Raw genomic sequence first — 230,686 nt, 5'->3', positions numbered from 1 at the left:
GAAATGTTCGTCATGGTATTCTGATATTTATATTAAGAACACCCATTACAAGAAATATTACTCATCTTTATGAAGAAAAAAAAGTATCGAAAAGAACTTTAACACTTTGTACCTATCCTTCCTACTAAAAGAGAGACCTTGGTCAAAATGCACGCAGTGAATACATTGAGAAAAATACCGTATTTTCATTTCACAAAGCCGATCTTTGGCCGTGACTTGTTTAGTGCCTTATTCTTGCTCTGTAGCTCTGCTAACGTTTCGTTGATAAGCTCTAACTGCATACGGGTATCATCGTTGATATCGTTGTAGTCGGCGAATACATCCTCTATGTACTCTTTCAATTCCCTTACCTGATTCTCCAACTGTCCTACTCTGTCAACCGGAGGATTTAATACCAGGTGACGGACCGCAACAAAAGCTCTCATAATGGATATATTTATTTCAATAGCCGTATCAGAGTTGAGAACACTACTCAACATTGAAACCCCTAACTCACTGAAAGCGTACGGCATGTATTTAGGATGCTGCCCTCTACCTTTGTTTAAGGTGCTAAAATTGCACCTTAAAGACTCCCACTCATCCTTTGTTAACTCAAACATGAAATCCGGTGCCGGGAAACGCCTAATATTATTCTTTACAGATCGTTTCAGGTATTTTGTTTCAGTACCGTACATCTCAGCTAAATCAAAGTCCAGCATAACCTTTTGCCCTCGTATCTCATATATCTTACTTTGTATCAATTGCAGCTGTTCCATATCATTCTACTTTGATGTTGATATTCTTACCATAAACAAAAAACCGTTTACTATCATATTGATAATAAACGGTCTATTTAGATTGTGTTGTCTCACGAGGATTCGAACCTCGACAGACAGAACCAAAAACTGTAGTGCTACCATTACACCATGAGACAATCCGGCGCTTTATCTAAAGCGATGCAAAGGTAAGAATAAAATCTTACCTTGCAAGCGTTTTCAGCATTTTTCTTATTTTGCAATCAGCAGATAATAGTTCTTTTTACCTCTCTGAACCAGCAGGTATTTTTCATTCAACAGAGAAGAACAGTCGATAACAGCATCTGCATCAGCCAGTTTTTCTTTGTTTACACTGATACCGCCACTCTGCACCAGTTTACGCATCTCACCTTTTGAAGCGAAAACGGCAGCTTTCTCTGTGAGCAGGTCGATAGCCTTCACGCCGGCACTCAGTTCGTCACGGCTGATCTCAAACTGCGGAACACCTTCAAATACGGCCAACAGCGTGTCTTCGTCGAGCTTCATCAAAGATTCGTGGGTAGAGTTACCGAACAGGATATTGGATGCTTCAACAGCAGCTTCATAATCTTCCAGGGAATGAACCATTACAGTGATTTCCTTTGCCAGGCGTTTCTGCAACGGACGAAGGTGGGCAGCTGCGGCCTGTTCCTCTTCCAATGCGGCTATTTCTTCTTTGCTCAGGTCTGTGAAGATCTTGATATATCTGGCGGCATCGGCATCGCTTACGTTCAACCAGAACTGGTAGAATTTGTAAGGAGAAGTATAACGACGGTCCAACCATACGTTACCCGATTCCGTCTTACCGAACTTGCCACCGTCGGCCTTTGTGATCAGCGGACAGGTCAAGGCAAATGCCTCACCACCTGTTTTACGACGGATCAGTTCAGTTCCGGTCGTGATGTTACCCCATTGGTCGGAACCACCCATCTGCAAGCGGCAACCTTCGTTCTGATACAAGAACAGGAAATCGTATCCCTGCAACAACTGGTAAGAAAATTCAGTGAAGGACATACCTACACTCGATTCGGAGCTAAGACGTTTCTTAACAGAATCCTTAGCCATCATATAATTAACTGTCAGGTGTTTACCGATATCACGGATAAAGTTCAGGAAGGTATACTCTTTCATCCAGTCGTAGTTATTCACCAACTTGGCTGCGTTAGGAGCATCTGAATCGAAATCCAGGAACTTTGACAACTGTTTTTTGATGCTTTCCTGATTGTGGCGAAGCGTTGCTTCATCCAGCAGATTACGTTCTGCCGACTTCATTGAAGGGTCTCCGATCATACCGGTGGCACCACCGACCAGAGCGATAGGACGGTGTCCGGCACGCTGCAAATGCTTCAGCATCATTACACTAACAAGGTGTCCGATATGTAATGAATCGGCCGTCGGGTCAATGCCTACGTACGCAGAAGTCATTTCTTTCTGTAACTGCTCTTCTGTTCCGGGCATCATATCATGAATCATGCCCCTCCATCTTAATTCTTCAACAAAATTCATCGTTTTAATTATTCATTATTATATAGTTAATGTGGGCAAAGATACGACTTTATGTGGATACGCAATTCATAAAGTAAACATAAACAAGACAACCGCATCAAAATAAAGATTCACTTTGTTGACAGATTATATATATTATAACCCAAATTGCAGATTACCATCCACTAAAAGTTATTCTCTTCTACATACTAATTATTCATAAATCCGCCAGCCATAATTTTTGCTATCTAAAACCAATATTCTATCTTTGCTGTCATTACCGGGGAGAAATCCGGTAATTTGTTATAGAACATTTAATTATCTAGCTGTAAAACTGGAAATTTAACAAAATCGATAATTGGATGTTCGTGCCACGCTTATGTAATTTTTGTTACGATAAGTGGGGGTACGGGCATGCTACGTATTCTCGATTTTGGGGTATTCCAGTACCTACAGCTAGGGTTTATGTATATGTTACGTGCCCCTTTTTTGTGTGGTTGCGAAACATATCTGACTTAAAATCCAGTAGGATATGAAAAAGAAAACACTAGTACAACTTCGCCACATCGCCGACCGCATCCCGCAACAATGCCCCTGTGAGATTGCCGCCTTTCTTTACTCCATCTGTGAGGAGTGGGAATTTGCTTTTTTGAACGGTTGCCTGGTATTTATAGCAGATGGAAACCCTGTCCTCGTCATGCCGCTAACCACTATTTATGGGACATTAAGAACAGGCAATACACTCTATATCCTTTGTAATAACGGAGCACTGCATTATTTCGACCGAAAAACACACCAGCATTGGGTTTCTTTCCTCGACAATACGGACGAAGACCTCTTTAACAGTATGTTCAACTGACGCGGATCAAACGAACTTATTATCAGATGTGAAAATGATCTCTCATCCTATTGATCCGATCATTTTATTGCAATGACTGGGAGAAGAGTTCTCAATGTCTTTTTACTTAGAGGTAGATGTAAACAGATTTAGAGGTAGGTATAAATTGATTTACACCTACCTCTAAATGAAAAGTCATTGGATACATGTCGGAATAACTATTAGACGATACGGACAAAAGATTATGATGCGGTTGCCCCGGAACATAAACGATGTACTGTTAGTTCAACCTGGTTACCCAACTCATCAACAGATATTTGAAGGGCAGCAGCGATATGCTGATAGATTTCCTGTATAGGACAGGAGGATTCGTCTGTTTCAATCAACAAACGTTCCGGCCAGGCTTTGCGCAAAGCCGATTCCTGGAAGTGCTCCCCAAAAGAGAGGTAAAAGCCTTGTTTCAATAATTGCTCAGCCTGCTCTCCTTTCTTACGGAAGCCGTGAATGATCCAGGGCATAGACGGAGCGTATTTCTTACGGATGGCTATCAACTCTTCCCACGCCCTGACGCAATGAATGATCAAGGGTTTCTTCAACTCTTCAGAAACACGAATCTGTTCTTCAAATACCTTGACCTGCAAATCAAGCGGTATGGATATTTGCTTATCCAGCCCGGCTTCTCCTATCATTATCACTTGCTCATTCAGGGCCAATTCCCGGAACCGCGCCAGTTGCTCTACCACCGCCTCCTCCCGGATATACCACGGATGGATTCCGCAGGATACAGGTTGCCCGGAAGATACATCTGAAAGAGTGCCTTTTCCTACAATTACATTGTAACAGGCCACTACATCCTCCGCCACAGAAGTCTGTGCCGAGTGAGCATGTATATCATAATATACAGTATTTATCTGCCTTTTCAATTCATTCATAATGAACGACAAATATAACAAATAGACGGAAGAATATCTCTTTCAAAGGGAGTTTGAAGTAAAATAAGAAACTGGGAAACGATTTTACGGCACCGGATCATATCCGCTTCCGCCCCAGGGATGGCATCGGAGCAGCCGTTTGACAGCCAGATAAAGACCTTTTATGGGACCGTGTTTTTTCAGTGCCTGCACAGCATATTCGGAACAAGTAGGTGTGTACCTGCACGAAGCCGGTGTCATGGGTGAGATACAATATTTATAGAAATAAACCGGCAACAGAAGAAGTGTTGTAAAGAATTTCTTCATTATTCCTTGTCGCGCAATATCCTGATTGCTTTTGTGATCGCTTTCTCCATATCGGTAAAAGGATGAATTTCCTTATCCAGATAGAGGAAAGCAATAAGCATGCGCTTGTTTTTTTCTGTCAACGGATCGATCAGATCGTATTTACGCACCCGGTAGGCTTCACGCACCTGACGCTTGATCAGGTTCCGTTTTACGGCACGTTTGAATTTCTTCTTGGGAACGCTGATCAGGATAGAGACAGGAGCAGACATCTCTTCCTCCAGCGGTAAATAAACAACCCGCAGTGGAAACGCCACAAACGATTGTCCTTTTTCAAATAACAGGTCAATGTAACGTTTCCACGACAGGCGCTCTTCTTTAGAAAGGGTATACCTTTTATTTTCCATTCTTTTTGTTTCCACCCAACTCTTTCTTCAGATACAAATCCAGGGCAGCCGTCATCGACGGAGCCTCGGGAGTAGGTGCTTCCACATCCAACCGGAGTCCGGCGTCCTTCACAGCCTTCGCTGTCGTAGGACCAAAGCAGCCGATCTTTATATCTTCCTGTTTAAAGTTCGGGAAGTTCTTCAGTAATGAAGAGATTCCTGAAGGACTGAAGAATACCAACATATCGTAATCGAATTTCTCGTCTTTCGCAAATTCGTTACTAACCGTTCTATACATTACAGCTTTTGTGTAGTTGATTTTCTTAGCTTCCAACATAGCCAACAGATCATCTTTGTGCACATCGGATACAGGCACCAGATATTTTTCTTTCGCATGCTTTCCGATAACAGTCACCAGATCTTCAGGCTTTCCGGTCTGGCTAAAAAAGATTTTACGTTTTCTGTACACGATATACTTCTGAAGATAAACTGCAACAGCTTCTGTCATACAGAAATATTTCATTGTTTCCGGAATGGCTACACGTAGTTCTTCACATAAATGAAAAAAGTGGTCAATAGCTGTACGGGCGGTAAAAATTACTGCCGTATAGTCCAGAATAGAAATTCTCTGCTGTCTAAACTCTTTGGAAGAAAGAGCTTCTACTTTGATAAAAGGACGGAAGTCGATCTCGACCCCATATTTCTCTGCAATGTCGAAATACGGTGACTTCTCGGATGCAGGCTTCGGTTGTGATACCAGCAACTTTTTGATGTTCAATGCCATAGAGTACTCGTCTCAATAAAGTTATACAAAAAAATCATACCTTCATACAAAAATATGAGGGGTAGGATTTCTTGGGTGCAAAGGTACAAACTAATATATAAAAAACCGACATTATTCTTGTGAAATATCCGTATTGTCTTATAAATTATTACAAAACGACACAAAAAATAGAAAATACAAAACAATATTACGGGAGCTAATGTTTTACTTCCTACGAACATTAACCAGACGACCGGAATATATAATAACATCCCCCAGGACCCCATAATTGCATTATAATTCTTCTTCCAGAATTTATATTTATCGGGGGGAGAAAAGACAAAGCCTAACAAATAATAACTCAACTGTTTGAACTGGTAAAACAGAAATAATACTGAAAAAATAATCAGAATGGCAAAGAGTACATCCTTTTCTCCCAAATGATTGACCATCCCCCTTGCCCGGGCAATTGCAAACAAGGCAATACTGCAAAGAAACAAAGCCTGGAAAGTCATAAAATTACGGAAGAAAGAGCCACTTTTACCGATGGTTTCGTCAAACAGGTTTTGCCGCTCCTTCAGATACACAACATCTTTCAGCATCTTTACAAAATGCTGAAAATTAGAGCGAAATATAATAGCAAAGGCAATCAGCAGGGACAAGAGCAGCGAGAAGATCACATCATCCACCAGCTGCCCGTCCCATAAACGAATGCCTACATACCCTTCAAACATATCCATGCGCTGCGATTTAGCTTTGCAAAGATAGAGATTTAAATCAATAAAGTGCTTCTTTGATTATCTCTCCGACAGTAGGATGCGGGAATACGATTGATTTAAGTTCTTCGGCTTTCATACCTTTCTCGATGGCAAGACCAGCTATCACGATCAGTTCAGAAGCTGGATTTCCCAACAAATGAGCGCCAATCACCGTTTCATCTTCGGCCAGGATCAGCTTGCAGACACCGTTTCCTTGTTCGTTTTCTGCCACGAAACGACCAGAAAAAGCCATCGGTAACTTCTTTACCGTATAAGGGATTCCTTCCGCCTGCAATTCTTCTTCAGTTTTACCTACACCGGCAATCTCCGGATTTGTATAGACAACACCCGGTATTGCTTTATAGCTCATTCCGCCACCGGCTTTTCCCTGAATATGTTTCACAGCGACTTCCGCCTCGCTTGCAGCGGTATGGGCAAGCAAAGAGAAAGCAGTGATATCACCGCAAGCATATACGTTCGGCAAAGAGGTTTGCATGTATTGATTCACTTTTATACCGTTCCGGAAAGGCTCGACACCCAACGTTTCCAGTCCGAAACCTTTGGTTACCGGGCGGCGGCCAACGCTTAACAATACTTTTTCTCCATTGATGACAAAGCTCTCCCCGTCTTTCTCGACGGTGACTTCGCCATCATGAACGGCTGTCACTTTATGGCTCAGATAGAATTTGATGCCTCTTTTTGCATATTCAGCCTGAAGCATATCGGACAATTCCTTATCCATCGGACCTAATATTTTGTCCAGCATTTCTACCACATGTACCTCCGTTCCCATGCTATTGAAGAAAGAGGCAAACTCCATACCAATCACGCCGCCACCGATAATAACGAGGGATGCGGGAAGCTCTTTTGTCTGCAATGCTTCACGGCTCGTCCAGTACTCAGTTTCTGCCAAGCCGGGAATCGGTGGGATCACCGTTTCAGAGCCGGTACACAGTAACAGGTTGGATGCCTCATAAGTTTCTTCACCACAGGCGACAGTGATAGTTCCGTCGGCGGCACGCCCTTTAATTTCAGCCTCTCCACTAACGACAACAACCCCATGTTCCGTCATTTTCATCCGGATACCGGCAGTCAGTTTTTTCACCACCTTATTTTTACGGGCAATAATTTTAGGAAAATCAAATGCAGGATTCTCCGCTTTAACAGCATATTTCTGTGCATGTTTAATAGTATCATACACTTTAGCCGAATAAAGCAATGTTTTTGTGGGAACACAGCCTTCATTGAGGCAGACACCTCCCAAGGCTTTTTTTTCAAACAACACAGTGGATAGTCCACTGGCAGCCGCTCTCTCAGCAGCCGTATAACCGGCAGGTCCTCCCCCGATTATAGCAACGTCGTATTTCATGTTTTCAGATTTAATTAAGTTTTATATTTGGATTTATTTCTAATAAAGTTGATATAAAAGTATCGATATCTTTCACAGCAAAGAAACGTTTCCGTTCAGCCTTACCTCCTGGCCAAGTATAGAATACCCTAATCCCTTTATCGATTTCTTGAATACGGTGAATCTGATCTACCTGAATCGTTCCGTTTCCTTGAAGTACATTTATATCGGTCAGCTCATAAGGTTTCAAATAGGCCACTATCATAAAAGGCAAACAACCTAGTAATCCTCCACAGTATGCAAATCTGAGTGAAGTCAACGCCACACAAAGTAAGACTAACAATAAAAAAACAGAAAATAAGACAATAGGAAACCATATCGCCTTGTGACTGAAATCTTTTTTAAATTTCGCTTTCATAATATCCCGGCATTACTCTTAATCTCGATATCCGGATTAATTTTCTTCAACAGCTTTACAAACTCTTTCTCGTTTTGCGGAGATATCAACATCCACATTTTTCCTTCTTTCCAGATAACGATTCTGTCCAACGATAAGGAATAACTAAATACAGGCAGAATGGAAGGTTGTAACGCCTCTATATCAGCGATGGCAATCTCTTTTTTAGGAAAGAAGCCGCAACGGAGCAGCAACATTCCGTCTGCCGTAATCACATAATAGGTATTAAAAAATACATGCAACGTCAATGCGCTGGCAACCAACGATGTAACAATAGCCGCTACATTCTGATGTAAGACAGATATTACACACAATACTGCCAGCACAATAATCAATAAATGATACCACCAGCCGATCTTAGATTTAAAGACTCTATCCATTTTACGAATTTTCGCGCAAGATAGTCATTTCTTCATTTACTTGTTGTAAAGCAACCACAAATCCTTCGGTATCGACCGGATAGACCGTGTTGGTGTATTCCTTGTCTTTATAAGGTTTAGTGTAATAAATCACGACACTACCAGACTCTTTTACAAATAACTTCTCTATATCCTTGATAAGGATCGCCACAAAATTACCTTGCGTCAGATAACCTTTATCGATCTTATAAGGATAAAATACCGGTATAATGAAAATCAGGATCAAAATATAAGCAATCAACTGTATCTGGTTCAAATAAAACAATCCAAACAGGATTACTATGCTGACCGCTATCGCAACATGCTTCGGGGTCACTATTCTCTTTCCAAACGTCTTCTTTTCCATAACCTTATGTATTAAAGTTAGTAATAAGCAATATTACGAATTTTTGCTCACATTAAAAATGTTTACCGGACTAAAATATTATCATGCAGAAAAACAAATAATACAAAATAACATCAAACAATACGATATTCTAACAAAAATAGAAAATAAGCACTATTTCAGTAACTTCAATTAATAAAAAAAGAGTCGTTCCAGCATTCAAAAATAAACATATATTAACACCAAATCCTGCTTTTTCTCTTTTTTCCTACTCCCAAACAAACTCCAAAATTCGTCTAAAGCAAAATATAAATCCATTTAAAACGAAATAATATTCATTTTAAACGAGATATTATTTCGTTTAAAGGGGAAAAAACGTTCATTTAGAGTAGAAAAAAACTGCTATATAGCAGTTTTTACACTCTACAACAACATTACATCCTGTTAAACTCCAACTAACAATATGTCTACAAAAATATTATTAAGACAAAATAGCAATACAATCAGCAACAAAACAGCAACATAAAGCAACCATTACGTCAAATATGCATCTTTACGATATTTCCTATCTCTCCGAGAAACGCATTAAAATCAAACGTTCAGACTCCGCACTTAAATATACGAACCACAGCCAGGGTAAAATAACATTTTGATAAAATCTCATTAAGAATAAAACAGACAAACTTCGGTGTGATCCTGATCACGACAAAAGGCGAATATCTCGGGAAACAAGAAGACAGATATTGGAAACGTTGTCAGAATAGAATAAAAAAAGAGAGTGAATTCTAATATCCTTCAAGGAATTCACTCTCTTTTAAACAACACTCCCTATTGTTGTTTTAGCCTTTTAATCACTTTCTCCCTCAGGTAGTCGGGGAAATTCTCGTGAAAAGGAAATCCGGAAGTAAAATCCGGTTCTTTTTCGATAGCATTCCGATCATCCGGTTTATTTATAAAATTGCCGTAAAAGACATTTCCATCAAACTGAGTAGATTTACTGCTACCTGTTATGAACTTATATTGCAGATCATCGTTTATTACATAAAAAATATTTTTATTGAACACCGTATTTTCCGGCCAGGGTCCTCCCCAGTTATCCATGATAAGTACCGAACGGTCTATCTCCGGTGAAGGCTTTTTCATAATAACAATCACATTCTCTTCAATAGCGGTCTGTTTTGCCGGTCCGGAAATATGTATGACAGGAGAGAACCAGCCGGGACGTGTCGGATAAGCACGCAAACCGTCGTTGATACTTACATTATGACGGATTATCGTATTTTCCGTTCCTATATTATAAGGTTCACCCAAAGTATTGCCTTCGTTACACACCATCACAAAACCTCCGGCATTATCATGGCTGAAATTGTATTGGATAACGGTATTACGACAATTGTAATCCGAATCGAAAGCCTGCCCGTCCCATTTGGCATTCTGTCCGCTTACCTCATTAAACTGGATAATCGTGTTATCACAACTCCAGGGCCAGATACCGGCAGCGGCATCTTCTATCCGCAGAAGATCAGGACTATCCCTCACTATATTATGTTCTACCAATGCACCGTCGCAGGCAATAGGAACAATCCCGTCTCCCGGAACCTGCTCGATCAGGTTCCCCCTGATAACGACATTCAAACTGGGAAACCATTTGTCACGCCCACTATTACCATTACCGGTTATTCCATTCCGCTGGCAACGGTAAATATGGCAATTCTCTATCAGCAAATCAACAAAACGGGTCGGCACTTCATCTCCCCCGTTATGCCAGTAAATTCCGTTTCCGGCTCCTTCATTCTTTATACAACTTCCGTTCACATCCCTGACAGTCAGGTTTTTCAAATGGATATGATGTACGTCACCTTTATCCCAGGCATAAATAATAATACCATTTCTACCGGGATCCGGTTTTTCCCCTTTATTGGTAACTTCCAGATTATTCAACTCCCAATACTCAAGTCCTTCCAGTAGTATCGTATGTTGTTTCTGACCGTCTCCATGCAGGATAGGTTTCCCTCCGTCTCCGTATTTATCGACCATCACCGGTTTTCCTTCGCTCCCGCTACCTTTCGGTTCAAACTGCCCGACATATTCAGTCCCCGATTTAAATAAAATCCTATCACCCGGTTCAAAGACTTGCTGGTTCAGTTTATCGAGACTTTTCCAGGCTTCTGTCGGTGAAGACCCTTTATTCGCGTCATCTCCGGTTATGCTATCCACATAAAAGGTTCGCTGTGTTGAGGTACAGGCACATAATAACAATGCCAGTACGAAAGTGTACATTTTCATTTTCTAAAGTTCTATTGTTTCTAAATCGAGGTATTATAAAGAGAAGCCACCGTAAACAGGTTTAGAGTGGCTTCTCTGCTCATTCTATTCTTACCAATCAGGATTTTGTTTCAAAAGTGGATTTTTAAACAATTCTTCATTGGATACAGGATACAGATACATCTTGTCACTCCATGTACGCTTGTCAACAAGCTGACGGGTATAGATCAATCCGTCCCCCTGTTTCTCAATCTTCACCCCATAAATATCCATTGTCTGAGGAGCGATTTTCCATCTTCTGACATCCCAGAACCGATGATCTTCAAAAGCGAGTTCCACCCGGCGTTCATTCCTGATCCGTTCAAGAAAATCATCCGAAGCAACTCCCGGCATTCCGGCACGTGCCCTGACTTTGTCGATGGCTGCCCTTGGAGATAACGTAAACGTATTATCCGTATAGTCCGGATTGCCGTAGGCCTCATAAAGAGCTTCCGCATAGTTCAACAATACCTCTGCGTACCTGAAAAGTATCCAGACATGACGATCGGTAGTCGTATTGTTCGGATTCAGACTGATTGTTTCGACAACATATTTCTTCAAATAATAGCCTGTCGGTGTCGCACCATCCAGAGGCGCTCCGTTTTTACCGCCTACAAAAGTCTCAACAGCCGCATTCTTGAAAGTAGAGCCATTCGTCAGAACAGTCTTAAACAAGCGGGGATCCCTCTTTTCCGGATTGTACATATTATCGATATGTTCCTGGTTTCCCCAGTCGAACCGGCTTCCATCCTTCATTTCAAAAGCATCCACGAGATTTTGTGTAGGACAGGTTCCGGAGTTTCCTCCCTCATAACCGATAGGGAAATTCAGTTTTTCAAAATCATTTGAATTACCTCTGCGCGTTTCCAGAATCAGTTCTTTGGAAGCCAGATTATTCCATATCTGTTCATCTACCAGTTGATACCGCCCGTCCGATTCAACCTTATCGATCAGTTGTTTGGCCGCTTTAGCCGCTGCAATCCATTTTTCCTGACCAGCCGTCCCGGCATATAAAGGGCTGGCTGCATACAGTAACGTTCTTGATTTCAAGGCCATCACGGCTCCCTGGGTGATACGGCCCGTTTCATATCCCGGCACATCTTTATAGGATACAGGCAGCTTATCCATGATCTCATCGCATTCACTGACAATAAAATCAATCACTTTATCAAAATCAGAAGGAGTCACGCTATTCGCCTCATCGAGTTCCAGACATTCCGTAATCAGCGGGACGTTCTTATACCGTTTGGCCAACTCGAAATAGTAGAAGGCACGTAAAAAACGAGCTTCATACGGATAGTACTGATATTGCTGCATCAAAGTCTCATAATTATCATTCCATTCAATATTGGTGAAGTCTTCCTGATAATTATTCAGAAACATATTAGCAGAGCGGATTGCGGTATAGTAAGTGCCCCACACATTATCGATTGTCAGGATCGGACTCCACGAACCGTTATTATACCGGATGATGCCCGATGTATTCCAGGCATATTCCGCTTCATCGGTCGCCGCTGCACGGGTCGCTCCGTCAAAATTACCGAAATCGGCGGGTAGATATGAATATACAGTGGTAAGCATACCTTTTGCTCTTTCAAAATAGGTGAACATATCTTCTTTGTCAAATCCGGACGATTCATTATAATCCAGATAATTGCAGGAAGACATACACACTGCAAAAGCAAATATGGCAGATAATATTTTCTTATTCATAATGTCTATTTTTAAAAATCAAGAGTTAATCCAATGTTATATGATCTGAAAGATGGATAAGTAGCATACATTTGTTCCGGGTCCATATCTTTCACATGGTCAAATGAAAACAGATTCATACCTCTGGCAAACAGGTTGATATTGCTGAGTCTGATCTTGTTTACCCATGATTTAGGTAAAGTATAGGCCAACTCCACATTTCTCAGTTTCAGGAAATTGCCGTTTTCAGCCCAGATAGAACTTTCCCTGAAATTATTATCATTCTGTTTAGTTGTCAGACGCGGATACCGGGCATTGGTATTCTCCGGTGTCCAGCGATTTTCCAGATAATGTTGAGAGACGTTCTTATTACCGACCAAAGGACGGTACATACTTGACATATTTCTAACTAACGTATAGTTGGCTACTCCCTGGAAATCAGCTTTCAGACTTACATTCTTATATCCCAATCCAATAGAAAACCCGTACATAATTTCCGGCAAAACAGTACTGTAACCGATAGCCACCTTATCATAATCATCGATCACCTTATCACCATTCTGGTCTTTATATTTTACATCGCCCGGAACCACATTGGAGAAAGACTGTGCAGGACTGCCCGCTATATCTGCCTCATCCTGAAAGAAACCGATAGCCTCCAAACCATAATACTGCCCGATCCGGTTTCCTGTATTTTTCAGGTAATCATACGGTTTATATCCTTCGTCCATATTTACAATCTCATTACGGGCAAAAGTGAAATTACCAGCCAGCATATAGGTGAAATCTCCGATACGGTCACGCCAGGAAAGACCGGCTTCAAATCCATAGTTCTTAACTTCGCCATCATTCAAAATCGGTGTGCTGACTCCCAACACGGAAGAGTAAATAGCAGAGGAGTTCACCAGAATATTCGTCCGCTTTTCATAAAAGGCATCCGCTGATAAAGACAACCGTTTGAATACTTCCATATCGATACCGAAGTTAAACTTATAGGCTGTTTCCGGCTTCAACTTCAAATTAGGTAAACGGAACTCGCCATTACCGGATACAGAGTTATTATTATCTCCGAAAAAATAGGAGCTGATGCCCGTTTTGAAATAATATTTATCATAATCATAAGCAAACCGGTCACTTCCGGTAATACCCCATGAAGCCCTCGCTTTCAGATAATCTATCGCTGTAACTTCTTTCATAAAGTCTTCGGAAGAAATGACCCAACCGGCAGAAACGGCAGGAAAAAATGCATACTTATCAGAACTTCCCAACACACTCGACCCGGAATAAGTCAACACCAAATCAGCCAGATACTTGCTTTTATAAGCATAGCTTGCATTTCCTATATAACTCTGCCGTCTATACGTATTATTAATTCCTTTCAGGGAATTTTCTTCCTGATGATAAATGACCGCAGCATTCAGTTGATGCATATCCTGCCAGTTTTTTTCGTAATTGACTTTTGCCTCAAACGTTGTTACACGGTTCTGATATCCGAGGCTGGAACTGAAAGACAAATCCGTTTCCTGTCCGTAACGTGTACGGGTTATGTCGGTAATAGTACCTCCGTTATCCCTGACCGGCTGCAAACTTTCATACAGATAATTCTTTGTTTTATTATCCCAATAGCTGGCCCGGTTATCATAAGCAATAGCAAGCTCTGCACTCAAACCGGAAGTAAGAACCGACAGGTCCTGGATAATCCGTAAGTCGGCATATAAAGCCCGGTCATTTCCAACGGAAAAACCTTTAGCCACCGATTCTGCAACAGGATTTTTGCGTACATTATCACCGCCCCATACACCAGTACTCGTCTTTACCGGGAAAGCCGCTGCCGGAACATCATAGATCATCGGGAACAAAGTCGAATACTCCGTTGCCGGACGATTATGTTGCGACAATTCACCCAACAAATTCAATTTTACCAGCGTGAGTTTTGTCGCATTAATATCGAGGTTCGCCCTGGCACTCAGTTTATCCCACGACATCTGACTGGAATAATCCGGGCTGAAATAGTTCTCATTCATAAAACCGTTATCGCCGATGTAATTGATTGCAGCAAAATAACTCACATTCTTTCCCCCTCCGGTAAAAGAAGCATTAAACTGATGAGTCGTTCCTTTATTTTTCAATACTTCATCCTTCCAGTTCACATTCGGGAAAAGCTCCGGGTTAGAACCCGTACGAAAAGCTTCCAGATCAGAATTGCTATACAAAGCAGACAGTCCGTCCATCCGTAAAGCTTCGTTCATTGCCAATGCATACGTATATCCGTCCGCCATATCGGGGAGACGAAATGGAGTATTTATCCCGAACTGATAGCTTGCATGCACTTTCATTCCTTCCAAAATACCGCGTTTGGTAGTCACCAGAATGACACCGTTTGCACCCCGTACACCATACAAGGCCTGCGATGCAGCATCTTTCAGAACCGTAACACTCTCTATCTCATCCTGTGACAAGGAACTGAGGGGACGTTCAAAACCGTCGATTAGAACCAAAGGAGTTCCTGCCCCCATCGTGGCAAGACCTCTCACATACATTGTCGGATCATTATCCCATGCTACAGTCGAGCCTTGCAGACTGAACAATCCGGGAAGTTTTCCATACAGGGAATTAGCCGGATTAATATCAGACGTTTTAGAATCATCCATATATATCGTGGAAACTGCCGCCGTACTTTCTTCGCTACGCCCGGATAAATTGAATCCACGGTTTATCATTTTTGTATCCTGTGCATAGGAGAAAACAGACACAGACAAAAATGCAGCTACATATATTTCTTTTATTATTTTCATAACCTGCTTTTATGATTTATCAAATGAATTACCATCCCGGATTCTGGACCAATCCATAACCTTTATTAATCTCTTCAGGCGGGAATGCACACAAATACCATTTGGGCGACCAGTTCTTCTTCCAGTAACGTTCGGCCAACTGCCATTTTTCATATTTATAAGAACCGTCTGCCTGACGCCAGATTTTTACACCGTACAGAGGTTTGGTAAAATCTTCCGCACGTTTCCAGCGAACCAGGTCAAACCATCTGATCTCTTCAAAACCAAATTCCACGGCACGTTCATTCAGTACCATTTCACGGAATTGCTCCTGTGACAGATTACGCTGCAACTTCGGTAAACCGACCCGTCCACGGACTTTGTCAACCCACTCATAAGCTTCGCCCGTACGTCCGAGTTCATTCAAAGCCTCCGCATAACTCAGGTAAATCTCAGCCAGACGCAAGTAAGGCCAGTGAATAACCGAACCGGTCAGAGTGGCATAATCATGTTCACGAAGGAATTTACGCATAACGGAACCGGTACGGCAACGCGTCGAATTTTCAGTATTCTGTTCTTGTCCGCCGATATAGGTTTCAGCCGTACGTCCCTGCCATTTGTCGCCATTAATAACAAGAGTTTCATACAACCGGGGATCTCTGCCATCGAACGGATTGACGCCCTGCGGTATATTATCCCAGTCTATATTAAAAGACGTTCCGTCGGCATTACCGAACATATCCATATAATTCAATGTCGGACAGCTACAACCATACCAGCCGGCCGACTGCATAAAATAAAAATTTCCATCCCAAATATCCGGGCAAGTATAAGCTACACGCGTAGATATCAGCACTTCACCGTTTCTTCTTTTATACCATGCATCCTGAAAATCCTGCCGGTAATCCCCTGTCTCAACCAACTGGTAGTTATAAGAACCCGAGTTGTTCGCCTGTTCGAATTCTTTACAGGCATCCACAACATCCTGCCAGCGTTGATCGGATTTATTTCCATACCAAACCATCAGGTTCGTACTGGCTTCGCCATCCAGATAAGGCTGGTTGTCATTAAACAAAGGACTAGCCGCAAATAATAGCACACGCACCTTCAATCCGAGTGCAGCAGCCTTGGTGAAGCGCCCGTCTTCTTCCACCGATACCTGCCAGGGAAGTACGGATGCGGCTTCATTACACAAATTGACGATAAAATTGACCGTCTTTTCAATGGTTTCACGCGGATAATTATAGTCATCGCCCGGATAAATCGCTTTATCAATCAAAGGCAAGCCGCCGAAATGACGCATCATTTGAGTGTACTGTACTGCTATCACCATCTTGGCTTCACCCTTACGGATAGCCTTTTCTTCTGCTGTCATATCCGGTACCCGGTCTACGTTTTCCAGGAAAATATACGCTTTACGGATGGCTTCCCAACTGCGTTCTTTTGTGTAAGCATACATTACATCATAGGTGTCGGCAACCGAAGCATTATATTGTCCGTTATAATAATGGCGTTCCGCACCACATCCCCATCCCAGGTAAGACTGGCAAAGGTCGGTTGTCGATTCAAGCAGATCCACTCCCAGTTTGTCTTCGGCAGGGTCCCAACTGTACATAACCCCATAAGGTAAATGTCTGTAAGCCGCAGCCAGCGCACGTTCGGCATACTGCTTGGAGGCAAAAATCGTATCCAGGGTAACATCAGCTCCCGGAGCCTTTTCCAGAAAATCATCGCCTATTTTCAGGTCGTTACAAGAACCGAAATAGAAAGAGGCGGCTATTATAGATATTGGTATTAATAATCTTTTCATACTATTTGTATCATTAGAAATTTACATTCACTCCAAAATTGTAAATACGCGTATTGGGATACTTGTTCTTATTACTGATTTTTGATTCCGGGTCGATAAATCCCAGATGGTCAAATGTCAGCAGGTTATATCCGTTGGCAAACACCCTGAGTTTCTGGATACCGACTTTCTTCAACACATCCGTATTCAGCGTATATCCTATCTCCAGGTTCTTCAGACGCAGATAAGAGGCATCTCTCACCCAGAAATCCGACATTTGCGAATTATGCATTCTGTTGGTTTGGGTAAAACGCGGGAATTGGGCCGATTGTCCTTTCTCTTCTGTCCAACGTTCCTCGACCATCCATTTCATCAGGGGAGCGTCACCGGTATTGAACGGACGGGTAAAGTCTTCTTCCAAACGTCTGGAAACGTTAGTTGCTCCTGTCCAATTCATCGAGAAGTCAAAACCTTTATATTCAAATCCGGCATTCAGACCGAAAATATACTCGGGATTTTCTCCATAACCGAAATAAGTTTTATCATCTCCATCGATTACTCCGTCATTATTCAGGTCTTTGAACAGAATATCACCCGGCTTGAATGTTCCCGACTGCGTAGGGATTCCCGTGATTGTCGAACCATCCTCATTAAAGTCTTTTGCCTCGAAGAAACGGTCGAAAACATATCCGTAATTCAAACCGATAGAACGTCCTGTTTCATACATATAAGGTTCATTCTGTGGAATTTCATCTTTATAAACAATCTCATTTCTGGAAAAAGAGACATTTCCTTTCAGCCAGTAGCGGAACTTGCTGCCAATTTTATCGTTCCATCCCAAAGAGATTTCATATCCTTTATTGTTCACTTTACCCAAATTGACAGCAGGCAGGTCGGCTGCAACGAATCCCGGAACTGTATTTTGCTGAATAAGAATATCCTTACGTTTCTCAAAAAATACATCCAGAGAGAAATTCAAACGCTGATCCAGCAGATTCATATCCAAACCGTAGTTTTGTTTGGCAGCCTTCTCCCAGGTAACATCCGGATTTCCCAAAATCAGTTCCGATGCGCCCGGATAAGCCTGCGGAGTATTCACTCCCCAATAATATCCGCCCGAACTGGCTGAATATGAGTCCGGCAAATACAAGAAACGTTTATATTCATTCAATATGTCGTTACCTACCAGACCGTAAGAAGCTCTTAATTTAAGGAAGCTGATAAAATCTACCTGCTTCATAAACTTCTCTTCCGATATCACCCAACCGAGTGAGGCTGCCGGGAAAAATCCGTACCGTTTACCCGGTGCAAAGTTTTCCGAACCGTTATAACCGGCATTGAAATCGACCAGATAGCGGTCTTTATAAGCATAGGTGACACGCCCAACCAATCCCAAATATCCTTTCGGGATATCCGTATTAGCCTTGGGATAATACTGTTTGGTCATATTATACAAAAGCAAGCCGCCGACTTTATGATCCCCGAAAGTACGGTCGTAACGTAAGCTGGCCTCTACATACCAGTCACGCGTCTTGGTACTCCAATCCTCCGACGCAGACAAAGCACTCGCTGTACCTTCAAGCTGATACACAATCGTATGATCAAAATTAGGATCATCGATAGCCAATCCCGGATCGGTCAGACTGGATTTATAGACCGGAGTATACGATTCCATCGAGCCGTTCCATGATTTACTTCCCGTATAAGAGGTATTGTAAGCTCCTTTAATATTAAAAGAAAGACCTTTGGTGATAAAATCCAGTTTCTGTGTTAAATCCATATCCAGATTCATCGTATTTTGCGAAGCCTCTGTATATCCTTTTCCATAATACATGGAAAACAGGTTACGCATTGTCATCGGGATATAACGGTTTTTAATCTGAACCAGATTTCCATCTACAAAGCCCGGACTGGAGAATGGCTGCACACGGAGAATCTCCATCCATAAATTGTTTTGTTCGCCGAACTTAGGATCTTTCTTTGTTTCCAGACGTCCACCCAACCCCAATTTCAAAGTAGTGCTCTTAGTTACGTTAATGTCGAGATTCGCCCGATAGTTATAACGGTTATTTTTATAGTTCGGATTATAACTTTCATAAAATCTCTTCAGCAAACCATCCTGATACAGATAACCCAGGGAAATAAAAAACTTCACATCCTTCGTTCCTCCCGAGATATTCAGGTTATGCTGGGTTTGCAAAGATGCTTTCTTAAACATCAAATCTTCCCAGTTCGTATTCGGGAACATGATCGGATCGGCATTCGTCCGGAACATTTCCAATACATAAGGCGAGAATCTTAAATCATTGGGACCTAAATTTGGATTGTCGCTCAATTGCATCTCATTGAAATATTTGGCATGGTCATAACTCCCCATCATTTCCGGAACACGCATCGCTTCACTGATACCGACAGAAGAAGACAGCGATATTTCCGTACGTCCTTCTTTTCCTCTGCGTGTCGTTACCAGGATAACTCCATTCGCACCCCGTACGCCGAATACGGCCGTTGCCGAAGCATCCTTCAAAACAGTAATATTCTCTATTTCATTAGGGTCCATGCGAAAGAAAGAACGTTCCACCCCATCCACCAGAATCAATGGTTGTGAGCGAGCGCCATCCAAAGAAGCAATACCTCTGACAAATATTTCCGGGTCTTCAGCTCCAGGCTGTCCGCTATACTGAACGGTTGAAATACCCGAAACAGAGCCGGCCAGCATATTACCGATACTAGACGTGGGCGATTTCAACAAATCTTTTGTGTCTATCGAAGAAACAGAGCCGGTCACAGTCAGTTTCTTCTGGGTTCCATAAGCGATAATCTGCACCTCTTCCAGCTGAACATTGTCGGAAGCCAAAACAACATTGATGACTTTCCGGTTACCGACTTTTATATCCTGAGGCGTATAGCCCAGATAAGATACCAGAAGAATATCATTATCCGTACATTCAATTTCATAATTTCCATTTATATCAGAAAGAACGCCCTGGGTCGTTCCTTTGATAGAAATCGTGGCTCCTATCATTAATTCGCCAGCATCGTCGCTGACCGTTCCCTTCACCAGCTTCTTCTGTTCTCTTTGCTGGGTGATAGACGGGACATTACTATCCGGACCGGAAGCAAGAGCTGGACTGTTAGCCTCAGCCTGTACATCTGGTCGTATAAACAAAATAAGCAGCAACAGTACGCCGACCTTTTGAAGGGGACTACCTACCAGCTTATACTTAGCCTGTACTTGATTCATAAGTTTAATCGTATTTTTAGTTTAAAGTCAAAATAACCAATCATTTTTCTAAGAGTCCGTTCATTATCCGGAGGTGGTCCTTTCTGCATAATAATTACATTTTTTTTCATCTGATTTTAAATTTAAGATACGCTGACAAATGTATAGTCTGCATTCAAGAAGGGCGTCAAATCCTGTCTAAAAGTATTCCTCTATCGTACAATCATCTGGTTATCAACAAATAACAATCAAGCCTTTTGAATATGATTTTAGAATCTATACTATTTTACCTGTTGGGAAATTCATTGTTTAGCTGTATATTTGTAAAAAAAGTAAAATTAGATTATGAAGTTTTTCCCACATATTGTATACATTATTTTACTCTGTCTTTTACCCGGTACCGGACGGAGCAACAACGCCAGCTATTACTTCAAACAAATAGCAATCGAGCAGGGATTATCACAATCGAGCATCAACTCTATTCTATGTGACCATAAAGGAATATTATGGATAGGAACAAAATCCGGATTAAACTGCTACGACCAACATGAGCTAAAAAGCTTCTTCAACGAAAAAGACAATAAATATTCGCTTCCCGGTAACCACATACAATTTGTTGCGGAAGATTCACTCAATAATCTTTGGGTTTCTACTAACAAGGGATTGGTTAAATATAATCCGGACTATAACCACTTCGACCCGATCATAAAAGAAAAGATATTTTCTTATCTCTGTATACCCGGAGGAATTCTTTTCGGAGGAGAAAAAACACTCTACCGGTTCGACTACCAAAACAAAAATACCGAACGTATCCTTCTCCATACGGAAAATCACCTACAGGAAACCGGAGAATACTCCATTCTCAACATATTAAAGATAGAAGAAAATAAAGTATTACTAAATACAAAAAAACATGGACTGCTCACCTATAATTATACGACAAACGAAATTTATAAAGATAACTCGTTGCCGTTTACCAATACCGTATCTGCCATTTTTATCAATGAAAAAGGATATATTTACCTGTCACCATACAGACAGGGACTTTTCTGCTACGATCCGAAAGGGAAATTGATCGCCCACTATAAAAGTGAAAACTCTAAACTCAGTAACAATATCATTCTCAGTATTCTGGAAAAAGACGGAAACATATGGATAGGGACAGACGGAGGAGGAATCAATATTTATCACCCCGACACAAAAGATTTTACCGTCTTACAACACATTCCGGGAGATGTAAATTCACTTCCCGTCAATTCCATCACTGTTCTCTATATGGATAATGAAAATAACCTCTGGGCAGGGAGCGTGAGAGGCGGTATATTCGGAATTAAAGAAACTTATATCAAGACATTCAAAGACGTAGCCTTAAACAACACCAACGGATTAAGCGAAAAAGCCATTACCAGCCTGTACGAAGACAATGACAGTCTTTTATGGATCGGAACAGACGGCGGAGGGATCAATGTATACAATCCATTTACCGATACATTCAAACAATTCACCTCCACCTACGGCGATAAGGTGACTTCCATCACCGGTTTATCCGACACGGAGCTGCTGGTCTCGTTATTCAATCAGGGAATAGTTGTTTTCAATAAGAAAACGGGAAGATACACCCCATTTATTATTGTCAACAACCAGATCAACATAGAAGAATGTTATTACGGCTTTATGCCCCTGGCGCATAAAGTCAGCGATGACAAAATATATATTCTGTCGCTCAGTGCACGTATCTACTATCCTGAAACAAAGACCTTCTCTACCCTAAAAACAAAAGAAACCGATTTCTCCCTGGAAGCGTTGAATCTGACCTATGCGGACGATTCGCTTATTTTTATGATAAAAGAGAATTATGTCTTACAGACATTACAGAAGAACGACAGCCTGTCCCTTCTATTCACCACTGAACCAAGCGAAACGATCCATACCCTGTGTTATGACAAAAAAGGGACCGTCTGGATAGGAAGCGACCAGGGACTCAGTTATTACAATCTGAATGAGAAAGTATTGCACCGAATCAATACCCGGCTTTTCAATAACGTGTCTTATCTTTTCCTCGACGATAAAGGGCGTCTCTGGATAGGTGCACAGAATATGCTCTTTTCGTATGTTATCGATGAAGGGAGATTTATTATCTGGAGCGAATCCGATGGGTTTTCGCCGAATGAAATCCTGTTTATGTATCAGGAACAATCCAAGACAAACAATATTTATCTGGCAGGAACCGACGGACTGGTAAAAATAGATAAGAATATCTCCTATAATGACGATCTTCAACCGGAAATTAATTTATCCGATATTCTATTCAACGGAAGTACTTATCTGAAACAATTCAATACGGCTCACCAGTCAGTTGCAATTCCCTGGAATTATACATCTCTATCGGTCGTATTCAATATAAATCAGAATGATATATTCAGAAAAACAATGTTCCGCTACAAAATAGAAGGGGCAAACGAGCAATACATCGAATCTTATAATAACAAACTAAACCTACCGGTATTACTCCCGGGAAGTTATTCGATTATTGCATCCTACAATACGAAAAGCGGGATATGGAGCCAACCCAAAAAGATACTCACACTCCATATCACTCCCCCTTGGTATAAAAGTAACCTTTTTATTTTCAGCATAATTCTGTTAATCTTAGGAGTCATTACCGCCACGGTATATATTATCCTGAAGAAAAAAGAAAACCGGCTGAAATGGGAAATGAAAGAACATGAACAGGCCATGAACGAAGAAAAGATACAGTTCCTGGTCAATATAAGCCATGAACTCAGGACTCCCCTTACACTCATTTACGCTCCGTTGAAAAGACTTATCGACACCAGCAATGAAAAACTGACTCCCGAAATTATTCACGGGCAGTTAAATGCCATTTACAAACAGTCGAGAAAAATGAAAAACCTGATTAACATGGTTCTCGACCTTAACCGCATCAAAACGGAGCAGAAGTCTTTACAAAAACAACCTCATCCGTTAAATAAATGGATAGTCTCCATCTCCGAAGATTTCAAAACTGAATTAGAGGAAAAGAGTATCCAGCTGATATATCAGCTGGATACTCAGATTGAATCAATCTGGTTCGACGAATGGAAATGCCAGACTATTTTTTCCAATATTCTGATGAATGCCCTCAAGTTCAGCGAACCGAAAACACAAATAACAGTATCGACCCAACTGATGGGTAACTATGTCAGAGTCGCCGTCGCAGACCAAGGTATCGGCTTACAGAATGTCGACCCCCGGAAGCTCTTCAACCGCTTTTATCAGGGCGAACACAATAAAAGCGGTAGCGGAATCGGTCTGTCTTATGCCAAAGTATTGATTGAAATGCACGGAGGACACATAGGTGCATATAATAATCCGGATAAAGGCGCAACCTTCTATTATGAGTTACCCATATCGCCCGAAAGTGCAACGTCCGGACAACAGGAAGCACAGGAAACAGAGAACAAAGAGAATTTATCTATACCATTAGACTTGTCCGCGACCGGAATTTCCTGTGCGGGATATTCTTTACTCATCGTAGAAGATAAAGATGAACTCCGGCTTTTCCTGAAAGATTCGTTCAAAGATATATTCAAGCAGGTTTATACCGCAGAAAATGGTCTTGCCGCCCTGGAAATAACGAAAGCCAAACAACCGGATATCATCGTCAGCGACGTCATGATGCCCCGGATGGACGGCTATGAACTTTGTAAGAATATAAAGAATGATATTGAAATCAGCCATATTCCCATCATCCTGCTGACAGCCAAATGCGACCAGGAAAGTACTGAACAAGGATATAAGCTCGGTGCGGATTTTTACATCCCGAAACCGTTTGAGTTAGACTTCCTGCTGACTATCATTCTTAATTTGCTGAAAAGCCGGGAAGCCATCAAACAAAAATATAAGGAATCTTCTATCCTGCTCCTGCCACAAGAAGCCACAATCAGCAATGCAGACGAACATTTCATGTCGAAGATGAATGAACTGATAGATAATAATCTGGCCAACCCGGACCTCGATGTAAGCTATCTGATGAAAAAGATGACCATGAGCCGTGCTTCCTTATATAATAAGGTAAAGGTTCTTACCGGTATGGGCGTTAACGATTACATCAATAAAATCCGGATAGAGAAAGCCTCTTTGATGCTTATACAAACGGATTTGACCATATCGGAAATATCTTATGAAGTAGGTTTCACTTATCAACGGTATTTCAGTACCATATTTAAACAAGTCAAAGGAATGACTCCAACCCAATTTAAAGAAGAAAACAGAAGGAAGGAGAACTGACAGGGGAAAAGAAAATACGCCGCCGCTTCACAGCAACAGCGTATCCACTTAAACCGGTCAAACAATTCCAAAAAGGAATATATTTTACTTATTTTACTTCTTCGAGTACGGAATAAGATTGCAATACATTATTATTATTGTATTGTTCCGTGCGGACTACCCCGATGTTGGGAGCATACCATTCATATCCGTAACCTTCGATTGTTTCTTTCGGGGAACGTGATTTGATTTTAAATTTTACCTTCGTGCAATCGAATGTTCCTGCCGGAGTGGTAATCTCTTCGGTTTTCACATATTCGCGGTCGTAAATCGAAATGTTCTTCCTGTCTTTACGATTCTTCTTTGAATAAATGTTGATCACGGCATCGTCGAAATAGACATCATCCGAAGAAGCTCCTTGCACTACGCTCGGATAATTGATTACAGCATCGGTAGCTGCCATTGCGGTATTCGTTGTAGTAACAAAAGATGGATTGGACAGCACCTCTTTCATATCCATAAAGAATTCGCCATCCTGGCAAAAAGCCTCCAGTTCGCCTTTGTCGATAACTGTTCCGCCATTATTGACGAACACATAATCGGCTTCGACTTCCAGGCCGGATTGTTTACTTTCCACCTCATCCACTACATAAGTCATTACACCTGACAGGTTTCCTTTGCCGTCATAACTCTTTTTCACCAGTTTAGTTCCTTTTGTCGTAGGGAAAAAGAACGTACAATCTTGTGCCATAGCCCCGCCTGCCAACATAGCGGCCAAAGCTACCAGTAAAACTTTAGATTTCATATTTCAAAACGTTTAAGTATTAATAATAAGCCGGATATCCAATGCGTAGTTAAAACAGGGGAAACCTGCGAATGTTTATGGCTTTTCTTTTAAAAATAGCAAAAGAATGCCTATTTCGCCCTTATTTATAAGGAAAGGGGGCATCGAAGGGTACAACCATAAAAGTTAATTCCTAACTTTGGCGATCTAAACAGTAATGTCTTATGGTACAAAGATTCGATTTCTTAGTGATAGGTTCCGGTATTGCAGGAATGAGTTTCGCACTTAAAGTTGCCAGCAAGGGAAAAGTAGCCCTGGTATGCAAAACTAATCTGGAAGAAGCTAACACATATTTCGCTCAGGGAGGCATCGCCTCGGTAACAAACCTGATTGTTGATAATTTCGACAAACATATTGAAGATACAATGATTGCCGGCGACTGGCTCAGCGACCGCGATGCCGTGGAAAAGGTCGTGCGCAACGCCCCTCAGCAAATCAAAGAGCTGATCAGTTGGGGTGTAGACTTCGACAAAGACGAGAAAGGCAACTTCGACCTGCACCGTGAAGGGGGACATTCCGAATTCCGCATCCTACACCATAAAGACAATACAGGTGCCGAAATACAGGATAGCCTGATTCAGGCCATCCAGAAGCACCCCAACATCACCGTATTTGAGAATCATTTCGCAATCGAAATACTGACGCAGCACCATCTGGGTGTCACCGTCACCCGTCAGACACCGGATATAGAATGCTACGGCGCCTATATCATGGACCCAGACGGACGAATCGACACCTTCCTCTCCAAGGTAACGCTGATTGCAACCGGCGGTGTAGGTGCCGTTTACCAGACAACGACCAATCCGTTGGTAGCCACAGGCGACGGCATAGCGATGGTTTACCGTGCAAAAGGGACCGTTAAGGACATGGAGTTTGTACAGTTCCATCCAACGGCCTTGTACCATCCGGGCGACCGCCCTTCCTTCCTGATTACGGAAGCGATGCGTGGTTACGGCGGCGTTTTGCGTACGCTGGACGGAAAAGAGTTCATGCAGAAATATGATAAACGTCTTTCACTGGCTCCCCGCGATATTGTGGCACGCGCCATCAAAAACGAGATGGATACCCGTGGAGATGACCATGTATATCTGGACGTTACACACAAAGACCCGGAAGAGACAAAAAAACATTTCCCGAATATTTACGAGAAATGCCTGAGCCTGGGCATCGACATTACCAAGGATTATATCCCGGTAGCTCCTGCCGCCCATTACTTGTGCGGAGGTATCAAGGTAGATTTGGATGCACGTTCTTCTATCGACCGTCTCTATGCGGTAGGCGAATGTTCCTGCACCGGTTTACATGGCGGTAACCGTCTGGCTTCCAACTCACTAATCGAAGCAGTTGTCTATGCCGATGCAGCAGCCAAACACAGTTTAGGAATCATTGATTCTTTGAAGTATCAGGAAAACATCCCGGAATGGAACGACGAGGGCACGACCTCTCTGGAAGAAATGGTCCTTATCACCCAAAGCGTGAAAGAAGTGGGACAAATCATGAGTACATACGTCGGCATCGTCCGCTCCGACCTGCGCCTGAAACGTGCCTGGGACCGTCTGGACATCATCTATGAAGAAACAGAAAGCCTGTTCAAACGCTCGGTTGCTTCGAAAGATATCTGCGAACTGCGTAATATGATTAATGTAGGTTATTTAATCATGCGCCAGGCCATCGAACGAAAAGAGAGTCGTGGATTGCATTATACCCTGGATTATCCGCCAGTAAAGAAGGAACAGTAAAATAAAAAAGAGCATCCCGTGAATCAGAGATGCTCTTTTTGTTTAAAATATTTCATTTTCCTACTAGGGATTTCTGAACTTGTGTTGTCTTTTCTATATAAGACAATAAAACAACATAAGTTAGCCTATAATGGATAAAGATATATTACAAAGATATGTAGAAGGAAATGTCAGCCCGGAAGAGATCATTGCCGTAGTCGACTGGCTGGATGCAGATGAAAGCCATGTCCGGGAATTTATGGCGTTACACAAATTGAATGATATATCCTTATTGAATCAACCGGACAGCAAAGTCGATGTCCAAAAGAAAAAGAAAACAATTACTTTCCGTCAAATAGGCTACGAACTTGCCAAAATTGCAGCTATACTCATCCTCTTCTGGGGAGGAACAAAATTATATGAAACAACTTCAGTAAAAGAAAATGTTATCGCTTATCAAACATTATACGTACCTGCCGGACAACGTGCCGAATTAATTTTACCGGACAGCACACATGTCTGGCTCAATGCACGTAGCAAACTCGTATATCCCATCAGTTTCGGGAAAGATATCCGTCAGGTAGAACTGAACGGAGAGGCTTATTTCGATGTTATCCATAATGAAAAACAGCCTTTTGTTGTAAAAACTCCTCAAATGGATATACAAGTATTAGGGACAGAGTTTAATGTGACAGCATATTCCAGTTCCTCTGATTTTGAAGTAGCATTATTAAGAGGTTGTATAGAATTATCCTCTCCCCGCTTATCTTCCAATTATAGAATGAAAGAGAAAGAACATATCAGATTACAAAATAACAAACTGATATCCAAAGACATTTCTGATTATGATTATTTCAGATGGAAAGAAGGCCTTATTTGTTTTAACAACGAATCAGTCGCTACAATCATAGAAAAACTCAAGCTATATTATGACATTGACATTGAAGTTTATAATCAGAAATTTATAAACAGCCGATATACCGGCAAATTCAGAACCAAAGACGGCATAGAACAAGTATTGAAAGTATTACAGATAGAACATAAATTTACCTATACAAAGAATAACGATTTGAATCTAATAACCATTAAATAAAAATGCCTATGATATAGAACGATCAAAGTAAAAAAATTTAACCGGATCATGCTCCAACATAATCCGGTTATGACAGTCAGTACTCTGACACAATAGCAAATTGATTTTAGTACCAACTTTCTAGAAATTTCAAAGTTATGAAAAAAAAACCTATAGGGGAAAAGTATGCCCTATTATTATCAAATTTTAAACACATATTCAGAGTTATGAAGTTAACCTTTTTATTATTTCTGTTATGTATTTCAGGTGTTTGGGCAAATAAAGCCAATTCTCAGACAACGAAAGTGAGTATCCAGGCTGAAAATATGTATATGAAGGATATTCTCAGTCAGATCGAATCACAAACAGACTTTTTGTTTGTTTACAATTATGAAAATGTTGACCTATCCCAAAAAGTATCATTGAATGCTTCGAATATCTCGGTTGCCGAAGTTCTGAAAATAATTTTCAGGAATTCGGATGTAGTATATGCTATGGAAGGTAATAACATTCTGTTAATGAAAAACACAGCAGAAGGGCAACAACAAAATAGCAAAAGAATAACCGGTAAAGTAACCGATTCAAAGGGAGAAGCTATTATTGGAGCAAATGTTGTAGTAAAAGGAACAATGAACGGGACAACTACAGATATGGATGGTAACTATTCTCTGAATGTTTCTCCTTCTTCTATTATACAGGTTTCTTATATCGGCTACATTACACAAGAATATCCGACACAAAACAAAAAATCTTTCAATATCATTTTGAAAGAAGACTTACAGGCTTTGGATGAAGTAGTAGTTGTAGGATACGGAACCCAGAAAAAGGAAGTGGTTACTGCTGCTATTACAACAGTAAAAGCATCGGATATTGCAGTCAGCCCATCAGCAGATGTTGCAGCAGGTCTGGCCGGACGTTTGTCGGGAGTTATCATCAATACCCGTTCCGGAGAAGTCGGAAACGAAGGTACTTCCATCTTTGTCAGAGGTAAAAGTACCTATGCTAACGGGACAGAACCTTTATATGTTGTCGATGGCATTGCCAGAACAGAAGAAGATGGAATTCTATCCAGAATGGACCCTAATGACATTGAGTCGATCTCTGTATTGAAAGATGCTTCTGCCGCCATTTATGGTTCAAGAGCAGCAAACGGTGTCATCCTGATTACTACTAAACGTGGTAAAGAAGGGGTAAAGCCTACTATTAATATCACCTACAATCATTCTTTTGCGCAACCAACCCGCATTGTTGAAATGGCAGATGCTGCGACATATGCAACAGCACACAATTGGGCTAATTTAACAAAAGGTCTTGAACCCACTTATTCTGAAGAGGAAATCCGTAAATTTGCAGACGGATCTGATCCGCTGAACTATCCGAATACCGATTGGTACAGAACAGTACAAAAGACATGGACACATCAGGATAAAGCCAATTTGTCTCTACGAGGAGGTAGCGAAAAAGTTCAATATTTCATGTCCGGCGGATTTTTGAATCAAGGTACGCCCTTTAATAATGGTTTCACCCACAACAGACAGATTAATGTCCGTTCAAATCTGGATGCCCGGGTAAATAATTATATAAAGGTCAGCTTGGATTTATCTGCAAAAAAATTAGACCGTGTTTTACCTCGTGACGGATCCGTAAACGGTGGATCTATGTATTCCCACGTAGCATTAAACTTACCGACTATATTAGCCAAATATCCGGGAACAGATCTGGCAGCACCAGCCCGTGACGGAGATAATCCTTTAGTACAAACTTCCGGAGAAGCAGGTGAAACCAAAACAGACCGTTGGATTTTTAATTCCCTGGCAAATATTACAATTGATCTTCCTTGGGTAAAAGGACTTTCTCTGGTTGGAAGTATCGCTTATGACTATTATCATCAGAAGTACAAACAGTTCAAAAATGTAGCCTATGTCTACAATTATGACCAGGCAATGAATGAGTATTCTAAAGTAATGGTTCCTACGGTATCCAGTCCGTCCCTGAATATAGAAGAAAAACGGTCGGAAAGCTTAACAGGAAATGTTCGTGCCAATTATCACAACTCATTTAATAGTGTACATACGATCGATGCCTTCCTGGGATTTGAAGGAAATAAATCGAGTTCTAATATGCTGAGTGGTTATAGAGGTAATTTTCCCAGTGGAATGATTCCCGAGTTACCGTTTGGAGACAGCAACACACAGACAAACAACGGCTCCTGGTCTGAAACTGCCCGTCTGAATTATTTCGGTCGTGCTTTATATGATTATGATAACAAATACATGGTTCAGTTCCAGTTCCGTTATGATGGTTCTCAAAACTTCCCTCCGGGCAATCGTTATGGTTTCTTCCCTGGAGTATCTGCCGGATGGACCCTTTCCAGAGAAAACTTCATGTCCAATATCAATTGGCTGGATAATTTGAAATTAAGAGCATCCTGGGGACAAATGGGTAATGATGCGATTGCTGCTTATCAGTATTTGGTATTGTATGGATTATCTTCCGGTGCTGTGTTCAATGGAGCTCAGGCTTCCGGACTATATCAGAAAGGTACACCTAATCCGAATATAACATGGGAAATCGCAAACTCCTACGATATGGGTGTAGAATCCCGCTTCTTCGGAGGCCAGTTAAGCTTTGAATTTGACTGGTTTAAATCCCGCCGTACAAACATTTTGACAAAACGTAACGCATCTGTTCCTGAATTTACCGGTTTGTCTTTGCCTGATGAAAACATTGGTATTGCAGAAAATACAGGTATAGAATTCATGATCGGTCACCAAAAGGCTGTCAATAAAGATTTCTCATATTCTATTTCCGGAAACTTCACTTACGCCAAGAACAATGTCGTATTTTCAGATGAAGCACCTATGGCAGAAGAGTATCAGAAAGCCGAGGGACATCCGATTGGCAGTTCATTGCGATACAAAGCAATCGGTATCTATAGCGAAGCAGATATAAATGACTCGAATGTAGCAAAGCGTCCGGGAACTATGGCTGGCGATATTAAAATATTTGATGCAAACGGAGATGGCGAAATCAACTCATTAGACCAGATTCGTCAGGACTTGACCGATATTCCTCAAATTGTGTATGGTTTAAACTTTAGTGTTACCTGGAAACAATTTGATATCTCATTATTGTTCCAGGGACAAGCAAAAGTAATCAATACAATCCAGGAAGCATGGGTAGATCCTTCATCAGGAGGTGCCGGTAACTTAATGAAATGGTGGACAGAAGACATGTGGACTCCGGAAAATCAAGATGGTACAAAACCACGCTTAGGAACCCCGAACAGAATTAACGGCACAACATTTACTAATATAAGCGCAGCTTTTTTCAAATTAAAAAATGCTGAAATCGGTTACACTTTACCTGCATCAGCCAGAGGAAAGATCGGCGTAGCGAATGCCCGTATTTATTTAAGCGGAACAAACTTATTCTCGATCGACCATATGAGAGGTATGGGTATTGATCCGGAAGCTACAGGTTCCGGTTACGGAGGTTGGGCACTCAACCCGCAACGATTGATCAATTTAGGTGTTAATATTTCATTTTAAAAAACAGTAAGTTATGAAAAATCTAATAGTATATATAGTATCTGCCATGTCATTACTAACAGCGTGCGATGCTTTAGATATTACTCCCAGTGATAGTTATTCTGATCCCGTTGTCTGGCAGGATCAGAATTTGATAAAAATGTTTGTAAACGACCAATATGGAGCATTGGTTGGACAAGATAACTTTTATCGTTATTCATTCTTCTCAGACGAGGTATATCAAAAATACAACGATGAAGGATGCAATTATGTTCGCGAAAATATTTTAACATCTGATAATATAGGCGCTGTCGGCGAAATCCTACATTTTTGGAAAGCCGGATATAAATATATCCATAATACAAATACTTTCTTCACTAACATTGAAACGGCAAAGGTCGATGAAGACTTCAAGAAAACAATGATTGGTGAAATGAAATTCATCCGTGCCTTTATCTATTTCCGGCTAATCCGCTCCTATGGCGGTATTCCCATCATAGAAGATGCTTATGATATCAACAGCGACTGGTCTGATGTTAAGCGAAATACTTATGATGAATGTGTTGACTATATCATTAAAGATTTGAATGATGTAATAGCCACTCTACCCGACCAACCGGGAGAACGGAACCGTGCAAGTGCAAATGCAGCCCGTGCTTTAAAATCGAGAGTTTTGCTTTACAGTGCCAGTGCTTTGAATAATCCGGAAAATAAAAAAGAAAAATGGCAATTGGCCTCAGATGCTGCTAAAGACCTGTTCGATAAAGGATATGCTTTATGCGACAACTACAGAGAAATGTTTTTAGATGTAGCAAACAGTGAATATATTTATGCCAAAGAATTCAGTGAAACTTATTCCCATGCACTTGGCTTCAATCTGGCATGTACAGGAGACGGCGGTCGCGGATGGTCTACTCCTTCACAAAATTTGGTAGATGCTTATGAAACGTTAGAAGGAGAAATTCCCGTACTGAATTCAAAAAGTGGAGAAGTGAATCCTAACTCGATGTATAATCCGGAAAAACCTTATGAAAACCGGGATCCTCGTTTTTACGATTGTGTTTATTATAACGGGTCTACTACAAAAGACGATCGTATAGTTGAAACATTCCAAGGTGGAGCTGATATGCTAAACCAGGATATGACAATGACCAGTTACTATTTGAGAAAGTTTGTAAATGAAAAAGAACCTATTTCTCAATCACACCATTATACGACACCATTCCCGTTCTTCCGTCTGGCTGAAATCTATTTGAACTATGCGGAAGCTGAATATCAGCTGGGAAATGAAGATATAGCCAGAGAATATGTAAATAAGGTAAGAGCACGCAAAAGTGTGAATATGCCTCCTATTACAGAGAGTGGAGATGCATTATTAAAACGTATCTATCATGAACGTCAGATTGAACTGGCATTCGAGGGGCATCGTTATTTCGATCTGAGACGCTGGAAAATTGCAGACAATGCACCTATCATAGGTTTCAAAATTACTAAAAACGGAACCAATGATTATACGTATGAAAGATATACATTGTCGCTGACATCCCGTGAATCAGACTGGAAAAATGCATTCTTTGTGTTACCTATTCATTATCAGGAAATACAGAAGAGTAATAACAGCCTGGAGCAAAATCCGGGATATTAATAAAATGATATGACAAGAAACTTTGCAGTTACAATAACGATCAGTAGTTTCTTTATATTAGCAGGGTGCACGTCTTCCAGTGCACCCACTGATAATGTGAAAGAAATGCATACAAATTTCGTGAATCCTCCGAATATGTATCGTCCTCAAGCCTTTTGGCACATCAACGGAGAATTAACGAAAGAAGGTATTTATGAGCAAATAACAGATGCCCACCGAAAAGATGGCTTTGGCGGTGTTGCTATATTACCATTAACTCCCGCACAAATGTGGAACGGAAAAGATATTTGCCCGGGAACAACTCCGGAATATCTGAGTGAAGGTTATTTTGACCGCTACAGGGATATTCTGGAATGTTCAAAAGAATTGGGAACAGAAGTAATCCTCTATGATGATGTCGATTTCCCCAGCGGTGTACTTGGAGGCAGAATGACAAAAGAATTTCCCCAACATACACAAAAGAGACTTAGCAAAGAGGAGAAAGATATCGTAGGTCCGCAAAAAGTCCACAAACATGTTCCTACAAAAGATTTGTTCATGGGAACTGTTGCAATGAATACGGAAAACCTGGAAAGAATCGACCTGACTGATCAGGTAACAAATGGCATATTAACCTGGGATGCTCCGGAAGGGAAATGGAAAATTATGTCTTTTTATTTGGAATACAATGTAGACTCCCGGTTGGATTATATGGATGAAGCAGCGATTGACCAGTTCATATCAATGACTTACGAGCAATACGCTAAACGTTTCAATGATTTCTTTGGAACAACTGTTCGGAGATCTTTTTTTGACGATGTCGGTTATCTGGGTAATTCCCGATATTGGAATGCCGCTCTAACTGAATCCTTTGAAAACCGTTATGGGAAAAAGGCCGTTCTTTATTATCCGGCTTTATGGTATAACATAGGATCAGAAACAGAAGCAGCCCGTATCGCATTTTACGGACTACGGGCAGAACTGATAGGCGAAGGATATCCGAAAAAAGTAGGAGAATGGAGTACCCGCCACGACTTGATCAGTATGGGGCATCCGCCTGGAAATTATGAGCCAACGGCTGTTGATATGTATGGCGACCCGTTTAAATATTATCGCCACGTACCCGTTCCGCTGATGGATGCTATCCACGGTTATCCTTATGGCCGACCGGGATTCAAACTGATCAGTTCGGCCGCAGATGCTTTTGATCGTCCTAATGTTGCAGTTGAAATTTACGGAAATTACATCGCAGAGATGGATTCTTTGATGTTGTACCGGGCAGCGATGGAATTGATGGTAAGAGGCGCAAATCTTTTTGTACCCCATGGAATGTGGTATAATCCGGATATGGTCAAAATACCACCGTTAATCGCCCATTATAGTAAACTATTAGGACCTGCATTACATCAATACAGTGATTACATGGGACGTTCTGTTTCTCTGTTACAGGATGGGAATCGGGTTGTCGATATAGCTGTACTGTATCCGATTGAATCATTGGAAGGATGGTATGAATTGGATAATCCGAACCGCCCTACAATAGGAAAAGACGTTCCTCCCGGAACAGACTATAATCGAATCAGCGATATGTTGACAGGGCAAATTCGTCAGGATTTTACATTCGTTCATCCGGAAGAACTGATAAAGAATAAATATCAGATTATAAATGATGAACTATGCTTATCCGCTTCAGTAACACATCAGAAATACAAACTATTAATTATGCCTTCATCACAAATTCTATCAGTCGAGGCCTTGAAAAAGATCAAAGCTTTTTATGAAGCAGGAGGCAAAATATTAGCAACCAATCAGTTACCTAATAAATCCGCTGAATTTGGTCGGGATACAGAACTGGTAAATCTGATAAAAGAGATATTCGGTATTAATCCTTTGGAAGTTATGCCAGACAAACAGGTTTCCGAATCAAATTCACAAGGGGGAAAAGCCTTATTTTTACCCTCTGCTGAAAAAGATATTCTAGCGAAAGCAATAGAAACTTTATTACCTGATCCGGATGTTCACATCGAAAAAGTCGACCACTTAGATCAACCGGATGCTTTACACCGTCGGTTATTAGGTGTAGATGAATACCGTAATCTTCCTTCCGAAAAGCTGGGTATGCTTTCATATATTCACAAGCAAAAGAATCGAAAGGATATTTATCTGTTTGCCAACTCTACCGATCACCCGGTAAAAACGAATGTATCATTGAAAGGAAAACTTAGCTTGGAAATCTGGAATCCGTATACCGGTTCAATGGAAAAAAAAGTGAACAGTAAGTACGAGAAAAAGGAGAATGGTATAACCTATACAACCTTTACCCTTGATCTATCTCCTGTAAATTTTGTTTTTATAATCGGAGAAGAAAAGTAAGTGAGTTTATAATTTATGAGGGCATATCATCAAAAATGCTCTCATAAATTATACAGATAATATTTCTCCATGCCTTTTGCTATTTCAACATTTCTTAATAACTTCCAGGCCTCATTCGATTAGACTAATGCTTTGAAAAATAATAGATTAATTTGTACCATGAACACGAAATATTCTGCAATTCTACTTTCCGGCTTGATTTTATCAGCCGATGTATGTCCTTGTATCGCTGCTCTGCATTCTTTTCAAAAAGAACCTGTAGCAACAGAAATCGGAAAAAGCCAATGGAAAGGGAAAAAGGTAGCTTTCCTGGGTGATTCCATTACCGATAAAAGCCATGTCGGCACAACAAAAAATTACTGGCAGTATCTGGAAGAGATGCTAGGTTTGGAGGCCTGGGTCTATGGCATCAATGGAGACCAATGGAAAGGTATATTGGCACAAGCACAAAAACTGAAAGAAGAAAGAGGTGATCAGGTTGATGCGATAATCATTTTTGCCGGAACCAATGATTATAATGAAGGTATACCTTTAGGAGATTGGTATCGAACGGAAAATACCAGTGTTGAGGTTGCCGGACCATCACAGGAAATGCGTGTTAAGCGTATCCAACAAACGGAAGATACCAACTTTAGAGGACGCATAAATAAGGCAATGTTATTCCTGAAAGAAAACTTCCCTACTCAACAAATTATTTTACTCACACCAATCCATCGTGCCCAGGCTTACTTCGGAGACAATAATATTCAACCGGAAGAAGCCTTCCCGAACAAATCAGGATTATATGTGGACGCTTATGTCGATATTATAAAGGAAGCCTCCAATATATGGGCCGTCCCGGTTATAGACTTAAATAGTATTAGCGGACTTTATCCAATGGCAGACTCACATACTGTTTACTTCCATGACGAAAAGACCGACCGCCTTCACCCAAATGCAAATGGTCATTACCGGATGGCAAAAGCACTCGTTTATCAGTTATTGGCTTATCCTGCTGATTTTAAATAAAAAATAAATGTATCACAGCAATTAATCTTACTGAAATATGAACAGACTAATTTCAAAACAATATCTATTATATATTGCTTTTTCACTTCTATCCCTCGGACATTTGATAGCTCAGGCACCTGTTGCACCTTCCCTGAGTGAATTGAACCAACCATTCGATGAAGGAGATAAAAAAACATTTTCACATCCGCCCAAAGTCTTCTACCCCGAAACCTGGTTCCACTACATCGGGGGTAACGTATCCATCAAAGGTATTACTGCTGACCTGGAAGCGATTGCGGATGCCGGATTCTCCGGGATACATCTGTTTCACGGACAGTTCGGCGGGCCCTGGCCGGGGGTCGACCCGCAAATAGCCTGCCTTAGTCCGCTATGGGATGGAATGGTGAAACATACGGCAGAAGAATGCCGGCGTTTAGGGTTACGGTTCACCATGCAGAATTGCCCGGGATGGGCAATGGCGGGCGGTCCCTGGATAAAACCGTCTAATGCCATGCGCCATCTGGCCTGGAGCCGCACGGACATAGAGGGGAACTCGGATGAGATAATGCAAAAGTTACCTCTCCCCCAGCCCAGTGAAGAAGATTGGAGGGATTATGAAGACTTAATGGTAATAGCATTCCCAACGCCCGTGGATGATGACGGAAAGCCATTGATACCAGTCTCGTTCAAAAGCAATAAAGAGGCGGCATGGGAACATTTATGGCAGGGAAAAAGTGAAAACCCGATACAGCTCACCGCAACTACTACCGAGAACCCGTACTGGATCGAAGTCGAATTCCCGGAAAACGAGATTATCCGTACACTGGAACTTCCTTCCAGTAACGAAATGAACCACCCGTGGTGCTTTGAACCTGATATGCGTGTGAAGCTGGAGGCCTGTTTGCCTGACGGAACAACCCGGGAAGTACTGAACACAGACCTTCCCCAGAGCAATACACAAGATAATTACCCTATCTCTTTAGCCTGTGCAGAGACAAAAGGGGCAAAGAAATACCGTATCACCCTCATTAATCAACACAATATCGTCCTTAAATCGTTACGTTTATTCACTGCTGCCCGCAAAAACAGCTGGGAGTCACAAGCCGCATGGGTATCAAGAAGCATCGAACGGACAGGCGATCTGAAACAGCACGACCCGGAAACCTACCTGAATACGAAACAAATCAAAGATATAACCACCTTTATGGATGCACAAGGCAACTTGACATGGAAAGCACCGAAAGGAAAATGGACTGTTTTACGCATCGGCCATGTGAATACCGGACGACGTAATTCTCCAGCACCACCGGAAGGTACAGGATGGGAATGCAACAAACTCTCCGTAGAAGGTTCCAATGCACAGTTCGCCGGATATATCGGACGGCTCTCAGGAGAAAACGGTCCTTTGGCCGGAGGGTTGCTCAATGGCTTGTTAATGGATAGCTGGGAGTGTTACACACAGACCTGGACAGCCGGACTCGACAAAGAGTTTGAACAAATCACAGGTTATCCGCTGAAAAAATGGATTCCGGCACTCTTCGGCTATATAGTGGAAGATCAAGAAACCACTTTTCGCTTTTTATGCGATTGGCGCAGGGTTCTCAATACTCTTTTTGTCAATAACTTTTATGGGAATATAGCCAGGCTGGCCAAAGAGAATAATCTCTCCCTGACATACGAGACCAGTGCCGGTGACGGCTTCCCCACGGATATCCTGGAATATTACAAATTTGCCGATGTCCCTATGTGCGAGTTCTGGCAACCTATGACGGAGAATTTCGTAGGTTCAATCAATTTCAAACCGATCAAACCGGCGGCCTCCGCAGCCCGCATATATGGGAAACCCCGCGTTGCGGCAGAAGCATTCACTTCCTTTAGCCATACCTGGGACGAACATTGGCAAATGCTGAAAGAAGTAGCCAATGTCAATTCTACGGAAGGAGTTACCCACCTGGTATTCCATACATATACACATAATCCGCAAGTAGGTTTTCCCCCTCCCGGAACTTCTTTCTCCGGAGCAGGCATCGGTACACCGTTCTTACGCGGACAGACCTGGTGGAAATACATGCCTGAGTTTACGACTTATTTAGCCCGATGCAACTATCTGTTGGAAAGAGGGAAACCAGTCTCCGATGTGCTTTGGTATCTGGGAGACGAGACCGATCATAAACCAGACCAGAAAGCACCGTTCCCGGAAGGATTCAAATATGACTATTGCAATCCGGATGTGCTGTTGAACCGGCTTTCCGTAAACAACGGTGACCTGGTGACTCCGGAAGGTTTACGTTACCGTCTCCTCTGGCTACCGGAGGTACCGCGCATGCGCCCGGAAACAGTCGAAAAATTATATGAACTCATTTATGAAGGAGCGACTGTCGTCGGAGAAGCACCATCCGGACTTGCCACACTTTCAGGAGGAAAAGATGCACAGAAAAGATTCGACAGGACCATAAAGAAAATATGGGGAAATACGTCGGAAACAGGTATCCGGCAGATAGGAAAAGGCCGTATCATTTCCGGTATAACTTTGGCTGATGCTTTGGAACAACTGGATATTGCCCCGGATGTAAAAGGTTCGGGTTCCCTGTGGCTGCACAGGAAGACAGAGAATGCCGACTGGTATTTTGTTACAGTACCGAAAGACAAAAGTTTTCAGGGAGAGCTGGATTTCCGGAATAGCGGACATGCCGAGATATGGGACCCTCTGACAGGAAATGTTATTCCTGCCATATATGAAAAAAAGGGAGACCGGACATCTGTAAAGATCAGTTTACCCCAGGCCGGATCTTATTTTGTCGTATTCCGCAAAGACAACCCCGAAATACCTGCAAAAAGTGCTGTGGAAAAGCAAGTCATAACAACGATTCCTCTCAGCCAGCCATGGGAACTCAAATTCCCGGACGGTTGGGGAGCACCTGCATCTCTTCAGATATCTGAACTGAAACCGTGGAAAGATCTGGATACTTCAACAGAAGCGAAAGCATTTTCCGGAACAGTCGAATATTCTTCGACCTTCAATATCGATAATACATCCGGCAACCGGTTTATTCTTGATCTGGGAAGAGTGGATATGATTGCGGAAATAATCATCAACGGCAAACCTGTCCGGACAGTCTGGACCACACCTTACAAAGCCGATGTAACAAAAGCCGTTCGTCCCGGAAAAAACACACTTCAGGTAAAAGTAACCAGTACCTGGTTCAACCGTCTTGTCTATGACGCAGGACAACCGGAAAGTAACCGGAAGACATGGGTGTTAAGATGGCCGGATAAGAACGAACCCTTGAGAGAAAGCGGCCTTATGGGACCGGTAACCCTTTCAATTGAAAAATAAACAAACAATGAGTCATGAAACATAAAATCATTCTATCCTTATTAATTGCAGCAGCATTGAATAGCCTTCCCTTTCCAGGGAAGGCCGATAATCCGGATTACCCCAATAACCGCTATCCGCTTGTAAGAAAACCTTATATAGAACTACCTTTGGGCAGCATCAAACCTAAAGGCTGGCTCCTTGAAATGCTTGAACGGCAGAAAAAAGGGGCATCCAGCCAGATGGATATCCTGTATCCGGAAGTAATGGGAGCACGTAACGGATGGCTGGGAGGCGACGGCGACCAATGGGAAAGAGGTCCTTACTGGATAGACGGATTGCTGCCCCTGGCTTATATCCTTGATGATAGAGAACTGAAACAAAAGGTACAACCCTGGATAGAATGGGCTTTGAAGAGCCAGCGTGAAGACGGTTTCTTCGGACCGGCCAAAGACTATGCGCCGGAACCCGGACTTCAACGGGACAACTCTGCCGACTGGTGGCCCCGGATGGTTCTGTTGAAGATCATGCAGCAATATTATTCGGCAACCGGAGATAAACGGGTGACAGACTTTATGACCCGGTATTTCCGCTACCAGCTGGAAACTCTTCCGTCCACCCCGTTGGGAAACTGGACTTTTTGGGCTGAATACCGTGCCTGCGACAATCTCCAGGCCGTATACTGGCTTTACAATATAACCGGAGATGCCTTCCTGCTCGATTTAGGTCATTTATTACATAAACAGAGCTATGACTTCGTCGACATGTTCCTCAACCGGGATGACCTGACCCGCTTCAACACCATCCATTGTGTCAATCTGGCCCAAGGTATCAAAGAGCCGGTTATTTACTATCAACAACATCCTGACAAAAAATACCTGGATGCCGTAAAGAAAGGATTTGCCGATATCCGGCAATACAACGGCCAACCACAGGGGATGTATGGCGGAGACGAAGGATTGCACGGTAATAATCCTACGCAAGGTTCCGAACTGTGTTCCGCCGTCGAATTAATGTATTCACTGGAAAAGATTATGGAAATAACAGGGGACCTGGCTTTTACGGATCATCTGGAACGGATCGCCTTCAATGCCCTCCCGACCCAGGTCACAGATGATTTTATGGACAAACAATATTTCCAGCAAGCCAACCAGGTCATGATAACCCGCCACGCCCACAATTTCTATGAAGATGCCAACCATGCAGAAACAGATATTATATACGGGACACGGACCGGATATCCATGCTGTTTCTCCAATATGCACCAGGGATGGCCCAAGTTCACCCAAAGTCTTTGGTATGCAACCCCGGATAACGGTATTGCCGCATTGGCCTACTCGCCTTCGGAAGTAACGGCCAAAGTGGGTAACGGCTGTAAAATTAAAATTACGGAAGAAACCAGTTACCCGATGGACGATAAAATCCAACTGACAATCCGGCTACTCGACAAAACGAAAGAAATAGCATTTCCGCTCCATTTGCGCATTCCCGGATGGTGCAAGGAAGCAACCGTGACAGTCAACGGTGTCCCGGAATCAACGGCAAAAGGAAACAGCTTGGCTATCATCCGGCGGACATGGAAAAGTGGAGACCAGGTTCTTTTACATTTGCCCATGGAGGTTTCAACAAGCAAATGGTATGAGAACTCTGTTGCCGTTGAACGCGGACCATTGGTATATGCCCTGAAAATGGATGAGAAATGGGAAAAGAAGGAATTTAAGGGAGATGAAGTTACCCAGTTCGGAAAATCTTATTATGAAGTGACTTCACCAACCAAATGGAATTATGGCATAGTGGCTTTCGATCCTGATAATATGCAGGAGAATTTCCAGGTAACGATCGACAAGAGCAAGCAGGCCGGCAATTATTTCTGGAATGTAGAGAATGCCCCCATCCTTATCAAAGTAAAAGCGAAAGAAATAACTTCCTGGCAATTGTATAACGAAATGGCCGGTCCGTTACCTTTCTCTACAGGGAGAAGCAAACAGCCTGTAGAAGAGATCACACTCATTCCTTTCGGATGTACGACTCTCAGGATTTCTGAATTTCCGCTGGTAAGATAGTAGCAGAATGGTTGAGTTAACAGATTGTTTTATCGGATATATACTGTCAGATAACAACAATCTGTTATCTTAGAAACAAGAGATAGAAAACAGGCAGATAATCTTTCAAAGCCACCCTCAAAACCTTTAACGATCTGGTAATATGGTATTCGACCCCTTTTGGGCTTATAGACAATTCTTCCGATATTTCCTTGACCGTACGGCATTCATAACGGCTCATTTCAAAAACGCGGCGGGTCTGTTCGGGCAAAGCCTGTAAGGTATCATTGACGATACGGGTTATTTCAGACGAGAATATTTCTTCCAGGTCACAAGCCTGTAAAGTCGAGATACGATAATACAGGTCACGGTCCATCTTAGAAGAGATGGATTCAGAGACAGCCTGTTTCACGTCCTGATGCTTCAAATAGTTCAGGGAACCGTTTTTCAACATCTGGACAAGCAGTGCCAGTGGATATTCAACTTTCTCCTTCTTACTGGTCTCCCACAAATTAATCAAAGATTCAGATACAATATCCTCTGCCGCCATATCATCCCTGACATATGACTTCACAAACAAAAACGAACGTTTGTAGTAGTTTGTATATATATCGCTGAAACTTATATTACTCATCTCCTAGGAAATCTAAAGAAGGCTCTCTCCATTTACTCCAATATCATACAAAAATAAGATTTATTCCATAATAGTCAATATCCATTGGCAATAATTCTTTTTTTAATCTTTCTATTGCTTATCACAACTGCATTCCTTTCATATCACAGTTGGATTCCGTTTGTTTCACAGATGGATTTCTTTTGTTTCACAGCTGTGATATGCAAAGGGAATGCAATGGTAAGGGAAACGATACGCCGGGTTAACGACAGTCTCTCCCTGGTAACTAGCTCTACCCCAAGGGTAACGGAGACTATAAAGCATTATAACGGGAAGGCGATACACCAAACTGATTCGTGAAGTGCTTGCGGAATGTATTTATATCGTTATAACCGACCATTTCGGCCACCTCCTGAACAGAATACTTTTTCTGCATGATCAGGGAAGCAGCCTTGCTGATACGGATGCTGCGGATCACTTCGATAATCGACAAGTTACTCTGCTGCTTCATCTTCCGGTATAAGGTAGGCTGGCTGAGATTCAACAGGCTTGCCAGACTTTTGGCACTGAAGTCCGGGTTCGTCAGGTTGGCTTCGACAATACTGATCACCTGCTGCATGAAAAGACCGGCTTGTTCTTCTTCCTCCGGCTTCTCTACCGTATGTTTCAGCATCAGGGTTTTCGTATAGATGCGTTTCAACTGCTCACGCATGCGGATCAGGTTCTCTGCCTTGGCTTTGAGTACTTCGGGGTTGAAAGGCTTCATGATATAGTCGTCCACACCGATCCGGGTACTTTTCAGCAAATCCTCCTCTTCGGCTTTGGCCGTCAGCATGATGATCGGGATATGGGCCGTCTGCAACTCCTGCCTGATCTCCTGGCAACAGGTAAAGCCGTCTTTGACCGGCATCATTATATCCGAAATGATCAGGTCAGGGATCTCTTCACGGGCGGTCCGCATGCCCTCTTCACCGTCCCGGGCTTCCAGGACACGGTATTTCTTCTCAAATAGCGTATAGATATAATGTCTTATCTCATCGTTATCTTCAATGACCAGCAATTTCTTGCCTGATTCGTGGGATGCCTCTTCACGAACCTTTTCCGGGGCAATGAATGCTTCCTCCTTCTGTTCATCACAGGTATCCTCAACCAGTTGATATACATCTTCTTTAAAATGCTCGCGTCCTAACGGAAGGTAAAGGATAAACTCGGAGCCTTTGCCGGGAGCACTGTTCAGCAAGACTTTCCCATGATGGAGATCCATCGTGTTTTTAACGATACGCAGGCCGATACCCACCTTGGTAGAAAATGAGGGATCATTTTCGCCCGTTATAAAGGATTCAAAGATGCGTCCCTGCAAATTTTCAGCGATGCCGGGTCCATTGTCTGCAACGGATAATAAACAGAACATTTTCCCGTCTACCTCCTTCTCCGCGATCGTAACCCTTATCTTTCCGCCCTTCGGGGTATATTTGAGCGCATTCGAAAGGAGGTTCTTCAAGGCTGATTCTATTTTTGAGATATCAATCCAAAGATAAAGAGATTGAATGCCAAAGTCCAAGATGTACTCATGCAAAATGATACGACTTTTTGGATGATATCCACTGATGTACTTTCGCTTATTTCAATCGCTTATCAAATGGATAAAATGGGGAATATAGACAAAGTGGACTTAAAAGTAGAAATGGAGTTTACTGGTCTGGCCGGAAACAATACAAACTATATGGCTATGTGCCAATCCCCTGATGGAATTATTTATATTGCGACCGATTGGGGAAATATAGTCACTTTCGATCCCCAAAAACATCAAATGACAAGCCGGGGCGATTTACCGAGAGTCAATAAAATTCATGTTCATCGCCTTCTCTATTCCGACGATTCTGTCTGGATTGGAACCTGGGCCAACGGAGCGATCTGTTACAATCCGAAAACAGGTGTCTATACTCAATATAGCTATAAACCGGAGGATACGAAAAAAACTCTTTCCCACGGAGATATTTACCAGGTAGTTTCTTTGGGAGACGGACGGTATTTAGCTGCTACATGGAATGGTTACACAGTTTTTATTCCTGATAAAGAAGAACCTACCCGTTATACAACAGAGGTCTATAACAACACGGCGTCTCAACTTCATCGTAACCTGGAGACCCGGATGATCTCCGCTTATTACGATACGGAAGGTATCATCTGGATCGGAACACAAGGCGGAGGAGTGTATGCCTCCGATTTGAGGAAACAATTTTATCAGCGCTTTCATCAGGAAACGCATAATGAAATATGTGAAATGGCGACGGATAAGAATGAATATATCTGGCTTGCCACTTTCCATAAGGGTATTTTGAGAAGTACGGAACCTTTTAATCCTCAAAGCCGTTTGGAGTTTGAATCGGTCCCTGCCGGCTCGAGCAATACTGTTTTATGTGTGCTCAACGATAAAAAAGGAAACTTGTGGTTCGGAAACGGCCAGTCCGAACTAATTCAGTATGATTCCGAAAATAAAACCTTTACCGTTTATCCTGTCCGCATTAAAAACAAACCTGAATGGTCCGGTTCCATCTGGTCTTTATTGATTGATAATCAAAATCGTTTATGGGTGGGAACCACTAACGGGTTATTGTTGTTTGATCGCCAGACAAAAGATTTTACCTATTACCCTGTCGGTTCCGGAACCATACGTGCAATGGTAGAAGTACCCGGTAAATACCTCTTGTTAGGATTGTCATACGGCTTAGTAAAGTGTTCTTTGAATGGTCAGCCTATTCGATCGGACTATGAAAAAACAGCCAATGTTCCAGTCAGGGATATACGCTCCCTTTATGCCGCTTCAGACGGAAAACTCTATATCGGTTATTCCGACGGATTTGGAGTAATGGATATTCAGTCTGATTCAATCGAGAATTTTTACACAACCCATAATGGGTTAAGCAGTAATTATATAGGTTGTATTTGTGAAGATGCGGAAGGACGTATTTGGTTGGGTTCCGCTTCCAGTGTTTGTAACTACAGCAGACATCAGAAACTGTTCTATAATTACTATATATCCGGTAATAACCGTTCAGTGATGTTTTATAAGGATTTCCTGTTTTGGGGGAATAATAAAAACATAACCTATTTCCTCCCGAATGAAGCAATGAACGACCACTTTATTCCCGGCAAAGTAGTCATAACTCAATTGGAAGTAGATAATAAACCGGTTGAAATCGGGCAAAAGATAAACAATCAAGTCATTCTGAAACAAGGTATTCCCTATACGCACGGATTAACATTAAAGGCTGCTAATAATAGCTTTTCATTGATGTTCAGTAATCTGACATACTCGGACGACCTGCAAAAATATAATTACCGGTTAAGTCCGGCTCAATCGAACTGGTTGACAATCAATGAAGGTGAAAAGGTTTCGTATGCAAACTTACCTCAAGGAAAATATGTTTTTGAGGTACAAAGTATTATGGCAGACGGTTCTAGCGGTTACCTGACATCCATGGATATCAACATCCTGCCTCATTGGTATGAGGCAATTTGGTTCCGTCTTCTAATTATTATCACAATCGGTTTTATTATATATTATCTGATGCGTCGTTTAAAAAGAGAACAGGCACGTCTGAGGCATGAAGAACGGTTAAAGCATGAATTGTTTGTTGCCAATCTGGAGCGTGAGAAAGAGAAGCAAATCAATCGGGAACGCGGTAACTTCTTTACGAACGTCTCTCATGAACTTCGTACGCCTCTGACACTGATTCTTTCTCCTTTACAGGAGTTATTGCAGACGGAACGTATTTCACAAACCCTATATGATAAGTTATCATTGGTTTACAATAATGCTACCTCATTATCTACCCTGGTAAACCAATTACTCTATGTACAAAAAATAGAAGCCGGAATGGTGCAATTAAAACTGTCAGAAGTTGATATATCAGTGCTGGTTAAGAATGTTATCACGTCTTTTAAGCATATTGCGGAGATAAAACAGACAGAGTTCATCTTGGACTCCGGTAAATTTCTCGTTTTCATTAATAGAAACAAAACGCTCCATACGGCGATCGAAACAGAAGAGTTGCCCGCTCACATTCAACCAAAGCAGATTATTTCCGGTTTCATGGATACTGGAAACTTTCATATAAAGCCCATCCGAACCGAAATTCTTTATATTTTTTCCATCATAACGGCTCAAACCATTATCTGTGCCAAACCACATAAAACCATCCATATCTTTATGAATACACAAGACCGTATTATCGGCCAGTCCGTTTTGCATGGTAAGCACCCTGATATCCTTTTCAAAAAAGGCATAACCGGAAAAACTATAAAAAATAGAGAATAGTATAGCTGCAATAAATTTCCTCATCATCTAATTAACAAAGCTCCTCATTTAGATATTTCAAACATATACAAAGAAACAAAAAAAGGAGGATATTACCTCTAAACAAGACAAAGAAAAACAACATAAATATAATGCATGAACAATCTGCCGACTATTCATGAATAAAACACCCAGTATCCTGTTTTTCAACAAGAAAAATAAAGAAAACACCCATCGTTAATGAAGAAAACACGCGTTATCCCTTCCAGGCAGACCAGATACTTTTGCTTACAAAGATTAATAAAATTAGTATTAACAACCTTAAAACTAAAAAGGATGAAGAAAAGAGTCACTTTTTTAATTGTGCTGCTAATGGTTAGTATATTTCATATATACGCGCAACAGCAAAACATTAGCGGTACTGTCATTGACAAGAACCTGAATGAACCCGTTATCGGAGCTTCCATTCAAATAAAGGGTACAACAAACGGGACCATTACCGACCTGGACGGAAAATTCGCTATCACCGCTTCGAAAGATGATATCCTGGTGATCTCCTACATAGGATACACTACACAGGAAATCAAACTTACCGGACAATCCAGTCTAAAAATAGAATTGAGTGAAGATACTCAGGCACTGGACGAAGTAGTAGTAGTTGGGTTCGGTACCCAAAAGAAAGTTAATCTGACCGGAGCTGTAGCGACTGTCGATAAGAAGGTGTTGGCATCCAGGCCGGTAACCTCCGTTTCACAGTCTTTACAAGGGGCAGTTCCCGGATTAAACTTATCCACCGCCGACCTGGGCGGACAATTGGGTCAGAACATGAATGTCAATATTCGTGGTACGGGAACGATCGGTAAAGGTTCCAAAGGCGAGCCACTTATCCTGATCGACGGCATGGAAGGAAACATGAACAACCTGAATCCGGAAGATTTTGAAAACATTTCTGTATTGAAAGATGCCTCCTCTTCCTCTATCTATGGTTCGCGGGCAGCGTTCGGCGTAATCATGATAACAACAAAAAAAGGTAAAGCCGGGAAAATGCAAATAAACTACAACAATAACGTCCGTTATTCCGGTCCGACCAACCTCCCCAATCAACTCGATTCATACCGCTTCGCCAATTTCTTCAATGAAGCATCTATCAATCAGGGAGGTAGTGTCATTTTTGACGAAGAGACCATCGGTCGCATACAAAAATACATGGCCGGAGAATTAGCAGCAACGACTATTGCCAACGGTAACAACTGGCATTTTCATGAAAAAGCCAATGATAATGTAAACTGGTGGAAAAAGCACTTCCAGTGGGCATGGTCGAACGAACATAATATCAGTCTGAGCGGCGGTACGGAAAAGATACAATACTACGCATCCGGAAGTTATCTGAACCAAAATGGTAACTTGCGTTACGGAGAAGATAATTATAAACGTTACAATGCAACTGCAAAAGTCAATACACAAATAAACAAATATGTAGATTTCAATATCAACACAAAGTTTGTGCGTTTTGACCTCGATAACCCCGTTTATCTGGAAGAAGGCGGACTGCTTTACCACGACATCGCCCGTATGTGGCCTATGATGCCTTTTAAAGACCCGAACGGTTATTATATGAGAAACGGAAAACTCAACCAATTGGCAGACGGCGGACGCTCCAAGACCCATAACGATAATATCTATATGCAGGGACAGCTCGTTGTCCACCCGCTTAAAGGATGGAATATTTACGCAGAAGCCGGCATGAGAATTATCAATCAGAACAAGCAAACGAACTTGAATCCGATCTATGAACACGATGTAAACGGGAACCCGCTGGCATTGGCTTTCAGCGGAAGTTATTCTCCGGGAGCTTCGTTCGCACGCTCTGCTTACCTGAACAGTAATTTCTATACGACAAGCGTCTATACCGACTATACTTTACAGCTGAAAGATCATTACTTTAAGGCATTGATTGGTATGAATACCGAAGAATATGTCTATCGCGAATTAAGCGCCCAACGTCCCGATGTGATCAGTAGCCTTGTTCCGGAAATCAGTGCGTCTACTGGGGAGGATAAAATCAACAGTTCCAAATATAATGACTGGTCGACTGCCGGATTCTTCGGACGTATCAACTATTCATATAAGGACCGGTATATGGTGGAAATGAACGTTCGTTACGACGGTTCTTCCCGTTTCCTCAGAGACCAGCGCTGGAATGTGTTCCCTTCTTTCTCTTTAGGCTGGAATGTGGCACGCGAATCGTTCTTCGAACCGATAAGTAACATCATCAACACGTTGAAACCGCGTGTTTCATGGGGTATGTTAGGAAACCAGAATACTGACTCATACTATCCGTTCTATCTGACACAAAGCGTAACGGCTAATGGCGGTAACTGGTTAATGAATGGCGGCAAACCGACAACGGCAGGAGTTCCGGGAATGGTCAGCAGCACACTTACCTGGGAGAAAATTTACAATACTAATATAGGGATCGACCTCGGCATGCTGGACAACCGCTTGAATGCAACTGCCGAGTATTTTATCCGCAGAACCAAAGACATGGTCGGACCGGCAGCCGAAGTGGGTGCCATATTGGGAACCTCTCTTCCGAACACAAACAATGCCGAACTGAAAAATAAAGGATGGGAAATACAACTGAACTGGAGAGACCAGATAGGAAAAGTGAATTACAATGCCGGATTCAATCTTTCAGATTATCGCGCTAAAGTTATTTCATACCCCAATGCTTCTAAAGCTCTCTGGGATGCAGACGGAAATACGCTTTATTACGACGGAATGACGATCGGAGAAATCTGGGGATACGAGACGGAAGGTATCGCTAAATCCGACGAACAAATGACCGAATGGCTGGCCAACAATGACCAGAGTAAAATCGGTTCAGCCTGGGGAGCCGGTGACATTATGTATCGCGACCTGAACGGTGACAAAGTAGTCGACAGTGGAAACAGTACAGCTATAGATCATGGCGACTTAAAAGTAATCGGTAACAGTACGCCTCGCTTCCGCTTCGGCCTGAGCCTGGGAGCAGACTGGAAAGGTTTCGACATACAGATGTTTTTCCAGGGAGTCATGAAACGTGACATTTGGTTAGGCGGTCCTATGTTTTGGGGAGCTGATGGCGGAGAGTGGCAATCGGTTGGTTTTAGTGAACATCTTGACTATTTCCGTCCGGAGAACACAGCTTCCGTATTCGGAGCAAATCTCGATTCCTACTACCCCAAAGCATATCTGGGTGATAAAGGAAACAAAAACAAAAAAACTCAGACACGCTATTTACAAAACGGAGCTTATATGCGTATGAAGAACCTGCAAATAGGATATACATTCCCCCGAGCCTGGATGAATAAAGCGAATATCCAAAAGCTACGTATTTATGTTAGTGCAGAAAATCTTTTCACTATCAGTGGCATAGCCGATATGTTCGATCCCGAAGCAACTGCTGCCAACGGATTCAGCAATGGTAAGACATACCCGCTATCTAAAACTATTTCATTCGGTTTAAATATCACTCTTTAAAATGTAAGAACAATGAAAAAAAATCTATTATACATCATAACATTGGTTGGTGCTTTATGCTCCTGTAACGATTTTCTTGACAAAGAACCGTTGGACGCTGTACCCACCGACAAATATTTATTGACAGAAAGTGATTTGGCTGCTTATTCGGCTAATCTCTACGATCAGCTTCCCTCCCATACACCCGGACAATATAATATGGGGGTATTCGTCACCGACAACAATAGCGACAATCAGGCCGCAAGCAATCCCAACAGTTCATTTGTGAAGGGAGAAACCCGCGTAGCGCAAAGCGGAGGAGCCTGGGATTTCGGAAAAATCCGTAATGTCAACTATTTCATCGACAAAGTACGTCCCCGCCTGGAGAATGGGGAATTAAACGGAACAGAAGCCAACAATAAACATTATTTGGGAGAAATGTATTTCTTCCGTGCATATATCTACTATACCAAACTAGTTGCACTTGGCGACTTTCCTATATTGAAAAACTGGATTACAGAAGATTATGAGACCGTCAGGGAAGCAAGCAAAAGACGTCCGCGCAATGAAGTGGCACGTTTCATCCTGCAAGACTTGGACTCGGCCTATTATTACATGAAAGAAACTCCGCCCATGACCAACCGGCTGACTAAAGATTGTGCCGCCCTTTTGAAAAGCCGTGTAGCCTTATTTGAAGGTACATGGGAAAAATACCACAAAGGGACAGCACGCGTGCCGGGTGGTCCGGGATGGCCGGGAGCGAACAAAGATTATCTGAAAGATTTTTCAATCGATATCGATTCTGAAATAAGATTCTTCCTGACGGAAGCCAAAGAAGCTGCTCAAATAGTTGCCGATAAATATTCGTTATCCAGCGATTATCCGTCCCTATTCAACAGCCAATCGTTAAGTAGCACTTCTGAGGTATTATTATGGAGAGCCTATGATGCAAGTCTTACTCCTGCCGTCAACCATTTTGTAGTTGGCTATATACAACGTAACGGAGGTGGAAATACCGGATGGACACGCAGTATGATGCAGTCTTACCTGATGGAAAACGGATTACCGATTTATGCAAACAACTCCGGTTATCAAGGTGACAAGACCTATGAAGCCGTAGCAGCCGATCGTGACCCACGTTTAGGATACAATACCATCTTACCAGGTGAATTATTATCAGAGGGAGGAAGCAATATTGAATATCTTGTGAACGGATATGGTTATTATTATCGTGCTCCTATCGTGCTGGGCCAGAATGAGAACAAATGCCCTACCGGTTATTCGGTAAAAAAGGGGCTGACAACAGATGCTGCACAAGGTCCGACGTTGCCTTCTACCACAGCTTGTGTCGTATTCCGGGCTGCTGAAGCATATCTGAATTATATGGAAGCTGATTACGAATTAAACAGTTCGCTGGATGCCAATAGTGGAAAGTATTGGAGAGCTCTTCGTGCACGTGCCAATATGGATACCGACTATCAGAAAACAATAAATGCAACGGATTTAAGTAAAGAATTGGATTTTGCCCGTTATTCCGGTTCTGAATTAGTATCAACGACTCTCTATAACATTCGTCGCGAACGCCGCATCGAGTTTGCAGCCGAAGGACTTCGTCTGAATGACCTGAAACGTTGGCGTGCATTGGATATGATGCAGGGATATTACGTAGAAGGTTTCGATTTATGGAGTGAAAATTATGCACGTTATACAACACCAACTCCCACTCCGGCTGCAGATGTTACTCTTTCGGTCGTTAATCTGATAGAATCCGGAAATACAAATGCAAACGTATCTGCAAAATCAGAAAGCCAATATCTTCGTCCTTATCGTATCAATACGAATAATATTGCTTACAACGGTTACAATTGGAATCAGAACAAATATCTGAACCCGATTGCCTTCGACCATTTCCGACTGACAACAGAGACAGAGGGTTCCACTGATTATGCTTCCTCCACAATTTATCAGAATCCGGGATGGAAGATAGAAACCAGCAGTCTTCCTGAAGGCGATTAATGATCTATTCATGATAAAACAAGACCTCCTTATTTTCTCCGGGAGGTCTTGTTCTTTCAAAAATGATATTGTATTCCACTATAATTATGTAACTTTACTGCACCATGAAAAAAACTATCACTCACACATTATTGCTATTTCCTATATTAGCAATGGGAATACAAGCACAAGAGAAACAGTCTTCTCCAAACCTGATCTTTATTATGGCTGATCAATGGCGCGGAGATGCTTTAGGATGCCTGGGTAAAGAGGCCGTAAAAACACCTCATCTGGATCAATTGGCATCAGAAGGGGTTAACTTTACCAATGCAGTCAGCAGCTATCCGGTATCTTCTCCGGCACGTGGCATGCTGATGACTGGCATGTATCCGGTAAGCAGCAAGGTAACAGGCAACTGTAATTCCGATACTGCCCCTTACGGAGTTGAACTTCCCGAATCGGCCCGTTGCTGGTCCGACGTCCTGAAAGACCAGGGATATGAGTTGGGATACATTGGTAAATGGCATCTCGACTCCCCCTATCAGCCCTACATTGAAACCAATAACAACAAAGGAAAAATAGCCTGGAATGAATGGTGTCCCAAAGAACGCCGCCACGGTTTCAGCCACTGGATCGCCTATGGCACATACGATTATCATCTGAAACCCATGTACTGGGATACGGATGCTTCGCGCGACGAATTTTATTTCGTCGACCAATGGGGACCGGAATATGAAACCGACCGGGCCATCGACTATATCGCCAATCGAGATAATAAATTACGCGACGCAGGCAAGCCTTTTGCCCTAGTCGTATCCATGAACCCGCCTCATACCGGATATGAGCTGGTTCCCGACAAATACAAAGAGATCTACCGCGACGTAGATGTCGAAACAGTATGCAACTCCCCCATCATCGCCCCCAAAGGGACAAAAATGGGAGACTTCTACCGCAAGAGTGTGTTGGATTATTATGCCTGTATGACAGGTGTCGACGAACAGGTCGGCCGTATCATCCGCCAGTTGAAAGAACAGGGATTGTTCGACAATACAATTGTGGTGTTTACTTCTGATCATGGCGACAGCATGGGGATGCACGAGCATATCGGTAAGAATATTTATTACGAAGAAGCCATGCGCATCCCGATGATGATTAGCTGGCCGGAAAAGATCGCGCCGCGCCGGGATTCTACCCTGATGATCGCTTTCGCCGACCTGTATCCTTCCCTCTTGTCATTAATGGGATTCAAAGACCGGATACCGGCAGAGGTCCAGACTTTCGACCTGTCCACTTCTATCCTCTCACCGGAGAATACACCGGAGATCGTACAGCCCTATTATTATCTTCTCCCTGAAAATTTAACAACCGGATACAGGGGATTACGGACGAAAAAATATACATTTGCAGTACACGCCACAAACGGCCGCACTGACGAATGGATATTATTCGACCGCGAGCAGGATCCATTCCAGCTAAACAACATAGCCCCCGATCAGCCGGCACTGATTAAACAGTTTTCAAACCAGTTGAAAGACTGGCTGAAGAAGACCAACGATCCGTTTATGAACTGTCTGTAAATTATATACACATGAAAACACATCTTTATCTGGCAATCTTACTGATAGCAAGTATTTTCCCGGCAACGGGACAAGAGGCGGATATCCCCCGTCCGGCCCCTCACCAGTTGAAATGGCACGAGTCGGAAATAGGTGTCGTCTTCCATTATGATCTCCATGTCTTCGACGGCATCAAATATGGCCAGGGTAACAACCGCGTCCAGCCAGTAGAAGATTACAATATCTTCAATCCCACCCAACTAAATACGGACCAGTGGGTACAGGCGGCAAAAGCAGCCGGAGCCAAGTTTGCCGTCCTGACAGCTACGCATGAAACAGGCTTTGCCATTTATCAGAGCGATGTCAATCCGTATTGCCTGAAAGCGGTGAAATGGCGCGACGGGAAAGGGGATATCATCCGCGACTTTGTCAATTCATGTAGAAAATACGATATAATGCCGGGAATCTATGTCGGTATCCGGTGGAACTCACTTTTTGGCGTTCATAATTTCAAGGTACAGGGAGAAGGAGAGTTTGCCGCTAACCGTCAACAATGGTATAAGCATTTCTGCGAACGCATGGTTGAAGAACTTTGCAGCCGCTACGGTGATTTGTTTATGATCTGGTTTGACGGTGGCGCAGACGATCCGAAAGGCGACGGGCCGGACGTATTGCCCATCGTCAGCAAGTACCAGCCGGAATGTCTTTTCTATCATAACGTAGACCGGGCGGACTTCCGCTGGGGCGGTTCCGAGACAGGGACGGTCGGTTATCCCTGCTGGTCTTCTTTCCCCTACCCTTACTCACACAGTAATAATACGGAAGGGAGCCGAAACCATAACGATCTGTTGAAACAAGGCGACAAGGATGGAAAATACTGGGTTCCGGCTATGGCAGACACTCCCTTGCGAGGCATGAACGGACGGCATGAATGGTTCTGGGAGCCGGATGACGAGAATACGGTTTACCCGGTTGAATCTTTAATGAATATGTATTATAAATCGGTCGGAAGGAATGCAACACTGATTGTCGGTCTGACACCCGATACAACAGGCCTACTCCCACCGGGCGACGTACAACGACTGAAAGAATGGGGCGACGAGATAAATCGCCGCTTCTCCTCTCCGATTGCCTCTACCTCCGGACAAAAGAAAAGCCTGACACTGAAACTGGATAAGGCGCAACCGGTCAATCATTGCATTATCCAGGAGAACATCCGGAACGGTGAGCGTATCCGTCAATATAAAATAGAAGCCAGAGTAAACGGCAAATGGCAAACCATTTGCGAAGGCGAATCGGTAGGGCACAAGCGTATCGAACAGTTTCCGGCAGTAGAGGCTTCGGCTTTGCGCCTGACAATCTCTCAATCGGTAGCACAGCCGGATATACGTAACTTCAGTGTTTTCAACGTCCAAGAAGTAAACAAATGAACTAAAATAATACGAGCATGAACAAGAGACTATTTCTATCACTGGCAACACTTCCATTATTGGGAGCAGCCGGGCAAGCCGAAGCGGCCAAACCGCAGGACCGGCCGAATATTATTCTCTTCCTGGTAGATGATATGGGCTGGCAAGATACTTCCCTCCCTTTCTGGAAGGAAAAGACACATTATAATGAAGTATACGAAACGCCTAACATGGAACGCCTTGCCCGCCAGGGTATGATGTTTACCCAGGCTTATGCTTCCAGTATCAGTTCGCCGAGCCGTTGCAGCCTCTATACCGGTATGAATGCAGGCCGCCACCGGGTAACGAACTGGACGTATCCCAAAAACAAATCGACAGACCGGCAAAGCGATGTGCTGGAATTGCCGGACTGGAATGTAAACGGTATCTGTGAGGTCGCAGGCATCGAACATACTTATCAGGTCACCTCTATGGCTCAAATACTAAAAGATAACGGTTATCATACCATCCATTGCGGAAAAGCCCATTGGGGAGCGGTAGACACACCGGGAGAGAACCCGTATCATTTCGGATTCGAAGTAAACATTGCCGGACATGCCGGCGGCGGCCTTGCCAGTTATTTGGGAGAAGCCAATTTCGGTAACCGGACAGACGGCAAGCCGAATCCCTGGTTCGCCGTTCCGGGCCTGGATAAATACTGGGGAAAGGATATCTTTATCTCGGAAGCCCTGACACAGGAAGCTACCAAAGCACTGGATAAGGCGCAACAATACGATCAGCCGTTCTTCCTTTACATGTCGCATTATGCCATTCATGTCCCGATAGATAAGGATATGCGTTTCTATCAGAAATATATCGACAAAGGACTGGGAGAGAAAGAAGCCGCTTATGCCGCCCTGATAGAGGGAATGGACAAAAGTCTGGGCGATATCATGGATTATCTGGAGAAGAACCAGCTGGCGGATAACACGATTATCATCTTCATGTCTGACAACGGCGGTCTAGCTGCCGAACCGGAATGGCGCGACGGCAAACCTCATACCCAGAACTCCCCGCTGAACAGTGGTAAAGGTTCCGCTTACGAAGGCGGCGTTCGTGAACCGATGATCGTCAGCTGGCCAGGCAAGGTACAGCCGCAGACCAAATGCGATAAATACCTGATCATCGAAGACTTCTTCCCGACCATCCTCGAAATGGCCGAAATAAAGAAATACGAGACTATCCAGCCAATAGACGGCGTCAGCTTCATGCCGCTGCTGACCAATACCGGCGATCCCTCCAAAGGGCGCAGCCTGTATTGGAACTTCCCGAACCTCTGGGGCAACACAGGACCGGGTATCGGAGCCACCTGCACAATCCGCCAAGGTGACTGGAAACTGATCTATTATTATGAGACAGGAAAGAAAGAGTTATTCAATATTCCCGACGATATAGGCGAAAAGAATGACTTGTCCGCTTCCCATCCCGACTTGATAAAGAAACTATCCAAAGACCTGGGCAAACAATTACGAAAGATAAAAGCACAGCGTCCGTCGTTTAAGGCAACGGGTAAACCTTGCCCCTGGCCGGACGAGATTTGATACATTCACTTTAAATCGGTTATATCCATGAAAAGACGAACTTTCTTAGCTTCCATAGGCATCGGATGTGCGCTCCCGTCCTCTTTTCTTCAAGCAGAAGCATTAGGTCAGGTAATTGCCGACAGGGATCTACATTATATAGATCCCCGTCTGAACCAGCTTTACCAAAAAGAGTTTAAAGGGGAAACGATACTGGAGAAGGACAGCCTCACCGGTCGCAATGTCTTATTGATTACAAGCGACCAGCATCATTATATGTGCATGGGATATAATAATCCCCCAATTAAGACTCCCAATCTGGACAGGCTGGCTAAGATGGGGATCATCTTCGACAGGGCCTACTGCAATAATCCGACCAGTACCCCGACCAGAGCCAGTATAATCACCGGAAAATATGCAAGTCAACACGGTGCCTGGTCGTTAGGTACCAAACTTCCTGAAAACGAACTTACCGTCGGCGATTGTTTTCAGAAAGCCGGATACCGGACAGCATTGATCGGTAAAGCTCATTTTCAGCCACTAAAGGGTTCCGAAGAATACCCCTCCTGTGAAGCATATCCTATATTACAGGAACTCGACTTCTGGAGAAAGTTCAACGGACCTTTCTACGGTTTTGAGCATGTAGAACTCACCCGAAACCACACGGATGAACCACATGTGGGACAACATTACGGCGTATGGCTGGAAGATAACGGTTGCGCTAACTGGAGGGACTGGTTCCGTAAACCAACAGGAAACAGTGATCCGCAATATCATAGCTGGAACATTCCGGAGAAATATCATTACGATACCTGGATTACCGAACGAACCAATAAGATGTTGGAGGAATATAAACAGAAAAACGAAAAGTTCTTCCTGTGGGCCAGCTTCTTCGATCCTCATCCCAGTTATCTGGTACCGGAACCCTGGGCATCCATGTATAACCCGGAAGATATGGACGTTCCGGAATTCACCCCCGGAGAATTTGATGACAAACCCATCCATTTCAAGTTGACTCAGACGCATAATCCTGATTTCTCTTATCTGAAAGAGGATGGTGAGACAAGACCTTCCTGGGTACACGGAGCTCATTCACAGTTATCCGACAAGAAATCCAGAGCCCGGAATATGGCAACTTATTACGGCATGATCTCCATGATGGACCATTATATCGGCAAGATTCTGGATAAACTGGATGAATTGGGATTAACTAAAAACACAGTCGTGGTTTTTACTTCCGATCACGGTCATTTCTACGGTCAACACGGATTGGTAGCGAAAGCGATCCACCATTACGAAGACTTGCTCAGAGTACCTTGTATCGTTTCCGTTCCCGAAGCAGAAAAAGTAGGAATACGCTCACAGGCCATACAATCGACTGTCGACCTGGCACAAACATTCCTGAGCCTGGCCGGCATCGCTCAGCCACTAACAATGACGGGAATAGATCAGAGTGATGTCTGGTGCGGCAGAAAGGAGAAAATCAGAACGCATGCGATCGTTGAAAACCACTTTCAGCCGACTAAATTCTACGCTAAAAGTTATATAGATGAGCAATATAAGATAACGATCTATATGAACCAGACATACGGGGAGCTATTCGACCTTACCAACGATCCGAAGGAGTTGAAAAACCTATGGGACGTACCGGAGGCTAAAGAGCTCAAAGCCGGCTTATTACTAAAAATGCTCCATGCTGAACTGGAAAAAGAGCCTTTATTCATGCCCCGCATCAGTCCGGCTTAACAAGTATAATTTTTAGCAGTTATTCCTGTACTCTTTCAATATTATATCCTATCTTTGCCTGTAACAAAATTATTTAACTATGAAGAACAGGCATAAGACAAAAAGAATGTCCATACCTCTACAGGTACAACAGCTACAGAAAGAGGAAGCGAACATTCTCAAAGAGTTTGGAAAATATCTATTGGATATATCGAAACTAGTAATCGGAGGTGCTGTAATTACTACTGTTTTACAACTCAATACCAATAAAATTTTGGTAATAACAATAGCTGTTAGTATAGCAATTCTTTTATGTATTGCAGGGTTTTTAGTATTAACCTATAAAAAGAAATAAATATGGAACCTGCTATATTTTTATATCTCCTTTTAGGTGCGATTGCCATAGGAATTATTATTTTTGTTAAAACTCCAGCAGGCAAACGTTGGCTAGACAAATATAGTTAACTGGCAAATAAGATTCCAGGCACGGATCACACGATCTATTATCGCATGTGCTCCGTGCCTGATTATTTATATAAATCTCTCTCTCTTCTGCAAATTCAGCAACCCGATCATCATCCACACAATACCACCTATCAAAAGGAAAATACGGTTCTTGACGATCAACCCTTCCCAGATTACCGGCAGGAAGTTATCAGGTACTTTAAAAGGATTCAGGAGAATATTCCAAAATGAACGTTCTATTATTTCCATCTCACTCGTTATCAGAAGGAGAATAGCCAGGATAATCGTAAACACAGCCGTGCCGTTGCCACTGCGGGTGATGGTGGAGAGCATAAAGGCCAGATTCCCGAAAAAGACAAGGGGGAACATCAACTGGACAGACATCTCGAACGGATTGACCGGATATAACAATAATGTAGCCAGATAAGAAAAAGCCACCAGGATAAAGAATATAGCGACATAAATCATCAGCAGGCGTACTCCCCAGACTTTATATTTATAGTCAGGGATACCGAAAAGGATTTCCAGTATCCGGTTATCCTCATCATTCTGGATACCGAATACGGCAGGATAGAATACCAGCAGGACACAAGGGAACATCAAAAGGTTATAGATCAGTCCTTCGTTGATCTCCGCCCTATTCCAGGCAGCCTGGAACATGAAATAGGCAAAAAATGCGAATGCCGCCAGCAAGAACCAGATGAACTTGCCGGCGAAGATGATCTTCAGGTTATATTTTACCACCTTGGGTAATAAAGGTATCAATTGCTTTATCGTCATAACTATCTTTTTACAACATTAATCTACCACTTGAGTCTCGCATCACGCCTGACATTAGCAAGAAACTCATTGTCCGCTCTTCCCTTCCATATTTTTCAGCAAGCAGAGATAAGCATCTTCCAGATTCGGCTCTACCTCTACGGCTCCCTCATAAGGCAAACCGACAGACAGGTAACGCACCTGTATCGTATCTCCATCCTGTATATGATGAATCACCATCGTTTTGTCCAGCACCTGTTCGAACGACTCACGGTCGATATGGAACTGCCAGACCTTACCGGTAGCCATATCCACCATATCGGTCGGATCGCCGAAGTATTTCAGCTCGCCTTTGTTGATAACCACCACCTGGCTGCATGAACTGGAAATATCTTCGATAATATGCGTGGAGAAGATCACGATACGGTCTTTACTCAACTCTACCAGCAGGTTACGGAAACGGATACGTTCACGCGGGTCGAGACCGGCTGTTGGCTCATCCACCACCAGAATACGGGGAAGATGAAGCAGGATGAGGGCTATACCGATACGCTGTTTCATACCGCCGGAGAAAGAACCGATCTTGTCGTCTTTCCGTTCGTACATATGAACTGCTTTCAACACATATTCCAGACGTTCTTCCCTCAGCTTATTATCGGTAAGCCCTTTCAGGATCGCCTGATAATCGAGAAACTCCCAGGAAGACATATTCTCGTAAGTTCCGAACTCCTGCGGAAGGAAGCCGATCAGACTCTGCAATTCCTCCCGGTAAATGCGGGTATCCAGTCCATTGATCCAGATGCTGCCGTAACTCTGTTCCAGGATACCGCAGATAATACGCATCAGAGTTGATTTGCCGGCGCCATTAGGCCCCAGCAGACCGAACATTCCCGTACGGATCTCAAAAGATACGCCTCTCAAGGCTTTGAAAGGCCTGCGCTGTTTCCCGATCAACGGAATCCCTTTGACCATACGGAACCAGGAGCGGCGAAGTCCGGCCAGCCGTCCTTTGATACGTTCTATATTGACATTCTTTTCATACAAGTATTGCGAAGAAACATATACGGCAATACAGAAGGCCCACAGAAGGCCCACAACGGAAATCAGTCCGGTATTATCCATCTTCCGGAACAGAATAAACAGGATGATCGGAGGAATACTCCAGAATATCAGACGGTTTATATATTTCACCCGCTTATTTTCCCCGAAACGGTAGAACAGGTATTGACGGACCTTCCGCCACAGATAAAGGATCGTGGCATAGATGGCAAACGACAACAGGAATATCCACAGCCTGTTATTGATGAAGAACCAGGTGAAATATATACCGAAAAGCAACATACCGAACTGCCACAGAACGTTGACAAAGTCTTTCAGCGAACGATATTCATTGCTCAGTCCCAGATGCCGACGGATATTCAGGCCACTATTCCACTGACGGCTGATACGTCCCGGCCAGTCGTATATCTTCACCAGGTTGCGGACAGAGATATGTATATCTTCCCCTGGATCGATTACTTTCGAACGGGCACGCCTCAAACTGGTCTGAGCAAAATAAGTCACTCCCGGAATACCGAAAACCAGAAGAACCATGTAAACAGACTGCCACAGCATCCCGTCGGCATACAACCAGATACCAGCAACCCCCAACAGGAACAGTACCAGATGGAATATCCATATTTTACGGGACAGGCCCCGATACCACTGCAAGGTATTCTCCAGCCCCATACAAACAGTCGGTATCAGGATCAGCGTCAGTAACGCAGAGAATGTCAACCCGCCGATCACCGTAATGGCAAACGGCGCACCGATAGCACCGGCATATTCCGAATCGCCCATCGCCAACGGGAACATGGCGACAATCGTCGTTATCGACGTAATCAGGATCGGACGGATACGTGACAAGCCAGCCGTCATCAATGCCCTGTTGCGTCTGTAGCCTCGTTTGCGGAGGATATTGGAATAGTCTATCAGGATGATGCCGTTATTCACGACCACGCCCAGCAGGATCAGGAAACCGGTCAGCGTATTCGCATTCAACAGGCTATTGCTTGTCAGCAACAATGCCAGCAAAGAACCGATAGCAGCCAGCGGTATCGAGAAAAGCAGGACAAAAGGCGTCACCAGCGATTCAAAGACAGAGGCCAGTATCATAAAGATAAGGATGAAAGCTGCCAGTATCAGGAACTTAAAATCTGCAAACTCATCTTCTTCATGGAACACCTCCACAGCAACCCCCGACGGCAGATTATAATTGGCAACCAACTGGTCGATATCCGAGCGATACCCCTCAAGCAGGTCTTTCGACGATTGTACGTCTTTAGAGAAATTATAGAATACCTCTATCTGTTTATCCTGGTTGACCCGCATGATACGGGTACGTCCACGGCCATAATTGACAGAAGCCAAGTCCTGCAAATCATGTAGTCCTCCGTTGGCATTCTGTATCTGTACGCGGCGCAGGTCATCGACGGTTTTGTCTTTCTTTTCCGTCTCCGCCTCTTCTTCCTCGTTCTCTTCGTCGCCGGGAATATCGTTACGGATGATGATATCGTAGGTATCCTCTCCGATCTTGAAAGAGGTACCCGAAGAATACTCCGGATTAAGCGCCGCCAGCCCGGAGGAAATATTGGCACGGGTAATCTCGTATGAAGTCAGCAGGATCGGATCGAAATCGAGATGTATTTCAGGCTGCCGGCGGTTATAGGAGACGCGCGAACCACGGATAAACTCCTGTTCATCGAGGTAATAGCGGAAATCTTCGGCTACCAGTTGCATCACATCGAAATCGGAGCCTTTTATCACGATCCGTTCACGGTTCTCGCCGATACCCAGCAGACGCATGAAATTACCCAGGCCGGCCATGGCCCCTCCTCCTGCGCCACCTCCGCCGCCGCCACCCGACATCGATTCCTCCACGGAGATTTCCGCTCCCTGGATATTGGATACGGTGGCCTGCACCGTGGCTTTATATTCAGCCATTTTACTTCCCGCCTTCTTCACAAAGTCATCGGTAAAGTTAAGCGTGAGGACGGCATTCTTTTCATTTATACGACTGATCAAGTCTTTCCTGCCGGGAAAACTGTCCAGACGCGCTTCGATCACCTTCACCAGTTTATCCGCATTATCGAGCGTACTGCCCGTCGGCATCGTCACATAGATATTGATGCGGTCGGTATTTACATCTTTCATCTGCTGCACATTCATGTAGATGGAAAGGATCAGGGTGACGAACAGGACGATGATCGCTCCGAAGATCGTCACGCCCGGATTCCGCATACAGGTTTTCAGCAAAACCAGGTAGACCTGTACAGGACGCTGTACAATCGAAACCTTTTCATAAAAGACACTCTGCCCGTTTTTCTTCCTCAGCAGCAGGTAAGTTGCCATCGGGATGAACAGCAGGGCGACAAACAAGGAGATGGTCAGGGTAGAAATAATCGAAACACCGACATGATGACCGATCAGCTTGATCATAAAGTTGTCGGAGAAAACGAAGGGAAGAAAGACCGTCACCGTTGTCAGCGTAGCCGCCACGATAGAACGCCATACCTCCTTTGTACCCTGTGTAACGGAACGTTCGGGCGTACAACCGGAAGCTGAGAGGCGGTAGATATTTTCAAGCACCACCACACTATTGTCGAGCAGCATCCCGATTGCCAGTGCCATCCCCACCAGCGTCAGGCTGTTGATCGTTATCCCAAAGGCATAGAAGAAATTAAATGCCGTATAAACGGAAATAGGGATTGAAAGGGCAATAAAAAATACCAGCCGCAGGTTCTTCAGGAACAGCCAGAGAATCAGTATGGCCAGCAGACCGCCCACTAAGGCGAGATTGATGATCTGGTCGATATTATTCTCCATCGTCTCAGCCGTATTCTCCTGCACCACCACTTCCACATCGAGATAAGCCAGCTTCTCGTTCAGCCGGTCGATTGCCTCGACGGCCCGGTGCGACAAGTCGATCAGGTTCGCCTGCGAATCGCTCATCAAGGCAACCGATACCGCATCTTTTCCGTTCACACGGCTATAGGAAGTCTCTTCCTTCAGGTCGAAAAAGACGGTGGCTACATCTTTCAGCAGCACAGGACCGGGGGCGACCACGATATTCTCCAGGTCGGACACTTTCGAATAAAGAGCATTGACATGGATAAAGTATTTGCTATCCGGTTCATTGGCAAAACCGACAAAGGCCTTATCCTGCGTGTTCTGCGTCAGCAGGCCGCTGATGGAAGACGGCGTCAGGTTCAACGCCTTGCAAGCCTCAGGGTTGAGGCGTATCTCGATCGCTTTCTCCCGGCCGCCGTAGATATTGACGGAAGCGACCCCGTCCACATTCTCCAGGTCGGAACGAATCTCCTTATCCACAATATTACGTACCCTGTCGACACCGCCCGAACCGCGCACCTGCAAAACCATAAAGTTATTGGCCATCTGACCGACATCGACCTTCTGCAACTGCACATTGAAGCCGTCGGGGAAAGTGGCTGCCAGTTCGTTCACCTTCTCCTGTAGTTTCAGGGAGGTGATCTTGAAGTTCACCGTATTTTTGAAATCTATCTGTATGGTAGACTGGCGGCTGTCGACGGTGGATTGTATCTTATCCACCCCTCCGATCGAACTGATCGCCCCTTCAAGCGGAATAACGATTTCCGATTCCACGTACGAAGGGTCCATGTCCTGCTGGGACGAAACCTGTACGAACAGCATCGGCAGTTCGGCATTGGGCAATAACTCCACCGGCAACTGCTTATACGACACGTAACCGAGCATGGTCAGTGCGATAAACAGCATACAGATCGTTATTCTTCTATGTAGTAAAAAGTTCATGCTTTTCTGTTATTTACGCCTATTTTTACCTTTTCCAACACATAATAGACACATGGTATCACCATCAAACTCATCAAAGTAGATGTCACCAACCCTCCGATCACGGCAATAGCCATCGGCGAACGCAACGAAGCACCTTCGCCAAAGCTGAACGTCATCGGGAGCAGGGCAAGTATCGTAGTGAGCGTTGTCATAATGATCGGACGGATACGTTGTTGTCCGGCCTGTACGATGGCATCTGTCAAGCCGGTTCCGTCTGCTTTCAGCTGATTGATACGGTCTACGAGGATGATCGAGTTGTTCACCGCGATACCTACCAGCATCACGATACCGATCACTCCCATCATATTGATCGTCGTACCGGTCAGGAAGAACAACAGGATAGCACCAACCACCGCCAGTGGAATTGTCAGCAGGATCGTGAAAGGATGCAGCAGCGATTCGAACTGGGAAGCCAGCACCATATACACCAGGATGACCGACAGGGCAAGAGCAAACAGCAGGCTGTTCATCGACTCCTGACGCTTCTCCTCTTCTCCGGTTACCGTAACCGAATAGTTGACCGGCAGTTCGATGCCTTTCATCGCCTGACGGATTTCTTCCGCCACCTTGTCCAGCGACTTGCCGGCATCCATATTGGCCATTACCTTGCTGATGCGGTTCTGATTACGGCGGTATATTTCTTTCGGGGCCTGCGATTCACCGAAGGTGGCTATCTCACGCAGGCGGAACTCCTGTTCGCCATTCTTGATAACCAGGTCGCCCAGGGCACGCAACGGAATATCAGGAACCTTGATGACGATGTCGCGCATCTCTCCGCGATATTCCATCTTTCCGGCTTCTTTCCCGCTGAGTTGTTGTTTCAACTGTTCGATGACGGTCGATACACTCAGGTTGTTGATACCCGCGATCGTCCGGTTGATAGAGATCGTTATCTCCGGAGCACCGTCTTCAATGGAAGATACAATATTATAGAGTCCCGGTACCTCCTGCATCCGGCTTTTCACTTCTTCCGTAATATCGGCTATTTCATCCAGTTCTTCCCCTTTCACCTCAACAACGATAGGGGCACCTTCGCTACCCAGTAACGAGCTGAGAGAATTTTCCTCCTGTTTGATGGTCAGTTCCAGTCCGTCGGGATTCTCCGCCGTATGGACAAACTGCTCGATAACAGCCTCGGGAGCTACCCGGCACTCGGAGGAAAGGACTACTTTCATCATTGCCGTGTTCTCTCCTTCGAAGATGGCATTCTCCGAACCGCTACCCTCGCCGATATGGCTGTAAACGGTCAGCAGGCTATCGCCCGTAATGGTATAAAGCAATTCTTCCAGGTTCGCCACCGCCGAAGAAGTACGTTCCAGCTTTGTCCCTTCCGGCATCTTCACCACAACAGTAAAAGCCTTACTTTCCATGCGCGGCATAAACTCCGTCCCAATGAAAGGAAGCAGAAAAACCGTCAGCACCATCAACCCGACTGCCGCCGAAATAACAATCCAGCGATGTCCGATCAGACTACGCAACAGATGGCTGTACCCTAATAACTGAATACCTCTTCCAGCCTCATTACCAGCTTCTTTTTTAGCGTCCGATGGTATCCGGCTCCCCTCTCGAGAGGGGGCAGGGGGTGTGTTCATCAACCTATCATACAACATCGGTATCACCAAAATAGCCACAAACAACGACGATACCAGCGAGAACGTCACGGTCCAGGCCTGGTCCTTAAACAATTCCCCCGAAGCTCCATGCAGGTAAACGATCGGCAGGAAAACCACAATAGTCGTCAGCGTCGAGGCAATAACAGCCCCCGCCACCTCCGACGTTCCCCTGATAGCCGCTTCACGTATGGACAACCCTTTCTCCTGGTTCCGGAAGATACTTTCGATAACGACAATAGCATTATCCACCAACATACCGGCTCCCAGAGCCAATCCTCCGAGCGTCATAATATTCAGCGTAAGCCCGTTAAAGAACATCAGGTTGAAAGTCGCCACAATTGAAATAGGAATCGCCATACTGACAATCAGCGTCGTCCCGAACCGGCGAAGGAAAACGAACAGCACGACAACCGCCAGGACGATACCCAGCACGGCACTGTCTTTCACCTCCCCGATCGCATTCTTGATAAACGTCCCCTGGTTGGTTATCACTTTAAACTGATAACCGGGCAACGCCTGTTCGATAACACCCAGCTGGCGGGATACACCGTCCACCACCTTCACGGTGTTATAACGCATTTCTTTATAGATCGAAAGTCCTATGCTACGTTTGCCATTGATACGGACAATATTGTCGGGGCGGGCATTTTCAAAAGTTACGGTAGCGACCTCCCGCAGGAAAAGCGGAGCCTTGCCGCCCGAAGCCGTTGCCGTACCGGCGGAAGCATTCGTACCTGTTTCCTGTTTAGCCACCTGTTTATAACCGACTATCAGGTTCTCGAAATCTTCTTCCGAACCGAACAGACTGGAACTTTTCACCAGATACTGCAAGCCCAGTTCACTGACACGGCCTCCCGATATGCTCTGATTGTTTGCTTCGATACGCGAAGCGATATCTTCTATCTTCAAACCGAAGGCATCGAGTTTATAAGGATCGGTGCGGATCGTCAGGGTACTCTCCTCCTGTCCCGACAGCGTCACCTCGGCAACGCCTTCCAACCGGATTAGCTCGTTGCGGATATAGCTTTCCGCCACTTTCCGGAGTTCCGCCATATCGGTTATATTCTGATGGGACATTCCGATCAGGATAACCGGTGACTGGTTCGGATCATGTTGCGTGATCTTCAACTCGGTGATATCTTTATTCTGGGCAAACGGATTCATCGCTTTCTGCAAGTCGAGGAAAGCCTCATCCATATCTTTCGTCCAGGTATATTCCACTGTGATACGGGCCGAACCGGCTTTAACAACCGACGAAACCTGCGTGACATCGCTCTGACGGATAGCCATCGACTCCATGTTCTTCACAAACTGTTTCTCGATCTCTTCCGGCGGACGCTCGCCGGCCTTCAACTCGATGAACAGCCGGGGATTATTCAGGTCGGGCAGCAGGTCGACACTCAGCTGATCGTAGGAAATCTTTCCCAACAGCAGGATGGCCAGCACGACCATACAGATAGTGACCGGATTGCTTACCGCAAATTTGACAATGTTCTTCATAATGTTCCAATATTATCAGATATAAACTGTCCGATTATTGACCGGTTGTACCTGGCTCCCCTCTTGAGAGGGGGAAGGGGGTGTGTCATAGTTTCGCTCTATAACTAGCTTTAACACACCCCTTATCCCCTCTCAAGAGGGGAATTGGTTACCCCCGTTACTACAAACAGATAGTTCACCTTTTTCTATTTCTGTACTTTCACTTTACTGTTCTCCTTCAATGTTTCAAAGCCTTTGGTGACAAGGTTGTCGTTTTCGCGAAGGCCTTCCAGAACCTCGATATTGTTCTCGTCTTCCATTCCGGTCTTGATATTCCGCAGGATAGCCGTATTCTTATCCACGATAAACACAAATTTGCGGCGACGGTTGGATTGTACCACGTCTTTCGGAATGATGATAGCACTGTCGGCCCTGTCAACGACGATATCCGCCTTGACGAACATTCCCGGACGCAGTTTCAGGTCATTGTTCTGTATCATCACTTTTCCCTTGAATGTACGTGTTTCCGTACTGATAGCCGGCGAAAGTTCGCTGATTACTCCCTTCAATGTATCTTCCGGCAATGTATAATGCGTAATAAATACAGGCTGATCCGATTTGACATAACTGATAGCACTTTCCGGCAGGTTGACATCCATGTACATCCGGGCATAATCCATAATACCCACCATCGGTTTTCCCTGTTCTACCCGCACATCAGTCGTGTAATGAGGCAGATCGACAATAACACCGTCGAAAGGAGCCTTTATATTCATCTTCTCCAGATTGATCCGGGCATTCTCGAGGTCATAACGGGCATTCGTCACTTTCACTTCGGTATTACGCATTTCACTCAGGGTCACACCGCCTTTTTCATAAAGGGCTTTCTGTTTCGACTGTTCCTGTTCCGCTATTTCCAGACTCAATTCCTTGGCATCTATGGCAATACCGTTCTCATATTCCTTATCTTCCAGATGGATAATCAACTGTCCTTTAGAGACCAGGTCGCCCAGTTTGAAAGGTCTTCCTGTCTTCGGGTTGATCTGGAGTTTGTACAGACCGCTCATTTCCGAGTTAAGATCGACTCCATACGTAGGCTGTGCCGTCCCGGTCGTGTTAATCAGTTTACTGATAGAACCTTTTTTCAGTTCCGTTACCGAAACCGGTGTGGCTATATCGCTGGGAGGATTCTGCGGCTGATTGTTACAACCGGTTGTTACTATGGCAAGTAATACAAAAGATACAAAGGTGTGACTATACTGTTTCATGGCTGATTATTTTTCTGATATAAAGTCTTTCATCGGAACGATCGGAGCATTCAACTCAAAGTCGTACAGGGAAAGTATTTTAAGATTCAACAATTCGATCTTGTAATTGATCAGGGCTTGTGTATAAGAGATCTTCTTATTCGACAACTGTGTCTGAAACTGACTCATTTCCATTCCGGTCAGATCGCCTTCACGATAACGGGTCAGGTTCAGATCGTATGTACGTTGTGCATTCAGCACGTTCTGTTCGGCAATCTCTATCTGTGTCCGTAAGTTTTCCAGGCTACGCCATACTTGGCGGATATTCAATTCGATATCGACTTTATCTTCATGGAAATCGAGTTTGTTGATATTCTGGGCCACTTTCTGCGCACGGACACGGGCTTTCTTTTCTCCCCAGTCGAAGATGGGCACCGTAAAGCTGATTGCCACCCGGGGATTCTGTGTCGGGTTTTCATAGATATTCTGAAAACGTTTGTTGTCACCTATCAAACCAAAAGAGAGTGAGATATCTCCCTTAAATTCATTCAAGGCCTTCGTCTTGATCATATCGAAACCAAGTTCATCACTTTCAATTTCCCGCTGGCGAAGCTCCAGGCGCGATTGCAGACCGTGATCTATCGCTTGCCGGAGGTTAACATCGATAGGTTTGATATCTATCTCGGCAAAAACCATCAAGTCGTCATCCAGGTTCATACCCAATGCCTGTTTTAGTTTATCTTTTGCATTCTCCAGGGAGACTTGCTGTTCTTCTACCGAAGAGCGGGCGGTTGCCAGGTTCAGTTCCGCCTGAAACAGTTCGTCTTTGGCTGACAGATCAGCTTCCACCTTATTCTTTATAATATCGTAGCTTTGCTGGGCATTCACCAATTCTTCGCGGGTAATAGCCAACTGACTTTGCGCCATATAAACACTATAGAATTGATTGGTGATGTCTTTTTCGGTATTCAAGCGTTGGAGAGCATAGCTGATATGGGCATTCTCGTAATCATACTCGATCTGTTTCAACTCCATCTTTCGCTTATTGTAAGTAAAGATTGGTTGCGAAAGTTGCAGATAGAGGTTGTTGTTAAACGCCTTATTACTATTCTTGTCACCGTCGATATTCGAATTATTATCCTGCCAGCCGAACGTATTGATCAACGAAATCTCACCATCCGTCCACAAGATAGGCTGGTCCACCCGGAAAGTTCCGCTGGTACTGAGTTTTTCGTTTGTATACCATTGCGACAAACGATTGTCGAAACTCCTGTTCTTACTATAATCCAGGGGATTCAGGTTCAGTGAGAATTTGGATTTAAGGGAAGCCCGCTGGGCTATCAGCGTTTCCTGATACCGGTCCAGGTTCATGTGCGAACGGCGCAGGGTCGGACTGTTCTCTTCTGCTATATCCAATGCCTTCTCGATGGTCAGTGACAGTTGTCCGTGGGAAAACAGAGGGATTCCCGACAGGAGAACAACCACAAGGATCATCTTTTTCATCCATACTAACTCTCTTTGCATATAAGTAGACTGTTTTAATGATTATCGTTTTACCAGTTTGACGGCATCGGCCGTTACACTTCTTAATTTACATTCATTCGTCAGGGTAATGTAAGCCGTATCGGCCACAAAATAATAGACGCCCAACTGTTCCCATCCTTCATTCGCTTTCCGGAGGTTGATATACGCATCTTCGCTTTCTTCCCCCTGTCTGATCCTGAAACGATATTCCCCCTGGGCCCGGTCATTATACCGGAGTTCGTTATCCTTACTTACATAATAATAGGCATCATAGGTACCCTCCGACGGGACAGGAATTTTCCAGGTTGCCGTCTGGCTACCGTTGCCGCTCTTTATCACATAAGCGGAACGAATATATTTACCGTAATAGTTTGCATTGGTGGTTGCCGTCCATTCCAGTGGAGGCCGCCAGCTGGAAACACCTGAATACTTGAATGAAGTATCTTCCACCTTATCCAGCCATTTAGGTAATAACCCCACTACATCCGGCTCGGAAAGGATGAACAATGTACTGTCCTCATTATCCACAATAATTTCTCCCTCCGTCCCGAAAGAGGAATCGGAAATTATAAAATCGCCTTCTGCATCTATATTCTGCCTTCTCTCCTGCCTGATATTTCCGACAGGCTGATTGATCACACTCGGCAAATTACCGGATATCAAGGTATTGACGGTTACATCACGGGGAGCATCCTCCCAAACGGATACCAGTTCCTTTGTCTGGTGAGCTTCCAACGGAATCTTCCGGCTGGTACGCGGATCGATATCGTTCTGGCTGCTTCTTCCGACTCCCTGAATATCGATATGTATAATTCCATCATAATCCGAATTATTGCTGACCTGCATTTTCAGGACAAAAGATTCCTGTCCCCGGTTGGTGATTTTTGTCACTTCCGGTCGTCCCAGGCTATAAATTGGCAGAGGCGTAGGATGCGACCATTCCTCCAATCCCGACCGGATATCCGCATGGCTAATCATCCCCAACGTATCCAGTAAGCTTTCAAACTGGATATTCCGGAAAGTATTCCGTTCGAGTAATGTATAAAGCGAATCCCTGAATGCATTCACCCCGATATTAATCTCAGGGATAGCAAACAACCGATAAGTCTTTAAACTGATAATATTCTCCAGCAAATCACGGTATTCCACATTACCCAGCAACTCCTTAAAGGTTTGCTTTTCCATCAGCAGGCTGGCTTTTTCATTGTTACTGATGCCATTGATCTCACGCTCCCAGCCATAGTTATCCGATTTCTTTTGCAGATAAAGTTCGATCGCAGTATTGGCGACCGGCCATTCGGGAGAAAAGATATTGTACCGGTAATTATACAGTTGCGGGAACAGGAAATAAGGGTTTGCCTGCGAACTGATATTATAATTACCACGGCCGCTGGAAGAGAAATTATAGTTTCCTTCCGGCCGCTGGAATATCCAGAAGAAGTTGTTCAGCGTGCGTATCTTTGCCTCTTCCTCCGTTATCTCACGTCCTCCCCGCTTCGACCATTTCACCTGGTTGCGCCACATCTTGTCCACATCCAGCTGGCCGAACATACATCCTTTTTCCGGGAACAGGACCATCTCAGGCTGTACAGCTTCCTGAGCCTGCGACCAGGCACGGGTATAGGTGGAGAACTGAACAGGCACTTCCACGATCGAGAAGCGGCTGAACGGATAACTCAGTTTATAGTTACGTTCTAGATTATCTCTCATATTACGGATAAAGCTGGGGATGGTATCGAGTATGGAGTCGAAAGTAGCCGTATAATAATCGTTTCCCTCAATGTGCCATATACTATATAATGTACTGTCCGATTCCAGACTTTGCTGTTTGTACTTACCCACAATCACTGAAATTGCCTGTGCCGGATATTCGGAGGCAAACGAATAAACGCCGTCCTCTCCTTTCACTCCCTCCCCTTGCGAAAGCGGAGTGAGACCCGGAAGCGTTTTCACCCGCAAACCGAATTTGCTGAAATAAGTCTGCTGCCAGTCCGGACTCACATTGCTGTAGGAGGTTCCGGGGCGCGGATACCAGTATGTTTCAGGAGTGAACAACAGATAATCCGGTGTCTGGAACACATATTGCTTATCTATATTAAACAGGAAATCCCTGCGCTCTTTCTGCAAAATCTCTGCCGGAATATCCAGGTAACAGAACTTGCTGTCGACCTTCCCGCTATACCTGATAGAGAAAGATACCGTATCGCCAGGTAAAACCTCCTCACCGAAATCGACCAGCAATATCTGATTATCCCTCTTGAAATCAAGAGGCTTCCCTCCTCTTTTTATTTCCTCCACCTGCAAACCGGGATTCAGGCAAAAAGTGAAAACAGTCGCCGGCTGCAAAGCCATTCCTTTCATTTCCACCTCCGAAACCACCCGTTCCGGTTGCTGTTCGAGTGATATATCGTATTGATTGATTATCATCTTGGGAGTATTCACATACTTATTATTGATCTCGGTGTAAAGGGTACGCATCTCCCCTTCTCCCAGGATGGAATGAACATGTTTATATCCGGCCGCCCCACTTATCAGCAGCATACAGAACGAAAGGAACAGCCACGGATAATTACTGCGCGACGAATTGGGCAACCGCCTGAACAGAAAGATCGTAAAAAAGATAAAAGCCAGTCCGGCAAAGAAATAGATCGCCCGGTGATTCAATACGACTTCCAGATTGGTAAAGCCCACGATAGTCGATTTAACCAGCGGCAGACTATAAGCCATATAATCGAACAGGTAATAAAACTTATCGCTGATATAAAACAATGTCAACCCGATATATCCCAATAAGATAATAAAGGTCAGCGCCTGATTTTTCAATACCAGCATCAAGAAGATGGACAATCCGATGATAAAGATCAGTGTCGGAATACTTATCAGCAGGAAATAAACCGGATACGATAGCCAGTCTACCGACATGCCCGATCCTATAAAATTAAATATCAGAGCCATTACCATGACGATCAGGTTCAGTATCAGGAAAACCCGCAGGTTTCCCCATATCTTTCCGATCACATACTCCGCATTGCTCAACGGACGGACATAAAAGACCTCCGAAGTATCCAGCTTCTTATCCCTTTTCAAAAACTCCGAAGCAAGGAATATCGATATGACTGCCTGCCCGGTATTCAGTAAAAGCAGGTTCAAGTAAGGGAGATTGGAAGGGAGCGCTTTCAACATCCACATGCCTCCACCATTGTCGGCAACCAACATACCAAAGTCAAAGAATCCGAGTATCAGAAGAGCCAGCACGGTAAACACCTTAAAGAACCAGCTTCGGATCAATATCTTGCTTTCGTATTTTGCTACCGATTGTATATTGTTGACAAACGACATAGGGGGTAAAGTAAAAGGTTACTAATCATTGGTCCAAAGGTTCAATTTATTTTCCATATAATATACATAAGCATGTTCCAGATTGGGAGGATACGATTCAGCCTCATACCCTTCGATCTCGTCGGCCACCACCTGCACTTCCCAACCGGAACCGGAAGGAATCGTAGAGATAACAGGATATTTCTTATCCACCTCGTGCAGTTCATCACTTGTCACTTTAATGCGCCATACTTTCCCTTCCGCCTGTTTCAACATATCCTGCGGAGAACCGTAAAAGGAAACCTGTCCCTTGTTCATCAACGCCATGCAGTTGCAGGTACTGGATATATCTCCCACAATATGGGTGGAAAGGATAATCGTCACATCATTCTCACTGACTTCCGACAGCAGATTACGGAAACGGATACGTTCTTCCGGGTCCAACCCTGTCGTCGGTTCGTCCACAATTATCACCTTCGGATGGTGGATCAATGCCTGGGCAATACCCAGACGGCGTTTCATACCGCCCGACAGTTTATTTGCATACCGTTCGCGCACATCGAAAAGACCGACATTTTCCAGCATGGCATCGACTGCCTGCTTGCGTTGCTTACCATTCGTCATGCCTGATAAACGGGCCGCATAATCCAGAAATTCATGTGTCTTATATTTGGCGAAGAAACGGAAATCCTGCGGGAGATAACCTAATATTCCCCTGATCTCCTTCCGCTGTTTGAACAGATCGTATCCGCAAATATTCACCTGTCCTGACGATGGTTCCATTAATGCAACCAGGATACGCATCAATGTAGATTTACCGGCACCATTGGGCCCGAGCAGTCCAAACATGCCCGTAGGTATCTCCAGATTAATGTCTTTCAAGGCGTGGTTTCCGTTCGGATACACCTTATTTAGGTCTTTTATCGATATGCTCATTCTGCCAACTATTCAGAAGAAATTAGAATTAAGTATTAATAGGCTGGTAAAGATATATTTTATTCGCATGAATACAAATAAAAAACGCCCTTATCCCAAATATATTGGATAAGGACGCTTAAATTTTTTAATTAAAATCAGATTTTAATAGTTCTGCTTCATCGGTTCGAAGAATGCCTGCGGATGTTCGCATGCCGGACATTTCATCGGCGCTTTCTTGCCTTCGATCACAAAACCACAGTTACGGCACTGCCAGAAGATAGCTTCGTCTTTTTCGAATACTTTGCCTTCTGTCAAGTTAGCCAGCAGTTTACGGTAACGTCTTTCGTGTTCAGCTTCTACTTTAGCAATCATTCTGAAAGCAACAGCAATGTTTTTGAAGCCTTCTTCTTCTGCGATGTCAGCGAATGCAGGGTATAAGTCAGCCCACTCTTCGTTCTCACCGTCAGCGGCAGCAGCCAGATTTTCCATTGTTGTGCCGATCACACCGGCCGGATAACAAGCAGTAATTTCCACCATGCCACCTTCCAAGAATTTGAAGAAACGCTTAGCATGTTCTTTTTCCTGTTCAGCTGTTTCCATAAATACACCGGCTATTTGTTCGTAACCTTCTTTTTTAGCTACGCTTGCAAAAAACGTGTAACGACTTCTTGCCTGAGATTCTCCGGCAAATGATTTAAGCAGATTCTGTTCGGTACGTGTACCTTTAATACTTTTTTCCATAATGCTAATTATATATGTAGTATAAAATGAGTTTGTAAGATCGCCCTATTGAAATAACTCTCAAAAGTAGGAAAATGTTTAATACTTTAATTTATTCTTTTACTTAAAATATATCTATCCACAGATAAATATCATCTATTACTTTTCTTCTGAAAGATAAGTTATCATAAGTTCAGGACAGATACAGATACAATTTTTACCACATTTGCAATGTCGACATTACAATATATCCTATATTTTATACTTTACGCTAAATATTATTGTATCTTTGCATCAAAATTTAACATACTAGGCAGAAAGATGGAACGTAAATTTGATTTTCAGCCCAAGTTGATCTCAGCGCTGAAAAACTATTCCAAAGAAAAATTCATGGCAGACCTGATGGCAGGGATCATTGTGGGCATTGTGGCCCTTCCGCTTGCCATCGCATTCGGTATTGCTTCGGGAGTTAGTCCGGAAAAAGGATTGATCACCGCTATTATCGGTGGGTTCATTGTCTCTTTTCTGGGAGGCAGCAATGTGCAGATCGGGGGACCGACGGGAGCATTTATCGTCATTGTATACGGTATCATACAGAATTTCGGTATCGAAGGACTTGCCATTGCAACCGTTATCGCCGGTATCATACTGGTAATCATGGGAGCATTAAAACTCGGCACAGTCATTAAGTTCATCCCCTACCCGATCGTTGTCGGCTTTACCAGCGGTATCGCACTGACTATTTTTACCACACAGATGAAAGACCTGTTCGGACTGACGATGGAAAAAGTGCCGGCCGATTTTATCTCCAAATGGATTGCTTACTTCGAACATTTCCATACGGTCAATCCTTGGTCGTTTGTAATAGGGATTGTCAGTATACTTATTATTGCCATCTCTCCCCGATTTTCCAAAAAGATACCGGGATCGTTGATTGCTATTATCGTCATGACAGTCATCGTATATATTATGCGCAATCATCTGGGTATCGCAGGTATTGAAACCATTGGCGACCGTTTCACTATCAATGCTTCCCTCCCGCAACCGGAAGCTATTTCTTTCAATATGGAAACAATCAATCTCCTGCTTCCTGCGGCTTTTACCATCGCCATGTTGGGGGCTATCGAATCACTTCTTTCGGCAACTGTAGCCGACGGTGTGACGGGAGATAAGCATAATTCGAACACGGAACTGATCGCACAGGGAGCTGCCAATATCATTGTTCCCATCTTCGGAGGTATTCCCGTTACCGGAGCAATTGCCCGTACGATGACCAATATCAACAACGGAGGCCGTACACCTGTTGCCGGTATTATCCATGCAGTCGTACTGATGCTGATCCTGTTGTTTCTCGGACCGCTTACCAAGCATATTCCGATGGCTTGCCTGGCAGGGGTGTTGATTATTGTATCTTATAATATGAGCGAATGGCGTACCTTCCGTTCGTTGATGAAGAATCCGAAAAGCGATGTTTCTGTTTTGCTGGTCACATTCTTCCTGACCGTTATTTTCGACCTGACCATCGCCATTGAAATAGGTTTGCTGATCGCCATGTTCCTGTTTATGAAACGGGTAGCGGAAACGACGCATGTGTCTGTTTCCAAAGACGAGATCGACCTGTCCGATGAAGGAGAAATCCATCACGATGAAGAAGTGCTGACTTTACCGAAAGGCGTAGAGGTGTACGAAATCGACGGTCCGTTCTTCTTCGGTATAGCCAATAAGTTCGACGACGTCATGAATATCATAGGTGACAAACCTAAAGTGCGTATCATCCGCATGCGCAAAGTCCCGTTCATGGATTCGACCGGCCTGCATAACCTGGAAAGCCTGTTCCGTCTGTCGAAAGCAGAAAATATCCATATGATCTTATCCGGAGTAAACGAAGATGTACGCCGGGTATTGACCAAATCCGGATTCGACAAGAAGATCGGACCGGATAATATCTGCTCCAACATCAACGAAGCTGTCAGGAAAGCGGAAGAAGCTGTAAAATAATTTCTAAAACTGAATGCCTATGGAAAGGAAGAACGAATGCGTCATCTTCTTTTTCCATAGCATATCGTTCAGCGGTTTCCGTTCAATCACGAGGTTACGGCGACCGCCATACACATCATAGTTAGAAATGGTATATCCGGCTGAAAATACCCAGCTTTCTACTTCGATCTGCATAAAACTCTTTACATTCCAATATAACCAATCCCCATTCAGGTTAGTCACATCTTCCGTATGCAGAGCCGGAGTGGGGTGTTTTTCATTTTCATAACCCACCCGAAGCGTTTCGTTGGCAGGAACAACCATATATGCGCCGGGTTCCATATTGAACGTTACCTTCAGGTCACGATCTCCCCACCTGTTTATATTGGGTGTACGCAACCGGAGGGCCGGACGGAAAAGTATCCGTTTTACATTCGATTCATCCGAACCGATATACCATCTCATGTTTCCCGGAGCAGAGCCGGAATAATATTCATCGTAAAACTGTCCTGTAAAATTAACACCTCCTGTTATACCGACATACCGGCAAACAAAGAAAGTAAACGCCGGCTCCACCTCCCAGGAATAGTTATTATTCAACCCTCCTGAAAGAGCAAATTCCCATCTCCTGAATGCCTCTTCCTCTTTTGCCCCGGCAACAACAGGGAGCAACAACACCATCCATAACAACAATCGTTTCATATCTTTTCCGTTTTCACTATTGTGAAGACATGAAAAACAAGAAATACCCCTATCAATAGGATAGAGATATTTTACTTAATCCACCTTCAATATATTAATTCTTATTCCATTTTATTCTCTATATAATCCTATTCTTTTTACTTACATTTGCGTTTTATAACCGAATAATCTAAAATTATGGCACAATCAGGAAGACTGCTCTCACTGGACGTAATGAAAGGTATTACAATTGCAGGGATGATCATGGTGAACAATCCGGGAAGCTGGGGATATGTATATGCTCCGCTACGGCATGCATCATGGAACGGCCTCACTCCTACCGATCTGGTATTCCCGTTCTTTATGTTTATTATGGGAGTTTCCATGTTCTTTTCATTGCGGAAATACGACTTCAAATTATCCGGAGAAAGTGTTACGAAAGTATTGAAACGGACCGTGCTGATCTTCCTGGTCGGATTTGCCTTGAATTTATTCGGACATCTCTGCTACAACGGATTTTCCAATTTCGAAAACCTGCGTATCCTGGGGGTTATGCAGCGGCTGGCACTGGCTTACGGGATCGGCTCACTGATCGGATTATCCGTTAAGCATAAATATATTTTACAGACAGCAGCCGGAATACTGCTGTTTTACTGGATACTTTTAGCCGCTACCGGCAGCCAGACGTTGTCGGAAGATAATATAATTGCAATAGTCGACCGTGCACTGTTCGGAAATACGCATATGTACCATGATTATCTGGCAGACGGAACCCGCATCGCCTTTGATCCGGAAGGGTTGCTGAGTTGCCTGGGAAGTATCGGGCATGTATTGCTCGGTTTCTATGTGGGCAAAATGATTCTCGACTGTAAGAAGAACAATGAATTAATTATCAGGAATTTGTTTATCTTTGGAACAATTATTATATTTCTGGGATTCCTGCTAAGTTACGGCTGCCCGATCAATAAAAAACTATGGAGCAGTACATTTGTATTAACCACTTGCGGATTCGGCTCGTTGTTTCTGGCGTTGCTGATCTGGATCATCGACATAAACGGCAAAAAGAAATGGTCGCTGTTTTTCGAATCTTTCGGGATTAATCCGTTATATCTCTATGTACAGGGAGATGTATTTGCAGTGGTACTCGATAAATGCGGAGTGACACCGTATGTATATGCAGATGTCCTGGTCCCGCTCTTCGGAAACTTCGGAGGTTCGTTGGCATGGGCTATTTTGTTTGTCGTATTGAACTGGATACCGGGATATTGGTTATATAAGAAACGTATCTACATCAAATTATAATGAATCGTTACAGACTGTTTTATCACTGCATTTATATAAGTATCATCTGCTTATTCCTGTTTTGCCCCGGCAAAGCAAAATCGCAGATAAGCGAAGGAGGAAAACCGGTTAGTTTCAACTATCAGAACCCGTTGAAAAGCTGGCAACCGGCTGTTCAGATACCGGTAAATTTCAGTGTGGAAGACAGGATAGCAGTCGATGAATGGCGGGTAAGCCAGGGAGCACCTCTGGCTGTTTCTGCATTGATAGATACGGATTTGAATATGGAAAATGCCGGAGAATGGCGGGTATTGCCCGGCGGAGAAAAAATCTGGCAGCTTCGCCTTCAGGCAAAAGGGGCGATTGCCTTAATGTTATATTATGAAACATTTTACCTGCCTGAAGGCGGAAAACTATTCATATACAATGCAGAAAAGACGCATTTACTGGGAGCCTATACTTCGCAAACCAATCCGGACGGAAAATCATTTGCTACGGAATTTGTGGCCGGCGATGATATCATTCTCGAATACGAACCGCCTGTTTCGGACGAAAAAGCCCGTATAGCCATTAATCAGATAGGATACGGATACAATCATCTGCATGTAACTACTGACTTACGGAGTACCGGTCCGGGAACTTCCGGTTCCTGCATGGTCAATATCAACTGCGAAGAAGGAGAGGAGTGGCAACACGAAAAGAACGGTGTTTGCATGATGGTTGAGAAAATAGGGAAGGCCGGATACCTCTGTTCCGGTTCACTGGTGAACAACACGGCGAAAGACATGAAACCTTATATATTGTCGGCTTTCCATTGTACACAAGATTACGATAACGGAACAACTGCTTCGGAAACAGATCTAAACCAATGGGTATTTTATTTCCATTTTGAACATACCGGATGCGAAAACGCTTCGCCAATAGCCGGACATAAAACAATGACCGGCTGCCGGCGGATTGTAAGTATTCCGATAGAGGGCGGTTCCGACGGACTGTTATTATTGCTGAACGACAAGATCCCGGCAGAATATAATGTATATTTCAACGGTTGGGACAGAAGTGAAACGGCTACTTCATCCGGAGTGAATATTCATCATCCTTCCGGCGATTATATGAAAATATCGACCTTCGGTAATCACCCGGTAAAAACAACGACCTGGATAGATAATCTATCCAAAGCCGGAGCTCTCAATGCCCATTGGAATGTCATTTTCGACAAAACAACCAACGGGCACAGTATCACGGAAGGCGGTTCTTCCGGTTCGCCACTTTTCAATGAAAATAAGCAGATAGTAGGTACACTGACCGGCGGTAATTCTACTTGCCGCCTGACAAGCGGCAATAACTTATACGGCAAGTTTTCTTATCACTGGGATAAATACAGCCAAGCTGATACTGGACGTATGGATATCTGGCTCGATCCGTTGAACACCGGTGCAACAACAATTCCCGGTTTGTCGCAAACCGGAGAGGAGGGGAGCCTTATCAATTATAAGTCACCGACAAATGTTACTGCCCAATCCATTTCTTCCAATAATGTTCTTATTCAATGGAATGCACCTGTATATACACAGTTGATCGGTTGGGGTACACAAAATTCAGCCAATCAAATCGGATACTATGGTACTCCTTTTTATTACGGTCAAAGATGGGAGTCTAAAGAATTGATAAACATACATAAAAAGAAATTGGTAAACGTAAAATTCATTCCTGTCTACAGTGTGAATTATGCCATCTTTATCAAACAAGGAGAACGGACCTATCAACAGGAAATAACCAATCTGACGGCCAACCGGTCCAACACGATAGAGTTGAAAACGCCTTACACGATTGATGCCAACCAGGATCTGATCGTTTCCATCTATGCCAGGAAATACGGACGTTCGGTTTATCCTGCTTTCGTAGATAATGGTCCGGCCATTAACGGAAAAGGGAATCTGGTATCTTTTGACGGAAACGAATGGGAATATTTGCTGGACGAAGAATTCAATATTAATTTTATCCTGTCTGCTACCGTCACTTCCGAAGAAGGTGAACTGACACTTCCCCTTCCCGCAGCAAACAGTGATATACAGATTCCGGCTTTCCCTGCTATTACCGGATATAACATATACAAAGACCAGATGTTACTAGCTTCTGTCCCTGCTTCCACATTACAACACACAGATAAAAATGTCACCGGAGGCAAGCATGACTACAGTGTTTCTGCTCTATACGATTCAAAAGAAAGCAGAGCAGCCACAGCTACAGCAGAAACAAATGTAAATACGGAGAGTATACAGGAAACAACCGATTTCCATATCACCCCTGCAATATTCAAAGACCGGATACAGATAAATAATTACCAGCAAGTCAAAAGCCTTGAAATTTATTCATCCGACGGAAAACTGATCCGGAAATTAACCGATCCGGCAGAATGGATAGAGACAGGTAATCTCCCGCAAGGTGTTTATTTCTTCAAACTAAGCAATGATAAGACTTTCAAAACCGTTCGCGGCATCAAACAATAATGAACAAACATTACTAATGTGTTAATGAATAGAGCAATTAGTTCAATTATTTCTATATTGGAGTTTCATAATAATGTTTCATCAAATGTACTGTCATACTATCATATTTTTATATAATACGCATATAATCAATATGTTATTCTATGACAGTTGCCATTTTCAACTATCATAATACTGTCATAAAACCATCATTTGGACTATATTTTAATTAAACATACATTGTTTAAGACCTAAAAAAGGCTTTACAAATAGGATAAATCGCACTTATATATTGCTTTCCCTACTATATATTTTGCGAAAATATATAGACTAATCTCACAGGAATACATACTTTTTGTTCTCAAGATGCCCTTCTCAGCCTGTTTTACACCCGGATGTTGACCGTGCCCAGACCCAGGTCTCAATATTGTCGACACCCGGGTCTCGAGCAACATAAATAACTATTTCGCTGATAATAAGTCATATATTTCAGTAAAACAAGAAGCATATATTGGGTTTCAGGATAAGACTATGATAGTTGCATGATAGGTAAATGACGGTTGAAAACAGGAACTATCATAGGATAACCTATTGATTATAGGTATATTATATAAAAATATGATAGTATGATAGTTCTTTTACCCCTGTGATAGTTCTGAGAAACGCCTTTCATCTCTTTAATAGGAAACCGTCACATCAAACCCTTCTTTCCGTGCCCGGTCGGCTATGGCGTCCAATGCTTCTTTGGGAACTTTTTTAAGTCCTTTCAAAGGAGTTTCACGGTCGATGGTATAGATCATTACCTGTTTCGGTTTGATTTGCTTCAAGGCTTCAAGCCAGCCGGTTATTTCTACTTCGGTTGTATTATCCACTGATTCGCCGTTCACTTCGCCTTTCAGGAACATAGTCTGGATAATCAGATTTCCTTCGAAACGGCATAACTGTCCGAGCAATTTATCGAATGTAAAAGCAGGAGAATTGGGAGCATTCAACTGTTGTATCCGGCTGTCGAGCACAGAATCGAGTTTCAGGATATTATCTTCAATTTTATTCAATGCCCGGAATACTCCTTCCTTATGCAACATGGTTGAATTGGATAGGACAGCAATCTTGGCATTCGGAAAGAAACGGTCGCGGGTGGCAATCGTATCTTCTATAACACCTTCGAACTCCGGATGCATGGTAGGTTCTCCGTTACCGGCAAAAGTAATCACATCGGGAGCAATTCCTTCGGCCTGCATAGCCGATAACTTTTCCGTCAATGCCTCCTTCACTTCTGCACGGGTCGGTAATTTGGTATGTGTACGCCGTTCCCCATTCAGTCCGCATTCACAATAAATGCAATCGAAAGAACAAAGTTTGCCGTCCACAGGAAGCAGGTTCATACCCAGAGAAACACCCAACCGCCGGCTATGTACCGGACCGAACACTATTTTATCAAAAAGAATCGTTGACATATCTAATACGTTTTTATCTATCAAGTTCTCTATATAACAAAGAACAGGACAATATTTCCTGAATTACGGATACAAAGCTACAAAAGACCTTATAATTACCAAGGAAGAAAAGCTAAAAAGAGGATCATCCCCCTTGCTTTATTGAAACATAATTTATTATTAATTAAATAGGCAATAAGCTATGTTTCACTACTTTTGCGACTGATCGATGATCATATATAGGCGATATTTATCATAGAAAGCGTCCGGCTTTATCCTTTTCAGTTTATATTTCATAGTTTATAGAATTTCGACACACTAGTATTTCACATTACCTGTTACGGGTAAGTAGTGATATACCAGGGTGCCTTATTGTGTGCTGTAAACTGTGATGACTGACTGTTGATACGATAAAAACCGGTAAATTCCTGCGTTTTCTTTTATAACAATTGTCACTTCAGGGAATCAGTGACATAACTTTTTATATTGTGCTGTTTAATTCCATAGAATTCATTTGCTTCCTGCCGATCGTTTTCATTGTATATTGGTTAGCAGACAAGCATTTGAAATGGCAGAACTTCCTTGTCGTAACAGCAAGCTATATCTTTTATGGCTGGTGGGATATACGTTTTCTTTCTCTGATCATACTGACCAGTTCCTTTTGTTTTGTCAGCGGACTTCTCATCGAACGGGCCGAAGGCAACCGGAAGAAACAGAAGATAATCAACACGATCAATATTTTACTCAACATAGGTATCCTGGGAACGTTCAAATATTTTGATTTCTTCAGTACCAATATTGAAACTGCATTACATTCATTAGGGTTTGAACCGGATTGGATAACACTGGATATACTTCTTCCTGTAGGTATTAGTTTTTATACTTTACAGGCTTTAAGCTATAGTATCGACGTATATCAGAAGAAAATATCCGCCTGTCATGATCCGATTGCATTCTTCGCTTTTGTCAGTTTCTTTCCGCAGCTGGTGGCAGGTCCCATAGAAAGGGCCACCAACCTGTTACCCCAATTTTATAAACGACGTACATTCGACTACAGTAAGGCAATAGACGGTTGCCGGCAGATGTTATGGGGATTTTTTAAGAAGATGATTATTGCCGATAATTGTGCGATGGCAGTCAATGAAATATGGGGCAGTTATCAGTATCAAAGTGGTTTTACTCTTTTACTCGGCGGTCTTTTATTTACTTTTCAGATATACGGAGATTTTTCCGGTTATTCGGATATTGCTATCGGATGTGCCCGGTTATTCGGAATAGATTTAATGAAAAACTTCAATTATCCCTATTTTTCAAGAGACATATCTGAATTTTGGAGACGCTGGCATATTTCATTAAGTACCTGGTTCCGCGATTATATCTATATCCCGTTGGGAGGAAGCCGTTGCAAGAAAACAAAAGTAATCAGAAATACTTTCATCATATTCATTATCAGCGGACTCTGGCATGGGGCAAACTGGACGTTCATTCTATGGGGTATTTATCATGCCTTGTTGTTTATGCCTCTCTTGCTGCTCAATAAAAACAGGAGATATACGAAAAATGTAATCGCCGAAGGTAAACTTTTACCCTCTTTCAAAGAAGCTGTACAGATGTTTTCCACCTTTTTCCTTGTCCTTATCGGATGGATTATTTTCCGGTCCAACGACATCGGCGAAGCATCCGACTATTTAGCACGTCTTTTTTCCCCGTCTTTATTCGAGGTGTCCTTTCCGCACGGCAAAAGAGCGTTGATATATTGCTTAGTGCTACTCATTATTGAATGGATGCAACGGGAAAAAGAACATGCATTACAGATAAATAAAGAGATCAAATCACCTGTGGTACGTTGGGGAATCTATTATATCCTGATTTTTATAATCGTCTTTCTGCAAGGTACACCGGCCGATTTCATTTATTTTCAATTCTAAACGATATGAAGAAATTTATAAAACGATTGATTATCTTTCTGATACCTATCCTGATACTGTTCATCCTGTTGGAGTATGCTATCCGGCAAATACCGAATACTTACAAATATAAAAACGAATGGATGTCACAGCATGCAGATAGCCTGAATACACTCATATTGGGTAATTCACATTGTATGTCGGGAGTCAATCCTTTATACCTGACCAACAGCGCTTTCAATTTCGCAAATTCTTCACAGGATTTGGAACGTGACTATTTTGTATTGACCAAATATGAGAATATGTACAATAATTTAAAATGCGTTATTCTTTCTTTTTCGTATTGTACCCTTCAGGACAAGATGGATAATACGGATAAATCCCGGTTAAAATATTATGGTATTTATATGGGATATGAAAAATATAAATACAGTGTGGAAATAACGAGCAGCATTACTTATGAGAAAATAAAAGACTATCTGAAAGAGGGTACTTCACAATATTCTCCTTTAGGATTCAGAGTAAACAAATTTTCAAAAGATAATTTGGAAATAAGTGGTATAAAAGCAGCCAAACGACATACATTAAATAATCGGAAAGATTTGGATGATAATCTGAAATATCTTCACAAAATCATTCAGTTCTGTGAAGATAAACAGATTCAATTAATTCTTGTCACCACACCAACCTGGCATAGTTATTATGAGCATCTGGATAAACATCAACTCGACCAATTATTATCCATCGCAAAAGAGCTGGATAATAATCACGAAAATGTATTTTATTTCAACTTTCTAAAAGATGACCGATTCAATGATAACGATTTCAAAGATGGCGATCATTTATCAGAAGAAGGTGCTAAAAAGTTTACTAAAATACTAAAGGATTCCATCAAACATAAATTAGATATTGAATTGTAAATATATATTCTAAAACTTATACCGTAAAAGCATATACATATCCGTTTTATTATGTCCTTTTATCTCTTCCTGATCCGTACCGATTAAGTTGCGGTCTGCATAATAACTATGTCCTAATTTAGCAGAAAGAGAAAGTTTCTTTAGTATATCCCATCGGAAAGAAAATGACAACCTGATTCCTTTCCCATAAAACGAAGGCATACTGAAAGCATACAATATATTTTTCTCATACGAATTGATACGGCTGTAATAATCGTCCGTATGAAAATAAGCCAGGTAAATATCTGATTGGAATGGGAGAGAAGACGGCTTCCAGCCTGCACCTTGCGAAATCATCCACCCGAGACTTCGTTTTCCTTTTCCTTCATCATAATAAACACCGTCGGCCGATGTTTTCAACACCCATATCGATTGTATTCCGTAAAGCAATTGCAGTCTGATACGCTGCTGTGAATAAGGCAGAATACTCAATGCCGATTCATTTTCCAATGTCCGGTTCTTTTCTTTCTTTCTGTATTTATAACGCAAATAGGTTGTAAAGTTTTTTCCCGAATTATAATCCAGCTGAACCATATATTCCTGGCCCGAAGAAGGAGCATCCACACCGTATTTCAACCAGGGGAAACGGAACAAATCCGCATACGCCGACAATTTGAAACGGGCAAACGGCGTCCACTGCATCCCGGTATAAAACCCCTGTTCATTCTGTACGGATGAATGCTGTCCGAAAGCATTCCCGAAAAAAGCCTGATACTTTTTGTCATAATAACGATGAAGCAACAATAAAGAAAAATAGGAGACAGGCGTTAACCGGATGGCATTCAATGTGGCAACTGCCTTGTTTGAGGACATGGCTGTTTCTCCGTAAAACTTTATTTTCTTTGTTTTAAACATGTAATCAACGCTTATGTCGATATTATCGTTTCCACGGAAATAGAAAAGATTATAGGGTTTCGGATCCGGTTGTACCTGATATTTTCCGAAAGAGTAGGAGAGAGCTGTAAACCCGACGGAAAGATTCGAAGTCGTATAGTGTACATTTCCGCCGTATGTCTGCATAGGAACCGTATGTTTCTTTTCCCAATCCCGCTCCAGCCGGTGCAAACCATCTGTTTTAAATGTACTGACTTCATAGTTATCAACACCGGCATCTAACTTTCTATACGAATATAACAAACTGACATATACCTGTTTTAATACTAAAGTAGAAGCTACTCCGCGAAAGTAATCATTTTCATTTGTTGAAAAGTGACGACGGAAACCATTGCTGCGTCTTTCCGCCTGTGCCACTATCGAACTGCGGCCGGGAGTAAAATCATTACTGATAACCAGACCTTGCCCGAAAGAAACCTTATAATCACCGATGGCCAAAGTTTTCAACCATTTATTCATATCTTTGAAAAACAGGTGTACCGAATAAAAATCATAGCCTTTATGATGGTTATTCCAAAACGGTTCACCGGCATCTTTTTCAGCTACCATTCCCCATTGAAGCCTGTCATCAAAAGTATACGAATAACGCAGGGAATGATAGAAAGGTTCCCCCAGATATTTCCGGTTCGGATATTGCTGCAAGATACTATCCGGATATGAACAATATCCCTTTTTCTGTTGAAAACACTTATCATATCTGATTTGCAACTCATTAGAACCATACTTCAACATGTTCTTAACAGAAAATGGCCGCTTATTAACCGATATGTCTCCGATATAAACAAACGGAAGCAATAAAGAAATCGTTGAAAAATCCATTCCTTCCACATTCTTCAGTTCATAAAGAGTGACCAGTTTTCCATATTTCACACGATAAGCCAACAGGCTGTTTATTTGTTGGTCGGACAGGAAAGGCAGGCGTTTCAGTTCAGTTTCGGTCACACTGTTCAGTTCAAAAGGGTGTTCCGACAGATAGGAAAGGTCCGAATACAGGTTTTCAATCTGTGCTTCATCTTCCGTTTCAGAAGCCATTTCTTCTATATATTCCATCCACTTATCAACAGAATATATAGTCTGACTATTAAGGTTATAACTATTTATAAACAGGTATACTAACAGGGTTGTCAACAATCTTTTCATAGTGATCATTCCGTTAAAAACAATACTTCAAACCAATACCTGTACTTATTCCCAACACCGGGTGATAAAGAGCGGCCACATCTACAATAAAACCCGATAACCGGTATCCTATCCCCAAGGTAGGCAGGAGAGGGGTTGTCTTAATACCGGTGCGTACATAAAAATGAGTAAGCAACTGATATTCCATGCCGATACAACCTGTTAATACAGTCTGTTTATTCGTCTCCGCATTTCCGGCTATCAACAGGTTGTTAATTACTTCCCATTGAAAACCTATTTGTAATGAATAGGATATAAAAGACTCTATATCAATCTCTTTTTCCTGAATGCTGACAGATGGAAAATCCTGTATCAACATACCAATCAACAGCTTTTCAACGGGAATAAACAAGATACCGACATCGGCGGACAAGTATTGCGGCTTTTCTTCAACCAGCTCGGTCTGAAGAAATGTATATTGAATACTGATACCGGCCGTCCATTTTTCAGTCAACGATTTTCCCAGGAAAACCCGAAACATACTTTCCCGGTATCGGTCATAACCGAAAGAAGAGATATTAACACCCGCAGAAAGTAAGTTGTTCGGATAACTGAACGACATTCCCACCGTCCCCAGTTCTTTCAGTCCGTAATAATTAAAGTAATTGATATCAAAAGACTTATAACTGTCCAAAGCAACTACCGCAGGATTAAAAAGTGCAGATTGCACAACACCACATTCGCCCATTCCCATACAACGGACACCGGGCAAACGAAGGTTATTAACAGCATACAAACAGGGAGAAATCCCCAACAGGAGACATAAAAACAATTGTTTCATAGATAAGATATTTTTGGTTGTTAATAAATAAACGCTCTTTTAATGCAAAATACTATTCAATGTTCATAGTCATATCGTTTTGTCATTATCAGAATCGGAGCAAATATAATGATTCTTATTGACTTGACAACTTATTAACAACTAAATTATCATTTCCATATAATTAGTCAAATTCTGTAAAACCGGTACAGGCTATTGGTAAATCACCTACTTTTGTAAACGATGATAAAGAAGAGATGGTATAAAATCCTGATTTTATTTCTATTCTGTGCAGTCGGAAGCCAGGCGCAGAAGCTGAAAATAAATACACTTCCCGAAGGTGTACAAAGAGCGTATGTCGACGGGAAAGATACCATTGCCGTTGTTAACTTGCAGGAAGTCTTTGTCTTTCCGCAAGTTCGTTTTAAAAACAAACGGGAAGAACAAAAGTATAACAAACTGGTCCGCGATGTCAAACGTACGTTACCTTATGCCAAGATGGTCTACGAAACATTAATAGAAACGTACGAATATATGGAAACCCTTCCCGATGACAAAGCCCGCCAGGCTCATCTGAAGCGGATGGAAAAAGACTTGTTCAAAGAATATAAACCGGAGTTGAAAAAACTGACTTTCTCGCAAGGCAAATTACTTATCAAACTGATAGACAGGGAATGTAACCAATCCAGTTATAACCTGTTGAAAGCCTATCTGGGTAGTTTCAGGGCCGGCTTCTGGAACCTGTTTGCCGGTATGTTCGGAGCCAGCCTGAAATCCGAATACGACCCGAAAGGAAAAGACGCCATGACGGAACGGGTTGTTATCCTGGTGGAAAGAGGATTACTCTGACAACTGTTTAAAGAAATCCCAGATAACAATCCCGGTCGTTACCGACACATTCAATGAATGTTTTGTCCCGTATTGGGGTATTTCAATACACATATCACAGTTATCAACAACGGATTGTTGAACACCTTTTACTTCATTTCCCATGACAATAGCGTATTTTTTATTCCTGTCTAACAACAACTTATCTAACATCACGCTTCCCTCTGCCTGTTCAATGGCACATACGACATACCCTTGTTGTTTCAGGTTATCAACAGCCTCGTGTGTATCTTTAAAATATTTCCAGTCGACCGTTTCTTCCGCCCCTAAAGCCGTCTTGTGAATCTCTGCATGAGGAGGACAGGCTGTAATGCCACATAAATAAATAGCCTCTACCCGGAACGCATCGGAAGTACGAAAAACGGAACCGACATTGTTCAGGCTCCTAATATGGTCAAGTACAACAATTAAAGGTATCTTTTTACTTTCCTTGAAAGCCTCGGGCGTGAGGCGGTTCATTTCTGTTATCTTCAGTTTACGCATAGCTATTTTCTTTGGTTACAAAAGTAGCGAATTAATGTGGATATGCCGTTGAAAAGGTATTGATAAGTAGTGAACACAAAATGAAAAAAAGTTCTTGCATTATTCAGAATCTCCGTTATACACCCCCTTGTTTTAATTATGCAACAATTATAACCCATTATTTATTACGAGCTATTAACAAGGGTTATACACGTTTCAACAACCATCCGGAGATATAAACTTTTACACACAACCAGTTATCAACATAAAACTAATAAAGTACGTAATATAAAGATATACAGCAATTAAAATATCATTATTCATGTTAGTATCCTCTTGATAACCGGTTCATATACTTTAATAACTCTCCAAACAAATATTGTAAGATAAATGTATTAACTGTTTCAACAGGATATCATATTCATCATATTTAAATTTAAAATTAAAGATTAATAAGAATATAATATATGATTGTGGATAACTAATGGTTGATGAAACCTTATGTCATTAACTCCTGTCATCGGATTAAGAATAGTGACAGCGAATGTCCCGAAGGGACTAACTGTGAATACCCCCGGATCCGGTCAATAACATTGAATTAAAACCTTCGTATTATTATCCGGATAGCTATGACTAAGGTCAAAGGTAATAGACTTTAAGCGTAAAAGCAATAGGCTTTAATGATAAAAGCTATTAGTTTTGAATATTGTCGTCCCGATGAGGCGGTATCAACACCGGGATGGCATTTCAACATCATCGGGATGATAATAAGCTACTTCTATTGAATGTATTCAAATGTTAACGGTGACAAACTCAAGGGCAAAAGTAGTATGTTTTTACCCCTGGTTGTAATCGTTTTTAAGGGTAATCGTTTGATAATGAGGTGTGACAAACTCTCTGCTCGCCCCTATAGAATAAGGTAAATAATTTATACCTTTTTTGTCATCGGATAGCTAAGTTTTGCTTTAGTTTTTCGGCGGGAATGAATAAAGTTTTTACCTTTGCAGATTATCAACAAGAAGTTAATAACTATACTAATAGTAAGAATATCAATAATAAAGACTGGTGATAACCTTGTTGATAGGCTATTGAAATCAGGAATAATATAATAGATATACTATGTTGACGAATCAATCAATCGGATATATGGACGCACCGGTTCCCAAAGATATAAATCTGAAGGAGGCCATTGATAAGTTGCGTAAAGAGAAAAATGCAGTTATCCTTGCTCATTATTATCAAACAGGTGATATACAGGATATAGCGGATTATGTAGGGGATAGCCTGGCACTGGCTCAGTGGGCGGCTAAAACAACGGCGGATATCATTGTTCTTTGCGGTGTTCATTTCATGGGTGAAACGGCGAAGATTCTTTGTCCGGATAAGAAGGTACTGGTTCCCGACCTGAATGCAGGCTGTTCGCTGGCAGACAGTTGTCCGGCTCCAGAGTTTGCTGAATTTGTAAAACAGCATCCGGATCATGTGGTTATTTCTTATGTGAATACAACTGCTGCTGTGAAAGCGGTGACAGATGTGGTGGTAACTTCCACGAATGCCCGTCAGATTGTTGAAAGTTTCCCGGAAGGAACGAAGATGATTTTCGGCCCGGACCGTAACCTGGGTAATTATATCAACAGTATTACCGGACGTAATATGTTGCTGTGGGATGGTGCCTGCCATGTACATGAACAATTTTCACTGGAAAAGATACTGGTATTGAAGAAACAGTATCCGGATGCAGAAGTAATCACCCACCCGGAATGCAAACAGCCCGTTATACAGGTTTCCGACTTCGTAGGTTCGACTGCGGCACTTTTGAAGCACACTATCAAGTCGGACAAGAAACAGTTCATTGTAGCGACGGAAAGCGGTGTCATTCACGAAATGCGGAAAAAGAGTCCGGAAAAGGAGTTTATCCCGGCTCCGCCAAACGATAGTACCTGTGCTTGTAACGAATGTAATTTCATGCGTTTGAATACGATGGAGAAGCTCTATAACTGCCTGAAATATGAGATGCCGGAAATATTTGTAGACGAAGAGGTGCAGAAAAAAGCTATTAAACCGATTCGGAAGATGTTGGAGATATCTGAGAAGTTAGGTTTATAATAAAAAATCAGCCCTGTTATTCATCATGATAACAGGGCTGATTTTTTATTTTACTACCATTATTTTAGTAACGACACTTTCTTTAGCTTCCGGTGTTGCTGATAATACCAGGTAAATTCCGGTAGCAACACGGCCACCACCTTTTTTTCTGCAATCCCATGTAAATGTTCCGCCGGCCGATTTACCCTGATAAATGATATTGCCTTTCAGGTCGGTTATTTTTACATTTGAATCATTCATCAGTCCGACGATGGTTACACGGTCATTCTGTTCCGGCCGAACGGGATTCGGATAAGCATATATATCCGAATAATCTTCACTGCCTTCCGTGGCATCTCCCATATAAGATACCAATCCTTTTTCGGTACCGATGAAGACTTCTCCTGTCTGCTGGTTGATAGCTAGAGTATTGACCTGGTTGGATGGGAGTGGAGAATTGGCTGTTGTAAAGTTGGAAATGGTTTCCATCCCGTCTTCACTGACTAAAAATACACCGGAACTTTGTGTTCCTATCCATTTACGGTTTCCTCCGTCAACGGCGATGGCATTGACTTGTTCACCATCCAGAAATGCATAACCTTCTCCATTTCCGTCTTCTAACGGACGAATGACACGGGAGAATTGTAGTTTACTTATTTCAGCTTTGGAATTAAGACAATAGACAGGACCTCTGTTTGTCCCAATCCAGATTTGTCCGTTCTTATCTTCTGTAACACAATAGAAACCGGCAGCTTCTATACTTTCGTTATTATTCTTGAATATTGTAAATGAATCAAATTCATCATCGCTGACGTCATCTATCGTTCCTTTATCATCTAAAACGAAAATACCAATTGGAGATGGAGAGTTAATCCATTTTCGATTATTTGAAGCAATTAATATTTTATCTGCCTGATAAGCATGATTCAATTTGTCATGAATCAGAGAAATCCAAGTACCATCTGCTTTTAATACTTTGATGCTTCCATCGTCTATCTCACAGTTGGTCATCCATAGATTACCTTCTTTATCGAAGGTTAAACTTCCTATTCGGTTGTAAGTGAATTGTTGTTCAGTTGTTTTATTTAATGCGGGAGATATAGTACTATTAGTATGATTGTATAGTTTTACGAATTTATTTTCTCTAAACTCTAATACACCTTCTCCATAAGCGGAAACAAAATAATGGGTAGGATCTTTGGGGTCGACTGCTATCCCTGTGTAATCTTTTGTTGTAAATATGAAGTTATTCTCTGGAAATTGTTTGTTGACTTCTTTATTAACTTCGTTTTCGTCGAGATTAAACCATTCGTTTCCATTGTAAATCATTAATGTTCCGGGAATATTTAATCGATCAGAATTACGGCCTCCACCTACAATATATAATTGATTGTTTTCTATGGTCATAAAATAATTATAATTCCGTTTGGGAGAATATAATTCATTATTTGTATTTTCCAGGATAGTAGTATATTGTTCGTTACTCTTTTTAATTCCTTTTATACCATTTATTCCGGTAGCTATCCAAAATGTATTAGCATCTTTACCGGATGTAACATCATTGATATTTTCTACATTAATAGCATCTTTAGTCGTAAAATTTGAATAGATATAAAGAGTGGAACCAGTATAAGTAATTAGCTTTTCATTCCGGACAAGTAAATTTTTTAATTGATTGTTTTGAGAGATTATGTTTATCTGTCCGTTAGATTGGTAATAAACTCCACTATTCTGAACAAAGAAACATAAATTATTTTGGAATAAAACTATTTTTCTGATGTTATTACTATTAAATATAGAAGTATTGAGAGAATAAGCAGACCAGTTATTATGATCTAATAAATTACTATCTAATTTAGCTCTGATTACTCCGCTCTCTGTAGCAGCATAGATATACTCATCTTTAATACAGACAGAATATACTTTTTTATTCAGCTTATAGGTATCTGTAATGTCTTTTTTATCTATATTGATTAGTATAATTCCAAAATTGGTGGATAAATAAGCGTATTCATTATATATGAATATACTGTTAATCGTCTTATCCTGAATATTGGAATTATTCATTAAATAAGGTAGGTTGTAGATACCTTTATCACTCAATAGATCAATATTTCCACTGATGCTATATGTAATTAGTAGTGTATTTGTAGTCGGGTTGAATGCTACATTATTTATATCATTGTCACTTAACCCTGTTTGTTTTGAGTAATAGGATATACTGTTATCTTCTTTATTATAACTGTATAACGAACCGTTGGCTACACCGAATACATGATTATTACCTTCAGCAACCAAAGTTGTTGAGTAATAAGATAAATAAGTATTCCATTGGCCTATTGCCTTTTGAGCTACTGCATTCGTAACGAGTAAGCAGAAGAATATAAGTGTATATAGTATCTTCTTCATAATTTATTCTGATAATGTAGATAAAAAAGCACTTAATTTCTTTACAGCTTCAGCCCGGTGGCTGATTGTATTCTTTATATCATTACTCATTTCGGCAAATGTCTTCGTATGATTGTCCGGCATAAAGATAGGGTCGTATCCGAATCCGCTTGTTCCGCGTTTATCCTTTGTTATCTGACCGTTTACTATGCCTTCGAACAGATATTCCTTTCCATCCAGAATAAGTGCTATAACGGTACGAAAACGGGCTTTGCGGTTTTCCATCCCTTCCATTTCCCGGAGAAGTTTTTTCATATTGGCTTCCGAATCATGTCCGGGACCGGCATAGCGGGCAGAATATACACCGGGAGCATTGTTCAGCGCTTCTACTTCGAGGCCGGTATCGTCGGCAAAGCAGTCGTAACCGAATTTATCTTTAATGTAACGAGCTTTCTGGAGCGCATTACCTTCCAGGGTATCGGCTGTTTCCGGTATGTCATCATGACAATCGATGGCAGCCAGGCTTACTATTTCTGTATGACCGGCTGTTATTTTTTGTACTTCATCCAACTTATGTTGGTTATTTGTTGCGAATACGAGTTTCATATCTGTAAATATCTAAATAAAAAAGCACTTCTGTACGATATATAACGTATGGAAGTGCTTTTAATTGTTTGAATGAATCTTTTATGTCTTTATCTGGTCAAATCCTTCTCCGTAAACTCCCCGGACAATACTTTGCGAGATGAATGCCTGGTGGTCTATCTGTTTTACCAGACGGAAGATGGATACTGATTCTGATTTTTTAGCTAATAATACGACAACTTTGACCGGTTTGCGGGAATAACCTCCGATACCGTCCAGGATGGTACATCCACGGTCTAGGTCGTGAATGATTCGTTCGGCTATTTCATCGTATTTCTGTGAGAAGATGAGGAATTGCACCGATTGACGGTTACCATTCAATACCATGTCGAGGACATAGTTGCTGATTATCATTTCTACGAAACCAAACACGATCTTATCCACATTATGGAAGAGGAAGAAAGAAGAACTGATAATGAAGAAATCGCAGAATAACAAGGCACGCCCGATGGATATGTTCTTGTATTTATTCACGATAGCTCCGATAATATCGGTACCTCCCGTACTTCCGTTTGCAGAAAAGACCAGTCCGAGTCCGGCTCCGCAAAGGAGGGCACCAATCATGATAGCCATAAACGGCTGGTCGTGCAGAATCGGGTTTCCTTTCAGCAGCCATTCAAAAAATGAAAGGGAAGCGGAAAGGGAGAATACTCCGAATATGGTTTTTATCAGGAACTTAAAACCTAATATTTTAAGTGCGGCCAGTAGTAAGACTACATTGATAACAAAGTATGAAACCGATACCGGTATGGCGCCGCCCGTAGCGAAGAATATCAGCGCACAGATACCACTAACGCCACCGGTAACAATTTCATTCGACAGGATAAATGCATTGAATCCGAAACCATATAATAAGGTCCCGAACAGAATCATCAGATAATCCTGTATTGAAAAATAAATTTTATAAAACTGAGCAGCTTTCATCAGATAACGATATTAACGATCTTACCTGGAACGACAATAACCTTTTTAGGTGTTTTGCCTTCCGTCCACTTAGCGGAACTTTCGTGGCTGAGAGCTGCCTTTTCAACCTCTTCACGGGGCATGTCAGCCGGAAGTTCCATACTGAAACGGGCTTTTCCGTTGAATGAGATAGCGTAGGTAACTGACTTTTCTTTCAGATACTCTTCGTTGTGCTGGGGCCATTGAGCATCGCAAACCGTAGTCGTATGACCGCATTCGTGCCATAACTCTTCTGCCGTATGAGGTGCAAACGGGGCAAGCAGGATAACCAGTTGCTCCAGGATAGCACGCTTGTTACATTTCAGGCTGCTTAATTCATTAACACATATCATGAAAGCACTGATAGAAGTATTATAAGAGAAATGCTCGATGTCGAATGTAACTTTCTTAATCAGTTTATGTAATGATTTTAATTCCTCAGCTGTCGGTTCGGCATCGGTTATCTGAAGGCTGTCGGTATTTCCATAGAATAAAGCCCATAGCTTTTTCAGGAAACGATGAACACCGTCGATACCGTTTGTATCCCAAGGTTTGGATTGTTCCAACGGGCCTAAGAACATTTCATACAAACGTAATGTATCTGCACCGTATTTCTCAACAATCATATCTGGGTTTACTACGTTGAACATAGATTTTGACATCTTTTCAACAGCCCATCCGCAGATATATTTGCCGTCTTCCAGGATAAATTCAGCATTCTTATATTCCGGACGCCAGTTTTTAAATGCTTCGACATCCAGGATATCATTGTATACAATGTTTACATCTACATGGATAGGAGTAACTTCGTACTGGTCTTTCAGGTTCAGAGAGACAAATGTATTGGTATCTTTGATACGGTATACGAAGTTTGAACGTCCCTGAATCATACCCTGGTTAATCAACTTCTGGAACGGTTCATTCTCGCAGATAACTTCCATATCATACAGGAACTTGTTCCAGAAACGACTATAAATCAGGTGACCGGTAGCATGTTCCGTACCACCGATATACAGGTCTACGTTTTTCCAGTAATCATTTACCTGTTTATCTACCAGACCTTTGTCGTTATGAGGGTCCATATAACGCAGATAATAAGCGGAAGAACCGGCAAAACCAGGCATTGTACAAAGTTCCAGTGGGAAGATTGTTTTATTATCTATCTTGGAGGTTTCAACTACTTCTTTATTAACCGAATCCCAGGCCCATTTGGTTGCATGTCCCAATGGAGGTTCGCCTGTGGCAGTCGGCAGGAATTTGTCTACTTCCGGTAATTGTAAAGGCAGTGCTTCAAACGGTAACATCTGAGGCATTCCGTCCGCATCATAATATACGGGGAACGGTTCGCCCCAATAACGCTGACGGCTGAAGATAGCATCACGCAGACGGTAATTTATTTTTACACGTCCTAACTTCTGTTCCACTACAAATTTCTTGGTGGCGGCAATAGCTTCTTTAACTGTCAATCCGTTCAATGACAATTCGCAATAAGGAGTAACGTCCGGTCTCGGTGAGTTGCAGACGATACCTTCCTTTGCATCGAAACTTTCTTCGCTAATGTCACAACCTTCAATCAACGGGATGATAGGCAAGTTGAAATGTTTTGCGAAAGCATAGTCACGGCTATCGTGAGCCGGAACAGCCATGATGGCTCCTGTACCGTAACCGGCCAGCACATAATCGCTAATCCATACAGGCACTGCATCTCCGGTAAACGGATTGATTGCGTATGAACCGCTGAACACACCTGTTACCTGGCGGTCGGCAATACGTTCACGTTCTGTACGTTTTTTGGTACGGTCCAGATAAGCGTCTACTTCTTGTTTTTGTTCCGGAGTAGTTAATTTCTCAACCAGTTCGCTTTCGGGAGCCAGTACCATGAAAGTAACACCGAACATCGTATCGGCACGGGTAGTGAAGATGGTAAATTCCAGGTCGCTGTCTTTTACCTTGAAATTGACTTCGGCACCTTCGCTTCGGCCTATCCAGTTACGTTGTGTTTCTTTCAATGAATCCGTCCAGTCGATGGTATCCAGTCCGTCCAGTAAACGCTGGGCGTAAGCAGATACACGCAGACACCACTGACGCATCATTTTTTGTTCTACCGGGAAGCCTCCACGTTCGGAAACGCCGTTTACAACTTCATCATTTGCCAGTACGGTTCCCAGTTCGGAACACCAGTTAACCATTGTATCACCCAGATAAGCGATACGGTAATTCAGTAATATTTCTTGTTTTTCTTTGTCACTTTTAGCTTTCCATTCAGCGGCGGTGAAACTTAATTCTTCGCCACAGGCAACGTTCAGACCTTCAGTACCTACGGTTTCAAAGGCTTCAATCAGGGTTTCGATAGGAAGTGCTTTCTTTTCATCGTTGCAATAGTAGCTGTTGAACATTTTGATGAATGCCCATTGTGTCCAGTGATAATATTCCGGGTCGCAGGTACGGATTTCACGACTCCAGTCGTAGCTGAAACCTATTTTATCCATCTGCTCACGATAACGGGCGATATTTTGTTTGGTAGTTACTTCGGGATGCTGTCCGGTCTGGATGGCATATTGTTCTGCCGGCAAGCCGTAAGCATCGTATCCCATCGGGTGTAATACGTTGAAACCCTGTAACCGTTTGAAACGGGAATAAATGTCAGAAGCGATGTAACCGAGCGGATGACCTACATGTAGTCCTGCACCGGATGGGTAAGGGAACATATCCAACACGTAGTATTTGGGTTTATCCTTATTTTCTTTCACTTTATAAACCCCGTTGGCAATCCAATATTCTTGCCATTTTTTCTCGATTTCTCTGAAATTGTACTCCATAATATCTAATCGTTTTTTATCGTTTTCAGTTTAAAGCCACAAAGTTAGTTATTTTATTTAGTTTTACTTCACATAACGAATCTTCGGTCCGGGTTTATCGTTCTTTTTGAACGAAGACTCGTACAAAATGAGCCTGCTTCGGCGGATACTTATTTGCCTCATTCTACCCCGTCACAATTTCCTTAGCAGGAAACTCTAGTTTCTTCCATAGGAAACACGTGTTTCCTGCCTGGGAAATTACAGTTCCCTACGGAGGAAATTGAACCTTCTTTCCATCCTCTTTGTTATTGAATGACAATAAATTTGAAACGCCATTAATGCCTTTAACCCGACCTCTGACAAGCAAGCTAAATTTAAACTATAAAAATTACAAGTAATGAGAAGATGTACTATTGTTTTCCTGGTTGCCTTGTTGACAATGTCGATAAGCGCCGCCCCTGTCGATGTGGAACAGGCCCGGAGCGTTGCGCTCAGTTTTCTGAAAAGCAATCGTCCGCAGACCAAATCCTCGCTTACGAAACTGACGTTAGTCTGGTCGGATGGCGGAGTCGCTACCAAATCGGATGCCAGTTCGCAGGATGCTACTTTTTATGTGTTTAATCAGGGCGATGATACCGGTTTTGTGGTCGTTGCCGGTGATGACGTTGTTTATCCTATTCTGGGATATGGTATGCAGGAACCGTTCCGGAAAGATTCCATGCCGGTTAACCTGCGTTCATGGTTTGACAGTTATCAGCGTCAGATTAACTGGATGCGCGGAAATAAAACGGTAGCCGGTAAAGAGATAACTGCCGTCTGGAATCAGTTGCGGCAGGGCACTATGCAACTGAGTTCGGATGGTGTATTACTGAAGACTGTGTTGTGGGACCAGATGACGCCTTATAATAATCTTTGCCCGATGGTAAACAGCCAGCGTACTCCGACCGGTTGCGTGGCGACTTCCACTGCTATTGCCATGCAATACCATAAATGGCCGGATGTAGGGCAGGGCAGTCATTCCTATACTTCACAGACGTATGGCTTATCTCTTTCCGCTACTTTCAATACGCCTTACCAATGGGATAATATGCCTTCTACTTATACTGCCGGGCAGTACACTACCCAGCAGGCGCAGAATGTAGCCACTCTGATGTATGATGTCGGTGTTATGTCGGAAATGAATTACGCGCCCGGAAACAGTGGTGCGCTGACAATTACAGCAGCCCAGGGCCTTGTCAATTATATGAAATACGATAAGTCTCTTCATGTATTGCAACGTGAAAACTATCAGACGGCTGAGTGGGAGTCTATCATCAAAGGTGAATTGGATGATAATCGCCCTGTCATCTATGGTGGTGAAAATGATCAGAACGAAGGCCATCAGTTTATTATCGACGGATACAATACATCCGATTATTATCATGTGAACTGGGGTTGGAGCGGACTGGCGAACGGTTATTACCTGCTATCGGTTCTCGAACCCGAAGAACAGGGAACAGGTGGCAATAGCGGTGGTGGTTTCTCCCTCGACCAGAATGCCATTATCAGCATGATGAAGCCGGTGGAAGGTTCGACCTATCAGGACGTACTGGTGTTTTTCTATGGTGAAAATGAGGGTACTGTATTCAATGGTCTGTCTGCTACGACTGACGATTTCGAACAGAACCAGCTTTTCGGTCTTCAATACGGTTATGTAGGAAATATGAGTATCCGTAATTTCACCGGTAACCTTGTTGCAGCCCTTGTGGATAAGAATGGAAATACCAAAGAATTTATTTCCAGCGAAGAACCTGTCACTATCGAGATAGAACGCGGAGTGGGGCAGGAGATACCTTGTACGATTACCAAAGCAATCGCTCCGGGTGACCGTATCCGTTTGCTTTATAAGAGCAGTGACGGCAGCGAATGGAAATGGGTAAGAGGCGGTGGTAATACGACCGGCGAGATTCTGGTGGCTGCCGACCCGACTTCGACGGAAGAAATCTCTTCGGATATGAATGTCTCTGTCTCCTACGTGGATGGTACAGCTTATGTAACTTCTCCTGTAGCTATTCTGGAAGTTGCTTTGTATGATATGAACGGCCGCCTGTTAAAAAAGCAGCCGGGAAGCAATAACTCAACCGTTACGCTTTCTTATAGCGGATATCCGGCAGGTATTTATGTGATGGAAGTACAGACTGTGGAAGGAAGAAGCAGCCATAAGTTGGTAAAAAAGTAAATATATAATAGAAGTAGAAGGGATGTCCAAAAGTCGGACATCCCCTATTTTCAATGGTTTTACTTCTTCAGCAACGGCCAGTTCGGGTCTTCGATGTGTTCACGAACCATGATTTCTTTCAGTTCGGCTACTTTTTCAGGATATTTATCCAGGATGTTATGTCTTTCCGAAGGATCGGCTGCTAAGTTATAAAGCTCATAATAAGGCTTATCGCCACGGATGTTCATGTGAACCAGTTTCCACGGACCTTGACGGACAGCCTGACGACCGTTCATTTCCTGAAATTCGAAATACAGGAATTCATGTTCTTTCTGTCCTTTACGGTTTTGAAGCAACGGTAACATGCTTACGCCATCCATCTCTTTCTGTTTAGCTTTCGGGCTGATGATTTCTTCGAATGTAGGCAATACATCCCAGAAAGAACACATAAAGTTTGTTTCTGTTCCCGGTTGGATATGTCCCGGCCATGAGATAATCATCGGCACGCGGATACCGCCTTCATATAAGTCACGTTTGTAGCCACGGTACATACCGTTGCTGTTGAAGAAATCAGGATCAGCGCCACCTTCCATGTGCGGACCGTTGTCGCTGGCGAAAATAATGATTGTATTATCGTATAAACCTTTATCTTTCAGCTTCTGAACAATCTGTCCCACATATACGTCCAGACGATATATCATAGCAGCAAATGTAGCGTGCGGATGAAGCTGTGTGCAATAACCGCCTTTGCGGAAAGCCGGACTGCCCGGTTCTGTTCCTTTGTAAGCCTTTTCGGGATACATGCCACGGAATTTCTTAATAATACTGTCTTCCGGTACGATCAGTTCGGCATGTGGCAGGATAGTCGGATACCACATAAAGAAAGGTTCGTCTTCCTTGAGGTTATCCAGATAATCGAGTGCTTTTGAATGGATAAGATCCTGCGAATAAGTACCTTTTCCGTATTGAACTTCCAATACATTATCTTTTAGTTCCACTCGTTGGTCGTTATCCCACAGGTGGTCGGGATAGTAACTATGTGCCAGCAACTGGCAGTTATATCCGTAGAATGTTTCACAACCCTGGTTTTTAGGATCGCCCGAAGTACCGATATAACCCAATCCCCATTTACCGAAGGCAGAAGTCTTATATCCTGCATCCTGCATTACATGGAAGATGGTGCGGGTACCTTCCGGCAACGGGAATTGTCCTTCCGGGTCGAGTTCTTTGTTTCCCCGAACAGGAGTATGTCCGCTGTGTGTACCGGTCAACAGGCAGGAGCGGGAAGGGGCACTGACAGTCGTTCCCGAATAGCACTGGGTGAAACGCATACCGTTTTGCGCCAGTTGGTCGATGTTCGGAGTTTCAAACTTTTCCTGTCCGTAGCAGCTCAGGTCACCGTATCCCAGGTCATCTGCTAAAATAAATACGATGTTCGGTTTTTTGTCTTTGTTCTTTTGTGCTTGTACAAAAGGAACAGCCAGCATAAAGCCGGAAGCGAGTAATAAAGTTTTTTTCATATGTAAATAAATTGCGCTCCCTATCTCAAGAGAGCCGTTTAAACCATTAATAAATTGATTTTTTTAGAGTTCAGACAAAACAAAAGAGAGCACTTGTATAGATACAAATGCGGTTGGCTATTATCTTTGGGCATTTTATAATTTTACAACAGCTAAGAAAAAAAATTTCATACACGCGTTAAAGGACTCGCAGTCTTGACCGCTTAGCAGTTGAGATCAGTTTCATGAGCGACCTCTTGCTGTTTCTTACGACAACAAGCCAGTAAAAATCGACCTTCTCTATGTTTTTAACCTACTTCTGGGATTGGACCATCATCACGGCTGATTTTAACTTTATAGCCAAGTGCTTCCAGCTCTTTCTTCAAGTAATTTTTCCGTTTCTGCTCCATCCTTTGGTTGAGATATTCCGCACCGAGTTCCTTATACTCACAAGCCTCTTTCAGTACATGCCATACCGATTTCAGGATCGAGTGTCCTACTGCTACTAAAGCCCTCTTTTTCCCTCGACGGGCGGCTAAACGGTGATAACGTGCACTGTAAAAGGTGTTCTTGGTACGGGTGGCTGCCCACGCAGCCTCCGTGATTACGGCTTTCAACTGTTTGTTGCCATGGGTGGTTCTACCACTTTTTTTTTACCTGCGCTCTCGTTATTGCCAGGACAGACACCGGCCCACGAAGCCAGGTGCTTTTCGGTTGGAAAGGCTTCCATATCCACACCTATCTCTGCTATCAGGTCTTCAACCGTTTTCCGGCTAAGTCCGGGGATCTTCTGCAAGAGTTCCATCACATTCTCATAAGGAGATAAAACCTCTTTTATACGGCAGGTAAGGTCAGCTATGATGGCTTTCGTCTGTTCCATATCTTTACGGATGGTCTGCAACATATAGATGTGATGCGGTTCTATAAAGCCTTCACAAGCCTGATAAAGAAGTTCCGGACTGGCTTCAAGTTTTTTATGATAGATGCAAGTTATGTCATCCATTGTTACATGACCCTTATCGATCAACATATCTATCAGCTTGTTCGCCACGACTCCGTCCAGGCTGCACACCACGCTGGAAAGTTTGATGTTACAATCTTCCAGGATACGAACAATACGGTTTTTCTCAGAAGATACATGCTGGATCAACTTGTTACGGTAACGGGTTAAATCACGAAGCTCACGTTGTTCACGCTCCGGGATATAACTCGGTTTCAACAAACCTGCTAAAAGCAGTTTGCAAATCCAGGCACTATCCTTTTTATCCGTTTTGTGCCCGGGAACATACTTGATGTGCCGTGCGTTCACGATCCAGACTTTCATATCAGGACATTCAAGAATCTTATAGACCGGCTTCCAGTAAACACCGGTACTTTCCATGGCTACATGCGTAATGCCACTGGATAATAACCATTCTTTTAATTCTGTCAAAGAACTACTGAAGGTCTTGTAACTGCGGGTTTCAGTTTTGAGACCTTCGCCACTTATCGTAGCAACTACCATGTCCTTGTGGACATCTATTCCACAACCCCGGAGGATGACTTGTTCAAAAGGTACTGTTTTCATTGCATTCGTTTTTTCGAGTGAATGACACTAAAGTAAACAATACCCCCCTATTTACATGCTCTTGGACGAAATTTATTTCATGGATGTTTCATGATTCTAAGATGTTTCTTGTCAGACATGCTGGCAAAGTTATATTTTTTATTTAAAAAGTGTAGGAAAGTTTTCTAATTAATAAAGAAGCTGATGCAAGAGGAGGTTATTTTTCTCTCATAAAAATTTGTACCTTTGTGCGGTTGTAAATAAAATGATAAAAGATATATCCCGTGGCAAAGATCGTTGAAACCCCATTGATGAAGCAGTATTTCGATATAAAGGCGAAACATCCGGATGCTGTACTTCTGTTCCGTGTAGGAGACTTTTACGAAATGTATGGCGAAGACGCCGTGATTGGTGCCGAGATACTGGGAATCGTACAAACAAAAAAAGCCAACGGGCCGGGCCAGTTTATTGAAATGGCCGGATTTCCGCATCATGCCCTCGATACTTATCTTCCCAAGCTGGTCCGTGCCGGTAAACGTGTTGCTATCTGCGACCAGCTGGAAGACCCGAAGATGACTAAGAAGCTGGTGAAACGCGGAGTGACGGAGTTGGTTACACCGGGTGTCTCTATCAACGATAATATCCTGAATCATAAAGAGAATAATTTCCTTGCCGCCATTCATTTCGGTAAGGATGTTTGTGGAATTTCCCTGCTGGATATTTCCACCGGTGAATTTCTGACTGCTGAGGGAACAATCGACTATATCGACAAACTACTCAATAACTTCTCTCCGAAGGAAGTTCTGATCGAGCGTAATAATAAGAAACGTTTCGAAGAAGCCTTCGGTCCCCGTTTCTTTACCTTTGAAATGGAAGACTGGGTATTCTCGGCCGATGCCGCCAACGACCGTCTGTTGAAACATTTCGAAACAAAGAATCTCAAAGGTTTCGGAGTAGAACATCTGAAACTGGGCGTCGTCGCATCGGGAGCAATCCTTTATTATCTGGATCAGACACAACATACACATATTTCGCATATTACAGCATTGTCACGTATTGAAGAAGACCGTTATGTGCGCCTGGATAAGTTTACCGTGCGCAGTCTGGAACTGGTCGGTACGATGAATGACGAAGGAACCAGCTTGCTGGACGTAATCGACAAGACGGTTTCTCCGATGGGTTCACGTATGTTGCGGCGTTGGGTACTTTTCCCGTTGAAAGATGTGAAACCTATTCAGGAACGGCAGAATGTCGTAGATTATTTCTTCCGTCATCCGGAGGTGAAGGAGATACTGGATGAACAAATCGAACAGATCGGTGATCTGGAACGTATTATTTCAAAGGTAGCGGTAGGCCGTGTTTCTCCCCGGGAAGTGGTGCAACTGAAAGTTGCTCTCCGGGCAATCGAACCTATAAAGGAAGCCTGTATGGCCAGCGGCGAACCGAGCCTTTCCCGTGTCGGTGAGCAGTTGAATGCCTGTACCGAAATACGTGACCGTATTGAGAAAGAAATCAATAATGACCCGCCCGCTTTGCTGAATAAAGGAGGTGTGATAGCCAAAGGTATCAATGCAGAACTGGACGAATTGCGTGCCATTGCCTATTCCGGTAAGGATTATTTGTTGCAGGTGCAGCAGCGGGAAAGTGAGAAAACGGGTATTCCGAGTTTGAAGATTGCTTTCAATAATGTATTCGGTTATTATATCGAAGTGCGTAATGCGCATAAAGACAAAGTTCCCGCCGAATGGATACGCAAACAGACGTTGGTAAACGCTGAGCGTTATATCACGGAAGAACTGAAAGAATACGAAGAAAAGATATTAGGAGCGGAAGAAAAGATTCTCGCCCTCGAAAACCGCCTGTTTACCGAATTGGTTACCTGTCTGGCTGAATTTATACCACCTATTCAGGTGAATGCTAATCTGATAGGTCGTCTGGATTGTCTGTTGTCGTTTGCTAAAGTGGCGGAATGTAACCGCTATATCCGTCCGAATGTGGATGATTCGGATGTAATCGACATCAAGTCTGGTCGTCATCCGGTGATCGAAAAACAGTTGCCGTTGGGGGAGGCTTATATTGCCAATGATGTGTATCTGGATAGTGAGAAGCAGCAGATTATTATTATTACCGGTCCGAATATGGCGGGTAAATCAGCGTTGTTACGTCAGACGGCATTAATTACCCTGATGGCGCAGATAGGTTGTTTTGTGCCGGCTGAGTCTGCCCGTATCGGTATGGTAGACAAGATATTTACCCGTGTAGGAGCTTCCGATAATATCTCTGTCGGTGAGTCTACTTTTATGGTAGAGATGAACGAAGCATCGAATATCCTGAACAACATGTCTTCGCGCAGCCTGGTTCTTTTCGATGAGTTGGGCCGCGGAACAAGTACTTACGATGGTATCTCGATTGCTTGGGCGATCGTTGAATATATCCATGAGCATCCGAATGCCCGTGCAAAGACGCTTTTTGCCACTCATTATCATGAATTGAATGAGATGGAACGTTCTTTCAAACGCATCAAAAACTACAATGTTTCGGTGAAAGAGGTTTCAAATAAGGTAATATTCCTGCGTAAACTGGTTCCCGGAGGTAGCGAACATAGTTTCGGTATCCATGTAGCCAAGATGGCCGGTATGCCGAAAAGTATCGTGAAACGTTCCAACGAAATCCTGAAACAACTGGAAACGGATAACCGCCAGGAGGGAATCGATTGCAAGGAGAAAGCTAAAGGTAAGGTAAAAGCGAAACCAGTCAAGGAGATTGCCGCCGCTGCCGAAGGCTTCCAATTGAGTTTCTTCCAATTGGACGACCCCGTATTAAGCCAGGTTCGCGATGAGATCAAGAATCTCGACGTAAACAACCTGACACCTATCGATGCCCTGAACAAGCTAAGCGAGATACGGAAGATCATTACAGGAAAGTAGGTTTACCTGTGGAATGTCGGATATTTATTATGGAACCGGTATCCGATACCCAGCATTAAATAATTGGGAGTATGGAAATTTTGCAGGTTATATCCTACGTGGATAAATGAACTGCGGGTAACTTCAACTTTGAGGGCCAGTACCTGGTATAAACCTTTCAGGTCACCGCCACGATGTATGACATTTCCTCCCAATCCTATTCCGACCGTGAAATAAGGCATGACATATTCTGCCCGGGCAGAAAGTCCCAACGCCATCTGGTAACTGAGAGGCGGCCTGTAGAAGCGGTCGGACGAAGAATATTCGTCGGCATAAATATTGGCGCTCTCATCATAAACGCCATCCAATGATACTCCGGCGCGGAAGTTATATCCGAAGTTGTACATCGGGTTTATATTGAATCCCGCTACAGCAAAAGCACCGGGGGCAGCAATTTGTCCTTCTCCTACATAAACACCTTTCCGCCGCCAGGAACCGAATAAGACCACATCATAACTGATATGACGGGGAAAGCGGGGGACAGGAGGCTGGAATAAAGGACGGGAAAGACATTCATCCTTCCTGTTGATGTTATATACTAATCCGATTTTTAATCCGATCGTGTTCAGTCCGGCATTCGGGAACCTTGTGTTACCGTTCGAGAAATGCGTCAAATCGACTCCGGCTGTCAGGTCTATTTCTTTTGAAAGGATATAGTCCAGATAGAAATTCGTATTGATATAAGCATTGATTTTCGAACCTATCACCTTATTATACCGGTTTTCAACTTCATCGAAAGGTTTCCAGCCGAAAGATGCGCCGAAGTTCCATTCGTAATTGAGTGACAAACGTGGATTGAATCGTTTGATGCGGGCTCCCTGGAAAACGTAGACAGCTATCGGATTTCCCAGTTCTTCCTTATTCTGGAACGAGTATCCCGATAATCCGATACCTTGGTAGGAGCCTCTGTAAATCCGGTCAGTATAACTGTTCGGATAGTATTGGAACGAGTATTTTAAATGTGCGGAGACAGACCGCCGGATGGGTTCCATTTCCGTATTCTCTCCTTTCAGGAAAGAATTGGTAGGAAAAATATAAGTCGGCCGCACGTCGAAACCTAACCGATGGATTAAACGACGTGAATAGGATACGGAATCCGTTATATCCCCCGATGCGTTTTTATGTGCTCCTTCATCAGCTAATGCAATGGCGGATGAAAAACACATTGCAATCAGGATAATCAGTACATTCAACCTCTCTGTTCCACTTTTCATACGTTACTCTGCTCGTTTGTTATTTGATAGATAATCAAGGTAAATCCCTTATATTCCGCAAATATAACATTTTAGAGCATTTACTATGGTCTATAATCGCTTCATTTTTACTTATTCATTTCTTTTGTGATCTCTTGAATGTCCTGGAGGGTGAAGTTACCCAATAACTGGATTACGTTGAAGCTATTGTCCGTATCGGCCAACATGATCATTTCGCTTATCAGGTCTCCTTTCTGTTTGACATAGAAGGTGGCGCGTGTCTTGCCGTCTTTCACCCGCATCAGTTCCTGGTGGTCTTTACTGATCAGCTTTTTGAAATCATCACGCATTTTTTCCTTTATGCTGTTGTTCTCGGTGGTGAGGACTTGCAGACCTTCTATTTTCCCTTTCAGGTTCATCAGGTTGAGGCCGTTTGTTTCGATCTTGGGCATCATCTGGAACATGGCTTTTGAGATATAGACGGAGGTGACGTTATCTATTTCGGAATATTTGTCGAAAAGTTTGTTCTGGGCAAAGCAAATGCTTGTGCAGCACAGAAAGAGAATGAGCAATATATTTTTAGTTTTCATCTTGTTAATCTTTTAAATGTTTATTCAGTATTTTGTTTACTTTATTCATTTCCTGTTGGGCTTCATTCACTTGTTCGATTCCCTTATTCAGGTTTACAGACATGAAAGCGAGTGCTTTCTGGGCGGCCATGGCGGCTTCTTGCGGATTGGTATACGTATCTGCCAGTTGATGTTCCTCATTGGGGGTAGTAAACTGGAAGATGCCTATGCATAACAGTGCTACGGCAGCGGCTCCGCTGAGCCAGTAGAGAGAACGGCGGCGGAAAGATGAACGGATCGTTTCCTTCTTTTCGGCGGCGGCCCAGGCATCTATCTGCTGCTCCAACCGTTCGGAAAGTCCTTCCGGTAACGTTTGATCCTCCCGGAGGACCTTGTTGATTAATTCATCTATCTGTTTATCGTTCATATTCGTATAATTTTTCAAATTGTTCCCTGATTACTTTTCGTGCCCGGGAAAGTAGCACACGTACATTTACGGCATTCAGGCCGGTTATCTGTTCTATTTCATCCATCGAGCAATCGTCGATTCCCCGGAGACGGAGTACCTGCCGCTGGTTTTCGGGTAAACGGTTGATCAGCTGCCGGATTTGTTATTCCTTGTCTTTCGTTTCCAGTTCCTTTTCCGGTGAAGAATCGGTTGCCAGCGTAAATACACTTTCTATTTCTTCTTCCCGCCGGTTGGCACGTGGGGAACGAAGGAAATCGAGAGAGAGGTTCTTGACCAGGGTCACACAGAAGGCTTCGGGATTCTCTATGTCGGGCAGTTCGTCCCGTTTGTTCCATAATTTGAAGTAAGCATCCTGAAGGATATCTTCTGCATCGGCTTTATTCTCAACAAGTGCGTAGGCGATCCGGAAAAGCTTGGGGTGGAAGGAGAGGAACTTTCGTTTGAAGTTCTCAGCATCCATTCCCATGATCTTTCATCACTTTTTCTATGTCGGATGGTTTGATCTTACCTTTGATGCGTACCAGGGCATTGCTGTTGCCGGTGGTGAGGACTACCATTTCGCGGATCATGTCTTTTTCGATACGTACCATGACCTTTGTGCGACTACCTTTTTCGTTGGAGGTGACCATTGTCTCGAAGTCGGGGTCTTTCAGTTCCTTGATCGCTTTTTCGAAACGTTGTTTTACATCGCTGTTACAACTGCCGAACTCGAGGACTTCGATGCCGTTTACGCCCATTGTTTCAGTGAACAGACTGGCAAGTTTCATAGTGATATTGCCTATTTTGACATGGTTGATCTGTTCTATTTTGGAGAACTCGTTGAACAATTGGTTCATTGTCTGGCTGTTTCCTGCCTGGCAGATCAAGATCAGCGCCAGGATAACAAAGTATCGTTTCATCTTTCTATTGTATTAAATGATTACTAATTCTGTTTGTTTCCGCCTTTCCTCGTGCGCACTTCGGAGAGGCTTCATAAGATAGACGGGAACAAAGAATAAGTTGTTACAAAGAAAGGGAAAAAATTATCTTTTATCTTTGCTTTCCGCTATTTCAACGAAATAGACGCTCGAACAGATCAGTGCGATGGCGATCATCTGATACCAGCTGAAACGGTCCTGCCCGATGGAAAGGGAGACGATGGTGGCAACAATCAATATAATGTAGCCGTAGAGGGCAACCAGCGTAGTACTCAGATATTTCAGGCCTATCGGAATGAGTAGATAACTGATTGTGGTGGGAAAGATAAGGACAAACATCAGGACAAGGAAAGGCGTCCATTCGAAATGACTGAACAGATGGCCGTCGAAACCGGTAAAAGCCATCACGATCAGAGAGGAAACAGCTGCTCCGAGAAAACTATAGCGTAACATATTGAGCGAACTGACTTTTCCCAATACTACATTGCTTACGATCAGATAAGCAGCATAGGCTATAGAACTGATCAAACAGAGCATATTACCCGTAAAAGCATCGGAAGCCAAATCGTCGCTTTTCTGCGTCAGGATGCAAAGCAGTGCGCCGCTCAAGCCGATCGCGATACCGATTATCTTCATCGCCGTAATACGTTCCCGTAGGAAAATGACGGAAAGGATGAATACCCAAATCGGTTGCAGGCTGCTGAACAGCGAACTGGAGACCGGTGTTGTTTTGCTGACTCCAAGCAAATAAAAGAACATGAAACCATATAATCCGATCGCTCCCAGCAGGAACAGGGTTATCTTCTCCCGCCGGGTTGTTTTCTCTTGTTTCCAGAATATACTGATGATCCAGAATACAATGGCGGCGAATACACAACGAAACATAACTCCTGTCAGCGGAGCAATCCATAAGGGTAGGAGATATTTGAGGGCATTCGCATTCAAACCGCTGAAGGTTTTGGATACGATCATACTTAGGTTGGCTTCTGTCTTTTTATTCTTCATATTATTGGCGTTTTAATGATTAAAAATCGGATGTAAAGGCTTCTTAGGCCTAGGAAATGGCATTTGAATGGTGAAAGTGGCTTCCCGAGGCCTCGGAAATAACTTTTCAATAGTGAAAGTGGCTTTCTTAGGCCTAGGAAACCGACTTTAAACGTTGAAAAGTCGTTTCTGCTTTTCCGGAAGTCAACTTTCACCATGTAAATGCCATTTCCGGAAATGTTGAAGCCGTTACATCATCTAAAACTTATCGTTAAACAGGAACGAATCCTGTTTGATATAAGCCCAAACAGCAGCAGCCAGTGCAATGATCATATTGAATATGAAAGCGAACTGTTGTGTTTCTATGTGGAGCATATCTTTGAATACATTGATGATAAACGGGCATAACAGGATGGCCAGGTAATTCATTGCCATCACAAAAGCCAGTGCCAGTGTTACTTTCGATGGAATAGCCGTGCGGGTCGTCTTGTCGTAAGCGATTGGCTGGATAACGCCATAGGCAAATCCGGTAAAGATACAGCCTAAGCCGATCAGCCATTCCGTTCTTGAAATCAGGATCAGTAGCATACCCAGAGCGATCGAGAGCAAACAATAGAATTTCGTCTTTTTGCCCAGGAGGTCGACGATCTGGTTCAAGATAAATCCCGGAGCCATGATAGCCAGGAAAAACAGCGAGATCATGATACCTGAATTACCGCTGGTGAAATGGTATTCTTTCATCAGGAAGGGCAGGTTGAAGCTGACTATGATGACCAAATAAGTCGCCAGTCCGTAGAACCCCATGATCTGTATCAGGTGTTTAACCTGTATGCCCAGTTTTCCGAATGTGGGATCAGCAGTAATAGTTTTGTTTTTCTCCGAAACTGTTGCATGAACGGGTAGGGGATCGATATTCTTTTTCAGATAGAACGACAGCACGATCGAGATCAACGGAAATAGATAAACCAGGAACGGCAGATGCCAGTTCACCTCCGCCAAATAACCGGTCAGGATGGTTGCCAGGACCAGTGTAACGTTGGTGATGGCGGAACTCAGACCGAACTGCTTTGTCCGGTATGCCCCGACGAAAAACCGTGAAATTAAGCCGGTCGATAGCGGAACAATCAGTCCCGAACCGATGCCCAGCAGGGCGCTTACTGCAATCAGCTGCCACATCTTGGTTGACAGCAGATACAATACTCCGCTGACGGCGAAGATGCTCAACCCGATTTGTAACAACCAGATGTTGTTGACCTTTTCCGTCAGCTTCCCCGATAATATAATAAAAGGTATAATCAGCAGCGAAGGCAGAGATGATAACATTTGTATATCCAGCTCCGTCGAGTGGGGGAATATGGCGGACAATTTTCCCAGGATAGGAGAGACCGCCAATCCCGGTAGTGCATTCAGCGCCGAAATCGACCATATACCTATTAATGTAATAAGGGGTATCGTCCCCTGTCCGGTTTTTATTCTCATAATTAAATAGCTGTTTTATAAGACAAAAAACAATTCTTATGGCTGAATGTTCATTTTAACAGAATTGTCATCTGCGTGCCATTAACGAACTTATTACTGTTTTCTCTCATTTTAAATAACATTGTTTTAATAAACCCCAAATATTCCCTCATTAACCAAAATCGAAGAACAATTCTTTTCAGAGGCTGTTTTTGCACTACAAATCGACGCACGAATGTCGGTTGCGCCAATTCTTAATAATTTAAAAACAAAAAGACATGAAAGATTCAAGTTTTAGAGAAGGTGATGCCAAAACCGCGATTTTTGGCTCGAATGCAATGTTGCATCCCGCTCCAGTAGATGTAATCCCTGATGGTCCGACCACTCCGGAGATTGCTTATCAGATGGTAAAAGACGAAACTTTCGCCCAGACACAGCCCCGTCTGAACCTGGCTACATTCGTTACCACCTGGATGGATGATTATGCAACAAAGTTGATGAACGAAGCAATTAACATCAACTATATCGACGAAACTGAGTATCCGCGTATTGCTGTGATGAATGCTAAATGTATCAACATCATGGCTAACCTGTGGAACAGCCCCGAACAGGCACAGTGGAAAGCCGGAGCCTTGGCTATCGGTTCTTCCGAAGCATGTATGTTGGGTGGTGTTGCCGCCTGGTTGCGTTGGCGCGAAAGAAGAATAGCACAGGGCAAACCGACCGACAAACCTAACTTCGTTATCTCTGCCGGATTCCAGGTAGTATGGGAAAAATTCGCCCAGCTGTGGCAGATCGAAATGCGCCAGGTGCCATTGACACAAGAACATATCACACTCGACCCGCAGGAAGCCCTGAAGTATTGTGATGAAAACACCATCTGTATCGTCCCCATCCAGGGTGTTACCTGGACAGGTCTGAACGACGATGTGGAAGCCTTGGACGCTGCACTCGACGCATACAATGCAAAGACAGGCTACGATATTCCTATCCATGTGGATGCCGCTTCCGGTGGTTTCATCCTGCCGTTCCTGAAACCGGAACTGAAATGGGACTTCCGCCTGAAATGGGTACTTTCCATCAGTACTTCCGGCCATAAATTCGGTCTGGTATATCCGGGTCTGGGTTGGGTTGTCTGGAAAGATAAAAAATACCTGCCGGGCTCCATGTCTTTCAGTGTAAATTATTTAGGTGCAAACATCACTCAGGTCGGTTTGAACTTCTCTCGTCCTGCCGCTCAGATTCTGGGACAATACTATCAGTTCATCCGTCTCGGATTCCAGGGTTACAAGGAAGTACAGCAGAACAGTATGGCTGTAGCCGACTACCTGCATGCTGAAATCGGCAAGATGGCTCCGTTCCAGAACTACAGCAAAGATGTTGTGAACCCATTGTTCATCTGGTATCTGAAACCGGATTATGCTAAATCAGCTAAATGGACACTGTACGATTTGCAGGATAAACTGAAACAGAGCGGATGGATGGTTCCGGCTTATACATTGCCTGAAAACCTCGAAAACTGGGTCGTTATGCGTATCGTTGTCCGTCAGGGCTTCAGCCGCGACATGGCAGACCAGTTACTGGGCGACATCAGCAATGCGATCACCGACCTGGAAAAACTGGAATATCCGACCCCGACCCGTATCGCACAGGACAGACAACAGGCTGTAAAAGGCTCTGTCTTCACTCATACCGGCTGTCCTAAATCAACTAAATAATTTGTTTGGGTATGGATAAAAAGATTTCCGTTTCACAAATAAAAGAAGTGGCCCAGGAAGCCTATGAAATGTTCAAGACGAACACAGGCGGTAAGAATGCCGATTACATTCCTTATCTGGCAAATATAGATAAGAACTTGTTCGGTATCAGTATCTGCCTGATGGACGGTACACTCATCCAGTTAGGCGATTCCGAATATCGTTTCGGCATAGAATCCGTCTCAAAGGTACATACCGCCGTGTTGGCATTGCGCCAGTACGGTGCACAGAAATTGTTGGAAATGATTGGTGCCGATGCAACCGGACTGCCTTTCAACTCCATCATGGCTATCCTGCTGGAGAAAGACCATCCGTCTACTCCGTTGGTCAATGCCGGTGCAATCACTGCCTGTAGTATGGTTCAGCCGATAGGCGACTCGGCAAAGAAATGGGACGCCATCGTTGCCAATATTACCGACCTTTGCGGCAGTGCGCCTCAGCTGATCGACGAATTGTACAAATCGGAATCGGCTACCAACTTCAACAACCGCTCCATTGCCTGGTTACTGAAGAACTACAACCGTATCTACGATGACCCGGATATGTCGCTCGACCTGTATACCCGTCAGTGTTCGCTGGGAATCACAGCTGCCCAATTGTCTGTCTGCGGAGCAACGATTGCCAACGACGGCCTGAACCCGGTATCCAAAAAGCAAATATTCGACGGTTCATTGTCACCGAAGATTACTTCGCTGATTGCCACCGTAGGTTTCTACGAACATACCGGCGACTGGTTGTACACCTCCGGTATCCCTGCAAAAACAGGTGTAGGCGGTGGTGTGATGGGTGTGATGCCCGGCCTGTTCGGTATCTCAGCCTTTGCCCCTCCAATTGACAGCGCGGGTAATTCTGTAAAAGCACAATTGGCCATCAAATATATAATGAATAAACTGGGTCTGTCCATTTTCAATGGCGACCGGGTAACAATAACTGAATAACAAACAGTTTATTCTTTTAATTGGCAAGCCTCTTCGCCTCTCGTTCAGAGGGCGGGAGGCTTGTTTGGTTGATACTATAAATGATTCAGTAGCTCTTTTATATCTAATTGTAATCGGGAGAAAGCGAACCATTTTTTGCCTAAATCTTTCAATGAGGCACCAATATGGTATAGTTCTTTCTCATCGATAATAAGAAAACGGTCGTGTGATTGCCGAAACAAACGGATATCGATCGGTTCATATTGCGAGTTATGACATTGTAAATCCAGCGATAATTGTTTAGAAATCTGTGCTGTATAAATGGTTACTTTTACTCCGGGGAGTCGTTTGGTAAAGAGAGTAAGAACCTTGTCATCTATATAGTTATCGATCAGGATAAGAGATTTCGTTGCTGTACGGATCAAATCAGCGGCGAATGTGTAAGCATCGAACAATTGTCCGTCATAAAAGACCCCCTCAACCGGAGGCAACGATGTTTTAATGAAGAAGTCGATCTTTTGGTCATGTTCGGTAAGTTTTTGACTTTGTTCAACCAAAGCATGTTCCATGCGATCCATTCTTTGGTTAATGGAATATCCCTTCAGTAAATAATTCCGGAGCACCTGGGTTGCCCATTGGCGAAATGAGGTTGCATTCTTGGAGTTGACTCTGTAACCTACAGATAAGATTGCATCCAAGTTATAATACTTTGTTTGATAGGACTGTTTTCCGTCGTTACCCATATGTTCCAAAATGGAACATGTGTCTGTTTCACTTAATTCTCCTGAGATATAAATATTATTCAGATGCTTGGTAATAGCAGGACGTTTTGTTCCGAATAACTCAGCAATTTGAGCTTGTGTCAACCAAACTGTTTCGTCTTGCAGTCTGACTTCTAACCGTAAAGTGGATTGAGGTTGATAAACGATGATTTCATCTTTGTCTTTCATAATTAATCTGTTTTGATTGTTAATATGAAGGCAAAGATATTATTTTCAATTGATATACAATACGGTTTGACTCACATTTTCTATAGTTACAACATTATATTTTATGCTTATGACAACAACCTTCTTCACCTACGCCGATGCGTTGGTGAAACGTAAACGCAAGGCGGGCAAATATTCGACCGCCGATCTTTACCGTGCTTCCTCCAACTGGTTGCTGCGGTTTTGGGGTACCGACGAACTTTCGTTTGACGCGATAACCCCTGGTATGATAGACCGGTTTTATGACTGGCTTCTGGCGCTGGGACACTTGAAAACAAATTCGGTAAACAGTTACCTCAGCAGTTTCCGGGCCATCTATCACACCGCTGTCCGTGAGGAACTGGCGCCGGCCGACCGTCTCTCGCCTTTTGCACACCTCAACCTGCGGCAGGAGGAAACGGCTAAACGCGCCCTCCGTATTCAGACAATGGAAGAGATTGCCCGGATGGACCTCTCTGCCGAACCGGAATTACAGGCAGCGAAGGACTTCGCTCTTTTCTCCTTCCTTGCCTGTGGGATGCCATTCATCGATTTGGCGCATCTTACCCGCGACAATATCGTCTATAATGAACTGGTTTACAACCGTTGCAAGACAGGGGTCCTGGTGCGTGTCGGTATTACTCCCGGCATGCAACGGCTATTCGATAAATATGCATTGTCCGACAGCCGCTATCTTTTTCCTGTTTTGCCTGAAAAGGCGGAAGGCGAACGGTTACATGAGGCCTATAAACAGGCTCTGCACCATTACAACGGTTGTCTGGTGGAGATTGGATCGCGCCTTTCCGTCCCGGTCTGCCTCACCTCGTACGTCTTTCGGCATACCTGGGCGACGGCAGCTTTGTACAACGACACGCCGGTAGCCATCATTAGCCAGGCACTCGGACATACATCGGAGCGGACGACACGTCACTATCTGGCTGCACTCGATCAGTCGAGACTCAATTCTGCAAATGAGATTATTACAAAAGGATTGGATGTCCTGGTAGGAGTGAGGGTGTAACCTTATTTGTGAAATAAGGTATTTTGTCCCGTTTGATACAAGCTGTGAAAAACAAAGTTTATACTAGTGTGGGGACGGGGCAAATATAGGATTTTATTTAAACAAGGACAAACTTCTCTGCTTATAATTAAGTGGGTGGGGGATTTTTTACGTAAAAAGGTGACATTCATACGTTTTTCATGAGATATGGACATAGCGGGGCGGAGGGTATCTTTTCCCCTCTTGAGAGGGGGCAGGGGGTGTGTTAATACTCTAAATAAAGACTATCCAGATAGAAAATCACAGATAAAACAGTAAAATATCCGCGTCAATCTATGTAGTTCGTGCTTTAGTACAGCAATTTACACACCCCCTACCCCCTCTCGAGAGGGGAGGAAGTTACTCTCTGTTATGATAATCATAAGATAAACTGATACCTTATTTCACAAATAAGGTTACGGATCACACAGGTAACGCCTTGTCCAACCAACAGGCTTAATTATTTATTATTATGGCTGAAAAAATCATTTTGACTGCCGATCTTTACGACAACGCCGTCACGGAGCGAAAAGGCGATTACACAGCGAAGCCCCGTATTACAGGAACAGTACGAAACCATCAGATTGCCGAACGCATACTGGCAAGAGGTTCTGAATTGCGATTGGATACAATCGAGTATATCTTGGGCATGGGCGATCAGGAAAAGGTAACCGCTATTGCCGAAGGTAAAAGCGTTGTTGACGGTGTAGGCCAGTACATGGCAACCCTCACCGGTCCTTTCGAAGGCGAAAAAGCTGCTTTCGACCCTGCTAAAAACAAACTCACTGCCAGTTATGTACCCGGTAAATTACTGCGTGACACATTGAAAAACGTAGTGGTTGAAACCCGTACTGCTGTCACCGGCCCAATCATCAATTCGATTGTTGATTCTACCACCGGCGAAATGAATACTCAACTCACTTCTGCCGCCCCTGCCGTTATCAGTGGCTCTAATATCAAAGTGGCAGGCGATGATGCCGGCATAGGTATTTTCTTTACAAAAACAGGCGGTACTGCACAGAAATGTCCGTTGCTAATTCATAACAATCCTTCTGAACTAACCGTCATGATGCCAACCCTCGAAGATGGCGAATACACGTTGAGTATCGTTACCCAATCGGCTGCGGGTAATAAACTTGTAAAAGAACCGCGCACTTATACCTTCCCTGTACTACTTTACGTAGGTAACAAACCGAGTGGTGGAGGCGGAGACCGTCCTGAAATCGAGTAATACTATCCGACCAACGTTGGTTAGACCGACTAACCAATGGCAGAGACACTATCTAACTGGAGGCAGTTAGGACATCTAACCAACGTTGGTTAGGCTATGCGCCTAAAATATGTTAAATAATATAAAGTGCTTAAACTCTAATATTTACCTATTTACACATGAAAAAGATTAATACAAGCCAATCTAAACGAACCTCCTTTCTGATTTGGCTGATGTTTTTGGGAGGTGTTTTAATATCGATGCCTGTAAAAGCTCAAAGTACAGTAAGCGAATTACAACAATTGATCAATGATGTTCCGGCTAACGGAACAAAAGTCCTCGATTTGGGTGGGAGAACCTATCAGCAGGCCGATAGGTTAGAAATTACCGGAGGCAGGAATATTACCTTAAAGAATGGTACACTTTTAAGAAATAACTTTTATTCTCCCGGAACGTTTGTTTATGTGTCCAATAGTCAATTAACATTAGAGTCTTTTCTTATAGACGGTAATGAAAAAAACAAGAATACAACAGGTCCTCTCGTTTCTTTAGGAAACTCGGTATTAACAGTTAAGGCAGGAACTGTAATAACAAACAATGATATAACAAGCAAAGTAAAAGCAGGAGGTGTCATGATAGACGGAACCTCTTCCTTTGTTATGACAGGAGGAGAAATAGATGGATGTTATGATTATGACATGGGGCAGGTCTATGTTGCACCAGGTGGAAAATTCACAATGACTGGCGGTATCATTCGTTCTGTTTGTACAGAAAGTAATGCAACCATAGGAGGTTCAGCCAAGATCACATCCTATTTCCGACTATATGGAGAATGTCATCTGATGCTTTCTTCTGCTCTGGAAAATATAATTCCTGTTTGGCGAGCAGCATGGGATGGAACCATTGCTGCAACAGCCGCAAACGGATACACATTGACAACTGGTGATGTCGCTAAATTCAAGGATTATCAAAATAAGTGGTCTTTTGATCTACAAGACGGGAATATTATATTTACCGGGAAGTCTTCTACAGTGAACAGCGAAGACGAACTACAAAAGAGAATAGATGCAGCTCCAATAGGAAGCATAGGTTCTCCCACCTCCATATCCGTTGGAAATGTGGAAATTACGAAAGGTATCACAATGAACGGTAAGTATATCACTTTAACAGGAGGAAATATTGTAGGAAACAGCAATAACGCCTGGATCAGTTTAAAGGGAGGAGGACTTAATTTAGATCAAATCAAAATAACCAATAAAGGAGCATACAATGGTTCACCCATTTATGTAGATGGAGGACGGTTGATAATAAATAATTCATCAATAGACGGAGAACTCTGTCAAGTCGGAGCAATCAATGTAAGTTCCCAGTCCGGATCTATCATAGAAATAAACCAGGGTATAATAAAGGGTATTATTTCTAATATGGATGCTTCATTAACCTTTAACAGTGGAAGCGCCTCTTCCATATTCAGTAAGGTTCCGGTTTGGTTGAGTGGAAGTGTGCAAATTTATGGTGGAGTTACGTGTCAAGTTATATTGACAAGCGCTCCCCAATATAAACTTAAATTTAGCTTAACCCAAGGTAATATAGCAGCCAGCGGCGGAAACGGATTTGTATTAGCAGAAAGATACCTTTCTATGTTTGAGAGTCTTGATGAAGATTATCAATTAGTGTGGAAAAACAATCAGATTCTTTATGAAAAGATAGGCGGAGGAACCCCCTCTGTAATTGAAACGGAAGACGACCTGCAAAAAGCCCTTGATGCTGCATCCCCGGGAACAGCATCTACCCCGACAATTATCCCCATCAAAAATGTGACATTGACAAAGCCTCTTACTATTGATGGCAAATATATAACCTTCAATGGAGGAAGCCTGATATCATCTAACAGTTCTGCCAAAATAAACATAAAAAAAGGCGGACTTATTCTCGATAATATTGCTGTCTCTGCCGGCTGGAGCAGTTCCGGTAAATTCATTACAGTGTCCGGCAATGGAACGCTGGTAATCCGTTCGACAGCTACCATCAGCAGTAACTCCAAAGACTTGAATTTGATTTATATAGAAGCTGGAAGTACGTTGAGAAACGAGGGGATTATCACCGGATGCATATCGAGCGGGGGCATACTCTATTTGACCAGTGGAACGATTCATGGTCAGGTAAGTTCCTCCGGTCTGTTTTACTTGTCAGGGACAGTGAAGATAGATATCGGAGTCTATCTTTCCGGAAGTGGTGTGATAACAATGACCAGTGTCCCCAAATATCTATTGCAGATATTGACCGACGGCGAATCATCAACTGTCGTAGTTAAAGGAGGAAGTGGATTCGTTCTTTCTCAGTCCTATTTGGATAAGTTTGTATGTGTAACAGAAAACTGGCAGTTTATCTGGAGTAACAACCAAATTTTAGTAGTAAAAATACAAAGTACGAATTATAAAGTAACCTGGAATATTCCCTCCGGTGTAACAGTCAAACCGGAAAGCGGATATAATGCAACCTCTATTGTAAAAGGAGGTGATTTCAAGTTTACAATCGTTTTTCCTTCCGATAAAAAAGTGATTGTAAAGCAAGGTTCTATTGTGATAACTCCTGATGTAAATGGGGTTTATACGATTTACAATATTCAGGCAGATATATTATTAACGATAACGTTGGTGGATAAAATCAGATATACGGTAACTCTTCCCTCTCAAACCGGCTTTGAGATTAAAGCTGTTGACGGATATGACGCATCATCCGTAATGGAAGGTGCTGATTTCAAATTCAGCATCAAACCTAAAACCGGGTATGAACAGCACATTGTAAGAGTGTTTGTCAATAATGCGCTTATAACAGCCGGCAGCGGATCGGTATATACCATTATAAATGTACAGGCCAATCTGATTGTGAAAATTGAAGTGACTCCGCCAACCATTGAAGAACTGTTCTATATTGTTTGGAATGCAGAAGAAGGAGCAACACTGATTCCGGAATCCGGTTATGATAAGAATAAGGTAAAACCGGGAGAAGACTTTAAATTCCACATTGTATCAGATGCTTTACATAAAGGTTGGGAGATACAGGTACGGGTTAACGGTGTTCTTCTTTCTCCTGATATCTGGGGTATATATACCCTGTCAAACATTCGCTCGGACAAAAATATTGTGATTACTTTATCTGAAGTATTTAGCGTAACGTTCGTTAAACCGAAGGAAGATGTAAAAATGATAGCTGAGACGGGTTATAATCCGGATAGGGTGCTGGCTGGAAATAACTTTAAGTTCCGATTGGAAAGCAGGTATAAAACCGACCAGTTACAGGTTAGAGCCAATGGAGAATTATTGATGCCCATAAATTCTGTATATACTATTTACGATATACATGAAAATAAGACTATAACTGTAATTGTCAATACTTCTGTCGGCAATGAAGATATCCATTCTGCTGGGATAGAAATAGCAATAAGGGGTTATAAACTCTGTATCAAACATCCTGAGATGAGAAATAAGCCTTTATATATCACTTCATTCAATGGAAGTATCGTTAAGACAAACCTGTTGAACGGAACCTATACCGAAATAGATGTTCCGGCTAAAGGCACATATATTATTTTCTTTGAAGGATTCAGTCAAAAGATTGTAATAAAATAGTAGAATAAAACACAGACTACAGGCATGGATTTCATACAATGAAAGAAATCCGTGCCTGTTTTCCTTTCTCAGTAAGGTAATATCTCTGTTTGGGATGATTAGACTTTGGATATTTAGGTGCAATTAGTTCGGCTTGCAATGCTGGGTTCAGATAATGTTTGCGGAAATAAGTGCGATGATTAAGTGAAAGTCTTTCCATTATTTCAGTAACCAATAATGTTTCTTGACCAATAATAGATAATAGTGATTTAACTTGGTCACTAACTTGGTCACTAACTTGGTTAGCATATCGGAATATAACCCACACGAAATTACCGTTTGTATGAAATTCAGGTTCCGGAAGTTCTACTCTTTTGCATTCGTTTATCATTAGTCCGATGCCACGTCCCCAACTTTCCAGTACTTTTCTTTTATATAGAACATCTGCGATCAATGGATTTTGAGGTTCGGAACGATGTTCGGATTTTAGATTCTCTATGCTTATATCTGTAGGGAAAGTACCTATGTTTTCTATTTCTATACGGTCATCATAAATAGCAATTCCGACAGATCCGCCCGGAGAATGGTATTGCCTGTGACAAAGAGCGTTGATAATACCTTCTCTTAAGGCTTTCACCGGGACATTTAATTCTTCTACCCGTTCTACACTATTTATCTTTCCGGATAAAGATAAATGTTTGAAAAAGAATGTCATTGCAGCATCTAGTAGTTTGAAAATATTACCGTATATGCGTTGATTGTCAATAAATTCCTCTTTGTTTATACCTCTAAATCGAGCCATTCTCAATAGGCATTGTGGATAGTTGGAGGTATCATCAGCAAACAACACTGCTGCAGCGTTTTTTAGTTGCCCATTTTTAGACAGTTTTAATTTCTCCAAAATAATAGTTATATCTGTCAGTGCTGTAGATTCCGGTAATCGACCACTTTCAATACCTAATCGTACGGTTTTTAAAATCTCGTCTTTATCAAGATCCTCTTGTTTTCTATGATGTTATTTTTCCCCTTCCGCAGGTTTCGATGCCATCTGTTTTGCTGCTTTCGGTTGCGGCGTATTATCTTCATTATATAATTCATTCTTCCGTTTATTCGCGTTCTGTACGAGACTGGTTACATAAACGGTGAAGATCGGAAACATCATCATTCCCAGTGCAGCCAGCAGAACCGATAGTATCCGCCCTGTCGGTGTGACGGCGTAAATATTTGAGCCGACTGTCGTAACGTCCATAAAGGCCCACCAAAGAGCATCATCATAGCCGGTGACCTGCGGATTTACCTTATGTTCGATCACGAAGAATATCAGGCTGGAGAAATAAACCGTTGCCAGCAACATGGTCAGGTAGGATACGAATAGTCCTGAAGCCTTGTTTGAAGATAGCCATCCTACTACGATAGCCAGTGCATATCCGCTGCGTGCCAACGGGATAAAACGCAGGAAATAGGTGATTTCCGGGGAGAATTCAATTCCGTAATAACTGATAATATTAAGATAAGGAATAGATACGATTAAGAAAATAAAGTGGGTTTGCAGATAATATAATTTACGTTTTGATAAGAAAAACTCCAAAACGAAATCGGCAATAAAGAACATGCAGATCCAGAATTGTATCTTCAGATAGGAACCCTGTGTCATGAAAGGGATGTTCTTAAATGTATCGACTGAGATGACTACAATAAGGAAAAGCGAGAGTAGCAAAATGATAACATGCAAGACTCCGTATATTCCTCTTTTCTCGTAAATAATGTCATTGAAAGCAGACTTCATTGCGTTTAATTATTAGGCGTTTAGACAGAAATATTTTAGGTTATCTAACAAAGGATACCGTGATTTTGTTTTTAACACTATTCTGTTAATTAACCTAGTTTGACATCTTGTTGACAAACTAACACAATAACGATTTGTTTTACTGACATATTTAAAGCGAAACTAAACAATACAAAATTCACATTTAAACAGTAAAATTCATGGCAAATGTAGGAAAAGCAGTAAAACTTGGAGTTTTTACTCTTGCAATTATGAATGTTACGGCAGTAGTGTCTCTCCGCGGACTACCTGCCGAGGCTGTATACGGATTAAGTTCAGCCTTTTATTACTTATTCGCGGCAATCGTATTTTTGATCCCTACGTCGCTGGTGGCAGCCGAGTTGGCCGCTATGTTCCAGGATAAACAAGGTGGGGTTTTCCGATGGGTAGGGGAAGCCTATGGGAAAAAATGGGGTTTCCTCGCTATCTGGGTGCAATGGATTGAAAGTACGATCTGGTATCCTACCGTGTTGACCTTCGGTGCTGTTTCCATCGCCTTTATCGGGATGAATGATGCGCATGATATGACACTGGCTTCAAACAAAATGTACACGCTGGCTGTGGTGCTGATCATTTACTGGCTGGCTACCTTTATTTCGTTGAAGGGGTTGAGTTGGGTTGGTAAGGTTGCTAAAGTGGGTGGTATTGTCGGTACGATCCTTCCGGCTGCCCTGTTGATCATCCTCGGAATCGTTTACCTGGCTATGGGTGGTCATTCTAACATGGACTTCCATGGTGATTTCTTCCCTGATTTCTCTAAATTCGACAACCTGGTGCTGGCCTCCAGTATCTTCCTGTTTTATGCAGGTATGGAGATGGGAGGTATCCACGTAAAGGATGTGGAAAATCCCTCTAAGAACTATCCGAAAGCCGTTTTTATCGGTGCGTTGATCACTGTTCTTATCTTCGTATTAGGTACTTTCTCTCTGGGTGTTATTATTCCTCAGAAAGATATCAACCTGACACAGAGTCTGCTGGTCGGTTTCGACAATTACTTTAAATTTATCCATGCTTCCTGGTTATCTCCGATCATTGCCGTAGCTTTGGCATTCGGTGTGCTGGCAGGTGTATTGACATGGGTTGCCGGTCCGTCAAAAGGTATCTTTACCGTGGGTAAAGCAGGTTATCTGCCTCCTTTCTTCCAGAAAACAAATAAGATCGGTGTTCAGAAAAACATTCTGTTAGTACAGGGATGTGCGGTTACTTTACTGAGTTTATTATTTGTTGTAATGCCTTCCGTACAGAGTTTCTACCAGATCTTGTCACAGTTGACAGTGATCCTTTATCTGGTTATGTATCTGCTGATGTTCTCCGGTGCTATCGCATTGCGTTACCGGATGAAGAAGGCAAACCGTCCGTTCCGTATCGGTAAACATGGCAACGGATTGATGTGGTTTATCGGTGGTCTTGGTTTCTGTGGTTCGTTATTAGCTTTCATATTGAGCTTTATTCCACCGAGTCAGATTTCTGTCGGTAGTAATACCGTCTGGTTTGCCGTATTGATTATCGGTGCCATTGTTGTTGTGGCTGCTCCGTTCATCATCTATGCTTCCAAAAAAGCATCCTGGGTTGATCCGAACGCACAGTTTGAACCTTTCCATTGGGAAGAAGCTAAAGTACAGGCTCCTGTTGCCGGTGCAACAGCTACTACTCAGACTGCCAATACAAATAGCACAAATACAACAACGAATACAACTAAATCGAATAATACACAAGCATAATATATACTTATGTAATTTCTATTCTACGTACTAAAAAGAGGAGGGGCGGAACCGTGATGGTCTCGCCCCTTTATTATACAGTGCGGGTCTCGGATTAACGGACTATTTCGATGGATGCAGTACCCAACAGGCCAGCTTTCGTACTACCCCGGTACATGGTCGGGACAGACAGGTAATAGTTGGCTGCGGTATTGTAAAGCAATATCTCGATCTGGTTATCTCCTTCCTTTATGTATTCCGTGATGTCGAAACGCCAGGGCGGGGTGAGCTTCAGTCCGGCTTTCTGCTTGTTTACCCAGACTTCGGCTGTGGAGACCACTTGTCCCAGGTTCAGATATACTTTATCTCCGTTATTCTTTTCCAAATGAATGTTTTTCCGGTACCAGGCACCGCCGGAGTAAGTGGAAAGACCCTCTATCTGTGTCCAGTCTCCTGCGGAAATCAGACCGTCCCCGCAGGTTTGTTTAATCGGGCCGTCGATAGCGGCGCCTCCGGCATTTCCCCAGGGTTCTTTTATGGATATGGCTACGGTTGATATCCGTTTGGACGGATTGGTCACTACGGCTTCATACCGGGTCAGGCCGTCCGGACGTTTCTCTTTTACGCTTAGATTGCATAAGGTACCGTTTACCCAAACTTTGGTCTCACCGAAGGCCGAAAACTCGAGTTTATTCAGTCCGGGAGCAGAGGTGAAGCGGTATTGGCCGTAAGTAGGCTCTTCGGTTTTGTTTATATCGAATGGCAAAAGGGATAAGTCCCCCCGGAAATTCGTAGCGAGAGGTTTTTCTGCGGTAACTTCTTTCAGTATACGAGGGGTATCTCCGGCTTTACGCACCACACAGTAAGTTACCCCGAATGTATCGTAATGGAGAACGATTTCATTGGTTCCCCGGTTCAGAGTGACGGTAGAAGTGGAGGGGCTGACTGTTTTACCATTGATGTAGATATCGGCAGGTTTTAGTTCTCCGAATATCAGTTGGTAATTACCCGTTTCGGGAGCCAAAACGTTTGAATAGAGGTAATAGTTCTTGTTTCCGTTAGGATCTTCTACGCGGACTGTTTCCCTGAACTCTTTTTCGAGTTTACCCATGCGGATGAAATCATCGTGAACAGTGGCTTTCAGTCCATGCCATCCCTGATGACCGTAATCGTTCTCAACACCCCATCGCCATGAAAATTCATAAGGCTTCCAGACATATTCTTTATTATCGATCTGAACCCTGTTGCTTTGATAGGGAAGATGGGTGAGAAGTTCTTTCTCAAATAATTCGGGAGTGGCTTCCAGTATCATAAACTTAGTTCCGTAGGTGAAAGTCTGGCTTTTCCATCCTGAATCGTCGAAGGAGGGAGATTGCCAGTCCGCTGTTTCGGAAGAGGCCTGGTTGTATCTGGCTTTATAGATATAAGCACCCAGCAGTTCATCGGTCGCAGGCCAGTGGAAGTCTCCGAATTTATTATTTAAAGAAGGTTTGAGGTCGAATGACCATTCACCGTCGAGTAATATGGTTTTGGAGACGTTCGTTTGAGGTACTTCTGCAATTATAGCTTTTTTGGCCGGATCGAAGACGAATAGATGGAGGTCTTGTTTTTCCATCGGCATTTGGATGATGGTTCCTTCGTCTGTTGTTTTTGAGGCGGAAATTTCTTTTGTTTTACCTGTCCAGGGATCCCATAATTCGATTCCTCCGGTGGCGCGGAAAAAGCATTCGGTACCGGAAGGAACATTGTATACGGCATACAGGTCCTTATTTCCGAGTTTACGGTGCATGATGTATGGCATATCTTTTTGCGGTTGCTGCGACAGGATGCGGAAGTCGAGGGTAAGGTTTGTGTCGAGAATGTCGAGTACTTCTTGGTTCTCCTTGGCTACAAACGTGTTCTTGCTGTCGGGCCCGAACAGTTTGTTTAGTAACGAACGTACTTCGGGATCGTTCAATCCTTTCTTTTCCGTTGCTTCAGGTAGTTCTCCCAGGTTGATGACTATCCCGCCATTCTGTTTGAACTGCAAGGCTTTTTTCAATGAAGAATGACGGATTGCTTTCATGGACGGGATGATCAATACTTTGAATTCTTCGCCGGAGATATGGATCTTACTGTTTTTTATACTGGCTTTTGCAAGCGATTCATAATCCATAAAGTCGAAATCGACACCTTCCCGATATAGATATTCTCCCAGGCTGAATGCTTTTTGCACAGCTGTCTGGTCGTAGCCGGCTACAACTGACTCAACCGGATACAGGATAGCGACATCGGCCCGGTGGTATCCCTGGGAGAGAATGTAGCTGAGACGTTCGGTACATTCCAGAAACGGTCCCATTTCTTCCCAGTAAGGCATGTGGGTATGATTACATGGAGGCGCCCATTCCCACCAGCCGCCCATCGTACTGTAGTAGAAACCATGCAGGCTGAGCAGGTTTTGCCCCATCACGAAGTTGGCAAAGGTGGCATCGGTCAGATTGGCTGTATTGGTATCCCAGTTACTGCTGTGGAAACCTTCCAGCCATACCCTTGGACGTTTGTAAAGGTGGGCGATGGAGGAGGCTACTTTGTTCTTTATAATGTCTTTTCCCAGGTTTGGCTGGTCGCAACCCGGTGCCTGGTTCCATCGCTGGGTACGGAAATAATCGCCGAATTCGCTGACATCTTTTCCCCGTCCGCCATGGTCGCAACCGTAGATCAGGTTACGGTCTTCGTGCCATTGGTATACCGGAATAAAGAAGTTTTCTTCACTCAGTGAAACCATGACATCGTTGTAGTCAAGCCGTATTTTAGGTGTAATCGGACCGATATGGGTAAACAGGGCGGTAAGATAAGGAACGATATCGTATCCCTTACGTTTCCGGAATTCGTCTCTGAAAATTGAATTCCATATATAACCATGCAAATTGAAGTTAAGCTCATCGGAGAAGAAGAAGTTCAGTCCTCCTTTGGATTGTTCCGGGAAACGGTCTTCAAACCGTTGGAAGAAGTGTTTGACATAGCTTTTTCCGGAAAGAGGGTGCATCGGGTCGAGCGAAGGTTTTTTAGCTACGCTGTATACCTGGGTGACGATCCAGTTTCCTTCCGCGGGTGATTGCCATTCTATTTTGTTGCCTGTAAGATTTCCGGACAGGTCTATGCCTGAGTTTTCGATGATTTTCCCATCTGTTCCCAATTGGTAGGCGTAGAGGGAGAGTAGCTGGTCGTGGCATGTTTTTGTGTACTTATTCTGGATCGTATCGCTTTCGAATTTCAGTTCGGCTCCTGTCAGTCCGGGATTTTCATTAAGGGCGTCGTCTACATAGGAACCTTGTCCCACTCCTAAAGTATAATCGCTGAGGCTGACGGTCATATTCCGTTTCTTTGCTTCCTCCATGAACCATCCGAACAGGTCCCACCATTCTTCCGTGAACAGGGCCGGTTTGGAAGGAAAAGTCAGTCCATAGCTGACGCCTCCTTTGTCCGAATGGGCATAATTTACCTGTAGGCTGGTTACTTTTTTAGCTGCCATCTGGTCCAGATGATAGGTGAGATGTTCTTTGGTTAGTGTATCTCCCATCCACCAGTAAAAAGGTACTTCACCATACCCTTTGGGTGGCGTTACAAAACCTTTCTTCAGGTCTGCCTTAGCGGTGCGGTCTGGATGGCCGGGAGATAATTGTCTCGTCTGTGCAGCAATGGACAGGGACAAGACAGATAGAATAAGGGTAAAAAGTTTTTTCATGGGTGATTAGTTTAGAATATGTATTGAAGCAAAAATAGCTATTAATCAGAAGAATAATGTTTCAATAATGATATTAATGTTATGTGTTTTGGCTGAAAAAGCAGAGGGATGCCATAAGGAAGGCATCCCTCGATCTGTTTATAGTTGATTTGTTCCGGTATTTGCGATTCGTTCGTTGAGTATCGTTTGTTTGTCGCTGTCCCAGTACTTACAATCGAGTTCGAAGAAGGTGGAAGTATAGGGTTTTGTCAGTTTTGTTTTGATGATGACTACTTCAAACAGATTGCTGATGCTATCCAGCCGGGCTATCAGGTCATCATGCCTGATGCTCGTTATTTCAGTTGCCGGAAGGACATTCCCCATCTCTGTTTTCAGATCATTTATCCCCGGGCAAAAACCTTCTTCCAGAAAAGATAGTTCTTCGTCCTGATAGATATGGGCATACACATGCAAAGAGTTATCCACCATCTTTTTTACTGTGCCCAAAACTTCCGTATAAGGCTCGTTTGCATATAAAGTGGTGATACCTTCCTTGGTTTGTAACGGATAAGCCATATCTGTGATAACAATCCAGTTACGGTGTCCCAACAGAGGGAGTTTGTCTTGCAGGACGGTTTGCCAGCTTGTTTTGTGTTGGGAGTGGTGGTTGGTTGCTTCTTTTTGGATACACCCTCCACTCAGGAACAAACAAGCGAGTAAGTAGTAGATAATGTTTGATTTACCCATGACTTTATCGTTTTATGACTTGTTTGTCGCCTTCTTTCAGGTCAAAATGCTTTAACCGCATTTCTTTTTCGTTACCGACGGTAAGGGATTTCAATTGGAGAGAACCGCTTATTACTTCGATTGTAATATCCTTGTCGCTGACGTCGATAGTTCCCCATGAATAGCCATTACTCCAAAAATAATTTCCCGGGCGTGCCGTAATTTTCATACTTTTATCAATGCCTGAATACTGAAAGTCACTAAGTGCAATAATAGCAGACCAGCTTGCCATGGATCGGGCGTAATGATGACCGCATTCCGGCTCGCTGAATGGATTACGTTTTGCTCCATCATGGCGGTCACGGATGGACCGGATACAGGTGAGTGCTTCTTTTTCCATTCCTTCGTAAATCATACCTACGGCTGCACAGTATTCAAATCCTGTCATTACCTCAGCAAAATAAGGAAACGGTACTTCCAGACGGCCTTTTGGCCAGGATGCCATAAGTAGCCCGGATTCATTGCCCATCACATATGAACGCATATTGTTAAAATGACGGCTGAAATTTGATACGTAGTTGTATTTCATGATGCTGTTCATGGTGGTCTGAATATGATCTTTGTTTCCGAGATAACCCAGCCCGCATAAATGTGACATGTATTGGCCGACTAACTGGTCTACCAGACAACCGGGGCCTAGCTGGAAAGATGGAATTTTTACATTCGGATTATTCATATCGAGGTATTCAAATGTCTCCGGATCGGTTATTTTGTGTTCATAATATTCGCCGTTGAACAAATTTTTGTCCATCCAGTTACTGCCTTGTTCAAACAACGTTTGGCACTTTTGAGCGAAGCCTTTATCTTTCATAGCTATAGCCATTTTTTCTGCTGCTTTCAGTGCTCCCATATACCAGAAACCCATTTGAGGATTAGGACCAAAGTAATTCACGTCCATAGTGTTGTGTTGAGAACCCTCCATTACGCCATCCTGGTTGCCATCCCAACCCTTTTCAGTCCAGGCGTAAGAAAGTACTTTTTTGATCTGTTCCCAGTTATTTTTCAAGAAATCAGTGTCTCCGGAAAGTTGCCATTCGCGGTATATCTTCATGATACAGCCCATTTGCCCGTCGGCTGCGGCACTGTTTCCTTTATTTGCTTCATTTAGTGGGAGAGAGGCCCTGAAGTTCATCAAGCCGTTTTCTTTAGTTGCGTAATTGAACTCTACGTCACGCATTGTTTTTGCCAGTTCTCCGAATAGATAAGGAGTAGCTGTTTCATAGTTCCAGACATGCGTACAGGAACCGGCGCAAGAACCGAAACGGTCCATTACGCCTTCCCAACCCATCATATGACCGCTGGGTAAACGGAATACGGTTTGCGATCGTAAGGTTGCCAGGTTGAATAATGCTGCTTCTTTTACAACATCCGGATAAGAAGTATTGAGTAAGGCGTTTACGAAAGATAAGGTTTTTTTCTCCAGTCCGGGAATTTGCGGAATGATTGTTTCTGCCGCTTTCCAGGCATCTGTATATTGACGGCTGTAATAATTTCCGACAACTGTGGAGGACCAGGCTTTCCGGTTTGGAAAATTCCAGGTGATATAGAATGTGAATGTTTCCGTGCTTTGCGGTTTTACTGTTTTTTTTACGGAGAGTGAGGCCATCGGGTCTTCATCTTCCTGTTTGTTTCGCTCGGTTAGCATACCGTCGGCACTGAAATCATCCCAGAAGTTCAGAATACCGTTATTCCAGTTGTCGGATTTTGATGAAGTACGGTAGCTTACGCCACTGGTTGCCTGTGTCGTGAGAGCGACTGTTCCCCAGGCAGGATCATTTTTATCCACTCCGTCTGAATAGAGATAGATTCCTTTTATTCCTTTGTTTTCAACGTATTTGTTTTTATTGTCTTTTACACCGGTTGGGATATAGTCTCCTTTCCAGTCGGTACGGAATTTGCTTCCGTCTTTCCCTATAAAATTGCGCATGGAGCCACAAATAGCAATTTCCATCGGTTGACTGGTTATATTGGTCACTTCATAGGAAAGTACGGCAACAGGTAATCCGCTTGCTTCTGCATCCCCCGGAATAAGCGGGTTGAATCCTTTTATCGTGACTTTTACCGGCAGGTCTTTATCTGATAAATGTACTTGTCCGAACGGATAAGCAGCATCAAATGAAGCCTGTGCAAAGCGAGGTAAGCCATGATGATTTACCGGACGACCTTCATAATGGAGATATTCCTGAGGGTATAAAGGACCGGCCAGTAGAGTGGTGGTGGCTTCCTGATTTTGTGGCTTCGCATAGATTGCGAAGAACGGGGCATTGTTTCCGGTTGTTACCGTACTGTATTTCTTGGCAGGTACATTCATGATCTCCCAATCCCGGAGTTCTCCGCGACCACCCAGCGATACCGTTCCGGTTCCGATGCCTCCTAATGGAAGTGCAATCTGGTAAAGGTGTTCCTGATCGTAGTTTTTCAGTACCGGCCATTCTTGTGGCTTCCATTCCTGAGATACAATGGCTCCGGAAACGAGTGTACAAATTGTTAGTAATATTAATTTGTTCATATTTTAAAGTTAGTATAAAAAGCCGATCCGAATAAAGTCTGATCGGCTTTTCCTTGTTAATATAATTACCAATTCGGATTTTGTCCTAAGTTAGGATTCTTATCTCTTGCTGACTGAGGAATCGGCCACAGGTAATGTTTACTTGCATCAAAAGTACGGTTTTGTCCCAGAAATTGTTCTACGGTATAGTCTCCAATAGGAGCCTTTTCATCCTTATTGATACCGTACCCTGGTTCGTTTAGAACTTTTTCTGCTGTTTTCCAACGGAGAATATCAAAGTAACGTTTATGTTCTGCTACGAATTCGTGTCGTCTTTCTTCCCGGATCTTCTCTCTCATAGCTACTTGATTTCCTGTCAGCTGATCTACTCCTGGCAAACCAGCTCGTTCGCGCACCTGATTGACAGCCCATGCTATCTGTGGGTTTCCCGGATCATATTCATTTAACGCTTCTGCATAGATCAAGAGGACTTCTGCATACCGGTACAGGCTGAAATTAGTCCAGGAGGCATCGGGTTTCACCAGTTCCTGATCATTGTATTTCAGATACATATATCCTGTAATACCGCCTCCTTCATGATTTATTCTCTCGTTTTTATTGTAAGCCGGATGTGGCATATAAGGTTCGTATGAACCGTTCGGACGCAAGCATTCATAACCAGGCAGGAAGAATGTTTTCTTCAGTCGGGCATCTCGGTTTTCCCACGGGTTGTTCATGTCATATAAATCCGATTCAAAAATGGTTTTACCGTCTGTCATTTCGTAAGAATCGACCAACTGGCGGGTCGGACAGAAACTTGCCCATCCTTGTCCGGTAATTCCGGTTCCGGCCGGAGATGCTAAAATCGGTAACATGTGAGTGATTTCATCTTCCTTATATTGGTAAGCCAAAATAACTTCCTTATTGTTATTATTTGCTGCTGATTTAAAAATGCTTGCAAAATCATCTTCCAAACTGTACAGGTTCATGTCGATCACTTTCTTTGCAGATTGGGCGGCTTCTTTCCATAACTCTGTGCCGTCCTGGTTGTGATGGAATTTTGCGTAACTAGCCATATCCAGGTACATATCGGCTTTCAATGCCAGAGCTGCTCCTTTGGTTATGCGTCCGATATCATCACCGGAATAGGTTTCCGGCAGATATTCGATTGCTTTATTAATGTTTTCCAATGCGTAGTCGAGTACCTCCTGTTTAGGCGAACGTGGCAATGCTGCTTCATCCAGGTCTATCGGCTTTTCTTTGATTAGCGGAATGTCGCCGAAGTGACGTGTCATACGATAATAGCGTAATGCCAGGATAAACCGTGCTTCCCCTTCGAAACGTTTCTTTTTGCTCTCATCGATGTTCATACCTTCCAACCGTTCCAGGAAATAAAGGACTCTGCGGATATGGTCGTATTTCCATTCCTCGGAAAGGTAACCGGTAGCTGCGTTATGTGATCCCTGACAGATATATCCCAGCCCGCTTTCGCCCCAGGCATTGGTCATTAATGAGTTATCACTTTGGCAATCTCTCCAGAAATCACGGGAGTTGGGTAACAATGGGTATAATGCGTTTACACCTGCCAATGCATCAGCCTCTGTTTGCCAGAATGTGTTTTCTGAGGCTTGGGAAAGAGGATCCCGGTCCAAAAAGTCCGAACAACTGCCGAATGTAAGGGCAGAAGCCAATATCAATGCTATACTATATTGTTTCATAACTTATTAAAATTGAAGATTAAAACCAAATGAGAATGTTCTTGCCAGCGGATACCATCCACCTTCCGGGTCGAAACCGTCATAACCTGTGATCGTAGCTAAATTCTGGCCGGACAGATATACTCTCAAATATTTAATATTAACACGTTCCAACACACTTTGGGGGACAGTATAACCGACCTGTACGTTTTGAATTTTCAGGTAATCGGCTGTACGTAACCAGAAACTATTATATCGTGAATCATAATCATTGGATGTGTTTGTCAGTGTCAATCGTGGATAAGAGGCATCCGGATTACTTTCGCTCCATGCATCCAGGTGCATAGGGCGTGCATTGTCTGTCAGATAGAAAGCCCATCCTTCGTATCCTTGCAGATACTTTTTCGTATTCAGTTTTCCATACATATTCAGGGAGAAATCGAAATCTTTGTATCCGAAAGACAGGTTCATACCGAAGTTCAGAGGGATTTTCCGGTTCAGCACTACGCGGTCTTCCCCGTCGATAATGTTATCGCCGTTTTGATCTTTATATTTGATATTACCGGGTAGAACATTTCCCTGGTTCGGAGAATTGGCAATCTCTTCTTCGCTCTGGAACAGGCCGATCGCTTCGTAACCGAACGGTAGCTGATAACGGTCGTTCAGATAGGTTACCGTATTATTTTCAATCCATCTTTCAGAATCTCCCATTTCCAGCACCTTGTTTTTGGAATAACTGAGGTTGACGTCGATGCCCCAATGGAAATCACCGTTCCCATCTTGATAACCTGCCATGATATCCATACCTTGATTCTTCATTTTCAGCAAGTTTGAGTAAGGAGCATTTAAGCCGAATTCGCTTGGAACGGGTGGTCTGTACAGGATGTTATCTCTCATGTTTATAAAATAGTCGGCAGACAATTTGATCCGTTGGTCAAACAATCCGAAATCCAAACCGATATTGGTATATTTGGATTCTTCCCATGTGATGTTCTGGTTGACGGCGATGTTATTGTATGCACCCCCTACCAGTTTATCATTGAAGGCATAAATCTTTGGATCATAAGATAATATCTGAGCTGTCGGATAGTAACCTACTTTTTCGGCATCTCCCAGGACACCCCATGATGCTCTTATTTTCAATTCGGATAGCCAATTGTTCGTTTCGATCATAAATGATTCACGGTGCAAATTCCAACCAGCCGAGAAAGACGGGAATACACCCCAGCGGTGATTTTTGGCAAAACGGGAAGAACCGTCCGCACGTAAACTAGCTTCGAATAAATACTTTCCTTGATAATCATAATTTAATCGACCGAACCAGGATTGAACCGCTACGTCATTGGCGTATTCGTTTCCGTTACCGTCTGCACTACCATTTTGTTTATTGCTGCTACCGGTGTTCAATACGTCCACATTGTCGAACGGCATGTTATCCCGGGAAGCCCAGAAACCGTCGGATTTATAATATTCCTGCGAGTAACCGGCTAACACTTTAAAGTTATGATCGGATGCAATTTTAAAAGAATAGTCGGTTGTAAACTGCAACTGTGTACGGAAATTGTATGTATTCGTTTCTTTTAGAGAAGATACCCGGTTTTCCGTTTTTGCGATATTGCCTTCTTCATCGTATAAGTAATATGTACTTACACGATTTTTGGTAGTCGTATTATGGGAATAAGTAGCTATATTTCCTTTAATATTCCAGTCTTTCAGAGGAGAATAGGTCACATCGAAGATCGCCATCATTTCTTTATGCCTTTCTTTGGAATAGCCGGATTCGTTTACTCCCGCAATCGGGTTGCCTCCCATTGCCCCACCGGCAGCGTATGAACCGTCGGAATTCCTGATCGGAGTGATCGGAGAGATTCGGGCAGCCTGTGATTGCCATCCTGTAGTACCTCCGTTCGGGTTTTTGATATTTGTCTGTGTATATTGCAGACTGGCATGTGCTTCCAGGTTCTTCAATATCTGAAAACGCATATCCGGTTTGAATATCAGACGATTGTAATTATTATTCGGTAAGTTTCCATCCTGATAGTCGTTGGATATGGAGAAACGGTAAGCAATCGATCTCTCTTTACCTGACAACGCCAGATGCGTATTATTGATAATGGTATTTTTCTTATAAATTTCTTTGTACCATTTATTATCTACATACTTACCGGCTCTCAGGTCCTGGATGCCCTGTTCTCCGTAAATAGCATCCTTTCCATCGTTGATCATTGCCTGGTCGTATAGACGCATGAAATCTTCTGATCCGACAAAGTCCAGCTTAAACTGTGGATTTTGTATACCGATATTACTGGAGAACTCCACAGTCGGACGCTCTGTTGCTTTGGCCGTTTTGGTAGTCACCAAAACAACACCATTGGCAGCACGTGAACCGTAGATAGCAGCAGAAGCAGCATCTTTCAACACGGATACACTTTCTATATCATTGGGGTTCAATGTATAGATATTACCCGGCATGCCGTCTATCAGGACCAAAACACCTGAACTGTTACCAATAGTGGAGGTACCACGTATGTTGATACTTGCACCGGAACCGGCTGCACCGCTTCCTTTCGATACGACCATACCCGGTACCGAACCGGCCAGCAATTCCTGTACGTTGGTAACAGGACGGGATTTAAGGACCTCATCTGTTTTAACGGTACCGATTGATCCGGTCAGGTTCACTTTCTTTTGTGTACCGAACCCGACCACAACCACCTCGTCGATAGCCTGGGTATCCTCCTTCAGAATGATTTTCAAACTGGTTTGTTTTCCGGCTTTGATTTCTTGTGAAGTATAACCGATGTATGAAATAACGATAATATCATTATCAGATATATTTTCCAGGCTGAAATTGCCATCTACATCTGTGATCGTCCCGTTCGTAGTACCTTTGACAGATACATTTGCACCGATCACAGGCTCTCCGTTATTGTCTTTAACCGTACCTGTAATTTTCCTGTTTAACTGTTGGTTATCATTAACGGCATCGGAATGATTCTTTTTAGATAACAAAATGTATTTGTTGGTAAATTCGTAACTGATATCTGTACCTTCGAAAGCGTCTTTCAGGTATGAGATCACTTTTCCTGATTTCTCCTGAACACGTATTGTCCGTTCCGTATCAATTTCCCGGTTGCGAAATACTACCAGATAGTCTGTTTGTTTCTCTATTTGATTGATGAGTTGCCCGATGGATATTACATTTGTTTCCAGTTTCATAATGGCATTCTGTGCTTCTGTATTTGTTGCCATCAGTTGAAAAATACAGACGAATAGCATAAATAGCGATACTCTCATGATTCTAAAATATTCTTTAAAGTGTTGATCATGTACAATAAAGAGTGGTAACAAAGTTTTTATTTTCATATCTTTGCTAATAATTAAGTGAATACTAAAAATTTTTGACTTGATGTGTTTACTTGATTGTCAACGGCGGATGTTACAGCATCTGCCGTTTTTGCTTTTAAAAGTGTTTCTTCATAGGCATACTAATTTTAAAGATTATACATGTTATCTGCTTAATGTGAAGATATTCTTTTCTTCATCTTTGCGGATTTTGAATTTGTGTATTTTCTGTATCATGTGTAAAATTTGATCGATGCCATCACGTTGACGGAATTTCCCGGTGTATTCCCAGTTGTATATGGATTGATCTTTTACAATGATCTTTACGTCATAATAGAGTTCGAGTTTCTTCAATATGTCGATAAGCGGTTCGTTGATAAAGCTATATATCCCGTCTCTCCATAAGAAATAATCTGCATGGGGCAGGGAGCCTATTTTCATTTGGTTTCCCTTTATTGTCACTTGTTCATCCGGTTTGAGGATAACTCCTTTGGATTCGGCATGAGGAAAATATACTTTTAACCCTCCTTCAAGCAGGCTTGTTTGAATTGTCTCTTTCCCCGGATAACTGTGGACATTGAATTTTGTGCCCAGGACCTTCATTTCTACTCCCTGTGAAGATACGATAAACGGTTTTTCCGGGTTTTTAGCGACATCGAAAAAGGCTTCACCTTCCACGGTTACTCGTCTTTCTTTTCCAGAGAATAAAGCCGGATAAGTTAATTTTGTTTGTGAATTCAGCCAGACTTCAGTTCCATCCTGCAAAGTCAGTTTTACACGTTGACCGGCCGGTACATACAGGGTATTCTCAATGTCCGCTACAGACTGTTGTATATCATAGTGACTGGTGGTAAACCAGTAGGTAGACAAAACCAGTAATGTGATGGCTGCTGCATAACTGGCAGTATGTAATATGATTTTGCGTATCTTTTTTGTTCGGATGATTTTGTTGAACAGTATATATCCCTGTCTGTTTTCCTCTTTATTATCAGACTGGTCGGAAAGAGTTAGCAGGGCATGCATGTTTTTATATTCAATGAATTGTTTTTTCAACTCACTGTTAGTTTCCACCTGTCTTAAAAACTGCAGTCTTTCTGTAGTATTAAGTTCTCCCTGGAAATATTTTATTATTTGTTCATTCATAATTTTGTCCTTGTATATAGTAAACACCTAAGCATGAAAAATCCGCTAAACGGGAAAATATTTTTTTCTGATTTCTTAAAGACAAAGAATAAATAGTAGTATCGGAAAGTAATCTTTAAGTTCGATTCTGAGTTTTTTATAAGCAATGCCCATTTGAGTTTCAATGGTGTTAATAGAGATATTCAATTCCTGGGCTATTTCTTTTTGTTTTTTACCTTCGATTTTACTCATAATGAATATTGTCCGGCATTTTTCAGAAAGGGTGTCTAATGCACGGGAAATAATTTTTTCTATATCCTGGTCAGAAAAAAGGTTATTATCGAATGCTTCTAATGAATCTAAATTCATTCGTAGGGAAATGGTGTATTCTTCCTGTAGTTTACTGGCTGTTTCTTGTACGACTAATTTGTGACGAAGATGATTTAGGCATTTGTTTTTTATGGTAGTGAATAAATAGGCAATGAGATTCATATGCATATTGAGCATTTCTTTGTTTTCCCAAAGTTCAACGAAGACATCCTGCACAATATTTTCGGCATCTTCCTCTGAGATAACGTATTCTTTGGCAAAATACTTCATCTTTGAGAAATATGAGAGATAGATGTCTTCAAATCTGGTCTCTTCTCTTTGCTCAGGGAATGCCTTTATTTTCATAGGTTAATAACTTTGTTCTAGAAGAACTACTATGTTTATTCAAATGCAAATATAAGTTATTTATGAGATAAGTACCTAATTATGTGGAACAATTCATTTAGTTCCTCAAATTGTATAAAAAGGATGTTTACGTTGTAAGTATGAGTATGTATCTTAATAATCAGTGTGTTGATTTTGTAATAATGATATAGTTCTTCTAGAACTAAGTCAGTTTTAGTATTTCAAAAGCTTTTCCTTCCTTTTTGTTGAATAAAGAAAACCTGTTTCCAGAGTCAATTTGTTTGAATATTGACCTGATGCGTTGCCCATCCAGATTTCGATAGTTCTGAGAAGCTGTTTTGATTTCATTGTTTTGCTTCATTTATAGAAAAAGGTGAAACCTTCAGAGAAAAAGCTTACGTTTTTTTCAGAATGGGTAGGCAGCCATTTCAAATAAGTGCCGCAGTGATTTTTCATAACCGCGGCAACTACTGCAAATGACTGTAGTTGGTATCTAAAATGGCTCCTACAAGCGAGATCCATATATTTATCTTTCAGCCTTCAGTTATTTCAAGGTGTTGATTTATAAAGTGTTATCCTGAAATGATAATAAAACGTGTCATTGAGGTAAAATATGTACTGTAGCGTCCTGAATTTAGTTGTCAGATTGTATTTCTGCCAACTATTTTCATCCTTCAGGATTATGATCTGATTATCAAAGGGAGGAAGCTCCTGAAAGCTGAAACGTGTATAATGAATAGATAGTTATGTATGTGACGTTACATAGTTATCTATATGCAATTACATAGTGACTAAAATCCAGCCTATAGGGAAACAACTGCTACCTTCAAGGGAATAAGCAGGCAGGATATAGAGAAGCGGCAGCTGCCCTTTAGGGAAAAAACAGGTACATTTCCGGGGAATAAAGTCTGCTTGACCAGGGGGCACCGCCACTTTCATACCAGTTTCTAACAAATAAAGCAATAAGTTATTCATAAACGGCAGTATAAAAAAACTCCGGCTCATACTTTTGTTATAATAAGTATGAACCGGAAAATGTGTGGATTGGAAAAGTAGTCGTTATTTATTCATGTTTACGTAATCCTGTTTCAACTTTTTCCATCTGTCTCCTAAACTTTGAATCGTGACAATATTAGGTTTTTTACCTTTGCCGGCCTCGTAAATAAAAGGGCCTTCATAGCCTGATTCTACTAAAGCTGAGAGTAACTCTGTCCAGTCAATAACTCCTTCTCCTGGTAACCAATGTCGTTCGTTTTTACGGTCGTAGTCAGACATGTGGGTATTTTGGATCTTTCCTTTTGTATTTTTCACAAAAGTGACCTGGGGTTCAATTAACAGGTGATTCACATCGAAGCATATTGCTGTATTATCAATGCCGTTAATGATCTCCAGTAACTCGGTGGATGTATTTCCCAGGCATGTTCTGGGAAGATTTTCAACCAATAAAGGAATATTCAGTTCCTTTGCTTTAGCAGCCAGTTCTTGTAGAGACTTCTTACTGGCTACTATCCTTGTTGCACGTTCCTCATTGGAAATAGGCTCTGCACTGGGATGAATGACAAACTTTTCAGGTGCAACGATTTTTGCACTTAATATCATATCATTCATATTCAGTTCTACCGCTCTTTGTCTTAAAGTATTGTTCGTTTGCGAAATATCGTAAGGACCGCCAAATGGCAAATGAACAGACCATATCACAATTCCGGCCTTATCTGCCCGATTTTTGACTTTTATGGCCCAGTCTTCCATCTCCTCCTGCGTTTTTTTAGCAGAATAAGGCCAGTCTATTTCCAGATACGGCAGATCGTTTTTGGCGAGTGCATCCATCTCTTCCTGCGTCATTTCAATAAATACGTCATCGTTGGCCGAACCCGCTTTCCAGTAGTCTAGTGGAGATGACTTTTTTTGACTGCAGCTCATCGTGAGAAAGGCTGTGGCAGCTATTATCAAATGTATCTTTTTCATTGTTTATCAGAATATTAATCAGTTGAGAATAATTGTCCATTGTTGGGAGCGTGTACCGCTGGCAGAAGTGACGGTAAACGTCTTCGTCTTTGAAGACCAGTCACTGTATCCATCTAATGCCGGTGAAATGTTAGCTCCTGAAGAAAGCCCGCAAGTGAGGAAAATACTGGATAGATCCGTTCCTGTTTTCACAGAAATGGTTACAGTTCCTTTCTCTGTATCGATAATCGGATTTTCTGAGATGATATTTCCTTTGTTTCTATCATAAGCATTCACTAATAATATTTCTGTTTTATCGAAGTTAGGTGCATCCGGAATTTCTGTTTTTTCGCATGCGGAAAGGACAAAACAGGTTATAATGGCTATTATATATTTTAATTTGTTCATAATGATACATATTTATGTTAGACAATTGCTTAGTAACCAGTATTTTGTTTGATGGCACTCACTCTGATAATCTCCTCATAAGGAATAGGATGGAGATAAAGGCGATCGTCCCAACTTCTGGTGTCGACTGTCTCAACAGTAAATTCAGTTGGTGAAACGAATTTGAGTCCATGAAGTTTACCTTGTGTCTGTGCACCGATTCTCCATCGGCGAACATCGTAGAATCGATGATCCTCAAAGGCAAGTTCCAGACGGCGTTCTTTCCGGATCAGCTGACGGAGTTTTTCCTGATTTGTTTCTGTATAGGCAGGTAACCCGACGCGTGCCCGAATTTCGTTTACGGCTTTTAAGGCACCTTGTATGTCATTAGTCTCTACACGGGCTTCTGCTTCATTCAAAATAACTTCGGCGTAACGGATCATGATCCAGTTCGTACTATGATCTTTGCCCGAAGCACCTGCATATGGATAATTATAATTGTCATAATCGATCCATTTCCATACGTTATAACCGGTTTGTGAAGCATCGCCTTTGTCGGGGGTATCCATTAAGTAATGATCTACCGTAACGGGGCCTTTATCTCCTTTGAAAAATATTTCCGATCCGTGGAAGACTATATTAGCGTAAAATCTTGGTTCTCGGTTTTCATATATTTTGGAGGTATTGACATCAAACACTTCTCCGTTATCTTTTTGTGAGAATGCGGGAGCAGGTGTTCCGTCTTTCAATTCAAACTCGTCTACCAAATCCTGTGTCGGTCCGATGCCGCCCCAACCTCTGTCTCCATAGGGATTATTTATATAGCAAACCAGATTGAAAACCATCATATTATTATATACGTCCGGGCTTTTGAATTGTAGGTCGAATATGATTTCCTTATTATCCTTATTCGTTATCCACCAGATGGAACGATAATCTTCGGGTGTTGTGCCGGGTATCAATTCATAATCCAGTTGTCTGACAGCTTCGCAACTCTTAATGGCATCGGCATATCGTTTGTCATATAGTTCTGCTCTCGATTTTAAAGCCAGGGCTGCACCTTTAGTTGCTCTTCCCTTGTCTTTGCCGCTCCACGTGTTCGGAAGTAGTTCGATCGCTTTATTCAGGTCGGCAATGATAAAGTCATAACTTTCTTTTTCTGAGCTACGTGGAATTTCCCAGTTATCTTCCATCGTAAGTACTTTATCAAGAAGTACTACTCCGCCATACCGTTTAACAAGGTCGAAGTAAAACATGGCCCGCAGGAAATGGACTTGTCCTGTCAATACATTTTTTTCATCTTCTTCAATACTAGACTCTCCTATTCTTTCGAGAAAACGGTTACACTTACGGATTTTCTCGTAGTGATCGTTCCAGATGTTATCGTTCGGATCGGTGGCACTCACCAGATTATAATTAAACAAGTAAGTACTGGCACGAAACTTATCTCTTTGAGCCGAAACGGAGTTGTCTGTTCTGTTTTCTTGCTCCAGACGTGTGTCCAAATAGATTATTGAATATAGATTATTTACATAATAATCGACTAATATCGGGTCTGCCCAGAATGCATCATCTCCAATCTCATCCAAAGGAGTTTTATCCAATATGCTGTTACAGCCATACGACAGGAATGCCAGCAGGAATAAAAGTGATAATTTTATATTTTTCATACTGTGGTAATTTTATTATTAGAAGGTAATATTTACTCCAAGTGTATAATTCTTCATCTGAGGATATGCCGAACCATCCATACCGGCATCTGTTGCGTTGTCGGTACGTAACTCAGGGTCCATGTATTTGATGGCAGAGATTGTAAACAGGTTCTGTGCACTGGCAAACAGTCTCAATCCCTGGATCATAGCTACATTCTTCAGGAGATACTTTTTGAAGTCATATCCTATTTCAATGTTTTTCAGGCGCAGGTAAGAACCGTCTCGTTGCCAGAAAGATGAAGTATAGTTGTTATTGGGATTGCCGCCATAATACAGGCGTGGAAACTCTGCATCTCTATTCTCCGGTGTCCAGGTATTGTTTATATGATGTTCGAACAACGTACTACCTTTACCTTCTGAATAGGGATGTGCCAGAAATCCGGTGTAACCATAAGTTGTAAGCCCTGCTCCCTGAAAGAATAACTGGATATCAAAACCTTTGTATTCACCGTTCAGATTTAGACCGAATACCAGTTCGGGGAATTTGCTTCTTCCGATAGCCACCTTATCTTCTGCATCAATAATACCATCACCGTTCTGGTCTTTGTATTTGATATCTCCTGCTTTTGCTTTACCGAATTGTGGTTGCGGAGAGTTATCTGCTTCTTCGTCGGACTGGAATAATCCTAAAGCCTCATAACCGAATTGCTGGTTCATCGGACGTCCTGTTATTCTTGTGTTAGGGTTATTTTTCTGTCCGGCGGGTTCCAGCAGGTCTATAACCTTATTTCTGGCCCATGTCAGGTTTCCTGTTACCGAGTAATTGAATTCGCCTACCGTATTTCGGTGAGAAAGATTCATGTCAATCCCGCGGTTATCAACCGTACCTACATTGGCTGCCGGTAGTTTGTAGCCTAAGATTCCCGGCATATCAGTACGTTCACGTAAGATGTCGCGGGTAATTTTATAGAAATAGTCGGCTTCCAATGTCAGTTTACTGTTGAAGAAGGAAGCATCCACACCCACATTGAACATTTCTGAAGTTTCCCAGGTAATGTTGGGGTTCGGGAATCTGTTTTCCGTATATCCTATGGCAATTTCGGGCGACTGACCGCCGAACACAGCATTATCTCCGGTTCCATAAGCAGACATATATCTGAATCGCCCGATATTGTCTGTGCCGGCTTTACCCCACGATGTTCTTATCTTCAGGTTGTTGACAATGTGTTCTACCGGTTCCATAAAAGGTTCCGATGATATTCTCCAGGCTGCAGATACGGATGGGAAGAAACCATATCGTTTGGCTTTAGGAAATTTCTCTGAACCGTCTATACGTCCGTTTGCTTCGAGCATATACTTTTCTTTATAGTTATAGGTCAGACGGAACACGGATCCAACTTTTGCATCTTCCTTGGCCTTGCCGCTGTTGTCTTTATCTTTGTCGGGTCCCGCAAATAGTTGATGGATAGATGATATTTGATATTTATACCGGGCAGCCCAGAAGTCATCTCCCTGTCCCTGTGATGTCGTGAATACGAATAAGGCACCTAACTGGTGATCTTTTGCAATCGTTTTGTTATAACTGGCTTGTGCCTCAAAGGTATAAGACTGGTTTTGTTCAAATGATTCTTTCAGGTCGGCTCCTTCTTTGTTAGGCGAGCTACCGTCGTATTCACCCAGTATCTTGTTCCAGATATAGAAATTGACGGGGCTTGTCCATGTTTTTGTTTTGTCGAAGTCCTTGTCGTAGGCGAAGATACCTTTTACATTTAATCCTTCTACACCGGGTATTTTTAAGTCAAGAACAAAGCGTGTGTTCAGGATGCTTTTCCTGTCATGGCTATAACCGCCGTCTGTAACCAATCCGATCGGGTTGTATCCTAACGACACCTTTCCCAGTTTGCCGTCAGGGAACCGCCCCGGGTCTGTCTGTGGATTACGATACATATTAGAGAAGATAAAAGAGGTACTTTCTGCAATTGTATTTCTATCTTCCTGTCTGTATGCCATGTCTGCCGATAAGGTAAGCCATTTGTCAATGATATTGGCGTCTATATTGGCACGGATATTATAACGTTTGAAATCAGTAGAAGGTGTATTAGTACGTGTATCTCCATATAGGGCGTCCTGATTTACAAAACCGAATCCTACGAAATATTTTACGCTCGAATTTCCACCGCTGGCTGTCAGGCTGTGTTGTTGTTGCCATGCTCTGGGCAGCAGGACTTCTTTGGTCCAGTTGGTGTTCGGGTATCCGTAAGGATCTGAGCCGTCTCTGAACTTTTGCAATTCGTCTTCCGTATATACACCATACATACCCGGATCATTGCCCATGCTCATTTCTTTGTTGCGCCATGCATCATTCATAAGGCGTGCATGATCGTAAGAACTGGCTATTTTCGGCATGCGCGTCGGGACTCCAAAGCCACCTTTGAAGCTATAATTGACAGATGTTTTTCCGGTATTCCCGCGTTTGGTGGTAATCAGGATAACCCCGTTGGCTCCGCGTGCACCGTAAGGAGCAACAGCAGATGCATCTTTCAGGACCGTCATACTTTCTATCTCGCTGGGGTCGAGCTGACTCATGCTACGTCCGACTATTCCGTCCACAACGATCAGCGGATCTGACGACGTAGGAGAACTTGAACCGCGGATAATGATTTTAGGATTCTCATAACCCGCTTCACCACTACTTTGTTGTACCAGCAAACCACTGACACGTCCGCCCAGCGAAGATGATAAGTTGGTAGAAGGCAATGACTCCAGGCTCTTCACCTTTACAGTAGAAGCGGATGCTGTTACCGTCTGCTTTTTCTGGACACCGTATCCTACTACTACGACCTCTTCGATCTTTTGCGTATCCTCAAGCAGTTTGATCGAAAAAGAACTCTTATTTCCTACAGCTATTTCTTGGGTAAGATAACCGATATATGATATCTGCAATAAAGAGTTTTCAGGTATGCTTAAAGAGAAGTTACCATCTACATCGGTAATTGTTCCGATAGTGGTTCCTTTTACAGATACGTTTGCTCCGATAATTGCTTCACCGTTCTCGTCGGTAATTATGCCGTTAACTGTTTTTTCTTTTTGCTGTGAAGCCTGAACCTCTGCTTTTGATTCTTTCTTCATCAGCATAATGTTGCTGCCCTCCATTGCATAGACGATATCGGTATTACCGAACGTCTTGTTTAGGATCTCTGCTACCGTTTTGTTGTCTGCATTGATCGTTACTGTTTGATTCAGGTCAACTTCATTTTTATTATATACAAACAGATACTCTGTCTGTTTCTCTATTTCCCGGATAAGATCTTTTGTAGAGATACTATTGGCAACAATGGAAACTCTCGCAGTCTGTGAGGAGGCTTCCGTTGCAAATAGTCCGGAAACAAATACAAAGAGGCACATAAAGGCTAGTTTCATAATACGAAATATGTGTTTAAATTGTGGTTTAAGCGGGACAAAAGAGCCCCTGTACAAAATATTTTTCATACTTTTGTAAACTGTGTTAGTTAATACTTAGATATTTAAGGAAAGAAGTCGGGTATTGACTTACTCTTGGCCGGAAAGTGTTGGAGCACTTTCCGGTTTTTGTTTGTTCATGTCTTTTATCTCATAGGCTAACTGTTTTTGTGATTAATTATTTAATGATTATCAGATTCAAGTCATTGTCTTTCGTATAGGTAAACTTATTCTTTAATTGAAGAACTTTCAATACATGCTCTACACCGTCTTTGGTACGGAATTTTCCAGAGTAACGGTTCCTGAGCAATTCCTTGTTTTGTACATCAATCTTTACATCATAGTATAATTCAAGTTTTTCTATCATTTTTCCTACAGGTTCATCATAGAAGCATATTAGTCCTTCTTTCCATAAGAAATAAGTGTCGTGTTCTATTATTCCTTTTTTCAGCTTACCGTTTTCTATATAAGTACGGGTGTTGGGCTCCAACCTGACGGTGGTGTGGGTGTCTGACGACGAAACTTCGACAGAGCCTTTTAGCAAAGAAGTTTCAAAGTTAGAAGAAGCGGAATATGCTGTGACATTGAATTCTGTTCCTAATACCCTGATATCATATTTCTCGGTTTTTACGGTAAAAGGCTTTTCTGCATCTTTAGCAACATCGAAATAACCTTCTCCGTCCAATATGACGTTGCGGCTGTCGGCTGTAAATCTGTCGGGGAAACTAAAAGTAGTCTTTGCATTTAGCCAGACCTTTGTTCCGTCTGTCAGTGTCAGCTCGGCCCGTTGTCCAGGCGGAACAAAAATTGTTTGCATATTAGCCGGGTCTGTTGTTTCCTCATTTATAATAAATGAGTACACGACGGTAAAAGCGATGATGAAAATGGCAGCTATTTTAGATAATTCAATGGCTATAGTCCGTAATGTCCATTGTTTCTTGTCTGTCGCTTTGTTTTCCTGAATAGTGGAATTCGCTTCCTGCTGCCAGATAGATATATCATATAGTTTACGCAGGGCAAGAAACTCTTTCATGTTTTTCTTGTCGGTATCCAACCAGCGGGCAACCTCTTCTTTTTCTTCCGGAGTTGCATCACCTGCGATATATTTATTTAATAATTCCTGGTTCATTCCTTTACTTTTGTGGGGATGTGTTTCATGCCCCGTTATTATTAAAACGATTCATTGAGTGATAACCCTAGTGGAGTATGAGAAATTATTGAAAAAAAAAGTAGAAATAGAAGAGCGGCAGGTAATCCTTCAGATTTTCACGCAGAGGCTTTAAAGCCTTTGTGATATGATACTCAACGCCTTTAACTGTAAGTTGGAGTTCTTCGGCTATTTCTTTATTTGTTTTGTTTTCGAAGCGGCTCATTTCAAAGACACGCCGGGTCTGTTCTGGCAGAAGAGCTAAAGTTGCTGTGACAATCTGCTGCACTTCGGTAGAGAATATGTCTTCGGGATTACATGCTTCCAACGTAGAGATGCGGATATCCAGTTCCCTTTGTCTCATATCCGTCAAGGTGCGAAGTGCTTCTGTTTTGACAGCTTCATGTTTCAGGTGGTCGAGCGATTTGTTTTTTAATGTTGTCAATAGCAAGGCTTCAATATGTTCTATCTCCTTTTCCTTCAATATTTCCCATAATTTAATCAGGACGTCCGATACAATATCTTCGGCGATACATTCGTCATGTACATAGGATTTAGTGAACAGAAAGGATTTTCTGTAGAATTTAGTATATAAAGTGTAGAAGTTATGTATTTCAGTCCCGATCATTTATTTCCGTTGTATTCACAATAGTCATTGGAAAACAAAAGTAGGGAAAATATGGAAAATATAATTCTATTTGATGAAATAATACGTATTGAATTTTTGAGGAAAAGAAAATAGTAGCATAATGAAACCGGCCCCGGCAAGGTTTATAGTCAAATAAAAGAGTGTTGTCGGCGATAAGTTGAGAGGGAATATGTGTCCTGTTGAGTGCAGGACGCGGCATTCGGGGCCGGCTTCATTACTACTATTTTAGTATTAATTAAATGTATACGTAACTCTCACGAGTTAGTTCGTTCAATCATTTTAGGAAAGGACCGGCCGCTGCCGTATCCCGGATGGTTGTTTCGGTGTAGTGGCCGGTGGCAAGAAGCATGGAACAACTTGCCACGGCGTTTACACTTATAGAATCCTGTCGGAAGGTTGTTTTTTAGGCCTCTTAACCGGATGTCGGGGTTGTGAGGGAGACTGCTTTCCTTCCTTGGCGGTAACTGTATTTCTTCTTGCAATGCCGGACTGTCTGCTCTATCAGACGAATCGTCCGTACATCCGGGCACCAGTGCATCGGCATCGCAACAAAATACAGTTACCCAGTGATTCTAAACCATAACCAAAACATAAAATAAAACTTACATAATGCTGCTTGTAGCATCTTCACCGTTACCCTGTATCCAGTCGGTAACGGATACCTCTTTCAATGTAAGAGCCTCTCCGCTGAGAGTTAATTTGTAGAGGTATTTATGTCCTTTTTCCCACATCGTCTGTGCAGGCATCTTGTACTTATATGAATTCCCGTTGATTGTGAAAAGAGCTTCGATGTCTCCTTCCGCTATGGGGGCCGTTGTCGGAATCACCCTGATCTGTTGGGTTTTGCAATATTCCTTACCTAATGTAACCGGTTCCGGCAAATTCAGACGGGTCGAGGTGCTGCAACCGGCTATTTTAGTGATTCGTCCGTTTCTGATGTCCATCATGCCTTTGCATATCAGGGCGCTTCCTCCGGCTTTATTTCCTATCTCTATGGCACTTAGCTGATAACTTTCATTTTCACCTTCCGGCAGATTCACCTGGAAAGAAATGAGTGACAGCGCATGTTCCATATTCAGCAAGACCACCGGGGAGATGCTGTTTACTATTTTTTGGCCGAGAGCGTGTGTGCCATACATATAGTCGCGGGTTTGAGTGGCATCGGGCGACAGCTTCACAGGAATGCTTGCTGTTCCGAGCTTCATCTGCGACTGATATGGATAATAGGCATACACGGTGGCCGGGTCAAAATTAAGTGTGACTTCCGGCGTTTGCCGCCAGGAGATTTTATTACTAATTAAATTTGCTTCTGCTTTTACATTTATATAATCACTATCCTCGTCATAAAGTCCGCCGTCGCTTTCGCGTGTAATCAGCAGTCCTATTTCCGAACCTTCTTTGAATTCCTGCACGAAATTCGCCGATTTAGTAGTTAAAATACGTGTAATAATTTTTAATGGCTTTTCTTTCGCGCTAATACTCTCAATGGCTGAGAAATTGCTCTCGTGCGAACAACCAGCCAAACCCGAAATCAGTGTAATTAATAGTAATAAATTTCTCATACTTTTATGCTATTTTTGTATCAAATTTCATATTGCAAATATCCGGCAGTTTGAGGAAAGAGAGGGATCATACGGTATAAAACCACGATGAAATGGTATAAAAACGCATGGTGCAAATAATCCAGGGGCGTCAAATTGTCTAAATAGAGTGCAAATCAACTAATTGAGGGACCAAATTGTTTATACTAAAACGAGGGGAAGAATATGCTGGACAAAATACAGTTTTTATTGAGTATGCAAATAATAGGCCTGTGCGTATTAGGAGGCATTATGATGCTATTGAGGTCATTTGGTAACCGAGCACGACTTATTTTGGCATGGAGTATGATTATGTGGGCTTTGATGGCTGTAATCAGAATTTCCGTTAATTCTTATGTGGATGAAGCAAAGGAAGCGTTCCATCCCGACGTTCTTATTGCAAGCTGTTTTGTGACAGCCTGCCTTGCTAGTTATGTGATTGAAAAGCTACGTCCCGGTTTCCTTACTTTAAGGCGTTTTTCGGTTTTTCTTTCGCCTGTTATAGTAGGTGGTTTATCGTATCTTACTTATCGTTTATCGGGTGGGGAGATTCATGTTTTTTATTCGATAAAAGATGTTTTTACGCATTTTAATCTGGATGTATTTCTGCGGCTATTGGTCTTGGCGCTTACTCTTTTTTATATGATTGTGCCGATATATCTGGTTATAAAATATGCCGATGAATATACAGCTTATTTAAGTGAAAATGTGTCGGACCCTGAAAACTATGACCTAGAGTGGTTGAGGCGGACAATGATCGTGTTGTCTATCCTGTATTTCCTTTATGTTATTTTGTTGCTGACCGACCGGACGATTCTTTATGTCGTTATTAAGTCTGTTATGCTGGTAGTATGGTTTTATTTCTTCTATAAGGCTTTATTCCTTAAAAATATCCGGCTTGAGCATTCCTTTAAGAACGGGTGGGATCTTCCTTCGAATGATGAGGAAGAGGATGATGATGACGAGGAACAGCGGGGTGCCCTTTTCAAACGTTATGCAGAAGAGGTGAATACTTGGTTCGAGCGGGAGAAACCTTATCTGAATGATGACCTCCGGTTAACTGATCTTCAACGGGTGTTCCCTATCAGTCGTTCTTATCTTTCGCAATTGTTTAATAAGGAATTGGGAATGTCGTTCTCCGATTATGTAAACCAGTTCCGGGTGGAGGAGAGTAAGCGCCTGATGGATGCCGAGCCGCTTGCCAGTATCCAGGAGATTGCCGAACGTTCCGGTTTTCATTCCATGAGTACATTCCGCCGTGCCTTTATTAAGCAGACAGGGATTGTTCCTTCCGAGTACAAGAGGGGATAGGTTGTATTTCGGTTTTACTATATAACGGTCTGAGATATGTATCATATATTATGATATTATAGTCGCATATATTATGAAAATGTTGTATCATAATATATGATATTTTGTTATCATAATATATGAAATAAATATGTTGTAGTGTACGGAACTATTTTCTACTTTTACGTCCTATTAAAAAATACGTTTACTATGAATAACACAACTACTACTGCCCGTCCGCATATTGTCTGGCTGGACGCACTTCGCTTCGTTGCTATCCTGATGGTGATTGCCTGCCATTGTACGGACCCTTTTAATGCCTCTCCGGAGTCGCGTGCCAATCCTGATTTCAATTTCTGGGGATCGGCTTATGGATCAATGCTGAGGGCCTGTGTGCCTCTGTTTGTGATGATGACAGGTTTCTTGTTGCTTCCGGTGAAGCAGGAGGCTTCGGTCTTTTATAAGAAACGTATTCCGCGTGTCTTTTTTCCTTTCCTGATCTGGTCAGTGCTGTTTAATCTGGCTCCATGGTTTATCCAATGGGTAGGAGGGAGTCCGGAACTGGTGACAGACTTTTTTCCTTACGCACCCAATCCTTCAGCTTCTTTGGCCGACGGGTTGAAAGATGTCGCTATGATACCGCTCAATTTTACCGTTTACGCAACGCCGATGTGGTATATTTATGCTTTAATCGGATTGTATCTTTATATGCCTGTCTTTTCTGCCTGGGTGGAAAAAGCATCCGAAAAGGGTAAACGCTGGTTCTTATATATTTGGGGAGCTTCGTTGTTTATTCCTTATCTGATGGAGTTTGTTTCTCATTATCTTTTCGGAACTTGTTCATGGAATGCTTACGGCCTGTTCTATTATTTTGCCGGTTTTAACGGGTATTTATTGCTCGGGCATTATTTAGGGAAAGGAAATGACTGGTCGGTCGGCAAAACACTGGCTGTTGTTGTTCCTTTGTTCCTGATTGGCTATCTGGCCACTTTCATTGGGTTCAGATATATGACATCGGACCCGAATGTGAGTGAGGAAGGCATGGAACTGTTTTTTACTTATTGTTCTCCGAATGCGATGCTGATGACGGCGGCCATATTCCTTCTGATGCAGAAGGTCCGTATTACTTCTCCTTTGATTTGCCGGGCGTTGGCTAATCTGACGAAACTGGGGTTCGGCGTTTATTGCGTACATTATTTCTTTGTAGGGCCTTCTTATTTACTGACGCTTTGGCTGGGTATTCCTATTCCGGCAATCGTTCCGGTATCGGCTGTCTTTACGCTGGCAGCGACCTGGCTGTTTGTCTATTTATTGAGCAAACTGCCTTACTCCAAATACATTATCGGGTAAGGCGCTTCAACGCTCCGGCCGGTCTTTTGTGCAAATGATGTTAAAAGCCGGTCCGGGAAGTATATCGTATCTATATAACCACTACTTTTGTGTTGTAAAACATATTTATAGAATATGTTTAGGCAAAGAGATCGTTTTAAATAATTAGTATTGCGCTATGAAAAAGTTAGCAAGAAAGTGTCTCAGCTACCTGGAAGTTTTGGGTAGATATGCGATGCAAAAGTATGGAATAGAATAAAATGAAGTTTTTCAGTGTTGGGGATATCCGGAAGGGTGTCCCTTTTTTATGGCTGATAATAGCCATAAGGTATTAACTCTTCTCTGTTTTTTATCTCTTTCAGGTAACAATCGTCGAGCAGAGTGATTCGGTTCGCTATTTTGTGTACTTCCCTGAAATTGTGGTCTGTCAGAATGATTCCGTGGTTTTGGGCGCTTTCGGTCATCAGTTTGCGTATCTGTTCGGCAACAACGGGCGAGACGCCGCTGAAAGGTTCGTCCAGCAGGATATAAGGGGCCGGACTGAAAAGGGTGGTTTTGATTTCCAGGTAACGTTGTTCTCCGGTTGATATTTCACAGATACGGGAGGTCCGGATGCGAAATAGTATTGGGTCTGCGAAAAAGCGTTTCCTGTCTTCCGGAGCGATACAAAGTTCTGCTATCCGTGACACTTTCAGATGTGAGGGAAAGGAGGGATGCTGTGGCAGATAGGCAAGCAGTCCGGAGCGGAAAGCCGGCCCTTTTATGACTTTTCCGTCGATGCGGATAAACTTCCGGTCGGCTTTCAAGGTGCCGAAGATGATATTCAGCAAGGTTGATTTGCCTGTCCCGTTTCGTCCGAAAAGGGCAATAATATCTCCCCGGCAACATTTCAGGTAAACATCTGCCAGTATGGTCCGTTCGCCGAACGATTTAAGTATGCTGTCTATTTCAAGGCCTGTGTACATAGCTCGATGATTTGATTCAGTAGATTACAGCAGATGAACATGACGATAAACGTAACGATCCAGAGTTGATACTTGCCGATTCCCTGATTATAATAGAAAAAATATTCTTCTTTGCGTGTCAGTTCCTTGTAGATATAGTCGAATCCCAGTCCGACCGTAGGGATGAGTTGTAGCCATAGTCTGATAGAGTCGATCATGCTAACATAGAATCGAAGTGCGCTAAAAGAGGCAAACAGAAAACCGATCAGGACACTGAATTTTAATGTACTGAGGAAGAATGTCCGGTAAAACCGGTATTGTGTTTTCCATCTTTGCAGGCTATCCATAATCGATCGGTTTTAAGAGGATAACTGATTTTCCGCTAAGATATTCAAATCCGGGGGAATTGAGGTGGGATTCTTTTTAATAAAGTATAAAAGGGGATGAATAAGATCTTTTAATTCACACCTCAATGTAGGTTTCATTGTCTGTTTGGTTCCGCATAAACCACATAATTGGAATATCCTGTATTATCATCCAGCAGCAATAAAACAATATTGACACGTTCTGTCACCCAAATGGCAACAGGGTAAGCACTAGGATATACCTTTTGTTCGGAGAACAGTTCGTCATACAGTTGCCACATCTTATCTCTATTATCTTCATATGTGGGGACTGAATAGAGTTTGCAGAAATAGTCGTAAAGTTGGTAGCTTTGAGTCATGTTGCCGTTAAAAACCCTTACTTCGGCATATGGGACAGTGCCGCAAAGGCCGTATGTGGTCATCAAATTAGGACTACTTTTAAGTACATCTGCATAAGTACTCCATGCTGATGAGTTTTTAGTAATGTCTTTCCAGTTGTATTCCAGAAAATCCTTCTCATCGGTAATGGTGACGGCGAGTTGATGACGGAAGATAACCTTGTTGTCTTTCCATGCAGTCAGGTTAGTCTTATATTCACCGGGATACTTGAAACAGTGCCCCCATTCCAAAGTCAGACGGTTACCTACCCCTTCGTGTTCAAACACTCTGAAACTGTTGTTTATCTCATCTACTGTCCAAACAATAGAATCGCATACAACAGAAAGACTATTAGAATTAATTGACTTCGAATCTTCATTATAGAGATAAAAATTCATCGTATCGAAAATGTTCCCTTTCGATTGTTTTATGGCAAGACGGGGCATCGGGTATTCTGTCACTTTCACCTTTATTGTGGCTGATTCTCCCGTTTCATGGTCGGTGACGACAAGATCTGTTTCACCTTTCTGTTTACCCTTAATTTCTATTTTAGCCTTATAGTCGTCAAGCTCCCAAATATAAGCGGCATCAATAAGCTCCGGGTTTTCAACATTCAACGTAGTGTTTTCATGAGCAGTCAGATCAATGGAAATACTGTATCCCTGTATTACTTCGCACGAGTTTTGAGAAAGCTCCAAATAGTATTCCTGTTTATCATCTTCACTACAACTTGTAAAACCCATTGTGAACAGGAACAAAAGCATTCCAAATAGACTTTTTATTTTCATATATTTCTTGTTATATATTTTTATATTCTGCCAAAGATACGAAAAGTATTCACTAATCTCCGCTTTTTGTTTAATAGCCAATAAGATTCATGATTTTTCAAGCCTTTTCTCCTTTATCTCTGTGGCAAAGAGAATAAATCTTTCTTTTTTCAAATAAATATTCCCTCTTACTTTACGAAATCTGTGGATTGTTTCGAAAGCAGGAGGGAATAAAATATGCGGATAGGCTATGATTACCTGTCTTTTACTTTACAACAAAAGTCTTTTTTAATTTGATATCGTTGGAAGAGGCTCCGATGCGGACTTCAAATTCGCCCGGTTCGACTGTCCATTCCATATGTCTGTCGAGAATTTGCAGGTCTTCCGGCAAGAGGACGAAGGATACGGTCTTTGTCTCGCCCGGTTGCAGGGAGATACGTTCAAAGCCGCGTAGCACGGATTCGTAAGCGATTACACTGCTTACTTTGTCGCGGATATATAACTGTACGACTTCGTCACCGGCACGTTTGCCTGTGTTGGTGACATCTACGGTAACGGTTACAGGACTTTGCGAATAGGGTGTTTCCTGTTTTACGGAAAGGTTTGAATAAGCAAAGGTGGTATAACTCAATCCGTAGCCGAACGGGTAAAGAGCATCGTTTACACGGGTTCTTCCTGAACCGTTAGGGCCTTCGAAGTATTGGCCGTCCTGTGAACCCGGCTTGAACGGGAAGTTGAACTCGATCTGTCCGATTGAACGGGGGAAGGTAACAGATAAGCGGCCGCCTGGGTTATAATCGCCGAATAAGGTCTGCGCGATCGCTTCTCCACCTAACTGTCCGGGGAACCAGGCTTCCAGGATGGAGGGAATGTTGCGATCAGCCCAGTTGATAGTCAGCGGCTGTCCGTTGATCAGGACGAGCACGACGGGTTTGCCGGTGGCGTGCAAGGCTTCCAGCAGTTGTTGCTGACGGCCCGGAAGGTCGAGGCCAGTGCGGGATTTACTTTCGCCAGTGCAGGATTCGTCTTCTCCCAGTACGGCAATGATAACGTCACAATCGGCGGCGGCAGTGGCGGCTTCGGCAATCCCTTTCTTTTCCTCGTCGGTCAGCGGAGTCGGGACGATTTCGCTGTCGGGCCAGTTGGCGTCTTTCACTTCGCAGCCTTTGGCGTAAACAACTTCTGTCTGATTGCCCAGATAGTCTTTGATGCCGTCGTAAACAGTGATGTTATCCAGTCCCTGAGGGCCGTAACGGCTGATCATATAGTTCGTTTCCTTGGCTAACGGACCGGCTATAAGAACCTTTTTCGTCTGGTTCTTATCCAATGGGAGCAGGTTGTTTTCGTTTTTCAGCAATACGAGGGATTGTTTCTGCATATCCAGTACGAAGTCGCGATGTTTGTCGGCTCCGACAATCTTATCGGCGGCTTTCGGGTCTTTTACATACGGTGAATCGAACAGTCCCAGTTCGAATTTAACGCGCAATACGTCGGCAACCATGCGGTCGACCGATTTCATGGAGAGTTTGCCTTCTTTCACTAGTTTACGTACCGGCAGGATATAGTCTTTCGGATGTGTGAAGTTGGTGCGGACGTTCAGGCCGGCTTCTACTACCTGGCGTACGGCTTCCTCATAAGAATCGGCTACATGGTGCTTGGTCTGAACGAACTCGACCGCTTCGCTGTCACTTACTATGTATCCCTTGAAACCATATTCCTGGCGCAACAGCTGTGTCAGGAAATAGTAGCTGGCTGTTACAGGCACGCCGTCCCAGTCGTTATAACTGCTCATTACGCCTTTCGGATGCGCTTTCTGGACGACTCTTTTGAAAGGATAGAGATGGATCTCATGCAATTCGCGGGGAGCCACATGCGGGTCGGTACGGACGGCGGCATCGCGGCCACCTTTCGGAATGCTGTAAACGGCAAAATGCTTCAGCGTGGAAGCTACGCCGTTCTGCTGGATACCTTTTACCATCTGTGTGCCCAGTTCGCCTACCAGATAAGGGTCTTCTCCGTAGGTCTCCAGCACACGTCCCCAGCGTGGATCGCGGGCTACGTCAAGGATGGGAGCGTACACATTATTGTATCCTAAAGCCTTTGCTTCCTTACCGGCTATATCTCCCGCCTGATGAACCAGGTCGCGGTTCCAGGTGCTGCCGATATTGATGGGAGCGGGCAGGGGAGTTGCCTTGGTATGGTTCAAGCCGTGGATACCTTCGTTGGAGAAGTCCACAGGGATGCCCAGGCGTGTTTCTTCGATGAACCAACGCTGCGTTTTGTTGATTGCTTCGGCATGGTTGCTGAACGGGTAGATCAGGTCGGGTGTGCGGCGGCGGGCGCTTCCCACACCGTTCAGTTGTTCATCGATATTGGCGATACCGTCTTTCCAGATCTCATTCTTCCATCCTTCGGTGGGCAGGGAGTCTTTCAGGACACGCCCGAAACCGTAGAGAGTGGCCATCTGGCAACTTTTTTCTTCCAGTGTCATCTGGTTCAGAAGGTCTTGTACACGCGCTTCGATAGGAGCTTCGGGATCTTCATAAACGTCTTTTACACCGTTCTTGTTGAGGTCTATCCACCCTTTTTTGTAGATCGAGTCTTTCGCTTGTGCAGCTCCGCTTCCAAGACAGGCGACTGCTAGTAACAAGTACTTAAAATTCATGTTTTCTTCAGGGATTATATGTTTGTTATCGTATGTGATTACAGCATAAAACCGTATGGCCGGTAATTATTAGCGCAAAGGTAACAATTATCAACCATACGGTCAATGATTAGATGTTCAGGGAGTGAGACTTATTTTGTATCCCACCACAAACGGGCACTGATCTTATTGTTTTCAGACTGCGCGTTATAGTTTTCTGTGTTCATGGATGCTTCTTTTGCCGGATACAAGAAACGTACGGGAGCATTTTCTTTGTTCAGCAAAGTACCGTTTTCACGGTCGTCATCCAAGACAGGCAGATCGGTACGGCGATATTCAGCCCAGTTTTCATAGATTTGAAGGAAGCCGAGATGCAGCCATTTCTGGGTTGCGATCTGTTCCAGTGCTTTTGAAGGATTGAATTTGAATGTCGATGTTGCCAACCAGTTGCTCAATGTTTCATCGGATACATCCCTGTTGGCGATCGTCATGTCTTTTCCCTTTTCTGCGTCACTGTTTTTATAGTATTCGTAATAGTTCTGCACAGACAAAATTACTGCTTTATTATAGAACTCTTCTGCGTTACCGCTAAACAGTCCGCGTTGTGCTGCTTCCGCCAGGCAAAGGTATACTTCTGCGGCAGTCATACCGATACCGACCGGTAACTGGTAGTTGTTGCGGAAAGTAACAGTGTTCAGGCAACCATATATTTCAAAAAGTCTGGTTCCGTCTGGTCCGTTCACCAGCGAGATCGCTTTATCGGCAGAAGAAGGATAACCGATGATTTCTTTGCTGTTTTCATAAACATTTCCATCGTTATCGGTTGCCGGCTGATAGAATACGACCAGACGTGGGTCGGCAGCTTCTTTCAACATGTTCACTGTCAGTTCGGGAGCGTACATGTAATAACTGTGTGTCTTATTATGGCTTTCTCTCATGGCACGCCAGATACCATCGGGAGCTGTATCAATGCCGGAGACTTTGATATAGGTATTCTCTGCATTTGTCGTGATCAGTTGGTCGAGTGACAGTTCCGACAATACCTGTCTGGCTTTCTCCGGGTCTACATTGGAGATACGCATGGCGTAACGCAGGCGCAGTGAATTGGCAAACTTGTACCATCCGTTGCAGTCACCTTTGTAAATGATATCCTGGCGCTTGAACGTATCGTCACCCGAAGCCGTTTTAAAATAGGCGGCAGCCGATTTCAGATCGTCCAGAATTGCGTAATAGATATCTTTCTGCGTGTCATATTTAGGCTTGAAGATAACGGTCCCGCCGTACACTACGTTACGTGCCGTGAAAGCTTCCGTATATGGCATGTTACCGAAAAAGTCGGTAGCAATGGCTGTGTTATAGGCTTTCAGTATTTTACCAGCTTCGATATAGTTCTGGTATTTCGTCTGTTCTTCCGGCGACAGGGTGGCATAAATCTTGTCTATCTCTGTCAGTGTACTCATCCGGGTTACATAATAGTTTTCCCAGCGTGCCTTATCGTCCTGAATATTCTGATACAGATTGATACGGTCTTTGCCGGCTTGGCGGGCGGTAGTCTGGATATAATTCCCAATCAGGCGGAAATTATAGTTCCAGGTATCGGCATAGTCGTTTTCGATAGTTTTCTGTGCACCTTTAGTGAAGAGATATTCAATCTCAGCACTGGTGAATCCGTCCGGATTGCTATGCTTCTCATCCAGTTTACTTTCGCAGGAAGAGAACGCTACTGCAGAACCTAAAAGCAGGCTATATAATAATCTTTTCATATGAATTTTCTGTTTTATTATGTATGATGAAACTTTAGAAACTTGTGTTGACGGAGAAACCGAAACTTCTGGCCGACGGATAAGAAGTATATTCCACGTAAGGATTCGTTCCGCCTGTACCCAGTGTTGCTTCCGGGTTTACGTTGGGAACGCTCTTATAGATGAAGAACAAGTTACTGCCGACCAGTGATACATTCAGATTCTGTAAACCGATTCTGGAAACGATGTTTTTCGGAACGCGGTAAGAGAGTTTCAGTTCACGCAGTTTGATATAGGTGTTATCATACAGGTTATCTTCTGAACCGGCTTTGTTGTAGCGGTTGTTATAGTAGTCGGCAGCCGATACGATGATCTCGTTTTTGTTACCGTTGGCATCTACACCATTAACAACGATACCGTCGTGGCGGACACGTCCGTCAAGAGCATTCGCCGGAGCTGAAGAACCATGATTATCCAATGCAATCTTCTGGTTGGTGTTCTTGTCGATGTAATAAGGAAGTCCACCGTATTCTTCGTCACGTCCCCACAAGGATTCTTTGCCGGCACCCGATGCTTTCAGGTAGTTGTTGGTGAATGAAAGCAGTTTACCTCCGAAGGAACCGTCGATATGAACGTTCAGAGAGAAATCTTTGTAACGGAAAGTATTGCTGAAACCGCCGATGAATTTCGGAGCGGCGCTACCTGCATAAGTGAATTCCGATTCCTGCTGATAATAACCGTTTTTGTCGACAACAATACGTCCCTGGTCGTCGCGTAACCATTTCTTGATAAATACGCTCGGTGTTGCATATCCGGGAACGGCTTTAAAGATGGCGGCACTCCATGGACTGCTGATCTGGCGGCCTTCCATTCCGTCGATCAGGGAGATCAGCTCGTTGTGCGTATAGGAGAAGTTCAGGATACTTTCCCAACTGAAGTCTTTTGTTTGTACCGGAGTACCTGTCAACTGGATTTCCACACCATGGTTACCGATTTCTCCGGCATTCATTTTCATACCTACTGCACCGGTAGAAGGAGCAACGGGAACCGTGATGATCTGATTCTTCGTCTTGTTGGTATAGTATGCCAGGTCGACACCCAGGCGGCCGTCTAACATACGTCCTTCCAGACCGAATTCCCATGAATACGTCTTTTCAGGAGCAATATTGGTTGGCGGAACATCCGATTTGAACTCATTGGTGATGGCAGAGTTGTTGAACAATCCGTATTGATATTCGGAGTTGGTGAAATAGATGGAAGGAGTAGTGTTACCTACGATGGCATACGAACCTCTAACCTTACCATAGTTCAGCCAATCCGGCATATCCAGAGCTTCTGTGAAAACGAAACTCAGACCGGCAGAAGGATAGAAGAAGCTGCGGTTACCGGCAGACAGGCGGGATGACCAGTCGTTACGGGCTGTCAGGTCCAGATACAGGAAGCGTTTGTAAGCCAACTGTGCGGATGCGAATACGGCTCCCAGAAATTCACCCTGGTTGACAACTTTGTCTTTGCTGGCTTTTTTCGGGTCTTTCTTGTTATTTTCGGAAGAGAACATACCATTATATTTCAGCCCTTCTGATTCCCATATCATTTTCGATTCGGCAATATCTTCGCCCGACATACCGAGTGTGGCACTCACGTCGAAATCTTCGCCGAAAGCCTTGTTGAACATCAGCAAACCTTCCACGTAGTTCTTCTGGTAATGTGCATCTTCCTTACGGTAGCTGCCTTGAAGATTGGTCATATCTGCCGGATCGGAGGCTCTTTCGAAGTATTCCTTATTTTCTTTGTCGTCACGATAACGATCCGTACCGCCGCGCAGACGGAAATTAAGGAAGTCGAATATTTTGAGGTTAGCAGAGATCGAGGCGATTATACGTTCACGTTTTTGTGTGTATTCGTTTTCGTTCTGCTGCCACATCAGATATTTGATAATGTTGTCGCGGTTTCCTGAACTGATATTCTGGATCTGGTTGCTCAGAAAATAACCGTCTTCGCTCTTGTAATGATCTTTCCACAGTTGGGTGATCTCATTACGGGGCATCGGATAATTGGAAACACGGTCGATACGGGTCGGCATATTCTTCGTATCGGACATGTTGAATGAGATGGACGCATCGAAAGTCAGACGTTCGTGCACCTTGAAGTTACCCGAGAAGCTGAAATTATGTTTGTTCTGCTTGTAGTTTTCCAGATAACCGCCATAATTCATGTTGGTGTAAGCCAGGCGGATGCTGTTCTTTTCCGTCCCGTTGGTAATGGCGATGCTGTTGTTGTTGGTAAAACCATCTTTAAATACATCGCGGTAGTTGTCCGGCTGGGGAGAGTAGGGGCGTTTTACACCGTCCCACCAGAGGACTTCCGTTCCGTCCATGCGCGGGCCGAAACTGCGGTATGTATCGCCGTTATATATGTACTGTCCATCGGCATTCGTTGTAAAATAAGGATTTGAACCGCCGCCGAATACATTCTGGAATTCGGGCATATAAGCACGCTGGTCATACATATAGGAAGTGCTGACCTGGATACCCAGTCCTTTTCCTGCACTGCCGCGTTTGGTTGTAATGACGATCACACCGTTGGTAGCACGCGAACCGTAAAGGGCTGCCGCATTTGCACCTTTCAGGATCGACATAGTTTCGATATCGTCCGGATTGATATCGTTGAGGGCAGAACCCTGCTGGATCTCGTTACGTTCGCGGCCGGACCATTGCGAATCGGTATCATTGATAGGTATACCGTCCACAACGATCAGCGGGCGGGTATTACCTTCTACCGAGTTGATACCGCGGATCTGGATTTTAGTTCCTCCCGTAGGCCCCATAGCTGTTTGCTGGATCTGTACGCCTGCTGCCTTTCCATATAAGGAAGTAGCTACGTTTTGCACGGGAACCGTCTGTATCTGTTCAGCTTTCAGTTCACTCATGGCGTAGGGGAGAGCGCGTTTTTCTTTTTTGATACCCATGGCAGTAACCACCACTTCGTCGATTTTCTGGGTGTCTTCCACCAGCGTTACATGCAGGGATGCTTGTCCGGTGTATTTGATCTCCTGTGTTACATAGCCGATAAAAGAGATAGACAGGGTGCTTCCGGGAGTTACATCTATGGAGAAGTTCCCGTCCATATCTGTAATTGTTCCTTCACTGGTTCCTTTTACGGAAACAGAAGCACCGGCTACAGGGCCGAATGCATCAATGACTGTACCTGTTACTTGTTTCTTTTGCTGGGCGATGTTGGCGACAGCTTCCGACTTTACGTCTGTTGCAAATACCTGGCCGGTAGAACAGAGGGTGCCGGAGAGTAAAATTAATCCGATAGGTCTCAATACTTTTTTCATAAATAAATCTTTATTTAGATTCAAGAAAATTTTGTTTCTATGCTGCAAATCTATAATCTGCTGATAAAAAGGCATATTAGAATCGGTTGATAGAATAGTAAATACCGTTGGTGGCTGATATTACTATTTTTTCGACGGATATTACCATAATGTTGCTTCTGTATTTTAGTTAACGTGCACTCTTATTGTTGTTTACCGCTAAAAAAGGGTTAAATTTGCATTAAATATCTTTGTTTATGAGGCCTAAATTCTTGTATACATTACTCTGTTTATATTGTTTGTTTCCGTTATCGGCGAAAGAACTTTATTTCCGGCATATTGATTTGAACGATGGCTTTGCACAACCTTCTGCTATATCCATTTTTCAGGATAAAAGAGGAGCTGTCTGGTTCGGGAATGATAACTTTAATGTGTATGACGGAAGAGTCGTCCGTTCGTTCCGTTTGTCTACTTATCTGGATGGGATGGAGGATAATAATATCCATGAAATCTGTGGCGACGGGGATTCCTGTATTTATATGTTGGCGAACAGGAACCTGGTAGTCTATGATATGCGGATGGAAGAATTCCGGCAAACTTCCGTGCAGGCGCATGCGTTGAAATATAGGGATGGCGCCTTGTTTTATGCTTATAGAAACGGGTTCTACCGGTATAATCCTGATGGCGGGTCCCAAAAGATCTGTGCTTTCTCGGACTCGACCGTTATTATAAAGGACCTGTGTATTTCGGCTGAAGGCTGGTTGCTGGCTACCACGAAAGGATTGTTCCGGTTGGCGGACGGGAGTCTTCAAGTATTATTGGAAAATGAGTCGGTTACATCTCTCTTTATAGATGACCGGGAGCGGTTGTGGGTCGGTACGTTGGCCAACGGAGCCAAAGTATTTAGCCAAGGCGAATGGCTGTCTTTGCAGGAAAACACGCTCTCTTGTCCGCTTGTCAATAACCAGGTGAGGAGTATTAACCAGGATATTAAAGGGAATGTCTGGATAGGTACCTATGCCGGGATAACGGTGGTGAATCCCTCTTTGGACGATTGTTATCATTTGTCGCATAAAGAACAAGTCCCCTGGTCTTTGAAGCATTCATCCGTTTATGATATCTACCGGGATAACCAGGGAGGAATGTGGGTTGGGACCTATTACGGCGGCCTGAGTTATTTTAATCCGAATACAGAGAATTACCTGTTCTACGGTATTTCGCCGGATGATCCGGAAAGCCTGAGGGGGTTCCTGTTCGGAAAGATGGCGGAGGATACAAAGGGCAATTTGTATATAGCGACCGAACACGGGCGTCTGAATTGTCTGGATCGCCATACACAGAAAGTGAAACGCTTCAAACCGGATATTTTCCGCCTGCCGTGTGGTACGACCAAATCTGTTTGGTATGATGCTGGAAACGACCGGCTGTATATCGGTACTTTCCAGCACGGATTATATTGTTACTCTCCTTCTTCCGGACGTCCGGAACGCTTGGGTGAAGATGTATTGCTGGAAGATAACCAGCAGATCGTTACGGATCTGATACCGTGGCAGGGGCAGTTGATCGTGGTTTCGCAGGGAGGCCTGTTCCTGCTGGATCTCGATACCCGGAAACTCTCCCCGCTCTTCTCCGATCCCGACCTTCTCAGCCGCACTAGTGTTACTATCCGTTCCGCCTATTTGGATAATGAAAACCGGTTATGGCTGGCTCCGGCCAACCGGGAGGTTGTCTGTGTTAGGATGGACAACCGTATGCCCGAAGAGATCCCAGCCGTAAAAAAGATGATCGGGAAGAAGCCTGTCCATTGCATAACCGGAGATACGAGAGGTCATCTTTATTTTGTGGTGACGGGTGTCGGTGTATTGCGATATGATACGATGAATGATTTCTGGTCCTGCTACAACCAGGAACAAGGTCATTTACTGACCAACGAACCGTTCCGGGCAGCCGTTACCCCGTTGGGGAAATTGTTGGTCACATCTGTCCGGGGAATCACCTTGCTCGATATGAAAACCGGAAAGAGTACGCATACTTTACTGGGTACTTCATCGCCTTTGCATCGTCTGAACTCGAATTGTGGCGTCTATATTTCTCCTAAAGACAGTATGATTTTTATCGGTGGTGTGGAAGGCATGATCGCCACAAAAGAGTCGGGCCTGTCTACGGCACAGGTCCCTTATACCATTTCGTTCAATAGTTTGTCTGTAAATAATAATCCGGTCTTTCCGTCGGCGTCGCCAGGTATTTTGAAAGAAGGTATATCGTATACTTCCGGGCTTATGCTTACGCATGACCAGAATAATGTGACCATTGGTTTCACCTCTACGAATTACCGCTATGCCGATAAGAACCTGTTTGAATATAAACTGGACGGGTTGGATAAACAATGGACCCGTACGTTGCACCAGCAGATCGTTTATACTTCTTTATCGCCGGGAGATTACAATCTCTTGGTGCGCGAGGTAGGCGGAGGCAAGCAGATCGCTCTCCATATCAGTGTCCGGCCTCCCTTCTATGCTTCTCCCTATGCTTTTGCGGTATATGGTTTGCTGAGTCTTCTTTTTCTGGTTTGGCTGATCCGTTTCAACCGTAGCCGGGCTTTTCTGAAGGCTTCGCTGGAAATGGAACACCGGGAGAAACTGCGCATAGAGAGGCTGAACCAGATGAAGCTGAAATTCTATATAAATATATCTCATGAACTGAGAACTCCTCTGACGCTGATGATCAGCCAGGTGGACCTGCTGTTGCAGAACTATGATCTGGGGGGTACGTTCAGGACCAAACTTTTGAAAGTGCGCCAATATACGGCACAGATGCAGCAGTTGATTACCGAGGTGCTCGATTTCCGCCGCCTGGAACAGGGTAAGATGCCTTTCCATGTGAGTTGCCAGAACCTGGTCCCTTTCGTGCGGCAACAATTCGATGCTTTCAAAGACTATGCGGTGATGAACAGGATACAATATAAGCTGGAAACGGTGGAGGAGGATATTCCTGTCTGGTTCGATCCGGTGCAGATTCGGAAAGTATTCAATAACCTGCTTTCGAACGCGTTCAAATTTACGCCGAATGAAGGATGTATCACTGTTAGCCTGTTGCGTAAAAAGGAAGTTGCGGAGATACGTATCTCCGACACAGGTTCCGGTATTCCCCGGAACCAACAAGACCATATATTCGAGCGTTTTTACCAGGCGGATAATGCAACCGGTCTTTCTCTTTCGGGGAGCGGCATCGGCTTGTCGTTGACACATGAGATCATCCAGCAACATAAAGGCTTGATCGAAGTCGAAAGTGAAGTAGGAGAGGGTACGACTTTTACCGTTACCCTTTGTCTGGGTGACAGACATTTCACGGACGAACAGAAAGTGACTGAACCGCTTCCTGTCGAACCGTTGCCTATGCAACCAATGAAACCGGAAGACGCCGTTCTTCTGCCGGACCGTCCTGATCTTCCGGAAATGATTGTACAGGAAACAGCAGATACTTCACTTTCCGTGTTGCTGGTGGAAGATAACGAAGACCTGTTACAGGTTCTTGAAGAGGCTTTCTCGATCAAATATAAGGTCTATAAGGCAACCGATGGCGAAGAGGGTATCCGTATCGCCGGAGAGATGCAGCCGGATCTTATTATCAGCGACGTGATGATGCCCGGTCTGTCCGGAATCGCCATGTGCCAGCGCCTGAAGCGTAAGCTCGAGACATCTCATATCCCGATCGTCCTGCTGACAGCCCGTACAGACTTGGAAAGTGCCCTGGAAGGTCTTAAATGCGGGGCGAGCGATTATATCGTGAAGCCATTCAATATGGAAATACTCTTATTGAAATGTAATAATATCATCCATACGCTGAAACGGCAGCAGAAGCGTTTCCATACCGAGGCAGACTCCGTCCCGACCGATCTGGCGACCAACCGCCTGGACCGGCAACTCCTGGAAGATTCCGTCCGGATCATTGAAGAGAATATGGAGAATAAGGATTTTAACATTGATATGTGGTGTCGTGAAATAGCGGTGGGCCGTACCCGTCTGGGAACCAAAATTAAGGGGATCACCGGATTGACCCTGAATGATTTTATCCTCCAGATCAAACTCCGCAAATGTGCTTCTTTGCTGGAGAGCAGCGACCTGACAATCTCAGAGATTACCTGGAAAGCCGGCTTCTCGAGCCCGGGATATATGGGGAAATGTTTTAAGGAATATTTCGGGGTTACTCCTTTGCAATATCGTAATTCGAAGAAGTAAGAAAGGGGATAAGGGGTGTGTTAAAGCTAGTTATAAGGCTGAACTATAACACACCCCCTGCTCCCTTTCGAGAGGGGAAAAGTTACTATACATTAAAGCGGAAATGCATAATGTCGCCGTCCTGTACGACATATTCTTTGCCTTCCACGCTCATCTTTCCGGCTTCCTTAACGGCTGCTTCGGAACCATATGCTATATAATCGTCATATTTGATCACCTCGGCACGGATGAAGCCTTTCTCGAAATCGGTATGGATCACACCGGCACACTGCGGCGCTTTCCAGCCTTTTTCAAATGTCCAGGCACGTACTTCCTGTACGCCGGCAGTCAGGTAAGTCTGTAGGTTCAGCAGGTTGTAAGCTGATTTGATCAGACGGCTTACGCCCGATTCTTCCAGGCCGATTTCCTGCAGGAACATCTGGCGTTCGTCATATGTCTCGAATTCGGCGATCTCGCTCTCGATCTTGGCAGCTACGACCAGGATTTCCGCGTTTTCATCTTTCACGGCTTCACGTACGGCATCTACATATTTGTTGCCTTTCACTGCGCTTGCCTCGTCTACGTTGCAAACGTACATGACCGGCTTGCTGGTCAGCAGGAACAGGTCGTGGGCGATCTTCTGCTCGTCTTTTGTCTCGAAGGTCACCGTACGGGCGCTTTTGCCTTGTTCCAGAGCTTCCTTGAATTTTACCAGTACTTCGTATGCCTGTTTGGCCTGCTTGTCACCACCTGTCTGCGCCTGTTTCTGCACTTTCGCGATGCGGCTGTCAATGGTTTCAAGGTCTTTTATCTGAAGTTCTGCGTCGATGATTTCCTTGTCGCGGACAGGATTCACCTGGCCGTCCACATGCACGATATTATCGTCGTCGAAGCAACGGAGCACATGCAGGATCGCATCTGTTTCGCGGATATTGGCAAGGAATTTATTTCCTAACCCTTCCCCTTTGCTGGCCCCTTTTACCAGGCCGGCGATGTCGACGATCTCGACTGTCGTAGGAACGATGCGTTGCGGATTGATGAGTTCCGCCAGTTTGTTCAGACGCTCGTCGGGAACGGTAATTACACCAACGTTCGGTTCGATCGTACAGAACGGGAAGTTTGCTGATTGTGCTTTTGCATTTGATAAGCAGTTAAAAAGGGTAGACTTCCCAACGTTCGGAAGACCTACGATGCCACATTGTAAAGCCATATTATTATAGTATTTTTCTTATTATCAATTAGTTATATATCTCTGTAAAATAGACGAGTAACAAAATGGTAACAATATAAAGTTAAAAAAGAATAATTGTCCCTTCTACCTCGTTTTGGTGTGCAAAGATAATCAATTTTAGGCTAATGCGGTTATCTTCTTATACTTTCTCTTTTGTCCATTATTAGTTTTTAAGTAGAATCGTTATCTTTGCTCATATTAATGAAACAGAGAACATTATGGAAAATACAGAGTTTAAAGCTAAATTTGACAATATACAAAGGTTATTTGACCGTTGCATTAACCATGCCTATGAAACCTTAGAAAGAAGTATTTATATGAAATCCCAATACCTGAATATGGAACAGGTGGAAGAATTGGAAGGACAAGAGTATATTCGTGCTGCTGATGAATTAGCGAGTTTGTATATGAGTTATTCTGTACTAAGTGAGATACAGCGTTGTTATTTCATACATGACTTCTTTTGGGAAAGCGGTTTTTATGAAGCCTTGAAGCCCGATGAAAAAAGAAAGTACCTTTTATTCTCTCCTCTTTCATTTGATTATTCCCGATACGAACAGGACAATTCAGCCTATGATGAAGAACTGCCTTATTTTTCTGTAGTGGTTAAAACCGTTGTGTTGGAAAGATATTCAGCATACTTGCGAAAAAAGAAAGAAGATAGAGCGCGGGCAGAACTGGAGCCACAGCCGGAACAGGAAGTACAGAAGCCGACAACAAACACCGAGCTTCCGATAAAAGTCGTACCCCCTATTGCTGAAACGGAAAATCCGTTTGGTTCAATTCTTAATGACAAACAGATAGAATTGATTGCAGATTGCATCAACGAGGTTAAAATGTTCAATGCCTCTGTAACTGTTGATGATTTGAAAGCGATACTCTCCTGTAAACCTAATGCAATATTAAGGTCAAATAATAATAGATATGTAGCTTTCCTTTTTTCGGAATTAAGTAATAGGTCTTTGATTACCGGTAATTGGCAATCGGTTATTGCCAATAATAAACTGTTTCTTTCCAAAGACAAAAGTAGGGATAAATACCTCAATCAAGGGGATTTAGCCACAGCAACCAATTATGTGAAAGGTATCTCCCATGAGAAAGGATTTGCAACCATATACAACTATATCAAACAACTGAAAAGACTTTAAGAATAGGTTAAGACCTTAAACATAACTTAATCCACTATCAAGCTAATCCTCAATACATTTGCCCTCGTTAACGAAAAGAAAACGAGGGTGCGCACCTTCATATTGTTTCACTAAATCCAAAAAAGCAATATGGATAAGACATTAGAGATGCGAGTTGAGGAACTCGAACAGATGCTGTTTTTAACTAAGAATGTGCTTAGCTTTGATGAAGCGAGCAAGTTTCTTAACCTTTCCAAAAGTTACCTGTACAAACTGACTTCGGGTAACTTGATACCCCACTATAAACCGCAGGGCAAGATGCTGTTTTTTGAACGGGCAGATTTGGAGGCGTGGCTACGCCAAAATCCTATCAAGACACAGGCGCAAATAGAACAGGAAGCGCAGAAGTATATCCTTAGTAACCGTCCTTTAAAAAAGTAAAACTATGGAAGACAAAAAAGTGACGGAAAAGAAGAAAGAGGATGCAGCAATAACAAGAGAAGATTTTGCAGTCCTTTGGAAAACCATTCATTTGAAGATTACCGATACTTACGATGTGCCACCCGAAATCCTTTGGGTAAATGGTTCAACTATTGGAACACTGGGAAATTTCAGCGCATCCACAGGTAAAGCCAAAAGCAAAAAGACATTCAATATTTCTGCTATTGTGGCAGCGGCATTGAAGAATGATGAAGTTTTGCAATATTCAGCGTTCCTGCCCGAAAACAAGCGTAAAATTCTGTATGTGGACACAGAACAGAGCAAATACCACTGCCATAAGGTGATGGAACGCATCATGCGTTTGGCTGGTCTTCCTACTGATAAGGATAGAGAGGATTTTATCTTTGTCGTGTTGAGAGAATGTACACCCGACAAGCGAAAGCAGATAATAGACTACATGCTTGCTAATATGGAGGGTATAGGTCTTGTGATTATAGACGGTATCCGTGATTTGATGTACGACATCAACAGCCCCAGCGAATCATCCGACGTCATCAATTTGCTAATGCGTTGGTCAAGTGAGTATAATTTGCATATTCACACCGTATTACACTTGAATAAAGGGGATGATAATACACGTGGGCATATAGGAACGGAACTTAACAACAAGGCTGAAACCGTCCTACAGATAACCAAAAGTACGCAGGATGTGGATATTAGCGAAGTAAAGGCGATGCACATTCGAGACAAGGATTTTGAACCGTTTGCATTTCGCATCAATGAAACTGCATTGCCCGAAGTTGTGAAAGATTACGTTTTTGAACAACCTAAACAGAATCGCAACTTTCCACTTACAGAACTTACGGAGCAACAGCATCGTGAAGCGTTAGAAAACGGATTTGGAAAGGATGTAGTGCAAGGCTATCCCAATGTTATCGCAGCCTTGAAAAAAGGTTACGCAAGTATCGGTTTTGAACGTGGGCGCAATATTCTCGTGGACTTGAACAAATTCCTTGTAAACAAGCGCATGATAATAAAAGAGGGAAAAGGCTACAAGTACAATTCTGATTTCCACTACTAAAAGTAAGTTTGGTTTAGTCCGTGTGTATATATAAAAGGAATGGACTTCTTTTTAACGAACCACTATACAAGGTCAGTTTAATACACTCCGGGTGTATATATAGCGGACTAAACGGAACTGATTCAATTATTCATTTACCAATACATTCAGATTATGACAATCGAAGAATCCAAAAATATAAAGTTGGCAGACTATCTGCACAGTTTAGGCTATAACCCGATAAAGCAACAGGGCAATAGTCTTTGGTATAAATCACCGTTGAGAGAGGAACAAGAGCCTTCTTTCAAAGTGAACACAGACCGCAATTTATGGTACGACTTTGGAGCAGGAAAAGGCGGCAACATCATTGCATTGGCACAGGAACTTTACGCATCCGACAGTTTACCCTACCTTTTAGACCGTATAGCGGAGCAAAGCCCCTCTATCCGTCCCGTTTCTTTTTCCTTTCGCCAGCAGTCATCAACCCAACCGAGTTTCCAGCATTTGGAAACAGTGCCGCTTTCTTCTCCTGCTTTGTTTGCATACTTGCAGGATAGAGGCATAAATACAGCACTTGCGAAAAAAGAATGTATGGAAGTCCGTTTCTCGCTTAACGGTAAATGGAACTTTGCCATCGGCTTTCCTAACGCATCGGGAGGTTATGAGGTACGCAATAAGTATTTTAAAGGCTGCATAGCTCCTAAAGACATCACCCATATACGGCAGACTGGAGAACCTAAAGAAATCTGCTATGTGTTCGAGGGGTTTATGGACTATCTTTCTTTTCTGACCTTGCGACAGAAAAATTGTTCTGATTATCCCGACTTTGACAAGCAGGACTATCTTATTCTGAACTCTGTTTCCAATCTTTCCAAAGCCTTGTACCCGTTGGGGAACTATGAGAGAATACATTGTTTTTTCGACAATGATACGGCAGGGATAAGAGCCGTACAGGAACTTTATAAAGAGTACAGTTTCCGTGTCCGTGATTCCTCGCGCATTTATAGTGGCTATAAAGATTTGAATGATTATTTGTGTGGAAAACGGTTGATACAGTCGGCAGACTTGACACAGCAGACCAAACAATCACAGACGGTCAAACAAGCCGACAGGCAGGAACAACAACCAGCCAAAAAGAGAAGCAGAGGGTTTAGAATGTAGTTGCCGCACGCTTCCCACAGGCTTTTGAGTAAGGAAAAGCCATAGCTCAATAGGGCGTTTTCTTCACGCAGTGCAAGCACCGCTAAAAACACCCTATCGAGCAAAGGGGCGATGCCCCTTTTGAAACCCCGTGAACCATGCGGCGAATGTGCGAGGCAAACGGAATTGTCTAACGAAAAAACAGTATTCAATATGGGATATTTTACTCTTGATTTCAAGAAAGCAAAGGGAGCATCCGACGCTCGTATGTCCGACCATATCGAGCGCAGGGTGATAGCTCCGAATGTGGATTCTACACGTACACATCTTAATCGTGAACTGGTGGAACTTCCCGAAGGTGTGACGGTACGTGATGAAGCGATAGCACATCGCATCAAGTCGGCAGGCATCAAACGGAAGATTACTCCCGACCAAGTAAGGGCTATCCGTGTCATGATGTCGGGAACACACGAGGATATGATGAAGATACAGCAAGACGGGCGTATGAATGAATGGTGCAACGACAGTATGGAATGGTTGCACAAGACTTTCGGACGGGAAAATACCGTTTCAGCAGTTCTGCACATGGATGAAACTACACCTCACATACACGCCACCATCGTACCGATAGTAACGGGAGAGCGCAGGAAAGCAAAACAGAAGCAAACGGAGGGTAAGCGTTCCTACCGAAAGAAAGCGGATGCAGCCCGGCTATGTGCTGATGATGTATTGAACCGTGACAAGTTGATAGGCTACCATGACGACTACGCCAAAATCATGGATAAATACGGTTTGCAGCGTGGCGTGCGTGGTTCGGAAGCAAGGCACGTCACCACAGCCCAGTATTACCGTGATTTGAAGCGGCAGACGGGCAAACTGGAAACGGGCGTGCAGCAACTCCAAGAGGAAAGGGAGGAAGCTGAGAAGCAGTTAAAACAGGTTAAGAAAGAAATAGGAACGCAGAAACTTGAAGCGGTCAAGACCGAAGCAAAAGCCGCTCTTATTGCAAAGGTGGGTTCTCTTTTGGGCAGTGGGGAAATCAAGGAGCTTAAACAGGAGAATAGGCAACTGTATGAAGAAGTTACCACTCGTGACGAAAGTATAGAAAAACTGCAAACCATGGTGCAGGAGCAGCAGAAACAACATCGTAAGGAATTAACAGAAGTACAAGCGAAGCACATTGAAATACTGAATGAGAGGGATAAGGAAATTTCACGTCTTAACCGTATCATTGAGAAGGCGTGCAAATGGTTTCCATACTTCATGGAGTTACTCCGCATTGAAAAGCTATGCCGCCTTGTCGGTTTCAATCAGGAATTGACAGACAAACTTGTAAAAGGCGAGCCGATTGTGTGCAGTGGAAATTTGTACTCGGAAGAATATAGACGGAAATTTACAACGGAAAAGGCAGGTTTTCAAGTAGTGAAAAATCCGACAGATAATACGAAGTTGGTTCTAAGTATTAACAGACAACCGATTTCCGAATGGTTCAAAGAGCAGTTTAACAAACTACATCAGAACATACAGTCAAAACAGGAACAGAAAAGGAGCAAAGGATTTAAATTGTAAATTCTTTATTTAGCTAAAATATACAAAAGGTCAAATCTAAAATAATTCACGATTTGATATTTTGTATATTTATAGAATAGATTTACTGATTAGGTTTAGTCTATTCCTTTGTCTATATGTTCAAAACAAACTAAACTCATTTGTATGAACAGCAGCAAAATAGGGGCTGGCGAAAAGAGAAATGTTTTTCTGTTTTTCGCCAGTTTATGTTATTATTTGTACCAGCCCGATAATTGTAAATAACACCTGTTTTCAACTTCAACATCATTTGGTGACCACCATCGTGCAAGAGAAACACGTAATAATGTTCCTTTGGGAATTATGTCTTCTGTAGGTTGTAGCCCTACATATTTAATTTGTATCTCAGAACTCCAAGGATCATCGGTTTGGTATTTATACCGAACTTTTCCTTTAGAATCTATACTTTTTATTAGGTCTTTATCGGCAATCCAAAAAGAAACACTGTTTTGTGGAATTTTTGAAGAATTTATGTATCCACTTCCATTAGTTGTAAATTTTAGAGCCTTATCAAATAAATTATCAATATTACCTCTGCATATACTGATATTTCTTTTTGTTATAAAGTCAATCATGCTTATGCCATCTTTTAGTCGTCCTACATATTTAGAACTTTGTACTAAAATGTCTTCGATATGGGGTGGGGTCGGATTTTGTTTTTCTATGAATGTAATATCATAAGCCTCATTGATTTTAAATGGACAATCGTCAGATTGATTGTGACCATTGTTATCAAGCAATCGTACAAATCTTCCATCAAAAGTTATGCCTCCAACGCATACTCCTGTATTCATGTGTGTTTTTGATACTATTAGAACTTTCATTTTATAGGTGTTTAATGAAATTATTGTATTTAAGGTGTAAAGCTTTTGCTACTATAGAACGATGACATGCTTCAGGATGTTCTTCAACGCAGAATAGAGCTATTTTCTGAGAATTGTTTTCTTTTAATGTATGTATTAATGTATCAAAATTAAACTGTGATAATATTTTGTTCTTATACTCAATTTCAAATACTTTTCCGATTTCTATCCGAGCAGATTTCGATATTCCATTCTTCTTATCTATTTCTTTTTGTAGCTCTCGAATTTCAGTAGTTGGAGATAATTGGCTTATATATAAATATTTAATTCCATATTCTTTTAATTTGTTTTGTAAATAGGTACTATTTACATATGCGTATTTTTTACCTCTAACTCCTCTTCGTTGTCGAATATCGCAAAATGTATCTATTCCATTTTCTTTTAGCTTTGTAAAGAAAGATTGTTCTGTAGAGCCATATACCCCAATTGTGTAGAATTCCATATTTTATTAGATGTATTTTTTTCTTGATGTGAAATGTTCTTCGCCAAATATGGTATTAAGACCATCGCCATTAGTTAGTTCGAAAATTACTTGGTTTTGTGTTTTCTCTTTCTCAATACCAATGATATGTCTTAATTCAATTCCCATTTTTTGTAGTTCAACTCCAATGAGTTTTGCTCTATGGCATTCTTTGGGATTGCTTTCACTGCATAAAATGCAAACATTAAATCCTTTACTATTTGCATTTTGTAATCTTTTTAATCCTTCGATGAAAAACTCTTTGTTTTTTAGCTTGTTATAATCGACTTTACCATCAGTATAACACGTTCTATCTAAAGGTAATCCCCCTAATAAATCTCCCATATATCCATACTTAATGTGGTATTCTTCTACAGAATATTTGAGGAAGCCTTGGTTAAAATGAGTATAAAATTTAGAATATGGTTTAGAGCGTATATCAACAAGAAACTCAATATCGAAACTTTGTAGTTCCAATATAAGCTCTTTGATATCCTTGCTTCCATGTCCTATGGAAAATATGTGACTTAATTGTTCCATATATTCTTTTTGAATAGATTCTATACTATTACAAAAGTAACAAAATCTTTTTAATGTGGTTCTAATTTTACTTTTTTTATTTTGATTGTTAGCTAATCTGTGAAGTTGGGTATCAGGTCAATAGCTTTCTTCTTGCTTTCATCCACAATCTTAGCATATATTTGCGTAACTTGAATATTTGTATGCCCAAGTAATTTTGATACAGTATATAAATCTGCTCCAAGTGTAATCATCATAGTTGCATGGGTATGGCGGGATACATGGAATGTAAGATGTTTGTCTATTCCTGCACTTTCTGCCCATTTGGGCAATATTTCATTTGTCCTGCCCAATGATATTAAATCAGCGAAAACTTTGTCTGTGGGCTTTGCATTGCCTTTAGGAGGCAGTTGCTTTATAGCTTCACCACTTAGTGGTATTGAGATTGCTATTTTAGTTTTTTGCTGTACCATATTGAGGGTATATTTTCCTTCATTGTCTTCCTTTAAGTCACCCCATGTTAAGGCAGCTACATCGCAATGGCGAATACCACAAAAACAGCAGAAGAGGAAAGCTCGTTTTACCGTGTTATTGCGGAAATCTGTTTTTACCAAAATTTTCAACTCGTCTATGGTGAGAAATTCTCGCTTGGCTTGTACTTGCTTAGGCTTATCTTCCAATTTTATTTTATCCATAGGATTAGCAGGTAAAATATCTTCTGTTACAGCATAATTGATGCAATAACGAAGCATCTTGTAGTAGTGGGCACGTGTATTTGGACTTACATATTTTTCTTTCTTACAATGTTGTTGTTTAGCTGTTTTCAGATATTCGACAAAACCAATAATGTATTCCTTATCGAGTTGTTTAAATGTAATCCCTGTCTTATCGTATCGTTGCAAATGATGGATAAGGGTATTAGAGGTGACCTTTCTGCCTGTCTTTTCTATATCTTTATCAGCTATGTACTGGATATAGTCAATCAACTTGATGTTTGACTTATTTTTACTGTTGCTGAAGCCATAGCGGTTATTTTGTATTTCAACGATTTTTTGCGCTTTGATGGCATTTGCCAATTTCATGGTTTCTGCATTACGGTTCTTGGTTGCACGGTCTTTTTCTGGAACAAGATAGAGTTTTAGAAATTCATAGTTTCTTTTTCCATCTACATAGATGTCCAAGTAAATAGATTCGTTTCCGTTGTTCAATTTCTTGGTTCTGATACGGATTGGCTCCTTTATTTTCACTTCTTTGCTCATGGTTACTTCTTGTTTGATACAGTAGCAAAGATAGAAAATATTTTTGTTTTTGAGTAACAAACGAGTAACAGAAGTAACAAGAAACAAGGGTGAAGAAGGGAAAAATGAAGTAACAACAGAAAATGATAAATGAATGTAATATATTGATATATAGTATATTTATATTCTTTTGTTACTCTTTTGTTATTTTGAATATGGCATTACCATTATTCCACATTGTAATGCCATAAATTAGTATGTTGTTTTTATTATCTATTCGTATTGTTTCATCTCGGAAGCTGCCGTCCGGCAGACTTTTTCAGCGGGCAAAGATAACCATTCTTTCTTGTATATGTGCAATTTTCATTTATTGAAGAGGTTATTCATAGTTTCCCGTAGATTTCCAACTTGAGTTCGTCTATCAGATACAAATCGCTTCGGCAATGTAAATCGGCTTCTCCATCCTGCAATAATTGAAATGTAAGGGAATGGAAAAATAAATCCATAGCTTTTGCGTAAGGTATTTTCATTTGCTCTGCGAACCCTTTGATGATTCGTGCATATTTCAATAGCTTTAATGTTCCGACTGCATCCATAACTTTTTATATCAAATCGATTGCTTCTTTAAATACCAGATATTGCTCCAGGATAGCATCATTCAATATGCAAATCTGATGGTTAGGCTTTTCATATTTCAACCTGTCCAATGCAATGTCTTTACTCATATATCCTGAAAAATAAGCATCCAATGTGGCAAACACATTATCATTCGCCACACCTCCGATTATTACATCGTATTGTAGATAAATAGTTTCTCCCTTCCGGCAAGCGAATATAAAATCCAGCCATTCTTCATCATAGGCAGTAAATGTTTTTACCTTGAAGCCGGAGGACTTTAAAAGATTTTCATCCAGTTCGTATACATTGAGTATAGCTGCTTTTCGGGCTCTTAGAAAACGTTTGCTCCAACGTTCTGCCTGCTCGCGGATAGGGGTTATATAGAAGCCTTTACCAAAGTCTAACTTTTCCCGGGAGAAAGTGAGTTCCGGCCTCTCCACCCTGCAATATGAACCGTGATAAACAATCATAGGATCTGATTTTCTTTCATTAAGTTGATAATATCTTCCACTATATATTCCCGGCTTTGTGTGTGTAGTACATCATAAAACTCGACGATATAGTCTTGCAGAACCCGGTTTTGCATCATGAGGTCATATATTTCTGTTGCCGGTTTTTGCAGTTCTTCAGCAACGCACATCACACAAAAAACAGCAAATTCCATTTGCCGGGGTGTCATATTATTATATTCTGCATCGCTCATAGATTTTTGTTGTTAATTGGAGTTGGCAAAGATAACCATTCTTTCTTGTATATTCTTCAAGAACAGGGATTATCCTGGTTTTTACAGTTAATTTATGCTGCTGCGGGAGAAGGCCAGATGCCTGTGACCTGCGGTGTAGCGGGTGCCTTCTTTTTCGTAAGGGATTTTACGCAGCATTATTTTCCAGATGTAATCGTAGAGTGACATAATCGGTGGGTTTATAGGGTTGTTTTTAACTTGCTTAGGTACAAATGTTGTTCTTCTATGTCGTAAGAGACGGCATATAAATTTTCCTCACGGCTGTCTGTTACCAGGTAGACGACCGGGTTTTTTATCCGGAGGCAGGAGAGTAGCTTTCCGCTTTTGTCGAATACTAATATTCCGTTTTCTTTCATTTGTTTTTCCGACAGGTACTGGCTGAAGGCGTAGATATGTTCTTTTCCGGCTGTGATGCATCCGAATCCCTCGTGGTGAAGGTTGTCGAATTCGATGCGGTTGTTTACCCTTTGGTACAGGAAGTCGGACGTTTGCTTTTCCCATTGTTTGGTCAGGCGTTCGTTTTCGTAAGAATAGGAAGCGATATAACCGAAATAGGTGCTGGCGTATATGAACTGGTTGTCGCGTCGGGCCAGGTGTCCCTGGAAATAGTCGAGGTATTCCTGGTATTGATATTCCGTCCCGGCAACGGGATAATTTCCGAAGAAGTTGATTTCTTTGCTTTGCTTGTCTTTGTCGAAAACACTGAGTAGTCCTTTGAGGTAAGGGCCGAGACCAACAAATAGTTTATCGCCTACCTTGAACGCTTCTTTGGGCGAGAATTTACCTAACCGCAGGCGGGTGAAATCGGCGATCGACATTTCTCCGCGGTCTACAGCGAGTTCGTAATAGACGTTGTTGGCCGGGTTCAGATATTCGAGCCGGGCCTGTAAATTCTCATCGGGAGATATGACGATGGCGGTGTCTTTCTTCTTTAGCGTATACTGGTTCATTTCTTTGCCTGTAGTCTGGAAGATACGGATGGAGGAGGCATCCTGCTGGTTCAGCAGGCAGAGTAATGTATCGTTCAGCAGATGCAGGGGAGGAGCGAACAGGTCCGGGAGATCGGTCAAGGTCTCTTCTTCGAGGGGGATTTGCGGGACTGCGTATGGTGCGATCTTTTCTAATCTCACTTCCGGCCCTGAGCAACTGCCGACCAGTAAACTTGCGAATAGAACAGATAAAATGTTTCTTTTAGTCATCTTTCTTTGATTTATTTCATATTACCGTATTATACTGATGCTGTTTCATGCACTATCCGTCTGTCTTTTAGTTTTTGAATTTCAGGATCATCAAGACCGGGTTATCTTCTTCCTTTAGGTTGGAGGCTATTTCTTTCAGTTTCTCGTCCGTTATCTGGTTATTGGCGTAGGCTTCTGCCAGGTCCATGGCATTCAGTTCGATCAGGCCGTAGCCGTAGGGGACAGCTGTAGTGTTGATGAACTTCGGGTCCATCTCGCGGTTGTTTATGGCACGGTTGCGATAGACCGGTTCGCACCATTCGTCAGCATTGCGGTCGTACATGTATAGCTTTTCCCTTTTCTCGCGGTTGGCGACCATATCGCTCATTTTGACTGTTACTTGTCGCGGAAGTCTGCTTATCCAGGCATACCGGTCATTCATTCCCCGAAAGAGCAGGAGAGGAGCTTCCAGATTTGTAGTGGGTGCATGGAGGGGAACCATGACCGGCTCGAGATGCAAGTCCGGGTGCATCACGAAGATGGTGTCTAATGCGACGTCTGTTAGCCAGATCTTGTCTGCGCAACTGTGTAATTGCGGTAAGATTCCATAGGCGTTATTGGTATGTCCGTCATCCCATACTATTTTGCGGTCGCTGGCTATGCAACGGGGAATTTCTATTGATAACGTATCTATTTTTCCATCTTCTTTCGAGAGAAGAAAATAGGGGGCATACGGATCTTCGTTTCCTTCTTTAAACAGGCTGCATAACAGATAATCCCTATTCAGGTCGGTGATATTCAAATCCATAATGCTTTGACGGCTCAGCGTACGGAGATATTTTCCGGAGAAGTCATATACTTTCAGGGTGGTGAAGTCGGCAATGAATACCTCTTTCCGTTGCCAGTCGACAATATTGAAAATGGCTGCGGTGTATTCTTTCGGCCCTTGTCCCTGGCAGCATATACGGCCTTGCAGCGTTTGGCCTTGTTTGTCGAACAGCAGGATTTCACCGACTTTGCCGCCTCTTACCACTATGCCGTCGTTTGAGACAACGGAAAAGTTGGAGTTGACGAGCACGCTGTCGGTGGTTGCCAGTGGGATATACTCTATGTCGGCGATGTCTTGCAACCAGACTTCTTTGGGTGGATAGTCCTTTGCGACGTCGACTGTGACCAGTTGTATGTTTTTATCGTTCGTTTGCTTACAGGAGCAAACGAACGATAATGCCAGGGCAAGAATGAGGTATTTCATATACTAGTATGTTTTATCAGACCTCTGTTTAATGTGCCTCCAGCCAGTTCTTCCCTTCACCGCAGTCGGCGATCAGGGGGACTTGGAGCTGGATGGCGTTTTCCATTTCTTCGAGGACGATCTGACGTACTTTTTCCTGCTCGTCTTGGCAGACGTTGAAGTTGAGTTCGTCGTGTACCTGAAGGATCATTTTGCTTTTCAGACCTTCTTCTTCGAAACGGTTGTAGATGCGTACCATCGCTACCTTGATGATGTCGGCGGCGCTACCCTGGATAGGGGCGTTGATCGCATTTCGTTCGGCATAACCGCGTACGATGGCGTTGTGCGAATTGATGTCCGGCAGGTAACGTTTGCGTTTGAATATCGTTTCGACATAGCCTTTTTCTTTTGCGATGCGGATACTCTCGTCCATGTAATCGCGGATACCCGGATAGCTTTTGAAATAACCTTCTATAAGCTCTTTGGATTCTGCCCGGGGAATGTTCAGCCGTTCGGCAAGTCCGAATATGGAGATGCCGTAGATGATCCCGAAATTGGCCGTTTTTGCCTTGCGGCGCATGTCGCCGGTCACTTCCTCTACCGGGATGCCATATATCTTGGCAGCGGTTGCGGAGTGGATATCGGCGCCGCTGCGGAAGGCTTCGATCATGTGCTCGTCCTGGCTCAGATGGGCCATGATGCGGAGTTCGATCTGCGAGTAGTCCGCCGAGAAGAAGGTGCAATCTTCGTTGTCGGGAATGAATGCTTTACGGATCTCACGTCCCAGTTCGTCGCGGATAGGGATATTCTGGAGATTCGGATTCGTCGAACTCAGGCGGCCGGTAGCCGTGACGGTCTGGTTGAACGAGGTATGGATCTTGCCTGTTTCCGGATTAATCAGTTCGGGAAGGGCATCTATATAGGTACTCAACAGTTTTTTCAGTCCGCGATATTCCAGCAGCTTGCCTACCACCGGGTGTTTGGAACGCATTTTTTCCAGAATATCTTCGCTCGTACTGTAACTGCCTGTTTTTGTCTTTTTGGCTTTCTCTTCGATCTTGAGATGTTCGAAAAGGACTTCGCCCACCTGTTTGCTGGAATTGATATTGAATTTGACTCCTGCCAGTTCGTAAATCTCTTTTTCCAGATTGTTGAGTGCGGCGGTCAGTTCTTCCGATGACTGCTTCAACGCAACCGTGTCGAGCTTGACGCCTGTCACCTCCATTTCTACCAATACATATATTAAAGGCATTTCGATGTCGAAGAAGAGAGACTCGATACCGGCTTTCTTCAATTCGGGGGCAAAGAAGTTTTTGAGCTTGAGGGTGACGTCGGCATCTTCGGCGGCGTACTCGGCGATCTGGGCGAGAGGTACGTCGCGCATGCAAAGCTGGTTTTTCCCTTTCGGGCCGATCAGCTGCGAGATGGGGACGGGTTTATATTTGAGATACGTTTCCGCCAGGTAGTCCATCCCGTGACGAAGTTCCGGGTTCAGCAGGTAGTGGGCGATCATCGTGTCGAATAACGGACCGGTCACGCGGACTCCATACTTGCGGAGGACGATAATATCGAATTTGATGTTTTGTCCGATTTTCTGTGATTTGCGATTTTGGAGGGCAGGGGAGAAGTGGGCGACAACTTTCGCTGCTTCTTCCTTGTCGGCCGGAACCGGGACGTACCAGGCTTCGTTTTCCTTCACCGCGAACGACATTCCGACCAATCCGGCAGTAAGCGGGTCAATGCCATCTGTTTCCGTGTCAAAAGCGAAAAAATCCTGATCTGCTAAAAAACGGCCTAATTTAGCCATTTCTTCTTCAGTATCAACGGTTTTATATACATGAAGGGTCGTTTTTAAGTTCGCGAGAGTCGAATATTTTGGAACACTCGGCTCCTCGGTCGCAAATAAGTCAAAGAGATTGCCTTGAACAGGGCCTTTCGCTACTACCTTCTGCGGGGCGAGGGCGGACTTTTTCTCTTCGCCTGTCATTTTGTTAATAAATGTTCTGAATTCTAATTCCGTGTAAATCTCGGTCAGACGGGTTTCGTTCGGTTTTTCACGGACGCATTTCGCGGCATCGAACTGGATGGGGACGTCCGTCTTGATCGTTGCCAGGAATTTGGAGAAACGGATTTGTTCGGCATTCTCCGTCACTCTCTTCTGGAGGGCACCTTTCAGCTTGTCGGTATTCTCCAACAGATTTTCGATCGAGCCATATTCCTCGAGAAGTTTCTGCGCCGTCTTCTCTCCGACACCCGGGCAGCCGGGAATGTTATCGGAACTGTCACCCATCAGACCCAGGAGGTCGATCACCTGGTCGACCGAAGTCAGCGAGTATTTATTCAGGACTTCTTTGACGCCCATCACCTCGTAGTCGCCTCCGAACTTGGGGCGGTACATAAATATATGTTCGGATACCAGCTGGCCGTAGTCTTTGTCGGGTGTCATCATATAAACTTCGAATCCCTCTTTCTCGGCCTGCTTCGATACGGTGCCGATCACATCGTCTGCCTCAAAGCGGGGGACTTCCAGTATAGGGATATTGTATGCTTCTATAATATCCTTTATAATAGGAACGGATTGCCGGATCACTTCCGGGGTTTCTTCCCGCTGTGCCTTGTATAACTCGTAGGCTTCGTGACGGAAGGTCGGGCCTTTCGGGTCGAAAGCCACGGCGATATGCGTCGGGTTCTCGCGTTTCAGAACGTCTTCCAGACTGTTGATAAAACCGAAAATGGCAGAAGTGTTCATGCCTTTCGAGTTGATACGCGGATTTTTAAGAAATGCGTAGTACGACCGATAGATCAGTGCATACGCGTCTATGAGGAATAGCTTCATCTCTTTTAACACGTTTTAGGGTGACAATAGACGGTAAATGTACGAAAAAACTCGCTTACTCAATACTTTTTGTTACTTTTGCGAATCTTTGGATAGATTATGAATGATAGAAAGAAAATAGAACAACCGGTTGCGGAAGAGTTTAAACGCTTTAACGATGAGTTTGCGGATTCACTTCGTAGTGAGACGCATAGGTTGCAATCAGCTATCGACCAGCTCTTGCATGCCAGTGGCAAACATGTCCGCCCGTTACTGGTACTTCTCACAGCAAAAGCTTGTGGAAAAGTAACCGACCATACGATCAATTCGGCCGTTTTCCTTGAATTGTTGCATACGGCTACCCTGATACATGATGATGTTATCGACGAGACGAAACAGCGTAGGGGAGTCCCTTCGCTGAATGCTATTTTCGATAACCGCATTTCGGTGTTGGTAGGTGATTATGTCCTTTCCACCGCATTGATTCGTTCTATTCAAACAGGCAATTTGCAAATCATAAATATCGTATCCAACCTCGGACGTGACCTATCGGAGGGTGAGATCAAGCAGCTCGAAACGGCCGAAGAGAGTATCCTCGACGAGGCTTGCTATATGCAGGTGATTAAGAAAAAGACGGCTACGCTGCTTTCTTCCTGCACGGAGATCGGTGCTATTTCGGCGGATGCTTCGCAGGAACTGGTGCTTAAATGCCGTAAGTTCGGAGAGTATCTGGGGTATTGTTTCCAGATCAAGGATGATATTTTCGACTACTTCAAAGAAATGAATATCGGCAAACCGACCGGTAACGATATACGTGAGGGAAAGGTGACGCTGCCTTTGCTGCATGCACTTGAAAGTGGCAGGAGAGAAGAGGTGGAGTCTTTCTTGAAAGTGATTAATGAAAAGGATTTCTCATCCGGAAATATTGATGCTTTGATCGAGTTTGCCAAGGCGAACGGAGGTATTGAATATGCAGAAATGCGTATGAAAGAGTATCACGACAAAGCAGTGGAGGTGCTTATGCAGCTTCCGGAATCGGATGCCCGCGAAGGTTTGCTGGCGTTGGCCGATTATATTATGGAACGGCAGAAGTAATAGCTTCCAAGTTTGTTGGTTGTATCTGATATCTTAGAAAGGGGACGCGGATTACGCAGACGGGCGCAGATGAACACAGACTTTTTGTTTTTGAACAATAATTATCTGCGTTTCTTTGCGCCCGTCTGCGTAATCCGCGTCCCTTTTTTCTAAGATCGCTTTTCCGGAGATGAATTTATTTCCCCAGGCGGTGCTCAATATCTTCAACCAGGCTGCTGGCACCGATACGGAACAGTTCCTTGTTCAGCCAGTCGTTGCCCAGTACTTCTTTGACGATTGTATAGTATTTGACAGCATCTTCGGCGGTGCGTACACCTCCCGATACTTTTATACCGATCTGCTTTCCTGTGATGGAATGGTACTTTTTGATCACTTTACACATCGTATAGACGGCTTCCGGGGTTGCACCGGGGTAACCTTTGCCTGTGGATGTTTTAATGAAATCTGCGCCTGAATACAGGGCTAAGATAGCAGCTTTCCGGATATTCTCCGGAGTGACCAGGGCACCGGTTTCGAGAATCACTTTCAGTTTGCTTTCGCGGCAGCTTTCTTTGATCTCCTGTATCTCTTCGGTCAATTCTTCATAGTTATCTTCCATGAAATAACCGAGGTTCATCACTACGTCTATCTCGTCGGCTCCCGTCATGACTGCCATGGCTGTTTCTGCAATCTTCACTTCGATGAATGTCTGTGAGGAGGGGAACCCGGCAGCTACCGAGGCGATCTTTACTTCCTGTGCCGTCAATGCCTGCTTGACTGTTTCCACGAATAGGGGATAGGTGCAGATGGCAGCGACATTCGGAACGTCGGGGCGGGTACCTTCGAAATCATTTACCCGGTCTACCAGTTTCCAGATACTTTCTTTTGTGTCGATGCTGGTCAGCGAAGTCAGGTCGATGCATCCGTGGATTTGTTTCAGGACTTCGGGGGTGAAGTTCTCTTTTTCGTGTTTTTCCAGGATGGATGCGACGTGCTTTCCTACTATTTCTTCCGTTCCGGCCGGGTCGAATTTGGCGAACGCTTCATGGTATTTGTCCATGTGTTCGTGTTCATGATCGTGATGATGTTCATGATCATGGTCGTGACCGCAGCTGCAATTGTGTTCGTGTGCCATAAATTATAATTTATTGTTGTTTATATGTCGTTCTTTGTCCCGGCTGGTTTTCTTCTGCATATTCTTTTCGAATGCTGCGGTCAGGTCCACGCCGGTCTGGTTTGCCAGGCAGATCAATACCCATAGCACATCGGCCATTTCATCGCCCAGATCGCGGTTTTTATCGCTTTCTTTGAACGATTGTTCGCCGTAGGTGCGTGCCATGATCCGCGCCAGTTCGCCAACTTCTTCGGTCAGGATCGTCATATTGGTAAGCTCGTTGAAGTAGCGTACGCCATACGTTTTGATCCACTGGTCCACTTTCTCCTGGGCTTGTTGCAAGGTAATATCAGCCATCTTATTCTTTATTTTGCGAGTCGATCAGGATAGTGACCGGCCCGTCATTCAGTAACTCTATTTTCATATCTGCGCCAAACTCTCCGGTGGCAACATTCTTGCCGATTTGCAGTCCCATTTCGGCACAGAATGATTCATACATCGGGATGGCAAAGTCTGGTTTGGAGGCATGGATGTAGGAGGGGCGGTTTCCCTTCTTTGTAGAGGCATGTAAAGTGAATTGGCTAACCACCATTACCTCGCCGCCCGTATCGATTACAGAGCGGTTCATAACCCCGTTTTCATCGTCGAAAATGCGCAGATTGGCAATCTTCTTGCACAACCATTCGATGTCCTCCTGTGTGTCGCGGTCCTCGATACCGACCAATACCAGCATCCCGTTTCCTATATTGGATTTGAGTTGTCCGTCGATTGTAACGGAACAATGCTGTACACGCTGTATAACTGTTCTCATTTGTATGTTTACTTTAAACCATTTATTAATGCTTTTGTTTTAGCTTCCCCGATCAATTCCTTCAATTCATCGAAGCTGGCTTCCCGTATTCTCTTTACGCTCTTATAATGGCGCAAAAGTAATACTTTAGTCTTTTCTCCGATCCCATTGATGCTGTCCAGTTCGGAGCGGGTCTGGCTTTTGCTGCGCTTGTCCTTGTGGAAGGTGATGGCAAAGCGGTGCACTTCGTCCTGTATTTGTGTAAAGAAGCGGAACATCTGGCTTTGTATTGGCATACCGACCGTAACGGGAGGGAAGCCGAAAAGAAGTTCTGAGGTCCGGTGCTTTCCGTCTTTCGCCAGTCCGGCTATCGGTATGTCGAGATGAAGCTCGTCTTGTATGACTTCCCGAACGACTTCCATTTGCCCCTTTCCACCGTCGGTAAGGATCAGGTCGGGCAGGGGAGAACCTTCGTTTACGGCTCGCTGGTAACGGCGGCGCACTACCTCTTTCATGGATGCGTAATCATCGGGCCCGACCACTGTCTTGATAATGTATTTGCGGTAGTCTTTCTTCGATGGTTTCGCCATTTTGAAGACAACGCAGGCAGCCACGGCATCGCTTCCTTGTATGTTTGAGTTGTCGAAACATTCGATATGTATCGGTAATTTAGGCAGGTGCAAAGCGTCCTGTACTTCTTTCAGAATACGTGTGCTCCGTTGTTCTGGGTTGAGTTTTTCCGCTTGCTTTAATCGGTCTACCTTAAATTGCTTTACATTCATTTCAGACAGTTCCAGCAATTTCTTTTTATCGCCACGCTGTGGAACCGTAAAGGTCACATTACCTAATTCCATTTCCATTTCGAAAGGAACGATGATTTCGCGTGCCGTACTTTTAAAACGATCACGCATTTCTACGATACCCAGGCTGAGCAGTTCTTCTTTGGTTTCGTCCAGCCGTTTTTTGTATTCAAAAGTATAAGCCTGTACGATCGCCCCGTTTCCAATATGCATGAAATTGATATAAGCCGACTTCTCATTCTCTGCAAAAGAGAATACATCTATATTATGAAGCATAGGCGTAACTACTGTCGATTTTGCGCGGTAGTTTTCTATTACTTCGTATTTCTCCTTTATTTTTTGAGCTTCTTCAAACTTCAGTTCTCCGGCCAAAACCTGCATCTCTTCATAGAGGTGTTTACTGATCTGGGAGATATTTCCGCGAAGGATTTCCTTTATTTCGGAAATGTTTTGCTGGTATTCTTCCATAGATTGCAAACCTACGCAAGGCCCTTTGCAACGTTTGATATGGTATTCCAGACAGACCTCGTATTTCCCCGCTGCGATAGATTCCGGTGTCAATGGATATTTGCAGGTACGTAACGGATAAAGTTCCTTCAGCATCTGAAGCATGACTTTGGCAGTGTATACGGACGGGTAGGGGCCGTAATATTGTGAGCCATCCTTTACTATATTCCGGGTCTGAAATATGCGGGGAAAATATTCGTTCTTTACGGTAATCGAAGGATATGTTTTGTCATCCTTCAGCATGACGTTGTACCGGGGACGATACTGTTTGATCAGATTGTTCTCGAGCAGCAAGGCATCCTCTTCTGTATTGACAACAATGTATTTGATGTCGCGGATTTGCTTTACCAGTACACGTGTCTTATTGTTGTCGTGTTCCTTATTAAAATAGGAGGATACACGGCGCTTCAGGTTCTTTGCCTTACCTACATAAATGATCGTTCCCTTGTCGTCGAAGTACTGGTAGCAACCAGGCTTGTCCGGCAAGATAGAAAGTATCATTTTTATATGTTTCTCCGTTTCTGAACTCATCTTGTTTAACTGTTTCTGTCCTATACCCAGTGTTTTAGCTTCTTTTACCTAAAGTAAATGTTTCACGTGGAACAATTCGTGTTTTATCTCCCGAGGAGTACCAGTAGGATGTTTATATCGCTGGGGGAGATGCCTGGAATACGGCTTGCCTGTGCAATGGTGTCCGGGTCGATCTTCGTGAGCTTTTGCCTTGCTTCGGTCGATAAAGACTGGATCGAATTGTAGTCGAATTTACCTTTGATATGGATATTCTCCAAGCGGTTTATTTTCTCTGCGATGATCTGTTCGCGCCGGATATAACCGCTATACTTGATCAGGATTTCTGCTGCTTCGATAATCTCTTCTTTACGTGAAGCAGGAACCTTGTCCAACTCTGTGCGGAGTGCGGGGACGAGGGTGGCAACGCTTTCCAAAGTGAGTTGCGGACGAAGGATCAGGTCGATCAGTTTACAACCGTGAGCGAGTGGGGTAGTACCCAGCTTTTCCAATCCTTCGTTTATGTATTGCGACTTTACGGAATAGTTTTCTGCAAAGTTGATGATAGCATCCCTGTGTCCTTTTTTCTCTGTCAGCAGGTCGTAGCGATCTTGTTTAGCCAAACCTATTTTGTAGGCTTTTTCTGTCAGGCGCATATCGGCATCATCCTGGCGGAGCAGGATGCGATATTCGGCACGGGAGGTAAACATACGGTAAGGTTCGTCTACACCTTTCGTTACGAGGTCGTCAATAAGTACGCCGATATAGGCTTCATCGCGTCCTAGGATAAACGGTTCGCCTCCGTGGCAATTGATATGTGCGTTGATGCCGGCTATCAATCCTTGTCCGCCTGCCTCTTCGTAACCGGTTGTACCGTTAATTTGTCCGGCAAAGAACAGGTTACGGATTTGTTTTGTTTCCAGGTTATGATGTAATTGCGTCGGATCAAAGAAATCGTATTCGATTGCATATCCCGGGCGATAGATCTGAATATCTCTGAATGCTGGGATTGCTTGCAGTGCACGCAACTGGATGTCTAATGGGAGAGAGGAGGAGAAGCCGTTCAGGTAATATTCCTGTGTTGTTTCGCCTTCCGGTTCCAGGAACAGTTGATGTTGGGTTTTATCTGCAAATGTTACGATCTTTGTTTCGATGCTAGGACAATAGCGTGGGCCGATACTCTGGATTTGTCCGTTGTACAGGGGAGAGTCGGGGAGACCTTCACGCAAAATATTATGACATGCTTCGTTTGTGAAAGTCGTCCAGCAGCTAAGTTGTTTTAACAGGCGCGGCTGAAAATCGAGATAAGAGAATTTATGAAAGTCGTTCTCTCCCGGTTGTTCGCCCATTTCATCGAAGTGTATGCTGCGACCGTCGATACGTACAGGTGTTCCGGTCTTCATCCGTTCCGATTTAATTCCCAGAGAAACCAGTTGTTCCGTGAGCCCCGTTGCTGCCGGTTCCGAGATGCGTCCACCACGTAATTGTGTACGTCCGATATGCATTAGGCCGTTCAGGAACGTTCCGTTAGTTAAGACTACGCTCTTTGCCCGGAATTCTACATCCATATTGGTTTTTACACCACAGACAGTATCTCCGTCCAGCATTATTTCGCGGACAGTATCCTGCCAGATATATAAGTTCGGAAGGTTCTCCAGTATTCCCCGCCAGCAATCAATAAAACGGGCACGGTCACTCTGGGCACGCGGGCTCCACATAGCCGGACCTTTGCTTCGGTTCAGCATGCGAAACTGAATCGCAGTGCGGTCTGTTACAATCCCCATATAACCACCCAGCGCGTCTATTTCACGGACGATCTGTCCTTTGGCGATACCGCCTACGGCCGGATTGCAACTCATCTGTGCAATCTTATTCATGTCCATGGTGATAAGAAGCGTTTTTGAACCCAGGTTGGCGGCAGCTGCTGCGGCTTCACAGCCTGCATGGCCAGCACCTACCACGATCACATCGTAATTGAAAGTCATTGTCGTAATTCTCTTTGTTTCTTTTGCAAAGATAGTCATACTCCGCCTTTTAGCCACCATCCCAAAGGATATTTTGCTTATGCTTTGTTTCGTTAAAGATTCTACGGATGCAGAACTGTTGGTGGCTTTATCCTAAATATATTTTTTATATGTTTCTATGCAGCTTTTAAATTCTATAGTCCATCATATATTAATATAAGTCTAAAAAGAATGTTATGAAAAAGTATTTGTTTTTATTGGGGCTGTTGATGTCAACCCTTTCGTTGTTTGCCCAGGAGGCGTCGGTCGGAAAATCGTTGTTTTCTGTCCATGCGGGTCCCTCCTGGTATTTGGGAAAGATGATCGGGATTACAAACAACTCCGATGCTTATCGCAATGATTTGCGAAACGGGGTTTCCTGGGGTGTTAACTACTATTATCTGGGGGATAAATATATCTTCGATTCATTTAAACTGTCTCCCGGTCTCATTTATCAGGGTGGACAGTATAAAAATAGTCATGATGAAGGCTCCGATAAAATTCTGATGAACTACATTGCGCCACAAATCGCCCTGTTCTACGTCAAGCAGAAGTTTAATTTGTCTTTGTCGACGGGTTTGGGATACCAGCTTTACAAAGATAAAAGTTCGGTGTACGATAAACCGCGGAATGTGTCGATGAACAAGCTCGCTTATAACTTATCCGCAGGCGGTGAATATCTCTTTTCCCAGCATATAGGAATCTCTGCAAAGGTGAATTGGATCGTTACCTCTTCGGATAGCTATTCCGTCAAATACCATGGTCAGAAATGGCAGGTCGAGTCACCTGAATTGAATGGCGGTGGCGGCTGCTTTTCTCAATTATCGTTGTTGTTCGGTATGAATTTTCATTTTTAATTAGACACCATTATGAAATATATATTATTTATCTGTTTGCTTTTTTTCTGTATAGCCTGTGAAGAGAATAAATCGGTTGATCCCACTCTTATGCCTGAGGCTACTGCGACCGGTGCGAATACATTCGGTTGCCTGGTTGACGGTTGGGTATCTGTAAGCGGCCGCTGGGGGTTACCGGTTGCTGAATTTACCCAGCTGGAAGATAGCACCGGCATGACGATTTCGGCACAAATAGGTTTCGATTCTTACCTTCGCTTTTCAATACCTAATCCCAAACAGGGAGAAACGCTTCCGTACACGAATGTCTCTTTTGATAACCAAAAAATCGGAGATGGAAAAGTCCACATTACCCGGATGTCTGACGGGATATTCAGCGGGACTTTTGAGGGAGACCGTATTACAGAAGGACGCTTCGACCTGAAATATAAAGAGTGAACGGGAATCCGGGCCGCTACGGCTTACAATTGCTTTAAAACTTCCATCACATAATTCCGTCGTTGACGGGAAATGCTGATGGAAGAACCATCCTTCATACGGATATATCCCCCATCGCTTTTAATGAAACTTTTTATTTCTTCCAGATTGATCAGATGTGATTGATGAACACGGAGGAAATTGTAAGGTGTCAGCAAGTCGTCAAATTCTTTTAATGTTTTTGATACGATCAGCTTCTCTCCCGATTTAAGATAAAAAGTGGTATAGTTGCTTTCCGATTCGCAACGGACGATAGAGCCGATTTCAACAAATTCAATTTTATCGGCGACTGACAGGGCTATTTTCTTTTGTTTATCCAGTGCCCGCTTGTTTTGCAGAAGGTTTTGCATCCGCTTGTTTTCCTGTTTTCGTAAGACGACCTGGACTGCTTTATCTACAGCATGTGTCAGTTCTTCCGGGTCGATAGGCTTCAGTAAATAGTCGAGTGCGCTGAAGCGGATAGCCTGGATCGCATAGCTGTCGTAAGCCGTTACAAAAATCACTTCAAAAGGAATATCCGGCAGACTTTCCAGGAGGGAAAAACCGGTATCGTCGCCCAGCCGGATATCCAGAAAAAGGATATCCGGTTTAGCTTCGGGCAGGACGGTGCGGGCTTCCGTGACTGAACTGCAAATAGCCGATATTTTGATTTGCGGACAATAGGTACCGAGCATGCGGAGCAGGTTTTCCCGGTTCCCCTGCTCGTCATCAACAATTGCTGCGGTTATTTTTGTCTCCATATTTTTGTTTTTATAGAGGAATGGATAATTGGACATGGCAACCGGAAACAGACTCTTTCTCCTGTCTGTTTTCGATCGTAATACCGATTTCCGTATTGTACAAAGTCTTTAATATTTCGAACTCATTGGTGACGGCACGGATACCGAAGCCACCATTTGCCTCTGTTTTCAATCCGGGACCATCGTCAGTGATATCGATTATCAACAACTGATTCTGCAAAGATAATCGAATTATGATTTCTCCCGTACCGCGCGGAGCAATTCCGTGCTTAACGGCGTTTTCAACGAAAGGTTGTATCAGCATTCCCGGTATTTCGATTGCATCCGGCTCGATATTCTGATCGACAGTCAACGAGTAAGAGAAAGGATAACGAAGTTGTTCGAGTTTCAGGTATAGTTCCAGTTGCTCGATCTCATCCGAGAGAGGAACCAGTTTCTTTTCGGATGTAGCCAGAACTTTGCGCAGTAAACGTGAGAAATCGATCAGGTATTTGTTCGCCTCCTGATTGGCCGAGCGATTGATCAGATTCTGTATCGAACTTAGCGCATTAAAGATGAAATGCGGGTTCATCTGAGAACGAATGGCACGGAGTTCGAGTTCGCGGATATGGCGGCGGTTACGCTCCTGCTTCTGTCTGTTTTTGTTTCGGAAATAGTATATGATACCGATGATTGCTGCGATTAGGAGCGCACCTAAAATGCCCTCCTTGAATCCTTTCATAAAATCGTTGAAAGATTTGTCTTCTCTGTTCAGATCTTTTTGAATTAATTCAGGGATTTTACTTGTTGTAAATCCACCGAGCCTCCGATAGAGAATAGTTCCGTCTTCATGCATCAGGATAGTTATAGTACCAAAACCCAATTTAAAATTCAAGTCCTGCGATTGCTTTTCGGGTATAGCCTTGAATGGCTTTATCACTTCTGCATTGTGAGCTTTAAAGTTTGCATAAAGTTCGAATTGTACAGTGGAGGCTAATCCTTTCTCTTGAAGGAGTTTTTTCAAGTCGAGTGCCTCTTGAAGATAATATCCACTGAGGCCATGGCTTCCGGATAAAAATAACAGGATATATTTCCGGTCGCTTCCTTTCACCAGATGCAGGCTGTCAGTTATGACTAGACCACTTTCCTTGATATTTTTTCCGGCTTCAAAAGGTAATAGTGTATTGTATGCTCTTTTTACTTCGTTTGTTAGGCTGGTATCCGGACAGGAAGTGATAAAATTAGTGTAATCATCTTCAATTTCATGTAGTGTTTTATCATATGCTAATTTCATTAGGCTGACTCCGTTTATCAGATATCTTGGATAGCCGGATAGAATTTGTTTATTCAGAAGATACTCTTCTTGTGGAGTTAATTCTATCTGCTTATTCAGACACAGATTGTCCGATTTGAGTTCCTGTTTTTTGTAACTAGTGTACACATTCAGAAAGAAACTGTAATGTGCAGCATTCGGTTTTCTCAGGTTGTATGCATAATCGATAAGCGGATTGATTGATGCAAAGTGGGGAGCTTGCCAGTTGAGTAAACCACTTTTATGCCAAGCCTCTTTGTCATTATTATACATATAGCGTAGTAAGATAAACCCTCCTTTAAAATACTGTTCCGAGCGTTCGAATACCTTTTTCCAATAAGGATCCATTTTCTTAAAATCTTTCTCAAAGGCAATTTGGAAAAGAGAATCACGGGATTGAAGAGCTTTTTTTATCTCGTCGGGAGAAAGGCTACCAAATTCTGCATTGTAGAAGGAGAACCGTCGGGAGCTATAGTCGAGGTTGTTTTGCTCCCTCCCCCGTCCTTCGTAGCGGTAGGTATGTGTATTTGCATATACCTCTTTGTCTTGAATAATGGAATCTCCTGGAGTAAGCAGTAGCGTTATTCGTTCTCCGACTTTGTATTCTGTCGGATAAGCGATAAATATTTTCTTGTGAATGGTTGAATCTTTAGATGCATCGATACCGTAATTGCTACAAGTAAATTCTGTATTTGGGGGAAGATCGAATGAGGCATCGACAACCCGTGTATTTGGTATGAGTTGGATAGTTCCGTCTTTATCCCAGCCAGTCAGGAAATCCTTGGAAACTGGGGTAATCAATTTCTCTAGATTTAACGAATTTAGGAAAAATGTTCCCGGATAGGCGGATAATCCCTCCTGCCTTACTCCAAAAGGAATAAACGTTTTCGGATAAGAGTAGATTGAGTCTGATTTATCGAATACGAGTGCTTTCCGGCTTTTTCGGTCGTATGTAACGCGCAAAATTCGTTTGTCTGACATATTCTCTTCGACAGCGAAATCCTGTCGATAGCGGCTATCGAAATAATGAAAACCATGTTTTTCCTTATTATTATGGCAATCGTACAAGTTATCCAGCGTATAGTCGATAGAAATGGACTTGTCTGTTTTTTCTGCCACTGTAGCTAGTATGGTGATCCGGCGTATATTCTCCGCCCTCCAAGGGATTTCTTCTTTAATACCCGGAGCGATATAGGGATAGTAATGGACAGTTTCGAGGGTTATCCAATCTCCCTTTTTCAGTGAGTCGGGATTGTAAGGGACGAATGTGTCCGCCCAGCCGTTCCATGTCAGGCACAGGAATAAAAATAAGAGTCTCGCTTTCATATCTGTAAATTTAAGATGAAAAATTAGATTACAGACTAAATATAGACAGAAAGACTCTTATCTGTTTGAACAATGAGTAAATGGCAAGTTCTGATGAGTATCAGGATTTATTTTAAACTTTTGTTTGTAGAGGATATTTTTGCTGTTAATCGGTATACAGTTTGTATGCTCCTTGGAAACTCATTTTGATAGCCAAGGCGAATGATATTCCACCGACGATTGTTCCGAAGGCAAGTAATGAAAGGGCATTAGGTTCGGTTCCTAGTGGAAATTCATCATACTCGGAGAGGGCTGCTGCTATAAAAAATGAAGAAAAGAAACACAAAACAACTCCCAGTACAAGGCTTATCCATGCAGTTTTTTGAATCAATTGTTTGATAAGTATGCTTATTAAAATGACCGCTATTGAAAGAAGAATGAAAGGAATTGTCCATTTCCCTTTGCTTCCTATTTCGAAGATTGCGTCGAAAATAGTCGGTACAGCCAAAATCAACAGGAACCAAATCTCAGATATATTATTGATAGCTTTTTGGATTCCGAGTTTTAAAGAGGTTGTGTTCATGATAATATGTTTTTGAGTGACTACTAATTAATAAACGAAGTATTTACCAGTTTTATTGCTTCAATGACTTTATACATTAAAAATTAAGTACTCATGCAACATATTAGTAATATCCGGCATCTATATATTTAACAATGTTATTAGATATGTTATGAAAAAGTTAGTACTCCTTTTGTTTGTTGCCCTTATCTCTATTCAGATATCTGCACAAGAGTTTCATTTTATTCCCCGTATCGGGTTTAATCTGGCTAATACCTACCCGGAAAGTTTCGCGGATATGCGGCCTGGTGTAAATGTCGGAGTTGCCGGAGAAATCCGCTTTTCCAAATTGTTTGCACTGGAACCGGGAGTTTATTATTCCATGCAGGGATACCGCTATAAATATAAAGGTGAAACATCCAAATTGGACATTGATTATTTAAATATTCCTATTTATGCAAAGTTCTATTTGTATAAAGGTTTTCATATGTTTGGTGGTCCGCAATTAGGTATTAATGTCCGGGCAAAAGGAACCAACTTCAAATATTCGTTGGGTTACCCTCCTTTTGAAACAAAAACCGTTTCGAGGAATATAAAGGATGATATGAGTCCGTGTGATCTTTCTTTTTCCATGGGTGCCGGTTACACGTTTGATATGGGATTAATCGTTTCCGTCAATTATAATTTAGGTTGTACTTATATCTTTAAGGAGTCGGAATATACTTTGGGTGGCAGTAATCTTTTCAGGGGAAAAGATCATAATGGCGTTATCCAGTTTAACGTCGGATGGCGTTTCTGATTTTGGTTTATTAGAAACAACAGATGAAAAATGCCGGGATTAACTCTCCCGGCACTCTTCAGGCAAAATAGCCAGTGCTTTATTTTCGTTTTCTTCCATGATCTCCCTCTCCCCTGGCCCTTTGTCGTTGATGCCGCACAGATGAAGGATTCCGTGGATGATCGTACGATGCAGTTCTTCGTTGTATGGAGTTTCGAACTTTTCCGCATTTGTTTTTACCGTATCCAGACTGATGAAAAGGTCGCCCGATATCTTGTTTCCACTGGTATAATCGAATGTGATGATATCTGTATAATAATCATGTTGCAGATACTGGCGGTTTACTTCCAGGATCTTTTCGTCGGAACAGAAGATGTAACTGATATCCCCTGTCCTTTTACCGTATGTTTCGGCAACTTTCCTGATCCAGTTGCTGACAGCCTCTTTCTTGATGGCCGGAAGTTCGATGTCTTCTGCGTGAAATGATATTGTCATAATGCTATTATTATTCTTATTTGTCTTTCTGAATGATATGTTAAAAAATATTACCCGGTATAGTATTTTCAAATACCTGCCATATTAATCCGATTTACCCGGTATAGTAGTGACATTTTGATAATCGGGAATTTGCTGTCAGGCAAAGAATATATACGTTAAAGTTATTGCGGCAATAGCCCCTACCAGGTCTGCCAACAGTGAACATTGTATGGTGTAACGGGTATTGCGGATGCCAACGCTTCCGTAATAAAGTGCGACTACGTAAAAAGTCGTATCCGTCGAGCCTTGTACGATGGAAGCCAGCCGTCCGACAAACGAATCGGCGCCATAGGTGTTCATCGCATCCAGCATCATTCCGCGTGCACCGCTTCCGCTAAGCGGCTTCATCAGGATGGTCGGCAGGCCACCGACAAAATCAGTATTAACCCCTAATGCACCGACACCCATACGGATTCCTTCAATGATAAAATCCATCGTTCCTGAGGCGCGGAATACCCCTATCCCGACCAATATGGCGACCAGATACGGTATAATCGTTATTGCCGTCTTAAAGCCTTCTTTAGCTCCTTCTATAAATGTGTCATATACATTGATTTTTTTTCGTATGCCGCTGACAATGAATCCGCAGATTATAGTAAACAATAATGTGTTTGCGAACAAGGTGGAATAAAGCGAAACCTGTTCCTGTTCCAATGAGTTGAACAACCAGACCAGTCCGCCTATAAAGGCAGCCAGGCCTCCGAAGAACAGTACCAGATTTCTTTGGAGTATATTGATGCGTTGTTTGATGCAGACGGCCAGTATGGCAACCAATGTGGATGAGAATGTCGCCAGCATAATCGGCAGGAAAACGTCCGATGGATTGGCTGCCCCCATCTGTGCCCGGTACATCATGATGGTGATTGGGATAAGGGTTAACCCCGAAGCATTGATGCAAAGAAACATAATCATCGGGTTGCTGGCAGAATCCTTTTCAGTATTCAGTTCTTGTAGTTGCTGCATTGCTTTCAGCCCCATCGGTGTGGCTGCGTTGTCCAGTCCCAGCAGGTTGGCGGAGATATTCATAAAGATAGAACCTGTCACCGGATGCTCTTTCGGTATGCCCGGGAAGAGCTTGCTGAAAACCGGTGCCCCCAACCGGGCAAACGACTGGATGACTCCCCCCTTTTCGCCAATCTTCATAATACCCAGCCAGAGCGACAAGATACCGGTCAGTCCGAGCGATATCTCGAATCCGGTCTTGGCAGACGCAAAAGAGGAATTGATAATCTCTGTGAAGACTGCCGTATCTCCGGCAAAGATAAGTTTGCCCAGCGCGACGACGAAAGCGATTAGAAAGAAAGCGATCCAGATGTAGTTCAGAACCATATGTTAGTTGTTATTGATATTATACCTGCAAAAATAGGAATTAATTAACAATAGATTTGTATTTTTGCCTGAATAATAAAACGTAACGACTTATGGCAAAGATATTAGTAACCTACGACATGTTCCGCGAAGGGTTCACCGAGCTGGAAAGCAATTATGACGTGACTTTTCCCGAAGGAAGGGATTTCACCTATGAAGAAGTGTTGGAAATGATTCCGGAATACGATGTTCTATGTTCCATGTTCGACTTTCCGGTGAATAAGGAACTGGTCGACCGTGCCCCGAATCTGAAGCTGGTAGCCAACTACGCGGTGGGTTATAATAATATAGATGTGGCGTATTGCCTGGAAAAAGGTATCACCGTAGCCAATACCCCCGACCCTGTCACCGCCCCTACCGCCAACCTGGCTTTGGGACTGATGATCGACACCGCCCGCCGTATCACCGAATGCGACCGCAAACTGCGTACGCTCGGCAAAGAGATGAAGGTGGGTGTACTCGAAAATCTCGGCGTGAATATTACCGGACAGACACTCGGCATCATTGGCATGGGACGTATCGGAAAGGCGTTGGCCAAACGTGCGAATGCCTGCGGTATGGAGGTGATTTACCATAACCGTCGCCCACTTTACGTGGAGGAAGAGACGAAACTGAACGTGACGTACGTCTCTAAGGAAGAGCTGTTGGCCAAGTCCGATTTTGTCTCCCTGAATGCTCCTTATACTCCCGAGACCTACCATATCATCGGTGAAGCGGAACTGAAGCAGATGAAACCCTCGGCTATCCTGATTAATACTGCCCGTGGTCCGCTGGTGGACGAACATGCGCTGGTAAAGGCCTTGCAGGACGGAACGATTCATGGCGCCGGACTGGATGTATTTGAATTTGGCGACTATCCGCTGCCCGAATTGCTGGAAATGGAAAATGTGGTACTGACGCCTCATATCGGCACGCAGACAATGGATGTACGTATCGTTATGGCACGTACCGTTTGCAACAACGTAATCGGATTCCTGGAAGGCGACCGTCCTGTGTCACGCGTCATGCGTCCATGACGGCAGCTTTTGTGTTGAGCGAGCTTCTCTCTGTGGCGAATCCGGAGAAGGCCGCTTTCCTGCAACGTTTTTTCAAGACGGGGCCCGGTGAGTATGCCGAAGGAGATATGTTCCTCGGGTTGGTCGTTCCCCTCACCCGCAGCATTGCAAAAGCGAATAAGCAGACGCCTTTGTCCGAGTTGCAGCTATTGATTGAAAGTGAATACCATGAAGCCCGCCTTTGTGCCCTGCTGATTGCGGTCGAGCAGTTCAAGAAGGCCTCTGAGGCCGACCGTAAGAAATTGTATGATTTCTATCTGGATAATGCCCGGCGTATCAATAATTGGGACCTGGTAGACGTTACCTGCCCGCATCTGGTAGGTCTTTACCTGCTGGATAAAGACCGTACCCGATTATACGAACTGGCGGATAGCGACTGTTTGTGGGAGCAGCGGATTGCTATGGTTTCTACCGTCACTTTCATCCGTAACCGCGAATATACCGATACATTGGCATTGGCAGAAAAGCTGATGACGCATACACATGACCTGATGCATAAAGCGGTGGGCTGGATGCTCCGCGAAGTCGGCAAAAAAGACCGGGAAACATTAACAGACTTTCTCGAAAAGCATGCAACACACCTCCCCCGCACAGCTCTCCGTTATGCCATCGAACATTATCCGGAGGAACAACGGCAGTATTTCCTGAAGAAGAAGTAATGTATGAATGAAGAAATAAAAGAAAAACTCCGCCGGTGGGCGAATGAATATAATGTTAGCGGTTTTATCAAGGACGATCCTGTCCAGTTCCCCCATCGGTACACGGAGAAAAGGGATATTGAGGTGTCTGCTTTTATTACCTCCTGGATTTCTTACGGACGCAGGGAACTGATCCTTCGGAAAGCGAACGAACTGCATGATGCAATGGACCCTAGTCCTTACCGTTGGATTAGGAATGAAGGATATAAGAACTTGGCGGGAAATCCGGTTGAACTCGGTAATAGAGATACTTTTTACCGTTTCTACACCTACTCCCATCTACGTCAGTTGTGCGACCGGCTGAAAAGTATTTATGAAGAATATGACTCGCTGGAAGATGCTTTGTCTGCCAGTCCTTATCCGAATCCGGTGACAAAGATACAGGATATTTTCTCAGGAATCGAAGGGATTCCCGTACTGACGGGGACGTCTGCCTGTAAACGTCTCGCCATGTTCCTCCGGTGGATGGTCCGGAAAGACGGTATTGTCGATTTCGGTATTTGGGAAACAGCAATCAAACCGCATGAATTAATCATCCCTTTAGATACCCACGTCCATCAGATTTCGTTGGAACTGGGATTGACCGAACAAAAGAATGCTACCCTCAAAACCGCCGTCGAGATTACCGAAGCCTTAAAGCAGGTATTCCCGGATGACCCGTGTCTGGGGGATTTCGCTTTGTTCGGGTATGATATAAACCGGGAAAAATGAAAAATCAAATAGACTTTGCTATGATGTCAGGCAGTTCTCCAACCAGGTAGAAAGGTAAATTAATAAGCCGGAATTGCTTTCCCTGAACAGTCTTTACTTCGTTGACCGAATAAGGTTGTGACCATACCCGGAAAGCAACGGTTTGAGAAGAGCGTTCCATGAAAGAATGAAGTGAACGTAAATGAGCGTTATGCCCGGATTTCACTTCAATGGGAAAGATGCTGGATTCCTGTACCCATATATAATCAACTTCAGCACTGGAATCATTTTGTCCCCTCACCCAGAAATTCCGTTTCTGACTTACTTTGTTTGTCAGTGTCAGTAGCTCTTGCGCAACAATTTGTTCTGCAATCATACCTCTCCAGGCATCCAGAATATCGTTTGCTCCTAATATCAGTTTTTGTACCTGGGCAGCGTAATTTACCAATCCTGTGTCCAACCATATTAACTTGGGTGTACGTTTGATTTCTGACGTTGCCGGTACTTCTGTTGCAGTTGTAGGATAGACCAATTCCAGCAGCATCGCCTTTTCCAATAACCGGAATGCTTCTCCTACTTCACGTGCTTTGTAGGATGAGCCGGCAAAACCTCCGAGTGTAATATTTTGACCAGCTTTATGCCATCCCTCCTTTAAAAGGAAACGTACGACATCCGGTAGGAGTTTTCCGGTGGTATATTTTTCTACGTCATCCCTATACCCTTGTAAAAGTGTTTCATAAATGTTGTTGAGAGATAAAATGTCTCTTCTTTCTGCATATAGCTGTATAACTTCCGGCATACCTCCGATTAAGGTATAGATGTTGAATAAGTTCATCAATCGTTCATGAAACGCAGATGTTATCTCCGGTTGTGCAAGTACAGGCAATAATGTTTCTTCTTGGATGGCTTGTAGAAACTCCCGGAAGGAACAAGGGCGTAGAGCTAAGTATTGTACACGTCCTACCGGAAATGAAGTGTGTATGTCTACTATATTCTCTAATAAAGAACCTGCTGCTATCACATATATATCGGGCAGTTCTTCATAGAAATAACGTAACAGTGAGATTGCTTTGGCTGAATTTTGTATTTCATCGATGAAAAGAAGTGTGCGTCCTTTCTTGCGTATGACTCCGCAATGGGCAAACAAAAGAGGCATTAAGTCTTTCAGTGGGACAGACAAGTCGAATAATTTGGCAGCTTCCTGCTTTTCCAGATTTAATGGCAAATAATTGTCGAACTGTTTGCCGAATTCATTCACAACAGTAGTCTTGCCTACTTGTCTTGCTCCACGCAGGATAAGTGGCTTCCGATGGCTATCTGCTGCCCATGCTTCCAGGTTTACGATGATGTCTCTTTTGAACATTTTGTTTATAGGACTGGTTTACAGATGCAAATATACCAAATTGTTTCAAACCGGAGGCAAAAGCCAGTTGTTTTTGTTCTAAACCGGAGGCCAGTTGGTGTGTTTTTTGTTTCAAACCGGAGGCAAATTATATCCAACCCTGGCATCTTTTAGCGTCAACTAAGGGAGAAACTAATCCTCGGGTCATGACTTTGTATTATTACCCTGTACACCCTGGCTTATTAAGGTGTACACCTTGCGTAACTATCCTGTACACCCTGGTCGATTATCCTGTACAGGGTAGTTTTAGTGGGTAAGGACTTTCGGGCTAGTGAGTTACCACTTAATAAATAGTATCATACTACCTGCCGCCTAGTTGTGGCTGAATATCCCTGGCCGGATATATTGCAAATGACAAACGCCATTGCAAATAAAAAAAGTGTTTGCAATGGCGTTTGTCATTGGTTTATAGTAGTTTGCATTCCTGCATTGCAAATGGCAAATATTTTTATCAAAACTTTGTGTAGAAAGTTATTTTGTTATCTCTGCATAATTCACCTGCGGTGTCCGGATACCCGGCTTCAGTTCACCGTTGACGATGATCAGGCTGTCACCTTTCAATACGGCTCCTGCCCCGGCACGGGCTAACTGTTCGTAATCTCCCAGCTCGGTCCATTCTTTGGTAAAGGTGTTGTATTGTAAGAGGAATGTATTGAATTTGTACCATTCCACCGGATAATGCATGTACTCTTTTCCCTCTTTTATCAGCCTTTCGAGTCCTTCGAACTCTAATCTTTCTTCGGCCCGCTCCATATAGATGGAACGGTTGAGGGCTGTTAAGAAACGGCCGTAGTTGACGCCGCCCATAAGTAGGATTGAACTGTCGCCGTAAGCAACTGCGCAACCTCCGGTGAAGGTACGCCAGACTTGGCCTTTGACTGAAGGCAATTTAGTCTCCGTAGTCCAACTTTTTGTAGCCGGATGGTATGAGAGCATATCTGAAGAGACAATTGCATCCACATCCTTTCCATACGCATCCTTGGAAACAGGCTGAAAGCCGCTCGACAGGTAAATACGTACTCCGTCGGCCGACTGTTGGGCGGCTAAGACCGGTTGAAGGCGCGTCTGACCGGGGAAGTCCGGCAGTTTTTCCCAGTTTCCATCGAGGTTTTTGTTCAGTTTCATTGAATAGAAGCTATGGCCGGGTTTCCCGTTCTCATTTCCTCCGGCTACATATATCGTGTGGTCGATATAGGCCGCAGAAAGATTATCCATCGATACGGGAAGTGTATCCAATTTGCAAATATGTGCCTTTTCATCGGACCTGGACATGGACAGCAGATAGACATCGGCTAAAAAATCGGTGCTGTTGTTTCCCCCTATGCAGACGATACCTTCCGGTGTCGTGATGGAGGCTCCGTAGGCAACAGGAAGAGGCAGGTTGCCGGCTTTCTGCCATTGGGCGTTTTTGTCTGAAAGGTCGAGGGCGAATATATCGCTGTAATATCGTTTGGCTCCTCCCTCGGTGACCGGTTTGTCGGGGAAGTTGCAACCGCCGGCAACCAGCAGCATTCCGTTACTGATGCCGACAAAAGGGGCTGAAACGCCTAATGAGGCGGTGTCTGCCATGCCCGGCAAATCAGGTAGTTTATTCCAGGTACAGGTAATCATATGATTCGGTTTAGATGTTGGTGGCTGACTGCATCCGGCTAACATGACTGCCAGCAGGAGAAGACATCCGGTTAATATGGATTTGTTGTGCATGATACTATTGTTTCTTTGTTCTGAATGTTGAAGCCGGGAGTTCATCGTTGTTGACCAGGTTGGCACGGGTGAATGGTTGCCAGCCGTAGCGGACCAGCTTCGGATTCGTAACCTTCTCACTGCGGATTTTCACCTTTCCATCGATTATTTCGGCCTGGGCGGGGAAGAATAACCCGTCGTGTTCTGCTATTTCGAATGTGCGTATCGGCTGCCCGTCGGAGGTGTGCAGGCCGTCGGCATAATCGAAGGTGATGTAGGCGGCGTTATCCCTGAATTCGACTGAACGGAATAAAGGACCTGACGGAGTGAGTGGATGTCCGTATGTCTTGTTGAGCGCCCAACGGGCTAGGCGTTCCCCTATTTCGCGTTTGTATACCGGATGCACATTCAATGAATCTCCCCGGTCGCTGCTGACGGCCATGCCGCTGTTCGGAATCGTCTCCATCAGTTCGCGTTGGCTGTTGCGGAACCAAGTCCAGCTCGGGCGGTCGATGCTCGACAGCTGAACGTAATAGAACGGAAACTCTTCTCCCCAGTTTTTGCGCCAGCTTTCCACCAGCAACGGGAACAAACGTTCGTGTGTTTCGATATTCTGGGCATTCGATTCGCCCTGGTACCAGATGACTCCTTTGATCGGATATTGCTGCAATGGCTGGATTCCCGTTTCGTACAGATAGCAAGGCTCATACGGATGGCGTTGCAGTTTGTCGGATGATTTCTTCGTGTTGAGAACCGCCCGACCGCGTACCCAGTCCTGGATAAAGTCGTTCTGTGTCCAGTTATACAGTATATCGGTAAATTCGAATTCCAGTGTTTTCCGGTCTATCCAGGCTTCGGTACCCGACCCCCCTATGGCATTCAGGACGAGTCCGACCGGAACTTGCAGGCTGTCCGACAACATCCGTCCGAAGGCAAAGGCTACGGCCGAGAACTTATCGGCTGTCTGTTCGTTGCACGGCGTCCACCGGGTGTCGTGGTAATATTGCAGGCGGTTGAGCGAATCCATGGCAGAAATGTCCCATTCCACCGCATTCGTATACCAGCGGGGCTGCATATTGAAGAGACGTATCTGTGGTTGGCTGTCCGCATATTCGAGTAGTTCCTTCCGCTGGCTGTCTGCCAGTTCGTCTACCCGGAAAGCCATGTTGGACTGCCCGGAACAGAGCCATACTTCGCCGACCAGTACCTCTTTATAGGTCAGTTTCTGTGAAGCCGGTGCTTTCTTTTTGCTTTTCTTTTCAGTGGCGGGCGAGGCTTCGATGGTCAGTTCATAAGGACCTCCTGCCTGTAACGGGTCGAGCGTGACAGACCATTTGCCGTTGGAGGCGGTTACAGACTCTTTCTTTTGTCCGGCAATCTGCACGGTTACTTTCTCACCGGCATTGGCAGTCCCGGAGATGAGTAAAGGTTTTTCCCGCTGTAAGACCATATTGTCGGAGTACGTAGCAGGCATACGGAGACCTCCGTAGTTGCCGGTCAGTTCCCCGTAAACCGTTTTAGCGAGGATACCGGCTCCTTCCGTGTTCGGATGAAGGGCATCGGGTAACAGGTCAGGGCGGTTGTACAGGCCTTCCTGCAAGTCAATCAGTCCGGTGTTGGCCAGTCGGGCTATTTCTTCGATTGTCTCCTGCTCCATCCAGTACCAGTCGCGGGTACCCGATTTGAAACGCGGATGCCGGTGTGAGATGGGTGTCATCCGGCAAATCCATATCCGACAATCCGGATTAGCTTTGCGGAACGACGCTATCAGGGAAAGATAGTCTTTCACGAAATGATCCCGGTAGTTGGGCCAGTTGCGTGGGTCGGTATCGTTCAGTCCGAGATGGATGACTACCCTGTCGCCGGCAAAGTCGAGTGCCGCTTTGTATTCTTCCTGCTCGCAGTAAGGGCGATGTCCTTTGTTGAGCAGCGTGGCACCGCTTTTACCGAAATTCACCACTTCGTAGTCGTCTCCCAGCATGCGTTGCAGTTGAGCCGGGTAAGAATTGACCTCCCGGTTCTCTATGCCTGCACCGTATGTCACGCTATTACCTACACAAGCTACCTTAATCTTATTCTGACCGTAGGCAGTTGTGCAAAGTAACAGGCATAATAGTAAAAGAGTTTTTTTCATTGTATGATAGTCTGTTTATTTCTTTTTATCCGGTGAATAGACCAGGCCGTCTACCGCCTTTTCACCGTCCGGGGTGACAAAGACGAATGTGAACATCCATTTGTTCAGCCTGACTTCGGGAAGCGTGAACTTTCCGACAGGAAGTTTCAGGAAAACCTTGTTCCATCCCTTTTGCAGATGTACCCTGAGCGGTTCCCTGGCAACACAGTTCTCATTCCCCAGCGCGATTTCATTCGATTTTACGGTATGGGTCGCAGTCCATTCCGGCGGAAGCAGTTCTTGGTCGTTCAGCCATACGCGACTACCTTTGTAGTCCCACTTGCCCTGCGGTGGCGCCAGGTCCATTTCCGAACGGCCGTAGTTCTGGAATTCTATCCAGGCCCCTGCTTCCTGGTCTTTGGGCGAATATACCCAGGTCCAGGCATAAGCGGTATGGTTTTCTTTCGGGTCTTTGTAAAAGCCGGGAACGAGTGTGCCCCATACGTGGCGCAGATAGATTCCGGCACCGATGGTTTCGTTTGTTTCGTAGGTTTTCCCGTCGTAGGTATAGCTGTTTTGCAAGGCTGTTTCGGGCGGGAACACGCTATTCAGGTCACCGTTGTTGGGGAATGCGTCGGTGATGCGCCATTTCACGTTTGTCTGTTTTACGTATGAAAACGGATATCCTTTGAAATGATGCTCTTTATGCCAGAGCATTCGTTGTTCGAATTCGGCAAAGGAAGTGTATGCGCGGCTGTCTTCGGAAGGCAGGTTGGTCCCTTCTTTATCGAAGTATTCGTAGCCTCCTCCCCGCCAGGCACGGTCGGCTATGGCGAGCATGTTGGGATACAGGTGGTTTTCCCGTATCATGTTTTCTTCCGGTTGTACCAGGCGGTCGTTCCAGACGGCCAGGATGACACCTGCCATATCATCGCTACCTTCGGTATGCCCGTAGACGGTACTGTTGTATAAAGCACGGATGTCGGCAAAGGTATCGAAATGGTTCAGATAATGGAAACGGGAGTCGATGGCCGGTATTCCCGGTTGGGCTTTTCCCCGATAGCTCCACAGGTGTGTCATATCTATTTCACCCGGTTGGTAATGCCAGCCAGGGTTCCAGGAGATTGCTTTTTTGCCTTTCGACCGGACGAATGCGACCATCTCCGGTACAAACCGGGGATTGGTGAACTCCACTTCGTCGGTCCCGATATGCAGATAAGGCGTATCGAATGTTTCGCAGACTTCTTCTATGAGCAGTTTCAGTATTTTCATCCCTTCCGGACTTTGCATGTTGTGGCGGAAGGTCCGTTCGAAAGCGGCACTGTGCCCGGGCATGTCGAGTTCAGGTATCAACATCACCTGGTGTTGTTTGCAGAAAGAAACGAGTTCTTTGGCCTCTTTCAGGGTATAATATTTGCCCGGCATGCGGGTTGTGTTGATGCTGTCGTTTATCATCGGAAAGACTTTGCTTTCCAGGCGCCAGGACTGGTTCTCGGTGAGATGCCAGTGGAAAACATTGATTTTGTAACGGGATAAAATGGCTATTTCCCGTTTCAGTTCTTCCAGGGAGATATAACTGCGGCCTACGTCCTGCATGAATCCGCGGATACGGAAGGCAGGCCAGTCTGTAATCCGACATCCCGTGATATGGGCTCTGTTTCCTTTCTTTTCCGTTAGTTGGCGAAGGGTCTGGATGGCCCAGTACACTCCCTGTTCCGTGGTGGCTTCGATGGTGATACCCTGGGAGGATACTTGCAGTTTATAGGCTTCGTTTGCGTTCAGCTTTGCTTCCGGCAGTTCTTTTACAAGTTTTATTTGTAATTTGTGTTTGCTGGTGGGGTTGATGCCGATGTTATTCTCCTGCAACCAGGCCGTAACCATCTGCTCCGTATTTCCTTCCGCCAGGAGGGCGATTTCTTTTCCGGAAAACGTTTGCTTGTTCCAGTCTACCTGTTGCGGCCAGGGAAGCAAGTGCGGAATACCGGCAGCATAGGCCACCGGTATCCATACACATAATATGAACGTTATGAACAGCTTTTGTTTCATCGTATTTATTTAATCAGGTCTGTTAGCTTGACAGCCTGGAAGGTCATGTGTGCCACACTTGACTCGTAGAAGATACCGACTGTTTCCTTATCGATCATGGACAGGCAGGAATATCCCCATCCTTCGTCTTCGTCCAATAATACCTGATGTTCTGCCGGCCAGGTCAGACCACCGTCGAGACTGGCTTTAATCGTGATATGGTTGCGCCCTTTCGTGGTGTTCGGATTGGAGAACAATAACAGTTTCTTTCCGGTGATGTTGTCTTTCGCATCCACTTTGATGAGGCTTGCCATACAGACCGGTTCCTGTAAGGCGCTGCGGCTTGAAGGATGCTCGGTCCAGGTCTTGCCCAGGTCTTTGGTAACGGCTACGGCACGGCTACCGCCACGGTTATCGCGCATGTTGAGCATGAGCACGCCGGGTTCAACTTCTGCTACCTGTGCTTCGGTGGTATTGGTGCGTGCCAGGTTATGCAGATGCCAGGTTTTGCCACGGTCTTTGCTGTACATCACGCCTGCATTCGGTACACGCGTCGCGTCGATGAACTGGATGGGGAAAACCAGCGTGCCGTCCTGCATGGTGATGCCGCGTCCCGGACCCTGCAACAGGAAATACCAGGAAGGGTCTTTCACCTGCGAAGTGATGTTGATAGGTTCGCTCCAAGTCTTTCCGTCATCTTCGCTCTTGACAAGCATCAATTGGGCCGTTTCATCGGGAGTCATGCCCGGCATGGAGTTCCACCAGGCGCGTCCGTTACCCATTCCGTGAGTCCAGGCGGCAACAATCCAGATGGTGTTTGTCTTTTCGTCTACCAGGATGGACGGGTCACCTACTCCGTTTTGTGCATGAGGCAGACCGCCGGTTTCACCGAAGGTCATGGCTACGCGCATCGGCTCCCAGGTTTGTCCCTTGTCCGTACTGCGGCTCACGCCTATGTCGACCATTTCCTGTAAGTCGACACTGCTGTTGTAACGGATATCGTAAACGCCGAGAAGCGTGCCGTTGTTGGTCGTAACCAGTCCCGGGATACGGAAGGCTGCCGAGCCGTCATCGCCTGCCTGGCGTACGCCGACGCCTACGCGACGGGGTGTTTCTGCTTTCCCTTTCCATTCGATGGCTGCGGGTTTGTTATTGATGGTGGCCTCCGGCATCGTGAAGGATACTCTCGACAATAAAGAGGTCTCCGGTTTCATTTCGATGCTTACCCAGAAGTAGTTGGGACCTTTAATCATTGGTTGTTTGGAAGACAGCCTGATTGTCTTTGCCGGGGCGGTAACTTCATCTTGTTTGACAGAATAAGAAGGGTTCGCTACCCGTGTCTTGCCCGGTGTGTAACTGGTAACGTATGTCACCGGGTTGAAGTGCGTGCCTTCCCTGGATGGCGCTTCCGTGCCGCTATAGTATAACCGTACGGCTTTTATGTCAGACAGGTTCGTCTCTTCTCCGAATTGGAGTGTGAAATTATTTAATACATCTCCCTTCTGAGCGGGAATACGCATTTCCAACAGTACATTGTCCGTACGGTCTATCAGAATAGGAATCTGCTGTTCCCTTACGTACAAGCTGTCTGCTGCAAAGGCGGTTTGTGCGATGAATAGAAGACAGAGATAAAAGATGCTTTTTTTCATGGTGATTGTTCTATATGTGTTGTTTGTTAAATACTGAGTCAAATATAATCATATTATTTTCAACTAATCCGTCATATTTGCCACTTTCGGTCGAAGGAAGCAAATCTGAATGAGTAAAGCGATTGCGACGAGTCCTGCCAACATGGCAAAGTCGTGCCCCAGGTTGCCGGCATCTGTCGATCTGCCCAGCAGGTCTGTAATGGCTGCCCCGGCAAATACACCGGTCATATTCATGATACCGTAAGCCGTAGCCCGGTAACGTGGTGAGATGAACTGGCAGAGTATCGGCATATTATTGGCATCAAAGATACCGAAACCGATACCGAAACACAAGCCTCCGCCGACAATCATCAGGAAGTTATGTCCGAAACCGAGCAATAAGAGCGATGGAATGGTCAATGCCAGTCCGATAGCTCCGGTATAAACACGGCCGCGTACGTTGGTCTGTATCCATTTATCGGATAAGATACCGCCTGCAATGACTCCGATAAACGAAGATAAAGCGATTGTAATCGTTGATAACGGACCTGCTTCCGACATGTCGATTGACAGATTTTCGGAGAATAATGTCGGTAACCAGTTCTTGGTAGCCCAGCCCGGTAGACTCGGGGTTGCAAAATAAAGCAGGATAATCCAGAAAGAGATGTTCGTAAACAACATACCCATCCCTTTGAGAGCCCCTTTCACCGGATTCTCGACGGCAGCGCCCGCCTCTTTGATTTTATGAACGATATGGTCTTTTTTATCTTTCAGGAACAGAATAAGAATCACGCTGTATGCAATACCGACAATCCCGAACCAGTGGAAAGTCGTTTCCCAGGTAAAGGCGCTTGCCACTGTCGCACCGAAACCGCCTAAAGCCTGTCCGGTGTAAAGGCCGGTCATGTGGATGCCTACTGCCAGCGAACGGGTTTTCCCCTGGTGGTAATCGGTTATCAGCGACAATCCTGCCGGGATATACAAGGCTTCGCTTACCCCCATGAGGGCGCGCAGGAAATAAATCTGGTTGAAAGTCGTGCAATAACCCATCATCAGCGTGACGAACGACCAGACGAACAGGCTGCCGACGATCAACCATTTGCGGTTTACCCTGTCGGCTATCATTCCCGCTACAGGGCTCATGAATCCGTATATCCACAGGAACACGGCCATCAGGCGGCCGAAGTTGGCTGCCGATTCCAGTTCGGTGATGTCTATCATCATCGCGTCTTTCATGGTGGAGAGCATTTGCCGGTCCATATAGTTCAGTAAGGCTACGCCCCACAACAGGCCGACAACTACCCAGGGATAGATTTTCTTATTGCTCATATCGTTTATTTTGAAAGCATTTCTTTACAAAGCTGGTTACATTTCAGAAGCATCCGGGGGATGTGGAACGGGCCTTTATACATATTACCTTTGGCCGGCTGTGACAATGTCCCGTCATAATGGAAATAGCCGTACCATTCCCCATATTCCCTGTCCGGGAAACGGGCGTATGTGTATTCATTAATCATCCGGTGCATTTCAAGGTATTTCTTGTCGCCGGTAGCTTCATAGGCATAAAGTGTGGCGATGATGGCTTCGCATTGCGGCCACCAGAATTTCATATCGTGCCAGTATTCTTGCTGCGGAAGGTTCTTGCAGTCTTTGAAATAAGTGATTCCACCGTATGTTTTGTCCCAGCCCCATTCCCAGGCCCAGTTGAGGATAGTCAGTCCCATTTCTTTCAATTCCGGGTCCCAGTTGCGGTACTTGGCTTCTTCCAGGATAAACCAGGCTGTCTCGATGGAATGGCCCGGATTGATGGTTCGTCCGGGGATGGAGTCGATGAATTCGCCATTCGGTCCGACTGTTTCGAGGATTGTTTTGAATTCCGGCTTCATGAAGTCGCGGCGGAGTTCGCTGATGGACTCGTCTATCTGTTTTGTCAGTATTTCATCGTCGATAGCTTCGCGGATGCGGGCGGCCGTATCAATCAGTATCATGCATAAGGAATGCCCTTTGGCGACGAAGCCTTCGCGGAATTTAGGTTCAAGCAATCCCGGTGTATTTTTATAATGAAGGACTTGTTTGAAGAGGCTGACTGCTTTCTCCGCATAGCTTTTGTCTCCCGATGCGATGGAATATTGCGCCATGGCAATAGCGGCAAATGTTTCGGAAAAGACATATCTTCTTTTGCGGACCGGAATGCCGGTTGCCGTCACCTCATAAAACATGCGGCCATCTGTGTCGAAGCAATATTTCTCGATGAAATCAATGCCATTCTTACAAGCCTGCAACCATTCCTGACGTTTCTCTATATGATTGTAGGCATAGGCCAGGATGAAAGCGAAACGTCCCTGAAACCATACCGATTTGTTCGAATCCATCAGGGAACCGTCCCGGTTGAGGCAGGTGAAATAACCGCCGTTCTCTTTGTCGATGCCGTATTTCAGCCAGAAAGGCATGACATCGTTCACGAGATCGTTTTTGTATGTTTCTTCCCAGTAACCCAGATATTCTGCCGGTTGGGATATGTTTGTCTTTGCTTCCATAGTCGTTAGAATTTGTTGCATCTTTCAAAGAAGTTGATGGCTTCCAGTTCTGCTTTCATGGCAGCTTCTTCGGCATCGGTCATATTCCTGAACGGCGTACGGTTTTTTCCCAGGTCCAGGCCAATCAGTTTCATGATGCGTTTGCCTCCTACGATGTTTCCGCGATAATGGCAGATTACGTTAATCACATCCTGTGAGAAGTTTTGTTTTTCGCGGGCTGTTTCCAGATCTCCGGCTTCCCAGGCCGTGATGATGCCGACCAGCTCTTTGCCGTTATAGTTGGTTGTTCCACCGATGCCGCCCTGTGCCCCGCCCATAGCCAGGCAGGGCAGAATAGTCTCGTCCTGTCCGTGAAGCATGTCGAATTTGCCGTCTTTATATAACCTGCACTGGTTATATTCGTAAAGGCTTTCATAGGTATATTTGATTCCTGCGAAATTAGGGATGCGTCCGTCTACGGTCTTTAAGAAATCTACCATTGAAAGGAATGCGCCGTTGAATGCCGGAATATGATAATAATAGAAAGGCAGCTCCGGGGCCCCGCAAGCAATTTCTTCGCAATATTTCACCAGTTCTTCCACACGGTTTACTTTAGGGAATGGAGAAGCCATGGCACCTATTCCCCATGCTCCGATCTTTTGTGCGTGGGCAGCCAGATTACGGCTGGTTTTTACACAAGTACTGCCTACATGTACGATTACTTTGAATCCTTCCGGCACTACTTCCATCCATCTTTCGGCCAGTTTGATACGCTCTTCTTCCGTCAGCATATAGCCTTCGCCCGATGAGCCGTTGATGAAAACACCTTTCAAACCGTTGTTGGCTAAAAGTTTGGCATAGGCTTCAATAGGTTCGTAATTCACTTCTCCATTTTCATAAAACGGAGTAAAAGGGGCATCAATCAGACCTTTAATCTTTTCCATGGTACGCAGTATTTAATAGTTGTTATGTGTGTTATTTTAAATATGAGGCAAATATAAATAAAATAATTTAATAATATAAACTATGTTTGATTAATTATTTGTTTAATTCAATTAAACAGATGGCCTCATAAGATTATTTTAAGAATAATAAATTTATTCGAGGCCATCTGTCAATGTATGTCTGCAAACTGATAGGCAATCAATTTTCAGGGAAAGAGTTTATTTTTCTTTTTCAGCTTCCTCATAACCTGGAGTTTGTTCCAATGCCGGGTCTTTATCGAGCATGGTTTGCTCAATTGGCCACAATACTTTATACGCTTCCGATTCTTTCAATATCGGGTTTATGCCGTCTAAAGAGGCTTCTTTGCAAAATACCAGATGTTTACCGGATTTTGTCAATGTCATGCGGCGCACATCCCACCAGCGCTGGCCTTCCTGAACGAACTCTTTGTCTTTCTCATGTAATATAGCCAGTTCATTGGCTGTAAAATCTCCTGCTTTATAACCGTATTTCGATTCATCCCAATTAGCGGCATATGCGCGTTTACGCACCAGATTAATGTATTTCTGAACGCTGGCATTGTCTCCTTCCATATTAGCTATTTCAGCAAGTGTCAGATAAACCCAGGCTAAACGATAGAAAATGAAGTCCCCGCAATAAACGCGGCTACCTTCTGAATTTACATACCCGATATTTTTCTGAACGTGCGTTCCGTAAAGATAAAGTTCATCATTCTCATCTTTCCTGAATGAAGGCATAAATGTAGCATTTCTACGGGAGTCTTCTTCGTCAAAAGTTTTATAAAGGAGCATGTTGTATTCGTACCATTGAGAGCCATTAGACTTTAAATCCATCGGGTCTCCCCACGGAGAGCCATCAGCACGAAAACTGTTTTTACTTGTATGACCACCTCCTATATTGTAAGTAAATTGGAGGGTATTATTCGTTGCCTCTCCTTCCAGATAACGGATTGCAAATATGACTTCGTCATTCCCTTTGTGACTTTTGGCTTCAAAAACATCGGCAAAGTTATCGAGCATATTCAATCCGTAATTATTCTCAACGTTTAACAAGTGTTGTTTAGCTACCGCTAAATCAGCCGGATTGGCGGTATCGTCACCTGTCGTTACTTTGGATGTCCACAGGTAGACCTCGCCTGCCAGGCTTTCTGTGGCTGCTTTCGACCAATATACCTTTTTTCCTCGTCCGTAGGGATCGAAGTCATTTACATCGCCGAAATATTCCAAAGACTTTTTTAAATCGCTTTTGATCTGAGTCATTACCTCTTTGGGAGTAGAACGTTTCATGTATAATTTGTTCGGGTCCAACTCTCCGTCAATGACGTCTACTGTCAGACGCAAAGGTACTCCGCCATATATTCTGTAAAGATCAAAGTAATAGAATGCACGTAAACCGTATACCTGTCCCAGATAAAAATTCTTTTTTTCTTCACTCAGATAAGTAGCATCGGTTACGCGGGCAATGAAAAGATTCAGGTTCGTAATTCGTCCGAAAGTGTTTCCGAAACCAGTGACCCCTGTATTGTTTTTATCAAAGTTCTGTAAACGTATATTACCATCGTAAATAGCATTACCGTCTGCGCTTAGCCCGTCTTTATATATACCACCTCTTAATTCGCCAAAAGTAATTGTATGTTGCCAGGCTGCGTCACGCAAATGTTTATGTATTCCATCGATATAGCCGGTGGCATGTGCTTCTGTTTTCCAATAGGATTCACTTCCGTAATAATCGATCGGTCCTAAATCAAGAGCATCGCTACAAGAAGTGATGAGAGTTCCTGATGACACCAGTAACAATCCTGATAAAATGATTGATTTTATTTCTTTCATCTCGTTTTCGATTTAAATTATTAATTATTAAAATGTTACATTTACCCCGAAAAGTAATGTTCTGGGTAGTGCATAGCCTGAACCGGCACTTGATACTTCCGGAGATGCTACCGGGGCAGAAGTGATATAACCCAGGTTTTGTCCTGTGACAGACACGTCCAGATGCTGACAGAATATTTTGTTTGCCCACATCTTCGGCAGTGAATAACTTAGGGAAATCTCGCGGATAGCCAGATAATTTCCTTTATAGGCAAACATGGTCGATTTTCGATAGTAGTTGCTGTTCCCAATTGGTCGGCATACACATATCTGGGGTATTTAGCATTCGGATTCGATTCTGACCATGTGTTGAATACATCTGTAGTCGAATTGTATGTTCCCTGCATACACCCCAGGAACCATGGAGTCGTCTCGTCGTATATCCAATATCCTAATGCAAAATCGAAACGTCCGTAGAGAGAAAGGTTTTTCCATTTCAGCGTAGTATTAAAACCTCCGAACCAACGTGGCGTTGTATTTCCGACTACGACTTGGTCGTAGCTGTCAATAATACCGTCACCATTGACGTCTTTCCATTTTACATCACCAGGTTGTATTTGCAAACTTTTGGCTTTGTCTGCATCGCTCAGGGCATCCCAGGCTGCTGGACCGTATTGGTATTTGCCTTGGTAATTACCTGATTTTACAACCAGATTTCCGGGAATCTCGTCAAGACTTTTGTAGATGCCGTCTGCTTGGTAAGCGATCAATACACCCGGTTCGTAACCTTCCTGGTAACCGCCGACCCAGATGGTTTCATCGCTGCCGGGACCTTTATAGATTTGGGAGGTTTTCTGCATATTGCGTGGTAACCCGTTATCCGGTAAGGAAACAACTTTGTTTTTGTTAAATGAGATGTTGCCGGCAGCTTCCCAACTCCAGTCTTTAGTTTTTATTATTTTGCCTGATAATTCGATTTCAATACCACTGTTCCGGTATTTACCGTTATTGTTTTTTACGGATGAAAAACCGGTCGTAGTCGGCAAGCTGAGGTCCGCATGTTTATCTGAAGTCAGGCGGTTATAATAAGTCATATTTGCATTCAGTCGATTTTCAAAGAAACTTAAATCCAATCCGACTTCTGCGGTACGGGTTTTTTCCCATCTCAATCCCGGGTTAGGTAGTGAGCCGATTAAATAGCCTACATTTCCATTATAAGTTTGTTGATTATAAGACCCCTGGAGTGTGTATGCTTTAATACTGGAAGCATCACCGTTTATACCGAAGCTGGTACGTAATTTACCGAAAGAAAGGATCGGTAAAGCATTTTTTACGAAATCTTCTTGTCCGAAGATCCAACCGGCTGATACTCCCGGAAAGAATCCCCAACGGTTGTCTCCCAGTAATGAGGAATAACCGTCCTGTCGGAATACCGCAGAAAGTAGGTATTTACTCTTATAATCATAGTTTAGCCGTCCGAAATAAGACAGGATACGATATTTTTCATGCCACGAGTCGATGCTTCGTTTGCCTTTATCTGAACTGGTCAATCCTAAATCAGCAAAATCATCGGTCGGAGCGCCGGATCCTTTGGCTTCGAAACCACGTTTATAGTTGTCATAATATTCCATACCAAACATTAGCGAGACATTATGGTCTTTGAAAAATGTTTCGTTGTAGTTTGCAACAGCATTGTAAGTTTGTGCAAAAACGCGTTCAAACTTCGCCGTACTTTCACGATTTCGGTTGAAGGAACCGGGGGTACTTTCAAAGTCTTTTGTAAAAGTCTCGTATATTCCTTCCGAATAATACCAGTTAGCTGTTCCTTTTACCGATAAGTTTTTCAAAATGTCAAGCTGAAATGATTGGATCATGGTAAATTTATCCGACTGATTGTCTACCTGCCATTTATCCGGTTGATAATTCTGGTTTCCGTCCCCAGAGTTGGTTCCTAATGTAGGATTTCCGTCTTCGTCTTCAAAACGAGCGGTAGGAGGAGTTGACATGACGCGACCAAAATAATTACCTTCATCTCCCTGCGAACCGGGCATACTTCTCCAATTGGCACGGTTATAATTGAAGTTTGAAGTGCTGGTTAACCAGTCTGTTACTTTGTAGCTTCCATTCAGTATAAAGCTATAACGTTCATAGAAAGTACTGATAGGGAGACCTTCTTGTTTATTATAACCTAAACCTGCATAATAGGTACTCCTTTCATTTCCTCCGGACATATTGATATTATAATCTTGCGAAAAAGCGGGATTATTTAAATTATAATCCTCCGGATTTGTATTTTTATAAATGATTGTTTTTGATGGGTCCAGCGGATCCGGCATTTCCTGCCATCCTTTTTGTAATAAATAGGCATTCTGATCTGTTTTTCCCATGATGTTCCAAACTGTTTTTTCATTCAGTACATTACCTGTTCCCAGTGGGGTTCCCCCTGTTAGGGAGGCTTGCGGAGCCCATGGTGTATTTTTATAGGCTGTACGCATAGTCGAAATGTAATCATGAGCATTCAGAAATTCATAAGGATTATTGATATAATTCAGACCCATTTTTACTTTCAGATTAATTTCCCTATGTCCCTGTTTCCCTGTTTTTGTGGTGACGAGTACTACACCATTGCTGGCGCGTGCTCCGTAAAGGGCAGTTGCTCCCGCATCTTTCAATATTTCCATTGATTCGATATCTTCCGGATTTATGTCGTTTAAACCGTCACGGAGTTGTCCGTCTACCAATACCAACGGATCGCCGGTTCCATCCAGATTGGTTCCTCCGCGGAGTACCATTTTGGGTGTTTCCCCCGGATTACCGGATTTTTGGATTACTTTCAATCCCGCTACTGCTCCGGATAGTGCCTGTGCCGGATTGGAGAACAAACCAACTTTCAGGCTTTCTTCTTTTACTTTTGCGATAGAGTTGGTCAGTTTGGTTCGTAGCTGTTTACCTCCGTAACCGGTAACGACTACCTCTTCTAATGTTTGTGTATCTTCTTGTAAGGTAATTATCAGGGCCTGCGTCCCTGTTATTTTTACCTCTTGAGTTTTGTATCCGATATAAGAAATTTCAAGTGTTGCACCTTTAGTTACCATAAATGTAAATTTGCCGTTTACATCAGTTACAGTCCCATTTTGTGTACCTTTTTCTACTACGGATGCACCGGGAACTGTTTCTTTGAGATTGTCATAAACAATTCCTTTTACATTTATTTTTTCCTGTGCCCATATCATGCCTGGGATTAGGAGCATTAGTAATATAATTATGGTATTCTTTTTCATAATACTCTATTTATGTTTTAAGTATATATGGTTGTTTATTAAATGTTTACAGTAAAATATGTGAGTCCGACATAAAATAATGTCGTGAGAGCAATTCATGTGTATTTAATAACATATAATAATAATTAGATTTTCATAGGCATCTATTTTAGGTGAAACATTCGTTTATATGACTTTTTTGTTTTCATGTGCTAAATTTTTGTTTTTAATGCAATAGTTCTCAAAAGACTATGGTTTTGTATTAGTTTGCATATGTTCTGTATCATTTATGGCATAAGCTTATTGAAAAACCTTTGTATTGTTGGTATTTTCGTTTTTTCATAAATACTTTCTTATCAGCAAGGGAATAATAAAATAAATAATCATGTTATTGTTTGATATTAAAATAATTTATTTATATTTGCATCGTAGTTAATTATTTGAACAATAAAAAACATATATTGCATTGATATTATTCTTGTAGAAGGTATTTTGTTTCATTTTTCGAAAATAATACGACTTGTAAGTTATATTATTTATAAATTGAGTAGCTGAAGGATATTCTATTACAATTCTACCAGAATGATTAAAATAATTCGAAATACAAATCGGATAATGCATTATAGAGTAGTTGTATGGTTATCAACCATGAAGAAAATTTGTTATACCATAGTCTTTTGAGAACTATGTTAATTGTTCTTCACTCATCTTTAGGGTCATAATGTTTTTTTATTCCTTAAAAAATAAGTCTTGCGGATAATTTAAGCTTGGGTTATGTGTAAAAGACCTTTTTATCCAATTCGGTAGAGAGGTTGATATTTCGGGAATATAAATTTTCTTGTCGCATTTTATTTTTCAACTCTAGTATGGAATCATGTTGTTCTTGGGCTGAAAAATTGGAATTGTATATGGTTAACCGGTAGAAACAAGGCAATCGCATCAAAATAATGATTTGTCCCAAACCAAAGACACAGCATTCTAAACTAGAAATAATTGAACTATCCTGTCCCCGTGCTCGACACGGGGACAGGATAGTTCACTTCTGATAATAACTGAAACAAAGAACCGGAATCCAACACCTCGTTTTGAATCATCCTGGCCTGAATTGTTTATTGTAGGATCGGTATTTGGCTGATGACGTATTATAATAGATCTGTTTTTTCCTGTGAATAAACTTATTTCTTCTTTTATTTTTTGCCGTTTATAGCTTCCAACAAGAATTTGCCCGGTTTGAATTTTACGGTTGTTCTAGCCTTGATCCGTACCGGAGTGCCGGTCTTTGGATTACGTGCCATCCGGCTACTTTGCGGTCTGGGAATCAACGTCCCGAAGCCAATAAGGACTATTTCTTCATTTTGGGACATTTTTTCAGTCACGATCTCCATATAAGATGCCAGGACTTTTTTTGCTTTTTGTTTATTCAATCCGGACTTTTCAGCTAAAGCCACAATGAGTTCTGCTCTGTTCATTGGTATTTATTTTAATGATTAATAATTCTGTAAAGCTAATGAAAACAAGCCATATAATAGAATGGTTCCGGCAAAAAAATATAAGTATTTTTTTTGACAAAATGATATTTAATGTGTCTTGTAGGTGGATTGTACGGAGGGTGGCACGATATTGATCGCTTGCAGGCGATTGTAATAAGGTTCTGTTTGCCCAGTATGTTCTGTGTATCACCTAAAAAACGTCATAATACTTCCGTGTTGGCGGTTATTCTTGTTGTAATGCTTGTTTTGTCGTTGTTTCGCATGAATTTTGATAGTTGGCTACTGGTGCGTTTTTCTGTGCTTCTGGAAAGAAAACATGCTCTATAACATGTAATGTGGGGCTTGAAAAATTAAAAAAGGGGGATTATTTTCATGTAATTAACAAAAAATTGCTTTAAAACGAAATTAAATTTAGTTGCAGTCAAATTTTATTTCGTTTTAAACGGATATGAAATTCGTTTAAAATGAACTTTTTTTTGTTTGCAGAGAGTTCAAAAGTCGATAGTTATAAGATGTTGTGTTAATAAATGTATATTTTGTTTTTCCAAAAGGGAGAGATATGCCAATTTGGATGTTACTGAATTTGCCATATCTTTATCATAAAGTTGGAAAATGTGCTATTGTTACGGCAAAATGGCATAAAAGTCGTTGAAAAATACCGAACCGATCTGTATTTACATTGGCATGAATCCCGACTATGCAATCGTTTGCGGTATGACAAAAGACGAGATCGAACGCAATTTCCAACCCGAACTGGCTGCGCTTGCCGCCATGAAGCTTGCATGGTCGTATCAAACAAAAAACAATACGAACGATCAACATGTTGATGGTGCTTTCTCGGCTAAGGAAGGAGTAACCAACTATATGCCGGCTAAAACCGGTGATGTTGGACTATTTTTTCCGGGTGTTTGGCTTGTAATTTTTATTTAAAAGGAAGTCTTGTTTTTGAATGAAAGAGAAGTTTACAGCGTATAAACCGTACTTGTAAGGACGTTCGTTACATAATTTTTTTATTTATTCAGAGGACTTTTTGAAAAATATTTATCTACTTTTGTTTATTCAAATTACAGTAGACAAAAAAAGAACACCATGAATACAAAATTCCTTATCACGGCCGATAGCAATCGTAGTGCATTATTAAAAAAGAAGATTATACATTATTATATAGCCAATGGCGATGCCACAATTGCAGAGTTATGCAAGGAAATGGATTTGAGTATTCCTACCGTAACGAAATTGGTAGGAGAATTACTGGATGACGGTTATATCCTGGATTTTGGAAAACAGGAGACAAATGGGGGGCGCAAGCCGAATATCTATGGCTTGAATCCGGTTTCCGGTTATTTTGTCGGAGTGGATGTTTTCCGGAGTAAAATTAATATTGCAGCGGTCGATTTCAAAGGAGACAAGCTGCGCGTGGAAGAAAATATCCCGTATTCATTGGAGAATACGCCGGAGGCACTGGAGATGCTATGCAATTTGATTAATGACTTCATCGACCGACTAAGTGTTCCGCGTGAAAAAGTGCTGGCGGTAGGCGTTAATATCTCCGGGCGTGTTAACCCTGTGTCAGGTTATAGCTACAGTATTTTCTATTTCGAGGAAAAACCGTTATCCCAGATTCTGGAAGAACGCATTAATATAAAAATTTATATCGAAAATGATACCCGTGCGATGATGTATGGTGAATATATGCAGGGTGTCGTAAAGGGTGAAAAAAATATATTGTTCATTAATATTGGATGGGGATTAGGACTTTCCATCTTTATAAACGGTGAACTGTATTATGGCAAGTCCGGTTTTTCCGGTGAATTCGGGCATTTCTGTTTCTTTGATAACGAAATTCTGTGCCATTGCGGTAAAAAGGGATGTATTGAAACTGAAGCATCCGGTTCTGCCTTGCATCGTAAGTTGCTGGAACGTTACCGCGAAGGCAGCAGTACTATACTCGCTGAGAAAATAGAGAAAAAGGAAAAGATAAAAATGGCCGATATGATAGAGGCAATCCAGAAAGAAGATGTGCTTTGTATCGAAATCCTGGAAGAAATGGGTGAGAAGCTGGGTCGTGGAATTGCCGGACTTATGAATATTTTCAATCCGGAGCTGGTGGTACTTGGCGGAACTTTGTCTTTGACCAGCGAATATATCAGTCTGCCTATTAAAAGTGCGATACGGAAATATTCACTGAATCTGGTTTCTCAGGATACCGAAATCAAAGTTTCCAAGTTAGGAGAGCGTGCAGGTGCATTAGGAGCATGTCTGCTTTCCAGAAGTAAAATGCTTGGGATGATTCATTATTAATTTGTCGGTATGTTATCTCAATATTCCCCACTTCAATAAAAATAGTGGGTAGTTCCGTTCTATGAAATACCTTAAATACCCTTTAAGATCAACTTAGACAAAATAAATTGTCAGTGTTCGTTTTGATTTAAATATTAGCTTCGTATATTTGCTGCTATGCTAACAAAATCTATCAACGAGGAACTATTAGTGAAGGAACTGGTCCAGGGAAGCCAAGATGCTTTTCAGGCAATATTCATGCACTATTATCCTAAAGTCCACAATTTTGTATACGGCTTGGTTAAATCGCAACAAGATGCGGAAGATATTACCCAGGAGGTTTTTTCAAAAGTGTGGGGAAGTCGCAGTATGTTTGCCGATGTCAGGAATTTGGGAGCTTATCTGTTCATTTTATCTAAAAATACTACTTTTAATTTTTTGGAGGCTCGACAAATACGTATAGAAAGGTTGAATGAAAAGCCTTTTGAGGAAGAGGCTCATGACTCACCGGATGAAGATCTGATAGCAAAAGATTTACAACTTTTGATAGATATGGTAGTGGCTAATATGCCGCCTCAGCGTAAACTGATTTATCAGCTGAGCCGTGAAGCGGGATTATCGAATGCAGAGATCGCAGAGAAATTGGATCTGAGCAAGAAGACGGTAGAGAATCACTTGAATCTGGCGTTAAAAGAGTTAAGAAAAATCTTATTATACCTATTGATACTTTATTTGTGTTAAAAAATTAGGGGTGAATAGCATGAGAGTAGTCTTTATAATATAATCGTAAAGGAGAAATGAGTTATATAAAAAAAATAGTTGATTATTTCTTTCACCATGATCTCCCGGAGGAGATGAACTGGAAGATACATCGACGGCTATTGAAAAAAGAGGACAGACCGGAAGTTGATGAGGCATTGCAATCGGTTTGGGATACTATGGGATTTCCGGAAATGAATGAAGCTCGTCCCCGGCAGGCTTATTCCATATTGAGTAAGAATTTAGGTTTTACGGAACAGAAAAAATCTGCATCAAAAAATGTGCGGATCATGCCGTTTTGGGTAAAACTGACAGCTATATGGCTTTTACCATTGATTATGTTTTCCACATCCGTTTATTTTTATTGGCAGGCAACCAGTGTGAAAGATGTGTTGGCGACTGTTTCGCTGATAGAACATTTTGTTCCTGCGGGAAAGCGTGAGCAGGTTGTTTTGCCTGATAGTAGCCGGGTCTGGTTGAATTCCGGTAGTGTACTGATATACCCTTCTATATTTGTGGGAGACAGACGTGAGGTTTATTTGTCAGGTGAAGGTTATTTTGAGGTGGAAAAGAATGCGGAACAACCGTTTATCGTTAAAGCCCGGACACTGAATGTCGAAGTGTTGGGTACCCGGTTCAATCTTTTTGCTTATCCTGAAATAGGGCAGATTGCGACTACGCTTGAAGAAGGGGCTGTACAGGTCCGTTTGCAGGATGAAGAGGGGAAAACTTTTCACCTGGTGCCTGATGAACAATTGGTCTATTATATAGAATCCGGAAGCGTTGATGTGAGAAAGGTTGTTTCTGCCGATTATTCTGATTGGCGTGAGGGAGGTTTGCTGTTTGATAATTATTCATTCACTGATATTATTCGTATCCTGCAACGTACATATGGATTGGATATACATTTGCAGACATCTGCCTATAATAAGAATCTGCTGACAGTTCATTTTAATAAAAATGAATCGGTAGAAAATATATTCATGCTTCTGAAAGAGTTGATACCTGGTCTGGAATATAAAATTGACGGGAAAAGTATTTATCTGAAATAGGAAACAATAAAAAAATCACATGTAATTTGAAAAAGTTTTACGATTGATTGGGTGCAACGTTTTTTCCATCTGTCATTATAGATGAGTACGTACTCAAATCGGTGCAATTGTTTAACTATTTTAATTACATATGAAGAACAAACACAAATCCAGACGAATTGGAACCTATTGTCTGAGCTTTTTGATCGCAGGTTGCCTGCAGATCAATGCGCAAAAGGTCTCCTTTAGTGAAGGAACTGTTTCTTTAAAGGAAGCATTCCAGAAGATTGAAGCTTCATCCAAGTACAAAATCGCCTATAATGGCACACAGTTGGATGTAAACAAGAAAGTTGTGCTTAATCAGAAAAATGCAGAAGTATTGGATGTATTGAGTCAGGTGCTGGCTGGTACAGGCTATACTTATTCGGTAAAAGGTGACTATCTCGTCATTACCTCTCCCTCCCAAAATGCGGTCAATCAGAAAGTAAAGAACGTAAAAGGTGTTATTGTCGATGAAACAGGCGAGCCTGTTATCGGTGCAAACGTCGTTGTTTCAGGAACAACGAACGGTACGGTTACTGATTTTAACGGTAATTTCTCGTTAGAAGTTCCGGAAAATGGCACATTGGACGTTTCTTTCATCGGTTATCTGACACAATCGGTATCTCTGAAAGGGAAAAGTGATTTTCGTATTACATTGAAAGAAGACACCCAGAAACTGGACGAAGTAGTGGTTGTCGGTTATGGTACCCGTTCCCGTAAGAGTATTACCGGATCTGTGGACCAGGTGAACAGCGAGATTTTTGAAAATCGTCCGGTAACCAATGCGACTCAGGCGTTGCAGGGAGCTTCTGCCAACCTTATTATCCAGAGTAAAAATGCGAATCCGAACGATAACAGTATGAACATCAACATCCGTGGTGTCAGTACGATGGGGAACAATGACCCGCTGATCGTTATCGACGGATTGGTATCGAGTTCATCGACTCTGAACAATCTGAACCCGAACGATATTGATAATGTATCTGTCCTGAAAGATGCAGGTAGTGCAGCCATCTATGGTTCCCGTTCTGCAAATGGCGTTATTCTGGTAACGACTAAAAAAGGTTCCAAAGGCAGTAAACCTGTTGTTGCGTTCAATGGACAGGTCGGTATCCAGGACCCGCATATTTTATTTTCACCGGTCGAAGGCTGGCAAAACGCCATGTTGAGAAACCAGGCAAATATGAATGTGGGTAGTGCCCCCCAGTTCACACCTACCCAGATTCGTGATTTGTATGATCACCGTAATGAAGAAGAATGGTTGTATGACCAAATCATCAAATCCGGTCTCCAACAGAACTATAACATAAACGTATCCGGAGGTAGTGAAAATACGACCTACATGGTATCCGCCAGTTACTATAACCAGGAGAGTAACTTCCAGGGTAGCTTCGGTATGGAACGCTATAACTTTCGTAGTAATCTGAGTACGGAATACGGACGCTTTAAGTTGACATCCTTGATGGCTTATAACCGTCGTAAAGACAGAACTGTGGCCGGTGGTACAGGAAACACGATCATCAACTCATCCCGTGTCCCTTCTTATTATTACTACAAATTTATGGAAGGCGACAAATATCTGGTCAATGATATAGTCGGCGATGACAACCCGTTGGCATTGTTGCAGGACGGCGGTTATGAGAAGAAAGACGAAGACAATTTCATCGGAAGTATGAACCTCGATGTTAAGATCATCGATGGTTTGAAAGCAACCGGTTTGGTAGGTCTGGATTTGACTCAGCATCATCGTTATCGGCGCGACAAGAAAGTGCCGTTGTATTCTTCTGCCGATTTGGAGAATCCGGTACTGTACATGCACTCCAATACAATGACTGAAGATTATAATGAAAAGCGTTATACTCTGAGTACACAATTCTTATTGGATTTTAACCGTACATTTAATAATGCCCATAACGTAAGCGCATTGGTCGGTGTTTCAAACGAATCTTACACAAAACAAGCAAGCCGTATTGCCTGGGAATACACGGATGAAGACCTGGGATTGCCGACAACAGACGAATCCATCCAGAATAAAGATAACAAAAACTCGAACAATGATACGGACCAGACAAGCATTACTTCCGTATTTGGTCGTGTAGGCTATAATTATATGGATAAGTATTATGGAGATGTCTCTTTCCGTTATGACGGTTCTTCAAAATTTGCTAAAGATCAGCGCTGGGGGTTCTTCCCTTCGTTCTCTGCCGGCTGGCGTTTGTCTGAAGAAGCCTTTATGGATACGTATAAGAGTAACATCGGCGATTTGAAACTGAGAGCATCGTACGGTGTACTGGGAAATCAGAATGTGGACAATTATTCTTACCAGACTGTCTATCAGATGAACAACAACGGCTATGTATTCAATGGCATATCTGTCCCGGGAACGAGCTATACGGATGGTAATGCCTTCCTGACATGGGAAAAATCAGCTAACTTTAATATCGGTGCTGATGCAACTTTCCTGAATGGGAATTTATTCTTATCCGTAGACTATTTTGATAAGAAGACATCTAATATATTGTTAACACCGGAAGTTTCGTCTATCTATGGCGGTTCCGCAGCCAAGGAGAATGCCGGCGAAATGAAAAACAGAGGTTGGGAATTAACGATCAACTACAAATTAAATTCCGGCGACTTCCATCATAACTTCAATTTCAATATATCCGACTCAAAGAATAAAGTGACCGATTTCGGAGGAAAAGAACGTATCGACCAAAACGACCAGTTGTATAAATTGATTCGTGAAGGGCAGCCGTTAGGTTCATATTTCGGTTATAAAACAGAGGGATTGTTCCAGAGTTACGATGAGATTGCGAACAGTGCGCTGCCGGTAGGAGCTTCCGTTCAACCCGGTGATGTGAAGTATGTCGACCAGAACAACGATGATGTCATCGATGAGAAAGACCGTGTGATATTGGGTAATGCATTTCCGCGTTATACATTCGGTTTCACTTATAATATGACATGGAAAGGTTTTGACCTGAACGTCATGCTGCAAGGTGTGGGCAAACGTTCCATGTATCTGCGTGGTGAGTTGATAGAACCATTCCACTCAAACTATTCCTATTGTATTTATCAACATCAGTTGGATTTCTGGACTCCGACAAATCCGGATGCCCAATGGCCTCGTTTAGTTGCCCCGGGCTCATCATCTTCTACGAACAACTGGGGTATGGCCGGATCAGATATTTATTTGTTGAATGCAGCTTACTTACGTGTAAAGAATATCCAGATCGGATATACCTTACCGAAGGCATTGACTCAGAAGTTTGGTGTACAGAAATTACGTGTCAGCGTAAATACCGAAAATCCGTTGACATTTACCAAGAACTCATTTATCGATCCGGAATCTTCTGAATTCGGCAGCGATATGGGTGGCATCGGTGGCATCGGGGCAAACAGCGGACGTAACTACCCGACACTGACTTATTATGGATTTGGTTTGGATATAGAATTTTAAGACATAGACTTTGTTATGAAAATGAATATTTTAAAATATTTGCCAAGTATAGCATGCGCTATACTTGCATCATTCGTATCTTGTAATGATTTGGATCTGGCTCCTACCAATAAGTTTACGGATTTGAATTACTGGACTTCCGAGGCAAAGGCTTCTTCCGTATTGAGCATGGCTTACAGTCAGATGATGAGTTCCGGCTATTTCTTCGCAGACGAACGATTATCGGACAACTTATACGAAGGGCGTGGTAGTACGGATGAGAAACTGATTACTTCGGGTCAGGCAAACGCCGCTCTGGGGCGATTCTCTGAAGATTGGAAAAAATGTTTTGAAGGCATTAAAACATGCCACACATTCCTGGAAAATGTAGATCGTGTCCCCGACATGGATGAAACAGTAAAAAACAGGATGAAGGCAGAAGCACGTTTCATTCGCGCCATGCTGTTCTTCCGCCTGGCTAATAATTATGGCGATGTTCCTTTGTTTGACTATACACTGACAATCGAAGAGGCTAATACGATCGCCCGCTCGCCGAAAGCGGATGTTATCAAGTTTGTCCGTGACGAACTGAATGATATCGTCGGTACATTGCCGACAAGACAGGAATATGCGGCAGCTGATAACGGGCGGATCACAAAAGGGGCTGCTATGACTCTGCTCGCCCGTACTTATCTGTATGAGAACGACTGGCAAAATGTTTCGTCTGTCTGCGAGAAAATAATCAATGGCGAATATGGTGAATATGCATTATTTTCAAGTTATGCAGGTCTGTTCTTGCCGGAAAACGAATACAACAGCGAAGTGATCCTGGATATGGGATATCTGCTGAATCTGAGAACCTGGAGTGAAATGTACGATGGGATTCCCTTGTCTGTGGGCGGACGTGTAAACGGTTTTGCTCCGACACAGGAACTGGTGGACGATTATATCATGAAAAATGGCCGGTCGATTCATGAAAGCGGTTCCGGCTATAAAGAAGACGATCCCTACATAAACAGAGATCCCAGATTGCAGGCTACTATCGTTTACCATGGTTACCAGTGGACAGACGGCAACGGCAAAACGTCCACAATTTATATCAAACCGGGTTCTTCTGCCGATGCTGGTGCTGCCAATCTGGATGAATATATCGGTCCGGGACAGAACTCCACCGCTACAGGTTATTATCTCCGTAAATGGTTTGATCCGACCGCTCCGGCAGGTCTTGCTTCCGGCTTGAATCTGATTCTGATGCGCTATGCCGATGTCTTATTGATGTATGCTGAAGCAAAAACAGAACTGGGTGAGATGAACGAAACCGTTTGGAACAAGACGATCCGTCCGATCCGCGAACGTGCCGGTTTCACAGACGCTTCTGCGTTGAATTACCCGGCTTCCGGTGATATGCAGACTATTGTACGCCGCGAACGCCGTTGTGAATTGGCTATCGAGGGGACAAGACTCTATGATATCCGTCGTTGGAAAACGATCGAGACAGCACTAAATGGCAATCCTCGCGGAGCTAAATTTGCCGCGGATAATACACAGTATATCCAATTGGATAAGAGATCTTTCAATAAAGATAGAGATTACTTGTTCGCAATTCCGCAGTCACAACGGGATATCAATAAGAATCTGACTCAGAATCCGGGATATTGATCAAAAGTTTTAAATCCAAAAAATCTAAGAGATATGAAAATAATATCTATAAAATATATGATGCTGTTCGCTTTTGCTATGGTCTTTGTGGCATGTAGCAGTGACGGGGAAGTGAGGCATTTGGGCGTGACTGCCGTTAAAGCGTTATATGAACCGGATAATGGGAAAGCCGTTGTCCTGCAAGCATCGGCATCGGCTTCTTTGTATTTTGAATGGGAGCCGTCGTTAGCCGAAGATGGTGGTGCTGTGTTGTACGATGTTGTTTTCGATAAGGCGGATGGTGATTTTTCCGATCCTGTTTCTATAGTTACTGCCGACAACAATGGCGGAACTAATCATGCAACGATCACACATAAACAGTTGAACCAGATCGCCGCTTCAGCAGGGATCGGATCTGCGGAAGAAGGGACTCTGAAATGGACGGTATATGCCTCCAAAGGTATTAATCCGGTCAAGGCTGAAGAAGAACGTACGCTGACGCTTACCCGTTTGGCAGGATTCGCAGAAGTTCCGAGCCAGTTGTATATCACCGGTGAAGCCACGGAAGTAGGAGCTGACCTGGAGAATGCCATGATTATGAAAAAAGTGGCTGACGGCGAATTTGAAGTTTTCATGAAACTGACGGAGGGCAAGTCCTTCAAGTTTGTCAGTGCCAATACCGGTACTCCGACTGAATACTCGTTGAATGGTGAAAAACTGGTAGAAGGCGGTACTACGACAGCAACCAAAACCGGTATCTATAAATATTATATTGATTTTAATGCCGGATCGTTTACTTCCAAAGAGGTGACTAAAGTGAAATGGTTCCTGAACTGGTCACAGAAAGAGATAGAACTGGATTACCAGGGTCTCGGTGTCTGGGCTATCAGCAACTATACGGTAACGGGATTGACGGATAGCGATAATTCGGACGATCGTTATAAGTTCAGAATGGAAAGTTCTGACGGAGAGACCGAATGGAGAGCTGCCATCAATAATGATAGCAAGCCGACCGGCAATGATGAGTATTACTATATGGCTGAAAAGACGAATGTAGAACAGTGGACAAACAACGAAGT

155 protein-coding genes and 4 pseudogenes (2 of these 159 cut by a window edge) are annotated in these 230,686 nt (G+C 43.2%); 55 read left to right on the top strand and 104 right to left on the bottom strand.

The window, feature by feature from the left end; all coding sequences use genetic code 11:
• From K6V26_RS22980 to tyrS, 3 genes are all read right to left on the bottom strand, one after another.
• Positions 1-14: the beginning of a Gfo/Idh/MocA family protein gene (locus K6V26_RS22980; protein ID WP_224263982.1), read on the bottom strand. The gene continues 1,501 nt to the left of window position 1, outside the view; the window shows 14 of its 1,515 coding nt (coding positions 1-14); its start codon is at positions 12-14; its stop codon lies beyond the left edge, outside the window.
• Positions 15-185: 171 nt separating this feature from the next.
• Positions 186-755 carry an ORF6N domain-containing protein gene (locus tag K6V26_RS22975; protein WP_010801126.1) on the bottom strand — a complete coding sequence of 190 codons (570 nt, stop codon included), beginning with the start codon at positions 753-755 and terminating at the stop codon, positions 186-188.
• Positions 756-986: 231 nt separating this feature from the next.
• Positions 987-2,279, bottom strand: coding sequence for a tyrosine--tRNA ligase (tyrS, locus tag K6V26_RS22970; protein WP_224263981.1), 1,293 nt, complete (start codon positions 2,277-2,279; stop codon positions 987-989).
• Between the two features lie 511 nt (positions 2,280-2,790).
• Here tyrS and K6V26_RS22965 point away from each other — a divergent pair.
• Entirely contained in the window at positions 2,791-3,117 is a 327-nt protein-coding gene (locus K6V26_RS22965; RefSeq protein WP_224263980.1) for a hypothetical protein, read from the top strand.
• Positions 3,118-3,338: 221 nt separating this feature from the next.
• On the opposite strand, the gene K6V26_RS22960 is transcribed toward K6V26_RS22965, so the two are convergent.
• From K6V26_RS22960 to K6V26_RS22895, 14 genes are all read right to left on the bottom strand, one after another.
• Entirely contained in the window at positions 3,339-4,028 is a 690-nt protein-coding gene (locus K6V26_RS22960) for a TatD family hydrolase (protein ID WP_224263979.1), read from the bottom strand.
• An 84-nt stretch (positions 4,029-4,112) separates the two neighbouring features.
• Positions 4,113-4,334, bottom strand: coding sequence for a membrane protein insertion efficiency factor YidD (gene yidD / locus K6V26_RS22955; protein ID WP_009860402.1), 222 nt, complete (start codon positions 4,332-4,334; stop codon positions 4,113-4,115).
• Complete coding sequence (rnpA, locus tag K6V26_RS22950; RefSeq protein WP_224263978.1) at positions 4,334-4,720, bottom strand: ribonuclease P protein component; 387 nt, start codon at positions 4,718-4,720, stop codon at positions 4,334-4,336. The genes yidD and rnpA overlap by 1 nt, the downstream gene beginning before the upstream one ends.
• Complete coding sequence (locus K6V26_RS22945; RefSeq protein WP_044215119.1) at positions 4,710-5,477, bottom strand: uroporphyrinogen-III synthase; 768 nt, start codon at positions 5,475-5,477, stop codon at positions 4,710-4,712. Before K6V26_RS22945 ends, rnpA begins: the two co-directional genes overlap by 11 nt.
• Positions 5,474-6,202, bottom strand: coding sequence for a DUF4271 domain-containing protein (locus K6V26_RS22940; protein ID WP_044215052.1), 729 nt, complete (start codon positions 6,200-6,202; stop codon positions 5,474-5,476). The genes K6V26_RS22945 and K6V26_RS22940 overlap by 4 nt, the downstream gene beginning before the upstream one ends.
• Before the next feature lie 37 nt (positions 6,203-6,239).
• Positions 6,240-7,589 carry a dihydrolipoyl dehydrogenase gene (gene lpdA / locus K6V26_RS22935; RefSeq protein ID WP_224263977.1) on the bottom strand — a complete coding sequence of 450 codons (1,350 nt, stop codon included), beginning with the start codon at positions 7,587-7,589 and terminating at the stop codon, positions 6,240-6,242.
• Between the two features lie 10 nt (positions 7,590-7,599).
• The gene (locus K6V26_RS22930) at positions 7,600-7,986 is read right to left on the bottom strand and encodes a hypothetical protein (RefSeq protein WP_010801131.1); all 387 of its coding nucleotides are present in this window, start codon (positions 7,984-7,986) and stop codon (positions 7,600-7,602) included.
• Entirely contained in the window at positions 7,983-8,405 is a 423-nt protein-coding gene (locus K6V26_RS22925) for a PH domain-containing protein (protein WP_010801132.1), read from the bottom strand. The genes K6V26_RS22930 and K6V26_RS22925 overlap by 4 nt, the downstream gene beginning before the upstream one ends.
• A gap of 1 nt (position 8,406) precedes the next feature.
• Positions 8,407-8,790, bottom strand: coding sequence for a hypothetical protein (locus K6V26_RS22920; RefSeq protein WP_224263976.1), 384 nt, complete (start codon positions 8,788-8,790; stop codon positions 8,407-8,409).
• Between the two features lie 807 nt (positions 8,791-9,597).
• Complete coding sequence (locus tag K6V26_RS22915) at positions 9,598-11,055, bottom strand: right-handed parallel beta-helix repeat-containing protein (protein WP_224263975.1); 1,458 nt, start codon at positions 11,053-11,055, stop codon at positions 9,598-9,600.
• A 90-nt stretch (positions 11,056-11,145) separates the two neighbouring features.
• A complete protein-coding gene (locus K6V26_RS22910) occupies positions 11,146-12,786 on the bottom strand; it encodes a RagB/SusD family nutrient uptake outer membrane protein (RefSeq protein ID WP_046145886.1) in 1,641 nt (546 codons plus the stop codon).
• An 11-nt stretch (positions 12,787-12,797) separates the two neighbouring features.
• A complete protein-coding gene (locus K6V26_RS22905) occupies positions 12,798-15,560 on the bottom strand; it encodes a SusC/RagA family TonB-linked outer membrane protein (protein WP_009860412.1) in 2,763 nt (920 codons plus the stop codon).
• A 28-nt stretch (positions 15,561-15,588) separates the two neighbouring features.
• Positions 15,589-17,349: a RagB/SusD family nutrient uptake outer membrane protein gene (locus K6V26_RS22900; RefSeq protein ID WP_010801137.1), complete on the bottom strand. Its 1,761-nt coding sequence runs from the start codon at positions 17,347-17,349 to the stop codon at positions 15,589-15,591.
• A 13-nt stretch (positions 17,350-17,362) separates the two neighbouring features.
• On the bottom strand, positions 17,363-20,572 hold the full coding sequence (locus tag K6V26_RS22895; protein ID WP_224263974.1) for a SusC/RagA family TonB-linked outer membrane protein: 3,210 nt from the start codon (positions 20,570-20,572) through the stop codon (positions 17,363-17,365).
• A gap of 324 nt (positions 20,573-20,896) precedes the next feature.
• On the opposite strand from K6V26_RS22895, the gene K6V26_RS22890 reads away from it, so the two are divergent.
• Positions 20,897-24,841, top strand: a complete 3,945-nt coding sequence (locus K6V26_RS22890; protein WP_224263973.1) for a two-component regulator propeller domain-containing protein — start codon at positions 20,897-20,899, stop codon at positions 24,839-24,841.
• Positions 24,842-24,929: 88 nt separating this feature from the next.
• Here K6V26_RS22890 and K6V26_RS22885 read toward each other — a convergent pair whose 3' ends face one another.
• The gene (locus K6V26_RS22885) at positions 24,930-25,625 is read right to left on the bottom strand and encodes a TapB family protein (protein WP_224263972.1); all 696 of its coding nucleotides are present in this window, start codon (positions 25,623-25,625) and stop codon (positions 24,930-24,932) included.
• A gap of 203 nt (positions 25,626-25,828) precedes the next feature.
• On the opposite strand from K6V26_RS22885, the gene nadB reads away from it, so the two are divergent.
• The 8 genes from nadB to K6V26_RS22845 all read left to right on the top strand — a co-directional run bounded on the left by nadB (position 25,829) and on the right by K6V26_RS22845 (position 42,350).
• On the top strand, positions 25,829-27,403 hold the full coding sequence (gene nadB / locus K6V26_RS22880) for an L-aspartate oxidase (protein WP_129697152.1): 1,575 nt from the start codon (positions 25,829-25,831) through the stop codon (positions 27,401-27,403).
• A 130-nt stretch (positions 27,404-27,533) separates the two neighbouring features.
• Complete coding sequence (locus K6V26_RS22875) at positions 27,534-28,475, top strand: FecR family protein (protein ID WP_224263971.1); 942 nt, start codon at positions 27,534-27,536, stop codon at positions 28,473-28,475.
• 206 nt (positions 28,476-28,681) lie between these two features.
• Positions 28,682-32,005, top strand: coding sequence for a TonB-dependent receptor (locus K6V26_RS22870; protein WP_224263970.1), 3,324 nt, complete (start codon positions 28,682-28,684; stop codon positions 32,003-32,005).
• Between the two features lie 13 nt (positions 32,006-32,018).
• Positions 32,019-33,629, top strand: coding sequence for a RagB/SusD family nutrient uptake outer membrane protein (locus K6V26_RS22865; RefSeq protein WP_224263969.1), 1,611 nt, complete (start codon positions 32,019-32,021; stop codon positions 33,627-33,629).
• Positions 33,630-33,638: 9 nt separating this feature from the next.
• Positions 33,639-35,981, top strand: a complete 2,343-nt coding sequence (locus tag K6V26_RS22860) for a glycosyl hydrolase (RefSeq protein ID WP_224263968.1) — start codon at positions 33,639-33,641, stop codon at positions 35,979-35,981.
• A gap of 159 nt (positions 35,982-36,140) precedes the next feature.
• Positions 36,141-36,989, top strand: coding sequence for an SGNH/GDSL hydrolase family protein (locus tag K6V26_RS22855; RefSeq protein WP_224263967.1), 849 nt, complete (start codon positions 36,141-36,143; stop codon positions 36,987-36,989).
• A 37-nt stretch (positions 36,990-37,026) separates the two neighbouring features.
• Positions 37,027-40,308 carry a glycosyl hydrolase gene (locus K6V26_RS22850; RefSeq protein WP_224263966.1) on the top strand — a complete coding sequence of 1,094 codons (3,282 nt, stop codon included), beginning with the start codon at positions 37,027-37,029 and terminating at the stop codon, positions 40,306-40,308.
• Between the two features lie 14 nt (positions 40,309-40,322).
• Positions 40,323-42,350 (top strand): beta-L-arabinofuranosidase domain-containing protein, encoded by a 2,028-nt coding sequence (locus K6V26_RS22845; protein WP_224263965.1) that lies wholly within the window; start codon positions 40,323-40,325, stop codon positions 42,348-42,350.
• Between the two features lie 64 nt (positions 42,351-42,414).
• Here the strand turns inward: K6V26_RS22845 and K6V26_RS22840 are convergent, their stop codons facing one another.
• Positions 42,415-42,963 (bottom strand): RNA polymerase sigma-70 factor, encoded by a 549-nt coding sequence (locus K6V26_RS22840; RefSeq protein ID WP_009860425.1) that lies wholly within the window; start codon positions 42,961-42,963, stop codon positions 42,415-42,417.
• A 292-nt stretch (positions 42,964-43,255) separates the two neighbouring features.
• The gene (locus K6V26_RS22835; protein ID WP_394373101.1) at positions 43,256-44,443 is read right to left on the bottom strand and encodes a response regulator; all 1,188 of its coding nucleotides are present in this window, start codon (positions 44,441-44,443) and stop codon (positions 43,256-43,258) included.
• Positions 44,444-44,512: 69 nt separating this feature from the next.
• Here K6V26_RS22835 and K6V26_RS22830 point away from each other — a divergent pair.
• A pseudogene (locus K6V26_RS22830) lies at positions 44,513-46,762 on the top strand (ligand-binding sensor domain-containing protein); the annotation flags it as partial.
• 93 nt (positions 46,763-46,855) lie between these two features.
• On the opposite strand, the gene K6V26_RS28750 reads toward K6V26_RS22830, so the two are convergent.
• Positions 46,856-47,197 carry a two-component regulator propeller domain-containing protein gene (locus K6V26_RS28750; protein WP_224265870.1) on the bottom strand — a complete coding sequence of 114 codons (342 nt, stop codon included), beginning with the start codon at positions 47,195-47,197 and terminating at the stop codon, positions 46,856-46,858.
• A 381-nt stretch (positions 47,198-47,578) separates the two neighbouring features.
• Here K6V26_RS28750 and K6V26_RS22820 point away from each other — a divergent pair, with 381 nt between their 5' ends.
• The 7 genes from K6V26_RS22820 (at position 47,579) to K6V26_RS22790 (ending at position 59,342) form a co-directional block, all read left to right on the top strand.
• The gene (locus K6V26_RS22820; RefSeq protein ID WP_224263964.1) at positions 47,579-50,764 is read left to right on the top strand and encodes a SusC/RagA family TonB-linked outer membrane protein; all 3,186 of its coding nucleotides are present in this window, start codon (positions 47,579-47,581) and stop codon (positions 50,762-50,764) included.
• Between the two features lie 12 nt (positions 50,765-50,776).
• Positions 50,777-52,759, top strand: coding sequence for a RagB/SusD family nutrient uptake outer membrane protein (locus K6V26_RS22815; protein ID WP_224263963.1), 1,983 nt, complete (start codon positions 50,777-50,779; stop codon positions 52,757-52,759).
• Between the two features lie 104 nt (positions 52,760-52,863).
• Entirely contained in the window at positions 52,864-54,315 is a 1,452-nt protein-coding gene (locus tag K6V26_RS22810; RefSeq protein ID WP_224263962.1) for a sulfatase family protein, read from the top strand.
• An 11-nt stretch (positions 54,316-54,326) separates the two neighbouring features.
• Positions 54,327-55,724: an alpha-L-fucosidase gene (locus K6V26_RS22805; protein ID WP_224263961.1), complete on the top strand. Its 1,398-nt coding sequence runs from the start codon at positions 54,327-54,329 to the stop codon at positions 55,722-55,724.
• 17 nt (positions 55,725-55,741) lie between these two features.
• Entirely contained in the window at positions 55,742-57,283 is a 1,542-nt protein-coding gene (locus K6V26_RS22800; protein WP_224263960.1) for a sulfatase, read from the top strand.
• Positions 57,284-57,310: 27 nt separating this feature from the next.
• Positions 57,311-59,008 carry a sulfatase family protein gene (locus K6V26_RS22795; RefSeq protein WP_224263959.1) on the top strand — a complete coding sequence of 566 codons (1,698 nt, stop codon included), beginning with the start codon at positions 57,311-57,313 and terminating at the stop codon, positions 59,006-59,008.
• Positions 59,009-59,087: 79 nt separating this feature from the next.
• On the top strand, positions 59,088-59,342 hold the full coding sequence (locus K6V26_RS22790; RefSeq protein WP_224263958.1) for a DUF6722 family protein: 255 nt from the start codon (positions 59,088-59,090) through the stop codon (positions 59,340-59,342).
• Positions 59,343-59,518: 176 nt separating this feature from the next.
• Here the strand turns inward: K6V26_RS22790 and K6V26_RS22785 are convergent, their stop codons facing one another.
• The 8 genes from K6V26_RS22785 to rbr form a co-directional block, all read right to left on the bottom strand.
• Positions 59,519-60,232 (bottom strand): hypothetical protein, encoded by a 714-nt coding sequence (locus K6V26_RS22785; RefSeq protein WP_009860435.1) that lies wholly within the window; start codon positions 60,230-60,232, stop codon positions 59,519-59,521.
• Between the two features lie 66 nt (positions 60,233-60,298).
• Positions 60,299-65,041 carry an efflux RND transporter permease subunit gene (locus K6V26_RS22780; protein WP_224263957.1) on the bottom strand — a complete coding sequence of 1,581 codons (4,743 nt, stop codon included), beginning with the start codon at positions 65,039-65,041 and terminating at the stop codon, positions 60,299-60,301.
• On the bottom strand, positions 65,038-68,196 hold the full coding sequence (locus K6V26_RS22775) for an efflux RND transporter permease subunit (RefSeq protein WP_224263956.1): 3,159 nt from the start codon (positions 68,194-68,196) through the stop codon (positions 65,038-65,040). Before K6V26_RS22775 ends, K6V26_RS22780 begins: the two co-directional genes overlap by 4 nt.
• Before the next feature lie 185 nt (positions 68,197-68,381).
• Entirely contained in the window at positions 68,382-69,443 is a 1,062-nt protein-coding gene (locus tag K6V26_RS22770; protein ID WP_010801156.1) for an efflux RND transporter periplasmic adaptor subunit, read from the bottom strand.
• A gap of 6 nt (positions 69,444-69,449) precedes the next feature.
• Positions 69,450-70,946: a TolC family protein gene (locus K6V26_RS22765; protein WP_009860439.1), complete on the bottom strand. Its 1,497-nt coding sequence runs from the start codon at positions 70,944-70,946 to the stop codon at positions 69,450-69,452.
• A gap of 21 nt (positions 70,947-70,967) precedes the next feature.
• Positions 70,968-74,285, bottom strand: a complete 3,318-nt coding sequence (locus K6V26_RS22760) for a golvesin C-terminal-like domain-containing protein (protein WP_224263955.1) — start codon at positions 74,283-74,285, stop codon at positions 70,968-70,970.
• A gap of 21 nt (positions 74,286-74,306) precedes the next feature.
• Positions 74,307-75,200, bottom strand: coding sequence for an ABC transporter ATP-binding protein (locus K6V26_RS22755; RefSeq protein WP_044215046.1), 894 nt, complete (start codon positions 75,198-75,200; stop codon positions 74,307-74,309).
• Between the two features lie 144 nt (positions 75,201-75,344).
• Complete coding sequence (rbr, locus tag K6V26_RS22750; protein ID WP_009860442.1) at positions 75,345-75,923, bottom strand: rubrerythrin; 579 nt, start codon at positions 75,921-75,923, stop codon at positions 75,345-75,347.
• 300 nt (positions 75,924-76,223) lie between these two features.
• Between rbr and K6V26_RS22745 the strand changes: the two genes are divergently transcribed.
• Positions 76,224-77,900 carry a SulP family inorganic anion transporter gene (locus tag K6V26_RS22745; RefSeq protein WP_046145872.1) on the top strand — a complete coding sequence of 559 codons (1,677 nt, stop codon included), beginning with the start codon at positions 76,224-76,226 and terminating at the stop codon, positions 77,898-77,900.
• A gap of 3 nt (positions 77,901-77,903) precedes the next feature.
• On the opposite strand, the gene K6V26_RS22740 is transcribed toward K6V26_RS22745, so the two are convergent.
• Entirely contained in the window at positions 77,904-78,581 is a 678-nt protein-coding gene (locus K6V26_RS22740; RefSeq protein WP_224263954.1) for a hypothetical protein, read from the bottom strand.
• A 177-nt stretch (positions 78,582-78,758) separates the two neighbouring features.
• Here K6V26_RS22740 and K6V26_RS22735 point away from each other — a divergent pair, with 177 nt between their 5' ends.
• Both K6V26_RS22735 and K6V26_RS22730 read left to right on the top strand, forming a co-directional pair.
• Positions 78,759-79,862, top strand: a complete 1,104-nt coding sequence (locus K6V26_RS22735; protein ID WP_224263953.1) for an acyltransferase family protein — start codon at positions 78,759-78,761, stop codon at positions 79,860-79,862.
• The gene (locus tag K6V26_RS22730) at positions 79,862-82,351 is read left to right on the top strand and encodes a T9SS type A sorting domain-containing protein (RefSeq protein ID WP_224263952.1); all 2,490 of its coding nucleotides are present in this window, start codon (positions 79,862-79,864) and stop codon (positions 82,349-82,351) included. The genes K6V26_RS22735 and K6V26_RS22730 overlap by 1 nt, the downstream gene beginning before the upstream one ends.
• Before the next feature lie 656 nt (positions 82,352-83,007).
• On the opposite strand, the gene K6V26_RS22725 is transcribed toward K6V26_RS22730, so the two are convergent.
• Positions 83,008-83,787 carry a radical SAM protein gene (locus K6V26_RS22725; protein ID WP_224263951.1) on the bottom strand — a complete coding sequence of 260 codons (780 nt, stop codon included), beginning with the start codon at positions 83,785-83,787 and terminating at the stop codon, positions 83,008-83,010.
• Between the two features lie 467 nt (positions 83,788-84,254).
• Here K6V26_RS22725 and K6V26_RS22720 point away from each other — a divergent pair, with 467 nt between their 5' ends.
• Together K6V26_RS22720 and K6V26_RS22715 are read left to right on the top strand one after the other, a co-directional pair.
• Positions 84,255-85,694: an MBOAT family O-acyltransferase gene (locus tag K6V26_RS22720; RefSeq protein WP_224263950.1), complete on the top strand. Its 1,440-nt coding sequence runs from the start codon at positions 84,255-84,257 to the stop codon at positions 85,692-85,694.
• Positions 85,695-85,699: 5 nt separating this feature from the next.
• The gene (locus tag K6V26_RS22715) at positions 85,700-86,593 is read left to right on the top strand and encodes an SGNH/GDSL hydrolase family protein (protein ID WP_224263949.1); all 894 of its coding nucleotides are present in this window, start codon (positions 85,700-85,702) and stop codon (positions 86,591-86,593) included.
• A 9-nt stretch (positions 86,594-86,602) separates the two neighbouring features.
• Here K6V26_RS22715 and K6V26_RS22710 read toward each other — a convergent pair whose 3' ends face one another.
• Together K6V26_RS22710 and K6V26_RS22705 are read right to left on the bottom strand one after the other, a co-directional pair.
• Entirely contained in the window at positions 86,603-88,666 is a 2,064-nt protein-coding gene (locus K6V26_RS22710; protein WP_317197505.1) for a helix-hairpin-helix domain-containing protein, read from the bottom strand.
• Positions 88,667-88,679: 13 nt separating this feature from the next.
• The gene (locus K6V26_RS22705) at positions 88,680-89,486 is read right to left on the bottom strand and encodes a hypothetical protein (RefSeq protein ID WP_224263947.1); all 807 of its coding nucleotides are present in this window, start codon (positions 89,484-89,486) and stop codon (positions 88,680-88,682) included.
• Between the two features lie 222 nt (positions 89,487-89,708).
• Here K6V26_RS22705 and K6V26_RS22700 point away from each other — a divergent pair, with 222 nt between their 5' ends.
• A complete protein-coding gene (locus K6V26_RS22700) occupies positions 89,709-90,314 on the top strand; it encodes a DUF4294 domain-containing protein (protein WP_048314139.1) in 606 nt (201 codons plus the stop codon).
• On the opposite strand, the gene K6V26_RS22695 is transcribed toward K6V26_RS22700, so the two are convergent.
• Complete coding sequence (locus K6V26_RS22695) at positions 90,306-90,836, bottom strand: RNA methyltransferase (RefSeq protein ID WP_009860453.1); 531 nt, start codon at positions 90,834-90,836, stop codon at positions 90,306-90,308. The two genes, K6V26_RS22700 and K6V26_RS22695, sit on opposite strands and share 9 nt — an antisense overlap.
• A gap of 1,098 nt (positions 90,837-91,934) precedes the next feature.
• On the opposite strand from K6V26_RS22695, the gene nadA reads away from it, so the two are divergent.
• Positions 91,935-92,921 (top strand): quinolinate synthase NadA, encoded by a 987-nt coding sequence (gene nadA / locus K6V26_RS22690; RefSeq protein WP_224263946.1) that lies wholly within the window; start codon positions 91,935-91,937, stop codon positions 92,919-92,921.
• Between the two features lie 45 nt (positions 92,922-92,966).
• Here the strand turns inward: nadA and porZ are convergent, their stop codons facing one another.
• The 4 genes from porZ to leuS all read right to left on the bottom strand — a co-directional run bounded on the left by porZ (position 92,967) and on the right by leuS (position 99,694).
• Positions 92,967-95,309: a type IX secretion system anionic LPS delivery protein PorZ gene (porZ, locus tag K6V26_RS22685; RefSeq protein WP_224263945.1), complete on the bottom strand. Its 2,343-nt coding sequence runs from the start codon at positions 95,307-95,309 to the stop codon at positions 92,967-92,969.
• Positions 95,310-95,312: 3 nt separating this feature from the next.
• Positions 95,313-95,894, bottom strand: a complete 582-nt coding sequence (locus K6V26_RS22680) for a non-canonical purine NTP diphosphatase (RefSeq protein WP_224263944.1) — start codon at positions 95,892-95,894, stop codon at positions 95,313-95,315.
• A gap of 81 nt (positions 95,895-95,975) precedes the next feature.
• Positions 95,976-96,857 (bottom strand): YitT family protein, encoded by an 882-nt coding sequence (locus K6V26_RS22675; protein ID WP_224263943.1) that lies wholly within the window; start codon positions 96,855-96,857, stop codon positions 95,976-95,978.
• Positions 96,857-99,694 (bottom strand): leucine--tRNA ligase, encoded by a 2,838-nt coding sequence (gene leuS, locus K6V26_RS22670; RefSeq protein ID WP_224263942.1) that lies wholly within the window; start codon positions 99,692-99,694, stop codon positions 96,857-96,859. The genes K6V26_RS22675 and leuS overlap by 1 nt, the downstream gene beginning before the upstream one ends.
• Before the next feature lie 376 nt (positions 99,695-100,070).
• Between leuS and K6V26_RS22665 the strand changes: the two genes are divergently transcribed.
• A complete protein-coding gene (locus tag K6V26_RS22665) occupies positions 100,071-101,891 on the top strand; it encodes a thiol protease/hemagglutinin PrtT (protein WP_224263941.1) in 1,821 nt (606 codons plus the stop codon).
• A 59-nt stretch (positions 101,892-101,950) separates the two neighbouring features.
• On the opposite strand, the gene K6V26_RS22660 is transcribed toward K6V26_RS22665, so the two are convergent.
• The 3 genes from K6V26_RS22660 to K6V26_RS22650 all read right to left on the bottom strand — a co-directional run bounded on the left by K6V26_RS22660 (position 101,951) and on the right by K6V26_RS22650 (position 104,936).
• Positions 101,951-103,357: an arylsulfatase gene (locus tag K6V26_RS22660; protein ID WP_449590794.1), complete on the bottom strand. Its 1,407-nt coding sequence runs from the start codon at positions 103,355-103,357 to the stop codon at positions 101,951-101,953.
• Positions 103,358-103,677: 320 nt separating this feature from the next.
• The gene (locus K6V26_RS22655; RefSeq protein ID WP_007657317.1) at positions 103,678-103,986 is read right to left on the bottom strand and encodes a hypothetical protein; all 309 of its coding nucleotides are present in this window, start codon (positions 103,984-103,986) and stop codon (positions 103,678-103,680) included.
• Complete coding sequence (locus tag K6V26_RS22650) at positions 103,983-104,936, bottom strand: IS110 family RNA-guided transposase (protein WP_010800681.1); 954 nt, start codon at positions 104,934-104,936, stop codon at positions 103,983-103,985. Before K6V26_RS22650 ends, K6V26_RS22655 begins: the two co-directional genes overlap by 4 nt.
• Before the next feature lie 290 nt (positions 104,937-105,226).
• Between K6V26_RS22650 and mutS the strand changes: the two genes are divergently transcribed.
• Positions 105,227-107,842, top strand: a complete 2,616-nt coding sequence (mutS, locus tag K6V26_RS22645) for a DNA mismatch repair protein MutS (RefSeq protein ID WP_394373158.1) — start codon at positions 105,227-105,229, stop codon at positions 107,840-107,842.
• 2 nt (positions 107,843-107,844) lie between these two features.
• Here the strand turns inward: mutS and K6V26_RS22640 are convergent, their stop codons facing one another.
• The 7 genes and pseudogenes from K6V26_RS22640 to K6V26_RS22610 form a co-directional block, all read right to left on the bottom strand.
• Entirely contained in the window at positions 107,845-109,095 is a 1,251-nt protein-coding gene (locus tag K6V26_RS22640) for an acyloxyacyl hydrolase (RefSeq protein ID WP_224263939.1), read from the bottom strand.
• 107 nt (positions 109,096-109,202) lie between these two features.
• On the bottom strand, positions 109,203-109,664 hold the full coding sequence (locus K6V26_RS22635) for a DUF4252 domain-containing protein (RefSeq protein ID WP_224263938.1): 462 nt from the start codon (positions 109,662-109,664) through the stop codon (positions 109,203-109,205).
• A gap of 4 nt (positions 109,665-109,668) precedes the next feature.
• The gene (locus K6V26_RS22630) at positions 109,669-110,070 is read right to left on the bottom strand and encodes a FecR family protein (protein ID WP_009860464.1); all 402 of its coding nucleotides are present in this window, start codon (positions 110,068-110,070) and stop codon (positions 109,669-109,671) included.
• Positions 110,060-110,572: pseudogene (locus tag K6V26_RS22625) on the bottom strand (RNA polymerase sigma factor). The gene K6V26_RS22630 and the pseudogene K6V26_RS22625 overlap by 11 nt, the downstream one beginning before the upstream one ends.
• Entirely contained in the window at positions 110,562-111,011 is a 450-nt protein-coding gene (locus tag K6V26_RS22620; protein ID WP_048314890.1) for a DUF4252 domain-containing protein, read from the bottom strand. The pseudogene K6V26_RS22625 and the gene K6V26_RS22620 overlap by 11 nt, the downstream one beginning before the upstream one ends.
• Before the next feature lie 123 nt (positions 111,012-111,134).
• Positions 111,135-112,034 (bottom strand): DMT family transporter, encoded by a 900-nt coding sequence (locus K6V26_RS22615; protein ID WP_224263937.1) that lies wholly within the window; start codon positions 112,032-112,034, stop codon positions 111,135-111,137.
• Between the two features lie 237 nt (positions 112,035-112,271).
• Positions 112,272-113,492 (bottom strand): MFS transporter, encoded by a 1,221-nt coding sequence (locus K6V26_RS22610; protein WP_224263936.1) that lies wholly within the window; start codon positions 113,490-113,492, stop codon positions 112,272-112,274.
• A gap of 257 nt (positions 113,493-113,749) precedes the next feature.
• Here K6V26_RS22610 and K6V26_RS22605 point away from each other — a divergent pair, with 257 nt between their 5' ends.
• Both K6V26_RS22605 and glsA read left to right on the top strand, forming a co-directional pair.
• Entirely contained in the window at positions 113,750-115,189 is a 1,440-nt protein-coding gene (locus tag K6V26_RS22605) for a glutamate decarboxylase (RefSeq protein WP_046145854.1), read from the top strand.
• A gap of 11 nt (positions 115,190-115,200) precedes the next feature.
• On the top strand, positions 115,201-116,166 hold the full coding sequence (gene glsA / locus K6V26_RS22600) for a glutaminase A (protein ID WP_009860470.1): 966 nt from the start codon (positions 115,201-115,203) through the stop codon (positions 116,164-116,166).
• A 74-nt stretch (positions 116,167-116,240) separates the two neighbouring features.
• Here glsA and K6V26_RS22595 read toward each other — a convergent pair whose 3' ends face one another.
• On the bottom strand, positions 116,241-117,095 hold the full coding sequence (locus K6V26_RS22595) for a virulence RhuM family protein (RefSeq protein ID WP_224263935.1): 855 nt from the start codon (positions 117,093-117,095) through the stop codon (positions 116,241-116,243).
• A gap of 109 nt (positions 117,096-117,204) precedes the next feature.
• Here K6V26_RS22595 and K6V26_RS22590 point away from each other — a divergent pair, with 109 nt between their 5' ends.
• The 3 genes from K6V26_RS22590 (at position 117,205) to K6V26_RS22580 (ending at position 122,994) form a co-directional block, all read left to right on the top strand.
• Positions 117,205-118,134 (top strand): tyrosine-type recombinase/integrase, encoded by a 930-nt coding sequence (locus K6V26_RS22590; RefSeq protein ID WP_224263934.1) that lies wholly within the window; start codon positions 117,205-117,207, stop codon positions 118,132-118,134.
• 490 nt (positions 118,135-118,624) lie between these two features.
• Complete coding sequence (locus tag K6V26_RS22585) at positions 118,625-119,383, top strand: DUF4469 domain-containing protein (RefSeq protein ID WP_224263933.1); 759 nt, start codon at positions 118,625-118,627, stop codon at positions 119,381-119,383.
• A 158-nt stretch (positions 119,384-119,541) separates the two neighbouring features.
• Positions 119,542-122,994: a hypothetical protein gene (locus K6V26_RS22580; RefSeq protein WP_224263932.1), complete on the top strand. Its 3,453-nt coding sequence runs from the start codon at positions 119,542-119,544 to the stop codon at positions 122,992-122,994.
• A gap of 31 nt (positions 122,995-123,025) precedes the next feature.
• On the opposite strand, the pseudogene K6V26_RS22575 reads toward K6V26_RS22580, so the two are convergent.
• Both K6V26_RS22575 and K6V26_RS22570 read right to left on the bottom strand, forming a co-directional pair.
• A pseudogene (locus K6V26_RS22575) lies at positions 123,026-123,979 on the bottom strand (ATP-binding protein); the annotation flags it as partial.
• Between the two features lie 9 nt (positions 123,980-123,988).
• Positions 123,989-124,759 carry a potassium channel family protein gene (locus K6V26_RS22570; protein ID WP_224263931.1) on the bottom strand — a complete coding sequence of 257 codons (771 nt, stop codon included), beginning with the start codon at positions 124,757-124,759 and terminating at the stop codon, positions 123,989-123,991.
• A gap of 200 nt (positions 124,760-124,959) precedes the next feature.
• On the opposite strand from K6V26_RS22570, the gene gadC reads away from it, so the two are divergent.
• Positions 124,960-126,519, top strand: coding sequence for a putative glutamine/gamma-aminobutyrate antiporter GadC (gene gadC, locus K6V26_RS22565; RefSeq protein WP_224263930.1), 1,560 nt, complete (start codon positions 124,960-124,962; stop codon positions 126,517-126,519).
• Positions 126,520-126,613: 94 nt separating this feature from the next.
• On the opposite strand, the gene K6V26_RS22560 is transcribed toward gadC, so the two are convergent.
• From K6V26_RS22560 to K6V26_RS22490, 15 genes are all read right to left on the bottom strand, one after another.
• Positions 126,614-130,222 (bottom strand): glycosyl hydrolase, encoded by a 3,609-nt coding sequence (locus tag K6V26_RS22560; protein ID WP_224263929.1) that lies wholly within the window; start codon positions 130,220-130,222, stop codon positions 126,614-126,616.
• Positions 130,223-130,360: 138 nt separating this feature from the next.
• Positions 130,361-130,948, bottom strand: coding sequence for a hypothetical protein (locus K6V26_RS22555; RefSeq protein WP_224263928.1), 588 nt, complete (start codon positions 130,946-130,948; stop codon positions 130,361-130,363).
• 4 nt (positions 130,949-130,952) lie between these two features.
• Complete coding sequence (locus K6V26_RS22550; RefSeq protein WP_224263927.1) at positions 130,953-133,496, bottom strand: GH116 family glycosyl-hydrolase; 2,544 nt, start codon at positions 133,494-133,496, stop codon at positions 130,953-130,955.
• A gap of 65 nt (positions 133,497-133,561) precedes the next feature.
• Complete coding sequence (locus K6V26_RS22545; protein WP_224263926.1) at positions 133,562-135,193, bottom strand: RagB/SusD family nutrient uptake outer membrane protein; 1,632 nt, start codon at positions 135,191-135,193, stop codon at positions 133,562-133,564.
• A gap of 6 nt (positions 135,194-135,199) precedes the next feature.
• Complete coding sequence (locus tag K6V26_RS22540; protein WP_224263925.1) at positions 135,200-138,424, bottom strand: SusC/RagA family TonB-linked outer membrane protein; 3,225 nt, start codon at positions 138,422-138,424, stop codon at positions 135,200-135,202.
• A 258-nt stretch (positions 138,425-138,682) separates the two neighbouring features.
• On the bottom strand, positions 138,683-139,660 hold the full coding sequence (locus K6V26_RS22535) for a FecR family protein (protein WP_010801196.1): 978 nt from the start codon (positions 139,658-139,660) through the stop codon (positions 138,683-138,685).
• Positions 139,661-139,735: 75 nt separating this feature from the next.
• A complete protein-coding gene (locus K6V26_RS22530) occupies positions 139,736-140,314 on the bottom strand; it encodes an RNA polymerase sigma-70 factor (RefSeq protein WP_010801197.1) in 579 nt (192 codons plus the stop codon).
• 780 nt (positions 140,315-141,094) lie between these two features.
• Positions 141,095-141,289, bottom strand: a complete 195-nt coding sequence (locus K6V26_RS22525; RefSeq protein ID WP_224263924.1) for a hypothetical protein — start codon at positions 141,287-141,289, stop codon at positions 141,095-141,097.
• Positions 141,290-141,373: 84 nt separating this feature from the next.
• On the bottom strand, positions 141,374-142,279 hold the full coding sequence (locus K6V26_RS22520) for a sugar phosphate isomerase/epimerase family protein (RefSeq protein WP_224263923.1): 906 nt from the start codon (positions 142,277-142,279) through the stop codon (positions 141,374-141,376).
• Between the two features lie 18 nt (positions 142,280-142,297).
• Positions 142,298-142,666 (bottom strand): DUF5018-related domain-containing protein, encoded by a 369-nt coding sequence (locus tag K6V26_RS22515; protein WP_010801201.1) that lies wholly within the window; start codon positions 142,664-142,666, stop codon positions 142,298-142,300.
• 29 nt (positions 142,667-142,695) lie between these two features.
• Entirely contained in the window at positions 142,696-144,315 is a 1,620-nt protein-coding gene (locus K6V26_RS22510) for a RagB/SusD family nutrient uptake outer membrane protein (protein ID WP_046145847.1), read from the bottom strand.
• Positions 144,316-144,333: 18 nt separating this feature from the next.
• Positions 144,334-147,786 (bottom strand): TonB-dependent receptor, encoded by a 3,453-nt coding sequence (locus K6V26_RS22505; protein WP_195436952.1) that lies wholly within the window; start codon positions 147,784-147,786, stop codon positions 144,334-144,336.
• 148 nt (positions 147,787-147,934) lie between these two features.
• Positions 147,935-148,885: a FecR domain-containing protein gene (locus K6V26_RS22500; protein ID WP_046145845.1), complete on the bottom strand. Its 951-nt coding sequence runs from the start codon at positions 148,883-148,885 to the stop codon at positions 147,935-147,937.
• Between the two features lie 85 nt (positions 148,886-148,970).
• Complete coding sequence (locus K6V26_RS22495) at positions 148,971-149,531, bottom strand: RNA polymerase sigma-70 factor (protein ID WP_207214391.1); 561 nt, start codon at positions 149,529-149,531, stop codon at positions 148,971-148,973.
• 623 nt (positions 149,532-150,154) lie between these two features.
• On the bottom strand, positions 150,155-151,114 hold the full coding sequence (locus K6V26_RS22490) for a fimbrillin family protein (protein WP_224263921.1): 960 nt from the start codon (positions 151,112-151,114) through the stop codon (positions 150,155-150,157).
• Between the two features lie 204 nt (positions 151,115-151,318).
• Between K6V26_RS22490 and K6V26_RS22485 the strand changes: the two genes are divergently transcribed.
• Together K6V26_RS22485 and K6V26_RS22480 are read left to right on the top strand one after the other, a co-directional pair.
• Positions 151,319-152,443 (top strand): AraC family transcriptional regulator, encoded by a 1,125-nt coding sequence (locus tag K6V26_RS22485; RefSeq protein WP_010801207.1) that lies wholly within the window; start codon positions 151,319-151,321, stop codon positions 152,441-152,443.
• A gap of 189 nt (positions 152,444-152,632) precedes the next feature.
• The gene (locus tag K6V26_RS22480) at positions 152,633-153,772 is read left to right on the top strand and encodes an acyltransferase (RefSeq protein ID WP_044245301.1); all 1,140 of its coding nucleotides are present in this window, start codon (positions 152,633-152,635) and stop codon (positions 153,770-153,772) included.
• Between the two features lie 284 nt (positions 153,773-154,056).
• Here K6V26_RS22480 and K6V26_RS22475 read toward each other — a convergent pair whose 3' ends face one another.
• The 6 genes from K6V26_RS22475 to K6V26_RS22450 all read right to left on the bottom strand — a co-directional run bounded on the left by K6V26_RS22475 (position 154,057) and on the right by K6V26_RS22450 (position 163,931).
• Positions 154,057-154,716, bottom strand: coding sequence for an ATP-binding cassette domain-containing protein (locus K6V26_RS22475; RefSeq protein WP_010801209.1), 660 nt, complete (start codon positions 154,714-154,716; stop codon positions 154,057-154,059).
• The gene (locus K6V26_RS22470) at positions 154,695-155,042 is read right to left on the bottom strand and encodes a hypothetical protein (protein ID WP_046145841.1); all 348 of its coding nucleotides are present in this window, start codon (positions 155,040-155,042) and stop codon (positions 154,695-154,697) included. Before K6V26_RS22470 ends, K6V26_RS22475 begins: the two co-directional genes overlap by 22 nt.
• A gap of 134 nt (positions 155,043-155,176) precedes the next feature.
• Positions 155,177-156,226, bottom strand: coding sequence for a hypothetical protein (locus tag K6V26_RS22465; protein WP_224263919.1), 1,050 nt, complete (start codon positions 156,224-156,226; stop codon positions 155,177-155,179).
• Positions 156,227-156,470: 244 nt separating this feature from the next.
• Positions 156,471-158,870, bottom strand: a complete 2,400-nt coding sequence (locus K6V26_RS22460; protein WP_224263918.1) for a glycoside hydrolase family 3 N-terminal domain-containing protein — start codon at positions 158,868-158,870, stop codon at positions 156,471-156,473.
• Positions 158,871-159,001: 131 nt separating this feature from the next.
• Entirely contained in the window at positions 159,002-160,612 is a 1,611-nt protein-coding gene (locus tag K6V26_RS22455; protein ID WP_224263917.1) for a SusD/RagB family nutrient-binding outer membrane lipoprotein, read from the bottom strand.
• 34 nt (positions 160,613-160,646) lie between these two features.
• Positions 160,647-163,931, bottom strand: coding sequence for a SusC/RagA family TonB-linked outer membrane protein (locus tag K6V26_RS22450; protein ID WP_224263916.1), 3,285 nt, complete (start codon positions 163,929-163,931; stop codon positions 160,647-160,649).
• 236 nt (positions 163,932-164,167) lie between these two features.
• Between K6V26_RS22450 and K6V26_RS22445 the strand changes: the two genes are divergently transcribed.
• A complete protein-coding gene (locus K6V26_RS22445; RefSeq protein WP_224263915.1) occupies positions 164,168-168,148 on the top strand; it encodes an ATP-binding protein in 3,981 nt (1,326 codons plus the stop codon).
• Between the two features lie 85 nt (positions 168,149-168,233).
• Here the strand turns inward: K6V26_RS22445 and ychF are convergent, their stop codons facing one another.
• Positions 168,234-169,337: a redox-regulated ATPase YchF gene (gene ychF / locus K6V26_RS22440; RefSeq protein ID WP_009860501.1), complete on the bottom strand. Its 1,104-nt coding sequence runs from the start codon at positions 169,335-169,337 to the stop codon at positions 168,234-168,236.
• Positions 169,338-169,576: 239 nt separating this feature from the next.
• Between ychF and K6V26_RS22435 the strand changes: the two genes are divergently transcribed.
• The 5 genes from K6V26_RS22435 to mobV all read left to right on the top strand — a co-directional run bounded on the left by K6V26_RS22435 (position 169,577) and on the right by mobV (position 174,695).
• A complete protein-coding gene (locus K6V26_RS22435; protein WP_122377428.1) occupies positions 169,577-170,506 on the top strand; it encodes a hypothetical protein in 930 nt (309 codons plus the stop codon).
• Between the two features lie 129 nt (positions 170,507-170,635).
• Positions 170,636-170,926, top strand: coding sequence for a helix-turn-helix domain-containing protein (locus tag K6V26_RS22430; protein ID WP_042987434.1), 291 nt, complete (start codon positions 170,636-170,638; stop codon positions 170,924-170,926).
• A gap of 4 nt (positions 170,927-170,930) precedes the next feature.
• Positions 170,931-172,007: an AAA family ATPase gene (locus K6V26_RS22425; protein ID WP_057329505.1), complete on the top strand. Its 1,077-nt coding sequence runs from the start codon at positions 170,931-170,933 to the stop codon at positions 172,005-172,007.
• Positions 172,008-172,160: 153 nt separating this feature from the next.
• Positions 172,161-173,147: a toprim domain-containing protein gene (locus tag K6V26_RS22420; protein WP_057329504.1), complete on the top strand. Its 987-nt coding sequence runs from the start codon at positions 172,161-172,163 to the stop codon at positions 173,145-173,147.
• Positions 173,148-173,339: 192 nt separating this feature from the next.
• Positions 173,340-174,695 carry a MobV family relaxase gene (mobV, locus tag K6V26_RS22415; protein WP_057329503.1) on the top strand — a complete coding sequence of 452 codons (1,356 nt, stop codon included), beginning with the start codon at positions 173,340-173,342 and terminating at the stop codon, positions 174,693-174,695.
• A gap of 212 nt (positions 174,696-174,907) precedes the next feature.
• On the opposite strand, the gene K6V26_RS22410 is transcribed toward mobV, so the two are convergent.
• From K6V26_RS22410 to polA, 10 genes are all read right to left on the bottom strand, one after another.
• Positions 174,908-175,537 carry a dual OB domain-containing protein gene (locus K6V26_RS22410; RefSeq protein ID WP_057329502.1) on the bottom strand — a complete coding sequence of 210 codons (630 nt, stop codon included), beginning with the start codon at positions 175,535-175,537 and terminating at the stop codon, positions 174,908-174,910.
• A 1-nt stretch (position 175,538) separates the two neighbouring features.
• Positions 175,539-176,018, bottom strand: a complete 480-nt coding sequence (locus tag K6V26_RS22405) for a DUF488 domain-containing protein (RefSeq protein ID WP_057329501.1) — start codon at positions 176,016-176,018, stop codon at positions 175,539-175,541.
• A gap of 6 nt (positions 176,019-176,024) precedes the next feature.
• Complete coding sequence (locus K6V26_RS22400; RefSeq protein ID WP_057329500.1) at positions 176,025-176,576, bottom strand: DUF488 domain-containing protein; 552 nt, start codon at positions 176,574-176,576, stop codon at positions 176,025-176,027.
• A gap of 92 nt (positions 176,577-176,668) precedes the next feature.
• Positions 176,669-177,814, bottom strand: coding sequence for a site-specific integrase (locus K6V26_RS22395; protein WP_224263914.1), 1,146 nt, complete (start codon positions 177,812-177,814; stop codon positions 176,669-176,671).
• A gap of 362 nt (positions 177,815-178,176) precedes the next feature.
• Positions 178,177-178,389, bottom strand: a complete 213-nt coding sequence (locus K6V26_RS22390; RefSeq protein ID WP_009860502.1) for a hypothetical protein — start codon at positions 178,387-178,389, stop codon at positions 178,177-178,179.
• Between the two features lie 6 nt (positions 178,390-178,395).
• Positions 178,396-178,881: a DUF3990 domain-containing protein gene (locus K6V26_RS22385; RefSeq protein WP_046145836.1), complete on the bottom strand. Its 486-nt coding sequence runs from the start codon at positions 178,879-178,881 to the stop codon at positions 178,396-178,398.
• Entirely contained in the window at positions 178,878-179,114 is a 237-nt protein-coding gene (locus tag K6V26_RS22380; protein WP_009860504.1) for a DUF3791 domain-containing protein, read from the bottom strand. Before K6V26_RS22380 ends, K6V26_RS22385 begins: the two co-directional genes overlap by 4 nt.
• Before the next feature lie 218 nt (positions 179,115-179,332).
• The gene (locus tag K6V26_RS22375; protein WP_224263913.1) at positions 179,333-180,352 is read right to left on the bottom strand and encodes a hypothetical protein; all 1,020 of its coding nucleotides are present in this window, start codon (positions 180,350-180,352) and stop codon (positions 179,333-179,335) included.
• Positions 180,353-180,419: 67 nt separating this feature from the next.
• Positions 180,420-181,583: a 6-bladed beta-propeller gene (locus tag K6V26_RS22370; RefSeq protein ID WP_224263912.1), complete on the bottom strand. Its 1,164-nt coding sequence runs from the start codon at positions 181,581-181,583 to the stop codon at positions 180,420-180,422.
• Positions 181,584-181,611: 28 nt separating this feature from the next.
• Entirely contained in the window at positions 181,612-184,398 is a 2,787-nt protein-coding gene (gene polA / locus K6V26_RS22365; RefSeq protein ID WP_128135441.1) for a DNA polymerase I, read from the bottom strand.
• Positions 184,399-184,497: 99 nt separating this feature from the next.
• Between polA and K6V26_RS22360 the strand changes: the two genes are divergently transcribed.
• Positions 184,498-185,472, top strand: coding sequence for a polyprenyl synthetase family protein (locus K6V26_RS22360; protein WP_010801223.1), 975 nt, complete (start codon positions 184,498-184,500; stop codon positions 185,470-185,472).
• Between the two features lie 175 nt (positions 185,473-185,647).
• Here K6V26_RS22360 and deoC read toward each other — a convergent pair whose 3' ends face one another.
• The 5 genes from deoC to mnmG all read right to left on the bottom strand — a co-directional run bounded on the left by deoC (position 185,648) and on the right by mnmG (position 191,154).
• A complete protein-coding gene (gene deoC / locus K6V26_RS22355; RefSeq protein ID WP_224263911.1) occupies positions 185,648-186,586 on the bottom strand; it encodes a deoxyribose-phosphate aldolase in 939 nt (312 codons plus the stop codon).
• Between the two features lie 3 nt (positions 186,587-186,589).
• The gene (locus tag K6V26_RS22350) at positions 186,590-186,922 is read right to left on the bottom strand and encodes a nucleotide pyrophosphohydrolase (protein WP_009860511.1); all 333 of its coding nucleotides are present in this window, start codon (positions 186,920-186,922) and stop codon (positions 186,590-186,592) included.
• A 1-nt stretch (position 186,923) separates the two neighbouring features.
• Positions 186,924-187,376: a D-aminoacyl-tRNA deacylase gene (gene dtd, locus K6V26_RS22345; RefSeq protein WP_010801225.1), complete on the bottom strand. Its 453-nt coding sequence runs from the start codon at positions 187,374-187,376 to the stop codon at positions 186,924-186,926.
• Between the two features lie 8 nt (positions 187,377-187,384).
• A complete protein-coding gene (gene uvrC / locus K6V26_RS22340; RefSeq protein WP_224263910.1) occupies positions 187,385-189,193 on the bottom strand; it encodes an excinuclease ABC subunit UvrC in 1,809 nt (602 codons plus the stop codon).
• 83 nt (positions 189,194-189,276) lie between these two features.
• Positions 189,277-191,154 (bottom strand): tRNA uridine-5-carboxymethylaminomethyl(34) synthesis enzyme MnmG, encoded by a 1,878-nt coding sequence (gene mnmG, locus K6V26_RS22335; protein ID WP_044245307.1) that lies wholly within the window; start codon positions 191,152-191,154, stop codon positions 189,277-189,279.
• Between the two features lie 215 nt (positions 191,155-191,369).
• Between mnmG and K6V26_RS22330 the strand changes: the two genes are divergently transcribed.
• Together K6V26_RS22330 and K6V26_RS22325 are read left to right on the top strand one after the other, a co-directional pair.
• Positions 191,370-192,029: a porin family protein gene (locus K6V26_RS22330; protein WP_009860515.1), complete on the top strand. Its 660-nt coding sequence runs from the start codon at positions 191,370-191,372 to the stop codon at positions 192,027-192,029.
• A 12-nt stretch (positions 192,030-192,041) separates the two neighbouring features.
• The gene (locus K6V26_RS22325; RefSeq protein WP_224263909.1) at positions 192,042-192,464 is read left to right on the top strand and encodes a hypothetical protein; all 423 of its coding nucleotides are present in this window, start codon (positions 192,042-192,044) and stop codon (positions 192,462-192,464) included.
• A 23-nt stretch (positions 192,465-192,487) separates the two neighbouring features.
• Here the strand turns inward: K6V26_RS22325 and K6V26_RS22320 are convergent, their stop codons facing one another.
• The 3 genes from K6V26_RS22320 to K6V26_RS22310 all read right to left on the bottom strand — a co-directional run bounded on the left by K6V26_RS22320 (position 192,488) and on the right by K6V26_RS22310 (position 196,422).
• Positions 192,488-193,243, bottom strand: coding sequence for a LytR/AlgR family response regulator transcription factor (locus K6V26_RS22320; protein WP_009860517.1), 756 nt, complete (start codon positions 193,241-193,243; stop codon positions 192,488-192,490).
• 10 nt (positions 193,244-193,253) lie between these two features.
• Positions 193,254-195,860, bottom strand: coding sequence for a sensor histidine kinase (locus K6V26_RS22315; protein WP_224263908.1), 2,607 nt, complete (start codon positions 195,858-195,860; stop codon positions 193,254-193,256).
• A 145-nt stretch (positions 195,861-196,005) separates the two neighbouring features.
• Positions 196,006-196,422 carry a hypothetical protein gene (locus K6V26_RS22310; RefSeq protein ID WP_046145828.1) on the bottom strand — a complete coding sequence of 139 codons (417 nt, stop codon included), beginning with the start codon at positions 196,420-196,422 and terminating at the stop codon, positions 196,006-196,008.
• A gap of 151 nt (positions 196,423-196,573) precedes the next feature.
• Between K6V26_RS22310 and K6V26_RS22305 the strand changes: the two genes are divergently transcribed.
• Positions 196,574-197,200, top strand: a complete 627-nt coding sequence (locus K6V26_RS22305; protein ID WP_009860520.1) for a porin family protein — start codon at positions 196,574-196,576, stop codon at positions 197,198-197,200.
• A gap of 39 nt (positions 197,201-197,239) precedes the next feature.
• On the opposite strand, the gene ybeY is transcribed toward K6V26_RS22305, so the two are convergent.
• Both ybeY and K6V26_RS22295 read right to left on the bottom strand, forming a co-directional pair.
• Positions 197,240-197,674: an rRNA maturation RNase YbeY gene (gene ybeY, locus K6V26_RS22300; protein WP_224263907.1), complete on the bottom strand. Its 435-nt coding sequence runs from the start codon at positions 197,672-197,674 to the stop codon at positions 197,240-197,242.
• Positions 197,675-197,812: 138 nt separating this feature from the next.
• Complete coding sequence (locus K6V26_RS22295) at positions 197,813-199,045, bottom strand: nucleoside recognition domain-containing protein (protein ID WP_224263906.1); 1,233 nt, start codon at positions 199,043-199,045, stop codon at positions 197,813-197,815.
• Positions 199,046-199,137: 92 nt separating this feature from the next.
• Between K6V26_RS22295 and K6V26_RS22290 the strand changes: the two genes are divergently transcribed.
• The 3 genes from K6V26_RS22290 to K6V26_RS22280 are packed head-to-tail and all read left to right on the top strand — an operon-like array spanning position 199,138 to position 201,548.
• Positions 199,138-200,100, top strand: a complete 963-nt coding sequence (locus K6V26_RS22290; protein ID WP_224263905.1) for a 2-hydroxyacid dehydrogenase family protein — start codon at positions 199,138-199,140, stop codon at positions 200,098-200,100.
• On the top strand, positions 200,097-200,798 hold the full coding sequence (locus K6V26_RS22285) for a DNA alkylation repair protein (RefSeq protein WP_224263904.1): 702 nt from the start codon (positions 200,097-200,099) through the stop codon (positions 200,796-200,798). The genes K6V26_RS22290 and K6V26_RS22285 overlap by 4 nt, the downstream gene beginning before the upstream one ends.
• 3 nt (positions 200,799-200,801) lie before the next feature.
• On the top strand, positions 200,802-201,548 hold the full coding sequence (locus K6V26_RS22280) for a TIGR02757 family protein (RefSeq protein WP_224263903.1): 747 nt from the start codon (positions 200,802-200,804) through the stop codon (positions 201,546-201,548).
• Between the two features lie 4 nt (positions 201,549-201,552).
• Here the strand turns inward: K6V26_RS22280 and K6V26_RS22275 are convergent, their stop codons facing one another.
• The 11 genes and pseudogenes from K6V26_RS22275 to K6V26_RS22225 form a co-directional block, all read right to left on the bottom strand.
• Positions 201,553-202,890 carry an ATP-binding protein gene (locus K6V26_RS22275; protein WP_224263902.1) on the bottom strand — a complete coding sequence of 446 codons (1,338 nt, stop codon included), beginning with the start codon at positions 202,888-202,890 and terminating at the stop codon, positions 201,553-201,555.
• A gap of 510 nt (positions 202,891-203,400) precedes the next feature.
• Positions 203,401-204,633, bottom strand: a complete 1,233-nt coding sequence (locus K6V26_RS22270) for a cyclically-permuted mutarotase family protein (RefSeq protein WP_224263901.1) — start codon at positions 204,631-204,633, stop codon at positions 203,401-203,403.
• A gap of 4 nt (positions 204,634-204,637) precedes the next feature.
• The gene (locus tag K6V26_RS22265; RefSeq protein ID WP_224263900.1) at positions 204,638-206,746 is read right to left on the bottom strand and encodes a GDSL-type esterase/lipase family protein; all 2,109 of its coding nucleotides are present in this window, start codon (positions 206,744-206,746) and stop codon (positions 204,638-204,640) included.
• Positions 206,747-206,761: 15 nt separating this feature from the next.
• A complete protein-coding gene (locus K6V26_RS22260; RefSeq protein WP_224263899.1) occupies positions 206,762-208,771 on the bottom strand; it encodes a family 20 glycosylhydrolase in 2,010 nt (669 codons plus the stop codon).
• Positions 208,772-208,776: 5 nt separating this feature from the next.
• Entirely contained in the window at positions 208,777-210,399 is a 1,623-nt protein-coding gene (locus K6V26_RS22255; RefSeq protein ID WP_224263898.1) for a sialidase family protein, read from the bottom strand.
• Positions 210,400-210,462: 63 nt separating this feature from the next.
• Positions 210,463-211,707: an MFS transporter gene (locus tag K6V26_RS22250; RefSeq protein ID WP_046145818.1), complete on the bottom strand. Its 1,245-nt coding sequence runs from the start codon at positions 211,705-211,707 to the stop codon at positions 210,463-210,465.
• Positions 211,708-211,712: 5 nt separating this feature from the next.
• Positions 211,713-212,915 carry an AGE family epimerase/isomerase gene (locus K6V26_RS22245; RefSeq protein WP_224263897.1) on the bottom strand — a complete coding sequence of 401 codons (1,203 nt, stop codon included), beginning with the start codon at positions 212,913-212,915 and terminating at the stop codon, positions 211,713-211,715.
• Between the two features lie 5 nt (positions 212,916-212,920).
• The gene (locus tag K6V26_RS22240) at positions 212,921-213,838 is read right to left on the bottom strand and encodes a dihydrodipicolinate synthase family protein (protein ID WP_224263896.1); all 918 of its coding nucleotides are present in this window, start codon (positions 213,836-213,838) and stop codon (positions 212,921-212,923) included.
• A gap of 219 nt (positions 213,839-214,057) precedes the next feature.
• Positions 214,058-215,689 carry a RagB/SusD family nutrient uptake outer membrane protein gene (locus tag K6V26_RS22235; protein WP_224263895.1) on the bottom strand — a complete coding sequence of 544 codons (1,632 nt, stop codon included), beginning with the start codon at positions 215,687-215,689 and terminating at the stop codon, positions 214,058-214,060.
• Positions 215,690-215,716: 27 nt separating this feature from the next.
• Positions 215,717-218,949 (bottom strand): annotated as a pseudogene (locus tag K6V26_RS22230) (SusC/RagA family TonB-linked outer membrane protein).
• A gap of 1,166 nt (positions 218,950-220,115) precedes the next feature.
• Positions 220,116-220,397 carry an HU family DNA-binding protein gene (locus K6V26_RS22225; RefSeq protein ID WP_224263894.1) on the bottom strand — a complete coding sequence of 94 codons (282 nt, stop codon included), beginning with the start codon at positions 220,395-220,397 and terminating at the stop codon, positions 220,116-220,118.
• Between the two features lie 669 nt (positions 220,398-221,066).
• On the opposite strand from K6V26_RS22225, the gene K6V26_RS22220 reads away from it, so the two are divergent.
• The 7 genes from K6V26_RS22220 to K6V26_RS22190 form a co-directional block, all read left to right on the top strand.
• Positions 221,067-221,348, top strand: coding sequence for a hypothetical protein (locus tag K6V26_RS22220; protein WP_224263893.1), 282 nt, complete (start codon positions 221,067-221,069; stop codon positions 221,346-221,348).
• Positions 221,349-221,507: 159 nt separating this feature from the next.
• Complete coding sequence (locus tag K6V26_RS22215; protein WP_224263892.1) at positions 221,508-222,719, top strand: ROK family transcriptional regulator; 1,212 nt, start codon at positions 221,508-221,510, stop codon at positions 222,717-222,719.
• Positions 222,720-222,875: 156 nt separating this feature from the next.
• Complete coding sequence (locus K6V26_RS22210) at positions 222,876-223,439, top strand: RNA polymerase sigma-70 factor (protein WP_009860543.1); 564 nt, start codon at positions 222,876-222,878, stop codon at positions 223,437-223,439.
• A 56-nt stretch (positions 223,440-223,495) separates the two neighbouring features.
• Positions 223,496-224,509, top strand: coding sequence for a FecR family protein (locus tag K6V26_RS22205; RefSeq protein ID WP_224263891.1), 1,014 nt, complete (start codon positions 223,496-223,498; stop codon positions 224,507-224,509).
• A gap of 130 nt (positions 224,510-224,639) precedes the next feature.
• Positions 224,640-227,990 carry a TonB-dependent receptor gene (locus K6V26_RS22200; RefSeq protein ID WP_224263890.1) on the top strand — a complete coding sequence of 1,117 codons (3,351 nt, stop codon included), beginning with the start codon at positions 224,640-224,642 and terminating at the stop codon, positions 227,988-227,990.
• A 15-nt stretch (positions 227,991-228,005) separates the two neighbouring features.
• Positions 228,006-229,628, top strand: coding sequence for a RagB/SusD family nutrient uptake outer membrane protein (locus K6V26_RS22195; RefSeq protein WP_186957971.1), 1,623 nt, complete (start codon positions 228,006-228,008; stop codon positions 229,626-229,628).
• A 33-nt stretch (positions 229,629-229,661) separates the two neighbouring features.
• Positions 229,662-230,686 carry the 5' portion of a SusE domain-containing protein gene (locus K6V26_RS22190; protein ID WP_224263889.1) on the top strand. 103 nt of this gene lie beyond the right edge of the window, so the window shows 1,025 of its 1,128 coding nt (coding positions 1-1,025); its start codon is at positions 229,662-229,664; the stop codon falls past the right edge of the window.

It is taken from the genome of Parabacteroides goldsteinii, assembly GCF_020091425.1.
Taxonomy (GTDB): domain Bacteria; phylum Bacteroidota; class Bacteroidia; order Bacteroidales; family Tannerellaceae; genus Parabacteroides; species Parabacteroides goldsteinii.
Note: the sequence above shows the minus strand (reverse complement) of the source record. Positions and strands in the feature narration are given on the sequence as shown.

Excerpts from the sequence above, each read along its gene's own strand:
- K6V26_RS22975 (WP_010801126.1), bottom strand. The coding sequence starts at position 755 with ATGGAACAGCTGCAATTGATACAAAGTAAGATATATGAGATACGAGGG.
- tyrS (WP_224263981.1), bottom strand. The coding sequence starts at position 2,279 with ATGAATTTTGTTGAAGAATTAAGATGGAGGGGCATGATTCATGATATG.
- K6V26_RS22965 (WP_224263980.1), top strand. The coding sequence starts at position 2,791 with ATGAAAAAGAAAACACTAGTACAACTTCGCCACATCGCCGACCGCATC.
- K6V26_RS22960 (WP_224263979.1), bottom strand. The coding sequence starts at position 4,028 with ATGAATGAATTGAAAAGGCAGATAAATACTGTATATTATGATATACAT.
- yidD (WP_009860402.1), bottom strand. The coding sequence starts at position 4,334 with ATGAAGAAATTCTTTACAACACTTCTTCTGTTGCCGGTTTATTTCTAT.
- rnpA (WP_224263978.1), bottom strand. The coding sequence starts at position 4,720 with ATGGAAAATAAAAGGTATACCCTTTCTAAAGAAGAGCGCCTGTCGTGG.
- K6V26_RS22940 (WP_044215052.1), bottom strand. The coding sequence starts at position 6,202 with ATGGATATGTTTGAAGGGTATGTAGGCATTCGTTTATGGGACGGGCAG.
- lpdA (WP_224263977.1), bottom strand. The coding sequence starts at position 7,589 with ATGAAATACGACGTTGCTATAATCGGGGGAGGACCTGCCGGTTATACG.
- K6V26_RS22930 (WP_010801131.1), bottom strand. The coding sequence starts at position 7,986 with ATGAAAGCGAAATTTAAAAAAGATTTCAGTCACAAGGCGATATGGTTT.
- K6V26_RS22925 (WP_010801132.1), bottom strand. The coding sequence starts at position 8,405 with ATGGATAGAGTCTTTAAATCTAAGATCGGCTGGTGGTATCATTTATTG.
- K6V26_RS22920 (WP_224263976.1), bottom strand. The coding sequence starts at position 8,790 with ATGGAAAAGAAGACGTTTGGAAAGAGAATAGTGACCCCGAAGCATGTT.
- K6V26_RS22915 (WP_224263975.1), bottom strand. The coding sequence starts at position 11,055 with ATGAAAATGTACACTTTCGTACTGGCATTGTTATTATGTGCCTGTACC.
- K6V26_RS22910 (WP_046145886.1), bottom strand. The coding sequence starts at position 12,786 with ATGAATAAGAAAATATTATCTGCCATATTTGCTTTTGCAGTGTGTATG.
- K6V26_RS22905 (WP_009860412.1), bottom strand. The coding sequence starts at position 15,560 with ATGAAAATAATAAAAGAAATATATGTAGCTGCATTTTTGTCTGTGTCT.
- K6V26_RS22900 (WP_010801137.1), bottom strand. The coding sequence starts at position 17,349 with ATGAAAAGATTATTAATACCAATATCTATAATAGCCGCCTCTTTCTAT.
- K6V26_RS22895 (WP_224263974.1), bottom strand. The coding sequence starts at position 20,572 with ATGAATCAAGTACAGGCTAAGTATAAGCTGGTAGGTAGTCCCCTTCAA.
- K6V26_RS22890 (WP_224263973.1), top strand. The coding sequence starts at position 20,897 with ATGAAGTTTTTCCCACATATTGTATACATTATTTTACTCTGTCTTTTA.
- K6V26_RS22885 (WP_224263972.1), bottom strand. The coding sequence starts at position 25,625 with ATGAAATCTAAAGTTTTACTGGTAGCTTTGGCCGCTATGTTGGCAGGC.
- nadB (WP_129697152.1), top strand. The coding sequence starts at position 25,829 with ATGGTACAAAGATTCGATTTCTTAGTGATAGGTTCCGGTATTGCAGGA.
- K6V26_RS22875 (WP_224263971.1), top strand. The coding sequence starts at position 27,534 with ATGGATAAAGATATATTACAAAGATATGTAGAAGGAAATGTCAGCCCG.
- K6V26_RS22870 (WP_224263970.1), top strand. The coding sequence starts at position 28,682 with ATGAAGTTAACCTTTTTATTATTTCTGTTATGTATTTCAGGTGTTTGG.
- K6V26_RS22865 (WP_224263969.1), top strand. The coding sequence starts at position 32,019 with ATGAAAAATCTAATAGTATATATAGTATCTGCCATGTCATTACTAACA.
- K6V26_RS22860 (WP_224263968.1), top strand. The coding sequence starts at position 33,639 with ATGACAAGAAACTTTGCAGTTACAATAACGATCAGTAGTTTCTTTATA.
- K6V26_RS22855 (WP_224263967.1), top strand. The coding sequence starts at position 36,141 with ATGAACACGAAATATTCTGCAATTCTACTTTCCGGCTTGATTTTATCA.
- K6V26_RS22850 (WP_224263966.1), top strand. The coding sequence starts at position 37,027 with ATGAACAGACTAATTTCAAAACAATATCTATTATATATTGCTTTTTCA.
- K6V26_RS22845 (WP_224263965.1), top strand. The coding sequence starts at position 40,323 with ATGAAACATAAAATCATTCTATCCTTATTAATTGCAGCAGCATTGAAT.
- K6V26_RS22840 (WP_009860425.1), bottom strand. The coding sequence starts at position 42,963 with ATGAGTAATATAAGTTTCAGCGATATATATACAAACTACTACAAACGT.
- K6V26_RS28750 (WP_224265870.1), bottom strand. The coding sequence starts at position 47,197 with ATGCAAAACGGACTGGCCGATAATACGGTCTTGTGTATTCATAAAGAT.
- K6V26_RS22820 (WP_224263964.1), top strand. The coding sequence starts at position 47,579 with ATGAAGAAAAGAGTCACTTTTTTAATTGTGCTGCTAATGGTTAGTATA.
- K6V26_RS22815 (WP_224263963.1), top strand. The coding sequence starts at position 50,777 with ATGAAAAAAAATCTATTATACATCATAACATTGGTTGGTGCTTTATGC.
- K6V26_RS22810 (WP_224263962.1), top strand. The coding sequence starts at position 52,864 with ATGAAAAAAACTATCACTCACACATTATTGCTATTTCCTATATTAGCA.
- K6V26_RS22805 (WP_224263961.1), top strand. The coding sequence starts at position 54,327 with ATGAAAACACATCTTTATCTGGCAATCTTACTGATAGCAAGTATTTTC.
- K6V26_RS22800 (WP_224263960.1), top strand. The coding sequence starts at position 55,742 with ATGAACAAGAGACTATTTCTATCACTGGCAACACTTCCATTATTGGGA.
- K6V26_RS22795 (WP_224263959.1), top strand. The coding sequence starts at position 57,311 with ATGAAAAGACGAACTTTCTTAGCTTCCATAGGCATCGGATGTGCGCTC.
- K6V26_RS22790 (WP_224263958.1), top strand. The coding sequence starts at position 59,088 with ATGAAGAACAGGCATAAGACAAAAAGAATGTCCATACCTCTACAGGTA.
- K6V26_RS22785 (WP_009860435.1), bottom strand. The coding sequence starts at position 60,232 with ATGACGATAAAGCAATTGATACCTTTATTACCCAAGGTGGTAAAATAT.
- K6V26_RS22780 (WP_224263957.1), bottom strand. The coding sequence starts at position 65,041 with ATGAACTTTTTACTACATAGAAGAATAACGATCTGTATGCTGTTTATC.
- K6V26_RS22775 (WP_224263956.1), bottom strand. The coding sequence starts at position 68,196 with ATGAAGAACATTGTCAAATTTGCGGTAAGCAATCCGGTCACTATCTGT.
- K6V26_RS22770 (WP_010801156.1), bottom strand. The coding sequence starts at position 69,443 with ATGAAACAGTATAGTCACACCTTTGTATCTTTTGTATTACTTGCCATA.
- K6V26_RS22765 (WP_009860439.1), bottom strand. The coding sequence starts at position 70,946 with ATGCAAAGAGAGTTAGTATGGATGAAAAAGATGATCCTTGTGGTTGTT.
- K6V26_RS22760 (WP_224263955.1), bottom strand. The coding sequence starts at position 74,285 with ATGTCGTTTGTCAACAATATACAATCGGTAGCAAAATACGAAAGCAAG.
- K6V26_RS22755 (WP_044215046.1), bottom strand. The coding sequence starts at position 75,200 with ATGAGCATATCGATAAAAGACCTAAATAAGGTGTATCCGAACGGAAAC.
- rbr (WP_009860442.1), bottom strand. The coding sequence starts at position 75,923 with ATGGAAAAAAGTATTAAAGGTACACGTACCGAACAGAATCTGCTTAAA.
- K6V26_RS22745 (WP_046145872.1), top strand. The coding sequence starts at position 76,224 with ATGGAACGTAAATTTGATTTTCAGCCCAAGTTGATCTCAGCGCTGAAA.
- K6V26_RS22740 (WP_224263954.1), bottom strand. The coding sequence starts at position 78,581 with ATGAAACGATTGTTGTTATGGATGGTGTTGTTGCTCCCTGTTGTTGCC.
- K6V26_RS22735 (WP_224263953.1), top strand. The coding sequence starts at position 78,759 with ATGGCACAATCAGGAAGACTGCTCTCACTGGACGTAATGAAAGGTATT.
- K6V26_RS22730 (WP_224263952.1), top strand. The coding sequence starts at position 79,862 with ATGAATCGTTACAGACTGTTTTATCACTGCATTTATATAAGTATCATC.
- K6V26_RS22725 (WP_224263951.1), bottom strand. The coding sequence starts at position 83,787 with ATGTCAACGATTCTTTTTGATAAAATAGTGTTCGGTCCGGTACATAGC.
- K6V26_RS22715 (WP_224263949.1), top strand. The coding sequence starts at position 85,700 with ATGAAGAAATTTATAAAACGATTGATTATCTTTCTGATACCTATCCTG.
- K6V26_RS22710 (WP_317197505.1), bottom strand. The coding sequence starts at position 88,666 with ATGAAAAGATTGTTGACAACCCTGTTAGTATACCTGTTTATAAATAGT.
- K6V26_RS22705 (WP_224263947.1), bottom strand. The coding sequence starts at position 89,486 with ATGAAACAATTGTTTTTATGTCTCCTGTTGGGGATTTCTCCCTGTTTG.
- K6V26_RS22700 (WP_048314139.1), top strand. The coding sequence starts at position 89,709 with ATGATAAAGAAGAGATGGTATAAAATCCTGATTTTATTTCTATTCTGT.
- K6V26_RS22695 (WP_009860453.1), bottom strand. The coding sequence starts at position 90,836 with ATGCGTAAACTGAAGATAACAGAAATGAACCGCCTCACGCCCGAGGCT.
- nadA (WP_224263946.1), top strand. The coding sequence starts at position 91,935 with ATGTTGACGAATCAATCAATCGGATATATGGACGCACCGGTTCCCAAA.
- porZ (WP_224263945.1), bottom strand. The coding sequence starts at position 95,309 with ATGAAGAAGATACTATATACACTTATATTCTTCTGCTTACTCGTTACG.
- K6V26_RS22680 (WP_224263944.1), bottom strand. The coding sequence starts at position 95,894 with ATGAAACTCGTATTCGCAACAAATAACCAACATAAGTTGGATGAAGTA.
- K6V26_RS22675 (WP_224263943.1), bottom strand. The coding sequence starts at position 96,857 with ATGAAAGCTGCTCAGTTTTATAAAATTTATTTTTCAATACAGGATTAT.
- leuS (WP_224263942.1), bottom strand. The coding sequence starts at position 99,694 with ATGGAGTACAATTTCAGAGAAATCGAGAAAAAATGGCAAGAATATTGG.
- K6V26_RS22665 (WP_224263941.1), top strand. The coding sequence starts at position 100,071 with ATGAGAAGATGTACTATTGTTTTCCTGGTTGCCTTGTTGACAATGTCG.
- K6V26_RS22660 (WP_449590794.1), bottom strand. The coding sequence starts at position 103,357 with ATGCTGGCTGTTCCTTTTGTACAAGCACAAAAGAACAAAGACAAAAAA.
- K6V26_RS22650 (WP_010800681.1), bottom strand. The coding sequence starts at position 104,936 with ATGAAAACAGTACCTTTTGAACAAGTCATCCTCCGGGGTTGTGGAATA.
- mutS (WP_394373158.1), top strand. The coding sequence starts at position 105,227 with ATGAAGCAGTATTTCGATATAAAGGCGAAACATCCGGATGCTGTACTT.
- K6V26_RS22640 (WP_224263939.1), bottom strand. The coding sequence starts at position 109,095 with ATGAAAAGTGGAACAGAGAGGTTGAATGTACTGATTATCCTGATTGCA.
- K6V26_RS22635 (WP_224263938.1), bottom strand. The coding sequence starts at position 109,664 with ATGAAAACTAAAAATATATTGCTCATTCTCTTTCTGTGCTGCACAAGC.
- K6V26_RS22630 (WP_009860464.1), bottom strand. The coding sequence starts at position 110,070 with ATGAACGATAAACAGATAGATGAATTAATCAACAAGGTCCTCCGGGAG.
- K6V26_RS22620 (WP_048314890.1), bottom strand. The coding sequence starts at position 111,011 with ATGAAACGATACTTTGTTATCCTGGCGCTGATCTTGATCTGCCAGGCA.
- K6V26_RS22615 (WP_224263937.1), bottom strand. The coding sequence starts at position 112,034 with ATGAAGAATAAAAAGACAGAAGCCAACCTAAGTATGATCGTATCCAAA.
- K6V26_RS22610 (WP_224263936.1), bottom strand. The coding sequence starts at position 113,492 with ATGAGAATAAAAACCGGACAGGGGACGATACCCCTTATTACATTAATA.
- K6V26_RS22605 (WP_046145854.1), top strand. The coding sequence starts at position 113,750 with ATGAAAGATTCAAGTTTTAGAGAAGGTGATGCCAAAACCGCGATTTTT.
- glsA (WP_009860470.1), top strand. The coding sequence starts at position 115,201 with ATGGATAAAAAGATTTCCGTTTCACAAATAAAAGAAGTGGCCCAGGAA.
- K6V26_RS22595 (WP_224263935.1), bottom strand. The coding sequence starts at position 117,095 with ATGAAAGACAAAGATGAAATCATCGTTTATCAACCTCAATCCACTTTA.
- K6V26_RS22590 (WP_224263934.1), top strand. The coding sequence starts at position 117,205 with ATGACAACAACCTTCTTCACCTACGCCGATGCGTTGGTGAAACGTAAA.
- K6V26_RS22585 (WP_224263933.1), top strand. The coding sequence starts at position 118,625 with ATGGCTGAAAAAATCATTTTGACTGCCGATCTTTACGACAACGCCGTC.
- K6V26_RS22580 (WP_224263932.1), top strand. The coding sequence starts at position 119,542 with ATGAAAAAGATTAATACAAGCCAATCTAAACGAACCTCCTTTCTGATT.
- K6V26_RS22570 (WP_224263931.1), bottom strand. The coding sequence starts at position 124,759 with ATGAAGTCTGCTTTCAATGACATTATTTACGAGAAAAGAGGAATATAC.
- gadC (WP_224263930.1), top strand. The coding sequence starts at position 124,960 with ATGGCAAATGTAGGAAAAGCAGTAAAACTTGGAGTTTTTACTCTTGCA.
- K6V26_RS22560 (WP_224263929.1), bottom strand. The coding sequence starts at position 130,222 with ATGAAAAAACTTTTTACCCTTATTCTATCTGTCTTGTCCCTGTCCATT.
- K6V26_RS22555 (WP_224263928.1), bottom strand. The coding sequence starts at position 130,948 with ATGGGTAAATCAAACATTATCTACTACTTACTCGCTTGTTTGTTCCTG.
- K6V26_RS22550 (WP_224263927.1), bottom strand. The coding sequence starts at position 133,496 with ATGAACAAATTAATATTACTAACAATTTGTACACTCGTTTCCGGAGCC.
- K6V26_RS22545 (WP_224263926.1), bottom strand. The coding sequence starts at position 135,193 with ATGAAACAATATAGTATAGCATTGATATTGGCTTCTGCCCTTACATTC.
- K6V26_RS22540 (WP_224263925.1), bottom strand. The coding sequence starts at position 138,424 with ATGGCAACAAATACAGAAGCACAGAATGCCATTATGAAACTGGAAACA.
- K6V26_RS22535 (WP_010801196.1), bottom strand. The coding sequence starts at position 139,660 with ATGAATGAACAAATAATAAAATATTTCCAGGGAGAACTTAATACTACA.
- K6V26_RS22530 (WP_010801197.1), bottom strand. The coding sequence starts at position 140,314 with ATGAAAATAAAGGCATTCCCTGAGCAAAGAGAAGAGACCAGATTTGAA.
- K6V26_RS22525 (WP_224263924.1), bottom strand. The coding sequence starts at position 141,289 with ATGAATAACTTATTGCTTTATTTGTTAGAAACTGGTATGAAAGTGGCG.
- K6V26_RS22520 (WP_224263923.1), bottom strand. The coding sequence starts at position 142,279 with ATGAAAAAGATACATTTGATAATAGCTGCCACAGCCTTTCTCACGATG.
- K6V26_RS22515 (WP_010801201.1), bottom strand. The coding sequence starts at position 142,666 with ATGAACAAATTAAAATATATAATAGCCATTATAACCTGTTTTGTCCTT.
- K6V26_RS22510 (WP_046145847.1), bottom strand. The coding sequence starts at position 144,315 with ATGAAAAATATAAAATTATCACTTTTATTCCTGCTGGCATTCCTGTCG.
- K6V26_RS22505 (WP_195436952.1), bottom strand. The coding sequence starts at position 147,786 with ATGAAAAATATTTTGTACAGGGGCTCTTTTGTCCCGCTTAAACCACAA.
- K6V26_RS22500 (WP_046145845.1), bottom strand. The coding sequence starts at position 148,885 with ATGAACCAGGAATTATTAAATAAATATATCGCAGGTGATGCAACTCCG.
- K6V26_RS22495 (WP_207214391.1), bottom strand. The coding sequence starts at position 149,531 with ATGATCGGGACTGAAATACATAACTTCTACACTTTATATACTAAATTC.
- K6V26_RS22490 (WP_224263921.1), bottom strand. The coding sequence starts at position 151,114 with ATGAGAAATTTATTACTATTAATTACACTGATTTCGGGTTTGGCTGGT.
- K6V26_RS22485 (WP_010801207.1), top strand. The coding sequence starts at position 151,319 with ATGCTGGACAAAATACAGTTTTTATTGAGTATGCAAATAATAGGCCTG.
- K6V26_RS22480 (WP_044245301.1), top strand. The coding sequence starts at position 152,633 with ATGAATAACACAACTACTACTGCCCGTCCGCATATTGTCTGGCTGGAC.
- K6V26_RS22475 (WP_010801209.1), bottom strand. The coding sequence starts at position 154,716 with ATGTACACAGGCCTTGAAATAGACAGCATACTTAAATCGTTCGGCGAA.
- K6V26_RS22470 (WP_046145841.1), bottom strand. The coding sequence starts at position 155,042 with ATGGATAGCCTGCAAAGATGGAAAACACAATACCGGTTTTACCGGACA.
- K6V26_RS22465 (WP_224263919.1), bottom strand. The coding sequence starts at position 156,226 with ATGAAAATAAAAAGTCTATTTGGAATGCTTTTGTTCCTGTTCACAATG.
- K6V26_RS22460 (WP_224263918.1), bottom strand. The coding sequence starts at position 158,870 with ATGAATTTTAAGTACTTGTTACTAGCAGTCGCCTGTCTTGGAAGCGGA.
- K6V26_RS22455 (WP_224263917.1), bottom strand. The coding sequence starts at position 160,612 with ATGAAAAGATTATTATATAGCCTGCTTTTAGGTTCTGCAGTAGCGTTC.
- K6V26_RS22450 (WP_224263916.1), bottom strand. The coding sequence starts at position 163,931 with ATGAAAAAAGTATTGAGACCTATCGGATTAATTTTACTCTCCGGCACC.
- K6V26_RS22445 (WP_224263915.1), top strand. The coding sequence starts at position 164,168 with ATGAGGCCTAAATTCTTGTATACATTACTCTGTTTATATTGTTTGTTT.
- ychF (WP_009860501.1), bottom strand. The coding sequence starts at position 169,337 with ATGGCTTTACAATGTGGCATCGTAGGTCTTCCGAACGTTGGGAAGTCT.
- K6V26_RS22435 (WP_122377428.1), top strand. The coding sequence starts at position 169,577 with ATGGAAAATACAGAGTTTAAAGCTAAATTTGACAATATACAAAGGTTA.
- K6V26_RS22430 (WP_042987434.1), top strand. The coding sequence starts at position 170,636 with ATGGATAAGACATTAGAGATGCGAGTTGAGGAACTCGAACAGATGCTG.
- K6V26_RS22425 (WP_057329505.1), top strand. The coding sequence starts at position 170,931 with ATGGAAGACAAAAAAGTGACGGAAAAGAAGAAAGAGGATGCAGCAATA.
- K6V26_RS22420 (WP_057329504.1), top strand. The coding sequence starts at position 172,161 with ATGACAATCGAAGAATCCAAAAATATAAAGTTGGCAGACTATCTGCAC.
- mobV (WP_057329503.1), top strand. The coding sequence starts at position 173,340 with ATGGGATATTTTACTCTTGATTTCAAGAAAGCAAAGGGAGCATCCGAC.
- K6V26_RS22410 (WP_057329502.1), bottom strand. The coding sequence starts at position 175,537 with ATGAAAGTTCTAATAGTATCAAAAACACACATGAATACAGGAGTATGC.
- K6V26_RS22405 (WP_057329501.1), bottom strand. The coding sequence starts at position 176,018 with ATGGAATTCTACACAATTGGGGTATATGGCTCTACAGAACAATCTTTC.
- K6V26_RS22400 (WP_057329500.1), bottom strand. The coding sequence starts at position 176,576 with ATGGAACAATTAAGTCACATATTTTCCATAGGACATGGAAGCAAGGAT.
- K6V26_RS22395 (WP_224263914.1), bottom strand. The coding sequence starts at position 177,814 with ATGAGCAAAGAAGTGAAAATAAAGGAGCCAATCCGTATCAGAACCAAG.
- K6V26_RS22390 (WP_009860502.1), bottom strand. The coding sequence starts at position 178,389 with ATGGATGCAGTCGGAACATTAAAGCTATTGAAATATGCACGAATCATC.
- K6V26_RS22385 (WP_046145836.1), bottom strand. The coding sequence starts at position 178,881 with ATGATTGTTTATCACGGTTCATATTGCAGGGTGGAGAGGCCGGAACTC.
- K6V26_RS22380 (WP_009860504.1), bottom strand. The coding sequence starts at position 179,114 with ATGAGCGATGCAGAATATAATAATATGACACCCCGGCAAATGGAATTT.
- K6V26_RS22375 (WP_224263913.1), bottom strand. The coding sequence starts at position 180,352 with ATGACTAAAAGAAACATTTTATCTGTTCTATTCGCAAGTTTACTGGTC.
- K6V26_RS22370 (WP_224263912.1), bottom strand. The coding sequence starts at position 181,583 with ATGAAATACCTCATTCTTGCCCTGGCATTATCGTTCGTTTGCTCCTGT.
- polA (WP_128135441.1), bottom strand. The coding sequence starts at position 184,398 with ATGAAGCTATTCCTCATAGACGCGTATGCACTGATCTATCGGTCGTAC.
- K6V26_RS22360 (WP_010801223.1), top strand. The coding sequence starts at position 184,498 with ATGAATGATAGAAAGAAAATAGAACAACCGGTTGCGGAAGAGTTTAAA.
- deoC (WP_224263911.1), bottom strand. The coding sequence starts at position 186,586 with ATGGCACACGAACACAATTGCAGCTGCGGTCACGACCATGATCATGAA.
- K6V26_RS22350 (WP_009860511.1), bottom strand. The coding sequence starts at position 186,922 with ATGGCTGATATTACCTTGCAACAAGCCCAGGAGAAAGTGGACCAGTGG.
- dtd (WP_010801225.1), bottom strand. The coding sequence starts at position 187,376 with ATGAGAACAGTTATACAGCGTGTACAGCATTGTTCCGTTACAATCGAC.
- uvrC (WP_224263910.1), bottom strand. The coding sequence starts at position 189,193 with ATGAGTTCAGAAACGGAGAAACATATAAAAATGATACTTTCTATCTTG.
- mnmG (WP_044245307.1), bottom strand. The coding sequence starts at position 191,154 with ATGACTTTCAATTACGATGTGATCGTGGTAGGTGCTGGCCATGCAGGC.
- K6V26_RS22330 (WP_009860515.1), top strand. The coding sequence starts at position 191,370 with ATGAAAAAGTATTTGTTTTTATTGGGGCTGTTGATGTCAACCCTTTCG.
- K6V26_RS22325 (WP_224263909.1), top strand. The coding sequence starts at position 192,042 with ATGAAATATATATTATTTATCTGTTTGCTTTTTTTCTGTATAGCCTGT.
- K6V26_RS22320 (WP_009860517.1), bottom strand. The coding sequence starts at position 193,243 with ATGGAGACAAAAATAACCGCAGCAATTGTTGATGACGAGCAGGGGAAC.
- K6V26_RS22315 (WP_224263908.1), bottom strand. The coding sequence starts at position 195,860 with ATGAAAGCGAGACTCTTATTTTTATTCCTGTGCCTGACATGGAACGGC.
- K6V26_RS22310 (WP_046145828.1), bottom strand. The coding sequence starts at position 196,422 with ATGAACACAACCTCTTTAAAACTCGGAATCCAAAAAGCTATCAATAAT.
- K6V26_RS22305 (WP_009860520.1), top strand. The coding sequence starts at position 196,574 with ATGAAAAAGTTAGTACTCCTTTTGTTTGTTGCCCTTATCTCTATTCAG.
- ybeY (WP_224263907.1), bottom strand. The coding sequence starts at position 197,674 with ATGACAATATCATTTCACGCAGAAGACATCGAACTTCCGGCCATCAAG.
- K6V26_RS22295 (WP_224263906.1), bottom strand. The coding sequence starts at position 199,045 with ATGGTTCTGAACTACATCTGGATCGCTTTCTTTCTAATCGCTTTCGTC.
- K6V26_RS22290 (WP_224263905.1), top strand. The coding sequence starts at position 199,138 with ATGGCAAAGATATTAGTAACCTACGACATGTTCCGCGAAGGGTTCACC.
- K6V26_RS22285 (WP_224263904.1), top strand. The coding sequence starts at position 200,097 with ATGACGGCAGCTTTTGTGTTGAGCGAGCTTCTCTCTGTGGCGAATCCG.
- K6V26_RS22280 (WP_224263903.1), top strand. The coding sequence starts at position 200,802 with ATGAATGAAGAAATAAAAGAAAAACTCCGCCGGTGGGCGAATGAATAT.
- K6V26_RS22275 (WP_224263902.1), bottom strand. The coding sequence starts at position 202,890 with ATGTTCAAAAGAGACATCATCGTAAACCTGGAAGCATGGGCAGCAGAT.
- K6V26_RS22270 (WP_224263901.1), bottom strand. The coding sequence starts at position 204,633 with ATGCACAACAAATCCATATTAACCGGATGTCTTCTCCTGCTGGCAGTC.
- K6V26_RS22265 (WP_224263900.1), bottom strand. The coding sequence starts at position 206,746 with ATGAAAAAAACTCTTTTACTATTATGCCTGTTACTTTGCACAACTGCC.
- K6V26_RS22260 (WP_224263899.1), bottom strand. The coding sequence starts at position 208,771 with ATGAAACAAAAGCTGTTCATAACGTTCATATTATGTGTATGGATACCG.
- K6V26_RS22255 (WP_224263898.1), bottom strand. The coding sequence starts at position 210,399 with ATGAAAAAAAGCATCTTTTATCTCTGTCTTCTATTCATCGCACAAACC.
- K6V26_RS22250 (WP_046145818.1), bottom strand. The coding sequence starts at position 211,707 with ATGAGCAATAAGAAAATCTATCCCTGGGTAGTTGTCGGCCTGTTGTGG.
- K6V26_RS22245 (WP_224263897.1), bottom strand. The coding sequence starts at position 212,915 with ATGGAAGCAAAGACAAACATATCCCAACCGGCAGAATATCTGGGTTAC.
- K6V26_RS22240 (WP_224263896.1), bottom strand. The coding sequence starts at position 213,838 with ATGGAAAAGATTAAAGGTCTGATTGATGCCCCTTTTACTCCGTTTTAT.
- K6V26_RS22235 (WP_224263895.1), bottom strand. The coding sequence starts at position 215,689 with ATGAAAGAAATAAAATCAATCATTTTATCAGGATTGTTACTGGTGTCA.
- K6V26_RS22225 (WP_224263894.1), bottom strand. The coding sequence starts at position 220,397 with ATGAACAGAGCAGAACTCATTGTGGCTTTAGCTGAAAAGTCCGGATTG.
- K6V26_RS22215 (WP_224263892.1), top strand. The coding sequence starts at position 221,508 with ATGAATACAAAATTCCTTATCACGGCCGATAGCAATCGTAGTGCATTA.
- K6V26_RS22210 (WP_009860543.1), top strand. The coding sequence starts at position 222,876 with ATGCTAACAAAATCTATCAACGAGGAACTATTAGTGAAGGAACTGGTC.
- K6V26_RS22205 (WP_224263891.1), top strand. The coding sequence starts at position 223,496 with ATGAGTTATATAAAAAAAATAGTTGATTATTTCTTTCACCATGATCTC.
- K6V26_RS22200 (WP_224263890.1), top strand. The coding sequence starts at position 224,640 with ATGAAGAACAAACACAAATCCAGACGAATTGGAACCTATTGTCTGAGC.
- K6V26_RS22195 (WP_186957971.1), top strand. The coding sequence starts at position 228,006 with ATGAAAATGAATATTTTAAAATATTTGCCAAGTATAGCATGCGCTATA.